This window comes from Pseudomonas sp. B21-051 (genome assembly GCF_024748795.1).
GTDB lineage: Bacteria > Pseudomonadota > Gammaproteobacteria > Pseudomonadales > Pseudomonadaceae > Aquipseudomonas > Aquipseudomonas putida_A.
In genome coordinates, this window is sequence record NZ_CP087166.1 from 5,187,603 (window position 1) to 5,414,452 (window position 226,850).

The following is a 226,850-nucleotide window of genomic DNA, read 5'->3' on the forward strand; positions in this document are numbered from 1 at the left end:
ACATCCGCCCACAGCGCGGCGTAGTTGAAATGGCAACCATAGGCCTGACGCACGGTGTAGTAGAGGTTCTGCACATCGGCGAACACTGCAATTTTTTTCACCGGGATTCCTGTGAGCGCATAGCGCACGAAGCGGGATCAGGCGCCAGGCCCGAAAAAGGCGCTCAGTATGCCAGTAAAAAGCTGTGTGGCGAGGGAGCTTGTCGAATCGTCGCACCGTCCCGCTGGGTTGCGTAGCGACCCTGTCCTTTAAAGAAGGGCCTGCTGCGCAGTCCAGCGGGAGCAAGCTCCCTCGCCACAAAGATTATGTTGCTTGGTGCCTGACCGTTAGTCAGACGAACGAATCGTCGTCATCGAAGAACGACGAGTTGTCATCGCTGTAATCAGTATCAGTGAATCCGCCCTGGTCATTGCCAGAGAAACCGTTATCGGCCACACGCTGGTCATTGCCCCAATCGTTGCCGCTCTGGTCAGCCACTTGCGCCGGCTCTTCCTTGATCACTTCAACGATTTCTTCGGGCTGTTGGTTGTGATGGAACAGGCTGCTGATGCCCTGAGCCAGCATCACGCCACCGGCCACGCCAGCGGCGGTTTTCAAGGCGCCGCCGAGGAAGCTGCTGCCCGCGGCCGGGGCTGCTTGCTGCGCGTAGTTGGGCGGTGGTGCGGCGTAGTTCTGTTGTGGCGCTGGCGCAGCGTAGTTCTGCTGCGGTGCCGGCTCACGCCAGCCGCCGGTAGAAGCCGGGGCGGCGCTCTGGGTCGGCGCTGGACGCGAGCTGCCGCCGCCGAAGATGCTCGACAGGAAACCACCGCCGCCGCTTGGCGCCGGGGCCGCGCTCTGGGACTTGGCCGCTTGCAGTTCAGCCTGCAATTGCTGGACTTGCCGGGTCAGCTGCTTGTTCTGTTCGTCGAGGCTCTTGATGGCCGCCTCTTGCACCAGAATCGCCTGGGTCATGAAATAACCTGCCGCCGGCTGGCGGGTCAGGTGTTCCTTGATCCGCGCCTCGGCCTGGGCGTCGCGCGGGGCTGCCTCCGTTTCGGCCTGTTGCAGCCGGGAAAACAGTCCATCGATCAGGGTTTGCTCTTCGCTGTTCATGGCGACCTCGTAGATTGCCGGGGATAACGTTGCCCGTGTCCACGGTGGACATGGCGCACCTCTGTAATGGAGGCAGTGACAGGATGTTTCAACGACCTTTACCGAATGTTTACGTTTGTGTCGGCCCGCTCATCATCGGTTAAAGTGAGCCACTGTTTTCGACCTGCGATACCGACTGATGAATGCCTTCGATGTACTGCGCGACTCTCTGTATTTTTTCAAACGCCATCTGGCCAGCATCGTGCAGTTGTGCCTGCCGCTGGTGATCTTCGAGGCGGCGTTGCAGCAAGTGGTGGACCACGTCACCGACCCGGACAGTTTCTCCGCCGCCAGCGTGGTCGTCGGTCTGCTGGTGTATCCGCTGTACACCGCCGCGCTGATCCTGTTCCTCGATGCTCGCACCCGTGGCGAAGCTCCGCGCAATCTCGATCTGCTGGCGATGTCCGCGCGCCTGTGGCCGCGCTTCGCCCTGCTCACCGCGCTCAATACCTTGCTGATTCTGCTGGGGCTGTCGCTGTATTTCCTGCCGGGCCTGATGCTGATGGTCATGCTCGCATTCGCTGAATACCTGCTGGTGTTGCGCGGCATGGGGCCGTTGCAGGCGATGAAGGAAAGTCTGCGCCTGACCCGTGGGCATTTCTGGCGGATCCTGCTGTGCATTCTGTGTGTGATGGGGCCGTTGTGGCTGCTCAAGGGCGCGACCCTGGCGGCGTACCCCGACCCGCAGAATCCGCTGATCGCGGTAATGATCGACAGCGCGCACAGTTTCCTGCAGCTGTTCACCAGCGTGGTGCTGTTCCGCCTGTTCATGCTGATCAGCGAATTGCCTGACAAACGTAACGGAGCGGTCTGACTTCGCGGCCCTTGGGCCAAGGCTCTGCGGTCAGGTATGCTCGGAGCCACTTTTGTAACGCGATAAGCCGAGCCATGCCCCGTCTGCTGCGCTACACCCTGTTGCTGATTGTGCTCGCCGTCGCCCTGTTCGGCGGGCTGCTCTATAGCCTGACCTGGCGCCCCGGCGCGCGAGAAACCCTGCCCGTTACCTGCAGCGGTACGCCGCCGACCCTGGTACCCGGGCAAGCGCTGAAAGTCATGACCTGGAACGTGCAGTACCTCGCGGGCAAGCGCTACGTGTTCTGGAACGATCTCGCCCAAGGCTCCGATGAAGCGCCGTCCCCGGAAGACATGGCCTTCAGTCTCGACGAAGTGGCGCGGGTGATCCGCGACGAACAACCCGACGTGGTGCTGCTGCAGGAACTGGATGACGGCGCCAAGGCCAGTGATTACCAGAACCAGCTCAAGCTGCTGCAGGAACGGGTCACCGACCTCTATCCGTGCAGCGCTCACGCCTTCGACTGGAAGGCCGATTTTGTTCCCGATCCGCGCATCTTCGGCAGCGTTGGCCGGCAACTGGCGACCCTCAGCCGTTATCGCATCGAACACGCCGAACGCCTGCAATTGCCGGTGCCGCCGGCGAATTTCATCTCGCGCCAGTTCGAACCCAAGGATGCCCTGCTCGCCACCAAGCTACCGTTGAGCGACGGCGGGCAACTGACGGTGTTCAACACCCATCTGGATCGCGCCAGCCAACCGGACGAGACCTTGCAGGCGCAAGTGACGGCGGTGGCCAAGGTGCTCGACAAGTACGAAAGTCAGGGCCTGCCGTGGTTGATCGGCGGTGACTTCAATCTGTTGCCGCTGGGCCAGTATCAGCGTCTGCCCGCCGAGCAGCGCACGCCCTACTCCATCGACAGCGCCCTGCATCTGTTGTGGGACAAGTACCCGATGATCCCGACCAACAACGAAGCCAGCGGCATCGATCGCGCTCACTGGCTGACCCACTATCCCAACGACCCCGGCCTCAATGGCCCCGGCCTCAATGGCCCGGATCGCACGGTCGACTACCTGTTCTACAGCCCGAAAATCAAACGGGTCGAGGCGCGGGTGCGTCAGGACGATACGTTGCGCATTTCCGATCACTTGCCGGTGATTGCGCGGTTCCTGCTGCCCGCCACCCCCTGATCAGCAATTGTCCCTGTAGGAGCTGCCGCAGGCTGCGATCTTTTGACTTTTTAAGAACAAGATCAAAAGATCGCAGCCTGCGGCAGCTCCTACAGGGGACTCATGTGATCAGTGCACTTCCTCGAGATCATCATGCAGCAAGCCGAAGATCTCGCGTTTCATGTCGATAAACGAACGCTCCATGACCATGTCCAGTGAGCGCGGGCGTTCGATCGGCACGTCGAGGATCTGCTTGATCCGCCCCGGTTTGGCGCCCATCACATAGACCCGGTCGCCAAGCAGAATCGCCTCGTCGATATCGTGGGTGACGAACAACACGGTCTTCTTGCTGTTGCCCCAGACCCGCAGCAGCAACTGTTGCATCTGCAAACGGGTCTGGCTGTCGAGCGCGCCGAACGGTTCGTCCATCAGCAGGATCTGCGGATCATTGGCCAGCGCCCGGGCAATCGCCACGCGCTGCATCATCCCGCCCGACAGTTGCTTGGCGTAGCTGTCGGCGAAGCCACTGAGGCCGACCTCATTGACGTAGTAATCGACAATTTCCTTGCGCCGCGCCGCCGGCATGCCTCGCCGCTTGAGGCCGAACTCGACGTTCTGCCGCACCGTCAGCCACGGAAACAGCGTGTAGCTCTGGAACACCATGCCGCGATCAGCACCGGGGCCTTGCACTTGCTGACCGCCGACGTAGATCTCGCCAGAGGTCGGCTCGGCGAGGCCAGCGGTCAGGTACAACAGACTTGATTTGCCGCAACCCGACGGCCCGACGAGTACCGCGAACTGCTGATCCGGCACCTCGAACGACACCTGTTCCAGCGCAGTGAACGTACCGCCATCGGGCTTCTTGTAGCGCAGGCTGACCTTGTCCACCTGCAGGCGCGGCGCGGCTTGCGGCGCTGCTGCCCGCGGTTCGATGATGCGATGATTGGCGGCAGTTACTGAGCCCATGCGGCAACCCTCAAGCGGAGAAAGCGGAACAGTTGATCGGTGACCAGACCCAGCAGGCCGATGATCGCGATGGCGAGGAAAATCACGTCAACCTGAAAACCGCGCATGGCTTTCAGGCTCAGGTAACCGAGGCCGCTCGACGCCGCGACCAGTTCGGCCACCACCAGATAAGTCCAGGCCCAGCCCATGGTCACGCGCAAGGTGTCGAGCACGCCGGGCACCGAGGCCGGGGCGATCACATGCAGCACCGCATCGCGGCGGTTCGAGCCGAGGGTGTAAGAAGCGTTGATCAGGTCCTTGGAAATGCCCTTGGACACGTCAGCAATCATCACCAGTTGCTGGAAGAACACGCCGAAGATAATCACCGACACCCGCTGCTCCAGACCGATGCCGATCCACAAAATGAACAGCGGCACGAACGAGGTCACCGGCAGGTAGCGGATGAAGTTGACCAGCGGTTCGAGGAATGCCTGGACGATGCGAAAGCTGCCCATCAACAACCCCAGCGGCACCGCCACCAGCGACGAGACGATGAAGCCGACCATCACCACTTCGACACTGGCCCATACATGCGTGCCGAGGGTGCCGTCGCGGCTCAGGCGCACCGCCGCTTCGAGCACCGCGCCGGGCGTCGGCAAAAACATTCCCGGGACGATGCCGCCGTAAGACAACCCGGCCCACAGGCCGACCAGCAGCACCCAGGCCAGACCGCTGGCGCTCCACACCACTGGCACCGGCAAACCGGTCTTGGGCGTCAAGCAGCGGCTCAGCCATGATTTGCGCTTGAACATGCAGACCTCCTAGAGCGGGCTGACGAAACGGTTGTCGACCAGCTCGTCGTGGCTGACGTTGTAGGGTTTGCCTTGCAGCTCGCTGGCGGTTTCGTTGGCGAGTCTGATCAGTGCGGCGCTGTCACCCGGTTTGCCCGGCGAGCCAAGGAGTTTTTCGCTCATGGCCTGATCGTAGAAGCGCACGCCCTTGGCGGCAGCGGCCAGTTCCTTCGGATCGGAGAGATAACCGCCAACGCCTTTGGCCATGATCGCGTAGGCCTCGTCCGGGTGTTCCTGGGTGTACTTGACCGCTTTGTAGAGACCGGCGACCAGCGCCTTGACGTCCTGCGGCTGTTTTTCGATGACGCTGCAGTTGAGCGCCACCACATCGACGATCACGCCGGGCGTGCTGCTACTGTCGATCAGCACCTTGCCCTGCTGTTTGTCGCGGACCATCGACAAATGCGGCTCCCAAGTCACGGCGGCTGGCACCCGACCGGCGATGAACGCGGTGGCGGCATCGTCGGCAGTCATGTTCTGCACGGTGATGTCGCTCATTTTCATGCCGTTCTTTTTCAGCAAGTACGACAGCCAGAACTGCGAGGTCGAACCTTCGTTGACGGCCACCGCCTGGCCCTTGAGCTCCTGCAACGACTTCACGTCCTTGCCCACCAGCACGCCGTCGCCGCCATGGCTGTCATCCAGTGCCGCCACAGCCTTGAAGCAGAACTGTGGACGGTACTTGAGCACTTCGTCGATGGTCGACGCCGAGCCGGAAAGCTGTCCGGACGCCTGTGCGGCCATGTACATCGAAGCTTCTTCGACCACCGGCAATTCGACGGTCAGGCCGTTTTCCTTGAAGTAGCCCAGATCCTGAGCCAGATACAGCGTGCCATAGCCGACCCAGGTGGTATGGCCGATGGACAAGGTGCCGGCCTGCGCGCTGGTCGCGACCGTGGCGGCCAGGGCGGTGATTGCCAGAGGATGGGTGAGACGAATACACAAGGACTTGATCATGGAGCACTCCCGACGCTGTTGATTTAGTTTTGTCATGGGCAGTACGGCCGGCCGCGATGATGTGAATTCAGGCTGCGGTCTCTGCTGGACTCTGGCGCGAAACACCGGGCTGGCAAGATCGATGGTGGCCCATGTGCGGGCCGAGGAAAATCAGGAAATTGTTGGCAGCAAATGATGAAAAAGCTGCTTAGGGCGCACCGTAAAAGCGCGACCTGAGCGGAGATGGTGCACAGTTTTGAAAGCAAAAGATCGCAGCCTTCGGCAGCTCCTACAGGGTTCAGTGTCGCCCTGTGTAGGAGCTGCCGAAGGCTGCGATCTTTGCTTTTGAATCAACCAATCAGCGCAACTGAAACCAAGTGGTTTTCAGCTGGGTGTATTTGTCGAACGAGTGCAGCGACAGGTCGCGACCGAAGCCCGATTGCCTGCCGCCGCCGAACGGCACGGTCACGTCCAGCGCATCGACGGTATTGACCGACACCGTACCGGCGCGCAGCCGTCGCGCCACGCGGTGCGCACGATGCAGGTCATCGGTCCACAGCGACGCCGCCAGCCCGTAGACACTGTCGTTGGCAAGACGCACGGCTTCGTCTTCATCATCGAACGGCACCACCGCCAGTACCGGGCCGAACACCTCTTCGCGAAACAGCGCCATGTCGGCGCTGACGCCGGTAAAGATCGTCGGTTCGATGAAGTTGTCCGAGCCATTGAAGCGCCGTTGCTCACCACCACACACAAGGCTCGCACCCGCCTGCTCGGCACCGCGAATGGCGCGCATGATGCTCGCCGTCTGCCGGTGATCGACGATCGCCCCGGCACGACTCTGCGGGTCGAGCGGATCCCCCGGCAGCCAGCGCTCGGCCTGGGCTTTCAAACGTCCGACAAACTCATCGTGAATCGAACGTTCGACCAGCAACCGCGAGTTGGCCGAGCACACTTCGCCCTGATTGAAGAAGATCCCGAACGCGGCTTTTTCCGCCGCCAGATCCAGATCGCGACAGTCAGCGAACACCAGATTGGCACTCTTGCCGCCGCACTCCAGCCACACCTGTTTGAGGTTGGATTGCGCCGAGTACTGCATGAAATATTTGCCGACCTGCGTCGAGCCGGTGAACACCAGGCAATCGACATCCGCGTGCAGGCCCAAGGCTTTGCCGGTCTGTTCACCCAGCCCCGGCAACACGTTGAGCACACCCGCCGGTAACCCGGCTTCCAGCGCCAGTTCGGCCAGACGCAACGCGGAAAACGGTGATTGTTCGGCCGGTTTGAGGATCACTGAGTTACCCGCCGCCAGCGCTGGCGCGAGCTTCCACGCGGCCATGTCCAACGGAAAATTCCACGGCACCACGGCAGCCACCACGCCCAGTGCTTCACGGGTGATGGTCGCCAGCACATTGGCGGCGCCGGGGGCGATCTGGTCGTAGAGTTTGTCGATGCTTTCGGCGTACCAGCGAAACACCCCGGCAGCACCCGGCACGTCGATGTTGTAAGCGTCCATCACCGGTTTGCCCATGTTCAGCGAATCGAGCAGGGCCAGTTCTTCGCGATGGTCCATCAGCAGATCGGCCAGACGCAGCAGCACCTGTTTGCGCTCGGCGGGCGGGCGTTGTGCCCAGGTGCCGGCCTCGAATACTTGTCGCGCGTTGCGCACCGCCGCGTCCACATCCGCCTCGCCACACGCGGCGACATGGGCCAGCAACCGGCCGGTGGCAGGATTGATCGCGGCGAAGGTCTGCCCCGATTGCGCAGCGCAATGCTGGCCGTTGATCACGGCTTGATCGGGAAATTTCAAGGCAACGGCCTGGCGCTGCCACTCTGCAAGTTCGAACACGTCGAATGCTCCTTGGACGTTATTGTGCAGTCGATGGTGGCGCAGGCCCGGACGGGCGAAAATTAGTAAAAATGTCTTCGCAGACAATGAAAAAACTGCTCAATCGATTTCCCCAAAACCGCTGTGGGTGACTACTGTTCAAGGACAAAAACATCGTCGCGCAGCGGACGCGGCGGCGCACAAATTGCTTGGAAGTCGAGTCCGCTCGTCCTGAGGTTTGCCGTGGCCGCCTACAATTTGCGTCAACTGAAATACTTCATCACCACCGTCGAATGCGGCAGCGTTGCCGAAGCCTCGCGCAAGCTGTACATCGCGCAACCGGCGATCTCTACGGCGATCAAAGGTCTGGAAGACAGCTTCGCCGTGCAACTGCTGATCCGCCATCACGCCCAGGGCGTGTCCCTGACGCCGAGCGGCGCACGGTTTTTCCGCAAGGCGCAGGAGCTGTTGCGCATGGCCCGGGAGTTCGAGCAGAACGCCCTCGCCGACAACGACATCGTCGCCGGGCAGATCGACATCGGCTGCTTCGAAACCGTCGCCCCGCTGTACCTGCCGCAATTGATCGCCGGGTTTTCCGCGTTGTATCCAGGAGTGAAAATCCGCATTCGCGACGGCGAGCAGCAGGAACTGGTGCAAGGCCTGACCTCGGGTACGTTCGATCTGGTGATCCTCTACGAACACGAACTCGATGCCACCATTCAGACCGAACCGCTGATGCCGGCGCAACGGCCGTATGCGCTACTGCCGGCCGATCATCGCTTCGCCGAGTACAAGCAAGTATCGCTGCGCGATCTTTGTCTGGAACCGATGATTCTGCTCGATGTGCAGCCAAGCCGGACCTACTTCGTCAGCCTGTTCGAAGAACTGGGCCTGACCCCGCGCATCGAATTCAGCTCGCCATCGATCGAGATGGTGCGCGGCATGGTCGGTCAGGGTTTCGGTTTCTCGATCCTGGTGACCCGGCCCCATTCGGAATGCACCTATGACGGCAAGAAAGTGGTGTGCGTCGACATTGCCGAAGAGGTCACCGGTTCAGGGCTGGTGGCGGCGTGGCTCAAACGTGGGCAACTGACCAAACCGGCGCAGTTGTTCGCCGATTATTGCCGGGAACAACTGACGGGCAAGGCACGTTTTTAGAAGCAAAAGATCGCAGCCTGCGGCAGCTCCTACAGGGGTCCGTCGTGGCACAAAAACTATAGGAGTTGCCGCAGGCTGCGATCTTTTGATTTTCAGGTACCGCGCGGCTTGGCCCGCGCCGTGGCCTCGGCCACCAACGGATCATCCGGCCAATAATGCTTCGGATATCGCCCCTTCAAATCCTTCTTCACCTCGGCATAGGTGCTGCGCCAGAAGTTGGCCAGGTCCTGTGTCACCTGTACCGGACGCCGAGCAGGCGACAGCAAGTGCAACATCACGACCTGCCGGCCGCCGGCAATTCGCGGCGTCTCGGCGAGGCCGAACAACTCCTGCAGACGCACCGCGAGAATCGGCGGAGACTCGCTGTAATCCAGACGAATCGATGAACCTGACGGCACACTGATGTGATGCGGCGCCAGCTCATCAAGTTTCTGCGGCAGCGGCCACGGCAGCAGATTGCGAACGATGCTCGACAGGTCCAGATTGGCGAAATGGCTGAGCCGCGAGACCTTGCCCAAGTAAGGCATTAACCAATGCTCGAGGGTTTTCAGCAACGTTGCGTCGCTGACATCCGGCCACTGACTGTCATCCTGCGTGGCCAGATCCAATTGCCGCAACAGGGCAACCCGCGCCTGCCACTGGCGCAGTTCCGGCGTCCACGGCAACAACTCCAGCCCCTTGCGCCGCACCAGATTGACCAGCGCCTGACTGCGCGCCGCTTCGTCGAGACCGGTCAACGGTTCGCGGCTGAGGATCAACTCGCCGACCTTGCGCTGACGCTCGGCGCGCAGCACGCCTTCGCGTTCGTCCCAGTCCAGTAGATCGACGTTATGCACCTGCTCGGCGAGTACCGAATCGAACAGCGCCGGATCGAAATCCGCTGCCAGGTAAATCCGTTCTTCACGCTGGCCCTGACGACTGCCGAGATCAGCAATCACAATCCACGCCTCCTTCATCAGGCTGTCGGCTTCGGCGAACAGCGCAGCGCGTCCATTGGCCAGACGGTATTCGGCGCCACCGGCACGCCGCTGTTGGGCGACACGATCCGGGTAAGCCAGCGCCAGCAGCGCACCGAGCCAGCGCGGATGATCGGGTTCGCTGACCGGCGCACTCACCTTGCCACGCAGGTAACCGCGATATTGCCGCGCCAGTTGCCGGGCGCGTTGCACGCCGCCCTGAGCACCGCGCGATGCGCGCTCCTCGCCAGAGAGCAGCACCAGGCGGCTGTGCAGATCGGCACCGGCACCGCGCAAAATATCGCGCTCGCCGAGCAGTGCCGCGACGTCGCACGCCATGTTCGCCAGCCCCAGCGCCTGACCGCGCAGCAACAGATGGGCGATGCGCGGATGCGCAGGCAGTTCGGCCATGGCCTGACCGTGGGACGTCAGCGCCTCGCCTTCGAGTGCGCCCAGGCGCTGCAACAAGTCCTGCGCCTGTGCATAAGCCGCTGCCGGCGGCACATCGAGCCAGACCAGTTCGCCCGGGGTCACGCCCCAGCGTCCGAGTTGCAGCGCCAGGCTCGCCAGATCCGCCGACAGAATTTCGGCGCTGCCGTAAGCGGCGAGTTGCTCGTGCTGATCCTGCGACCACAAGCGATAACACACCCCCGGCTCCAGACGTCCGGCCCGGCCCGCACGCTGGGTGGCGCTGGCCCTGGAAATACGCTGAGTATCGAGACGGGTCATGCCGCTGCCGGGGTCGAAACGCGGCACTCGCGCCAGCCCGGCGTCGATCACCACGCGCACGCCGTTGATGGTCAGGCTGGTCTCGGCGATGTTGGTCGCCAGTACCACTTTGCGTTGGCCGGTCGGCGCCGGGTCGATGGCGGCGCGCTGGGCGTTGAGGTCCAGTTCGCCGTGCAACGGGCAGAGCAATACGTCTTTACGCTCGCCGATGGCATCACTCAGTTGCTGATGCACGCGACGGATTTCCGCCTGCCCCGGAAGGAACACCAGCAAGCTGCCGGTTTCATCGTGCAGCGCTTCAAGGACGGTCTGGGTCACGCGCTGGTCGATGTATTCGCCGGGTTGGAACGGCCGGCCCCAGCGCATCGTCACCGGGTACATGCGCCCTTCGCTGCGCAGGATCGGCGCGTTATCCAGCAACCCGGCCAGCCGCTCGCCTTCCAGCGTTGCCGACATCAGCAAAATCTTCAGCGGCTGTTCAGCTCGGAACAGTTCACGACCGTTCAAACTCAGAGCCAAGGCCAGATCGGCATCAAGACTGCGTTCGTGAAATTCGTCGAAGATCAGCAGACCGACGCCTTCCAGCGACGGATCATCCTGCAGACGCCGGGTGAGAATCCCCTCGGTGACCACTTCGATACGGGTGTTGGGCCCGACCTTGCTGTCGAGGCGGATGCGATAGCCGACGGTTTCACCGACCTTCTCGCCCAGTTCACTGGCCAGACGTTCTGCGGCTGCGCGCGCGGCGAGACGCCGTGGTTCGAGCATCAGAATGGTCTGCCCGGCCAGCCACGCCTCATCAAGCAAGGCCAGAGGCACGCGGGTGGTTTTACCGGCGCCGGGCGGTGCTTCGAGCACGGCTTCGTGGCGCGTTGCCAAGGCTTCACGCAGGGCGGGTAAAACTTCATCGATCGGCAAAGAAATCATGCTGGCTCCCAAACAGAGCCGCGAGTATAACGGCGAACTGCGAGGTGTTCGTCAGGGTCTTAACTTCACAAGACGAAGCTTCGTTAATAGATGACTCAGGAGATTTTCCATGCGCATACCTTCTCGCCTGATCGGCGGTGTACTGGTCGCCACCCTGCTCACTCAACTCACGGCCTGCGGTTCGATTTTCTATCCGGATCGTCGCGGTCAGATCGACGGCAAGATCGACCCGGCGATTGCCGTGCTCGATGCCGTGGGCCTGCTGTTCTATGTGATTCCAGGACTGATCGCGTTCGCGGTCGACTTCACCACTGGCGCGATCTATTTCGAACCCGGCCACACCGCGCAGGTCGATCCGGCCAAACTCAAACAAGCGGTCGGCCCGGATGGTCAGGTCGATAACCTCAAGTTGCAGGCTATTCTCGAAACAGAACTGGGCCGCAACCTGCCGCTGGACGATCCACGCCTGATCCAGCACAAGGGCACCACGCAACAACTGGCGATGTTCGGCCTGCAACCCGCCGCATAAGGAAATCACATGACCACCAGCCCCGAACACGCCCGCCTGCTGCGGCTGGCGACCCGCGCCTCGGTGGCGGTGGCCTGCACGCTGATCATCGCCAAGGCCATCGCCTGGTGGCTGAGCGGTTCGGTGAGCATGCTCGCCGGCCTCACCGACTCGGCGCTGGATGGCGTCACTTCGCTGCTCAATCTGCTGGCGGTGCATTACGCATTGCGCCCGGCCGATGACGATCACCGTTACGGCCACGGCAAAGCCGAATCGCTGGCGGGCATGGCGCAGGCGCTGTTCATCGGTGGCAGTGCGGTGCTGATTGCGTTTCAGGCGTATGAACGCATCAAGCAACCGGAGCCGCTGGGCGCACCGTGGCTGAGCATCGGCGTGATCGTGTTCTCGCTGCTGCTGACCGCGGCTTTGCTGACGCTGCAACATCGGGTGATCAAGCAGACCGGCTCCAACGCCGTGCGCGCCGACTCGCTGCACTACCGTTCGGACATGCTGCTCAACGGCAGCATTCTGATAGCGCTGATCCTCGCCGGGATGGGCTTTCATCAACTCGATGCGTGGTTCGGTCTGGGGATTGCCGGGTACATTTTGTGGAGTGCGATCCAGATCGCCCGGGAAAGTTTTTCGGTGCTGATGGATGAAGAGCTGCCGGCGGACGTCAGTCAGCACATGCTCGAACTGGCCTGCGGCGTACCCGGCGTACTGGGCGCGCATGATTTGCGCACACGGATTTCAGGCAACCACTGGTTCGTGCAGTTGCATCTGGAGTTGCCGGGGGAGCTGACTCTGTCAGTGGCCCACGGCATCAGCGATCAGGCGGCGGATGCGATTCACGCCGCCTACCCGCGAGCCGAAGTGCTGGTGCACGCCGACCCGCAGGAAGTGGTCAAGACCGAACGGGCGCAAACCCGGATTCAGTAAGACACCTGATAACCGCGACTGCTCAGGCAGTTACCCTGAGCCTGACGGTAAGCCTGCACCACTTCAGGCGCTGGTTGATAGGTCGCGGTACGCGGGTCGAAACCGCTCTGCTGCACGGCGTACTGGTAGCACTGATAACCGTCCTGCTGCACCTGTTCCGGCGATTGACCGTTGGCCGGATAGGCCTCGACGTCATAGCCCTGGGATTGTGGCTGCGGTTGCGGCGGTTGCTGCACCGGTGGCTCGACCACGACGTAATCCTGAGTGGCTTCCTGATAGGCATAGTAGGAACCGGCAGCGAGGAACAGCAGCGCACCGCCGATCCACACTTCACGGGCGTAGTCCGGCAGATAGTGGGTACGAATGCCCCGTGGCGGCTGCACGACGATGTAGCGTGGGCCCTGCGGGCGATACCAGTAGCCACCGGAATAGAAGTAATCCTGGCCGCGATACGGCACGCGGTATTCGCGATCCGGGAAACGGTCGATCACATGCCCCGGGCGGTATTGCGGGCCTGGACCCCAACCGTTGCCATGCCCGTCCGGGCGACCCGGCCAGCGATTGTCGTTGGGCCGGTTGCCGGTTTGCCATTGCTGGTTGTGGTAACCATTCTGCGGCCGCTCGTCACGGTAGTAACCCTGACGCGGCTCCTGAGTCTGGCGCACGGTGTCAGGCCGTGGCTGGATCGGCAGGTTGTTCGACGGTGGCGCCTGATGCACCGGTGCAGGCTGATTGGGCGCGCGGTTCTGGTTCTGCCACTGGCCATTGTTGTGCTGCTGGCCGTTGTGCTCGAACTGGCGGCTGTTGTCGCCCCGAATGATTTCGTTGCTCTGCGGCCGCGGCTGATTTTGCGGCGGCGGATTGTTCTGCCCGCGGGGCTGATGATCGCCGCCACGGCCCTGATTGCCCTGATGCTCACCGCCGTGCCCGTTATTCTCGGGGCCACGATTCTGTGGCTCGTCGGCCAGCGCTTGCGCACCGACGCTCACACACAGCAAACCAACACCGGCCAGACGCCAGATGCGCGACTTCATGCTTTTCCTCACTGCGGGTATTAAGAGGGCTTGTAGCTAAGACCGGGAATACGCACACCGGGTTCTGCGACAGGTTATCAGTCACGAAACTTATTTATTGAGGAAGGCTGTGCATCGAGGCACAAAAATCGCAGACAAGAAAAAGGGAGACCCGTCGGCCTCCCTTTAGAGAACTTCGTCCTGGCTCGACGCTTTTGACGTCGGCTCACCTCACGCCGTCTTCTGGACAGTGTGCAGCTCGGGGGCCGGCACAACCCCGGTGGGGGTGGCGGCCGCGGCGGGCCTGATTGGGCGGGCCGCAGTGGACTGTGTTACCGAGCAGTGATTCTGGTGATAAGAATAGGCCGCAAGGCGCGACAGAGGATTGCGAAGATTGCTCAAATAAACACTGCTTGCGCAATTTTTAACCCTGGATAGATAATCCGCCGCAATAGTTACAACCAAGGACTGACTCATGAGCAAACTCGACCGTTACGACCTGAGTATTTTGGCGGAATTGCAGCGCGACGCCCGCATCTCCAACCAGGAACTGGCCGAGCGCATCGGTCTGTCGCCCTCCCCCTGCTCGCGCCGGGTCAAGCAACTGGAGGACGACGGCTACATTTCGCGCCAGGTCGCTCTGCTCGATCGCAAGATGCTCGGCCTGAGCCTGACGGCCTACGTGCTGATCGGCATGGACCGGCACACCCCGGAGCGTTTCGAGAACTTCGAAGCGGCGATCCGCACCCTGCCGCAGGTGCTGGAGTGCAGCCTGGTGACGGGTGTGGATGCCGACTATCAGTTGAAAGTGGTGGTGCCGGACATGGATCATTATCAGAAGCTGTTGCTGGGGCATCTGACCCGGATTGAGGGGGTGACCAGCGTGCGTTCGAGCTTTGTGCTGAACCAGGTGTTGAACAGCACTGAATTGCCGCTGACTCACCTACGTAGCTAATTTGCACTCCCCTGTAGGAGCTGCCGAAGGCTGCGATCTTTTGATCTTGATCTTGCTCTTGAAAAGCAGAATCAAAAGATCGCAGCCTTCGGCAGCTCCTACAGGAGGGGGGCGCGTGGTAGAAGTGCGGCACACCGACGCAGATCAATGCGGCCCCCGCCACCCTCGGCGTATAATCGCCCAGCCCTTTCAGCCCTGCGCGCGCCGGAGATGCCCGATGGATCCAGCAGTATTCGAAGAATGGATGATGACCGGCCTGGTCAGCATCCTGATCATTTTCATGGGTTTCATCGTCTGGGATCTGGCGAAGAAGTCCAAGGCCGGGCGTTTCGGCTCGTTCATTCTGTTCTTCGTGCTGGGGCTGGGCGTGGCCGCGTTCATCATCAAGAGTGTGGTGATCGGCCTGATCGAATCCGGCGCTCTATAACCGCGCCGGCACTTCTTTCCACTGGCCCTGATCGAGCCCTTCTAGCGTCCAGTCGCCAATCTGCACCCGCACCAGCCGCAACGTCGGCAGCCCCACCGCCGCGGTCATCCGCCGTACCTGACGGTTGCGCCCTTCACGAATCACCAACTCCAGCCAACGGGTCGGCACGCTTTTGCGAAAGCGTACCGGCGGATTGCGTGGCCACAGTTGCGGCTCGTCCAGTTGCCGCGCCTCGGCGGGCAGGGTCATGCCGTCATTCAGCTCGACGCCCTCGCGCAGTCGCTGCAATTGTTCAGCACTCGGCTCGCCCTCGACCTGCACCCAGTAAGTCTTCGGCAACTTGTGTTTCGGGTCGGCAATCCGCGCCTGCAACTGGCCGTCGTTGGTCAGCAGCAGCAAACCTTCGCTGTCGCGATCAAGGCGTCCGGCCGGATAGATACCGGGCACGTCAATGTAATCCTTGAGCGTCGCCCGCCCGCCTTCGTCGCTGAACTGCGTCAGCACATCGAACGGTTTGTTGAACAGGATCAACTTCGGCTCGGCCGGCGGCGCTTTGGCGACACGACGTGGAGCCGAGGAGGATGGCTTCGCACCGGGACGGCGGGAAGGAGGACGCGGTGGACGGGACATGGGCAAAACAACATCTGGCGATCTGGGCTGACAATGCTAGTGCCCCGACCGCCAAATGACCACGACTAACCGTTAACGGAACGGCGGCTCGTCGAAGCTGCGCAGTTTGCGCGAGTGCAGCGAGTTGAGTTCGGTGCGCAGCAGGTCCACCGCCGCGATGCCGATCTTCAAGTGCTGACTGACCGCACGCTCATAGAACGCGTTGGCCGAGCCCGGCAGCTTGATTTCACTGTGCAGCGGTTTGTCCGAAACGCACAGCAACGTGCCGTACGGCACCCGCAGGCGATAACCCTGGGCGGCGATGGTGCCGCTTTCCATGTCCACCGCCACGGCGCGGGACAGGTTGATCAGCGGACGTTCCTGCGCCCAGCGCAGTTCCCAGTTACGGTCGTCGTAAGTCAGCACGGTGCCGGTACGCAGGCGCTTTTTCAGCTCCTCGCCCTTCTCGCCGGTGATATTGGCCGCGGCTTGCTGCAGCGCCAGTTGCACTTCGGCCAGCGCCGGGATCGGAATGTTCGGCGGCACCACCCGGTCGAGAATCCCGTCGCGACGCATGTAGGCATGGGCCAGCACATAGTCGCCGATGGTCTGCGACTGACGCAGCCCGCCGCAGTGACCGATCATCAGCCAGCAATGCGGACGCAGCACCGCCAGATGGTCGGTGATGTTCTTGGCATTCGATGGGCCGACGCCGATGTTGACCAGGGTCACGCCATGGCCGTCGTTTGCGATCAGGTGATAGGCCGGCATCTGGTAGCGGTGCCAGACCACGCCAGCGGCAATCGCCGAAGCTTCGCCGTGGTCCATGCCCTTCTCGATGATCACGTTGCCCGGCAGGACCATGCGCACGAAACGCGGGTCATTGCGCAGTTGTTCCAGGCCATGAACGATGAACTGGTCGACGTAGCGGTGATAGTTGGTCAGCAGAATCCACGGTTGCACATGGCGCCAGTCGCTGCCGGTGTAGTGCACCAGACGACGCAGGGAGAAGTCGACGCGCGCGGCGTCGAACAGCGCCAGTGGCAGCGGATCGGTGTTTTCCCAGTCGTAGAGACCGTCGGCGATGCCATCGGTCGCGGCGGACAGGTCGGTACTCGGGAACACCCGCGCCAGCACCGCAGCGGTGACGCCGGAGCCGGCCAGTTCATCGCCCTGCTCGACCACGTACGGGTACGGAATATTCTGCTGGCTGACACCGACTTCCACGGTCACCGTGAAGTCGTGCATCAACGGCACCAGTTGTTCCAGCAGGTATTTGCGAAACGCCTTCGGATGGGTGACGGTGACGCTGTAGGTGCCCGGCAGTTGCACCTTGGCGTAGGCGCGGGTGGTCTGCGGGACTTCGCCCTGACACAGGTAGGTCAGACGCAGTTCGGGATAACGGAACAGGGCACGCTGTTCGGCGTCGGGTTCGACGCGGTCCTTGAGATACCGCTTGAGCGCCGAGTTCAGCGCAGTGGTGGCCCGCTCATGCAGCTCGGCCAGACGGTCCACGGCTTGTTCGGCGGTTTGAACGACAATAAACGCTTCGGTCACGATCAGCTTCCTGTGTTCTGACTTGCAGAGCTTCATCTTGCCTGCATCGTGGTCTCACGGGAACAGTGGCATGTTGGCAACCGCACAATTTGTGGGTCACACACGGTCCCTTGTAGGAGCTGCCGCAGGCTGCGATCTTTTGATCTTGCCTTTAAAAAGATCAGGATCAAAAGATCGTCCGATCGCGGCCCGAGCCTGCGGCAGCTCCTACAGGGGATTTGTGTGAAATCAGAAACCCTGCGGGGTTGCGCGGGCGACGATGGCTTCGACGTCCAGTCCGCGCGGCAAGGCGCCGTAGACCCGGCCGCCACCGCTCAAGCGGCTGGCAATGAACGCATCGCTGACCGCCGAGTTGCCGGCCTCCAGCAATAGCTTGGCCTGCAAACCGAGCGCGATGTCTTCGGTGAGTTGCCGCGCCCGATACTGAATGTCGCTGGTGTCCTTGAACTGCGCCTGCAACTGCTGGATATGCGCGGCCAGGCGCTTGTCGCCGTGCCCGTCACCCAACTCGCTGAACAACACATCGAGCACACCCGGCTCCTTCGACAATGCCCGCAACACGTCGAGGCACTGCACATTCCCCGAGCCTTCCCACGTCGAGTTGACCGGCGCTTCGCGATACAGCCGTGGCAGGATGCTCTCCTCGACATAACCGGCACCGCCCATGCACTCGGCGGCTTCGTTGATCATTCCGGGGGCACGTTTGCAGATCCAGTATTTGCCCACCGCCGTCACCAGACGGGCGAATTGTGCTTCGTGGCGGTCATCCAGATGATCCAGCGCCTTGCCCATGCGCAGGCTCAGGGCCAGTGCGGCCTCGCTTTCCAGTGCGAGATCGGCCAGCACGTTCTGCATCAACGGCTGTTCGCTGAGCAATTTGCCGCCGACCTTGCGATGCGCGCAGTGGTGGCTGGCCTGAGTCAGCGCCTGACGCATCAGCGAGCTGGAGCCGACCATGCAATCGAAACGGGTCATCGCCACCATCTCGATGATGGTCGGAACACCGCGCCCTTCTTCGCCGACCATCCACGCCAGCGCGCCACGGAATTCAACTTCGCTGGAAGCGTTGGACTGATTGCCGAGTTTGTTTTTCAGGCGCTGGATGTAGAACTGATTGCGCGTGTCGTCCGGGCGGTGGCGCGGCAGCAGGAAGCAGGTCAGGCCCTTGTCGGTCTGCGCCAGCGTCAGGAATGCATCGCACATAGGCGCCGAGCAGAACCACTTGTGCCCGACCAGTTCATAGGCCTGGCCCGGGCCACTGGCGCCGACCGGATAGGCCTTGGTGGTATTGGCCCGCACGTCGGTGCCGCCCTGTTTCTCGGTCATCGCCATGCCGATGGTCACGCCGGCCTTGTGCGCCATGCCGACGTTGCGCGGGTCGTATTCGGTGGCGAGGATTTTCGGCAGCCACTGTTCGGCCAGATCCGGCTGCAAGCGCATGGCAGGGACGCTGGCGAAGGTCATGGTCAACGGGCAACCGCTACCGGCCTCGGCCTGGCTGTGCAGATAGCTCATCGAGGCGCGGGCGACATGCGCGCCATCCTGCGGATGAGTCCAGGGTGATGAGGTCAGGCCATGTTCGATCGCGGTGCGCATCAGCTCGTGATAAGCAGGATGAAACTCCACCAAGTCGATGCGATGACCGTAGCGGTCATGACTGACGAACACCGGTTTGTTCTGATTGGCAAGGAACCCGGCCTCCATCAACGGCCCGCCGGCCAGCGCACCGTAGGCATCGATCCGCGACTCGGCCCACCCGGCGCCAAAGCGGCGCGACCACTCCTGCAATGGCAGGTCGATGCGGTACAGGTTGGCACCGTCCAGCGACGGTGGCTGGTTGGTGACTTCGTGGGTTTCGGCGAACTGATGCAGGTTCATGACGGGGCTCCTTTGGTCAGCCAATGAATCCAGTTAAGCACCGGCCCGTGGCTGATCAAAGTGTCATATGCGCCGAACTGTCGGCGCTTTCACCCTATTACGCGCTGAGCACCCGACGCTCCAGCGCCGTCTGCAGGTCTTCGAATTTCACCGGTTTGTTCAGGTAATCGATGCGCGGACCCGGCGCGCAGTGCTCGCGATCCGTGCCCAGCGCCAGCATGAACACCGGCAGATTGGCGCAGCCGGGCAACGCATGAATCTGGCAGCACAACGACGCGCCTTCATGATTGGGCAACTGGCAATCAATCAGCACCGCGTCGAAGGTTTCCCGTTGCAGACAGTCCAGCGCCGCCATGCCGTTGTCCGCAGTGCGTACGCGAAACCCCAGTTTGAGCAGCATGCCGCGCATCACCAGTTGATTGACGCTGTTGTCGTCCACCAACAAGACCGTGCAGTCCTGCGGTGCACGGCTGCGCTCATGCAGCGCTTGCGGGGTTGGCGCCGCTTCGACCTGCGGCAGTTCGAACTCGACATCCAGTTGAAAACGGCTGCCGCTGCCAGGCTGGGAGCGGTGAGTCAGCTTGCCGCCGAGCAGTTCCACCAGTTGCCGACAGATCGCCAGCCCCACCCCCAGCCCGCCGTATTCGCGGGTCATCGAGCCGTCGAGCTGGAAGAAGCGCTGATACATCGTCGCCTCGCCCAGATCGGTGAAACCGATGCCGGTGTCGATCACCGCAAACGACAGCGCCAGGCGATTCTCCGCCGCCGGCTTGCCCGTCACCCGCAGCGCCAGACCACCGACCCGGGTGAACTTGATCGCGTTGTCCAGCAGGCACTCCAGGCATTGCGCCAGTTTTGCGCTGTCGCCGTGCAAGCGATCCGGCAGGGTCGGCAGCACCTCGACCTTGAAGTCCAGCGACTTGCTCGCCGCGTTGCCGTCGAACTGCACGCGCAAGGCCTCGACCACCGCGCGCAGGCTGAAGCTGCCCGGCGTCGCCTTAAGCTTGCCGGCCTGCAGTTCGGTGAGGGTGAGGATGCCGTTGACCATGCGCATCATGTCCCGGGCGGAGCCGGCGGCGGTTTGCTGGTATTGCTCCAGTTCAGGCTCCAGCTCGACGGTCTGCATCAGTTCCAGCGAACCGATCACCCCGTTCATCGGCGTGCGCAACTCGTGGGTCAGGGTCGCGAGGAATTCATCCTTGAGCTTGTTGCTGTGGGCCAGTTGCTGGTTGAGCACTTCGAGCTTCTGCCCGGCATCGAACAGGGTTTGCGCCTGTTGTTCGCGCATGGCGTTGATGCGATCGGCCAGCGCCAGCGACAGCAGCGCGACTTCGATCGCCGAACCGATCTGACTGGCGTACATGGTCAGGAACACGTTCGGCAGCAGGCCCAGCACCATCAGCGTATTGACGATGCCGCCGAGCAGGAACGCCGACCAGGCAATAATGAAATAACGCGCCACCCGCAGGCCACGCCACCAGGCGAGAATCCCCGCAGCGAAGATCACCACGGTGAACACCAGCGCCAACAGAGTTGCCAGGCGCAGCGACAAGGCGTAACTGGTCATCAGCGACAGCCCGACCACCAGCGCGCCGAACGCGATCAGGGCGATCAGCAGATAGTCGAGCCAGCGGCTGTGGGTTCTGGTCTGCAGGAAACTGCGGGCGAACTGGCTGCCGAACAGCCCGGCACAGCCGATGAAAAACGGTGTGGCGGCGTTGGCCCACCACGGATTGTCCGGCCAGAAATATTCGACCGCCGCGCCGTTGACCGACAGTTGATAAAGGCCGAACGAGGCGATGTAAAAGATGTAATAGAGGTAGCTGGTGTCGCGCACGCTCAGGTAGATGAACAAGTTGTAGACCAGCATCCCCAGCAACACGCCATAGATGATCCCCAGCACATACAGGCGCACCGGCTGGTCTTCGAGGTACGCGGTGCTCGACCATAACGTCACCGGTGCCTGGATCGAACCCTCACTGGCGAGGCGCAGGTACACGGTTTTTTGCTGGTCAGGGGCGAAGGTCAGGTCGAACAGGTAATTGTTCTGCCGGATCTCGCGACTGGCAAACGGCAAGGCGTCGCCGGTCTGCCGGATCAGGCGGTAGTCGCCATTGGCATCGGCCATATAAAGGTCGAGATGATCGAGCGGCGGATACGCCAGTTCCAGCAGCCAGGTGCGCTGCGCGGCCGGGTTGTTCGGACGGTAATGCAGGTCGATCTTCAGCCAGAATGCCGAGCGCGAGTAACCGGCATTGAGCGTGGCTTTGTCATGGGGTTTGAAATTGCCCGCCGCCGCTTGAGCGCGGACGTCGGCGATGTTCGCCTGACCGCTCGGGTCTTCGAACACTTGCAAGGAGCGGCCCAGGGGAAGGCTCTGGGTATTTTCGTCGAACTCGACGGCGCTTGCGAGGAGGGGCAAGCAGAACAGCAACATCAGCAAATAGCGCATTGAAGCCCCAGCGTGGCTCGTCCGGTTGTGTCAGGAAGCCCCCCATTCCCTTTGAGTAGACGTAAAACCGGTATTACCTGTTATTGGTTTGGATCCAGACTAGCATAGCCGTTGATGGCCATTGAGCACCATCGAAATTTTTCCTACAAAGGCTCTAGAACGGGCGTTTCAGAGCAAAGCTGCGGGCTAGAGCTGTTGAGAAGGTCAGGAATTCAAAAAGATCGTCCGAACGCGGCCCGAGCCTGCGGCAGCTCCTACAGAGATCGCGTTTCCATGTAGGAGCTGCCGAAGGCTGCGATCTTTTGATCTTGCTTAGCCGGACTGAACCCCAAATTCAGCTTTGGTGGTAAGCTCGCGCACCATGAATATCTACAGCTCCCGCCCCGTTGTCCTCTGTCTCTCCGGCCACGACCCCAGTGGTGGCGCCGGCTTGCAGGCAGATATCGAAGCCTTGCTCGCGCAGGGTTGCCATGCGGCTCCGGCCGTCACCGCCCTGACCGTGCAAGACACTGTCAACGTCACTGACTTCCGCGTCCTCGACCGTGAGTGGGTACTGGCCCAGGCCAATGCCGTGCTCAACGACTCCGAAGTCGCTGCGGTCAAACTGGGCATGCTCGGTTCGCTGGAAATGGTCGACACAGTGGTCGAACTGCTTTCGGCGCACCCGCACCTGCCGGTGGTCTGCGACCCGGTGCTGCGTGCCGGCGGCGGCGGACGCCTGGGCAAGGATGAAGTCGGTTATGCGATGCGCGAGCGTCTGCTGCCGCTGTCGATCATTGCCACCCCCAACCTTCCCGAAGCGCGGATTCTCGCCGAACTGCCTGAAGGCACCGCGGATGAGTGCGCGGAAAAACTCCTGCCGTTCGTCAAAAACCTGCTGATCACCGGCGGCCATGGCGACGAAACTGAAATCCACAATCGGCTGTACAGCCGTGACGGCCTGCGTGAAACCTTCTATTGCCAGCGTTTGCCGGGCAGTTATCACGGTTCCGGCTGCACATTGGCCAGCGCCCTCGCCGGTCGGCTGGCCCAGGGTGAAAACCTCGCCAGCGCCGTGCGTACTGCACTGGATTACACCTGGCGCACCCTGCGCGATGCCGAACAACTGGGCAAAGGCCAGTTCGTGCCGCGTCGCCTGCCGCTGGATTTTTGCTCGTAACGTCGTGAGGTCTGCCTGATGAAACTACGTGGCCTGTACGCCATCACCGACAGCCAATTACTGGCGGGCAAGTTTCTGTCTTATGTAGAGGCGGCGCTGGAAGGCGGCGTCACCCTGCTGCAATACCGCGACAAAAGCAGCGACGAGGCCCGCCGTCTGCGTGAGGCCGAAGCGCTGCGTGACCTGTGCGAGCGCTACAAGACGCAGTTGATCATCAATGATGACGCCGAACTGGCCGCGCGCCTCAACGTCGGCGTGCACCTGGGGCAGACCGATGGCCCGCTGTCGCCGACCCGCGCCCTGCTTGGCTCCAAGGCCATCATCGGGTCGACCTGCCATGCGCAGCTCGAACTGGCTGAACAGGCCGCCAAAGAGGGCGCGAGTTATGTCGCCTTCGGTCGCTTCTTCAATTCCAGCACCAAACCCGGCGCGCCAAGCTGCAGCCTCGATCTGCTCGACGAGGCCAAACGCAAGCTGCATCTGCCGGTCTGCGCGATTGGCGGCATCACCCTCGACAACGCCGCGCCGCTGGTGGCCCACGGGGTCGACCTGCTGGCGGTGGTCCACGGTTTGTTCGGTGCCCAGAGCACCGCCGAAGTGACCCGCCGCGCCCGCGCCTTCAACGAACTTCTGAAAATCTGATTTGAGAGCCCGATCATGTCTCGTTCCGAAACCCTGTTTGCCAATGCCCAGAAACACATTCCCGGTGGCGTGAACTCGCCGGTTCGCGCGTTCAAGAGCGTGGGCGGCACACCGCTGTTCTTCAAGCATGCCGAAGGCGCCTACGTCACTGACGAAGACGACAAGCGTTATGTGGATTACGTCGGTTCGTGGGGGCCGATGATCCTCGGCCACAGCCACCCGGACGTGCTCGACGCAGTGCGCAATCAACTGCAACACGGCCTGTCCTACGGCGCGCCGACCGCGATGGAAACCGAGATGGCCGATCTGGTCTGCTCGCTGGTGCCGTCGATGGACATGGTGCGCATGGTCAGCTCCGGCACCGAAGCGACCATGAGTGCGATTCGTCTGGCCCGTGGCTACACCGGTCGTGACAGCATCATCAAGTTCGAAGGCTGTTACCACGGTCACTCTGACAGCCTGCTGGTCAAGGCCGGCTCCGGTGCGTTGACTCAAGGCGTGCCGAGCTCTGCCGGTGTACCTGCAGCGTTCGCCAAACACACCCTGACCCTGCCGTTCAACGACATCGACGCCGTGGAGAAGATGCTCGCCGAAGTCGGTCAGGACGTCGCCTGCATCATCGTCGAGCCAGTCGCTGGCAACATGAACTGCGTGCCGCCGGCACCGGGTTTCCTCGAAGGCCTGCGTTCGCTGTGCGACAAGCATGGCGTGGTGCTGATTTTCGACGAAGTGATGACCGGTTTCCGTGTTGCCCTCGGCGGTGCCCAGGCGCACTACGGCGTAACCCCGGATCTGACCACTTTCGGCAAGATCATCGGCGGCGGCATGCCGGTCGGCTGCTTCGGCGGCAAGCGCGAAATCATGGAACGCATCGCGCCACTGGGCCCGGTGTATCAGGCGGGCACCCTGTCGGGTAACCCGCTGGCGATGGCCGCCGGTCTGACCACGCTGCGTCTGATCAGCCGTCCGGGTTTCCACGCCGAGCTGACCGACTACACCACGCGCCTGCTCGACGGCCTGCAACAGCGCGCCGATGCCGCGGGCATTCCGTTCGTGACCACGCAAGCGGGTGGCATGTTCGGCCTGTACTTCAGCGGCGCCGACGACATCGTCACCTTTGAAGACGTGATGGCCAGCGACGCAGCACTGTTCGGTCGCTTCTTCCACCTGATGCTGGAAGGCGGCGTGTACCTGGCACCGAGTGCATTCGAAGCCGGTTTCACCTCGATCGCCCACGGCGAAGCCGAGCTGAAAATCACCCTGGACGCTGCCGAACGTGCCTTCGCTGCACTGAAGTAATCGCCGTACCGCTGACGTTGGCCATGGCCAGCGTCAGCTTTCACCTACACCCACGCCGTTTTTCCCACGCCTCTGCTAAAAATCCGCCGGAAAGTGGCCGATATATTCCCCGCGCAGCAGAAAAACGAGTAAAGACTTTGTAAGGTTGGCCCTGCTTATTTCATAATGCGCGCTTATTGGATCCCTCGATGGGTCCGCGTGCCCTTCAGAGGTAAGTCGATTCCCATGAACCGCACCGGCCGCACCCTTGCCTTGGGCTGCCTGTTGCTCCTTCAGCCCCTGCTCGCGCATGCACAAGCAGGCGGCAACTCGTTGTTGATCCCGGCGATGGGTCGTTGCACCCTCAACACTCAGCCGCAAGACGTCACGCAGGCACTGGCCGCCTGCCAGAAAGCGGCGGATGAAGGGGATGCGCAAGCGCAATACGAGTTGGGTGAGTTCTACTACGACGGCAAGAATGCGCCCCGCGACCTCAATCAAGCCCTGAGCTATTTCGAAAAGGCCTCGTTGCAAGGCCATGCTCAGGCGCAGTTCAAGCTCGGCACCATGTTCTTCCACGGCGAAGGCGTGCAGGCCAACAACATTCAGGCGTACATCGTGCTGAAGATGGCCGCGGTCAACGGCGCCGAAGACGCGCTGGACACTGCCGACGAAGTCTCCGAAAAAATGTCCCGCGAAGATCTCGAAACCGCGACCCAGGTGCTCGGGCAAATTTTCCGTAAATACCTGATGGAACTGCAGAGCGCAGATGGGCGTACGCCGTTTTCGCCGCTTCCCTGATTTCTGCTTTGCTTTGACTATCCCCATTCGCGAGCAGGCTCGCTCCCACATTTGATCTCCAGCGCTGCGAAGATCTTTTGTGGGAGCGAGCCTGCTCGCGAAGGGGGCGACGCGGTTCTGAGCCCTACTTCTCAGGCATCGGCATCGGAAACGGCATCACATTGCCGACCGCGCCACGGGCTTCGCTGATTTTCGGGGTGCCCAGACGTTCCACCTCGTCGATGCGCACGATCGAATGCATCGGCACAAAGCTGCGCACCACACCTTCGAACTGCGCCTTGAGCTTCTCTTCGCTCGGATCGACCACCACTTGCGTGCGCTCGCCAAAGACGAACTCTTCCACTTCCAGAAAGCCCCACAGATCACTTTGATAGATCTGCTTGGCGTACATTTCGAACACCTGGCCCTGGTTGAGGAAAATCACCTTATAGATTGGAGCTTCGCGTTTGGTCATGGCGGGGGGATAACATCGGGGATAAAAATGAGGGCGCAAACTATAGCATAGCCGCCGGACGCACAGCGGTAGGAACCTGAGGGCTTGTTCCCTATAATGCGCGGTTCTTTGAATCAGGTGACGACCTTACTCCATGGCCAAGAAGCTTTACATCGAAACCCACGGTTGCCAGATGAACGAGTACGACAGCTCGCGCATGGTCGATCTGCTGGGCGAACATCAGGCCCTGGAAGTCACCGCCCGCGCCGAAGACGCCGACGTGATTCTGCTCAACACCTGCTCGATCCGCGAACGTGCACAGGACCGGGTGTACTCGCAGCTCGGCCGCTGGCGCGAATTGAAACTGGCCAACCCGGACATGGTGATCGCCGTCGGCGGATGCGTGGCCAGCCAGGAAGGTGCGGCGATCCGTGATCGCGCGCCGTATGTCGACGTGGTCTTCGGCCCGCAGACCCTGCACCGTCTGCCGGAAATGATCGATGCCGCACGCAGCAGCAAGTTGCCGCAGGTCGACGTGTCGTTCCCGGAAATCGAAAAATTCGACCACTTGCCCGAGCCACGCATCGACGGCCCGAGCGCTTACGTGTCGGTGATGGAAGGCTGCAGCAAATACTGCACGTTCTGCGTGGTGCCCTACACCCGTGGCGAAGAAGTCAGCCGGCCGTTCGATGACGTGATTGCCGAGATCATCCACCTCGCCGAGAACGGCGTGCGTGAAGTGACCTTGCTCGGGCAGAACGTCAACGGTTATCGCGGTACGACTCATGACGGTCGCCTGGCCGATCTGGCCGAGCTGATCCGCGTGGTCGCCGCTGTCGACGGCATCGACCGCATCCGCTACACCACTTCGCACCCGCTGGAGTTCTCCGACAGCCTGATCCAGGCCCACGCCGAAGTGCCGGAGCTGGTCAAACACCTGCACTTGCCGGTGCAGTCGGGTTCCGACCGGATCCTCGCGGCGATGAAGCGCAACCACACCGCGCTGGAGTACAAATCCAAGCTGCGCAAACTGCGCGCTGCCGTACCGGGGATCTGCATCAGCTCGGACTTCATCGTTGGCTTCCCCGGCGAGACCGAAAAAGATTTCGAGCAGACCATGAAGCTGATTGCCGACGTCGGTTTCGACTTCTCCTATTCCTTCGTCTACAGCCAGCGCCCGGGCACCCCGGCGGCCGATCTGGCCGACGACACTCCGGAAGAGCTGAAAAAAGAACGCCTGAACGCCTTGCAGCATCGTTTGAATCAGCAAGGGTTCGAGATCAGCCGACAAATGGTCGGCTCGATCCAGCGCATTCTGGTCACCGACTATTCGAAGAAGGACCCGGGCGAGCTGCAAGGGCGCACCGAGAATAATCGTATCGTCAACTTCCGCTGCGATAATCCGACTCTGATCGGCCAGTTCGCCGACGTGCACATCGACGCGGCGCAACCGCACTCGCTACGCGGCTCGCTGATCCAATAACACCGCATATCCCTGTGGGAGCGAGCCTGCTCGCGAAAGCGGTCTGTCAGACACCTCAATGTTGAATGTGTCGCCGCCTTCGCGAGCAGGCTCGCTCCCACAGGTACAGCGCCAGGGGCATGAATCGGGCGAGTTCATATAAGAGCTTTCGCACCCACGCCACTGGCGTTATCCTTGATTTCATCTTAATTGCCCCAGGGCGGCTAAATACGACCTTGAACGCACCCATAGAACCACATCGTTTTATCCTCGAGCCCTTTGAGGCTCGCCGCTTCGCCAATCTGTGCGGGCAATTCGACGAGCATCTGCGCTTGATCGAACAGCGCCTGGCCATCGAGATCCGCAATCGCGGAAACCAGTTCGAATTGATCGGCGACCCCAAGCACACCAATTCTGCGGAAAACCTGCTGCGCCGCCTGTACCGCGAAACCAAGGGTACCGAGCTGTCGCCGGACATGGTGCACCTGTTCCTTCAGGAGTCGGCTGTCGTCGAACTGGACAACCACGCCCCCGCCGAAGCCTCCGTCGCTCTGCGCACCAAGAAAGGCATGATTCGCCCACGCGGCCTGAATCAACTGCGCTACGTGAAGGAAATTCTCGGCAACGACATCAACTTCGGCATTGGTCCGGCCGGTACCGGCAAGACCTATCTGGCCGTGGCTTGCGCCGTTGATGCCCTGGAGCGCGAGCAGATCCGCCGCATCCTGCTGGTGCGTCCGGCGGTTGAAGCCGGTGAAAAGCTCGGCTTCCTGCCCGGTGATCTGAGCCAGAAGATCGACCCGTACCTGCGCCCGCTGTACGACGCCCTCTACGAAATGCTCGGCTTCGAATACGTGGCCAAACTGATCGAACGTCAGGTGATCGAAGTCGCGCCGCTGGCCTACATGCGCGGTCGTACGCTGAACAACAGCTTCATCATCCTCGACGAAAGCCAGAACACCACCGTCGAGCAGATGAAGATGTTCCTGACCCGGATCGGCTTCGGCTCCACCGCGGTCATCACCGGCGACATCACCCAGGTCGACCTGCCGCGCGGCACCAAGTCCGGGCTGCACCATGTGATCGAAGTGCTCAAGGACGTTCCGGGCATCAGCTTCACCCATTTCCAGCCCAAAGACGTTGTACGTCACCCGTTGGTGCAGCGGATCGTCGAGGCCTACGAGCGCTTCGAGACCCGTGCCGAAGTCGCCAAGGAAACCTCGCGCGATGCTTGAGCTGGATCTGCAAATCGCTACCGAAGCGAACGCCCCGAGTGAAGCCGAGTTCCGCCAATGGTGCGAACTGGCCCTGCGCCAGCGCAGCGCCGACTCGGAAATGACCATTCGTCTGGTCGACGAGGAAGAAGGTCGCGAACTCAATCACACCTGGCGCCACAAGGATTACGCGACCAACGTCCTGTCGTTCCCGGCGGAAGTCCCGGACGAGTTTCTCAACATCCCGCTGCTCGGCGATCTGGTGATCTGCGTGGCGGTGGTCGAGCGCGAAGCTGCCGAACAAGGCAAGGAACTCCAGGCCCATTGGGCACATCTAGTCATTCACGGCTGCTTGCATCTGCTCGGTTACGACCATATAGATGACGACGAAGCCGAAGAAATGGAAGCACTGGAACGCGAGTTGCTTGCCGAACTGGGCTACCCCGATCCGTACGCGGACGACGAAACCGAAACATCCCCTATCGTTACAACAAAGGATTCAGAGTAATCGCTATGAGCGAAGATCGATCGAGCAACGGGCAGAAGTCATGGCTGGGTAAACTGACCCAGGCTTTTGCCCACGAGCCGAAGAACCGTCAGGAGCTGCTTGAGCTGCTGCGTGATGCACATCAGAACAAACTGCTGGACAGCGAAGCGCTGGCCATCGTCGAAGGCGCCATTCAGGTGGCTGACCTGCAAGTACGCGACATCATGGTGCCGCGCTCGCAGATGATCAGCATCAAGGCGACCCAGACCCCTCGTGAATTCCTGCCCGCCGTGCTCGACTCGGCGCACTCGCGCTATCCGGTCATCGGCGAAAGCCACGACGACGTGATGGGCGTGTTGCTGGCCAAGGATCTGCTGCCGCTGATCCTCAAGGAGAACGGCGACAGCTTCAACATCAAGGACCTGCTGCGCCCGGCCACCTTCGTGCCCGAGTCCAAGCGTCTGAACGTGTTGCTGCGTGAATTCCGCGCCAACCACAACCACATGGCCATCGTCATCGACGAATACGGCGGCGTCGCCGGGCTGGTGACGATTGAAGACGTGCTGGAACAGATCGTCGGCGACATCGAAGACGAGCACGACGTCGAAGAAGACAGCTACATCAAGCCGCTGCCCAGCGGTGACTTCCTGATCAAGGCCCTGACACCGATCGAGAACTTCAACGAGTTCTTCGACAGCGAATTCTCCGACGACGAGTTCGACACCGTCGGCGGCCTGGTGATGAGCGCGTTCGGGCACTTGCCAAAACGCAACGAAATCACTGAAATCGGCGCCTATCGTTTCCGCATCCTGAACGCCGACAGCCGTCGGATTCATTTGCTGCGACTGACACCCATCGCCCGGTAATCATTAAGGATTGGGGTATGTCATCAGCTATTTCCTGCATCGCGTTGCGCCTGAAAGCGGGCCAGGCAAGGCGCAGTCCGCAGGGAATGGCATTCCCTTTCCAAGGACTGCAACGCAGCATGGCCCGCTTTCAGGCGTAACCCGGAGGGCCGGGCCTGCTGTTACGCAGGGCTGCGTTGCTCGTCGTTCATTTGAAAAACCAAACTTCACTCCTCGCGCCTTGCCCTGCGTAACAGCAGACCCGGCGCGATACAGGAAATAGCTGATGACATACCCCCTGCGCTGGACAACCCGCCCCGGCTGGCCCGGTAACCTGCTGGCCGTGGCGGCCGGTGCAATCACCACCTTCGCCCTCGCCCCGTTCAACATCTGGCCGCTGGCTTTGCTCGCGGTCGGCCTGTTCTACGCCGGCCTGCGCGAGCTGAAACCGCGTCAGGCGCTGGGCCGTGGCTGGTGTTTCGGTTTCGGCCTGTTCGGCGCCGGCACCAGCTGGATCTACTACAGCATCCACCATTTCGGTGGCGCCTCGGTGCTGCTGGCCGGGTTCCTGATGCTGCTATTTACCGCTGCGATCGCGTTTTTCTTCGCCCTGCCCGCCTGGGTCTGGGCGCGCTGGTTGCGCCGCAATGAAGCACCGCTGGCCGATGCGCTGGCGTTTGCCGCGCTGTGGGTCGGCCAGGAAGCGTTTCGTGGCTGGTTCCTCACCGGTTTCCCGTGGCTCTACTCCGGCTACAGCCAGCTCGACGGCCCATTGGCCGGGCTCGCGCCGGTAGGCGGCATGTGGCTGGTGTCGTTCGTTCTGGCGCTGACTGCCGCGCTGATCTACAACGCACCGCGCCTGCTGCAATCCGGTCGCAAAGGCTTTATCGCGGCCGGTTTGGTGTTGCTGGTCGGGCCGTGGGTGGCAGGTATTGCGCTCAAGGGCCACGCCTGGACCAGTCCCTCCGGCCCGGCACTGAGCGTCGCCGCGATTCAGGGCAACGTCGAACAAAGCATGAAATGGGACCCGGCGCAGCTCAATGCGCAACTGGCGCTGTATCGCGACCTGAGCTTTCGCTCCAAACCCGTGGACCTGCTGATCTGGCCGGAGACCGCAGTACCGGTGCTCAAGGAGTCCGCCGAGGGCTACCTGAACATGATGGGCAACTTCGCCGCCGAGCGTAAATCGGCGCTGATCACCGGGGTGCCGATCCGCGAGACGGTCCGCCACGAAAAACGCTTCTTCAACGGCATCACCGTGGTAGGCGAAGGCGATGGCACCTACCTCAAGCAGAAACTGGTGCCGTTCGGTGAGTACGTACCGTTGCAGGATCTGCTGCGCGGCTTGATCGCGTTCTTTGACTTGCCAATGTCCGACTTCGCTCGCGGGCCGGCGGATCAGGCGTTGCTGCAGGCCAAGGGTTATCAGATCGCGCCATTCATCTGCTACGAAGTGGTGTACCCGGAGTTCGCTGCCAGTCTGTCGGCACGCAGCGATCTGCTGCTGACGATCAGCAACGACACCTGGTTCGGCACCTCGATCGGCCCGTTGCAGCACCTGCAAATGGCGCAAATGCGCGCACTTGAGGCAGGCCGCTGGATGATCCGTGCTACGAACAACGGCGTGACCGGACTGATCAACCCGTTCGGACAGATTACCGAGCAGATCCCGCAGTTCGAGCAGGGCATTCTGTATGGCGAAGTGGTGCCGATGCACAACCTGACGCCGTACCTGCAATGGCGCTCGTGGCCGCTGATCATCGTCTGTGTGCTGTTGTTTGGCTGGGCACTGATGGCGAGCCGGATGTCGAAAACACTTTAAAGCAAAAGATCGTCCGATCGCGGCCCGAGCCTGCGGCAGCTCCTACAAGGGGATTTGTGTTTTCCCTGTAGGAACTGCCGCAGGCTGCGATCTTTTGATCTTCAGCGGTAAAAAAGCGAATACCCCACCTGCCCCACCGCCTCATTCAGCAACTGCCCGCTCTGCCAGATCGACTTGAACTCCGGCAGCCAGCCACCAAACGGGCGCGCATTATCGGTTCCCAGAAACCCTACGGGCGCCGGCACCACTTCAAATCCTGCCTGCTGAAAACACCACACGGCGCGCGGCATGTGCCAGGCCTGCGTGACTACCACAACGCGCTTGATGCCTTGCGGCAACAAGATGTCGGCGCTGAATTTGGCATTTTCCCAAGTGGTACGGCTCTCGCCTTCCTGCCAACGCGTGGTCACGCCGAAATCATCGCGCAGCGAATCGGCCATCAGCTTCGCTTCCGTCGGCGGTGTGCCGTAATGCAAACCACCACTGGTCAGGATCGGCAACCCGGAGGCCTTGGCCAGCCGCGCGGCATAGCGCTGACGCTCCAGCCCCACGCCAGTCGGCTGATCCTCGCCCCAGGCCAGATCGCCGCGCTCGCGCCCGGAACCCAGCACCACAATGGCATCGGCGCGCTGCGCCAGCGCCGTCCACGCATCACGGGGTATTGGCGGTTCGCGCTCCAGCGCTTTGGCGCCACATTGCACCACCACCGGCAGGCTCATCAGCCAGAACCCAGCCAGGCCAAGGGCAAAACACAGGCCGGCCAGTCGTGGCCGGGAGCGGCGCAGCCACCAGGCGACCAGTAACAGCAGTAAAAGAATGCCAGGCGGCAATAGAAGTTGTTTGATGAAGTAACGCAAAGGCATCGGGGCATCTCCAGAGATGCCCGAAGCCTAAGAGTGTTAATGACACGTTACAACCGATAGGTAGGATCCTGTTGGAAAAGATCCGTTACTTGACCTGCCATGCGTTTATTTGGCCTGTACAGAACGAACCTTGACGGTGTCTCTGCCGGGCGCCTTGTCCTTGAGCCAGATGACCTTGGCCGATTGTGGTGCATCGAGCTGCTTCACTGCCTGTGACAAGCTGCCATGCGACTCACGTTCACTACGATCCAGATAGGCCTTGACCAGTTTGAACTCGGCGGGGCTCAAGCCACGCAATTCCAGTTCCACGGGGCGCTCGTCGCGCAGCCGGCCAGCGGTTTTTGCAGCGTCGAGCGCCATGCCCAGACGATCCATCAACCGTTCGTACAACTCGGGTTTCGTCACGTTTTTCTGCCGTTGCTCCACCATCCCTCACCTCATTGAAGATAAGACTCACTCCCCAATAAGAGCTTAGCTTCGCTGCACAAACCGGCTGAACGCCGCGACCAACGGCCCTCGCCACGGTTTTCCGGGGCCAGACAGCTGTAATCAGGGTTTCCCTAGGCCAAGCGCGGTCATGTATGCTACGGCGCTTCCTGTCATTCCACTTCCAGCCTGTCCGGAGCATCCCCGGAGGGCGCGTTGAAGAGGATTAGGCCACCCCTATCCAGTACAAAAGTAGCCATGCACGAACAATATCAGCCCCGTGAAATCGAAGCCGCCGCCCAGTCGTTCTGGGACGAGCAAAAGTCCTTTGAAGTCAGTGAACAACCAGGCAAGGAAACCTACTACTGCCTGTCGATGTTCCCTTACCCCAGCGGCAAGCTACACATGGGGCACGTGCGCAACTACACCATCGGCGACGTGATCTCCCGCTACCAGCGCATGCAAGGCAAGAACGTTCTGCAACCGATGGGTTGGGACGCCTTCGGCATGCCGGCGGAAAACGCCGCGATGAAGAACAACGTGGCGCCCGCCAAGTGGACCTACGAAAACATCGCCTACATGAAGTCCCAGCTGCGCAGCCTGGGCCTGGCGGTGGACTGGTCCCGTGAAGTGACCACCTGCAAGCCGGATTACTACCGCTGGGAACAATGGCTGTTCACTCGCCTGTTCGAAAAAGGCGTGATCTACCGCAAGAACGGCACCGTGAACTGGGACCCGGTCGACCAGACCGTACTGGCCAACGAACAGGTGATCGACGGTCGCGGCTGGCGCTCCGGCGCGCTGATCGAAAAGCGCGAAATCCCGATGTACTACTTCAAGATCACCGCTTACGCGGATGAGCTGCTGGAGAGCCTCGACGAACTGACTGGCTGGCCGGAACAGGTCAAGACCATGCAGCGCAACTGGATCGGCAAGTCCCGCGGCATGGAAGTGCAGTTCCCGTACAACGTCGATTCGATCGGCGAAGCAGGCACCCTCAAGGTCTTCACCACCCGTCCGGACACCCTGATGGGCGCGACCTACGTTGCGGTGGCGGCGGAGCACCCGCTGGCCACCCAGGCAGCGCAGAACAACCCTGAGCTGCAAGCGTTCATCGCCGAATGCAAGGGCGGCAGCGTCGCTGAAGCGGACGTCGCCACTCAAGAGAAAAAAGGCCTGCCGACCGGCCTGTTCGTCGAGCACCCGCTGACCGGTGAAAAACTCCCGGTCTGGGTCGCCAACTACGTGCTGATGCATTACGGTGACGGCGCCGTGATGGCGGTTCCGGCGCACGACGAGCGTGATTTCGAATTCGCCCACAAGTACAACCTGCCGGTCAAATCGGTGGTGCGCACCAGCTCCGGTGATACCAACCCGGCTCCGTGGCAAGACGCCTACGGCGAGCACGGCACGCTGATCAACTCCGGCGAGTTCGACGGCCTGGACTTCACCGGCGCCTTCGACGCCATGGAAGTCGCCCTGATCAAGAAAAACCTCGGCGCCTCGCGTACCCAGTTCCGCCTGCGCGACTGGGGCATCAGCCGTCAGCGCTACTGGGGTTGCCCGATCCCGATCATCCACTGCGCCACGTGCGGTGACGTGCCGGTGCCGGAAGACCAGTTGCCGGTAGTTCTGCCGGAAGACGTGGTGCCGGACGGCGCCGGTTCGCCGCTGGCGCGCATGCCGGAATTCTACGAGTGCAGCTGCCCGAAATGCGGCCAGCCTGCCAAGCGTGAAACCGACACCATGGACACCTTCGTCGAGTCCTCGTGGTACTACGCCCGTTACGCCTCGCCGCACTTTGAAGGTGGCCTGGTGGAAAAATCCGCGGCCGACCACTGGCTGCCGGTGGATCAGTACATCGGTGGTATCGAACACGCCATTCTTCACCTGCTGTACGCGCGCTTCTTCCACAAGCTGATGCGTGACGAAGGTCTGGTCAGCTCCAACGAGCCGTTCAAGAACCTGCTGACCCAGGGCATGGTGATCGCCGAGACTTACTATCGCCGCGAAGCCAATGGTGCCTACACCTGGTTCAACCCGGCGGACGTGGAACTGGAGCGTGACAGCAAGGCCAAGGTCATCAGCGCCAAACTGAAATCCGACGGCTTGCCGGTGGAGATCGGTGGCACCGAGAAAATGGCCAAGTCCAAGAACAACGGCGTCGACCCACAGTCGATGATCGATCAGTTCGGTGCCGACACCTGCCGCCTGTTCATGATGTTCGCCTCGCCGCCGGACATGAGCGCCGAATGGTCGGACTCCGGCGTTGAAGGCTCGCACCGGTTCCTCAAGCGCGTCTGGCGTCTGGCGCAGGCCCACGTCACCCAGGGCCTGCCGGGCAAGCTGGACATCGCCGGCCTGAATGACGAGCAGAAAGCCGTGCGCCGCGCCATCCACCTGGCCATCAAACAGGCCAGCCACGACGTCGGCCAGAACCACAAATTCAACACCGCCATCGCTCAGGTGATGACGCTGATGAACGTGCTGGAAAAAGCTGCGCAAGGCACCGAACAGGACCGCGCGCTGATTCACGAAGGTCTGGAAGCCGTGACGTTGCTGCTGGCTCCGATCACGCCGCACATCAGCCATGAGCTGTGGAATCAACTGGGCCACGCTGACCCGGTGATTGATGCGGGTTGGCCTGCGGTCGATGAAAGCGCACTGGTACAGGACAGCCTGCAACTGGTCATTCAAGTGAATGGCAAGCTGCGTGGCCAGATCGAAATGCCGGCCAGCGCCACCCGCGAAGAAGTCGAAGCGGCTGCCCGCGCCAACGAAAACGTGCTGCGTTTCGTCGACGGTCTGACCATTCGCAAAGTGATCGTTGTACCGGGAAAACTGGTCAACATCGTCGCCAGCTAAATTGGATTGGGCGTCAGGTTCGCCTGACGCACTGTAAAACCTTTCGGGCCGCAGGGTCGGCCCACATGGTTTCAAGGGGAGCAACACAATGATCAAACGCAATCTGCTGGTGATGGGCCTCGCCGTTCTGCTGAGCGCCTGCGGTTTCCAGCTGCGTGGCACCGGCACCAACGAACTGTCGATCAAGGAGCTCGATCTGAGCGCCCGTAACGCTTATGGCGAGACCGTCACCCAGCTGCGTCAGGTGCTGGAGTCCAGCGGCGTCAAGGTCTACAGCGGTGCACCGTACAAGCTGTATCTGGCTGACGAACAGGAAAACCAGCGCATCCTCAGCTACGCCGGCGCCGGTCGTACGGGTGAGTACCAAGTGACCACCGTGCTGAACTACGACATCGTAGGCGAACACAATCTGAACCTGTTGAGCGACAAGCTTGAAGTACAGAAAGTGTTCATTCACGACGGCAACAACCTCGTCGGCTCCGATCAGGAAGCCAACGACGCCCGTCGCGAAACCCGTCGCGAACTGGTTCAACGCATGATGCTGCGCCTGCAACAGCTGACGCCTGGCCAACTGCAGCAATTGCAGCAAGCGGCCAACGACCGTGCCCGGGCTGAAGCCGACGCGCTGAAGGCGGCACAGAAGGCTGAAGCGGAAACCCCGCGTCAGTCGCCGCTCGAACTGCCGCAGCAGTAAGACGTACGGGGCGTTCAGGCGCCCCGTACGCCCTCTCTTATGAAGCTCGCTCCCGCTCAACTCGGCAAACATCTGCAAGGCGCGCTCGCGCCCGTCTATATCATCAGCGGCGATGACCCGCTGTTGTGTCAGGAAGCCGCCGACGCCATTCGCAGTGCGGCCCGCCAGCAAGGTTTCGACGAACGCCAGGTGTTCGCCGCCGACGCCAATTTCGATTGGGGTACCTTGTTGCAGGCCGGCGCCAGCATGTCGTTGTTCGCCGAAAAGCGCCTGCTGGAACTGCGTTTACCTTCAGGCAAACCCGGTGACAAAGGCGCTGCCGCGCTGATCGAATACTGCTCGCGCCCCGCTGAAGACAAGGTGCTGCTGATCAGCTTGCCCAAGCTCGACGGCAGTGCGCAGAAGACCAAGTGGGGCAAGGCCCTGGTCGAGGGCCAGCAGACCCAGTTCATTCAGATCTGGCCGGTGGATGCCAATCAGTTGCCGAGTTGGATTCGCCAGCGCCTGTCGCAAGCCGGCTTGTCGGCCAGCCAGGACGCGGTCGAACTGATTGCCGCACGCGTCGAGGGCAACCTGCTCGCCGCCGCACAGGAAATCGAAAAGCTCAAGCTGATGGCCGAGGGTGGGCAGATCACTGTCGAAACCGTGCAGGCCGCGGTGGCCGACAGTGCACGCTTCGACGTATTCGGCCTGACTGACGCGGTGCTCAATGGCGAACCGGCGCATGCGCTGCGCATGCTTGAAGGCCTGCGCGGTGAAGGCGTCGAGCCACCGGTGATTCTCTGGGCGCTGGCACGGGAGTTGCGCCTGCTGGCCAATATCTCGCTGCAGTACAGCCAGGGCACGCCGCTGGACAAGTGCTTCAGCCAGGCGAAACCGCCGGTCTGGGACAAACGCAAACCACTGATGAGCAAAGCCCTGCAACGCTACTCGGCGCAACGCTGGGCGCAGTTGCTGCTTGAAGCCCAGCGCATCGATGCGCAAATCAAGGGCCAGGCCGCCGGTTCGCCGTGGATGAGCCTGAGTCGGTTGGCGTTGTTGATGGCGGGTCAGCGCCTGACATTACCCGCTGAATAATGCCAGGCGCTGAGAGGCGCATTTTTAGCCGCAGCAGTTCACTGTTTCACCTGATCGCCAAGGGCAAAGCTGAAGGACGCAGCCTGCCCTGCGCCTATCGTAAGTTTGACGATCGGTACGATTTTCCCCGCAGACTTATCAAAGTATGAACTCTGGTTTTTCTTCGCCTGTACCAAGCCATTGGCATTTGTATAAAAGAACGCTTCGATAGGCATATTCGCAGCCGCTTGCTTGGCCCAAACACCCGCTACCAGTTCGTTCTCATCGTTTACTCCATTCTTTGGTATACGGGGCATAGCCGCTACCGCTTCACGAAACAACACGGCCGTCTTATAGGGCGATGAATCACGGACATCGAAACTGCATTGTTTTTGCTCTCTCACAGGTGTGTTTGCCATGTAATGTGCGACAAACTGATCAGCCGTGGTAATCCCTTGCTGAGAACAATGACGGCTGATGGCCCCGTGCAGGCTGTGTTGTCCACATCCTTTGTCTGCTCGCCATTCCGTGGCGCCGTCGATCGGAAAGAAACACGTGTATTGCAGTTTTATCTGGCCAGGTAGCGCATTAGCGACGGGACGGACGATGTAGCCATTATTCGAGTGACTATAAAGTGCGGGGAACCTTGCATCCGTGCGCATGTACGAAAACGCGACGAACCCTTTGCTGACACTGCTCGGACTGGGATCCCAGACGTTAAACCCATCACCGTAGGTGGTTCCCCGGATTATGATGCCCGAACATAAAAACGAAGGTGCCGTCTCACTGTTGAAGCAGTTACGCGATGTTTGTGCATAACGAGTATTCAGCGCTGCAGCAACGGCTGCACCATTATTGGCAGCCGCCGACAACGTACTGAGCTGCTCATCATTTGCCGGGAGCGGAGTCGCTGGCTCTTCGTGCCGAGAAGTACAGGCAAATAACAAGGAAAGTGCTAAGGCCAGAATCATTTTTTTCATGAGGTTCTCCAGTATTGCTTCCTGATAAAACAATCAACTGCGTCGATTTATCTGCACAATTGCCTGTCGCGATACTGGAAACTGCCCAATGCCAGCCACGCATTCATATACAAATTCGAGTGTTACCACGCGGATTGCAGTGAGAAAGAAGAGGCGTATACTCGCCCGCTTCTCACAGGAGATCCGCCATGGCTAAAAAACGATCCAACAAGGCCAAATCCATCATCGCCCAACCCCTGTTCCGCAGCCGCCAGGAACGACCGTCCAAGGGCAAAGGCAGCTACCGCCGCGAAGCCTTCCAGTCTAAAAGCTGGGAGGCTTCTTGCTTTCTGGCGGCCTGAAAGCCGGGTCATCAATTTGTCTGATCCGCTGCCTGATAGACAAAAGTCATGCTTTCATCCAGCGTTTTGGGAAAGGTGATCTTGATGATCGGAATCGAAATACCCGTCAGCTCCTTGAATCGATGCTGATCGATCTGGACGTCCACCAAGCCGGCCTTACCATCCCTGACATAGTAGAAAAACGCCTGGATCGGTAACGTCTTCGCCAGACCCGGCGCCCAAGTCTTGAGCTTTACATCGTTAGGAGTCTGAAATGTCCTTGGCGAGATTGCTCTGCCCCCGATCATTCCCTGATAAAAGTTCGGCCCCGCCAGGTTATTGGCCGCGTCCCTGACATCAAAACTGCATACACCAAGGTAGTTATGACTCGTAGGGGCATATTTGAGATAGTTCGCCGCCCATTGCTCACCCGTACGAATATTTTGTGCAGCACACGCTACGGTGCCGGGGTTCCCCGCTATTTCACCGCATCCATTTGAAGTACGTAAGTCGGAACTTCCATCGATCGGGAAGAAACACAAAACATCAATTTTTTCCTTTCCCGCCGGCAAACTCAGAATCGGATAGAAGATCAGCCCCTTGTTATAGGTGAAGGCCAGACGCTGCATTTTGTAGTCGGAGCGAACATAGGAAAAAGATGTCCCGCCGACTCTTATTGCGGTGGGGCTTGGATCCCACACGTCAAACCCTGCAGCGCGCGCTGTGCCCCTGAGCAGAATCCCGGAGCACAGAAATGCCGGCATCGAATCCTTGCCACAGTTGACCCGTGTGTCGCGGTAACGCCGGGTCAACTCAGCCGCCAGTTCGGGGCCGGTAGACTGGGTAGCCATCGACTGAACTGCACTTACCGCTGCAATGTTGTTATCTACAGATGAATTCTGCTCAGAGGTTGATTGCGACGAACAGCCAACCAAAACGCTTATCAAAAGGGGCAATAGCAGCTTTTTCATCTCGTGGCCCTCAATGGGGGTCTGGCCGAATAAATCGGCCCCGAGATGCAAGTGAACCTCCGAAAAAGAAACCTCGGCAACTGTCAGATCTGACAGTTGATAAAGGTGCGAAGAAGGGATTACGGTGACCCGTACACGGGTTTGACGCTGATCAAATTCCCGTACCGAATCCCGATTTTCAGGGCGGGCATGTTAAGGTCTGTACCTGAATCGTATCCCCTGGAACCGTGCATGCCCTTTAGTCTTTCCCGTCGTTGGCCCGTACGCCAACTGATCGCTGCCTCCAGCTTCATTCTGCTTGTCGCGTGCGCGGAAAAACCTACCGCCGCCGATGCGCAACCCCTGCAAGCCGCCCCCGTCGCAACAGCCCCGGCAATCATCCCGCCGGTAGTGCCGTCCGCCGACCCGCTTGACCTTCAGCCAACCCAGACTTTCGCCGAATGGCAGGCGGGGTTCCGCAAGGACGCATTGGCAGCCGGGATCCGCGCCGATCTGTTTGACCGCGCGTTTGCCAATGTCAGCTTCGATGCCAGCGTGATCAAAGCCGACCGCAGCCAGCCGGAGTTCTCCCGTCCGGTATGGGAATACCTCGACGGCGCCCTGTCGCCTTTGCGGGTGCGCAAGGGTCAGGCGCTGATCAGTCAGTACGCCGACATTCTGCAGAGCATTGAGCAGCGCTATGGCGTTGATCGTCAGGCGCTGGTGTCGGTGTGGGGCATGGAAAGCAACTTCGGTCAGTTCCAGGGCACCAAGTCGGTGATCAACTCATTGGCGACCCTGGCCTACGAAGGCCGCCGCCCGGGCTTTGCCCATGCGCAACTGATCGCGGCCCTGCAGATACTGCAACAAGGCGATATCACTCCGGAGAAAATGCTCGGCTCGTGGGCCGGTGCGATGGGCCAGACCCAGTTCATTCCGACCACCTACAACACTCACGCCGTGGACTTCGACGGTGACGGACGCCGCGACATCTGGGGCAGCCCGGCGGATGCGCTGGCCTCCACCGCGCACTACCTGCAAAGCTCCGGCTGGCAGCGTGGTCAGCCGTGGGGCTTTGAAGTGCAGCTGCCGAGCGGCTTCAACTACACCCTGGCCGATGGCACCCTGCGCAAGACCGTTGCCGAATGGCGTCAACTCGGCGTAATCCTGCCCAATGGCGGCCAGGCCCCAGCCGGCTCGGATCAACTGTCCGCCGCCCTGCTGCTGCCGGCCGGCTACCGTGGCCCGGCGTTCCTGATCCTCGATAACTTCCGGGCGATCCTCAAGTACAACAACTCGTCGTCCTATGCACTGGCGGTGAGCCTGTTGTCCGAGCGTTTCAATGGCGCAGGCCTGATCAATGGCACGTGGCCAAAAGATGACCTGCCATTGAGCCGCACCGAGCGTATCGAATTGCAGACCCTGCTGAGCGCGCGCAACTACGATGCAGGCACTGCGGACGGGATTATCGGCGCCAATACACGCAAGGCAATCCGCAGTGCGCAGCAGTCGTTTGGCTGGCCGGCGGATGGCTATCCGACGCATAAGTTGCTTGAGAGCCTGCGTAACCAATAAAGCAAAAGCAAAAGATCGCAGCCTTCGGCAGCTCCTACACGGTAGATATCCAATCCATGTAGGAGCTGCCGAAGGCTCCGATCTTTTTTGCTTCACCCACACACTATCGGGTGACCACATCCTGCTCCAGCATCAACTCCTTCCTCCCCGCATCCAGCCGCACCAGCGCCCCCATCGGCAGCGTCAGGTTCGGATCGCAATGGCCGCTGCGCCACCCCGACAGCACCGGAATCCGTAACGGTTCGAAGGTCTGTTTGAGCAAGCGGTTCAGTGCATCAACATCCACTCCCGCCACATCCCCGACCAGCACGCCACGCAATCTCGCCAGTTTGCCAGCCAGACGCATCTGCGTAAGCAAGCGATCGATCCGATACAGCGGCTCGTTGACGTCCTCAATCAGCAGAATCACCCCTTCCACGTCGATTTCATAAGGCGTACCCAGCGTCGAGGCAATCATCGCCAGATTACCGCCGAGCAAGCGCCCATGCGCGATGCCGGGTTCGACCGTGGTCAATGGATAAGCCACCGGATGGCTGAGCACACTGCCCGCCTTCAACTGACCGCGCAGCATGGCGAAGAATGAGCTGACGGTCGGCGGCTCCTTGTCGCCCAGCAAGTCAGCGTTGAGCAGCGGGCCGTGGAAGGTCACGAACCCGGCGTAGCGACTGATCGCCAGATGCAGTGCGGTGATGTCGCTGTAGCCGACAAATGGCTTGGCATGACGGGCCAGCAGGTCGTAATCGATCCGGTCCAGCAGGCGCGGCGTACCGTAGCCGCCACGCAGGCAGATGATCGCGTCGACTTCAGGATCGGCGAACGCGGCGTGCAGGTCGTTGAGGCGTACGTCGTCGCTGCCGGCCAGATAGCCGTCCTTCTCGTAGACACCGGGGAACACCTTCAGCGCATAGCCGCGGGCACGCATCCACTGCACAGCCTTTTCCGTGTCCAGCGCACCGGGGCCGGCGGGGGCAATCACACCGATCAGCCCTTCGGACGGCAGCGCCGGTACGGGTTTATGCGGAAAAAGGCTGTGGGTCGGTCGAACGGTCATCCATGGGTCTCCCTGTGTAAAGTCTTGCAGACACAGTAGTCAGGTCCAGAGACAAACAAAAGAGTGCTCGGCAGGCCCAAACAAAAATACCCGCCGAAGCGGGTATTTTTCGAGGCTATCAGCGCCGGATCAGGAACCGAGCAGTTCAGCCTTGACCAGTTTCGCCTGCTCGTCGGCGTGATACGACGAACGTACCAGCGGGCCGGAAGCGACGTTCTTGAAGCCCATCTTGTAACCTTCCTCGGCGAACCAGGCGAAGGTGTCCGGGTGCACGAAACGCTGCACCGGCAAGTGGCTGCGGGACGGTTGCAGGTACTGGCCGAGGGTCAGCATGTCGATGTCGTGTTCGCGCATGCGCTTCATGACTTCGATGACTTCTTCGTCGGTCTCGCCCAGACCCAGCATCAGGCCGGATTTGGTCGGAATGTGCGGCATCATCTGCTTGAAGCGTTGCAGAAGGGTCAGCGACCACTGGTAGTCCGAACCCGGACGCGCAGCCTTGTACAGGCGCGGCACGGTTTCCAAGTTGTGGTTGAACACATCAGGCGGCTCGGCAGCGGTGATTTCCAGAGCGATGTCCATGCGGCCACGGTAGTCCGGGACCAGGGTTTCCAGCTGCACGTTCGGCGACAGCTTGCGGATCTCGCGGATGCAGTCGGCAAAGTGCTGGGCACCGCCGTCACGCAGGTCGTCGCGGTCAACCGAGGTGATCACCACGTACTTGAGCTTGAGGTCGGCAATGGCAATCGCCAGGCTTTCCGGCTCGTTGACGTCCAGTGGTTTCGGACGACCGTGGCCAACGTCGCAGAACGGGCAACGACGGGTGCAGATGTCGCCCATGATCATGAAGGTCGCGGTGCCGCCGGAGAAGCACTCGCCCAGGTTCGGGCAGGAGGCTTCTTCGCAGACGCTGTGCAGCTTGTGCTTGCGCAGCAGACTCTTGATCCGGTCGACTTCCGGCGAAACCGGGATACGCACGCGAATCCAGTCGGGTTTCTTCGGCAGTTCGGTAGTCGGAATGATCTTTACCGGGATGCGTGCAACCTTCTCGGCGCCGCGCAGCTTGACGCCGGCTTCAACCTTGGGACGCGGGGCCGGGCGCTCGGTCACGTCGAGCGTCGGGATCATGGTTTGCACTGCATCAGTAGTCATATCAGTCGATTCCGCCCGTCAGGGTCGTCTGCTCAGCATAGTCGAGGTGTTTGACGAGCTGCGCGCGCAGCCGGGCACTTACCTCGGCAAATTCAATCGATCCTGCGTGATCGCTCAGCTGGGTCATCGCCAGCCCGGCATAGCCGCAGGGATTAATCCGTCGAAACGGCTCCAGGTTCATATCCACGTTCAGAGCCAGGCCATGAAAGGAGCAACCGTGGCGAATCCGCAAACCCAGAGAAGCGATTTTCGCTCCGTCGACGTAGACGCCGGGAGCATCTGGCTTGGCGGCGGCAGTGACGCCGTAGCTGGCCAGCAGTTCGATCAGGCACTGTTCCATGCGCGTGACCAGATCACGTACGCCGAAACCCAGCTTGCGCACATCCAGCAACAGGTAGGCGACCAACTGGCCCGGGCCATGATAAGTCACCTGCCCGCCGCGATCGACCTGTACCACCGGGATATCGCCCGGCAGCAACAGGTGTTCGGCCTTGCCGGCCTGGCCCTGGGTGAACACCGGAGGGTGCTCGACCAGCCAGATTTCGTCGGCGGCATCGCTGCCGCGTTCGTTGGTGAAGCGTTGCATGGCATGCCAGACCGGCTCGTAAGCCATCTGGCCAAGTTCGCGAAAGCCCAGCGTGCCCGGCATCACAACACCATGTGTACGAAACCGGTCGCCCGCAGTTCGCTATTGATGTTGTACAGCTGATCCTGATCGGTCGCGACGATGTGCAACTGGATGGTGGTGTATTTGCCGTTGCTGCTCGAGCGTTCGTCGACACGTTCATCGTTGATAGTCGCGAATTTCTTCACGATCTCGATGATCTTGTCTTTGTGCCCGACGCCCGTATCGCTGATTACCTTAACCGGATAATCAACCTGGGGGAATTCGATCTTTGGCGCCTTTACTTCGGTATCGGTCATGGCGTAACGGCCTCGTAAGCGTAAGCCGTGGTAACGCACATGGCCCCGAACCGGACAGGAACGGGGCCATGCAGGTCAACACTCAATCAGTTGAACAAGCCGTAGAAGAATAGACGGATGCTATCCCACATGCGGCGGAAGATACCACCCTCCTCGACAGCGTCCAGGGCGATCAGGTCAGCGCTGTGCACGACCTTGTCGTCCAGTTTCACTTCGACTTTACCGATCACGTCGCCCTTGGCGATTGGCGCGGTCAGTTGCGGGTTCATGGTCATGCTGGCAGCAAGCTTTTTCAGCTGGCCTTTTGGCAGGGTCATGGTCAGGTCTTCAGCCAGGCCGGCCTTGACTTGACTGGTGGTGCCTTTCCACACCGGGGCCTGAGCCAGTTCGGTGCCCTTCTGGTAGAAGGTCTGGGTTTCGAAGAAACGGAAACCGTAGGTCAGCAGCTTCTGGGTTTCAGCAGCACGGGCCACTTCGCTGTTGGTACCGAACACCACGGCGATCAGACGCTGGCCGTCACGTACAGCCGAGGACACCATGCAGTAGCCGGCTTCGTCGGTGTGACCGGTTTTCAGACCGTCAACGGTCTTGTCGCGCCACAGCAGCAGGTTGCGGTTAGGCTGCTTGATGCCGTTCCAGAAGAACTCTTTCTGCGAGTAGATCGCGTAGTGAGCCGGGTCTTCGTGGATGATCGCACGCGCCAGGATCGCCATGTCGTGAGCCGACGAGTAGTGCTCAGGGTTCGGCAGACCGGTCGGGTTCATGAAGTGCGAGTTGGTCATGCCCAGTTCGGCGACCGTCTTGTTCATCAGGTCGGCGAACGCGTCTTCGCTGCCGGCGATGTGCTCGGACAGCGCCACGCTGGCGTCGTTGCCGGACTGGATGATGATGCCATGCAGCAGGTCGCTGACGGTCACTTGCGAGCCGACTTTGATGAACATCCGCGAGCCGCCGGTACGCCAGGCGTTTTCGCTGACGGTCACCGGGTCGTTCTCACCGATCTGGCCACGACGGATTTCCAGCGTAGCGATGTACGCGGTCATCAGTTTGGTCAGGCTGGCTGGCGGCAGACGCTGGTCACCGTTGTTCTCCACCAGCACGTTGCCGCTGCTGGCGTCCATGAGCACGTAGGCTTTTGCAGCCAGTTGAGGTGGCGACGGCATCATCTCGGCCGCGAAGGCGGCTGGCGAGAGGAGCAGCGGGACTAGCAGACACAGGCGTTTGGCAAAGGTGGTGATGTTCATCCGTCTCTCGAAATTGCTAATGGAAACTTGCCCGAAGGCAAAACTATTCAGACAGCCTTCTAACGGGCCATCGCGTGTTCAGTTGCTCACTCCAGTCACCCTTGCCGGGCTTTTGTTCTTCGACGAGCCAACAACTTGGTCCACCCCCCAAAACCGCAAGTGAACCGTCAATCAAGTGCTACGTTTCTTACTCGGTGACCACGCTCGGCGAGCCGAGATTGGCCAGGCGCACGCTGTTCTGCACCTGCGCAATCTCACCCGGCGACCCGATCGGCCCCAGGCGTACCCGGTGCAGGGTCTGCTGATTGCGCACGATCGAGCTGATGAACACCGGAGCGCTCACCATCCCGCTGAGCTTCGACCTCAGGAGTTCTGCAGCGTCCGGGTTGGCGAACGCGCCCACCTGCAGATACTGGCCAGACGCTGGTGCAGAAGCGTTTTTTTTTGCGCTGATCTGTACAGGGACAGTGTCAGAGGCATGTTGCTGCGGCGGCGGGGTCCACTGCTCGATGGTACCGGCCGACGCCGTAATCACCGGGGCGCTATTCTGCGCGACTTGCGGCTCGTTGAGCATCAGCGGCGCCGGACGGCCCTTGGCGGCCCACCATTGTTGCGGATCGATGCCCTCGACCTTGACCCGCGCGGTGCCGATTTCGGCATAACCGAGCTTCTTCGCGGCCGCGTAGGACAAGTCGATGATCCGGTCCGAATAGAACGGCCCGCGATCGTTGACCCGCAGGATCACGCTCTTGTTATTGTCCAGGTTGGTCACCCGAACGTAACTTGGCAGTGGCAGAGTCTTGTGAGCGGCACTCATGCCGTACAGGTCATACACTTCGCCGTTGGCGGTGTTCTGCCCGTGGAACTTGGTGCCGTACCAGGACGCCGTGCCCGAGGCGACGTAGGTCTTGGACTCCTGCAACGGGAAATAGGTCTTGCCCAGCACAGTGTACGGGTTGGCCTTGTACGGGCCGGTGTGCAGGGTCGGCGTGGCGTCCGGGATCCGCGAAACATCGACATCCCACCACGGCGCGCCGTCTTTGTGTGCGCGGTTGATGTCCAGCCCCGGCTGCGCCCGTACGGCGGTGGACGAGGTCTTCTGGGTCGGCGCGCGGCTGGTCGAACAGCTGGCGACCAGCACCGCCAACGCAGCGAAAGCCACCAGCTTCAGGGGTTTATTGATAGGCAATGCCCGCATTACTTGACGCCCCGTGCTTTTACCAGCTCTTCAGACAGTTGATGTACGGCCATGGCGTACATCACGCTGCGGTTATAACGCGTGATCGCGTAGAAATTCTTCAGGCCCATCCAGTATTCAGGGCCGTTGTCGCCTTCGAGGCGAAATGCAGTAACCGGCATATCATCGCGCAGCGCATCATGACTTGACCAGCCCAGCGCCCGCAACTCTCCGACCGTTTTCGTCGGTTCGATGCCGGTGGTCAGGCCTTCATCGACCTGCTCGCCGCGCACATCGGCGCGACTGACCACCGGCTCCCCGGCGACCCAGCCATGCCGTTTGAAGTAACTGGCTACGCTGCCGATCGCATCGTCCGGATTGGTCCAGATATTGATGTGACCGTCACCGTCAAAATCCACCGCATAGGCGCGAAAGCTGCTCGGCATGAATTGCGGCAGGCCCATCGCCCCGGCGTATGAGCCTTTGAGGGTCAATGGGTCGACTTGCTCTTCACGGGCCAGCAGCAGGAACTCACGCAATTCCTTGCGGAAAAATTCGGCACGGGGAGGATAGTCGAAACCGAGCGTGGACAACGCATCAATCACCCGGTAATTGCCGGTATTACGTCCGAAAAAGGTCTCGACGCCGATGATCGACACGATGACTTGTGCCGGCACGCCGTATTCCTGCTCGGCACGGGCCAGTACGGCCTCGTGCTGGCGCCAGAAGTCCACACCACGGGCGATGCGCGCATCGGTGATGAACATCGGGCGATATTCTTTCCACTGCTTGACCCGCTCGGCGGGTTTGGAGATCGCGTCGAGAATCGCCTGCTTGCGCTGCGCCTCGCGGAACACCGCCATCAGTTGCTCGCCGGCAAAACCGTAGTCGCTGGTCATTTCACCGACGAATTCAGCCACCTGCGGTGAACCTTCGTAATCGCCGGCCAGCGCTTCCTGCGCGCTGCCAAGGATGCCGACCAGGCCGACCCACGGCGCGTAACGAGTCGCCCAGCTGCGCATGACTTGCATTGAACTCTTCACCTTATTCAAACCTGTGCGATCCACTTGCGATGCGTATGAATCGACATCAAAACCCCAAACGCTGACAGCAGTGTCACCAGCGAAGTTCCTCCGTAGCTAATGAAGGGCAACGGCACCCCCACCACCGGCAACAGGCCACTGACCATACCGATGTTGACGAAAACATAAACAAAAAACGTCATGGTCAGCGCGCCGGCGAGCAATTTGCCGAACAGCGTCTGCGCCTGGGCGGTAATCACCAGGCCGCGACCGATCAGCAACAGATAGATCAGCAGCAGCGCGCAGATGCCCACCAGGCCGAACTCTTCGCCGAGTACGGCGATGATGAAGTCAGTGTGGCTTTCCGGCAAAAAGTCCAGGTGCGACTGGGTGCCCAGCAGCCAGCCCTTGCCGAACACCCCCCCGGAACCGATCGCGGCTTTCGACTGGATGATGTTCCAGCCGGTGCCGAGCGGATCGCTTTCCGGATCGAGGAACGTGAGGATCCGCTGCTTCTGGTAGTCGTGCATGATGAAGAACCACATGGCGATCGCCACCGGTACGGCGGCGGCCAGCACGCTGAGGATCCAGCGCCAGCGCAACCCGCCCATGAACAGCACGAACGCGCCGCCGGCCAGAATCAGCAGCGACGTGCCGAGGTCGGGCTGGCGCACGATCAGAATGAACGGCACACCGATCAGCATCAGGCTGATGCCGACGTGCTTGAGCTGCGGCGGCAGCGTGCGCTTGGACAGATACCAGGCAATCGTCGCCGGCATCAGGATCTTCATGAACTCCGAGGGCTGGAAGCGGATCACCCCGGGGATGTTGATCCAGCGCGTCGCGCCCATGGCGTTGTGGCCCATGATGTCCACCACCATCAGCAGCACCACGCCGACCACATAACCGAGCGGCACCCAACGCGCCATGAACCGTGGTTCGAACTGGGCGATGACAATCATCGACACCAGGCCGATGCCGAACGACGTGGCTTGTTTGCCCAGCAGATCCCAGCTCTTGCCACTGGCCGAATACAGCACGAACAGACTGCCCGCCGCGAGGATCAACAGCAGGATCAACAGCGGGCCATCGATATGCAGGCGTTGCAGCAGCGTCGCCCGGCGACGCATCACATCCTCGCTGGAGAGCATGCGATCAAAATTATTCATCACGGGCCGTAGCCTCCGCACTGATAGGACCGGCGTATTCGGCCTTCAATCGACCATCCTGATCCAGAAGCCAGGCATCCATGACCTGACGCACCACTGGCGCGGCGACCCCAGAGCCGGACTCACCGTTCTCGACCATCACCGAAACCACGATTTTCGGGTTGTCGGCCGGGGCGAAACCAACGAACAAGGCGTGGTCGCGGTGACGCTCCTGAACCTTGGAACGGTCGTATTTTTCACCTTGCTTGATCGCGACGACCTGAGCGGTACCGGACTTGCCGGCGATGCGGTATTGCGCACCGATTGCCGCCTTGCGCGCAGTCCCCCGGGCGCCGTGCATCACCTGCTGCATGCCGTGGTTGACCTTGGTCCAGTCCGACGGATCGCGCAGGACGATGTCCGGCATCGGGTTCTCGTCTACCGGTTTGGCGCCTTCGATGGTCTTGGCCAGATGCGGGCGGTTCCAGATGCCTTTGTTGGCGACCAGCGCCGTGGCCTGCGCCAGTTGCAGCGGTGTGGACTGCATATAACCCTGGCCGATCCCCAGAATCAGGGTTTCGCCCGGGAACCACGCCTGCTTGCGTGTCGCGCGTTTCCACTCGCGGGATGGCATCAGGCCGGGGGATTCTTCGAACATGTCCAGCGAGACCTTCTGGCCGATGCCGAACTTGTTCATGTAGGCCGACAACCGATCGATGCCCAGCTTGTGCGCCAGGTCATAGAAGTAGGTGTCGTTGGAACGCATGATCGCCGTGTCGAGGTCGACGAAGCCGTCACCGGTACGGTTCCAGTTGCGGTACTTGTGATCGTAGTTGGGCAGCATGTAGTAACCGGGGTCGAACACCCGGCTCGACGCCGTCACCACGCCAGAATCGAGACCGGCAATCGCCACCGCCGGCTTGATCGTCGAGCCTGGCGGGTACAGGCCGCGCAGCACCCGGTTGAACAGCGGCCGGTCGATGGAATCGCGCAGCTCGGCATAGGCCTTGAAGCTGATGCCGGTGACAAACAGGTTCGGGTCGAAACTCGGCTGGCTGACCATCGCCAGCACTTCGCCAGTCTTCGGATCGAGCGCCACCACCGCGCCACGTCGCCCGCCCAACGCAGCTTCGGCCGCTTCCTGCAGTTTGATGTCCAGGCTCAGAACGATATCCTTGCCGGGAATCGGATCGGTACGCTTGAGCACGCGCAATACGCGACCCCGAGCGTTGGTTTCGACTTCCTCGTAACCCACCTGCCCGTGCAGTTCCGGCTCGTAGAAACGCTCGATGCCGGTCTTGCCGATGTGATGGGTGCCGCTGTAGTTGACCGGGTCGAGGGTCTTCAGCTCTTTCTCGTTGATGCGCCCCATGTAACCCACCGAGTGCGCAAAATGCGCGCCCTGCGGGTAGTGGCGCACCAGTTGCGCAACCACTTCCACCCCAGGCAGGCGGAACTGGTTCACCGCGATCCGGGCGATCTGCTCTTCGGTCAACTCGAACAGGATCGGCACCGGCTCGAACGGCCGACGCCCCTGACGCATGCGTTTCTCGAAGATCACCCGGTCCTCGGGCGTCAGTTGCAGCACTTCGACGATCACGTCGAGCACTTGCTGCCAGTCGCCGGAACGCTCGCGGGTCATGCTCAGGCTGAAGCTCGGACGGTTGTCCGCGACCACCACGCCGTTGCGGTCGAAGATCAAGCCGCGGGTCGGCGGAATCGGCTGCACATGGACGCGGTTGTTTTCCGAGAGTGTCGAGTGGTACTCGTACTGGATCACCTGCAAGTAGTACAGCCGCGCAATCAACACGCAGATCAACAGCATGACCGCAATGGCCCCGAACACGACGCGACTGCGCACCAGGCGGGCGTCCTTTTCGTGGTCCTTGATGCGGATCGGCTGAGACATGAGGGCAGGACTACTTGTGGTAAGGGTGACCGGACAGCACGGTCCAGGCACGGTACAGCTGTTCGCCGATCAGGATCCGCACCAGCGGGTGCGGCAAGGTCAGCGGCGACAACGACCAGCGCTGATCGGCGCGGGCGCAGACTTCCGGCGCCAGCCCTTCGGGACCGCCGACCATGAAATTGACCGTACGCGAATCCAGCCGCCACCGGTCGAGTTCGACCGCCAGTTGCTCGGTGCTCCAGGGTTTGCCGTGGACTTCCAGCGTGACGATCCGCTCGTTCGGCCCGACCTTGGCCAGCATGGCTTCGCCTTCCTGGCGGATGAAACGGGCCACGTCGGCGTTCTTGCCACGGGTATTGAGCGGAATTTCCACCAGTTCCAGCGCCAGTTCGGACGGAAGACGCTTGGCATATTCATGCCAGCCTTCTTCCACCCACTTGGGCATGCGTGAACCGACGGCGATCAGTCGCAGTCGCACAGCAATCCCTTACAGCTGGTCTTTGTTGAGCTTGGTGAAATGCTCGTGGGTGTTTTCCGGGCTGTGGTGCTTGGCGTCTGCCGCACGGCTTTGCTCGGCACCGGCCCACAGGCGTTCCAGGTCGTAGAACTGACGCGCCGAGGCGGTCATCATGTGCACGATCACCAGGTCGAGGTCGAGCAGGACCCAGTCGCTGTCACCCTTGCCTTCTTCGCCCAGCGGCTTGGCGCCCTGCTTTTTGACTTCTTCACGGACCTTGTCCAGCATCGCGTTGATCTGGCGATTGGAGGTACCGGTGGCGATGATCATGTAGTCGGTGATGCTCTGCTTGTCGCGCACATCGATGATCTGGATGTCTTGTGCCTTGACGTCTTCCAGGGCTGCCACGGCAACCTTGACCAGCTCGTCGCCCTTGAGCGGCTCGTTGGTGTTGGCGACTTCCGGCAGCGGTGCGCTCTTGAACGTGCCTTTGCGCTTAACTTTGCTTACGTCTTTGTCAGTCATATAAAACTCGTTTTGCTCGTATATTCGGCGGCTTGGCGATACGTGGATTCGTATCAGTGAAGCACGCCTTGTTCAGTTCGACGCACGGTACAGACCGTGCGCATCGATGTAGGCCAGGACCGCGTCGGGCACCAGGAAACGTACCGACTTACCGCTGGCCAGCAGTTGACGGATCTGGGTGGCGGAAACCGCGAGCGGTGTCTGCCAGACGAATGCAATCTGTCCGCTCGGCCCTTTCAGGGCCAGCGGGTCGCTCACCGAACGCGCTGCCAGCAGGTTGCGCAAGGCATCCGGCGGTTCGCTGTCGGCGTCCGGGCGCTGTAGCACCAGGATGTGGCAATGCTGGAGCAACTCTTCCCAGCGGTGCCAAGTGGGCAGGCCGCAAAATGCGTCCCAGCCCAAAAGCAGAAAAACCTGGGTCTCGGCGGCCATTTCGGCACGCATCAACTCCAGGGTATCAATGGTGTAAGACGGCTTGTCCCGCTGCAATTCGCGGGCGTCCACCACCAGCGGCGGCACTCCGGCCACCGCGCACTCAACCATTGCCAACCGATCCTGCGCCGACACCTGCGGCGTATCGCGGTGCGGCGGCCGGGCGCTGGGCATCATACGCAGCTCGTCGAGCAGCAGCGCTTCGGCGACCTCCAGCGCACCACGTAAATGGCCGATGTGCACCGGGTCGAACGTGCCGCCCAGTACGCCGATGCGCCGGGGTCGGAGTTCGCCATCAGGCAGCGGCGCTGTCAGGTCGATGTCGGTCAAGTCAGACCGTCGCCTGGCCGCGCAACTGGCCATCACCGACCACGATGTACTTCTCGCAGGTCAGTCCTTCGAGGCCCACCGGGCCGCGGGCGTGCAGCTTATCAGTAGAAATGCCGATCTCGGCACCCAATCCGTATTCGAATCCATCGGCGAAGCAGGTCGGGGTGTTGATCATCACCGACGCCGAGTCGACTTCCGCGACGAAACGCCGGGTGTCGGCGAGGTTTTCGCTGACGATCGAGTCGGTGTGATGCGAGCCGTAATGGTTGATGTGTTCGATGGCCTGATCCAGTCCGTCGACCACACGGATCGACAGGATCGGCGCCAGATACTCGGTGCTCCAGTCGTCTTCGCTGGCCGCCACCGCGTCGATGATCGCCCGGGTGCGTTCGCAGCCACGCAGTTCGACGCCTTTTTCACGGAACTGGGCAGCCATCGACGGCAGGAAATCCTTGGCAACACTTTGATCGACGAGCAAGGTCTCCATCGCGCCGCAGATGCCATAACGATAAGTCTTGGCATTGAAGGCGATGCGCTGGGCTTTCGCCAGATCGGCGTGTTCGCTGACAAATACGTGGCAGATGCCGTCCAGATGCTTGATCACCGGCACCCGGGCATCGCGACTGATACGCTCGATCAGACCACGGCCACCGCGTGGCACGATCACGTCGACGTACTCGGGCATGCTGATCATCGCGCCGACGGCGACACGGTCGGTGGTTTCGACCACTTGCACCACGGCTGCAGGCAATTCGGCCTCGGCCAGACCGCGCTGAATGCACGCGGCAATCGCCCGGTTGGAATGAATCGCCTCGGAGCCACCGCGCAGGATGGTCGCGTTGCCGGACTTCAGGCACAGGCTGGCGGCATCGATGGTCACGTTGGGCCGGGATTCGTAGATGATCCCGATCACGCCCAGCGGTACGCGCATCTTGCCGACCTGAATCCCGGACGGGCGAAAGCTCATGTCACGGATCGCACCGACCGGGTCCGGCAGTGCCGCCACCTGACGCAGGCCGACGATCATGCCGTCGATGCGTGCCGGGGTCAGTTCCAGACGTTCCAGCAAGGCCGGCTCCAGACCGTTGGCGCGACCGGCGGCCAGATCCCGCTCATTGGCTGCGGCCAGCTCGGCGCGCGCGGCGTCCAGCGCATTGGCAGCAGCCTGCAGGGCGCGGTTTTTCTGCGCGGTGCTGGCACGGCCGATGACCCGGGAAGCTTCGCGGGCGGCGCGACCCAATCGGGTCATGTAGTCAAGAACGGACTCAGTCATGGTCTGCTGGGGTCTTGGCAAAGAGGAAAGCGGCAGATTATAGCTGTCGCGTCCCGGGACTAACAGCGGTGACAGGCGGATGGTCGAAATGGACTGCAAATTGCCGACGTTCAGCCGTAATTAAGCCGCGGATTGTTATCATCACGACCTCCTTCGCCTGGATAAACACCGTTTGCCATGTCCAACCTGACCGATCGCGCCATCGCCGAGCGCCTGCCACTGGGCCTCCCGGACGCTTTTTTCGACCGTGACGCGCAAGTGCTGGCCCGCGATCTGCTCGGCAAAGTCATCCGCCACCGGGTCGGCGATCTGTGGCTCAGCGCCCGGATCATCGAAACCGAAGCCTATTACTGCGCGGAAAAAGGCAGTCATGCGTCTCTCGGCTATACGGAAAAACGTAAGGCTTTGTTTCTGGATGGCGGGCACATCTATATGTATTACGCCCGTGGTGGCGATTCGCTGAACTTCAGCGCCCAGGGGCCGGGCAATGCGGTGCTGATCAAGTCCGCTTACCCGTGGGTCGATGAGATCAGCGGGCCGGCGAGCCTGGCGCAAATGCTGCTGAACAATCCCGATGCCCAAGGCCGGCCGCGTCCTTCGCAAAAGCTTTGCGCCGGGCAGACGCTGCTGTGCAAGGCGCTGGGATTGAAGGTGCCGATGTGGGACGCCAAGCGTTTCGATCATGAACTGATGCTGGTGGAAGACACCGGGCCGGCGCCGACCCAGATTATCCAGACCACCCGCCTGGGTATTCCCCAGGGCCGCGACGAACATCTGATGTACCGCTTCGTCGACGCCGCGTATGCCCAGTGGTGCACGCGGAACCCGCTGCGCCGGGGTCAGGTCGAAGGTCGCGATTATTTCCTGCTGTAAATACAAGCCTGTGTAGGAGCTGCCGAAGGCTGCGATCTTTGCTTTTAACAGATCAAAGGATCGCAGCCTGCGGCAGCTCCTGCATAGGGATCATCAATGGTTTGGAGTTTTTTGGTATGGGCCCATGGCTCGATAGCGTGACCGGATGGTTGGCGGCCAATCCGCAGTGGCTGGCCGCTGCGGTGTTTATCGTCGCATTCGTGGAGTGTCTGGCCATTGCCGGAATAATCGTGCCTGGCACCGTGCTGTTGTTTGCCGTGGCCGTACTGGCCGGCAGCGGCGCACTGTCGTTGAGTGAAACCCTGCTGCTGGGCTTTCTCGGCGGGATTCTGGGCGATGCGGTGTCGTATTACCTGGGCCGTCACTTCCACCAGAACATTCGCCGCCTGCCGGGGCTGCGCCACCATCCGGAATGGATGGCCGGGGCCGAAACCTACTTCCAGCGTTACGGCATCGCCAGTCTGCTGGTCGGCCGCTTCATCGGCCCGCTGCGGCCAATGTTGCCGATGGTTGCCGGGATGTGCGACATGCCTTTCCCGCGTTTCGCCGCTGTCAGCCTGCTGGCGGCTGCGGGCTGGAGCGTCGCCTACCTGCTGCCGGGTTGGGCCACCGGCGCGGCGATCCGTCTGCCGCTGCCGGAAGGTTTCTGGCTGCAGGCCGGCATCGTCGCCGCCAGTATTGCGGTGATGGTCGGCATGAGCGTCAACAGCAGCTTGCGCCAGCATCGCCGGGCGACGATCTGGATCAGCAGCATGAGCCTGTTGATTCTGATCGGACTGTTTATTGGCTATCCGTACCTGCACGCCCTCGACCAGGGCGTGATGACCCTGGTGCAGGAACATCGTCAGCCGATGCTCGATGAAATCGCCGTGACGTTCACCCTGATCGGTGAATTCCGCAACATGCTGATGTTCAGCGCCCTGCTCACCGGTCTGTTGCTGCTGTGTCGGCAATGGCGTCAGGCGATTTTTGCCGGCGGTACGCTGCTGTGCACCGCGCTGCTGAATACCGTCACCAAACAGTTTTTCGCTCGGGTACGCCCGGAAGTGCTGACCGATCCGCTGACCAGCTACAGCATGCCCAGCGGCCATGCCTCGGGTTCGTTTGCGCTGTTTTTGGTGCTGGCGGTTCTCGCCGGTCGGGGACAACCGCCGCGAATGCGTCTGACCTGGCTGCTGCTTGGCTGTATTCCGGCGCTGTCGATTGCTTTGTCGCGGGTGTACCTGGGTGCGCACTGGCCGACGGATATTCTGGCCGGCGCAATGCTGGCGGCGTGCGTATGTGCGGCGGGCTTGTGGCTGAGCCAGCGCAAGGCGCCGCTCAATGCCATGCCGTTCAAGGTCTGGTGGCTGATCCTGCCGGCGCTGCTGGCGCTGTTCAGCTTGTTCGTTCTGCGGCATTTGCCGGACACGATGTTGCGTTACGCTTATTGAGAATCCAAAGATCGCAGCCTGCGGCAGCTCCTACAGGGTATTTCGTGCACACCGCGCCATCGTGCGCCTGTCAAACCAAAACCCTGTAGGAGCTGCCGCAGGCTGCGATCTTTTTCGACGGTTCAGGCGAACAACTCACCCTGAAGCTCATCGAGCAGCGCCTGGATCGCATCCAGCCGCTGCTGCGGATCGTCGAGTTGCAGCAGGTCGATCTTGTCTTCTTCGGCGAATGGCAGCAGATACGCCAGTTGATTGGCCAGCGACTGCTGCCCCAGCGCGTCAGTACCCATGTTCAACGCCTCGACCATCGGGTGCTCGGCCAAGGCCTTGAGCAGCGCCACCAGATCGGCGTCTTCGTCCTGCAACGGTTGCTCGGGTTCGTCGTCAAGCCACTCGACGTCGGCGAGGATCAACTGATCGCGCTGCACTTCAGTGCGCAACACCTGAAAGCGCCGCCCGCCCTGCACCCGGATCCCGAGCAGACCGTTGTCCTGCTGCTGGAAATCGGTGATCCGCGCCTCGCAGCCGACCAGCGCAAAGCCTTCTGGTGCGACGCCGACTTCATGGCCATCGAGGATGCACACCACGCCGAAACCGCCGGCCTGTTTCATGCAGCGGCCGATCATGTCCAGGTAGCGCGCCTCGAAGATCTGCAAGTCGAGGTTGCAGCCGGGAAACAGCACTGTATTCAGCGGAAAAAGCGGCAGACTCATAGACATTTCCTTACACCACCATCGACACCGCCAACGGCAGGAACACCGCCGTGGCCACGCCCATCAGACTCATCGCCAGCGCCGCGAAGGCGCCGCACTCATCGCTTTCCTGCAACGCCACCGAGGTGCCAACCGCGTGTGCGGTCATGCCCAGCGCCATGCCGCGCGCCTCAGGGCTGTGCACGCCGAGCCGGGTCAGCAACGCCGGGCCGAAGATCGCGCCGATCACCCCGGTGATCAGCACGAACACCGCCGCCAGCGCCGCGACACCACCGATCTGCTCGGCCACCAGCATGGCAATCGGCGAGGTCACCGACTTCGGCGCCATGGTCATCAGGATCATGTGCTCGGCACCAAACCACCAGCCGAGCAACACGCCCATGCCCGTGGCGACTGCACCGCCTATCACCAGCGTAGTAAAAATCGGCCAGAACAATTGGCGGATGCGCTTTAGGTTGAGATACAACGGCACCGCCAGCGCCACCGTCGCCGGGCCCAGCAGAATGCTGAGGATTTCGGTGCTCTTGCGGTACTCGGCGTAGGTCAGGCCGCAGCCGACCAGCACGCCAATCACCAACAGCATCGAGACCAGCACCGGTTGCAGAAAGATCCAGCGGGTTTTCTCGAACGCCGCCAGCACCAGTTGATAGGCACCGAGGGTGATGCCGATGCCGAACAGCGGATGATGGATCACCGAAGCCCAGGCGCCTTGCCAATCGAAGAGCATCACGACTCCTCCGAGTGCGGCGCATGGCGCTTGACCAGGCGTTGCATCAGCACCCCGGCGAAAGCCATCGACAGGATCAACGACAGCACCAGCGCGCCGACAATCGCCCAGAAATCGGCGGCAATGTCGCTCGCATAAACCATCACGCCCACCGCCGGCGGCACCAGCAGCAACGGCAGATAGCGCAGCAGGCTGCCAGCCGCGAGGTTCAGCGGCTCGCCGACTTCACCGCGAATGATCAGGAACACCAGCAACAGCAGCAGACCGATGATCGGCCCCGGCAGCACCGGCAACAGCAAATGGTTGAGTGCCGTGCCGAGCAATTGGAACAGCACCAGCATGGTCAGGCCACGTAACAACATCAGACATCTCCCCCCGCAAGTCCTCGGCATTATAAGCACGGCAGCGCTATGGATCGGCATTCGCCAAAAGCATGCTCGGTTGACCGGAGCAAATCGTCATGTTGATCTACAGTGGTTCGCAGGGCGGTCAAATCCCCCACCTGAAAAACTATAAAACCGATGAACCCAAGGAGAGTCTCAATGCCCTATGTTCCCGTTGCAGAGCTCAAAGATTATGTCGGCAAGGAACTCGGACGTTCCGAATGGCTCACTATCGATCAGGAGCGCATCAACCTGTTCGCCGAAGCCACCGGGGATTATCAGTTCATCCATGTCGACCCGGTCAAAGCCGCGCAAACGCCATTTGGCAGCACCATTGCCCACGGTTTCCTGTCGCTGTCGCTGATCCCCAAACTGATGGAAGACATCCTCGTGCTGCCGCAAGGCCTGAAGATGGTGGTCAATTACGGTCTGGACAGCGTGCGTTTCATCCAGCCGGTGAAGGTCAATTCAAAAGTGCGCCTGAAAGTCGATCTGGCCGAAGTGACCGAGAAAAAACCCGGTCAATGGCTACTCAAGGCCACCGCGACGCTTGAGATAGAAGGCTCGGACAAACCGGCCTATATCGCCGAACCGCTGTCGCTCTGCTTCGTTTGAGTCACGGGATGCGAAACAGCGCACGCTGTTTCGCATCAGCGCTGTTTTCCCGGCTGTATAAGGTCACATAGCTGCGGCATACTCGGTCGCCTAATTGCCCGGATCCCGCTATGCGCCCACTCGCTTCTCTTGCACCCCTTGCCCTGACCCTGATGCTCACCGCTTGCGGCGACGGCGAATCGCTGTTGCCCCCGGATGCACGGCTGCCGGACGGCGGACGCTATCGCGGTGAACTGGTCAACGGCTTGCTGCAAGGCCAGGGCCGGGTCGACTACCCCAACGGCAGTTGGTACGCCGGGCAGTTCGACAAGGGCCAATGGCATGGCCAGGGCGAGTGGCACGGCAGCAACGGCGAAGTCTATCGCGGCCAGTTTCAGCAGGGGTTGTTCGATGGCCAGGGCAGCCTGACCACCAACGCCAGCAGTTACACCGGCGGTTTCAAGCAGGGCCGACGCGATGGCGAAGGCACCCTAAAAGAAAACGCCATGACCTACCGTGGCGAGTTCAAGGCTGACCAGTATTCCGGGCTGGGTCGTCTGGAAATGGACGACGGCAGCTCCTATCAGGGCCAGTTCGCCCACGGCAAACCCAACGGCGAAGGCCAGCGCGGCGACTCTAGCGGCAATACCTTCAGCGGCCATTTCGTCAACGGCCAGCTCGAAGGCAATGGCACCTTCAACAGTGCCGATGGCGACATCTATGTCGGCGGCTTCAAGAACAGTCAGTTGCACGGCAAGGGTCGCTACGAGAACGCCGATGGCGACGTCTGGCTCGGCCAGTTCAAGGAGGGTGCGCTGACCGGCAAGGGCGAATTGATCGGCGCCGACGGCAGCCACTACATCGGCTACTTCAACGACTGGCGCTTCAGCGGTCAGGGCCGTTTGAACCTGTCTGACGGCAGCTTCTACATCGGCGGGTTCGACGGCGACAGCTACGCCGGGCGCGGCACCCTGGTACTGACCGACGGCACCGTGCTCAGCGGTACCTGGATCAACGGCCAGCGCGTACGTGATGCCGACGGCAAGCTGTTGCCCGACACCCTCGAACTCGGTCTGCTGGCCCAGGGCCGCCTACTCGATAATGCGCTGGCCGCCGTGCCCGCCTCGACGCCAGCAGTCGAGCTGTACACCCTGACCCTCGGTGGCGACGGCAAGCAAAGCGTGTTCCTGCGCGAGTCCGATTACGTCGCCAACATGCTCACCACACGCTTCGGAGCCTACGGCCAGATTCGTCTGGTCAACCACCGCGACCACCTCGTCGACCGACCGATGGCCACCCGCGAAAACCTGCGCCGCGCCGCGCAGACTTTGGCCGAACGCAGCGGCCCGGAAGACCTGGTGTTCATCTACCTGACCAGCCACGGCACCGCCGAACACGAACTGGTGCTCGACCAGCCGCGCATGGAGCTGGCAGACCTGCCCGCCGACGAACTCGCCACGGTGCTGGCACCGCTGAAAAATCGCGACAAGGTGATCGTGATTTCATCGTGCTATTCCGGTGGTTTCATCCCCGCGCTGAAAGATGAGCGCACACTGATCATGACCGCCTCGCGCGCCGACCGTGTGTCGTTCGGTTGCTCGGAAGAAGCCAACTTCACCTACTTCGGCGACGCCCTGTTCGCTCAGGCACTGAACCAGACCGACGATCTGGAGCAGGCTTTCAAACTGGCCAAGGCCACCGTCGCCGAGCGCGAACTGGCGGATAACTTCGAAGCCTCGGAGCCACAGATCTGGGCACCGAAAACCGTGCTGGCGCACTGGCAACTGCTGCGTAAACAGCAGGCAAGAAAAGCGTTGCAGAGTGCTGCATTGAACGACGGAGCAACAAACAGCAACTAAGCTGAACAGTATCAAGGGAGAAACACTATGTACTTGACGCCTCAGCACGTATTGCTAGCCGGAGCCACCGGACTGACCGGTGAACATCTGCTCGACCGTTTGCTCAACGAGCCGACGATCACCCGCGTGCTCGCCCCGTCCCGTCGTCCATTGGCGGAGCATCCGCACCTGGAAAACCCGGTGGGCGACCCACAGGCGTTTCTGCCGCAACTCAGTGGTCGCGTCGATATCGCCTATTGCTGCCTCGGCACCACCATCAAGCAGGCGGGTTCCGAAGCCGCGTTCCGCGCGGTGGATCTGGACATGGTCGTGGCGTTCGCCAAACGCGCACGGGAGATGGGCGCGCGGCACCTGATCGTGATCAGCGCGCTGGGCGCCGATCCGAAATCGTCAATTTTCTACAACCGGGTCAAAGGCGAGATGGAGCAGGCGTTGCGCGCGCAGGACTGGCCGCAACTGACCATCTGCCGGCCATCGCTGTTGCTGGGCGATCGCACCGAGCCGCGCCTGGGCGAACAGCTGGCCGCGCCGTTTTCCAAACTGATTCCCGGCAAATATCGCGGCATCGAAGCCTGCCAACTGGCCCGGGCGATGTGGCGCCTGGCGCTGGAAGAACAGGATGGGGTGCGGGTGGTTGAGTCGGATGAGCTGCGCAAGCTCGGCAAATAACTCATAGCGCCTGGAAGAAAGCTTTCGCGAGCAGGCTCGCTCCCACATTTGCACCGCGTCCCCCTGTGGGAGCGAGCCTGCTCGCGAATGGAGTGCGCAGCACTCCGGATCAAAAGATCGCAGCCTTCGGCAGCTCCTACACGGGATTTCAGTTCACCCTGTAGGAGCTGCCGAAGGCTGCGATCTTTTGATCTTTACAACCCGCCAGTCGCCTGAAACCCCACGCCAATCACCGTAAGCAACGACAACGGCAACAACAGCGTATCGAGCAACGCACTCGCTGGCAGGTCCACTCCCGGATAACTCGGCGCCTCAGCCCCGAAGCGATCCATCGCACAACACCCGCCATTCATCGCGTACAAATCCAGGCGCGTCCCGGAATACACCACCGGCGCGCCCGGTTTGGCGGCATCCAGCGTGCGCGCCGTGGCGCAGCCGGCCAGTTGCAGCGCCAGCGCAATCACCAACAGCTTATTCATCGCTGCTCAGATGATGCTCGCCCCAACGCGGCAGCATGTCCTGAGGAATGCCCAGCAGATTGAGGATCCGCGCGACGACGAAATCGATCAGGTCGTCGATGGTCTGCGGCTGGTGATAGAAACCCGGCGAGGCCGGCAGGATGGTCACGCCCATGTTCGACAACTTGAGCATGTGCTCCAGATGAATGCTCGAATACGGCGCCTCGCGCGGTACCAGAATCAACTGGCGCCGCTCCTTCAAGGTGACGTCCGCCGCGCGCTCGATCAGGTTGTTGCAGGCGCCCGTGGCAATCGCCGACAAGGTACCGGTGGAACACGGCACCACAACCATCGCCGCTGGTGCGCCGGAGCCCGAGGCTACCGGCGACATCCAGTCTTCCTTGCCGTACACGCGGATCTGCCCGGCGGCGGCCCCGGTGTATTCGGTAAGGAACGCCTGCATCATCTGCGGCTTGGGCGGCAACGTGACATCGGTCTCGGTGGCCATCACCAGTTGCGCGGCCTTGGAGATCAGGAAGTGCACTTCGCGATCTTCCCGTACCAGGCAGTCGAGCAGGCGCAAACCGTACTGCGCGCCGGACGCGCCGGTCATCGCCAGCGTGATGCGTTCCGGGCCGCCGCTCTGGGCAAAAGTGTTCATTGCAGTGCCTCGGCGAGTTTGCCGTGCAGACCGCCGAAGCCACCGTTGCTCATGATCACCACATGGGTGCCGGGCTGGGCCTGGCTCTTCACGCGTTCGATGATGCCTTCCAGCGAGTCGCTGACAATCGATGGCACGCTGCACAGCCCGGCGGTGGCTGCCAGATCCCAGCCGAGGTTGGCCGGGGCGTACCAGATCACCTGATCGGCATCGACCACGCTGTCCGGCAGACCGTCACGGTGCGCGCCGAGCTTCATCGAGTTGGAGCGCGGCTCGATGATCGCGATCAGCGGTGCGTCGCCGATGCGCTTGCGCAAGCCATCGAGGGTGGTGGCGATCGCAGTCGGGTGGTGGGCGAAGTCGTCGTAGATGGTGATGCCGCGCACTTCGGCGACTTTCTCCATCCGGCGTTTGACGTTCTTGAATGCGCTCAACCCGGCGATGCCCATCGATGGCACCACACCGACATGCCGCGCCGCTGCCAGCGCAGCCAGGGCGTTGGCGACGTTGTGCTGACCGGTCAGCTCCCATTCGACGGTGCCCTGGGACACGCCTTCGAACATTACTTCGAACGCCGAGCCATCATCCTTGAGCAATTTGACCTGCCACTGACCGCCTACACCGGTGGTCTGCACCGGGGTCCAGCAGCCCATTTCAATCACGCGCTGCAAGGCCGGTTCGGTGGTGGGGTGGATCACCAGACCTTCGCTCGGAATGGTCCGCACCAAGTGGTGGAACTGCCGCTCGATGGCTGGCAGATCGGGGAAGATGTCGGCATGATCGAATTCAAGGTTATTGAGGATCGCGGTACGCGGACGGTAGTGGACAAACTTCGAACGCTTGTCGAAGAACGCGCTGTCGTACTCGTCGGCCTCAATCACGAAAAACGGCGTACCACCCAGACGTGCGGAAACCGAGAAGTTTTGCGGCACGCCGCCGATCAGGAACCCCGGGCTCATGCCGGCGTGCTCCAGCACCCAGGCGAGCATGCTGCTGGTGGTGGTCTTGCCGTGCGTACCGGCAACCGCCAGCACCCAGCGCCCTTGCAGCACGTGATCGGCCAGCCATTGCGGGCCGGAAACGTATGGCAGGCCTTTGTTCAGCACATACTCCACCGCCGGGTTGCCGCGGGACATGGCGTTGCCGATCACCACCAGATCCGGTGCCGGATCGAGCTGGGCCGGGTCATAACCCTGGGTCAGTTGAATGCCCTGGGCCTCCAGCTGCGTGCTCATCGGCGGATAGACGTTGGCGTCGGAGCCGGTCACGTGATGGCCCAGCTCTTTGGCCAGAACCGCCATCGAGCCCATGAAAGTCCCGCAGATACCCAGAATATGAATGTGCATAGTCGACCTCGTAAAACATGGCCGCAGGTTAGCGTAGGGTGGGAAAAATCGCACTCTTTAGCTGATCACCATCACCCACCACCACGATCACTACCCCACCTGTAGGAGCTGACGAGTGCAACGAGGCTGCGATCTTTTGATCTTATAAAGAACAGATCAAAAGATCGCAGCCTTCGGCAGCTCCTACAGGGGGGGTTATGCGGTTCGGGCGATGCCGTGTTTGCGCAGCTTTCTGTAAAGGGTGTTGCGGCTGACCCCGAGCTGCTGCGCGGTCTGGGTCATGTGCCAGCGCGTTTGTTCCAGCACATTGAGCAACGCCAGACGTTCGGCGTCTTCCAGCGGATGCTCGGACTCAACCGACTTCAGCTCCAACGGCGGTCGCAACTGCCGAATCATCACCGGCAAATCCTCCAGCCCGATCCGCCCTTCATCACACAATGCCGCCAGTGTGCGCAGCACATTGCGCAACTGCCGCACGTTGCCCGGCCAGTTGAAGGCCAGCAACGCCTGACGCGCCGGTTCGTCGATCACAATCACTTGGCCATTCGCCTCCTCGGCCAGCAGGAAATCCAGCAACTGCGACTTGTCGCTGCGCTCACGCAACGCCGGCAACGCGACCTCCAGGCCATTGAGCCGGTAATACAGATCTTCGCGGAAACTGCCGTCAGCCACGCGCTCCAGCAGATTACGGTGAGTGGCGCTGATGATCCGCACGTTGACCGCTTCCGGCTCGCCGCCAATCGGCACCACCTGCCGGTCTTCCAGCACTCGCAACAACCGGGTCTGCAGCGCCAGCGGCATGTCACCGATTTCATCGAGAAACAGCGTGCCGCCATCGGCCTGCTGCAGCTTTCCGCGCATGCCATCCTTGCGTGCGCCGGTGAAACTGCCGCCGCGATAACCGAACAGTTCGCTCTCGATCAGGCTTTCCGGGATCGCCGCACAATTGAGGGCGACGAAGGCTTTGCTGGCGCGCTGGCTGGCGTGATGCACAGCTTTGGCGAAGGCTTCCTTGCCGGAGCCGGTCTCACCGTTGATCAGCAGCGGCACGTCGCGTTCGAACACCCGCAGCGCCTTGCGGAAATCCGCTTGCAGCGCCGCGTCGCCGAGGCAAATGCCCGCCAGCGCTTGAGGCTTAGCCACGACCGGGGCCGGCATGATCGGCGCCGGCTTGCGCGATTCGCCGCGCAGCAAGGCAAACAGATGCCGTCCGTCGCGGGTGCGCAGCGGCCAACTGGCGCTGGCATTGGCGCTGGCACGACCGAGCAGCTCATCCAGCGAACAATCGAAAAACGCTTCCACCGGTTTGCCGAGCAAACCACCGCGAATATGCCCGAGCAGGTTCAGCGCGCTCTGGTTGACCGCGCTGATCCGCCCTTCCCCGTCAAACGCCAGCAGCCCTTCGCTGAACAGTCCGACCGATTCGGCCTGAAGATGGAAACGCAGCAACCATTGGTTATCGAAGCAGCGCAGGAAATAGCAGCTTTCGATCATCTTCGCCGACAGATTGACCAGCGCCATGGTGTGGAACTGGCTCTGCCGCGAAACGTCGTGGCGCGCCGAGGACACGTCGAGCACCGCGAGCAATTCGCCGTGCGGGTCGAACACCGGGCTCGCCGAGCAGGTCAGGCCGGTGTGGCGGCCGCGAAAGTGTTCGTCCTGATGAATGGTCAGTGCCTGGCGTTCGACCAGGCAGGTGCCGATGCCGTTGGTGCCTTCGCAGGCTTCGCTCCAGTCGGCACCGAGCCAGAGGCCGGCGCGTTCGAAAATCTTGCGCTCGGCCGGTGCGGTGACGCAGTTGAGGATCACCCCACGCGCGTCAGTCAACAGCACCGCATGACCGGCGCCGGACAGTTGTTGATGCAGGCTGCTCATTTCATTGCCGGCAATCTGCAACACCTGTTGCAGACGTTCGCGGCTTTCAAGCACGCGCCCGTGTTCGAGCACGGTGGGCGCCATGGTCAGGGCCGGATCGAGGTGATAGTCCTCAAGACAGCGCAGCCACGAACGGGCAATCGACGGATCGGCACCGGGTCCGTGCAGGTGCGCCTTGCCCTGACTGACGGTGAGCACCTGCTGGGCATGGCGACTCAAATGGTTGTCGTGCATTTCTTATTGTTCTCCCCGAAAGGTCGACCCTTCCAGACTACCAACACTGACCTGTGGCGAGGGAGCTTGCTCCCGCTCGAGTGCGAAGCGCTCGCCAAAGTATATGAGCGGTAAACATTTCAGGGCTGCCGCGCAGCCCAGCGGGAGCAAGCTCCCTCGCCACAATAATCAACCACTGGGCGATTGGCAGCCAGCATCCTCCAGCCATCGGCGCATTGCAATGCTGGTAAGACCACCCGGTCACAGGCTGTGCCAAAAGCGGTACAAACTGTCACCCCGTCTGTACCGAAACCATCACAGGCTGCGCCCGCCCGTCCGACACAAACCACGCAAGGCCTTGATTTGCCTGACCTGCACGGCAGTGGCCCGACCTTTGCTCTACGCTTATAGCAAGCGCACTTGCGCGTTTCTCTAATAAGTACAAAGCCAAGGAGAACATCATCATGCGTTACGCTCACCCCGGTACTGAAGGCGCCAAAGTCTCGTTCAAGAGCAAGTACGGTAACTACATCGGCGGCGAGTTCGTCGCGCCTGTCAAAGGTCAGTACTTCACCAATACCTCGCCAGTGAATGGCCAACCGATTGCCGAATTCCCCCGCTCCACTGCCGAAGACATCGACAAGGCACTGGACGCCGCCCACGCCGCTGCCGATGCGTGGGGCGCGACCTCGGTGCAGGCGCGCTCGCTGATCCTGCTGAAAATCGCCGACCGCATCGAACAGAACCTCGAACTGCTGGCGATCACCGAAACCTGGGACAACGGCAAAGCCATCCGCGAAACCCTCAACGCCGACATCCCGCTGGCCGCCGACCATTTCCGCTACTTCGCCGGCTGCCTGCGCGCCCAGGAAGGCAGCGCTGCCGAAATCGACGGCAACACCGTGGCCTATCACATCCATGAACCACTGGGCGTGGTCGGCCAGATCATCCCGTGGAACTTCCCGCTGCTGATGGCCGCGTGGAAACTCGCCCCGGCACTGGCCGCCGGCAACTGCGTGGTACTCAAGCCTGCCGAGCAAACCCCGCTGGGCATCTGCGTGCTGATGGAGTTGATCGGTGATCTGCTGCCACCGGGCGTGCTCAACGTGGTGCAAGGTTTCGGCAAAGAAGCCGGCGAAGCCCTGGCCACCAGCAAACGCATCGCCAAGATCGCCTTCACCGGCTCGACCCCGGTCGGCTCGCACATCATGAAATGCGCCGCCGAGAACATCATTCCATCGACCGTGGAACTGGGCGGCAAGTCGCCGAACATCTTCTTCGAAGACATCATGCAGGCCGAGCCGACCTTCATCGAGAAGGCCGCCGAAGGTCTGGTGCTGGCGTTCTTCAACCAGGGCGAAGTCTGCACCTGCCCGTCCCGAGCGCTGGTGCAGGAATCGATCTACGACGAATTCATGCAAGTGGTGATGAAGAAAGTCCTGCAGATCAAACGCGGCGACCCGCTGGACACCGACACCATGGTCGGCGCGCAGGCGTCCGAGCAGCAATTCGACAAGATCCTGTCGTACCTGGAAATCGCCAAGGGCGAAGGTGCCGAGCTGCTGACCGGTGGCAAGGTGGAAAAACTCGAGGGCAATCTGGCGACCGGCTATTACATCCAGCCGACCCTGCTCAAGGGCACCAACAAAATGCGTGTGTTCCAGGAAGAAATCTTCGGCCCGGTGGTGAGCATCACCACCTTCAAGGACGAAGCCGAAGCCCTGGCGATCGCCAACGACACCGAGTTCGGCCTCGGCGCCGGCCTGTGGACTCGCGACATCAACCGCGCCTACCGCATGGGCCGCGCGATCAAGGCCGGTCGTGTGTGGACCAACTGCTACCACCTGTACCCGGCGCACGCCGCGTTCGGCGGGTACAAGAAGTCCGGCGTCGGCCGTGAAACCCACAAGATGATGCTCGATCACTATCAGCAGACCAAAAACCTGCTGGTGAGCTACGACATCAATCCGTTGGGCTTCTTCTAAAACCCGGGGGCGATACAGATATTTCTGTGTCGCCCTTTCGACCGCTTTCGCGAGCAGGCTCGCTCCCACAGGGGAGTCGTGTCGCACCACATACACAGGCTCGGCACAAATCCACTGTGGGAGCGAGCCTGCTCGCGAAGGCGTCCTCAATGACACAACACAAGGCCTGGCCGCTCTGGCACGGCCCTTGCGTACCCGTCATTCAGGTTTTGCACAAAAACTGCCGCTGCGTGAACAGCATCCATCCACCCAACCACTGCCCCCGAAAGTCCAACAGATCGAACAATAAAAAACAGAGAGGACTTATGACTTCCACCACACAGCTCAAACCCACACTCGGCACCCTGCACCTCTGGGGCATTGCCGTCGGCCTGGTGATTTCCGGCGAATACTTCGGCTGGAGTTACGGCTGGGGCACCGCGGGCACCCTCGGATTTCTGGTCACGGCGCTGATGGTCGCGACGATGTACACCTGCTTCATCTTCAGCTTCACCGAACTGACCACCGCGATTCCCCACGCGGGCGGGCCGTTTGCCTACAGCCGCCGGGCGTTCGGCGAAAAAGGCGGTTTGATCGCCGGCATCGCCACGCTGATCGAATTCGTTTTCGCCCCACCGGCAATCGCCATGGCCATCGGCGCCTACCTCAACGTGCAGTACCCGGAGCTGGATCCGAAGGTCGCGGCGGTCGGCGCGTATTTCGTGTTCATGACCCTGAACATTCTCGGCGTCAGCATTGCCGCGACTTTTGAGCTGGTGGTCACCGTGCTGGCGGTCGCCGAACTGCTGGTGTTCATGGGCGTGGTCGCACCAGGCTTCAGCTTCAGCAATTTCGTGCTCAACGGCTGGTCGGGTGCCAACGAGTTCACGATGGGCTCGATCCCCGGAATCTTTGCCGCGATCCCGTTTGCGATCTGGTTCTTCCTCGCCATCGAAGGCGCCGCCATGGCCGCCGAAGAAGCCAAGGATCCGAAACGCACGATTCCCAAGGCTTACGTCAGCGGCATTCTGACCCTGGTGTTCCTCGCCATCGGCGTGATGGTGATGGCCGGCGGCGTCGGCGACTGGCGCCAGCTGTCGAACATCAACGACCCGCTGCCGCAGGCAATGAAAGCGGTGGTCGGCAACAACTCATCGTGGATGCATATGCTGGTGTGGATCGGCCTGTTCGGCCTGGTGGCGAGTTTCCACGGGATCATCCTCGGTTACTCGCGACAGTTCTTCGCCCTCGCCCGCGCCGGTTACCTGCCGAAAAGCCTGGCCAAGCTGTCGCGCTTCCAGACCCCGCACCGGGCGATTCTGGCCGGCGGCGTGATCGGCATCGCGGCGATTTACAGCGATGGCCTGGTCAATCTGCAAGGCATGACCCTGACTGCAGCGATGATCACCATGTCGGTGTTCGGCGCGATCGTGATGTACATCATCAGCATGCTCAGCCTGTTCAAACTGCGTAAGACCGAGCCGAATCTGGAGCGCACCTTCCGCGCGCCGGGCTATCCGGTTGTGCCAGCGATTGCGCTGTTTCTGGCCGTGGTGTGCCTGGTGGCGATGGCCTGGTTCAACACGCTGATCGGTTGTGTGTTCCTGGGCTTTATGGCCGCTGGTTATCTGTACTTCCAACTGACCGCCAAGCAACGCGCCGAAGCCCCGGCAGACGCTATGCTCGAAGGTATCTGACTGCCATATAAAAGTGCACAGCGCCCATCCAGGCACTGTGCTGGAACCCTGTAGGAGCTGCCGCAGGCTGCGATCTTTTGATCTTGTTTTTAGAAAATCAAAGTCAAAAGATCGCAGCCTGCGGCAGCTCCTACAGGGGTGTATCAATTACAGGAGGACAGCATGGCCGCATTTGCCCATTCCGTCGGCGCCCAGACCTACCGCTTCGACAGCCTCAAGGATGTCATGGCCAAGGCCAGCCCGGCGCGCTCCGGGGACTTTCTGGCTGGCGTTGCCGCGCTCAACGACGGCGAACGCGTGGCCGCGCAAATGGCGCTGGCCGACATCCCGCTCACGCACTTCCTGCAGGAAGCGCTGATTCCCTACGAAAGTGATGAAGTCACCCGACTGATCATCGACACCCATGACAAACAAGCCTTTGCCGTGGTCAGCCACCTCACCGTCGGCGGCTTCCGCGACTGGCTGCTCAGCGACGCCGCTGACGAAACCAGCCTGCGCGCCCTTGCCCCCGGCCTGACCCCGGAAATGGTCGCCGCCGTGTCGAAAATCATGCGCGTGCAGGATCTGGTGCTGGTGGCGCAGAAGATCCGCGTGGTGACGAAGTTTCGCGGCACCCTGGGCCTGCGCGGACGCCTGTCGACCCGCCTGCAACCGAACCATCCGACCGACGAACCGTCCGGCATCGCCGCGAGCATTCTCGACGGCCTGCTGTACGGCAACGGCGACGCGATGATCGGGATCAACCCGGCCACCGATAGCATCGCCTCGATCTGCGCAATGCTGGAGATGCTCGACGCGATCATCCAGCGCTACGACATTCCGACCCAGGCCTGCGTGCTGACCCACGTCACCACCTCGATCGAGGCGATCAATCGGGGAGTGCCGCTGGATCTGGTGTTCCAGTCGATTGCCGGCACCGAAGCGGCCAACGCCAGTTTCGGCATCAACCTCAACGTATTGCAGGAAGGCTATGACGCCGGGCTGAGCCTCAAACGCGGCACCCTCGGACAGAACCTGATGTATTTCGAGACCGGTCAGGGTAGCGCGCTCTCGGCCAACGCCCACCACGGTGTCGACCAGCAGACCTGCGAGACCCGGGCCTACGCCGTGGCGCGGCATTTCAAGCCGTTTCTGGTGAATACCGTAGTCGGATTTATCGGCCCGGAGTACCTCTATAACGGCAAACAGATCATCCGCGCCGGCCTCGAAGACCATTTCTGTGGCAAGTTGCTCGGCGTGCCGATGGGCTGCGACATCTGTTACACCAACCATGCCGAAGCCGATCAGGACGACATGGACACCCTGCTGACCCTGCTCGGTGTGGCCGGGATCAACTTCATCATGGGCATCCCCGGCTCCGACGACATCATGCTCAACTACCAGACCACCTCGTTCCACGACGCGCTCTACGCGCGCCAGACCCTGGGCCTGAAACCGGCGCCGGAGTTCGAGCAATGGCTGGCGAACATGGGCATTTTCACCCAGGCGGACGGCAAGGTTCGCTTTGGCAACAACCTGCCGCCGGCCTTCCGCCAGGCGCTGGCGCAACTGGGATGAGTGTGATGGAAAAACCGCCTGTCGACCCGCAAAACCCATGGCTGGAGCTGCGCCGCCTGACCCCGGCGCGCATCGCTCTGGGCCGCACCGGCACCAGCCTGCCAACCAGCGCACAACTGGATTTCCAGTTCGCCCACGCCCAGGCGCGGGACGCGGTGCACCTGCCGTTCGACCACGCCGGGCTCAGCGCGCAACTGAGTGAACGCGGACGCGAAAGTTTGTTGCTGCACAGCGCGGCGACCGATCGCAACAGCTACCTGCAACGCCCGGATCTGGGGCGCAAACTCAGCGACGCCTCGGCGCAGACCCTGCGGGATTACGCTTCAGCGCACCCCGGTGGCGTCGATCTGGCGATTGTGGTGGCGGACGGCCTGTCGGCACTGGCGGTGCATCGGCATACCTTGCCGTTTCTGACCCGCCTGGAGGAGCAGATGAGTGCCGACGGCTGGTCGCTTGCCCCGGTCGTACTGGTGGAACAGGGTCGTGTTGCCATCGGTGACGAGATCGGACAACTGCTCGGCGCAAAAATGCTGGTGATGCTGATCGGAGAGCGTCCGGGCCTCAGCTCGCCCGACAGCCTCGGTTTATATTTCACCTACAATCCAAAAATCGGGCTGACCGATGCCTACCGCAATTGCATCTCCAATGTGCGGCTGGAGGGCTTGAGCTACGGCATGGCGGCACATCGCCTGCTGTATCTGATGCGCGAAGCCTGCCGGCGGCAGCTGTCGGGGGTCAATCTGAAGGACGAAGCACAGGTGCAGACGCTGGAGTCGGACGCAGGTGCAGACATGAAGGCAAACTTCCTGCTTGATCCGCCCACAACCTGAACCGTTTCCGCATTGCGTTTCTGCGCTGCTTTCAGGCAGGATCGACGCACGGCCGCAGGGTTTCCCATCGCCGTCAGAGCAGTTGAAGACAGCCACTTGAAGACGAGACCTATCATGCGGATTATTCAAGCGACCCTCGAACACCTGGATTTGCTGACCCCGTTGTTCGTCAAATATCGCGAGTTCTACGGTTCCCTGCCTTACCCGGATTCCTCCCGCGCGTTTCTCGAAAAACGCCTGCGTCGCAAGGAGTCGGTGATTTATCTGGCCCTGGCCGATGATGACGACAAGAAACTCATGGGCTTCTGTCAGCTGTATCCAAGCTTTTCCTCGCTGTCGCTCAAGCGCGTGTGGATCCTCAACGACATCTATGTCGCCGAAGACGCCCGCCGCCAACTGGTAGCCGACAATCTGATCCGCACCGCGAAGAGAATGGCCAAGGAAACCCAGGCCGTGCGCATGCGCGTTTCCACCAGCAGCAACAACGAAGTGGCGCAGAAAACCTACGAATCCATCGGGTTCAAGGAAGACACCGAGTTCAAGAACTACGTGCTGCCGATCAGCGACGAGCTCTGAAGCCAAAAGATCGCAGCCTGCGGCAGCTCCTACAGGAGGAACGCCTTCCAAGGTAGGAGCTGCCGAAGGCTGCGATCCTTTGATCTTTTATCAAACCCGAAGTCTGTCTGACATTTATTCACACCCCGACATCCCTCGCTACAAAACCAACGCGCTTTTCACCTCTCAGACCGTATAATCCCGAGCTTTCCGGCTTGTAAGAAAAACTACACCTCGCTGTAGGCTTACACGAAGTCATCCGCACAGGCCTGCCGAGTCGGGCCGTTACCACAGGTGCCCCCATGGATTTCAACCCGCTCGACCTTATCCTGCATCTCGATGTGTACCTCGATTTGCTGGTCACCAACTACGGGCCGTGGATCTACGCGATTCTGTTCGCTGTCATTTTCTGTGAAACCGGTCTGGTGGTGATGCCGTTCCTGCCGGGTGATTCGCTGTTGTTCATCGCCGGTGCCGTGGCAGCGGGCGGTGGCATGGACCCGGTGCTGTTGGGCGGTCTGCTGATGCTCGCGGCGATCCTCGGCGACAGCACCAACTATGTGATCGGCCGAACGGCGGGCGAAAAACTGTTCAGCAACCCGAATTCGAAAATCTTCCGTCGCGATTACCTGCAAAAAACCCACGATTTCTACGACAAGCACGGCGGCAAAACCGTGACCCTGGCGCGTTTCCTGCCGATCATCCGCACGTTTGCACCGTTCGTCGCCGGCGTCGGGAAAATGCCCTACCCGCGCTTTTTCGCGTTCAGCGTGTTTGGCACCATCCTCTGGGTCGGCGGCCTGGTGACGCTGGGTTACTTCTTCGGCAACGTGCCGTTCATCAAGAAGAACCTGTCGCTGCTGGTGGTCGGCATCATCCTGCTGTCGCTGGTGCCGATGATCATCGGCGTGGTGCGCAGCCGTTTCGGCGGCGCGAAAGTCGAAACCCACTGATCCGATGTGGTCACTGAGCGCCTGGCGTCGCCGGCGCATTCTGGCCAGGCACCCGATTGCCGACAACCTGTGGCAACGGGTGCGCCATCACCTGAGCTTTCTCGACGGCATCAGCGCCGCCGAAGACCAATGGTTGCGTGAAGCCAGCGTGCTGTTTCTCGAAGAAAAACACCTGACCGCCCTGCCCGGTGTCGAACTGCATCAGGAACAACGCCTGCTGCTCGCCGCCCAGGCCCAGTTGCCGTTGCTCAATCTGGGCGATTTGAACTGGTATCAGGGTTTCCACGAAATCGTCCTCTACCCCGACGACTTCCTCAGCCCGCAACGGCATCGCGATGCCAGCGGGGTCGAGCACGAGTGGGACGGCGAGCACAGCGGCGAAGCCTGGCAACAGGGGCCGATCATCCTCGCCTGGCCGGGGGTGATGGCCAGTGGTGGCTGGGAAGGCTACAACCTGGTGATCCACGAACTGGCGCACAAACTCGACATGCTCAACGGCGACGCCAACGGCCTGCCGCCGCTGCACGCCGACATGCGCGTCAGCGACTGGGCCGAGGTCATGCAACACGCCTACGATGACCTCAACCGCCAGCTCGACCGCAATCCCGACGCCGAAACCGACATCGACCCGTACGCCGCCGAAAACCCGGCGGAGTTCTTCGCGGTCACCAGCGAATACTTCTTCAGCGCTCCGGATCTGCTGCACGCGGCTTATCCACAGGTCTACTTGCAACTGCAGCTTTTCTACCGGCAGGATCCGTTGGGCAGGCTGCGGCAACTTCAGGCCACAGACCCGGTCTATCAGGCGCACGAGTAAGCGCTGCGCGACTTCTGGTACGTGGCGTCGGCGTAGGAATGTGCCTATAATCGCCGCCACTTTTTGGTCAATCCGGCCAAGTGTTTTTGGTCAACTACGGGGGCAACGCCCAATGAGCTACAGCAAGATTCCGGCTGGCAAAGACCTGCCGAACGACATCTACGTCGCGATCGAGATCCCGGCCAACCACGCGCCGATCAAATACGAAATCGACAAAGACAGCGATTGCCTGTTCGTTGACCGTTTCATGGCCACCCCAATGTTCTACCCGGCCAACTACGGTTACATCCCGAACACCCTGGCTGACGACGGTGATCCCCTCGACGTGCTGGTTGTGACCCCTTACCCGGTTGCTCCAGGCTCGGTGATCCGCGCGCGTCCAGTCGGCATTCTGAACATGACCGACGACGGCGGCGGCGATGCCAAAGTCATCGCAGTCCCACACGACAAGTTGTCCCAGCTGTACGTCGATGTGAAGGAATACACCGACCTGCCACCGCTGCTGATTCAGCAGATCGAGCACTTCTTCGCGAACTACAAGGACCTCGAGAAAGGCAAGTGGGTCAAGATCGAAGGCTGGGCTGGCGCTGACGCCGCTCGCGAGGCGATCACCAAGTCGGTTGCTGCCTACAAGGGCTAAGCGCCTGCTGGCTGCATGACGCTTGAAGAAAACCCCGGTTGATCCGGGGTTTTTTGTGCCTGAGAAATGACGTTTTAAACAGTGTGTTTATGGCGGACTACAGAAAAGTTTCGGAGTGAGTGATTTCCCACAAGCACGTCTTACATCCAGTCGCAAAATACAGCCTTTTTTTGAACACCCGGTTTATTCAAACCGCTCTGGCACGGCCGTAGACTCGGTGTTTATGAGAAAGAACACTAGCGGTCCAAGATTCAAGGCACTCCTGGAAGCAGCGAACATCACCACCACGGGATTCGCAAAGTTCTGGGGCACGGAAGCCCAAAATATTCATAACTGGTACACCCGGGGCGTCCCGGCGTATCGCATGGAGGAAGTCTCACGCCTGCTCTCGGTCAACAGCGAGTGGCTGAAAACCGGCGAAGGCAGCAAAGAGTCACCCCGCCTGCAAACGCCTGCCAGCAACGGCGACACCTTCGACGCGCAGTCCGTCAACGGCGTCTATTCCATCATCAACCCCAACGACATCGAACTGCCGTTTTTCAAGGAAACACCGCTCAGCGCCGGCGCCGACAAAACCCACGTCATCCTCGACCCCGAGCAAACCGTCCGCCTGCCCCGCGCCCATCTCGCCCAACTGGAAATCCGTCCCGGCGACGCCATCTGCGCGCACATGATCGGCAACAGCATGGCCGAGCGCATTGAAGACGGCTCCATCGTCGGCATCGACCGCGGCCTGACCCAAGTGGTCGACGGCGAAATCTACGCCATCGAACACGACGGCATGCTGCGCATCAAATACCTGCACCGCATGCCCGGCAACGCCCTGCGCCTGCGCAGCCACAACAGCGCCGAATACCCGGACGAAATCTTCCGCGCAGCGCAGATCGATGAGCAGCGGATCCATATTCTGGGCTGGGTATTCTGGTGGTCGACCCTGGGCAAACGCCGGCCGGTGGTGCCGTTTCTGTGATCTGATACGGATCTTCGATCCTGCACCAACCCCTGTGGGAGCGAGCCTGCTCGCGAAGAGGCCCTGAAAATCAGTACAAATTACGAATTTTGCCCCCCGCGGTGGCTCTATTCCGCAGTTGAGGCTGGGAATCCCCAACAAAACTCAGTATCCTGCGCCCCACATTTGCGCATCGCCCCGCTCCCGCGGCTCAGATGACGCCCGACGCGGCAGACCAACGTCTGACCAAGTCCCACAGCCGGACGCAGATCCGGGTGTACGTTTTGAAGGCTGGCGCGGTTTACCAAAAATAAACCAAGCCAGTCCCCGAGAAGCCGGCCACAAGCCGGCTTTTTAATGCCTGAAAGAAACCCAAGGCCTACCGTCTGAAACCTGAATTCCCACTTGTCGAGGACGAAGCCCCTTGATACCGTAACGACAAACGTCATTACAGGTATCGCATCATGGCCTCCATCAACATCCGCATTGATGATGAGCTGAAAAAACGCTCCTTTGCCGAGCTGGAAAAGCTCGGCGTCACACCTTCGGAGCTTCTGCGCCAGACGCTTCAATACGTCGCTGAGCGGGGCAAACTGCCCTTCAAAACCGCGCTCATCAGCCAAGAGGATGAAGCTCTCATCGCGGTAGTCAGAGAACGTCTCGCGTCACCTCAACGAATCAAGGTAAGTCTGGATGACATATAGCCTTGAATTCGATCGTCGTGCGTTAAAAGAGTGGAATAAACTGGGCGATACAATTCGCCAGCAGTTCAAAAAGAAGCTCTCTGAGGTGTTAGAGAATCCTCGAGTAGAAGCCAATCGACTTCGCGAGCTGCCGGATTGCTACAAAGTGAAGCTGAAAAGCGCTGGATATCGCTTGATCTACCAGGTGCTTGATCAGGAGATCGTGGTGTTTGTAGTCGCTATCGGGAAGCGTGAGCGAGAGGCTGCTTACGAGGCCGCACTGGATCGATTGGAGCCTGAATGCTGATTACCCCACTGTCGGCGCACTGAATTTGTGCAGCAAGCCACTGCACAAATTTGATTCCCCCTCACCCTTGGTGCACCTCGGCAACCCAACGCTTGCCCCCCCCCTACATTGCTAAATCCCGCCCAACACCCACACCCTCTGTTTTTTTTCCGCATGCCCGCCATCGGCCGGATTCCGGTATTGAGCCTCACGGGAATTCGTGGAATGGCCCTGTATATCCCACGCTGGTGGGCCGTGCGCCTTCAATTGCAGGGTCGATGGTCTGGCTGACGCTGTGTCTGATTCCCGCCTTTTATGACTCGATGCCGAACCGAGTGCTGGTCTACTCACTGCTGGCATTCGCTTAAGGCGTGCTGACGACGCTTGAGCTGTGGCGCAGTCACAACACGTTGGACATCGCGTTCATTCCCGCGCTGGTGCTGACAGTTCAGCATTGACCTGGCGACCACTCGTGAGTCCGGCTACGACCTGTCACGCCTGCTCTCGGAGGCCGATCAGGCGCTAAAGACCAGGGAAGAAACCGCGTACAAACCTTGCGTTCTTTATAACTGAGCCTTTCGCAAGATTAACCGGGCAGCGCCCGCCACTCAGGCATCGCAATAAGCCATTAGCACATCCGCCCTAATTGCCCCGCGCCCAACCTCACCACTAAATTTCCATTCTGTTTTTGTGCATTACAAAAGCGCCAAGGAATGGAGCAACACCATGTCGTCGTTTTTCAAACCCACTCAATCCGCTGTTCTGCTGACCGCACTCCTGACCGCTACCTCTTCAGCCATGGCAGAGGAGCAGAAGCTCGTCGGTGACTGGTGGATCATTTACGGCAACGGTGTTCCCCACAAGAACATCATGTATGTCGCCGACAGCACTTCAGTCGTGCCGTCGAAGCAGACCAAGGGGGCCAAGTTGGTCGCCGTGACGCTGGTGTATGAGGAACCCGGCAAACCGATGATCGATGCCTACAACCTCGAAGTTCAGTGTTCGACGAACAAGGTCCGAATGCTCAATGGCCAGTCGGTTGATCGCATCGCCTACATGATGCGCAACCTGAAAGTTAATGACCAATGGCAGCAGCCGAAAGAGTTCTGGGTGCAGCGCACCAGCGAGTTCGTTTGCTCACCTGCCAAAAAGGACATGATCGCGCTGGGCAAGATGGAGTACTTGCAGATGATTCAGGGCCTGCAGCAGATGTTCTTCAAACTGGCGCCGATTCAGGAGAAAGGCCAGATGATGGATAACCTCGACTCGATCCTGGGCAACAAGTAAGCGGCGGGAATTACGATGAACCCATGGACTAAAACGTTATTGGCGCTGCTGATAACGCCCGCTGTTTTGCTGATCAATGGTTGCCACTTGATTGCCCAGTCGCGCTGGGAAGGACGCGATGTGCAGGAAGCGCTCGATCTGTTTGGCAAACCCGACTCGATGAAAAAACAGACCGGGGCCAACGGCGAGAATCTGGCTGTGCTCACCTGGTACAAATCGTCCAGTTGGACCACCACGGAAGCGGCCGGCACTTCAATGAATCACACCGGCAACGGCATGGTTTACACCGAGTACTACGAGACGGTCGGTCACAGTTCCGATTGCAAACTCGAAGCCACCGTCAACAAGGCGAAAAAGATCGTGCTGTTCAGGATCGAGGACGGAAAGATCATTCACGGCAAGTGCATCAACGTGCCGTTCGTGCCTGGTTACATTCCGCCCGGTTTCTAGTGCAACCCTGAGCAGGCTGCTGCTCAGGGATAGCTGAACGACTTCACAAGCGTCAGTTCACCCACCGCCCGCATCGGCACCACAAACGTCTCCATTTTCTCGCTCGGCGTGCCTTCCTCGGTAATCACCGTCACCTGCGCCGTAGTCAGCGGCTGCACCGCCTCCTCCCCGCCTTCATCATCCCCCCGATAACCTCCGCCGAAGTAGTTCACATACACCAGATATTGGCCCTTGATCGGCGCCGGCATGGCGAAGATTTCCGGGCCGTAGCCGGTGGTGACGTCGACGTCGAGTGCGGCGCCATTGGGTGCGACGCGGTCGCCGTACCAGATGTGCGCGCCGTCGGGGGTGATCAGGTGCAGATCGAGGTCGGTGCCGTCGCTGTCCCAGGACAGCAGCACGCGCAGTTTGGCCGGGGTGGCGCCGCCGCTGGCGTTGAGGAACTGTGTGCGGTGGCGTTGCTGGCCGTCGGGGCTGCGCACTTCGACGCTGTTGCTGCCGTTGGGGAAGGAGAACGGGCGGCCGAAGCGGCCACTGTCGTCGATTTTCAGCGGCATGCTGACGCCGTTGACGATCAGTCGGCCCGGTTCCTTGTTCTTGGGGGTGGCTTTGATTTCGCCGCTGATGCGCGCGGTGTTGGCCTGGCCGACCGGGGTGTTGACCGAAGAGGCTGGGTAGTTGACGGTCTGGCGGAAGTTCTCGCCTTCGCCCTCGGGCGCGCCGGTGCGCCAGCCGCCGACCGGGGTGTCGAGTTTGACGCTGTCAGCGGCCATTGCCATCGGCAATGCATTGAACGCGCAGAGCAACAGCAAGACCTGTGGATAACGGAGTGTCATGGTCTATTCCAGCAAGAGGTGACGGGCGAGCCCTTCGATGTAGGTTTCATCCTGACCATTGGGATGTGCTTCAAAGGCCAGGTGCAGATATTCGTGAGTCAGGTCGAGGCGATCCTGCAGCGTCAGCACGCCGCGCACATAAATGCGCTGACGTTCGCGATCAACGAACGGGCGGCCGAACGCCAGTTTGCACACGGCGAATGTGCTGACTTCGTTGTAGCCGGTTTCGCTTTCCAGGGTCGGACGCCAGCCGCGACGCTGCTTTTGCAACCAGTCTTGCGCGGCGGGCAGTGCTTCGCAGGAGGCCACCGGGTTGTCCCAACGGCTGAGGCTGGCGCGCGGATAGGCGTGCAACAGAATCGCGTCGTAGCGTTGACCGGCGTTGGCCTGTTCGACGGCTTGTTGCCAGGCGAGTTTGTCCGGGCCGGGTTGATCGGAGTGATAGGTGACGGTGCTGCCGGCCAACACCAGATCCGCTGTCCACGCCGCGATGTTGCGCGACTCGGCGGAGGCTGGACGCGGGGCGACGCGCTGACGGTTGCTGCTGTCGTCAATGCTCAGGCAATCGCCATTGCGCGTGGCGTTTTGCAGCAGATAGGTGCGGATCGCCACGGCGAGTGCCTTGGCGGCTTCGGCAGGTTCGGGTTTGGCTTCGCGCTCAAGCACACGGGCGACGTATTCTTCACGATCGAGGCGTGCAACCAGTTTGCCGTTGAGCAGAAACAGTTCGCCGGCGCTGTGGATATCCAGCGCGTTACCGTTGGCGAATTCGACGCGGTAGTCGCCCTGCAAGGGCCCGGAACCAGCGACGCGCTCACCCGACAGGACTCGCGAAAGCGGATAACGCGAGAACAGTCCGACCTCGACACAACGCCCTGCTTCCGCCGGCCAGGATGAAGGCAACACCGTCGCCAACGCCTGCCCATAATGGCGCAAAACCATCTGACTGGTGCCACGCCCACCGGCCCAGATCGGCGAGCCGTCCGCCGTCCAACCGGCGAAACCGCCCTGCCGCGATTGCGGATCCTGATCGCCGAGCCAGCTCCAGGTCTTAACCCGCAGGCGACCACCGAGTTCGCCGACGACATTGCCGTCCGACGCATTCAGCACGACGTCGAGCAACACGCGGCGCATCTGCTCCTGCGCTGGCAGCACCGACAACAGCTTCAGCAAGTCAGTCACGGAAACCCGAGTAGCCGGTTGCACGGTCGGCAAATCCAGCAACCACGACGGCGCCTGCCGCGCCTGCCAATAGGTGCGCCAATCGGCAGCAGCAATGCCCAATCGCGCCGGCTCAAAGTACAACCCGCAGGATTTGACCAACGCCTGATCACGCTCGATCTTGCCGCCCGCCGAGCAGCAATAAACCTCCTCCTTCGATTGCCCGCGACATTCATACGCTGGCTCGCGCGCGCCGGTGTCCACCAGCCACGCATAGACGAACAATTTCCACAGACTGCCCAGCGGCGTATCCAGCGTCGACGGCAATGGCTCGCGGGCGATCAGCTGTGTGTGATTCAACGACAGCAACTCGCCCTTGTACGCCAGCCGCAGCGGCTCATCCTGCGCCGTCGCCAGCGCAGGCATCACACACATCAGCAGCCACAGCAGCGGCCGGTTCATGTCAGTTGACCGTGACCTGACCGAGGGCGGCTTTCGCTTCCTGGGCCTGATGCTGCGGCGCATAGACCTGAGTGAAGCGCACCGGCGGCAGGTTGAACTGACCCTTCTGCGAGAAACGCACCAGATGGCGCAGGCGCAATTCGCCGCTCAGCGCATCCACCGGCACCGCGTAGGCCAATTGCCCCGGTTCGAAGCGCGCCTTTTCCAGCGCGGTCGGTTCGGTGCCGTCCTTGCCCTGCAACTTGATGCCCCAGGTGGTGCGCTCAACATCGGCGCCCGGTGGCAGCGGCACTTCGAGCATGCCGTAGCGCAGCGGTTTCGGCGCCTTGCTGGTGAGGATCACTTCGTCCAGGTACAGGCTGTCGCTGGACAGCGGTTTGCTGCCGACCGGCTCCAGTTTGAAGGTGAACGCTTCGTCACCCGGCACCAGTCGTGACAGGCGCCGGGTGATGGTCACGGCCATTGGATCGACCGCGGGCTGCTGGGTCTGGAAGCTCAGTGCCGCACGCAGTGGTCGCTCCTGAGTACCGGACACCGACAACACGCTCGGCACCGGCGTCGCACCCTGCCAGGTCCAGAACATCTCACCGGTCGCGCCGTAGTTTTTCTTCCAGCCTTCACCCGGCATCAGCGCGATGGTCGGCGAGGCCTGGGCGATGCTGCGTTGCAACCAACTCAGCGCCAGCGCACGTTCGAGGGTCGACTGCTGCGGCAGCAGACGTTGCAGCAACGCCGTCGCGCGAGTCTGATCGAACGGTTGCAGCGACAGGTTCAGCGCTTCGGCAAACGGCTGCGAGCTGACTGCCAGACGCTGTTGCGCGGCGCCAACCTGACGATTGAATGCGTCGGGCAACGCAACTTTCGACTGCGTGGCCAGCGCCGCGGTCAACACCCGCGCCGCCGCCAGACCGAGCGCCGAATCCGGGTCGCTCATCACCAGGCTGTCTTCGCTGTCGTCCATCAGGGTTTCGGCATTGCCTTCACCAGCCTTCGCCAGATCGTCCATCAAGCCGCTGAGCAAAGTGTTCACCGGCAAATGCATCTGCCTGGCGAACGACAGGATCAGCGCCCGCTGCAGCAACGGCGTGTTCGGCGCTTGCTTGGCGTAGACCTCAAGCACCCGCTGCCAATGCTCCGGCGGCAAGGTCAGTTCCAGCACCTGACTAGCGTTCCAGTCGGCGTAATAGGCGTAAGCGGTGAGGAACGCGTCCGGCTCACCGTCGAAGCCCCACCAGGTAAAGCTCGCCGACGGCCCGGCCATTTGCACCAGACGCAGACGGCTGTTCTGCATGATCAGGCGCAGGCGATCGCGGATCTGCGGGCTCGACGCCAGCGAAGGATAAGCGATGCTCAGCGGCAGCAAACGGCTGGCCGTCTGCTCGACGCCGCCGTACGGGTAGCTCAGCAGATCGTCGAGCGCGGAACGGAACAGCGCTTGCGGACTGTCATCCAGACGCAGACGAATGTCCGTGGCGTCGGCCGGCAGGCTCAACGGGGTGTCGCCGCTGGCCACGTCGAGGCTCTGGGTTTGTGTGACTTGCCAGCCGTCACCGGTCGCGCTCAGGCGCACGGCCAGGAAATCAGCGGTTTTGCCGTCCTGCACCAGCTCGGCGGTCCATTCACCCGAGGCCAGGGCGAACGCTGGCAGCGGCACGTAGTTGATGCCGTTGTTCAGGGTCACCGGCAGGCGTTGTTCGGCGCCCGCGTAATGGGTGACCAGTTCAGCCTTGACCGGTTTCTCGGCCTGGCTGAAGGCGAACACACCGAGTTGTGGCTGATCGCCCTTGCGGAATTTGCTCGGTCCGCTCCACTTCAGGTACAGCGGTTTTTCCGAACGGACGAACTGCTTCTTCTGCCCGACCTGACCGTCATCGGCGATGGCCCGGGCGGTGATGCGCCAGCGTGTCAGCGAGTCCGGCATCTTGAAGGTGAAACGGGTTTTGCCGTCGGCACCGGTCAACAACTCTGGCTGCCAAGCGGCGGTGTCGACGTCTTCGCGACGCGGACGCTCCAGCACTTTCACCCCACGTTCGCTGCGGTTGGCCTTGCCCGGTGCGCCGGGGCTGCCCGGCAGCGCCACGTCGTAGCTGATGAACGACAGGCTGGCGCTGGTGCGCACGTTGTTACGGCGCGGGTGGTAGAAGAACTGGTCGATGGTCGGCGCGACTTCCGGTTGCAGCGCGTAGACCATTTCATCGACCACGCTGACGGTCAGGTGCGCCGGCACCGCTTTGCCGGCGAACTGCGTGGTCAGGTCGACGGTGACGGTATCGCCCGGCAGATACACCGCTTTGTCAGTGCTGATCGCCACGTCGATTTGCGGCGCAGTCACCTTGATCCCGGCGTTCTGGAAGCTGTACTGCCCGCCCTTGGTGTACAGCACCGAGAAGGTCAGGTTCGGCGCGAAATTATCCTTCACCGGAATGCGCGCGCGGTATTGGGTGTCGCTGAGTTTTTCCAGTTTCAGCCAGTCGCCGCCCTTGGCCAGCAGCGCGGTGGCTTCGACCTTGTCGCGCTCCAGCGACAGCAGTGCATCGCTGACCGGCTCCGGGAAGGTAATCAGCGCCAGCGCTTCATCGCCGGCCTTGTACTCGGGCTTGTCGAGGACGATTTCCACGGTGCCCGGCACCGCTTTGACGCCGTCGCCGGTGACCGAATGACCGGTGGCGCCGAGGACGCGACCGTGCTGATCTTTCAGCGTCAGGTTGTAAGTACCCGGACGTTCGAAGGCAATGCTGAAGCCCTTGTCCGTCGCCGCCAGTTTGCCTCCGCCGGTGCTCTGGTCTTCCAGGCGCACCCAGCTGTAGCTGCTCGGGGTCACGGCTTTGCTCTGCTCGCCGCCGCCCTCGTTGGCGTAGCTGAACGCGACTTTGTCGTTGACCGCGCTGAAACGTTGCGGCGCGCTCAGACGGAAGCTTGCGGCGCCACGGTCGATGAGGATTTCCTTGGTGGTCTTGACCCGATACGCCGCGCCATCGCTGGCAAACACGGTGAGCATATAGCGGCTCGGCTTGTCGGCGGCCGGCAGGTCGAGGCTCGCATTGCCTTTGCTGTCGGTGGTCAGTTCAGTGCTGGTCAGCTCCACCGGGAATTGCCCGAGGTATTGCAGCTCGTTGTCGACCATCGACAGTTGCTGGGCACGCAGGCTCAGGCTCAGTTTGGCGTTGGCCACCGGTTTGCCGTCCGGGTACAGCAGCACCAGACTGCCCTTCACCGGCTCGCCAGTGCGGTAATCCTGCTTGGCCAGGTTCAACGAAATCTCGAAGTGCGGCTTGATGTACTCGGCGACACGGAAGGCGCTACTGTAAGCCTGGTCCTTATAGTTGAAACGGATCTCGTAACCACCGGCCACGGCGTTGTCCGGCAACTGGAAGCGGCCCTGAGTGCCGGCCTTCGAATCGAGTTTCAGGTCGAGGTGTTGCAACTCAGTGCCTGTGGCATCAAGCACGCTGACCGTGACATCTGCAGCACCCGGCAGCACCGAATCCCGCGCATTCTTGAACTCCCGACCGACGATTTTCAGCGACACCCAATCGCCCGGGCGATACAGCGGCCGGTCGGTGAATGCGTAGAGTTTGGTGTCGTAGATTTCGCTGTCGTAATAGAAGTTTTCCGAGACGAACACCCCGCCCTCTTCGTCCTCGCCAATGACGAACGAGCGCTCGGGGCTGACGTGTTTCAGGCGCAGCAAACCATCGGCATCGGTGTCACCGCTGCTCATCACGCCGAGGCCGTCAGTCCACAGCACATTGACCTTCGGCACCGAACTGCCTTCGTGTTTGCGCGCAGCCCAGACCAGCAATTCATCACCGGCAATCTTGCTCACCGCCACGGTGTTGGAAACGAACACCATGGTGGTCGCGCGATACTTGCCGATCAGCGCTTCGACCAGGTACAGGCCCGGCTTCAGGTTGCCCAACGGGATGTACACGTTACCCGGCGCAACGCTGACGAACTCGCTGGAAGACCCGGCCAGATTGACCCCGGCCGGCGGCTGGATCGGTTTGGCCTGCCACAGTGGATAACGGAACTGGCTGACCACCGGCAGACCCGGAATCAGCGCGAATTGCGGCTGCGCGTCGTACGGCGTCGGCGCGGCGATGGCGTTGCCCATCTTCAGTTCCGGCACTTCCTCGGTGACCTGCTTGCGCGACTCGTAGGAGAACGCGCGCTGCATCACCCGCCGCGATTTGCGGTACCAGTTGTCCCACAGATACGCGAGGGTGTTGGACAGGCCTTCGCCCTTGAACTGGCCGTCGCTGACCACGCGGTGCAGGTTTTTCTGGCGCTTGAGGAAATCCAGCGGTTTGTCGATGCGGTACACGCGAATGTCGGCGCCGCCGTACGGCTCCATGCGGAAACGGCGGTAGTCGCGGCCCGGTGCTTCGAGACGCACCATCGCCTGTTCGTCGGCGGCGAAACTGCTGTCGGCCAGCAGGAAGAAGCTTTCACCGGCGACCGGCGTGTAGCCGCTCGGCTCCACCGAATCTTCAGCGTTGACGGTCGCCAATGGCAGCAACAGCGCCAGCAGCAGAGGAATTCGAGCGCAGAGTCGCAGCATGCGGGCACCGGTCATTGGGAGAGAAAGTTCAGTCGATAGACGCCGATGAAGTTGGGGTTGGCTGCGTCGGGTATCCATCGGGTGTCCTTCCATGTCATGAGTTGCTGCAGGCTTGCCGAACGCATGCCGTTGTCAGTGGGGGTGGTCGTGCCGGTGTGATAGGCGATGTAGCGGCCCATCCAGATCATCAGGTGCTGGTCGTCGCCCTGATCGAAAAACATCAGGTCGCCGGGGCGTGCCTGGGACACGTCGCGGCTGACCAGATGGCTGTTGAACTGAATCAGTTTGATCGCGTTGACGTACGGCCCGACCTTGCCGCCGCCCTGCTGCCATTGCTGGGCGAGCTTGCGCTGCTCGTCGCTGAGCGTCAGCTCCGGCGGCAGGTAGCGATTGGACAGACCATTGCTGCGCAGCCATTTGTCGTCGTGGACTTTCAACGCTTCGTTGGCAGCGAAACGCACCAGCCCCGCGCAGTCCTGCTGATACCAGCGCGGGCTAGGCCCCTGGCTCAGTTGCTCCTGAGCGATGCGCACGAACCAGGCGCGGAACACCTGGGACTGTGCCGGATCCAGCGCCGGCGCTTCGACGGCTCGGGCGCCGGCGCCGAGTAACAGCGCGAGCAGGCCGAGGCTGCGGATCAGTGTCGTCACAGCGCTTTCCATTCCAGCGGCAACCATTGCCAGTGGCCGTCAGGCTCGCTGCCTTCCGGCAGGGTCAGGGCGTATTTGCCGTAGCCGCCGAGGGTGCGCAGTTTCGGAATCAGGTACGTTTGCGCGGCGTTGTAGAACACCGGCTCCATGTCCTGCGGCAGGCTGTCGAGGGTTTCCTGCCGCATCAGTTGCGCCATCGAATCCGGACCGAAGTAGATCGGCATCAGCACATCTTTCGGCAGCACGTCGGCCATCGGCGGGAAGCGCTTGTCGAGAGTACCGAGAGCCTTGTCCACCAGTTTGTCGTCGAGGGAAAACAGCAGCTTCGAACCGTGGCGCGCGAGGCTGACTTTCATGAACGCCTTGCCGCTGATGGCGTCCGGGTTCTCGGCAGTCTTCGCTGCGTACGGGCCGAAATTGGAGCTGACCTGACGCTGCCAGACATGACTCTGGCCTTCCTGTTTCTCGACCACCGGGAATGCGTGTTCATCGATATTCGACTCGTAGGCGCCGACCATCGAACCGAACAACGTGCCCAGGTCGCCATCGAGCTTGCTGCTGTCCTCATCCTTCAGGCTGGCGACCAGCAACGGCGTATACAACCGCGAATCGGCGTACCAGCACAGGCCTGCCGCGCCGGCCACGTGCTCGGTGAGTTTCTGCGCCACGGCTTCGTCGGCGCCGAGTTTCACCAGCAGCGGTTTCTGTGGCTCCGCCGCCACCGGCAAGGTTACGCAGGCACTGGCGCCCAGCGGCATGGCTTGCCACACCGGTTTGAAATCGAAGTCCGGCTGGTTATCCAGTTCGTCCATGGCGAGAAAGCTGTGCCAGCCCTTGTCGTCCATGTCGAAGCGCAGCCCGGCGAAGTTCGGGATGAAGCGCTGGTAACCCATCGCAAGGACGCTGGAATTGACCGACAGACGCTGTTTGATTTCCGGTGCCTTGGCCGGCAGACCGAAAGCCTCGGGGAACAGTTTGTCGCCGTTGAGCAGCGCTGCCAGCGCCTGCGGCGAGACGTGTCCGGACTCTTCCGATTCTCCGTTGGCCGGGTCGTAATACTTGTTCGGATTGGACAGCACCACCAATTTGTCGCCACGTGACGCGAACAGCAGCGATTTGCTGGCGTTGTAGCTGAGCTGGTACAGCGGCACTTCGTCACCGCCGACCTTGAGGCTGCCGAACACGCTGAGCTGCGAATCATCCAGCGCCACTTTCGCTAGCGGTTCGAGCAGTTTCGCCAAGCCGCCGCGGTCCATCACCAGCAGGAAATCCTTGAGCCGGCCATCGGCGCCACGCCACAACGCCACGTCGGCGGGTTGATCGAAAAGCTGTTCGATCAGGCTGTCCTGCAGCTTCAGGTCGTGTTCGTAGATGATCCGCCGCAGGCTGCCGATCAGCCCCAGACGATCGGCGTGAGTTTCGTAATAGAAGACGAAATCCTCGGTGAGCGTGGCCTTGAGGAACGGCACCGTCAGCAGGTCCTTGGGCAACTGGCTCAGGGAGCGGGTTTCCAGCAGCGCATCCGGCCTGCTCAGACCGAGCTTGTCGCTGGCCAATGCCGCCGCCGGCGCCTTGGGCTTGTGCAGCAGCCAGCCGAGACCACCGGCCACCCCGGCCACCAGGACCAGGCCGATCAGCAGCGCCGGCCAGCGCCGGGAAGGTTGGCCGGCAGGAGTAGGGACGGCCGGAGAAGCAGCGTTATCACTCATGTTCACAAAACCCGAAGTTCATCCGTGGAGCGGGATGCTTAATAGTTGAAAGTCTTGACCAGCAGCAGATCACCGATCGCCCGCAGGGGCACGATGAATGTTTCGCGTTTTTCGTCGACCGTGTTTTCGTTGAGCACCAGCGTGATTTGCGAGGTGATGACCTCGTTCTGATTGCTGGCCTCCTCGAAGTTATAGCCGCCGTCACCGAAGTTGCCCCAATAGTTGACGTAAACCAGATAAGTGCCATGCAGCGGCGCAGTCATGGTGAACATTTCCGGGCCGGGACCATCGACCCCATCGGGGTCCAGACCGCCGCCATTGGTCAACGCCGTGTGGGCGAAAAACGCATGCTGGCCGTCCGGCGTAATGATGTGCAGATCGAGTTCGGCCTTGGGATCGTCCCAGCCGAGCACCACGCGGATCTTCGCCGGCGTGCGCAGGTTGTTTGCCTCATAGAACTGCACGCGCTTGAGCGACTGGCCCTCGGCGCTGCGCACTTCGACACTGTTGGAGCCGGCGCCGAACGCATAGGGCCGGGCGAACCGCCCGTCATCGTCGGTGTACAGATTCAGTGGATTGCCGTTGACCGCCAGCGTGTGCGGCCCGCGCTGATTGCCGATGGCCTTGAGCTGGCCCTGGATCATCGTGCGATTGCGCTGGATGCCGCGATCGATCGGCGGCGTGGGATAGGCGACTTGCGGGTTTTCACTGCGATCGAGCAGACCGTTATAGCGCCAGCCGCCCGACGGTTCCGACAGCTCGGCACTCGGCGCCGCCCACAGCGCAGGCGCGCAGGCCAAGCCGATCAGCAGCCAAAGAAATGAACGCATGTAATGCCTCCTGCCATGCCTGAACGAAACCTTGCACCCGATCCTCGGTACTTCACAGCGGTGGAAACTGCGTTTCGTCTGAAAGACCCCGTGACTAGCGGGTCGTAGAAGGCGCGAAGATTAGCGATTCGGCAGTTTTTTAACAATCGGATACATCTGGATTTGCGGTGGGAATCACGCCGTAAAGTGGACGGTGAGCCGAATAGCCGTCATATTCGGCTCACTAAATGAGCCGAATAGCATTTCTATTCGGCTCACGGCCCTAATACAGGCAATAACCGATGATCACTCAATGGATCTGGCAGCACCCGGATTGGCCTGATTTCAACTGGCAGGCAGAACGTCTGGCACCCCTGTTGCGCGAATGCGTACAAGCACAAGGCCGTTTGATGGGCATGGCCGGATCCGTCGGCAATTCGCTGACGGCTCAAGCCGAACTCGACGCACTGCTGCAAAACATCGTGACCTCCTCGGCGATTGAAGGCGAGCAGTTGAATGTCGGCTCAGTGCGTTCGTCATTGGCTCGACGCCTGGGACTGGAATTGTCTGACGGCGATAAAGTCAGCCAACGCAGCGAAGGCCTGGCCCAACTGATGCTCGACGCCACCCGGCGCTTCGCTGAACCACTTACGCTGGAGCGATTACTGGAATGGCATCGATGGCTGTTTCCGGATCAGGAAAGCGACTTCACCGCAAGGTCGATGCATGTCGGTGCGCTTCGCGGTGACGAACCGATGCAGGTGGTTTCCGGTCGTCTCGACCGCCCCACTGTGCATTTCGAGGCCCCTGCGCGCCAAGGTCTCGAGCGGCAGGTGGATAAATTTCTCGCCTGGTTCGAGGCAAGCAAGCATCAAACAGCGCTGGATCCGTTGCTACGTGCCGGGATCGCGCATTTCTGGTTTGTCACGCTGCATCCGTTTGATGACGGCAACGGTCGTCTGACTCGGACCATCACCGATCTGGCGCTGGCGCAAGGCGAAGCGCAGGCCATCCGGTTCTACGCGATGTCGGCCAGCATCCTCGATGACCGAAGCGGCTATTACCGAGTGCTTGAGGCCAGTCAAAAAGCCACACTGGATGTCACCCAATGGCTCACGTGGTTTCTGCAGACTCTTTTACGCAGCCTGCAGCAAGCCATTGCACGGATCGAAAGTGTGCTGGGTAAAACTCGCTTCTGGCAGGCGCACCGTGAATCCGAGCTTTCGGTGGAGCAGAGTAAAGTGCTCAATCGTTTGCTCGACGGCGGAGAGCGCGGGTTTGAACACGGTATCAGCGCCGCGCAGTATCAGGCGGTGGCCAAGGTTTCCAAAGCCACCGCTACGCGACATTTGGCGGAGCTGCTGGAAAAAGGTTGCCTGCAGCGTATGCCCGGAGGCGGACGGAGCACGCGATACAAAATCAATTACCCGGACAATTCCTCAAACTGACCACTGACGTCTGAAGTGAGGGTGTAAGGGGCGGCCGCGCCCCGCTCATTTGCCCATAAACCCCCTATCTGCTAGTGTCGCGCCGGTTTAACGTCAACCGGAAATCGCCGCCATGGCCCGCAAAAAAGCTGCACTGGATTTCGAACAGTCCCTCGCCGACCTGCAAACACTGGTCGAGCGTCTGGAGAACGGTGAATTGTCGCTGGAAGACTCGCTGACCGCTTTCGAGCAGGGCATCGGTCTGACCCGTGACTGCCAGGCAGCGCTGGCCCAGGCCGAGCAGAAGGTGCAAGTGCTGCTGGAGCGTGATGGCGAACTCGCCGAGGAACCCTTCGACGCGGAACAGCCAGAATGATTGCAGCGTATTCGGCGACCAGTCAGGCGCGGGTCAATGCGGCATTGGAAATCCTCTTCAAGGCTCCGCTGCCGGAGCTGTCGCGCCTGTATGAGGCGATGCACTACAGCGTGATGATCGGCGGCAAGCGCGTGCGTCCGCTGCTGGCCTACGCCGCGTGCGAAGCGCTGGGCGGCAAGGCTGAACAAGCCAACGGCGCGGCCTGCGCGGTGGAACTGATCCACGCCTATTCGCTGGTGCACGACGATTTACCGGCGATGGACGACGACGATTTGCGTCGCGGCCAGCCCACCACCCACAAGAAATTCGACGAAGCCTGCGCGATTCTCGCCGGTGACGGCTTGCAGAGCCTGGCCTTCAGCGCCCTGCTCGACCCGCGCCTGAGCGATCTGGACGCTGACATCCGTCTGCAACAGGTCACGGCGCTGGCGCATGCGGCCGGCCCCGCAGGCATGGTCGGCGGTCAGGCCATCGACCTCGGTTCGGTCGGTCTGAAGCTGGATCAGCAAGCGCTGGAGCAGATGCACCGGCACAAGACCGGCGCGCTGATCGAAGTCAGCGTCAAGCTCGGCGCCCTGGCCAGCGGCCGTGCCGAGCAGGACGAACTCAAAGCCCTGCAGACTTATGCACAGGCCATTGGTCTGGCCTTCCAGGTGCAGGACGACATTCTCGACGTCGAAAGCGATACCGAAACCCTCGGCAAGCGCCAGGGCGCCGACATCGCCCGCGACAAGCCAACCTACCCGGCCCTGCTGGGGCTGGACGCGGCCAAGGTCTATGCGCTGGAACTGCGCGATCAGGCGCTTTACGCGCTGCGACCGTTTGACGCGGCAGCCGAGCCTTTGCGCGACCTGGCCCGGTATATCGTCGAGCGGCGTAACTGAACGCCAACCTGCCAAAAAAGACCAACGCGTGGGCAGGGGGCGATGCATCAGGTAAACTGCCGCATCTTTTATACCTATAACGATTCGCCTGATGCCCACGACGTTTCATGAGATTCCCCGCAAGCGCCCGACCACGCCCCTGCTCGACCGCGCGAACACGCCGGACGGCCTGCGCCGGTTAGGCGAAGCCGAGCTGGAAACCCTGGCCGATGAGTTGCGCCTGGAATTGCTCTACACGGTCGGCCAGACCGGTGGGCATTTCGGTGCCGGCCTGGGCGTCATCGAGCTGACCATCGCGTTGCATTACGTCTTCGACACCCCGGATGACCGGCTGGTGTGGGACGTCGGTCATCAGGCGTATCCGCACAAGATCCTCACCGGTCGTCGCCAGCGCATGGAAACCCTGCGCCAAAAGGACGGCATCGCCGCCTTCCCGCGTCGCGCCGAGAGCGAGTACGACACCTTTGGCGTCGGCCACTCCAGCACCTCGATCAGCGCAGCACTGGGCATGGCAATTGCCGCCCGCCTGCAAAACAGCGATCGCAAGGCGATTGCGGTGATCGGTGACGGCGCGCTGACCGCCGGCATGGCCTTCGAGGCGCTGAACCACGCGCCGGAAGTCAACGCCAACATGCTAGTGATTCTCAACGACAACGACATGTCGATCTCGCGCAACGTCGGTGGCCTGTCGAATTATCTGGCGAAGATCCTGTCCAGCCGCACCTACGCGAGCATGCGCGAGGGCAGCAAGAAAGTCCTGTCGCGCCTGCCCGGCGCCTGGGAAATCGCCCGTCGCACCGAAGAATACGCCAAAGGCATGCTGGTGCCCGGCACCCTGTTCGAAGAGCTGGGCTGGAACTACATCGGCCCGATCGACGGCCACGACCTGCCGACCCTGATCGCCACCCTGCGCAACATGCGCGATCTGAAGGGCCCGCAGTTCCTGCACATCGTCACCAAGAAAGGCAAAGGCTTCGCCCCGGCAGAAGTCGACCCGATCGGTTACCACGCGATCACCAAGCTCGAACCGGTCGACGCCCCGGCCGCTGCCCCGAAAAAGGCCAGCGGGCCGAAGTATTCGGCAGTGTTCGGCGAATGGCTGTGCGACATGGCCGCGGCTGACCCGCGTCTGGTCGGGATCACCCCGGCGATGAAGGAAGGCTCGGACCTGGTGGCGTTCAGCGAACGTTTCCCGCTGCGCTATTTCGACGTGGCGATTGCCGAACAGCACGCCGTGACGTTCGCCGCCGGCATGGCGTGCGAAGGCGCCAAACCGGTGGTGGCGATCTACTCGACGTTCCTGCAACGCGGTTACGACCAGTTGGTGCATGACGTCGCAGTGCAGAACCTCGACGTGCTGTTCGCCATCGACCGCGCCGGTCTGGTGGGCGAAGACGGCCCGACTCACGCCGGCAGCTTCGATCTGTCTTACCTGCGCTGCATTCCGGGCATGGTCATCATGACCCCGAGCGATGAAAACGAACTGCGCAAGATGCTCACCACCGGCCACCTGTACAACGGCCCGGCGGCGGTGCGCTACCCGCGCGGCACCGGCCCGAACGCGAGCATCGACAAGGATCTCAAGCCGATCGAAATCGGCAAGGGCATCGTCCGCCGCCAGGGCAGCAAAGTCGCTTTGCTGGTGTTCGGCGTGCAACTGACCGAAGCCCTGAAAGTCGCCGAGAAGCTGGACGCGACCGTAGTCGACATGCGTTTCGTCAAGCCGCTGGATGAAGCGTTGGTACGCGAGATTGCCGGCAGCCACGAGTTGCTGGTGACCATTGAGGAGAACGCGATCATGGGCGGCGCCGGTGGCGCGGTCAGCGAATTCCTGGCGCGCGAGAACATTCTCAAGTCGATGCTGCACCTGGGCTTGCCGGACATTTACGTCGAGCACGCCAAACCGGCGCAGATGCTGGCCGAGTGCGGGCTGGATGAAGCGGGAATCGAAGCCTCGATTCGCGAGCGCCTGGCTTTACTCGACAAATAAACGCAATACCCTTGTGGGAGCGAGCCTGCTCGCGAATGCGGATTGTCAGTCAAAGTAATGCTGACTGATACACCGCATTCGCGAGCAGGCTCGCTCCCACATTTGATTTGTGTACACCTGAAACACCAGTGGAACGTCCATGAACCTCTCGCGCCTCGCCCTGCCCTTCTTGCTGCTACCGACCGCCAGCACTCTCGCCGACACCTTCGAGCGTGATCAGGCATTGAAACTGCCCGACACGCTGATCAGCGCCAACCGTCAGGTCGAAGCGCGCAACGACAGCAGCGCCGCCAACACCGTGTTCACCCGCGAAGACATCGACCGCCTGCAACCGGGCAGCGTCACCGATCTGCTGCAGCGGGTGCCGGGTGTGCAAGTGGCGCAGGCCGGTGGGCGCGGTAGCCTGCCGGGGATCTACATTCGCGGCACGCAGTCGGCGCAGAGTCTGGTGCTGGTCGATGGCCAGCGCATCGGCAGTTCGACCTCCGGCGACAGCAACCTGCAGCACCTGAACATCGACCAGATCGAGCGCGTGGAAGTGTTGCGCGGTTCGCGCTCGGTAATTTACGGCAGCGACGCGATTGGCGGGGTGATTCAGATCTTCACCCGGCGCGGCACCGAGCAAGGCCTGCAACCACGCCTGCACGTCGGTTTCGGCAGCAGCCAGAACTGGGAACGCAGCCTCGGCCTGTCCGGTGGCGATGACAAGACCCGCTTCAACCTCGGCGCCAGCCTCGATGACACCGCCGGTATAGACCGTACTCACGCGTCGTACCCGAGCGACAGCGATCACGATGCCTATCGCAATAAATCCGTCAGCCTGAGCCTCAGCCATGCGTTGACCGACGACGTCGAAGTCGGCGCCAACCTGCTGGATAACCGTGGCAAAAGTGAGTTCGATAACCCGTTCGGCCGCTTCGACACGACCACCTTCGAGTCGGTGCAGCAGCAGCCTTACAGCGACTTCAACGTCAGCAGTGTCAGCAGCTACGTCGACGCGCGGGTCAACGAGATCTGGAAAACCCGCGTCGAATTCGGCCACAGCGAGAACCGCGAGAAGACCCTCGACAAGCTCAGCGACGAGCGCACAGTGTTCAACACCTATCGCGACTCGGTGACCTGGCAGAACGACCTGACTCTGGATGCGCGCAACAGCCTGATTCTCGGCGGCGACTGGTACGAAGATCGGGTCAACAGCAGCACCGCGTTCAACGAAGACAGTCGCTGGAACCGCGCCGCGTTCATCCAGCATCGCTATCAGGCCGACAGCTTCTCCACCGAACTGGGTCTGCGCCACGACGACAACCAGCAGTTCGGCAGCCAGAACACCTGGAGCGGCACTTTTACCCTGCCGCTGAACCCGGACAACGATCTGTTGCTGAGCTACAGCGAAGGCTTCCGCGCGCCGACCTTCAACGACCTGTACTACCCGGATTTCAGCAACCCGAATCTGAAACCGGAAACCTCGAAAAGCTACGAACTGCAATGGCGCAGTCAGTTGAGCGATAGCAGTCGCCTGGAAGCGTCGATCTACCGCACGGACCTGCAAGACGCGATCATCTTCGGCAGCAACTCACGCCCGGAGAACGTGGCTTCGGCACGAATCAATGGCTTTGAAGCGGCGCTGAAACAGGAACTGTTCGGCTGGCAGAGCAATCTCGGTGTGGCGATTATCGACCCGCGTGATCGCGATACCGGGCACACCCTGGCGCGTCGCGCGCGGCGCACGATGAGTTGGGATCTGGATCGACAGTTTGACCAGATCGGCGTAGGTGCGAGTTGGCAGGCTGTTAGCAGCAGTTATGACGACCTGAAAAATGAAAACCCACTAGGTGGTTACGCCTTGTTCGGCTTGCGCAGCAGCTGGGCGCTGAACCGCGAGATCAAACTGGATCTGAAGGTCGATAACGTTTTCGACAAAGGCTACAGTCGGGCGAATTACAGCTATGACGGCAGCCAGTATGGCTATCGCGAGGAAGGTCGGGCGTGGGTAGTTGGCGTCACCTGGACCCCGGACATCCACTGATTTCAACTGTAGGAGCTGCCGAAGGCTGCGATCTTTTGATCTTGCTTGAGGGGATCAATATCAAAAGATCGCAGCCTTCGGCAGCTCCTACAGGGGTCAGCGGTGTGGCTGGATGAGTTGGCAGAGTTTGGCGGTGGCATCGATCATCTGGCCGCTCGGGCGCTCAAGGCCTTTATCCGCGACCAACAGCAACTGCCCTCTCCTCACCGCATCAACCTGCGGCCAAGCTTTCCACGCATCGAGCTGGGCCTGATCTGCCGCCAGAATCACCTGCGGATTGCGCTGTAACACCGCCTCGATACTCACCTGTGGCGCCGGCAAACTCAGGTCGGCAAACACATTGCGCGCGCCACAGACTTCGAGCGCATCGCTGATGATCTGTCCGCCACCAACGGTGTACAGCGGCTTGTCCCAGACTTGATAGAACACTGTCAGCGGCGTGGCCCGGCGATAGCGCTGGCGCAGGTCATCGAGTTTCTGGCGCAGGTCTGACGCCAGTTTCACCCCACGTTCAGGCCGGCCGAGTTGCGCGGCAATAGCTTCAATATGTGCAGAAAGTTGTTCGAGATTGTGCGGCTCGGCGACGTAGGTCGGAATGTTCAGGCGTTTGAGCTGATCGCGTTGTGCCGGGCCGACACTGCCGGGCCACAACAGCAGCAAATCGGGCTTCAAACTGAGCAGGCGCTCCATGTCCAGTTGACCATAGCGCCCCACTGACGGGACATCCTTGAGCGCAGCCGGACGATCACCGGCATCCAGCACGCCAACCAGCAGATCGGCCGAATCCAGCTCGACGACGATTTCCGATAAAGAGGGCGCAAGGCTGACCACTCGCAGACTCGCCAGCACCGGGCCGGCGCAGGCCAGCAGCAGAACCGCCAGCCACAGACGGCGCATCAGCCGAGTTGACGCGGGATGCGGTAGAGATAGAACAGCACCGCCGTGGACAGCGCCAGCAGCATCAGTGGTACGGCTTCGAGGCCGACAAACACCGCCAGCGCACCGATCCACGCCGGCAATGCGGCCGCAAGAAATGCACTGCGACGCCGGGCCGCCAAGGCGATCCAGGCCGCGGGTTCGTCAGGGGTATCGAGGGCTTTTTGCGTGGCGATCAGCGCGTGCTTGTAACGGCCGAAAAACTTCAGGCTGACAAACATCGAGGCCACGCCGGCAATGAACAACGGCATGGCCAGCACCGGCAGAATGCCTTCGCCCTGGCCGAACAGGCCATTGAGGACAAACAGGGGTACCAGCGCCAACGCCAGGTATTTCCACCAGTCGACCGCCAGGCGGCGGCGCACCTGACCGCGGGTCACGCGCGGTCGACCTCGCCCTGATGCTCGTTGCCCATCATGTGGTCGAGCTTGCTGGCCTTGGTCGCCAGGTACAGTTTGTTGTGCGGATTGTGGCCGGTGTGCAGCGGCACGCGCTCGGCGACGACGATGCCCATGTCGGTCAGGGCTTTGACCTTGCGCGGGTTATTGGTCATCAGACGCAGCGACTTCACGCCCAGATGCTCGAGCATCGGCAGGCACATGGCGTAGTCACGCTGATCGGCGGCAAAGCCCAGACGCTCGTTGGCTTCAACGGTGTCGGCGCCGCCGTCCTGCAACTCGTAGGCGCGGATCTTGTTCAGCAGACCGATGCCGCGACCTTCCTGACGCAGGTACAGCAGCACGCCACGGCCTTCACGGGCGATGGCCTTGAGCGCGGCTTCGAGTTGCGAACCGCAGTCGCAGCGCTGGCTGAACAGCGCGTCACCGGTCAGGCACTCGGAGTGCAACCGGCCGAGAACCGGGGCACCGTCGGCGAAATCACCCAGGCTCAGCACAACGTGCTCGCGACCGGTGGCCTCATCGAGAAAACCGTGCATGGTGAATTGCGCAAAAGGCGTTGGCAGCTTGGAAGCGGCGACAAAAACGACAGGCACCGGTGTGCTCCTGATCTAAAAATTCTGAAAATTCGCAGGCCGGCATTGTAACAGCAGGTTCCGGCAGACGCTTAGGCTGAATTATCGGGCATAACGATCAAAAAGTTTGATGACTCCTCGGACAACAGGGGTCCCTGTAGGAGCTGTCGAGTGAAACGAGGCTGCGATCTGTTGATCCGTTTTTTTTAACATCAAGATCAAAAGATCGCAGCGTGCCGCAGCTCCTACAGGGATACGCATCAGTTCATCTCGAACGGATACGGCTGCTTCCACTGCTCGAAAATCGGTTTCAGCTCGCCGCTCTTGACCAGTTGCTCCATGCGCCTGTCGAACAGCGCCATCAGCGTGCGCGCTTGCGGCGTATCGGCGAAGCACAGGTACAGCGGCAATTCAGCGATATGCGTCTTGCGAAACTGCGTCGGATCCTTGGCCCGGCCGAGCACGTAATCGATTTCGGTCTGGGCATCGATGTAATAGTCGGCGCGATTACGGGTGAGCATCGACAGGATCCCGGTACGTCGCACGACCTCGTTGAAGTTGCGCACGCCGGGCAGATAATTCTGATAGTCGTAACCGCGCACCCAGGCCAGCCGATATTGGCCGAGTGTTTCCGCGGTCGGTGCCGGATTACTCGCCAGGCCCAGGGCGTAGATGTGGTCGGTGTCGAAATTCCAGCGCGGATAGAGCAGGTCGCTGAATTCTTCATGATAAGAACCGACACACGCATCGACCTCGCCACGCTGGGCCAGCCCAACTGAACGAGTGTACGGTTCGCTGCGAATGTCGAGTTTCACCCCGGCCGGTTCGAACACCTTGCGCAGCACGTCCCAGCCCAGGCCATGGCCGTCAGCGGCGGTGTAGTCTTCCCAGTCTTCGCTGGCGAGATGGATGACCGCGGGCGTCGGCGCAGCTTCCTGCGCACTGGCGACAGTGCCCAGCAAGGTAAACATCACAAGCGCCAACCAGCGTCGAGCCATCCCTAGTTTCCTCACTTAACCCTGACGATCCGGATCAGGCGAAAATCCACACCAGTCCCTGCATTGCCAGCCAGGCGAATACGCCGGCCAGCACGTCGTCGAGCATGATGCCGACGCCGCCGTGGACATGCCGGTCGATCCAGCGGATCGGCCATGGCTTGAGAATGTCGAAAAAGCGGAACACCAGGAACCCCGCGAGCAACCAGTACCAGCCCTCCGGCACCAGCCACAGGGTGATCCACATCCCGACCATTTCGTCCCAGACGATGCCTTCGTGGTCGTGTACCCGCAGATCGTCGGCAACCTTGCCGCACAGCCAGAAGCCGAACAGCATGGTGATCCCGAGCATCAGCCAGTAACCCCAGTCGGGCAACATCTGCCACAACGGGATAAAGGGTAGCGCAACTAACGAACCCCACGTGCCCGGCGCTTTCGGCAAGGTGCCGGAGCCGAAGCCGAACGCGAGGAAATGCCAGGGATTGCGCCAGACCGACGGCGGAACGAATTCGGCCGGAACCTGCTTGGGGTGATCTGTCACGGTGTCTCCTGAAAATGTTGATAACCCCGGATTTGCGGGGTGATGTCGTGTCCATCGCGATCCAGCAGCACCACACCCTGGCCCTGCGCTACACGTCCGATCACATGGATCGGCCAACCATTGGCCAGCAGCGCCGGCAACTCGACGGACGGTAGCGTGAAGGCCAGCACATAGTCATCGCCGCCGCTCAACGCCGCCCGTTCGGCACCGCGCTGGCCGAGAAACGCCACTAAAGCATCGGACAACGGTACGCGCTCACGTTCAATTTCGAGACGAACCTGCGACGCCAAAGCAATATGCCCGCAGTCGGCGAGCAGGCCATCGGAGATGTCGAGAGCGGCAGTGGCCTTGCCACGCAGCGCCTGACCGAGGGCCAGTTGCGGCTGGGGCGACCAGTAATGATCGAGCAACGGCTGGGCGATATCCGTCGCGGCTTCACGCTGGCCAAGCACCAGCGGCAAGGCACCGGCGGCATTGCCCAGCTCGCCACCGACACAGAGCAGATCGCCCGGTTGCGCGCCGCTACGGGTCAAGGCCTGCCCGGCCGGAACGCGACCGAACACCGTGACCGTCAGGCTCAACGGGCCGCGCGTGGTGTCGCCGCCAACCAGCGCGATGCTGCAGTTCTGCGCCATGCGGTTCAAACCGTGGGCATAGGCTTGCAGCCAATCGGCGGTCACCGTCGGCACAGTCAGGGCAAGGGTAAAGGCAACGGGCGTGGCGCCCATGGCGGCCAGGTCGCTGACCGCGACGGCCAGCGAGCGCTGACCGAGCAGAAACGGATCGCAGGGATCGGCGAAATGCACGCCGGCCACCAGCGTATCGGTGGAGATCGCCAGCTGTTCCCCGGGAGGAACCGCGAGCAAGGCGCAGTCGTCGCCGATCCCCAGGGCAACGCCCTCGCCGCCTTGCGCACAAGGCGCGGCGGCGAAGAAATTGCGGATCAGTTCAAACTCGCCCATGAGGTCTCAAGCGCGTATCAGCGCTTGAACGCCTTCACTTCAGCTTCACGCAGGCGCGGAGCCAGCTTGTCGAGTACGCCGTTGACGAACTTGTGGCCGTCGGTCGAACCGAAGACTTTGGCCAGCTCGATACCTTCGTTGATCACCACGCGGTACGGCACGTCGACGCGCTTGAGCAGTTCCCAGGTGGACAGGCGCAGAACAGCCAGTTCAACCGGGTCCAGCTCTTCGATTTCGATGTCCAGGCACGGCTTGAGCGCGGTGTCGATTTCGGTGCGGATCGCCGGAACCCCGTGGAGGATTTCGCGGAAATACGCGCCATCGACATCGGTGAAATCGTTATCAACGCGGAACTGCGCTTCGATCTCGTTCAGCGAAGCCTTGGCCATGTGCCACTGATACAGGGCCTGAGTCGCGAGCTGACGGGCTTCGCGACGCTTGACGCTTTTTGATGGCTTGCCGGCATCCGCAGGTTTCGGATCGCGCGGGTTGAAACGATCGCTATCGTCGCTAATCACTTGGCCTCCAACTGCGCCAGCAGGCTGACCATTTCCAGAGCGGACAGGGCAGCTTCAGCACCTTTGTTGCCGGCCTTGGTGCCGGAACGTTCGATGGCTTGCTCGATGGAATCCACGGTCAGGACGCCGAACGCGACCGGTACGCCGAACTCCATGGACACCTGGGCCAGACCCTTGGTGCACTCGCCTGCCACGTATTCGAAGTGTGGAGTGCCGCCACGAATGACCGCGCCGAGGGCGATGATGGCTGCGAACTCGCCTTTCTGGGCGACTTTCTGCGCAACCAGCGGGATTTCGAAGGCGCCAGGCGCGCGGATGATGGTGATGTCGCTTTCGCTCACGCCGTGGCGAACCAGGGCATCAACTGCACCGCTGACCAGGCTTTCAACCACGAAGCTGTTGAAACGGCCCACTACCAGAGCGTAGCGGCCTTTAGGGGCGATGAAGGTACCTTCGATGGTCTTCAGGGTCATTCGTCAGATCTCTTAAAGAGCCGGGACACGTTTCGTACGCATCCCTCAGTGATATTTGAACCGCGAATACAGCGTCGGAAATCGCACTCGGTGTTCACTTGCACATCTTTGTGGCGAGGGAGCTTGCTCCCGCTTGGGTGCGCAGCGCCCACAAGAGGGGCCGCTGCGCAGCCCAGCGGGAGCAAGCTCCCTCGCCACAATAAATCAAATATGCCTTGAGCGAACAACGAGGCCAAAACCCGGCGTCTTATTCGGAGGGCACGTATTCTACAACTTCCAGATCGAAACCGGATATCGCATTAAATTTCATTGGCGCCGACATCAGGCGCATTTTGCGCACACCGAGGTCACGCAGGATCTGCGAACCGGCACCGACAATGCTGTAAGTGGTCGGTTTTTTCACCGCCGCCTGATCAGCGGTTTCGCGGATATGCGCCAGCAGCACATCGCCGTCCAGCGGGTGACCGAGCAACAGCACCACACCGCTGCCGGCCTCGGCCACCGCAGCCATCGCGGCGCGCAGGCTCCAGCGGCCCGGTTGCTTGACCATCAGCAGGTCGCGCAGCGGGTCCATGTTGTGCACGCGAACCAGGGTCGGCTCTTCGGCACAAACGGTGCCCAGCGTCAGGGCCATGTGCACGTCGCCTTCCACCGAATCACGATAGGTCACCAGGTTGAATTGGCCCAGTTCGCTGTCCAGCGGCTGCTCGGCAATCCGCTGAACGGTACGTTCGTGGATCATCCGGTAGTGAATCAGGTCGGCGATGGTGCCGATCTTGATGTTGTGTTCAGCGGCAAACGCTTCCAGCTCGGCGCGACGGGACATGGTGCCGTCGTCGTTCATCACTTCGCAGATCACGCCGCTTGGTTCGAAACCGGCCATGCGCGCCAGGTCGCAGGCCGCTTCAGTATGACCAGCGCGCGCCAGGGTGCCGCCGGCCTGGGCCATCAGCGGGAAGATGTGGCCCGGGCTGACAATGTCTTCAGCCTTGGCGTCCTTGGCCGCAGCCGCTTGCACGGTGCGCGCACGGTCGGCGGCGGAGATACCGGTGGTGACGCCTTCGGCGGCTTCGATCGATACGGTGAACTTGGTGCCGAAACCGGAACCGTTGCGTGGCGCCATCAGTGGCAGCTTCAACAGCTCGCAACGCTCGCGGCTCATCGGCATGCAGATCAGGCCACGGGCGTGCTTGGCCATGAAGTTGATGTGCTCGGCCTTGCAGCATTCGGCGGCCATGATCAGGTCGCCTTCGTTCTCGCGGTCTTCGTCATCCATGAGGATGACCATCTTGCCTTGGCGGATGTCTTCAACCAGTTCTTCGATGCTATTGAGCGCCACAAGGCACCCCCTTCAGTCAGGATTTGAGGTAGCCGTTGGCGGCCAGAAAGCTTTCAGTGATCGTGCCGCCAGCGCTTGGCTCAGCAGCCTTGTCGCCGAGGAGCAAACGCTCCAGATAACGCGCCAGCAAGTCGACTTCCAGGTTCACCCGGCGGCCCGGCTTGTAGGACGCCATGATGGTTTCGCTCAGGGTGTGCGGAATGATCGTCAGCAGGAATTCGGCGCCATCGACCGCGTTCACGGTCAGGCTGGTGCCGTCGACGGTGATCGAGCCTTTATGGGCGATGTACTTGGCCAGTTCTTTCGGCGCGCGAATGCGAAATTCCACGGCGCGGGCATTGTCGCTGCGCGACACCACTTCGCCGACACCGTCGACGTGACCGCTGACCAGATGCCCGCCGAGACGGGTGGTCGGGGTCAGGGCTTTTTCCAGATTGACCGGGCTGCCGCTTTTCAGGTCATTCATCGCGGTGCAGTCGAGGGTTTCGCGGCTGACGTCAGCGGCAAAACCGTTGCCCGGCAGCTCAACCGCCGTCAGGCACACACCGTTGACCGCGATGCTGTCGCCGAGTTTGACGTCGCTCAGGTCGAGCTTGCCGGTTTCGACGTGCACCCGCACATCACCGCCCTTGGGGGTCAGTGCGCGGATACTGCCGATGGATTCGATGATGCCGGTAAACATGGGGTTCTCCTTGAGAACGAAGCCAGCGCTAAGGCGATGGCCGGGAATTATACGCTCGCCGAAACGACTGGCGTCGCAGTGACTCGCCAGTCATCGCCAACCGCGCGGATTTCAGTGATTTTCAGCTCGGGGGCGTCCTTCATATAGGCCAGCGGCCAGTCCAGCAACGGTCGCGCCGTGGAGCCGAGAAACTTGCCGGCGATGAAGATCACGAACTCGTCGACCAGACCGAGCTGAGCGAACGCGCCCGCCAGACGCGGGCCGGCCTCGACCAGCACTTCGTTGACGCCACGGTTGGCCAGCTCGATGAGCAGTTGATGCAGATCGACCTGACCGTCGTCACCCGGCACGATCAGGCATTCCGGGCCATTGGCATATTGCTCTTCGACCGCCATGCAGGTGGCGACCAGCGCCGGGCCGGCCTTGAAGAACGGCGCATCCAGCGGCACTCGCAAGCGCCCGTCGATCAGCACCCGCAGCGGCGGACGGCTCATGACCCGTGCGGTTTGTTCGGCATCCAGACCCAGTTCGTCGGCGCGCACGGTCAGGCGCGCGCCGTCGGCCAGTACGGTGTCGGCGCCGGTCAGCACCACGGCCGCCTGCGCGCGCAAACGCTGCACGGCGGAACGCGCGGCCGGGCCGGTGATCCACTGGCTCTCGCCACTTTCCATCGCCGTGCGACCGTCGAGACTCATCGCCAACTTGACCCGCACGAACGGCAAGCCGTGCTCCATGCGTTTCAGGAAACCTTGATTGAGCTGGCGCGCCTCGGCTTCCAGCACGCCGCTTTCGGTGGCGATGCCGGCATCAGCCAGACGCTGCAAGCCACGCCCGGCGACCTGCGGATTCGGATCGCGCATCGCGGCGACCACCCGGGCAACCCCGGCATTCACCAGCGCATCGGCGCACGGCGGCGTGCGCCCATGGTGGCTGCACGGCTCAAGGGTCACGTAGGCCGTAGCGCCCCGAGCCAGTTCACCGGCAGCGCGCAGGGCGTGGACTTCGGCGTGGGGTTCGCCGGCACGCTCGTGGAAGCCCTCGCCGACAATCTGCCCGTCACGCACGATCACGCAGCCAACCCGTGGATTGGGATGGGTGGTGTAGTGGCCCTTGCGCGCCAGTTCCAGCGCACGTGCCATGAAGTGGGCGTCGAGGATCGCCTGCTCGGCGGCGCTGGTCATTCTTTCACCGGTTCGCGGGCGAGGCGGTCGATCTCTTCACGGAACTCGTTAAGGTCCTGGAAGCGCCGGTATACCGAAGCGAAACGGATGTAGGCCACTTCATCGAGCTTTTGCAGCTCGGCCATCACCAGTTCGCCGACCACGAGGGATTTGACCTCGCGCTCGCCGGTGGCGCGCAGCTTGTGCTTGATGTGAACCAGAGAGGATTCGAGGCGCTCGACGCTCACCGGACGCTTCTCCAGCGCGCGTTGCATACCGGCGCGGAGCTTTTCTTCGTCGAACGGTTGGCGGCTGCCGTCGGTTTTGATCAGGCGCGGCAACACCAGTTCGGCCGTCTCGAATGTCGTGAAACGTTCGCCGCAGGCCAGGCATTCACGCCGGCGGCGCACCTGTTCGCCCTCGGCGACCAGACGCGAGTCGATGACCTTGGTGTCGTTGGCACCGCAGAAGGGACAGTGCATGGTGGCTGGCAACAAAAAAAGGGAGGGCCATGGTAGCGCATCCCGGTGGCAAGACAAGCCATAGGGTTTGCGGTATACAGACTGCCATGATCGTTTGATCCACGGATTTCATTTTCTGGAGCTGCCAATGTCGCTACGACCGCTCGTTTTGCTCAGTCTTTTCGCCCTGCTGGTGGCCTGCGGCAGCGACAAGCCCAAGCCGCAACCGCCAACACCGGGACCGGCACCACAACAGGCGCAGAAGAAAGCCCGCGAGGCCGCTGACCTCGGCCCGCTGCCGGCCTATCAACGGGAACTGAGCGGCAGCCTGCAAGGCGTGCCGGCCGGGGCCGAGGTCGAACTGGCGCTGCTGGTGATCGACGACAAGTCGCGCCCGCAACAACTGCTCGCCAGTTCCAGCCTGATCGGCAACAACCAGATCCTGCCGTTTCGCCTGCGCTTCAATCCGGAAGCCTTTCCGGCCGGGGCACGGGTCGAGCTGCGCGGTCGTGCCACGCAGTCGGGCCAGTTGATCCTGCACCTGCCGTCGCAAACCATCACCCAGCCGACCACTCAGGCGCTGGGCCAACTGCAATTTGTCAAAGCACCATGACCGTACCGCTCGACCTGCAACAGGCGTTGGGTGAATTGCTCGGTGATGCGCGGCTCAAGGCCTGTGCTTTACCGGGCACCGATTTGCAGCTGTGGCTGATCGACGGCGACAACATGGATCGTGAATTCAGCCCGGACGAAACCCGGCGCATCCTCCACGAACCGCCGTATTGGAGTTTCTGCTGGGCCAGCGGTCTGGCGGTGGCGCGCTATCTGGCGGAATTTCCCGAGTGGGTGCGCGGCAAGCGGGTGCTGGATTTCGGCGCCGGCTCCGGGATCGCCGCGATTGCTGCGGTAAAGGCAGGAGCCCTGGAAGTGGTGGCCTGTGATCTGGATCCGCTGGCGATTACCGCGTGCCGGGCCAACGCTGAACTCAATGATGTGCAGATGAGTTATTCGACGGACTTCTTTGCCGAGGCTGATCGCTTCGATCTGATCCTGGTGGCGGACGTGCTCTACGACCGCGAGAACCTGCCGCTGCTCGACGCGTTTCTCAGCCGTGGCCGCGAGGCGCTGGTAGCAGATTCGCGGGTTCGGGATTTTCGCCATCCGTTGTATGAGCGAATCGAAATGCTTGAGGCGATGACCTTGCCGGATCTGGCGGAGCCGGAAGAGTTCAGACATGTCAGTCTTTACCATGCGCGGCGTGACTAAAAGCTTCGCGAGCAGGCTCGCTCCCACAGGGGTAACGCATTCCAAATGTGGGAGCGAGCCTGCTCGCGAAAGCATCCTGGCAGGCAACACACCTCTCAAAGACTGATCGCTTCCGGCCACACCCCGCCAAGCCGTATAGTTGCCCCATCCACGCTTTTACGAGATCCCCCATGAGTCAGCAAACGCCGTACATCTTCGACGCCACGACTGCCGATTTCGACCAGTCGGTGATCGACGCTTCCTTCAACAAACCGGTGCTGGTGGATTTCTGGGCCGAGTGGTGTGCGCCGTGCAAGGCGTTGATGCCGATGCTGCAAGGCATTGCCGAGAGCTATCAGGGCGAACTGCTGCTGGCCAAGGTCAACTGCGACATCGAGCAGGACATCGTCGCCCGCTTCGGTATCCGCAGCCTGCCGACCGTGGTGCTGTTCAAGGACGGCCAACCGGTGGACGGCTTTGCCGGTGCGCAACCGGAATCCGCGGTGCGCGCGCTGCTTGAGCCGCATGTGCAAATGCCGCCGCCGGCCGCCGCCGATCCGTTTGAACAGGCGCAGGCGCTGTTCGATGAAGGGCGTTTCGCTGAAGCAGAAGCTGCTCTGGTGGTCATGCTCACCGAAGACAACAACAACGCCAAGGCGCTGATCCTCTACGCCCGCTGCCTGACCGAGCGCGGCGAACTGGGCGAGGCCCAAACCGTGCTCGACGCGGTCAAGAGCGATGAGCACAAGGCTGCACTGGCCGGGGCCAAGGCGCAGATCAAGTTCCTCGGTCTGGCCCGCGATCTGCCGGATGCTGCCGACCTCAAGGCGCGTCTGGCCAAAAATCCGCAGGACGACGAAGCGGTGTATCAACTGGCGATCCAGCAACTGGCGCGTCAGCAATACGAAGCGGCGCTGGAGGCCTTGCTCAAGCTGTTCATCCGCAATCGCAGCTACGGTGAAGGTCTGCCGCACAAGACCTTGCTACAGGTGTTTGAGTTGCTGGGCAACGATCATCCTCTGGTGACTGCCTACCGCCGTAAAGTGTTCGCTGCGCTTTATTAAGATCAAAAGATCGTCCGATCGCGGCCCGAACCTTCGGCAGCTCCTACAGGTTCATCCGCAAAACATGGGTGAACCTGTAGGAGCTGCCGCAGGCTGCGATCTTTTGCTTTTCACTCGATCCAGCTGTAAAGCGGTGTATCCCCGCCACTCACCACTTTTACATCCGAACTGTGGCGCAGGCGCACCAGCAGGCGCTTGCCCGCCGCCGCGCTGCCGGTCAGCCCTTCCAGCTGATCAAGCAAATCCGGCCCGCTGAGTTGCCCGGCCTTGCGCAACAGATCTTTCGCCACCTGCCACAACGCATCGTCCTGGTTCAGTGGTTTCGCTGCCGGCGTGCTCAATGCCGCTTCAGGCTGATCGCCCTGCGGCTGCGCGCCAAGGGCTGCGCCGAGCTTTGCCCAATCGCTGTCATCCAGCTCCACCGTCAAATCCACCGGCGTCGCGCCGACGGTTCCGCGTATCCGCAACATCTGCATCGCTCCTGCACATTTCTGACCTGCATGCTCCCACGGGACTTGTGCAACGCCAAGCAGGCGGGCAAACTCTGCGCACTTTCGTTATAAGATTACATAACAAACTCTTCACTTTACTTTCCGGAGACCGCCATGCGTCGTCTGCTGCTCGCTTTGCCGTTTGCCCTGTTGCCGCTGGCCATCGCCCACGCTGCCGATGAGCACGATCATGACCACGAGCACGGCAGCCTCGGTGCCCACGAACACGGTGTAGGCCGACTGAACGCCGCACTCGACGGCCAGACCCTGGAGCTGGAACTGGAAAGCCCGGCGATGAATCTGGTGGGCTTCGAACATGCCGCCATCAGCGACACCGACAAAGCCAAAGTCGTGGCCGCGCGCACCAAACTGGAAAACCCGCTGGCGCTGTTCAGCCTGCCAGCCGCCGCCGGTTGCAAGGTCACCAGCCAGGAACTGCAAAGCCCGCTGTTCGGCGACAAGCCGGCTGCCGACGAGCATGACGATGATGACCACGACGAAGATGCCAAGGGCGGTGAAGCGCACCACCACGATCACAGCGAAATCCACGCGCACTATCAATTCAGCTGCGCCGCACCAGGTGCTCTGAAGACGCTGGATCTGGCGAACGTCTTCAATACCTTCCCAGCCACTCAGAAAATTCAGGTACAACTGATCGGCCCGAGCGGCCAGCAAGGCACCGAAGTGACGGCCAAGGCCGCAGCCCTGAAATTCTGATTGACTGAAAAAATCCCCTGTAGGAGCTGCCGCAGGCTGCGATCTTTTGATCTTGCCTTTAAGAACAGGATCAAAAGATCGCAGCCTGCGGCAGCTCCTACAGGGTTATGTGTTCAACCATGAAATTGGTGCCATGACCCAAGCACTCATCGAACTGTCCGACCTGGGCTTCAACTGGCCCGGTCACCCGCCGCTGCTGGACATCCCGGCGTTTCGCCTGGAGCCGGGCGAAACCCTGTTCCTCAAAGGCCCGAGCGGCAGTGGCAAGACCACCCTGCTCGGCCTGCTCGGTGGCGTGCAAAAACCCGGGCGCGGCAGCATTCGCCTGCTCGGCCAGGAACTGACCGAACTGGGTGCCGGCGCCCGCGACCGCTTTCGCGTCGATCACACCGGCTACATCTTCCAGCAATTCAACCTGCTGCCGTTTCTTTCGGTACGCGAGAACGTCGAATTGCCGTGCCACTTCTCCAACCTGCGTGCCGAGCGGGCGAAACAGCGTCACGGCAGCGTCGATCAGGCCGCCGCCACCCTGCTCGCCCACCTGGGCCTGAAGGATGAAAGCATCCTCGGTCGTCGCGCCGACTCGCTGTCGATCGGTCAGCAGCAACGGGTCGCCGCCGCTCGTGCGTTGATCGGCCAACCGGAACTGGTGATCGCCGACGAACCGACCTCGGCGCTGGATTACGACGCCCGGGAAAACTTCATTCGCTTGCTGTTCGCCGAATGCCGCGAGGCCGGTTCCAGCCTGTTGTTCGTCAGCCACGACCAGAGCCTGGCGCCGCTGTTCGACCGTCACCTGTCCCTGGCCGAACTCAATCGCGCCGCCACGTCTGCCGAGGTCTGAGATGTATCTGTTTCGTCTGGCCATGGCCAGCCTGGCCAACCGCCGCTTTACCGCCCTGCTCACCGCGTTCGCGATCGCCCTGTCGGTGTGCCTGTTGCTCGCCGTCGAGCGCGTGCGCACCGAGGCCAAAGCCAGTTTCGCCAGCACCATCAGCGGCACCGACCTGATCGTCGGCGCCCGCTCCGGCTCGGTGAACCTGCTGTTGTACTCGGTGTTCCGCATCGGCAACGCGACCAACAACATCCGCTGGGACAGCTTCGAACACTTCGCCAGCAACCCGAAAGTGAAGTGGGCGATCCCGATGTCCCTCGGCGATTCACATCGCGGCTACCGGGTGATGGGCACCACCGAAGCCTATTTCGAGCATTACCAATACGGGCGCCAGCAGCACCTGGAACTGGCCGATGGCCGGGCGTTTGCCAGCGATCCGTTCGAAGTGGTGCTCGGTGCCGAAGTCGCCGAAGCGTTGCATTACAAGCTCGGCGACCAACTGGTGCTGGCCCATGGTGTGGCGGCTATCAGCCTGGTCAAGCACGATGACAAACCGTTCACCGTGGTCGGCATTCTCAAGCGCACCGGCACGCCGGTAGATCGCACGTTGCACATCAGCCTCGGCGGCATGGAGGCGATTCACATCGACTGGCACAACGGCGTGCCGGCCCGGGGCAACGGCCGGATCACCGCCGATCAGGCACGCAACATGGACCTGACGCCACAGGCGATCACCGCGTTCATGCTCGGTCTCAACAGCAAGATTTCCACCTTTGCCCTGCAACGCGAAATCAACGAATTCCGTGGTGAGCCGATGCTGGCGATCCTGCCGGGCGTGGCCTTGCAGGAGTTGTGGAGCCTGATGAGTACCGCTGAAAAGGCGCTGTTCGTGGTCTCGCTGTTCGTGGTGCTGACCGGGTTGATCGGCATGCTTACGGCGATTCTCACCAGCCTCAACGAGCGTCGTCGCGAAATGGCGATCCTGCGCTCGGTCGGCGCGCGGCCGTGGCACATCGCGAGCCTGCTGGTGCTGGAAGCCTTTGCCCTGGCGCTGACCGGGGTGATCGCAGGACTGGCCTTGCTGTACATCGGCATCGCCGCCGCGCAGGGGTATGTGCAGGCCAATTACGGTTTGTATCTGCCACTGGCGTGGCCGAGCGAGTATGAATGGACGCTGCTCGGTGGCATTCTGGCGGCCGCGCTGCTGATGGGCAGCGTGCCGGCCTGGCGCGCGTATCGCCAATCATTGGCCGATGGCCTGTCGATCCGTTTATGAGGATGTTCACCATGCCCCGCGCCGTACTCGCGCTGCTGTTGCTGGTTGCCCTGCCCGTGTGGGCAGCGGCGCCGAAAGACCTGACCTGGTCGGAGATGATCCCGCCGGACGCCGCGCCGGAAGTGCCGAACATGACGCCGTTGCACGACATGTCGAAAATGAGTGATGCGCTGTCCGCCGAGTCGGCGCCAGCCGCCAAACAGGACATGCCCAACGCGCCGGTGGTGCAGAGTCTCGACGGGCAGAACATCCGCCTGCCGGGCTACATCGTGCCGCTGGAGGTCAACGAAGAAGGACGCACCACCGACTTCCTGCTGGTGCCGTACTTCGGCGCCTGCATCCACGTGCCACCACCGCCATCGAACCAGATCGTGCATGTGAAAAGCGAGTTGGGTGTGAAGCTCGATGAGCTGTATCAGCCGTACTGGGTCGAGGGACCGTTGCAGGTCAAGGCGTCCAGCAGCGAACTGGCCGATGCCGGGTATCAGATGGCGGCGGACAAGATTTATGTGTATGAGCTGCCGGAGTGAATTCCGGCAGTTTCAAAGTCAAAAGATCGCAGCCTCCGGCAGCTCCTACAGGGGATCGCATTTCAACTGTAGGAGCTGCCGAAGGCTGCGATCTTTTGGGGGCATCACTGTTTCATTGAGCTGAGTCAAAAGACCGTATCAGTTGGCTTAATACCATAGGACATCAGAAACTTTTAACGTCCTTCTGGAGCCCCCATGAACAAGTCCTTGCTCAGCGCCTCGCTGTTTGCCCTCGCGCTCGCAGCCCCGCTCGCCCACGCCCACGAAGCCGGCGACATCATCGTCCGCGCCGGTGCGATCACCGTCAACCCGAAGGCCGACAGCTCAAGCGTCAAGGTCGATCAGGGTCCGTTGAGCGGCACCAACCTGGGCGGCAAGGCGACCATGAGCAGCGACACCCAATTGGGTCTGAACTTCGCCTACATGCTGACCAATAACATCGGGATCGAGTTGCTGGCGGCCTCGCCGTTCGAGCATGACGTAAAAATCAAAGGCACTGCGCTGCCAGCCGCCAACGGCAAACTCGGCACCCTGAAACACCTGCCGCCAACCCTCAGCGTCGTGTACTACCCGCTGGATGCGAAGTCGCCATTCCAGCCGTACATCGGCGGCGGCATCAACTACACCTGGATCTACGACGAGCACGTCGGCAGCGAAGCCCAATCCAACGGCTTCGACAACTTCAAGGCGAAGAACTCCTGGGGCCTGGCCTGGCAGGTCGGCGCTGACTACATGCTGACCGACAACATCATGCTCAACGCCCAGGTGCGCTACATCGACATCGACACCCGCGCGACTGTCGAGAACAACGCGGTGGCGCCGGGCACCCGTGCCAAGGTGAATGTCGATGTCGATCCGTTTGTGTACATGGTGGGTCTGGGCTACAAGTTCTAAGCAACAGTCGAACATTCGCGTGGTGGTGAATGCGGGCTAATGTGGCGAGGGAGCTTGCTCCCGCTGGGCTGCGAAGCAGCCCTGAACAAGGCAAAAGCGGTGCTTCAGAAAAACCGCGTTGACTGAATTTGCGACTGCTGCGCAGTCGAGCGGGAGCAAGCTCCCTCGCCACAGGGATTGCACCGAGCGTCAAAGCGATACCCCGCCCACAAAAAAGGCGCCTGCAAAGGCGCCTTTTTTGTTTTTTCGATTTAGCGTCCCAGCAGCCGCGCCAGCCCCACACGCATCGGCGTCGGCTCGGGCAGCTTGAAGCGTTGCAGCAAACGCGCGTTGTTCGCCCGCGAATGGCGGATGTCGCCGGAGCGCGCCGGGCCGTAGCTGACCGGCGGCAGCTCGCCGACCACTTCCTGCAGCGCTTGCAGCATCTGCTTGAGGTTCATCGCCTGGTTCCAGCCGACGTTCATCGCGCCCACTTCCACTTCAGGCTTGTCGATTGCCTGCACCAGCACATCGACCAGATCCTCGACATAGAGGAAATCGCGCGTCTGCTCGCCATCGCCGAACACGGTGATCGGCAGGCCTTTCTGCGCCCGCTCGCTGAAAATGCTGATGACCCCGGAGTACGGCGAGGACGGATCCTGGCGTGGGCCGAAGATGTTGAAGAAGCGGAAGATCACCGGTTCCAGGCCATGCTGGCGACGGTAGAAATCGAAGTAGTGCTCGCCGGCCAGTTTGTCCGAGGCGTAAGGGGTCAGCGGGGCTTTTGGCGTGTCTTCGTCGATCGACTCGCCTTCGCCGTTGTTGCCGTAAACCGCCGCGCTCGATGCGTAGAGCACGCGCTTGACCCCGGCCTGGCGCATGGCTTCGCAGACATTCAGGGTGCCGATGAAATTGCTCTGGTGCGTCTTCACCGGATCGTCCACCGACGCCTGCACCGAGGCCACCGCCGCCAGATGCGCGACAGCGCTGCAGCCCTGCATCGCCTGCGCAACCAGCGCGGCATCGGCGACGTCACCGACGATCAGTTCGACCTGCGGGTTATCCAGTGGCAGGTTGGCGCGTTTGCCGGTCGACAGATCATCGAGAATCCGCACCGAATGGCCGGTGGCGAGCAACGCGTCAGTCAGGTGCGAGCCGATGAAACCGGCACCGCCGGTGATTAAAACAGGGCCTTCAGCCATGACGATAAAACCTATCCAGTAAAGCCGGGAGTGCGGCGCGCCAGGCGCGGGGCTTGATCCCGAAAGTGTGCAGAATTTTCTTGCAGGCGAGTACCGCGTGTTGCGGCTCCTCGGCGGCGTCCGGCCGCGCGGCATGGGCCTGAGCGGTTGGAGCTTCGATTGCCAACTGATGCAGGCTGCGTGCCTCGGTCAGAATCGCCTGACCGAGCGCCAGCGGCGTGGTCGCTTCGTGGCCGGCGTAATGGTAAGTGCCCCATAGCGGCGCCGCGCAGTCGAGTTGCTTGAGCACCGAAATGATCACCCGTGCCGCGTCATCCACCGGGGTCGGATTGCCCCGGCGATCATCGGCCATGAGCAATTCGTCCGGTTGTTCGGCGCGGGCGAGGAAACGTCCGAGGGTGCCTTCAGGGCTGTCATCGAGCAGCCAGCCGAAGCGCAGCAGCACGTGCTGCGGGCAGGTGGCGCGGACACTTTGCTCGATGCGCCACAGCGCCTGCCCGCGCAGGCCCAGCGGCACCGGCTCGTCTTTTTCGCTGTAGGCGGTCGCCCGCGAACCGTCGAACACCCGATAGCTGGAAGGCTGCACGAGGATGATGTTGTGGTGCTGGCACAGCTCGGCCAGTCGCTCGATGGCGCGTTCCTGGCCGGCCAGACGGCTTTCGCTGACAGTCTCGGCCTGGAACCAGTCGAAATAGTAGGCGAGGTTGATCAACGCATCCGGACGGGTATCGTCGAGCAGTTGCGTCAGGCTCGCGGCATCCCAGCCGTCTTCTGGCGGGCGGGGGGCGAGGAAACCGATGTCTTCTTCCGCACCGAGGCGAATCAGCGCCTGCCCAAGGGCATTTCCGCCGCCCAGTAACATAAGGCGCATTCGCATAGAGTCAGCAGGCCCAGTCTGATTGGAACGATGGCTTTAGCGACGGTGCTGGTGACACCCGTCGTCGATAATTGCCGGAATCGTTGCATTTTGCGGGTTTAGTGCGCAACCGTCACCCGTAAAGTGTAGATCGCCGGGAATTGTGCTGAATCAACTGGCCTGCTCGCGATGAAGCCCTGTCAGCCACTGCAGATCCCGAGCGGTACTTGCATCTTGCCGCCCTCACCCGCATAACTTGAGCATGAATCTGCCCATCCCCAAGGACGCGGCCCTGGCGGGCTTCCATCCCGCCGTCAGCGCCTGGTTCAGCAGCACCTTCGCGACGGTCACCGCCGCCCAGGCCCGCGCATGGCCGTTGATCCGCCAGCGCCGCTCGACACTGATCGCCGCGCCCACCGGCTCCGGTAAAACCCTCACCGCGTTTCTCGCGGTGCTCGACGACCTCGTCCACCGGGGCCTGGAAAACCCCGACGGCCTGCCCGACGAAACCCTGGTGGTCTACGTTTCACCGCTCAAGGCGTTGTCCAACGACATCCGCATCAACCTGCAAAATCCGCTGGCGGGAATCACCGAGCAGTTGCGCCAGTTGGGCCTGCCGGAATTGCAGATCACCACGGCGGTGCGCACCGGCGACACCCCGCAAAAAGACCGCGCCGCCATGCGCAAAAGTGCGCCGCACATTCTGGTGACCACCCCGGAATCGCTGTACGTGCTGCTCGGCTCCGAGTCCGGACGCAAAATGCTCGGCAGCACACGCACGGTGATCATCGACGAGATCCATGCCATCGCGGCCGGCAAACGCGGCAGTCACCTGGCGCTGAGCCTCGAACGCCTGCAGGCGCTGTGTGCCGAACCCTTGACCCGCATCGGTTTGTCCGCCACGCAAAAGCCGATCGCTGCCGTGGCGCGGTTTCTGGTCGGCACCGATCGCCCTTGCGAGATCATCGACATCGGCCACGCCCGGCCACGGGATCTGGGCATCGAGGTGCCGCCGGTGCCGTTGTCGGCAGTGATGGCCAACGATGTCTGGGAATTGGTTTATGACCGGCTCGCCGAACTGGCCCGCGAACACCGCACCACACTGATTTTCGTCAACACCCGGCGCTTGGCCGAACGCCTCAGCCGACATCTCAGCGAACGTCTGGGCAAACACGCGGTGGCTGCGCATCACGGCAGCCTGGCCAAGGAGTTTCGCCTCGACGCCGAACAGCGGCTCAAGCGCGGCGAACTGCAAGTGCTGATCGCCACCGCCTCGCTGGAATTGGGCATCGATATCGGCGAAGTCGATCTGGTCTGCCAAATATCCTCGCCGCGTTCGATTGCCGGGTTTCTGCAAAGAGTCGGGCGCTCCGGGCACCAGGTCGGCGGCACACCCAAGGGCCGCTTGTTCGCCACCACCCGTGACGACCTGATTGAATGCGCCGCCCTGCTCGACTGCGTGCGCCGTGGCGAACTCGACACCCTGCACATTCCCCAAGCGCCACTGGATGTACTCGCGCAGCAGATCATCGCCGAAGTCAGTTGCCGGGAATGGGCGGAAGACGCGCTGCTGGCGCTGTTCCGCAAAGCCTCGCCCTACCGCGATCTCGACGAAAAACACTATCAGGCGCTGCTGACGATGCTCGCCGAAGGCTACAACGGTCGTCAGGGCATCCGCAGCGCCTACCTGCACCGCGACGCCGTCAGCCGCACTCTGCGTGGTCGCCGTGGCGCGCAACTGACCGCCGTGACCAGCGGCGGCACCATCCCCGACAACGCCGACTACAGCGTGCTGCTGGAACCGCAAGGTCTGAACATCGGCAGCGTCAACGAAGACTTTGCCGTGGAAAGCATCGCGGGCGACATTTTCCAGCTCGGCAACACCTCCTACCGGATCCTGCGGGTGGAAACCGGCAAGGTGCGGGTCGAGGACGCCCAGGGTCAGCCGCCGACCATTCCGTTCTGGCTCGGCGAAGCGCCGGGGCGCAGCGATGAATTGTCTGCGGCGGTGGCGCGCCTGCAGGCGACCCTCGACGAGCTGCTCGGCGCCAGCCCCGGCGATCTGCAACCGGCGCTCGACTGGCTGATCGCAACCCTCGGCCTGAACCGCGCCAGTGCCGAACAACTGGTGGACTATCTCGCCCGCGCTCGCCTGACCCTCAGCGCCCTGCCCTCGCAGGACACGCTGTTGATGGAGCGGTTTTTCGATGAATCCGGCGGCACGCAACTGATCATCCATTCACCCTTCGGCAGCCGCATCAACCGCGCCTGGGGCCTCGCGCTGCGCAAGCGTTTCTGTCGCACCTTCAACTTCGAGTTGCAGGCCGCTGCCAGCGAAGACGCGATCGTATTGTCGCTGTCCACCAGCCACAGTTTCGAACTGGATGACGTCTGGCGATATCTGCACAGCAACAGCGCCGAACACATGCTGATTCAGGCGATTCTCGACGCGCCGTTGTTCGGCGTGCGCTGGCGCTGGAATGCCGGGGTGGCGCTGGCATTGCCGCGTTTTACCGGCGGGCGCAAAGTCGCGCCGCAGTTGCAGCGGATGAAAAGCGAAGACCTGATTGCCAGCGTATTTCCCGATCAGATCGCCTGCCTGGAAAACCTCGCCGGTGAACGGGAAATTCCCGAGCATCCGCTGATTGAACAGACTCTCGACGATTGCCTGCACGAGGCCATGGACAGCGACGGCTGGCTCAATCTGCTGCGGCGCATGGAGCGCGGCGAGGTGCGATTGATCAGCCGCGATCTGCCGGCTCCGTCACCGCTGGCGGCAGAAATTCTCAGCGCACGGCCGTACAGCTTTCTCGACGATGCACCGCTGGAGGAACGTCGCACCCAAGCGGTGATCAACCGGCGCTGGAGCGATCCGCAGTCCACCGATGATCTCGGTGCGCTGGACGCCGACGCCATCAACGCGGTGCGCGAGGAAGCGTGGCCGACGCCGGCCAACGTCGATGAAATGCACGAGGCGCTGATGAGCCTGGCGTGCATCAGCGACCTTGAAGTTCAGGCTGGCGAACACTGGCGCGAATGGCTTGACGCGCTGACTGCGAGCGGTCGCGCCTGCCGCTTGGCCGTTCCGCCAGTAACGGCAAAAGAAAAGCTTCGCGAGCAGGCTCGCTCCCACATTCAACCGCGTTCCGCCAGTTGGAACACAGTCAACTGTGGGAGCGAGCCTGCTCGCGAAGACGGCCTCACAGTCACTACACATCCACGGCCTGGCTCGTTGTGGCTGGCGCGAGAGCGCCTGACGTGTCTGCAAGCGCTTTATCCACAGGCCACGTTGCAACCGCCGCAAGCAGCGCTGCCCGGGTTTGATGATATCTGGACGTTCGATGACGCATTGATCGAAGTGATCCGCGCCCGACTTGGCGCCTTCGGTCCGCTGCCGTTAGCCGCCATTGCCGAACCACTCGCGTTGCCGATACCGCAGGTCAATCAGGCCCTCGCGCAACTGGAGCGCGAAGGCTATGTGCTGCGCGGTCATTTCACTCCGGGTGTAGCCGTTGAAGAATGGTGCGAACGGCATCTGCTGGCGCGCATTCATCGCTACACGGTCAAGCGTCTGCGCCGGGAAATCGAGCCGGTGGCGTTGCAGGATTTCATGCGTTTTCTGTTCGACTGGCAGCTTCTGTCCCCCGCTACGCGCGGTCAGGGCAGCGCGGTGTTGCCGGCGATTGTCGGCCAGTTCGAAGGTTACCCGGCAGCGGCCTCCGCGTGGGACAGCGACATTCTCCCGGCGCGCCTGAAAGACTATTCGCCGAGCTGGCTGGATGACCTGTGCCGCAACGGCAAACTGGTGTGGACGCGCCTCAGCGCCCGGCAAAAAGTCAGCGGCACGGCGTTGCGCAGTACGCCGATTGTGCTGTTGCCGCGCAGTCAGGTCGGGCTGTGGAGTGCGCTGGCCGAACAGACGCCGGTCAGCGAACTGTCAGCGAAAACGCAAAAGGTTTATGAGGCGCTGAGTCAGCACGGCGCGTTGTTTTTCGATGAGTTGATCCACGAGGCGCACCTGCTGCGCACTGAGCTGGAAATCGCCTTGCAGGAACTGGTTGGCGCCGGCCTGGTGAATGCTGACAGCTTCGCCGGTTTGCGCGCGCTGATTACCCCGCCGAGCAAGCGCCAGCAACGCAGCAGTCGTCGCGGACGTGGAGCGTTTATCGGCGGCATGGACGATGCCGGACGCTGGGCGTTGTTGCGGCGCGGGCCACAGGTGGAAAGCGGTCAGATGGCGTCACCCGAAACCCTCGAACATGTCGCCATGACGTTGCTGCGCCGCTATGGCGTAGTGTTCTGGCGCCTGCTGGAGCGCGAGGCGGATTGGCTGCCGAGCTGGCGCGAATTGCTGCGCACGTTTCATCGGCTGGAGGCCCGTGGCGAGATTCGCGGCGGGCGCTTTGTCAGTGGTCTGGCGGGGGAACAGTTTGCCCTGCCGGAGGCGATTCCGTTGTTGCGCGAAGTGCGGCGGCGGGCGCATGACGGCAGCTTGATCGCGGTGTGCGGGGTGGATCCGTTGAATCTGGCGGGGACATTGTTACCGGGAGCGAAGGTGCCAGCGTTGGTGAGTAATCGGTTGGTGTATCGCGATGGGGTGCCGGTTGCTGCCGAGATTGCCGGCAAGCAGGTGTTCTGGACCGAGCTGGATCAGATCACCATGGAACAGGTGCGCAGCAAGCTGATCCGGCATTGATGTGAGCTGAACTGACGCCTTCGCGAGCAGGCTCGCTCCCACAGTTTGAGCGCCTTCCACCTGTGGGAGCGAGCCTGCTCGCGAAAGGGCCAGTAGCCCTATCCAGAAACCCGCCTTAGGTCCGCGATTCCTGTGGCGCCTCGCTCGCCAACAGCTCCTTCTCACCCTGCCGCTTGGGCAACAAAATCTGCTGTGGATAAGTCTGCGCGAAATGCACGTCAGGACTGTTATCCACAAGCTTTTTCAAACGCTGATTGAACGCCCTGCTCACCGCATACTGCCCGCCCGACACGGTACGGAACTGCGCCGTCAGGACCACCCCGTTCAGGTCCATCCGGTCCACCCCGAACACATCCAGCGGCCCTTGCAGGTTGTACTTGAGGAACGGGTCTTCGCGGATCGAATCGCCGGTCTCGCGGATCAGCTCGATGGCCTTGTCGACATCGGTGTCGTAAGTGAACTGCACCGAGAAAAACGCGTAGGCAAACTGGCGTGATTGGTTGGTCACTGCCTTGATCTGGCCGAACGGCACCGAGTGCACAAAACCCTTGCCGTCACGCAGACGCAGGGTGCGGATGGTCAGGCCTTCGACGGTGCCGGCGTGCCCGGAATCAAGCACCACCCAGTCGCCGATCGACAGGGTGTCTTCGATGATGATGAACAGCCCGGTGATCACGTCCTGCACCAGTTGCTGCGAACCGAAACCGATCGCCAGACCGACCACCCCGGCACCGGCCAACAGCGGCGCAACGTTGATGCCGAGGTTGGCCATGGTGGTGATCGCGCAGATCACCACCAGGATGATTTTGATCGCATTGCGCAGCAGCGGCAGGATGGTTTTCACCCGGGTGCTGGGCTGGCGCGACGAGCGTTTGCTCACCGGTGGTTTCAACGCTTCCTGAATCGCCGTGTCGAGCACCACCCACAACAGCCAGGTGACGAGGAAGATCAGGCCGATGCTGCTCAACGCGTTGCTGATCGCCCGGCCGATCGTGCTGCTCTGAGCGAAATCAAGCAGTGAAACGCCCCAGATCCGCCCGAGAATATCGATGAAGGCAATCGCAATGACGATCCGCAGCAACGCGTGCAACAGGCTGAGAAAGCGCTCCTTGTAGGCGCTGCTGCGCTGGATCGCTTCGGCTTTTCGTGACTTGAACAGGTGCTGGAGGATGGTGCTGAGGAACACCGTGCCGATCAGCAGCACCGTGGTGAACAGCGCACAGCGCAGGGCCTTCTGATTGTCCTCACCGATGCCGATCAGATTGACCGCCGAAACCAGCACCATCAGCACGATCGGCCAGTACCAGAGCCCGGAGAAAATCCGCAGCGACTCCTGCAACGACGGCTGTTTCAGACGTTGCGCCAGCGGTCGGTTGCGAATCAGATGCGCCACTGGCCGACGCAGGCGAATCACCAGCAGACCGAAGATGATCGAGGCGATCAGCCCGGTGAACACCGCAACGCTGCTGGTAATGTTGCCGCCCAACTGACGGGCGATCTGTGGGCTGGTCAACGCATCACTGAGGGCGGCGAGAAAGCCGATCAGGAACAGCGGTTTCGGGCAGTAGTTGCGGATGATCCGCGCGGCCGGCCGTTTGTGCCCGACATTGAACATCACCACCACACACAACAGCATCGAGGTGGAGAAAATCCCGCTGCTGGTGGCGTAGGCAAAACACAGCGCCAGCGCCCGGCCGACCGAGGCTTGCAGAAAGTGGCTGACGTACAGCGTCAGCGGCAGGCAGATCAGCGCCGGCACGGTGTACGGCAGCAGGTAACCCGCCAGATCCTGACTGCGCTGGCGGGTGCGCAGCCAACGGCCCTGACTCAGCCGCCTGGCCAGCAGGCTGCCGAGCACCGTGAGCAGCGCGAAGGCGCCAAGCCACACGCCGGACAACATCAGGAAATCCCCGGCGACGCTCCAGCCGGATCGGTTCGACGGCTGATTGACCAGTTTGTCGACTTCGTCCGCCGCACGGTCGGCACGCAGACGCCAGGCGTCGACCAGATGTTCATTGAGATCGAGTTTGTCCTGCACGTCGTCGATGCTCGAACTGATCGCGCCGAGCAGACCACCCTGCACAATCGGCTCGGGTTTGGCCGGTTCTTCAGCAGCGGCCGGAACACCCGGCAGCGTGGCGGCTTCGAGTTCGCTGGCGCCGAGAAACAGCAGCGCTCCAAGCAAAATGGCGATCCTGAACTTGATCAAAACTCCGATCCCTCTTGGCTGAACCTGTAAGGAACTGATCGGTGAATGACGGACAAGTTCGGTTTTTGCCTCATTAACCCTTCCCCTGTGGCGAGGGGATTCATCCCCGATCGGCTGCGCAGCAGTCGTAAACGCTCGACTTTCACACCTTCTGGACATCGGGAGACCGGTTTAGGGTTGCTTCGCAACCCATCGGGGATGAATCCCCTCACTACAGGGTTCACGGCAGTAGCTGGATATTTGCGCCAGCAGCAAATATCAAATGCCCAGTACCGTATTTTTCCGCACAACCCAAACCCCGACACTGCGCTCCATTCAAAACCTCTATCGGAGTGCTGTCATGCCCATTGCCTTGCTCGCGCTGACACTCAGCGCATTCGCCATCGGGACGACCGAGTTCGTCATCGTTGGCCTGTTGCCCACCATCGGCGCCGATCTCGGCGTCAGTCTGCCGTCCGCCGGGCTGCTGGTCAGTCTGTATGCACTGGGCGTCGCCATTGGCGCGCCGGTGCTGACCGCCCTCACCGGCAAAGTCCCGCGCAAATTGTTGCTGCTGTCGCTGATGGTGCTGTTCACCCTCGGCAACCTGCTGGCCTGGATGGCGCCGGGTTATGAATCGCTGGTGCTGGCGCGAATCGTCACGGGTCTGGCCCACGGGGTGTTCTTCTCCATCGGCTCGACCATCGCCACCAGCCTGGTGCCCAAGGAAAAAGCCGCCAGCGCGATTGCCATAATGTTCACCGGACTCACCGTGGCGTTGGTCACCGGCGTGCCGCTGGGCACGTTCATCGGTCAGCATTTCGGCTGGCGGGAAACCTTCCTCGCCGTCTCGGCGCTGGGTGTGATCGCCTTCATCGGCAGTCTGCTGTATGTGCCGAACAACATTGCTCACAGCAAACCGGCATCCTTGCTGCAGCAACTGCGAGTGCTGAAACAACCGCGTCTGCTGCTGGTGTACGCGATGACCGCGATCGGATACGGCGGCTCGTTCATCGCCTTCACCTTCCTCGCGCCGATCCTGCAAGACATCTCCGGCTTCAGCGCCGGCACCGTCAGCCTGGTGTTGCTGGTGTACGGCGTGTCGGTGGCCTTCGGCAACATCTGGGGCGGTAAACTGGCGGACAAGCGCGGGCCGATCAATGCCTTGAAAATCATCTTTGCCCTGCTCGCCGCCGTGCTGTTCGTACTGACCTTTACCGCAGCCAATCCATGGCTGGCGCTGGCCACGGTGCTGGTGTGGGGCGCGGTAGCGTTCGGCAACGTGCCGGGGCTGCAGGTGTATGTGGTGCGTCAGGCTGAACATCACACACCGCAGGCAGTGGACGTGGCATCGGGGCTGAACATTGCCGCGTTCAACCTCGGGATTGCCGGCGGTGCGTGGGGCGGCGGACTGATTGTCGAGCATCTGGGCCTGATTCACACGGCGTGGATCGGCGGGCTGGTGGTGTTGCTGGCGTTGGCGCTGACCGCATGGAGCGGGCGACTGGATCGCCTTGGTCCGACCTATGCCGAAAGCACTTCACGAGTCGTCACCGGCCACTGATCAAATATCTGTCTCAATGATATCCCTCTGTAGGAGCTGCCGGAGGCTGCGATCTTTTGATCTTGAAAAGCAACATCAAAAGATCGCAGCCTCCGGCAGCTCCTACAGACTACCGTCCGTAACGCCATCGAAACTTTCACGAACCGCCCACAGTCATCAACAGACACAGGCTGTACGAGGACTGACAACGGGAGGGCGGCATGGCAACGATTCACATCGGTATTTCCGGCTGGCGCTACGCTCCGTGGCGCGGGGATTTCTACCCGAAAGGACTGACGCAGAAGCACGAATTGCAGTTCGCTTCGCGGGCGGTCAACAGTATCGAAATCAATGGATCGTTCTACGCCCTGCAGCGGCCCGAACGTTATGCGCAGTGGTACAACGAAACGCCCGACGACTTCGTGTTCAGCGTCAAGGCGCCACGCTTCATCACCCACGTCCGGCGCTTGCGCGAGATCGAAAAACCGCTGGCGAATTTCTTCGCCTCCGGGGTGCTGGAGCTTAAGGAAAAGCTCGGGCCGATCCTCTGGCAGTTTCCGCCGAACTTCAAATTCGACCCCGAGCGCTTCGAACACTTCCTCTCATTGTTGCCCCACGATACTGCAGCGGCCGCCGCCCTCGCCCGCCAACACGATTCACATCTTCACGGCCACGCCAGCCTCAAAGCCTGGCGCAAAAAACCGCTGCGCCATGCCGTGGAAGTGCGCAATGACACGTTCATCGACCCCGACTTCGTGCGCTTGTTGAAACGCTACAACACCGCCCTGGTGATCGCCGACACCGCCGGCAAATGGCCGTACCGCGAAGACCTCACCAGCGATTTCGTTTACCTGCGCCTGCACGGCGCCGAAGAACTGTACGCCAGCGGCTACACCGAATCGGCGCTGCAGAGTTGGGCCGAACGGATCGACGCCTGGCACCACGGTCAGCAGCCCGGCGATGCGCATCTGATCGCGCCGCGCCTCAAGCCGCGGGCGCGTAAATCCCGCGAAGTGTTCTGCTATTTCGACAACGACATCAAAGTCCGCGCGCCTTACGACGCGCGCAACTTGCTCCACCGATTCGAGCTGGATAAAACGCTCGCCACCACCCCCGGCGAACCGGCTGCCGAAGGGGTGCTGGGATGAGTATTCCAGAGCCGGTCGGGTTCACCGACGAGCAGACCAGCGTTGAAGTGTCGGTGCGTCGTTTCACCGTGCTGACGGTCAACACACACAAGGGTTTCACTGCGCTCAACCGACGTTTCATCCTCCCGGAGTTGCGCGAAGCGGTGCGCAGCGTGGCCGCCGACGTGGTGTTTTTGCAGGAAGTCCACGGCACCCACGAGCATCATCCCAAGCGCTACAGCAACTGGCCGACGATGCCGCAATACGAGTTCCTCGCCGACAGTCTGTGGCCGCAGTTCGCCTACGGGCGCAACGCGGTGTACCCGGAGGGCGATCACGGCAATGCGTTGCTGTCGAAATTCCAGATCATCCGCCACGACAACCTCGACGTCTCGATCAGCGGCCACGAGAACCGCGGGCTGCTGCATTGCGTGCTGCGCCTGCCCGGCGATGGCGTCGAAGTGCATGCGATCTGCGTGCATCTGGGTCTGCGCGAAAGCCATCGTAATGCGCAATTGAAACTGCTCGGCGAGCGTCTGGCGGAGCTGCCGGATAACGCGCCGGTGATCGTCGCCGGTGACTTCAACGACTGGCGCCAGCGCGCCGACGCGCTGCTCGAACCCTGCGGCCTGCGCGAGGTGTTCGCCGAGCATCACGGCAAACCGGCGCGCAGCTTTCCGGCGCGCCTGCCGACGCTGCGGCTCGATCGTATTTACGTACGCAACCTCAAGGCCAGCCAACCGAAAGTCCTGGCCAACCGGCCCTGGTCACACCTTTCCGACCACGTCCCGTTATCGGTGGAGATCGAACTATGAGCAGCGCACCGCTGGAGAAATCCGCCGTGGAACCGATCAGCATCAACCCGCCGGTGCGCGAGCCCGGGCATGTCGATGTCGAGTACGGCTGGCAGGGCAACAACCGCGTCGAGTTGCTGGAAAACGGCGAGGAATATTTCCCCCGGGTGTTCGACGCCATGCGTGCGGCGAAGAGTGAAATTCTGCTGGAGACCTTCATCGTTTTCGAAGACAAGGTCGGTGCAGAGTTGCAACAGATCCTGATCGACGCCGCCCGGCGTGGCGTGCGCACCACTGTCAGCCTCGACGGTTTTGGTTGCGGCGAGTTGACCACCGGTTATCTCGCGGCACTGAGCGAAGCGGGCGTGCATCTGCAAATGTTTGACCCGGCGCCCAAGCACCTGGGCATTCGCACCAACTGGTTCCGCCGCCTGCACCGCAAGATTGTGGTGGTCGACGGACTGATCGCGTTCATTGGCGGGATCAACTTTTCCGGCGATCACCTGGCCGATTTCGGCCCCGAGGCGAAACAGGATTATGCGGTGCAGATTCAGGGACCGGCGGTCGCTGACATCCATCATTTCGCCCTGCTGCAAAGTGGTCGTCCGGGACGCGCACGGTTCTGGTGGCAACGTCGCCGTCAGCGCCGGGCGGACATGGCTTTCAACGATCACGACGGTCAGGTACGCCTGGTGTTTCGTGATAACGATCAGCATCACACCGACATCGAAGACGTGTATTTGCAGGCACTGCGCCGGGCCAAACGCCGAGTGGTGATCGCCAATGCCTACTTCTTCCCCGGTTATCGCCTGCTGCGCGAGATTCGCAACGCGGCGCGCCGTGGCGTCGAGGTGCGGCTGATCCTGCAAGGTCAGCCAGACATGCTGGTGGCCAAACTGGCGGCGCGCATGACCTACGACTATCTGCTCAAGGCCGGGGTGCAGATCCACGAATATTGCCAGCGCCCGCTGCACGGCAAAGTCGCATTGGTGGACGAGGAATGGAGCACCGTCGGCTCGAGCAATCTCGACCCGCTGAGCCTGTCACTGAACCTGGAAGCCAACGTGCTGATCCGCGATCGCGCGTTCAATCAGCATCTGTTCCAGCGCCTCGAAGACCTGAGCCAGAACCACTGCAAGGCAATGGATGCCAGCATGTCCCCGCGCGGGCGGATCTGGCACATGACCGTAGGGTTTCTGGTGTTCCACTTCCTGCGGCATTTCCCGTCGATGGCCGGTTGGTTACCGGCGCACAAACCGCGGCTCAAGCCGTTTCGGGGGCGTACCTCATGAGCCATTCCCACGCGCAATCGGCGCCAGCGGCGCACTCTCGATGGAGTCGCTGGAAACGCCCGCTGACGCTGCTGTTCTTCCTCGCGTTGATTGTGTTGCTGACGATGTTCGCCACCCGTATCGAATGGGCGGAAGTTCTGCAAACCCTCGCCGACTTCAAGGTGCGCACGCTGATCATCGCCGCCAGCCTGACCCTGCTGAGCTTTCTCACCTACGCCAGTTTCGACCTGATCGGCCGCACTTACATTCGTCAGGATCTGACCTGGAAACAGATCCTGCCGGTGGGGATCATCAGCTATGCGTTCAACCTCAATCTCAGTGCCTGGGTCGGCGGGATTGCCATGCGCTATCGGCTGTATTCGCGTTTGGGCGTCAGCAAAAGCAACATTGCCAAGATTCTCGGACTGAGCCTGGCCACCAACTGGTTCGGTTACATGACGATTGCCGGCGTAGTGTTCAGCAGCGGCCTGGTGAGCATGCCGCCGGGCTGGAAAATCAGCAGTGGCGCATTGCAAGGCATCGGCGTGCTGTTGCTGCTGTTGAGTGCCGGTTACCTCGCCGCGTGCCAGTTCTCGAAGCGCCGCGAGTGGTCGATTCGCGGGGTGGAAATCAACCTGCCGTCACTGCGCATGGCTGTGCTGCAGTTGCTGCTCGGTGCATTGAACTGGTCGCTGATGGCGGCAGTGATTTTCACTCTGTTGCCGAGCAAACTGGATTATCCGTTGGTGCTCGGCGTGCTGTTGATCAGCGCGATTGCCGGAGTCATCACGCACATTCCGGCGGGGCTCGGGGTGCTGGAAGCGGTGTTCGTCGCGCTGCTGCAGCACGAGGCTTCGCGGGGCAGTCTGGTGGCGGGGTTGCTGGCGTATAGGGCGATTTACTTTCTGCTGCCGTTGCTGATTACGGTGGTGATGTACTTGTTGGTGGAGGCCAAGGCCAAGGCGCTGAAGATCGAGAAGAAACCTTCATGATTTTTTTGTTATGGCTGAGGGCCCCTTCGCGAGCAAGCCCGCTCCCACAGGTAGAAAGCATCCAAATTTGAGAGCGGGCTTGCTCGCGAAGGGGTTCGAAAGGGCGCCAAAGATCATGTTGCCTGAATAATGCTCAACCGCTCACCGACAACCATTTCGGTAATCCAGTCCACCAGAATCGAGGTATAGGCCTGCTGCGAAACCGGCTCGCTCAAGGCATGGTCGGCGCCGTCGATGATCCGGTGCGTCAGCGAATGCGTCTGCTGACAGGCGGCGCGGTAACTCATGATCGTTGCGTGGGGCACGTAATCGTCAGTTTCCGATTCCACCAGCAACACATCCCCGGTGAACTGCGAACAAGCGTGCAACGCACGATTGCTGTCAGCACGAACCAAGGTCGCCCGATAATCCCGCAGGTCAGCCTTGTCCAGCTCACGCTTGGGCGTGTGCCATTGCTCGTCGCGATACAGCGCCGGCACCCGCAACGCCAGCCAGCGCACCGGACGCAACGAGGTGAGGATCGAAGCCAGGTAACCGCCATAACTGGTGCCAACCACCGCAATCGCCGAGGTGTCGAGCGCCGGGTGCGCGAGCAGGCGGTCGTAAGCTGCGAGCAGGTCACGCAGGTTGTCTTCGCGCGTCACCCGGGTCAGCGGAATGCCGGTACCACCGGTGTGGCCGCGCAAGTCGAAGGTCAGGCAGACACAACCCAGACCGGCGATGCCCTTGGCACGCTCAAGGTCGCGCTCCTGGCTGCCACCCCAACCATGCACAAACAACACGCCCGGGACTTTCGATTTGGGACTGAGAAACGTCCCGCTCATCTGTTCGTCGTCAATGTCGATCTGAATGCTTTCGCTTCTAGCCGTCATAGGATTTGACCGTTACGTATTTGAGAAGGAAGTCGCTGTTCTCAGCTGGCCCGCGATAGATTTCGATGGCGTCGGCCGGCAGGGTTTGATCGTTGTAGGTTTCCACCGTCGACACACGGATCGCCGGCATATCTGGATCGTTGACGAAGCTTTGCAGCGCGGCCAGTTCAGCGCTGCTGGCGCCGCCCATGCGCCAGGATTGTTCGAGCACCCCGCTGCGGGGTTTGCCATTGCTGTCCAGGCCTTGAGCGATGTCGTAGTTGCGCCGCGATGCATAGAAACCTGGGTAGGCCTCATCCGCCGCCCGGTCGAAAATCTGCGCCTGCTGGATGGCCAGTCGTACATCATCCGGCAAGTCCAGCGCCAGCAGATCTTCGTAGCCGCCCTGCACTACCAGCAGATTCGAACCACCATAGACGTCTTCGCCATGGGCATCCTTGGTCAAGTATTGATCACCGCAGTAGCTCAGCACTTTGTCGCCGATGAATGACTGGCCAACACTGTGGGTGAAGACCTTGCTCAAATCCTGTTCGAGCACTACGCCATCGCGAAACAACGCTTTCGCTTCTGCACGGGACAGTACTTCATCGAACGCGTCGAGGCTGTTGATAACTTCCTGGCCACGACCGGCACAGGCGTGAATCGGCTTCAGGCGGATCGGCCCGCTGTACAGCAAATGCTCGGCGGCGGGCCGCGCATCTTCCAAGGCAAACACCGTCAAGCCATCAAGCACCACATCGCGCACGCGCTCGGAAAACAGCGGCGCCCAGCCTTGCGGCGCGTGGGCCAGATGACTGCGCAGGCCGTGGCTGATGGCTTTGGTGCAGATGAAATCGTGTTCGACGAATCCGCCCCACAAGTCCTGTGCGCCTTTGATGCCCAGTACCTGCGCCTGTCTGGCGCCGACAATGGTTTGCGTGGGTAGCCAGTACAAATCGCGACCGTGGTGTTTTTCCGGGTCGTAGCTGCCAGCAAATTTGAGCCCGAGAATTTGCGCCAGCCAACGGGCCAGCGCCTTGTTGGTCTGCACTTCATGCTGCGGCGCCCCGGCACGAACCGAATGGGCGACGACCACTTTCCTGCTCGTCATCGGGGTCATGCGTCCCCCTTCAAGCCACTTGATGAATGTAATGAGAGAAGTGCAGAGATCAAGCCAATCGCCTGGCGCCGGGAATGCCCAATGAATCAACCGCTTGGATCAAACATGGTGGCATCAGGCCTGTTTCAATCTGCACGACTGCCAGCGAATCCGCGGCAATTTGCACGAAACGGGTCCGCCAGCTACTGCTGACTGATTTCCTTCCAGATGGCATCGAACATGACACAACGTTTGAGGATAGCCTGACGTCCGATTTGAATCGCAAGCCGCTTTGCTTCAGGAGTCTGATGAGTCAGTCGCTGCAGAATTCCCAGCATGGTAATCGCGTGATCCTCATCCTCTTCGATATGCAAGCGAAAGAACTCCAGGCCTTCCTCACTGACATTCAGTCCCTCCAGTGCCAGCAGAATCGATTTGTAAATCAGTGGCACAATGGCTTCGGCTCCCAGGCAGAGTGCTGCGAGGCCCTCGACAGGATTCTTACTGCGGCAAAGCTGCAGGATGCATTGGGTGAAATCCACGGTCTGAGGTAAAGGCGATTCAGCCAAGGGATGGGTGCCCAGGATCCGCAGCGACCTTTGAAACAGTTCGGCATGCGTGAGCTTGTTATCACCATCTATACCCATTTCCTCTTGCATGTTTTCCAACAGCAATTTGATGTCGCCAAGGGACTCGAGGCGATTAAGGATTGCGCACAGAAAGCGGGTAAAGTTTCGCGAGTAGTAATGATGCTGAATCAGAAAGTACTGCATCCCCTTCAGGGAAACATGGCCGTTTTGCATTGCTCGCAACAGCTCATGATTAACCAATCCTTCTAACGCATCAGCGTCCAGCCATTCGTCCCACAATGTGCCTCCGTTCATGAATTTAATGACGTTCGCCCTATCGCCGCCATTCAACTCTTTGTTTTCTTCCAATTTTAAATTCCTTTTAATTCTTTCTCTGCCATCCGGCCGATCGCAACTTTCCAGTTATTCCGGAAGCCCGAAAAACTTACAAAACCGTATTCATTGTGCGTCGCTGTAAATGACCGGGCGCTCAAACCTGGCCAGAAAGTAAGCACATAGAGAGGCGAAAATGATGCACAGACCGCCTGACGCAAGAATCACAGCGCTGCTTGAGAAATGCAGTAACAGCCATCCACTCAGCAGGCTCGCCGGCGGAATCGCGAGGTAGGCAATGAGCCGTGTAACTCCTACCGTTCGCCCAAGAATGGTTTGCGGAACCACCTGCTGGCGATAGGTGAAAAAAGCGATGACCACCACGGATTGGCAACCGGTCGAAAACGCCCACAGTGCCGAAAGTGACCACGGATCGTTGGCCATCGCCCCCATCAGTGTGAACCCCCCTGCCAGCAAGCAGCTCCTACGGATAAGAATGCCGGCCGGATATCTCTTCACCAGAAACGCACCCATAGCTGATCCGGCGACGGCACCTGCACCAATGAGTCCGTAGTAATAGCCGACATCGCTCAATGGCACGGCCAGTAGCGTGGTGTAGACATAGACAAGACTGGCACCGATCAAGGCAAAACCGAAATTGCAGAAAAAGAACAGCATGACAAACGAACACAGTTCTCGATGCTGGATGACATACAGCAGTCCGGCTTTGATTTCCGTGAATACCCGCGTGGTGGCAGGCGCAGGCTTACCCTCCTCTTTCAGCAAGAAGCAAAGCGGCAGGGATAGTGCAAATCCGAAAATGCTGCCAATCAGCAACTGCTCCTTGGTACTAAAGGCCAGCAAGGCCGCAACGCCGATTGGCGCAACGATGCGAATGATGTTGTCACTGGCATTGACGATCGCATTGAACCGATGAAGTTTCGGCCCTTCGATCAGCAGAGGCGCAATACTCTGGAAAACCGGGTGGTGGGTGGCACCGACGCTTGCCAGCAGAAAGCTCAGCAGTAACAGCGTGATACTCAAGCTGTTCCCGGACAGCGTACTCACAGCAGCATATATAAGGCAGCCGGTGACGATATTGATCAGATCACCGCCGATCAAAAAACGCCGTTTGCTGTAGCGGTCACTCCATACACCGGCGAAGGGCGTGACCAGTATGTAGGGCGCCATCGCGGCGAAAAAAGCCAGCGATGTCCAGACTGGGGAGCCGGTCTGCTCATAAACATAAAGCGGGATCAGAAACGCGAGGGCCCATGAACAGATGGACGTGATGGCATAGGACGCCAGGAGTTTGAACATCTAGACAGTCTCCGCCTGCCGCGACCGTTGCCCGTTCGCGAGATGTCCACACACCGTGCAGTCCGGATTCTGCTGCCAGACTTCAGCAACGCTGACGTCCAGGTCGTCGAATGTGAATTCCTTGAGCTTGTTGGTCAATTGTGGCGGTTGGCAGCCGGTGATGATCTTGACCGTTTCGCTGACCATCATCCCAGCGGTGACGGCCACCAGAGTCACAAGAGCCGGGCCGGGATGCTCATAAGTGATGTCGTGCTGTTTGGCCATGGTCGAAACACTTTTCACCAGGCTGCTCTTGTTACGCGCCGACGTCAGCCAGCAAGCACCGCAGCCCGAGGAGCCAGGCACCACCGAATAGAACACCGAGCGGCGTACATCAAGCCCGCCTGAAATGAAGGGTACGCCCTGTTCAACGCAGGCCTCATTCAGCCAGTCGGCCATGTAGTTCGCGGGTTTATCGGCGACACAAATCACAATATCGTGACCGCGTACGATGCCGGCGACGTCTTGCGCCGACTGGAGGCGGGTTTCGTGAGCAGTAATGTCGAGGTGACTGTTGAATTCAAGCAACCTGCGCCTGGCCGTTGCAACCTTCGGCATGCCGACGTCGGTTTCCTTGTAAAGGATCTGCCGGTTCAAATTGCTCAACTCGATCGTGTCAAAATCGAGGATCGTCAGATGGTGGATACCCAGCGCCACCAGGTCGAACAGGATATGGGTACCTAGACCACCGCAGCCCAGTACGCAGACCCTGGCCGCGCGCAGTTTTTCCTGGTGGGTGAACTTGTTTTCGCCCACAGCCGCCATCGACCCGAAAAAGTCGATGTTGCGGGAAAATCTGATGCGATCATGTTCCGAAAGAGAAGTCGTCTCAAAGGCATCCGGACTCTCGACCAGCCGGTATTTGATCAGATCCTGCGCAACGCTACGGATTTCGTCCTGATCCACCGCGGGATAACGGCCTGCCACCTGGGTAATCAACTCCTCATAGGGTGTACGGCCATCAAGTGCCTTGGCGAACTCCCAGACAGCACCGTAGGGGTCGGGGATTTTTGCGTATTGACCGTTAAAGCGCAGGACTACCTGACCATCAAGTTTGAACGGAATAATCGTCGGTTTAAGACAAAGCTTCATATTCGAGCCTCAATCGCTATTAAAACAACTTGATAAAGAACCAGGGCCATTAAGGCCCCGACTCTTACTGATCAGATCAGCCGATCTGAGAATCGCCAGCGGAAGATGCTTTTTCGAAAGTCATAATGATTTCCTCAAAAGTTGAAGGGCCGGTGGTGAAGCTGTTTCCACCGGGGTGAAGATGTGCACACCCCCAAAACTAGAATAAGTTTTCAGTGGTTGCGAACTCACCTTGTTTCTTAATATTACTCACGCCAAATATACTTCCTACGCTTTTACGAAGTGCCGCCATTACTTCTTACGGAAACATACAAAAACAATGTAGGAATTATCTTCAATACTTAAACAATAAAAAATCACTGCGGGAGAGTTGAGAACAAACTCGCCTTCCAGACCATAAACATCAGTGATTCATCAGAAACAAACTCCCACCCGGGACAACGCTTGCGACCACCACCTCATCAAAAATTTCGACAGGTCAAAAAAATCTCACGCGTGAGCCATTGATGGCACTTTTAATTGGCTGTAGTGTGGCTCACGCGTGAGATGTTCATAACGGAGTCATTGCCATGAAAAGCCGCTCCCCCACTGTTGCGTCAGAGAGCCCAAAGGGAGAGCGCTCGAAACCGTCCGCGAAAAAACCGTCGAGCTTCTACATGAAGCAGATGCGCGCGGGCCTGGCTGCCGCCGGTTATGTGAAACACGAAACTTGGGTACTTCCGGAAAACCGAAGCTTGCTCAAGCAGATGGAGCAACAGCTACGCCAACCGATTCTGGCTGGCTCAATCATGTCGGAGAATTACATGAGCGCAGGCAACAACTGGAACATCGATAGCCTCTTCAACGCCCTCAAGGCACTGGACGAGGTGGCTTCGCACGAGATCACGCTGTCTCTGATCCAGAGCTCCGAACCCAGCATCAAGCTGGAAATGAACGAATTCGGCGGTCTGCCGATTCACATCGCCGTGGCCGGTCAGCAGATCATCGTCGACACCGTGCTGGTGGATATCGATTCGATCACTGACGTGCGCGCCTTCAACGATGCCGTGCTGCGTAGCCGGGAAATGTTCCCGCTGTCGTCGATCGGCATCGAGTCGATGCCCAACGGTCAGACCGTCTACAACATGTTTGGCGCCCTCAGCGCCGACTCGAGCCTGACCAACGTCGTCACCGAGGTGAAAACCCTGGTCGACAACGTGCAGCGCGCGAGCGAAGCCTTCGAACACTTCTTCAAGTAATCAACAGGGAATATCCAATGACTCAGTCCATCTGGAGCAAGTTGTTCACCGCTCTGCGCGGCGGCGCCAATGAAGTTGGCGAAGCGATCGTCGACCAACAGGCCCTGCGTATCCTCGACCAGGAAATCCGCGACGCCGACACCGCGCTGTCGAATGCCCGCCGTGAGCTGGTCACTATCATGGCCAAGCACAAGCTGGCCGCTGATCGCGTGAGCGAGTACGACGCCAAGATCAAGGATCTGGAAGCCAAGGCGGTTTCCGCGCTGAACGCTGGCCGCGAAGACCTGGCCATGGAAGTGGCCGAAGCGATTTCGACCCTGACCAACGACCTGACCGCCGAGAAAGCCCAGAGCGACGAATTCGGCATCTACGCCGAAAACATGCGCAAGGACATCAGCAAGGCCGAGTCGCGGATCAAGAGCCTGCGCCAGCAGGTGGACATGGCCAAGGCCCGTGAGAGTGTGCAGAAAGCACAGGTCAGCGCATCCATCGCCAGCGGCGGCGCCAATGGCAAACTGGAAACCGCGGTGGGCACCCTGAACCGTCTGCAGGCCAAGCAGCAGCAACGCGCTGCCGAGCTGAGCGCGGCGGACGAGCTGGCTGACGCGTCGGCCGGCAACGATCTGGAACGCAAACTGCGCGACGCCGGCATCACGCCGAACGAAGGCAGCGCCAATGCGATCCTTGAGCGTCTGAAGCAAAAATCAGCTCAGTAAAACCGCCCTCCTGTAGGAGCTGCCGCAGGCTGCGATCTTTTGATCTGGATTCAAGAGCAAAAGATCGCAGCCTGCGGCAGCTCCTACAGTTTTTTTGCACCTGCAACATTTGCATTTTGCCTGCTCGTTCGTCGCCCGGCCCGGTACACTAGCGGCGCTTTTTACGACGAACACCTCCACCCGCCTCAAGGAATGTACCCATGGGATGGTTCAAAGATTTGCTGGGCACCAGCAACTGGCAGACTGCCGCACCCGCTCCAGTGGCCGGCGGCCCACTTGGAATGGCACAGGGCAAAGGCGTGCGGTTCGATTCGACTCTGGCCTTGCTGCTCGATGGCAGCACCTCGGTACAGGTTCCGGCTGCAGAGGCAATCTGGAGCGCCGGCTGGATCGATCTCGGCCAATCCAACAAGCTGCATCGCTACTACCTCAACAACGAAGACTTCTGGCTGCAGATCCACGTCACCGGTGACGATCAGATCGAATCGGTCACCCTGTTCAACTACCTCAGTTACGTGACCGTCAACAGTGACGCCGAACTGCAGCGCCTCGCTGGCCCCGAAAGCCCGATCGGCCTGCCGACCTACACCCACGACGGCGTCCAGTACAGCCGTGAATGGGGTACAGAGCAGGGCCAGACCGAACTGGTGCCGCTGACCGAAAACGTGGTCAACCCGGACGAGTCCTACACCATCGAACACCACTCGATGCTCTACGCCCGCGAGACCGGCCTGACCGATCGCCGCGAACTGCTGCTGTTCTCCGTCGAACAGGACGAGGAAGGTACCGTCAGCCTGAGCACCTCGCTGGGTATTTCGCTGTACACGACTGATTTGAGCACCATTTAAAAAAGGAAGTTTTCCATGCTGGAAGTGCTGGCCGTTTCCCTGAACAAGACCGCGCTGGTCGGTTTCGTCGTCTACCTGATCGGCGCCGTGCTGCTGTTCATGCTGTTCCAGTTCGTCTACACCCGCATCACGCCACACAAAGAGTTCGAGCTGATCCGCTCCGGCAACATCGCCGCCGCCATCGCCTTGGCGGGCGCTATCATCGGCTTCGCGATTCCGGCCAGCAACGTGATCGCGTTTTCGGTCAACGTTCTCGATTTCGTGCTGTGGGCCGTGATTGCAGCCGTGGTGCAACTGCTGGCCTTCCTCGCCACGGGGTTGGTGCTCAAGGGCACGTCACAGCGTATCGCCAATGGTGAAATCGCTTCGGGTATCTACGTGGCCGCAGTGGCCATCAGCGTCGGCATGCTTAACGCCGCGTGCATGACCCCGTCCAACTGATCGGCAGGAAGCCTTCGATGAAACGCAGCAAGTACGTTCAACTGTCTCTCGCGACCTCGGTGGCCATGGCCATTTCCGGCGAAGCGGCAGCGCTGGACCCGCAACACTTTCTAACGGTCGAGCAGTGCGTCGATGCCTCGGTCGCGGCCGACGTCTGCTCGAACGCCTACGTCGCGGCACTCACTGAACACCGACGCATTGCACCGGCCTATGACGACAAGGCCAAGTGCGACGCAGACTTTGCTGCCGACTGGTGTCAGAAAAATTCCGACGGCCGCTTCGTGCCGAAGCTCGGCGGTTTCAAAGTGCCGCAAAACGCTGAGGCGCCTCAGGACCTGAATGCGATTGCCAATGCGCAGATGCCTGCTGGCGACACGGCTGCCGCGCAGAACGTGCAAAGCACTTCGCACTCCTCCGGTGGTGGCAATGGCTGGCTCTCTGGCTGGCTGATCGGCAATGCGATGAGCAACAACGCCAATCGCACGGTCTATCGCGACCGCGATACGCGTCAGACCTACAACACCTCGACGCAGTACCGCAAAATCGAATCGGCGCCGGCTACTCGCACCGACACCCGCTACGACAGCTCCCGAAGCAAACCGGTCAACGTCGCTTCGTCGACGTCCCGCGGCGGCTTCGGCAGCCAGTCTTCCGCACGCAGCGGTTGGGGCGGCTGGGGCAGTTCGAGCAGCTGATCATGAAAAAGATCCACTGCGCCGAACGCCCCGACTGGAAACAAACTGCCGAAAGCCTCGGCTTTCTGTTCCACACCATCGACGACGAGCCGTACTGGGACGAAAGCGCCTACTACCAGTTCACGCTCGCGCAGATTGAAAACGATCTGGAGGATCCGACCACCGAACTGCACGAGATGTGCATGGATCTGGTCGACCGCGTGGTGCACAGCGAAGAGCTGCTGGATCGCCTGAGCATCCCGGCGCCGTACTACGACATGATCCGCGCTTCCTGGCTGGAAGGTCATCCGCATCTGTACGGGCGCATGGACTTTTCCTACAGCGGCAACGGCCCGGCGAAACTGCTGGAACTCAACTACGACACGCCGACCAGCCTTTATGAGGCAGCGGCGTTTCAGTGGGGCTGGCTGGAGCAGTGCATCGAGCGCGGAATGCTGCCGCGCCACGCCGACCAGTTCAACAGCATCGACACCAGGCTGCATCAGGCATTTGCCGAGTTGCAACTCAAGCGCCCGTTCTACTTCGCTTCGATGAAAGACTCGGTCGAAGACAAGGGCACCACCGATTACCTGCGGCTGATCGCGGAAAAGGTCGGCATCGAATCCCGGCACATCGACATCGAAGACATCGGCCTGACCGCCGAAGGTCGCTTCGTCGATCTGCAGGATCGCTGGATCCCACACCTGTTCAAACTGCACGCCTGGGAATTCATCTTCCACGAGCCGTTCGGTGCAGCAATCGCCGAAAGCGATACGCAGTTCTTTGAGCCGGCGTGGAAGTCGATCCTGTCGAACAAAGGTGCACTGCCGCTGCTATGGGAGTTGCACAAGGGCCATCCGAATCTGCTCGCCGCGCATCTTGATCCGAATCCGGCCAGTGCAGTGCCCAAGGGTTGGGTGCGCAAACCGTACTTTTCCCGCGAAGGCGCGAATATCGAGCTGCAAACGGCAGAGGGTTTGATCGTCAAAGAGGACGGGCCCTATACCGATGCGCCGTTCATCCTGCAGGAATTTGCGCCATTACCGAAGTTCGACGACAGCTACACGCTGGTCGGCTCTTGGGTGATTGGTGATCAGGCGGCGGGGATAGGCGTGCGGGAAGATAACAGTCTGATCACCAAGGATTCCAGCCGGTTTCTGCCGCACCTGATCCTCGACTGAGGCACAGAGTCCTCCTTGTAGGAGCTGCGGCGCGCTGCGATCTTTTGACCTTGATTTAAAGGATCAAAAGATCGCAGCCTTCGGCAGCTCCTACAGGGGATTGAGGAGCCATAAATTTTTCGCCACAAAAAAGGCCCGTCGTGTTGAACGACGGGCCTTTTTTATTCAGCGCGGATGCAGCATCGAATCAGAACGGGATGTCGTCATCGAAGCTGTCGAAATCCGGAGCCGGTTGCGGTGCAGCCTGCTGTGGAGCCGGGGCTGGACGCTGTTGCGGAGCCGACTGCTGCGGACGCGGAGCCTGTTGACGTGGCGCCTGCTGCTGGTAGTTGTTGCCACCGCCTTGTTGGTCGCCCTGTTGTGGACGGCCGCCGAGCAGTTGCATGGTGCCTTGCATGTCGACCACGATTTCAGTGGTGTAACGCTTGATACCGTCTTTTTCCCACTCGCGGGTCTGCAGCTTGCCTTCGATGTACACCTGCGAACCTTTACGCAGGTACTCGCCGGCGATTTCCGCAACCTTGCCGAACATCGAAACACGGTGCCATTCGGTCTTCTCGACCTTCTGACCGGTTTGCTTGTCGGTCCACTGTTCGCTGGTTGCCAGACTCAGGTTGGTCACGGCGTTACCGTTAGGCAGGTAGCGAACTTCGGGATCCTGGCCGCAAGTGCCGACCAATATGACTTTGTTAACCCCACGGGCCATAACGTTCTCCTAGGCTTCGCAAGCAGCCCCGGCCGGGTTGTTCACCAGGCGTTCGAGGGTGTCGCGATCCACTAATTCTTTGTCCAGTTTGATGTAAACAGCCGCTTCATCAGCAACTATCACTGCATCTGTTACCCCTACGAGGGCTTTGAGGCGCTCGACCAGACCCGCTTCGCGGATCGCCTCGGGCGACAACGGCAAGCGCAGGCTCGTCACGTAGGGTGGTTCGCGCATGGTAACAGCAAAGGCCAGCCAGATGGCAGCCAGACCCGCACATCCAAGGAACACAACCGACAGACCGCCATGCTGAAACAGCCAGCCGCCGAGTATCCCGCCGAGTGCCGAACCGAGGAACTGACTGGTGGAATACACGCCCATCGCCGTGCCCTTCCCGCCGGCCGGTGAAACCTTGCTGATCAGCGACGGCAACGAAGCTTCCAGCAGATTGAACGCGGTGAAGAACACCACCGTGCCGATCACCAGAGCCCGCAAGCTGTCACCGAACTGCCAGAAGAATAGCTCAGTGAGCATCAGCGTCAGGACGGCGCCGAGCAAAATTCGTTTCATTTTGCGTTTCTTCTCGCCGTAGATGATGAACGGGATCATGGCGAAGAAAGAAATCAGCAGCGCGGTCAGGTAAACCCACCAGTGCTGCTCCTTGGGCAAACCGGCCTTTTCCACCAGCGCCAGCGGCAGCGCGACGAAGCTCGACATCAGCATCGCGTGCAGCACGAAAATGCCCAGGTCCAGGCGCAGCAGATCCGGGTGTTTGAGCGTCGGCATCAAGGCCTGACGCGCCACGCCAGACTCTCGATGGCTCAATGGCCCGGTGGATTTCGGCACCATGAACATTACGATGACGATCCCGAACAGGGCCATGCCGCCCGTGGCGAGGAACAGTCCGGACAGGCCGAACGCGCGGGTCAGCAACGGCCCGACCACCATGGCCACGGCGAATGACAGACCGATGGTCATGCCAATCATGGCCATGGCTTTGGTGCGGTGTTGTTCACGGGTCAGGTCGGAAAGCAGAGCCATGACCGCAGCGGAAATCGCCCCGGCGCCCTGCAGGATGCGTCCGGCAATCACGCCCCAGATCGAATCGGCTTGAGCCGCCAGCACACTGCCGAGGGCGAAGACCACCAGCCCGAGGAAAATCACCGGACGCCGGCCAATACGGTCGGAAATGATCCCGAACGGAATCTGGAAAATCGCCTGGGTCAGGCCGTAAGCGCCAATCGCCAGCCCGATCAGGGCCGGGGTCGCTCCCGCCAGGTCCATGCCGTAGGTCGCCAGTACCGGCAACACCATGAACATGCCAAGCATACGGAAGGCGAACACCAGGGCCAGACCGCTCGCTGCGCGGGTCTCGCTGCCACTCATGCGTTCGCTGTGGGGATCGTGCATGGAAAAACCTCGTGTGAACCGGCGGCGATTCTACCAGTCCCATCGAAAGACGGGGTATATCGCGACGCTATGACGCGTATAGATGAAACTCTCTTCATGCAAGGTAAAAAACCCTTCGTTTGACAGTGTGCATCCATCCAGTATTTGCCCGTATACTCCTACGTTTTCGACGCCCGCCGAGCGAGGCCACTTTGGACAAGATCCTGATACGTGGGGCCCGTACCCACAACCTGAAGAACATCGACCTGACCCTGCCACGGGACAAACTGATCGTCATCACCGGCCTGTCCGGATCCGGCAAGTCGTCCCTGGCCTTCGACACGCTGTACGCCGAAGGTCAGCGCCGCTATGTCGAATCCCTGTCGGCCTACGCCCGACAGTTCCTGTCGATGATGGAAAAGCCTGACGTCGACACCATTGAAGGCCTGTCGCCGGCGATCTCCATCGAACAGAAGTCGACCTCGCACAACCCGCGCTCCACGGTCGGCACCATCACCGAAATCTACGACTATCTGCGTCTGCTGTATGCGCGCGTCGGTACGCCGCGCTGCCCGGATCACGACATTCCGCTGGAAGCGCAGACCGTCAGCCAGATGGTCGATCTGGTGCTGGCACAACCGGAAGGCAGCAAGCTGATGTTGCTGGCGCCGGTTATTCGCGAACGCAAAGGTGAACACCTTTCGGTTTTTGAGGAGCTGCGTGCCCAAGGCTTCGTCCGCGCCCGGGTCAACGGCCGCATTTGCGAACTCGATGAACTGCCGAAACTGGATAAACAGAAGAAGCACTCGATCGATGTGATCGTCGACCGCTTCAAGGTCCGCGCCGACCTGCAGCAGCGTCTGGCCGAATCGTTCGAAACCGCACTGAAGCTGGCGGACGGCATTGCCTTGGTCGCGCCGATGGACGATGAGCCAGGCGAAGAGATGATCTTCTCCGCGCGCTTTGCCTGCCCGATCTGCGGCCATGCCATCAGCGAGCTTGAGCCGAAGCTGTTCTCCTTCAACAACCCGGCCGGTGCCTGCCCGACCTGCGATGGTCTGGGCGTGAAGCAGTTCTTCGACATCAAGCGCCTGGTCAATGGTGAACTGACTCTTGCCGAGGGCGCGATTCGTGGCTGGGACCGGCGCAACGTCTATTACTTCCAGATGCTCGGCTCACTGGCCTCGCACTACAAGTTCAGTCTTGAGAAGCCGTTCAACGAGCTGACCGCCGAACAGCAGAAGCAAATCCTGCACGGCAGCGGCTCACAGAATGTCGACTTCAAGTACCTCAACGATCGCGGCGACATCGTCAAACGTTCGCACCCGTTCGAAGGTATTGTGCCGAACCTTGAGCGCCGCTACCGCGAAACCGAATCGGCCAGCGTGCGCGAAGAACTGGCCAAATTCCTCAGCACCCAGGCTTGCCCGGATTGCCGCGGCACCCGTCTGCGTCGTGAAGCGCGGCACGTCTGGGTGGGCGAGAAAACCCTGCCAGCGGTGACCAACCTGCCGATCGGCGATGCCTGCGAATACTTCGGCGAGTTGAAGATGACCGGGCGGCGTGGCGAGATCGCCGACAAGATCCTCAAAGAGATCCGCGAGCGCCTGCAGTTTCTGGTCAACGTCGGTCTCGATTACCTGTCGCTGGATCGCAGTGCGGATACCCTGTCCGGCGGCGAGGCGCAGCGCATTCGTCTGGCCAGCCAGATCGGCGCCGGTCTGGTCGGGGTGCTGTACATCCTCGACGAGCCGTCCATTGGCCTGCATCAGCGCGATAACGACCGTTTGCTCGGCACCCTCAAGCACCTGCGCGATATCGGCAATACGGTGATCGTGGTCGAGCACGACGAAGACGCGATTCGTCTGGCCGACTACGTGGTGGACATCGGCCCAGGCGCCGGCGTGCACGGCGGGCAGATCGTGGCTGAAGGTACGCCGGCCGAAGTCATGGCGCACCCGGACTCCCTGACCGGCAAATACCTGTCGGGCCGGGTGAAGATCGAAGTGCCGGCCAAACGCACACCGCGTAACAAGAAGCTGACGCTGTCGCTCAAGGGCGCGCGCGGCAACAACCTGCGCAACGTCGATCTGGAAATCCCGATCGGCCTGCTGACCTGCGTGACCGGTGTTTCCGGCTCCGGCAAGTCGACGCTGATCAACAACACGCTGTTCCCGTTGAGCGCTACTGCACTCAATGGTGCGACCACGCTGGAAGCGGCCGCGCACGACAGCATCAAGGGCCTGGAACATCTCGACAAGGTCGTCGATATCGATCAGAGCCCGATCGGCCGTACGCCGCGCTCCAACCCGGCGACCTACACCGGGCTGTTCACACCGATCCGCGAACTGTTCGCCGGTGTACCCGAGTCGCGCTCCCGTGGTTACGGCCCGGGGCGCTTCTCGTTCAACGTCAAGGGCGGGCGCTGTGAGGCGTGTCAGGGCGACGGCCTGATCAAAGTGGAAATGCACTTCCTGCCGGACATTTACGTGCCGTGCGATGTGTGCAAGAGCAAGCGCTACAACCGCGAAACCCTTGAGATCAAATACAAGGGCAAGAGCATCCACGAAACCCTCGAGATGACCATCGAGGAGGCGCGGGAGTTCTTCGACGCGGTACCGGCGCTTGCACGCAAGCTACAGACGTTGATGGATGTGGGCCTGTCGTACATCAAACTCGGGCAGTCAGCGACCACCCTCTCCGGTGGTGAAGCGCAGCGGGTCAAGCTGTCACGCGAGCTGTCCAAGCGCGACACCGGCAAAACTCTGTATATCCTCGATGAGCCGACCACCGGCCTGCACTTCGCGGATATCCAGCAATTGCTCGACGTGCTGCATCGCTTGCGCGACCACGGCAATACCGTGGTGGTGATCGAGCACAACCTGGACGTGATCAAGACCGCCGACTGGCTGGTGGATCTGGGGCCGGAGGGTGGCTCCAAGGGTGGTCAGATCATCGCCACCGGTACGCCGGAGGAAGTGGCCGAGATGAAGCAGTCTCACACCGGTCATTACCTCAAGCCATTGCTGATTCGCGATCGGGCCTGATCTCCGGGCATGAAAAAGCCCCTGTCACTTCAACCGTGACAGAGGCTTTTTTGTATCTGGCAATCAGGTGTGGGATTGCAGGTAATTCTCGAGACCGATGAGTTTGATCAGTCCCAACTGCTTTTCCAGCCAGTAGGTGTGATCTTCTTCGGTGTCGTTGAGCTGAACACGCAGGATTTCGCGACTGACGTAATCCTTGTGCTGCTCGCACAATTCAATGCCTTTGCACAGTGCGGCGCGGACTTTGTATTCGAGACGCAGATCGGCTTCGAGCATCTCCGGGACGGTGGTACCGACGTCGAGATCGTCCGGGCGCATGCGCGGCGTGCCTTCGAGCATCAGGATCCGGCGCATCAGTGCGTCGGCGTGACCGGCCTCTTCTTCCATCTCGTGGTTGATTCGTTCGTAGAGCTTGGTGAAACCCCAGTCCTCATACATCCGCGAGTGCACAAAATATTGGTCACGCGCGGCCAGTTCGCCGGTCAGCAACGTGTTGAGGTAATCGATTACGTCTGGGTGGCCTTGCATCGCCCTACATCTCCCTGCTTGAAAGTCTGTAGTTTGAACCAAGCTGACCGGAAGGTCACCCCGTTTCGCGCAATAAAAGCGAAGATATTCTGAGAAAAACGGCCTAAATAACGCAAAAACCGCCCTAATGAGGGCGGTTCTGCTTCTCGTTTAGACTTCGTTAAGCTGTACGTTGAGCAGCTTTGCGATTGCTTCTCCATACGCCGGGTCGGCTTTGTAGAAATGCTGCAACTGACGATCAACCACATCAGGTGAGACACCGCTCATGGCACCGGCGATGTTGCTGACCAGCAAGGATTTCTGCTCGTCGCTCATCAGACGGAACAGCGCACCGGCGTGGCTGTAGTAATCGGTGTCTTCGCGATGATCGTAACGGTCAGCAGCACCGCTCAGTGCCAGTGCAGGCTCGGCGTAGTGCGGCGCTTGCTTCGGCGATTCGATGTAGCTGTTCGGTTCGTAGTTGGGTGCTGCACCACCGTTGCTGCCGAAGGCCATCGAACCGTCGCGCTGATAAGTGTTCACCGGGCTGCGCGGCGCGTTTACCGGCAATTGTTGGTGATTGGTACCCACGCGGTAACGGTGCGCATCGGCGTAAGCGAACACGCGGCCTTGCAGCATGCGATCCGGCGACAGACCGACACCTGGCACCATGTTGCTCGGACCGAATGCGGCTTGCTCGACCTCGGCAAAGTAGTTCAGCGGGTTGCGGTTCAGCTCCAGTTCGCCGACCTCGATCAGCGGAAACTCCTTTTGCGACCAGGTCTTGGTCACGTCGAACGGGTTCTCGTAGTGCGCTGCAGCCTGAGCCTCGGTCATGATCTGAATGCATACGCGCCATTTCGGGAAATCGCCCCGCTCAATCGCCTCGAACAGGTCACGCTGGGCGTAATCAGGATCGGTGCCCGCCAGACGTGCAGCGTCGACCGGTGCCAGGTTCTTGATGCCCTGCTTGGTTTTGTAGTGCCACTTCACCCAGTGACGCTCACCTTTGGCATTGATCAGACTGTAGGTGTGGCTGCCGAAGCCGTGCATGTGACGGTAGCCATCGGGAATGCCGCGATCCGAAAACAGAATGGTCACCTGGTGCAGCGCTTCAGGTGAATGCGACCAGAAGTCCCACATCATTTGCGCGCTTTTCAGGTTGCTCTGCGGCAGACGTTTCTGGGTGTGGATAAAGTCGGGAAACTTCAGCGGATCACGGATGAAGAACACAGGGGTGTTGTTGCCAACGATGTCCCAGTTGCCTTCTTCAGTGTAGAACTTGAGGGCGAAACCACGTGGATCACGTTCGGTGTCAGCCGAGCCACGTTCGCCGCCTACAGTGGAGAAGCGCAGGAACGTCGGGGTTTGTTTGCCGACGGCCTCGAACAGTTTGGCGCTGGTGTATTCGGTGATATCGCGGGTCACGGTGAACGTACCGTAAGCACCCGAGCCTTTCGCGTGCACGCGGCGCTCAGGAATGTTTTCACGGTTGAAATGGGCAAGCTTCTCGATCAGATGAAAATCGTCGAGCAGCAGCGGGCCACGAGGGCCGGCGGAGCGAGAATTCTGGTTATCAGCGACAGGTGCGCCACTGGCGGTGGTAAGCGTTTTGATCTGGCTCATACGGTCTTCTTCCTCTGTCAGTCTTGAAACTGCCGGCTAATCGGCTTGCTGGGAAGTATTGATCATCGATGTGACACCTACAAATTCATTAACTTGCAGTAATCGATAGATAATTACTAATTATGTTTCCCGGCACATAGTGACAACAGAACAATGTCAGAAGCTTGTACGAACAGCGCATTTCTTGTGGGCACAAAAAACCGGGCACTAGGCCCGGTTTTTCGTTTCAGACTGACGTCTTACTCGGCGGATACAGCTTCGCCAGCAGTAGCACGATCAACCAACTCGACGTACGCCATAGGCGCGTTGTCGCCAGCGCGGAAACCGCACTTGAGGATGCGCAGGTAGCCACCCTCACGGGTAGCGTAACGCTTGCCCAGGTCGTTGAAGAGCTTACCAACGATAGCTTTCGAACGAGTACGGTCGAAAGCCAGACGGCGGTTAGCCAGGCTGTCTGTCTTGGCCAGAGTGATCAGCGGCTCGGCAACGCGGCGCAGTTCTTTGGCTTTTGGCAGAGTAGTCTTGATCAGCTCGTGCTCGAACAACGACACCGCCATGTTCTGGAACATGGCCTTGCGGTGCGAGCTGGTGCGGCTCAGGTGACGCCCACTTTTACGATGACGCATGGTTCATTCCTTACCAAACACTACGTTCGGTGATTACGACGATCAGGCAGTCGCCTTGTCGTCCTTCTTAAGACTTGCAGGCGGCCAGTTGTCGAGGCGCATGCCGAGGGACAGACCGCGGGAGGCCAGAACGTCCTTGATTTCAGTCAAGGATTTCTTGCCCAGGTTCGGAGTCTTCAACAGCTCTACTTCGGTACGCTGAATCAGGTCGCCGATGTAGTAGATGTTTTCCGCCTTAAGGCAGTTAGCCGAACGTACAGTCAGTTCCAGATCGTCAACCGGGCGAAGCAGGATCGGATCGATCTCGTCTTCCTGCTCGACAACCACTGGCTCACTGTCACCTTTGAGGTCGACGAACGCAGCCAACTGCTGTTGCAGGATGGTTGCAGCGCGGCGGATAGCCTCTTCAGGATCCAGAGTACCGTTGGTTTCCAGATCAATAACCAGCTTGTCCAGGTTGGTACGCTGCTCGACACGGGCGTTTTCCACCACGTATGCGATACGGCGAACCGGGCTGAACGAAGAGTCGAGCTGCAAGCGACCAATGCTGCGGCTTTCGTCTTCATCGCTCTGACGCGAGTCGGCTGGCTCATAACCACGACCACGAGCTACGGTGAGCTTCATGTTCAGGGCGCCGTTAGACGCCAGGTTAGCGATTACGTGATCGGGGTTAACGATCTCGACATCATGATCCAGCTGAATATCGGCAGCGGTAACCACCCCCGAACCCTTCTTCGACAAGGTCAGCGTAACTTCGTCACGACCGTGCAGCTTGATGGCCAGACCTTTAAGGTTCAACAGGATTTCAATTACGTCTTCCTGTACACCTTCGATGGCGCTGTACTCGTGGAGCACACCGTCAATCTCGGCCTCGACTACTGCGCAGCCGGGCATTGAGGACAACAGGATGCGGCGCAGCGCGTTGCCCAGGGTGTGGCCAAAACCGCGCTCGAGAGGCTCGAGAGTGATCTTGGCGCGGGTTGGACTGACAACCTGCACATCAATGTGGCGGGGTGTCAGGAACTCATTTACCGAAATCTGCATGGATGCACCTATTTTCTAGCCCTTACTTGGAGTAGAGCTCGACAATCAGGCTTTCGTTGATGTCGGCGGACAGATCACTGCGAGCAGGAACGTTCTTGAAAACGCCCGACTTCTTCTCAGTGTCTACTTCTACCCATTCTACGCGGCCACGTTGGGCACACAGATCGAGAGCTTGGACAATGCGAAGTTGGTTTTTTGCTTTCTCGCGAACTGCGACCACGTCACCAGCACGAACCTGATACGACGGAACGTTTACGGTCTGACCGTTAACGCTGATCGACTTGTGCGATACCAGCTGACGGGATTCGGCACGAGTCGAACCAAAGCCCATACGGTATACAACGTTGTCCAGACGGCATTCGAGCAGTTGCAGCAGGTTTTCACCGGTTGCACCTTTCTTGCCAGCAGCTTCTTTGTAGTAGCCGCTGAACTGACGCTCGAGAACGCCGTAGATACGACGTACCTTCTGCTTTTCACGCAGTTGGGTGCCGTAGTCGGACTGGCGACCGCGGCGTTGGCCGTGGATACCAGGTGCTGCTTCAATGTTGCACTTCGATTCGATCGCGCGCACGCCGCTCTTCAGGAAGAGATCGGTGCCTTCGCGACGAGCGAGTTTGCATTTTGGACCAATGTAACGAGCCATTCTTTACAATCTCCTGGATTACACGCGGCGCTTCTTCGGCGGACGGCACCCGTTGTGCGGGATTGGCGTCACGTCGGTGATGCTGGCGATCTTGTAGCCACAGCCGTTCAAAGCGCGGACTGCGGATTCACGACCTGGACCTGGACCCTTGACGTTAACGTCGAGGTTTTTCAGGCCGTATTCCAGCGCAGCTTGACCAGCACGCTCAGCAGCTACTTGAGCAGCGAACGGGGTGGACTTGCGGGAACCGCGGAAACCCGAACCACCGGAGGTAGCCCAGGAAAGAGCGTTACCTTGACGGTCGGTAATGGTCACGATGGTGTTGTTAAAAGAAGCATGGATGTGGGCGATGCCATCAACCACTGTCTTTTTAACTTTTTTACGAGGACGAGCAGCAGGTTTTGCCATGATTAAATTCCTGTCGATTCGCTGGGGCGATTACTTGCGGATCGGCTTACGCGGACCTTTACGGGTACGCGCGTTGGTCTTGGTACGCTGACCGCGTACTGGAAGACCGCGACGATGACGCAGACCGCGATAGCAACCGAGGTCCATCAAGCGCTTGATTTTCATGTTGATTTCGCGACGCAGGTCACCTTCAGTGGTGAACTTCGCCACTTCGCCACGCAGCTGTTCAATTTGCTCGTCGCTCAGATCTTTGATCTTTGCTGCTGGGTTTACCCCAGTGTCTGCACAGATTTTCTGCGCAGTAGTGCGACCGACACCATAGATGTAGGTCAGCGAGATAACAGTATGCTTGTTATCTGGAATGTTAACGCCTGCAATACGGGCCATTCAGTGGGACTCCAATTGACAGCTACCTACGCCCCGGAAGCCAAGAAATAGGGCGCGAGATAATATCGCTGTAATAACAAATAATCAACCCGGCAGCGCACTAGCTGCCGGGCTTGAAGCACAATCACACTCAGCCTTGGCGCTGTTTGTGACGCGGTTCCGCGCTGCAAATTACTCGAACAACACCTTCGCGGCGAATAATCTTGCAGTTACGGCACAGCTTTTTCACCGATGCACGAACTTTCATCACCAACTCCTCGAACCTTATGGGTACTCAGCGCAACATGCCGCTGCCGTAACCCTTCAGGTTGGCTTTCTTCATCAGGGATTCGTACTGGTGCGAAACGAGGTGCGATTGTACTTGGGACATGAAGTCCATCACAACCACGACCACGATCAGCAACGAGGTCCCGCCAAGGTAGAACGGAACGTTTGCTGCAACCACCAGGAACTGGGGCAACAGGCACACGGCCGTCATGTAAAGAGCACCGAACATGGTCAAGCGAGTCAGAACGCCATCAATATAGCGCGCAGACTGCTCACCTGGACGGATGCCCGGAATAAAGGCACCGGACTTCTTCAGGTTTTCCGCTACGTCTTTCGGATTGAACATCAACGCCGTATAGAAGAAGCAGAAGAAAATAATCCCTGCACTAAACAGCAGAATATTCAACGGCTGACCAGGAGCGATCGACTGCGAGATGTCCTGCAACCAGCCCATACCTTCAGACTGACCAAACCAGGCACCCAACGAAGCCGGGAACAGCAAAATGCTGCTCGCGAAAATAGCCGGAATAACACCGGCCATGTTCACCTTCAGCGGCAAGTGGCTTGTCTGCGCAGCAAAAACCTTACGGCCCTGCTGACGCTTGGCGTAGTGAACAGCGATACGACGCTGGCCACGCTCAATGAACACCACGAAACCGATAATCGCTACTGCCAGCAAACCGATGGCAACCAAGGCGAAGATATTGATATCACCCTGACGCGCAGACTCGAAAGACTGCCCGATTGCTCTCGGAAGACCGGCGACGATACCCGAAAAAATCAACATCGAGATACCGTTGCCTACACCACGCTCAGTAATCTGCTCACCCAGCCACATCATGAACATCGCACCAGCCACAAAAGTGGATACCGCGACGAAATGGAAGCCAAAGTCACCAGTGAACGCAACGCCCTGCCCCGCCAGACCAATGGACATGCCAATAGCCTGAACGAGAGCGAGGACGACGGTGCCGTAGCGGGTGTACTGGCTGATCTTGCGACGGCCAGCTTCACCTTCCTTCTTCAACTGCTCCAGCTGCGGGCTGACGGCGGTCATCAGTTGCATGATGATCGATGCCGAAATGTACGGCATGATCCCCAGTGCAAAGATGCTCATCCGTTCCAGCGCGCCGCCGGAGAACATGTTGAACAAGCTAAGAATGGTCCCCTCATTCTGTCGAAACAGGTCTGCGAGTCGGTCCGGGTTGATACCTGGAACCGGGATGTGTGCGCCTATTCGGTAGACGATAATCGCCAGGAACAGAAAACGCAGACGAGCCCAGAGTTCAGACATACCGCCTTTGCCGAGCGCAGAGAGAGCACCTTGCTTAGCCATTTATTCCTCGAACTTGCCGCCAGCTGCTTCGATAGCCGCACGCGCACCTTTGGTGGCGCCGATTCCCTTGCCGATAGTGACAGCGCGAGTCACTTCACCGGACAGCATGATTTTCACACGCTGTACGTTGACGTTGATTACGTTGGCATCTTTCAGGGACTGCACGGTGACGATGTCGCCTTCCACTTTAGCCAGCTCGGACAGACGCACTTCTGCGCGATCCATGGCTTTCAGGGAAACGAAACCGAACTTCGGCAGGCGACGATGCAGCGGCTGTTGACCGCCTTCAAAGCCTGGAGCAATAGTGCCACCGGAGCGGGAGGTTTGACCTTTGTGACCACGGCCACCAGTCTTACCCAAACCGCTACCGATACCACGGCCCGGACGATGCTTTTCGCGACGGGAACCCGGCGCTGGACTCAGATCATTGAGTTTCATCGATTAACCCTCGACACGCAGCATGTAGTAAGCCTTGTTGATCATCCCGCGATTCTCGGGAGTATCCTGGACTTCTACAGTGTGACCGATGCGACGCAGACCCAGACCCTTAACGCACAGCTTGTGGTTAGGGATGCGGCCGGTCATGCTTTTGATCAGCGTAACTTTAACGGTAGCCATGATCAGAAGATCTCCTTGACAGTCAGGCCACGCTTTGCAGCGATGGACTCAGGAGATTGCATGGCTTTCAGACCCTTGAAAGTGGCGTGAACCACGTTCACCGGGTTAGTCGAGCCGTAGCACTTGGCCAGAACGTTCTGAACGCCAGCAACTTCGAGGACAGCACGCATAGCGCCGCCAGCGATGATACCGGTACCTTCAGAAGCAGGCTGCATGTACACCTTCGAAGCGCCGTGAGCGGACTTCATTGCGTACTGCAGAGTGGTGCCGTTCAGGTCAACTTGAATCATGTTGCGGCGAGCAGCTTCCATTGCCTTCTGGATCGCAGCAGGCACTTCACGCGACTTGCCACGGCCGAAGCCAACACGCCCCTTACCATCACCTACCACGGTCAACGCGGTGAAAGTGAAGATACGGCCGCCTTTAACGGTTTTGGCTACGCGGTTAACTTGAACCAGCTTCTCAATGTAGCCTTCGTCGCGCTTTTGGTCGTTATTTGACATAACTTAGAACTCCAGCCCAGCTTCACGAGCAGCATCAGCCAGCGCTTTAACGCGGCCATGGTACTTGAAGCCAGAGCGGTCGAAAGCCACTTGCGAGACGCCAGCGGCCTTAGCACGCGTAGCGACCAGCTGGCCAACCTTTGTGGCCGCGTCGATGTTGCCAGTGGCGCCATCACGCAGTTCTTTATCCAAAGTCGAGGCGCTTGCCAGGACTTTGTTGCCGTCGGCCGAGATGACCTGGGCGTAGATGTGCTGCGACGAGCGGAACACGCAGAGACGCACGACTTCGAGTTCGTGCATTTTCAGGCGTGCTTTGCGAGCGCGACGCAGTCGAGTAACTTTTTTGTCGGTCATTTGCTATGCCCTACTTCTTCTTGGCTTCTTTACGACGGACGACTTCGTCCGCGTAGCGCACACCTTTGCCTTTGTACGGCTCTGGTGGACGGAAGTCGCGGATCTCAGCGGCCACTTGACCTACCAGCTGTTTATCGATGCCCTTGATCAGGATATCGGTCTGGCTAGGAGTCTCAGCGGTGATGCCTTGCGGCAGTTCGTAATCCACTGGGTGCGAGAAGCCAAGAGCCAGGTTCAGCACCTGACCTTTTGCTTGCGCTTTGTAACCAACACCGACCAGCTGGAGCTTACGCTCGAAGCCTTGGCTTACGCCTTGGACCATGTTGTTTACCAACGCACGCGTGGTACCGGCCATTGCGCGAGTCTGTTGATCGCCATTGCGAGCAGCGAAACGCAGCTCACCAGCTTCTTCAACGATCTCAACGGACGAATGGATGTTCAGTTCAAGAGTACCCTTGGCACCCTTCACCGAAAGCTGTTGGCCTGCGAATTTTACTTCGACACCGGCTGGCAGCTTAACGGGGTTCTTAGCGACGCGAGACATGCTTATCCCCCCTTAGAACACAGTGCAAAGAACTTCGCCGCCGACACCGGCAGCGCGCGCAGCACGATCCGTCATCACACCTTTGTTGGTGGAGACGATAGACACGCCAAGACCGCCACGAACTTTCGGCAGATCTTCAACGGACTTGTACTGACGCAGGCCTGGACGACTAACGCGCTTCACTTCCTCGATGACCGGACGGCCTTCGAAGTATTTCAGCGAGATGGACAACGACGGCTTAGCGTCGGTGGTGATCTGAAAATCCGCGATGTAACCTTCGTCCTTCAGGACTTTTGCTACAGCCACCTTCAACGTGGAAGACGGCATGCTTACGACAGACTTTTCAGCCATCTGGGCATTACGGATTCGAGTTAGCATGTCCGCTAACGGGTCCTGCATACTCATGGGCTAGACGCTCCTAATACAGAAAAATTAGCCTTGCGGCTACTACATGTCGCCGAGAAACTCCGGGCATGAAAAACACGGGCTCAGGCGAGCCGGTCATTCTAGACACACCCCAGAAATGAATCAAGCCCCAAAAGGGGCTTGATTCAGATTCAAGGCCACCGATGGTCAGGTTCTTGCGACCCCGACCATCAAGGCTTTGACAGCGATTACCAGCTGGCTTTAACCAGACCTGGAACGTCACCACGCATTGCCGCTTCACGCAGTTTGTTACGGCCAAGGCCGAACTTGCGGTAAACGCCATGCGGACGACCAGTCAGGCGGCAACGGTTACGCATGCGCGAAGCGCTTGCGTCACGTGGTTGCTTCTGCAGAGCTACGGTAGCTTCCCAACGCGCTTCTGGACTTGCGTTCAGATCAACGATGATAGCTTTCAGCGCTGCACGCTTGGTGGCGTACTTGGCAACAGTGAGCTGACGCTTCAGCTCACGGTTTTTCATGCTCTTCTTGGCCATTTTCCTACTCCAATCAGTTGCGGAACGGGAATTTGAAAGCACGCAGCAGAGCGCGGCCTTCATCATCGTTCTTGGCAGTGGTGGTCAGGGTAATGTCCAGACCGCGGAGAGCATCGATCTTGTCGTAGTCGATTTCCGGGAAAATGATCTGCTCTTTCACGCCCATGCTGTAGTTGCCACGACCATCGAAGGACTTGGCATTCAGGCCGCGGAAGTCGCGAACCCGAGGCAGGGAGATCGACAGCAGACGATCCAGGAACTCGTACATACGCTCACGACGCAGAGTCACTTTGACGCCGATCGGCCATCCTTCACGGACTTTAAAGCCAGCGATGGATTTACGAGCGTAGGTCACAACGACTTTTTGGCCGGTGATTTTTTCCAGGTCAGCAACAGCGTGCTCGATGACTTTTTTGTCGCCGATCGCTTCGCCCAGACCCATGTTCAGGGTGATTTTGGTAACGCGCGGAACTTCCATCACGTTCGAAAGCTTAAGTTCTTCCTTAAGTTTCGGAGCGATTTCCTTCCGGTAAATCTCTTTTAGTCGTGCCATGGTCTTCTACCTAGCAGTGTTCAAGCATCAACCGCTTTTTGGGTCGACTTGAAGACACGAATTTTCTTACCGTCTTCTACTTTGAAACCAACGCGGTCAGCCTTGTTGGTTTCGCCGTTGAAGATGGCGACGTTGGAAGCGTGCAGTGGCGCTTCTTTCTCGACGATACCGCCCTGTACGCCCGACATCGGGTTAGGCTTGGTATGACGCTTGACCAGGTTCAGACCACCAACAACCAGACGGTTGTCAGCAAGAACCTTCAGCACCTTACCGCGCTTACCTTTGTCTTTGCCGGCGATCACGATGATCTCGTCGTCACGACGAATCTTTTGCATGTCGGATCTCCTTACAGCACTTCTGGGGCGAGCGAGACGATCTTCATGAACTTCTCAGTACGAAGTTCACGGGTCACTGGCCCAAAGATACGGGTGCCGATCGGCTCTTGCTTGTTGTTCAGAAGAACAGCAGCGTTGCCATCAAAGCGGATAATGGAGCCATCAGCACGACGTACGCCGTGACGAGTGCGGACTACAACAGCAGTCATCACTTGGCCTTTTTTCACTTTACCGCGAGGAATTGCTTCCTTCACGGTAACCTTGATGATGTCACCGATACCAGCGTAACGACGATGGGAGCCACCCAGCACCTTGATGCACATAACACGGCGAGCGCCGCTGTTATCGGCCACATCGAGCATGGATTGAGTCTGAATCATATAATTTCTCCGACCCCTAGCCCTTAGACTTCCACAGCGCGTTCGAGAACATCAACCAGCGCCCAAGACTTGGTCTTGGCCATCGGACGAGTTTCACGAATAGTGACTTTGTCGCCGATGTGGCACTGATTGGTTTCGTCGTGCGCGTGCAGCTTAGTCGAACGCTTAACGTATTTACCGTAGATCGGGTGCTTAACGCGACGCTCGATCAGAACGGTGATGGTTTTGTCCATCTTGTCGCTGACAACACGGCCAGTCAGCGTACGGACAGTTTTTTCGGCTTCAGCCATGATCACTTACCTGCCTGCTGGTTGAGCACAGTCTTCACGCGAGCGATGTCACGCTTAACTTGCGAGAGCAGATGAGACTGCCCCAACTGGCCAGTTGCTTTCTGCATACGCAGATTGAACTGGTCGCGCAGCAAGCCGAGCAGTTGCTCGTTCAGCTGCTGTGCGGATTTTTCACGAAGTTCATTCGCTTTCATCACATCACCGTCCGTTTAACAAAGGAGGTGGCGAGCGGCAGCTTTGCAGCAGCCAGGGCGAAAGCCTCACGCGCCAGCTCTTCAGAAACACCCTCGATTTCATACAGGACTTTGCCTGGCTGAATCTGGGCAACCCAGTACTCCACGTTACCCTTACCTTTACCCATACGAACCTCGAGAGGTTTTTTGGAGATCGGCTTGTCCGGGAATACACGGATCCAGATCTTGCCACCACGTTTTACGTGACGGGTCAGAGCACGACGCGCTGACTCGATCTGACGAGCGGTGAGACGACCACGAGCAACAGACTTCAGCGCGAACTCGCCGAAGCTGACTTTGCTACCGCGCAGCGCCAGACCACGGTTGTGGCCGGTCATCTGCTTGCGGAACTTCGTACGCTTTGGTTGCAACATTTGGCGTACCCCTTACTTAGCAGCTTTTTTACGAGGCGCTGGTGCTTGTGGTTTCAGCTCTTCTTGGCGACCACCAATTACTTCGCCTTTGAAGATCCAAACCTTTACACCGATCACACCGTAGGTGGTGTGAGCTTCGTAGTTGGCATAGTCGATGTCGGCACGCAGGGTGTGCAGTGGCACACGACCTTCGCGATACCATTCAGTACGTGCGATTTCAGCACCGCCGAGACGACCGCTCACTTGGATTTTGATGCCTTTGGCACCAATGCGCATGGCGTTCTGTACTGCGCGCTTCATCGCGCGACGGAACATTACACGACGCTCCAGCTGCTGAGCTACGCTCTGCGCAACCAGCATACCGTCGAGCTCCGGCTTGCGGATCTCTTCGATATTGATGTGCACAGGCACACCCATTTGCTTGGTCAGGTCCTGACGCAGTTTCTCAACATCTTCACCTTTCTTCCCGATAACGATACCTGGACGAGCGGTGTGGATGGTGATGCGTGCAGTTTGGGCCGGACGATGGATATCGATACGGCTTACGGACGCGCTTTTTAGTTTGTCTTGGAGATACTCACGCACTTTCAGATCTGCGAACAAGTAGTCCGCATAAGTCCGACCGTCTGCGTACCAGACGGAGGTGTGCTCCTTGACGATTCCCAGGCGAATGCCAATGGGATGTACTTTCTGACCCATCTCTTCGACTCCGTTACTTGTCAGCAACCTTGACAGTGATATGGCAAGACCGCTTGACGATGCGATCAGCACGGCCTTTGGCACGTGGCATGATGCGCTTCAGCGAACGCCCTTCGTTGACGAAAACAGTGCTGACCTTCAGGTCATCAACGTCTGCGCCTTCGTTATGCTCGGCGTTGGCTACGGCCGACTCCAGCACTTTCTTCATGATCTCGGCGGCTTTCTTACTGCTGAAAGCCAACAGGTTGAGCGCTTCGCCCACCTTCTTCCCGCGGATCTGGTCGGCGACCAAGCGGGCTTTCTGGGCGGAGATTCGAGCGCCCGACAACTTAGCGGCTACTTCCATTTCCTTACCCCTTAACGCTTGGCTTTCTTGTCAGCCACGTGCCCACGATAAGTGCGGGTACCGGCGAACTCGCCCAGTTTATGGCCAACCATGTCTTCGTTCACGAGAACTGGGACGTGCTGACGGCCGTTGTGTACTGCGATGGTCAGACCGACCATTTGTGGCAGGATCATCGAACGACGCGACCAAGTCTTAATTGGTTTGCGATCGTTCTTTTCCGCCGCCACTTCGATCTTCTTCAGTAGGTGAAGATCAATAAAAGGACCTTTTTTCAGAGAACGTGGCACTGTCGTATCCCTCTATTTACTTGCGACGACGGACGATCATTTTGTCGGTACGCTTATTACCACGAGTCTTCGCGCCCTTAGTCGGGAAGCCCCATGGCGATACCGGATGACGACCACCAGAGGTACGACCTTCACCACCACCATGTGGGTGGTCAACCGGGTTCATGGCAACACCACGAACGGTTGGGCGAACGCCACGCCAGCGTTTGGCACCAGCTTTACCCAGCGAACGCAGGCTGTGCTCGGAGTTCGAGACTTCGCCCAGGGTCGCACGGCATTCAGCCAGGACTTTACGCATTTCACCGGAACGCAGACGCAGGGTAACGTACACGCCTTCACGAGCGATCAGCTGAGCCGAAGCACCAGCGGAACGAGCGATCTGCGCGCCTTTACCTGGCTTCAGTTCGATGCCGTGTACGGTAGAACCGACTGGAATGTTGCGCAGTTGCAGAGCGTTGCCTGGCTTGATTGGAGCCAGAGCGCCTGCGATCAGCTGGTCGCCAGCACTCACGCCTTTAGGGGCGATGATGTAGCGACGCTCGCCGTCTGCGTAGCAGAGCAGTGCGATGTGAGCAGTACGGTTTGGATCGTATTCGATACGCTCGACAGTGGCGACGATGCCATCTTTGTCGTTGCGACGGAAATCGACCATACGGTAATGCTGCTTATGACCACCACCGATGTGACGAGTGGTAATACGGCCATTGTTGTTACGACCACCAGTCTTCGATTTTTTCTCGAGCAGCGGTGCGTGAGGAGCGCCTTTATGCAGCTCCTGGTTGACCACCTTGACCACAAAACGGCGGCCAGGGGAAGTCGGTTTGCATTTAACGATTGCCATGATGCACCCCTTCCTTACTCAGCACTGCTGCTGAAATCGAGATCTTGGCCTGGCTGAAGGGAGATAACTGCCTTCTTCCAGTCATTACGCTTGCCCAGACCGCGAGCAGTGCGCTTGCTCTTACCCAGAACGTTCAGGGTAGTGACGCGCTCTACTTTCACGCTGAACAGGCTTTCGACGGCCTTCTTGATTTCCAGCTTGGTTGCATCAGTAGCAACCTTGAAAACGAACTGGCCTTTCTTGTCTGCCAGAACCGTAGCCTTCTCGGAAACGTGCGGGCCAAGCAGAACTTTAAATACGCGTTCCTGGTTCATCCCAGCAGCTCCTCGAATTTCTTCACGGCCGACACGGTGATCAACACCTTGTCGTATGCGATCAGACTAACTGGATCGGAACCTTGCACGTCACGTACATCTACGTGTGGCAGGTTACGAGCAGCCAGGTACAGGTTCTGATCAACAGCGTCCGACACGATAAGAACATCGGTCAGGCTCATGTTGTTCAGCTTGCCCAGCAGATCTTTGGTTTTCGGAGTTTCAACAGCGAAATCCTGAACCACGACCAAACGATCAGTACGCACCAGCTCAGCAAGGATGGAACGCATTGCTGCGCGATACATCTTCTTGTTCAGCTTTTGGGAGTGATCCTGTGGACGAGCTGCGAAAGTGGTACCGCCGCCACGCCAGATTGGGCTACGGATAGTACCGGCACGAGCACGGCCAGTACCTTTCTGACGCCATGGGCGCTTGCCGCCACCACGAACGTCGGAACGGGTCTTTTGCTGCTTGCTACCTTGACGGCCGCCGGCCATGTAGGCCACGACTGCTTGGTGAACCAGCGTCTCGTTGAACTCGCCGCCAAATGTCAGTTCGGAAACTTCGATCGCTTGAGCGTCATTTACATTTAATTGCATGTCAGCTTCCCCTTAACCGCGAGCCTTGGCTGCTGGACGTACAACCAGGTTGCCGCCAGTAGCGCCAGGAACAGCGCCCTTGACCAACAACAGATTGCGTTCAGCGTCCACGCGCACTACTTCCAGGGACTGCACGGTCACGCGCTCAGCGCCCATATGACCGGACATTTTTTTGCCCTTGAATACACGACCAGGAGTCTGGCACTGGCCGATAGAGCCTGGGACGCGGTGGGATACGGAGTTACCGTGGGTGTTATCTTGCCCGCGGAAATTCCAACGCTTGATCGTACCCTGGAAGCCTTTACCCTTGGACTGACCGGTTACATCAACCAGTTGACCAGCGGCGAAGATTTCAGCGTTGATCAGATCGCCAGCCTGGTACTCGCCTTCTTCAAGACGGAATTCCATGGTGGTGCGACCAGCGGCAACGTTCGCTTTAGCGAAGTGGCCAGCTTGAGCTGCTGTTACACGCGAAGCACGACGCTCGCCGACAGTGACTTGCACTGCACGATAGCCATCGGTCTCTTCAGTTTTGAACTGGGTGACGCGATTCGGCTCGATCTCAATGACCGTGACCGGAATGGAGACACCTTCTTCGGTGAAAATACGGGTCATACCGCATTTACGACCGACTACACCAATAGTCATGTTGTAAACCTCATGAGTGTACGGGGCTTTCACCCGCTATGGCCGCCCATTTCAGAGCGTTACACGACCAAGACCGAGTCTTAGCCGAGGCTGATCTGCACTTCCACACCGGCCGCAAGATCAAGCTTCATAAGAGCATCAACGGTTTTATCCGTTGGCTGGACGATGTCCAGAACGCGCTTATGAGTGCGGATTTCGTACTGGTCACGCGCGTCTTTGTTGACGTGCGGGGAAACCAGAACGGTGAACCGCTCTTTACGGGTAGGCAGTGGAATTGGACCACGCACTTGAGCACCAGTACGTTTCGCGGTTTCCACGATTTCCTGGGTTGATTGGTCGATCAGGCGATGGTCGAAAGCCTTCAACCTGATACGGATTTGCTGATTTTGCATTGGATTTCAGACTCCGGCTGCTATTCCCACCGGGCGCAATACGCCCGTTAAAAGGAGGCGCAATTCTATAGACGCCCCAGATAGGTGTCAACCCAATAAAAAAGCCCCCGCTGAGCGGGGGCTTTTTCAATTCATCAAGCAGACTCTATAAAAGAGAATTACTCGATGATTTTGGCTACGACGCCAGCGCCGACGGTACGACCGCCTTCACGGATAGCGAAACGCAGACCATCTTCCATCGCGATGGTTTTGATCAGGGTAACAGTCATCTGAATGTTGTCACCTGGCATTACCATTTCAACGCCTTCTGGCAGCTCGCAGTTACCAGTCACGTCAGTAGTACGGAAGTAGAACTGTGGACGGTAGCCTTTGAAGAACGGAGTGTGACGACCGCCTTCTTCCTTGCTCAGAACGTAAACTTCTGCAGTGAACTTGGTGTGCGGCTTAACCGAACCTGGCTTGACCAGAACCTGACCACGCTCAACGTCGTCACGCTTGGTACCACGCAGCAGAACGCCGCAGTTCTCGCCAGCACGACCTTCGTCGAGCAGCTTGCGGAACATCTCAACACCGGTGCAGGTGGTGGTGGTGGTGTCGCGCAGACCAACGATTTCCAGTGCATCTTGAACGCGAACGATACCGCGCTCGATACGACCAGTCACAACAGTACCACGACCCGAGATCGAGAATACGTCTTCGATTGGCATCAGGAATGGCTTGTCGATCATACGAACTGGTTCTGGGATGTAGCTGTCCAGAGTTTCAACCAGCTTCTTGACGGCAGTGGTGCCCATCTCGTTGTCGTCTTTGCCTTCCAGCGCCATACGAGCCGAACCGATGATGATTGGAGTGTCATCGCCCGGGAAGTCGTAGGTGGACAGCAGGTCGCGAACTTCCATCTCAACCAGTTCCAGCAGCTCAGCGTCGTCTACCAGGTCAGCCTTGTTCAGGAAAACCACGATGTACGGAACGCCTACCTGACGGGACAGCAGGATGTGCTCACGGGTTTGTGGCATCGGACCATCAGCGGCCGAGCAAACCAGGATCGCGCCGTCCATTTGAGCAGCACCGGTGATCATGTTCTTCACATAGTCAGCGTGACCTGGGCAGTCAACGTGAGCGTAGTGACGGATCAGCGAGTTGTACTCAACGTGTGCGGTGTTGATGGTGATACCGCGAGCTTTTTCTTCTGGAGCGCTGTCGATCTTGTCGAATTCAACTACGGCCGAACCGAAAACTTCGGAGCAGACGCGAGTCAGAGCAGCGGTCAGAGTGGTTTTACCGTGGTCAACGTGACCGATGGTGCCAACGTTGACGTGCGGTAGGGAACGATCAAATTTTTCTTTAGCCACGACAATTAACTCCTAGCCTAAAGGGGCTGAATCAGCCTTGTTTTTTGGTTACGGATTCGACGATGTGCGACGGAGCCGTATCGTATTTTTTGAATTCCATAGAGTAGCTTGCGCGACCCTGGGACATGGAACGAACGTCGGTCGCATAACCGAACATCTCACCCAGTGGAACCTCGGCACGGATAACCTTGCCGGACACTGTGTCTTCCATACCCTGGATCATGCCGCGACGACGGTTAAGGTCGCCCATTACATCACCCATATAGTCTTCAGGCGTAACAACCTCTACCGCCATGATCGGCTCGAGCAACTCACCACCGCCCTTCTGGGCCAGTTGCTTGGTCGCCATGGAAGCAGCCACTTTAAACGCCATCTCGTTGGAGTCGACGTCGTGGTAAGAACCATCGAACACGGTAGCCTTCAGGCCGATCAGCGGATAGCCGGCAACAACGCCGTTCTTCATCTGCTCTTCGATACCCTTCTGGATAGCCGGGATGTATTCCTTAGGAACCACACCACCTACAACTTCGTTCACGAATTGCAGACCTTCCTGACCTTCATCAGCAGGAGCAAAACGAATCCAGCAGTGGCCGAACTGACCACGACCGCCGGACTGGCGAACGAACTTGCCTTCGATTTCGCAGTTCTTCGTGATGCGCTCACGATAGGAAACCTGAGGCTTACCGATGTTGGCTTCGACGTTGAACTCACGGCGCATCCGGTCAACCAGGATGTCCAGGTGCAGCTCGCCCATGCCGGAGATGATCGTTTGACCAGTCTCTTCATCAGTTTTAACGCGGAAAGACGGGTCTTCCTGAGCCAGTTTGCCCAGTGCGATACCCATTTTTTCCTGGTCATCCTTGGTCTTAGGCTCTACGGCAACCGAAATAACCGGCTCCGGGAAGTCCATGCGAACCAGGATGATTGGCTTGTCAGCGTTGCAGAGGGTTTCACCAGTGGTGACGTCCTTCATGCCGATCAGGGCCGCGATGTCACCAGCGCGTACTTCCTTGATCTCTTCACGGGCGTTTGCGTGCATTTGCACCATACGACCCACGCGCTCTTTCTTGCCTTTAACCGAGTTGATCACGCCGTCGCCGGAGTTCAACACGCCCGAGTAAACGCGGACGAAGGTCAGGGTACCCACGAATGGGTCGGTAGCGATTTTGAACGCCAGCGCCGCGAACGGCTCGTCGTCACTTGCGTGACGCTCCATTTCCTCTTCCTCGTTATCAGGGTTGGAGCCCTTGATCGCAGGAATGTCGGTTGGAGCAGGCAGGAAGTCGATAACGGCGTCGAGAACCAGGGGAACACCCTTGTTCTTGAACGACGAACCGCATACAGCCAGAACGATTTCGCCAGCGATAGTACGCTGACGCAGAGCAGCCTTGATCTCTTCGATCGACAGCTCTTCGCCTTCCAGGTACTTGTTCATCAGCTCTTCGCTGGCTTCGGCCGCAGCCTCAACCATGTTGCTGCGCCACTCGGTGGCGAGCTCGAGCATGTCCGCAGGGATTTCCTTGCGAACAGGAACCATACCCTTGTCAGAGTCGTTCCAGTAAACAGCCTGCATGTTGATCAGATCGATCTGGCCCTGGAAGTTGTCTTCCGAACCGATAGCCAGCTGAATCGGCACCGGAGTGTGACCCAAACGCTGTTTGATCTGACCGATCACGCGCAGGAAGTTGGCACCAGCACGGTCCATCTTGTTTACGTAAACAAGACGTGGAACGCCGTATTTGTTGGCCTGACGCCATACGGTTTCCGACTGAGGCTCAACACCCGAAGTACCGCAGAATACAACCACAGCGCCGTCGAGTACGCGCAGGGAACGCTCAACTTCAATGGTGAAGTCTACGTGGCCCGGGGTATCGATGACGTTGAAGCGGTGCTCATGAGGATACTGCTTCTCGGAACCTTTCCAGAAGGCGGTGATGGCAGCAGAAGTAATGGTAATACCACGCTCCTGCTCCTGCACCATCCAGTCTGTGGTCGCGGCGCCGTCATGCACCTCGCCCATTTTGTGACTTTTGCCAGTGTAAAAAAGGACGCGCTCGGTGGTGGTGGTTTTACCAGCATCCACGTGAGCGACGATACCGATGTTACGGTAGCGACTAATCGGAGTAGTACGAGCCATAAAGCCCTCGCAAAATTAGTGAAGCTAAAATTAGAAGCGGTAGTGCGAGAAAGCTTTGTTGGCTTCGGCCATACGGTGCACGTCTTCACGCTTCTTAACAGCAGCACCTTTACCTTCAGCAGCATCCAGCAGTTCGCCAGCCAAGCGCAGAGCCATAGACTTCTCGCCACGCTTACGGGCGAAGTCTACCAACCAGCGCATTGCCAGAGCGTTACGGCGGGAAGGACGAACCTCGACCGGAACCTGGTAAGTAGCACCACCAACGCGGCGCGACTTCACTTCGACCAGCGGAGCGATGGCGTCGAGTGCTTTTTCGAAGAGTTCCAGGGGATCGGTGCCGGCCTTACGAGCCTTCACGGTTTCCAGGGCACCATAAACGATACGCTCGGCAACGGCTTTCTTGCCGCTTTCCATAACGTGGTTCATGAATTTGGCGAGGATCTGGCTTCCGTATTTCGGATCGTCCAGAATCTCACGCTTTGCTGCTACGCGACGTCTTGGCATGATAAGCCCTCAAGCGGTCTTCAGGTTAGTTCGGGACAGATCCAGTGGATGCAAGCCCGACCTTACTCTTATCGACTCAATAAAATGAAAATCTGCAAAACGGCCGATTACTTCGGACGCTTGGTACCGTACTTCGAACGACCCTGGTTACGGCCTTTAACGCCGGAAGTATCCAAGGAGCCGCGAACGGTGTGGTAACGAACACCTGGCAAGTCTTTTACACGACCGCCGCGGATCAGTACCACGCTGTGCTCTTGCAGGTTGTGGCCTTCACCACCGATGTACGAGGAAACCTCGAAACCGTTGGTCAGACGCACACGGCATACTTTACGCAGTGCCGAGTTAGGTTTTTTCGGCGTGGTGGTGTACACACGGGTGCACACGCCACGACGTTGCGGGCAGTTCTGCAGCGCAGGTACGTCGGATTTCTCGACGATACGCTTACGCGGCTGACGTACCAGCTGGTTGATAGTTGCCATCTACTAGCTCCACTGTTGTCTTGCGACGCTATTGTCTTGCAAGAAAAGCAAAATGACAGGAACGGATTCCCGCCAAATTTAGGGGATCAAGAGTCTAAAGAGGATCTTGTCCCCAGTCAAGGCAAGGCCCCGACCTCCCCGCCCGTCGAACCTTGACAATTTGTCTCGATTCGACGAACGGAGCGATCAGGGCCTCAGCTCATTTATCGCAGAACTCAGTTACCGCTCGAGTTCAACGCTTCGGTCAGTGCAGCTTCCACTTCACTGGCGCTTACGCGCAACGGCTTGTCTGCATCACGACGACGCTTGCGCTCGCTGTGATAAGCCAGACCGGTACCGGCCGGGATCAGACGACCCACGACCACGTTTTCTTTCAGGCCGCGCAAGTAGTCGCGCTTGCCGGTGACTGCCGCTTCGGTCAATACGCGGGTGGTTTCCTGGAAGGAAGCCGCCGAGATGAACGATTCGGTGGACAACGACGCCTTGGTGATACCCAGCAGAACGCGGGTGAACTTGGAGACAAACTTGTCTTCCGCGTTCAGACGCTCGTTCTCTACCAGTACGTGAGTCAGTTCCATCTGGTCGCCCTTGATGAAGCTGGAATCGCCGGACTCGGAGATCTCAACCTTACGCAGCATCTGACGCAGGATGGTCTCGATGTGCTTGTCGTTGATCTTCACGCCTTGCAGACGGTAAACGTCCTGGATCTCGTTCACGATGTATTTGGCCAGCGCGCTCACACCCAGCAGACGCAGGATGTCGTGCGGATCGCTTGGACCGTCGGAGATAACTTCGCCGCGGTTTACCTGTTCGCCTTCGAACACGTTCAGGTGACGCCACTTCGGAATCAGCTCTTCGTACGGATCACTACCGTCGTTCGGGGTAATGACCAGACGGCGTTTGCCTTTGGTCTCTTTACCGAACGCGATGGTGCCGCTGACTTCAGCCAAAATCGATGCTTCTTTCGGACGACGAGCTTCGAACAGGTCGGCAACACGCGGCAGACCACCGGTGATGTCGCGAGTTTTCGAAGTTTCTTGCGGGATACGAGCGATAACATCACCGATCGCGATCTTCGCACCGTCCGCAACACCGACCAGGGCGTTGGCTGGCAGGAAGTACTGAGCGATAACGTCAGTGCCTGGCAGCAACAGATCCTTGCCGTTGTCGTCGACCATCTTCACTGCTGGACGGATTTCTTTGCCCGCAGCTGGACGATCTTTCGCGTCGAGTACTTCAATGTTGGTCATACCGGTCAATTCGTCAGTCTGACGCTTGATCGTGATGCCTTCTTCCATGCCCACGTAGGTCACGGTACCTTTCATTTCGGTAACGATCGGGTGAGTGTGCGGATCCCACTTGGCCACGATTGCGCCAGCGTCGACCTTGTCACCTTCTTTAACCGAGATCACAGCACCGTACGGCAGCTTGTAACGCTCACGCTCACGACCGAAGTCATCAGCGATTGCCAGCTCACCGGAACGGGATACAGCAACCAGGTGGCCATCCACACGCTCAACGTGCTTCAGGTTGTGCAGACGGACAGTACCGCCATTCTTCACCTGAACGCTGTCGGCTGCGGAAGTACGGCTTGCCGCACCACCGATGTGGAACGTACGCATGGTCAGCTGGGTACCCGGCTCACCGATGGACTGGGCAGCAATAACGCCGACCGCTTCACCGATGTTCACCTGGTGACCACGAGCCAGATCACGGCCGTAGCACTTGGCGCAAATGCCATAGCGGGTTTCGCAGCTGATCGGCGAACGCACGATCACTTCGTCGATGCTGTTCAGCTCGATGAACTCGACCCACTTCTCGTCTACCAGGGTACCGGCAGGAACGATGACGTCCTCGGTGCCAGGCTTGAATACGTCACGGGCAATAACACGACCCAATACGCGCTCACCCAACGGCTCTACAACGTCACCGCCTTCAATGTGCGGAGTCATCAGCAGACCGTGTTCGGTGCCGCAATCGATCTCGGTTACAACCAGATCCTGCGCCACGTCTACCAGACGACGAGTCAGGTAACCGGAGTTCGCAGTTTTCAACGCGGTATCCGCCAGACCTTTACGAGCACCGTGAGTCGAGATGAAGTACTGGAGTACGCTCAGACCTTCACGGAAGTTCGCAGTAATCGGCGTTTCAATGATGGAACCGTCCGGCTTGGCCATCAGACCACGCATACCGGCCAGCTGACGAATCTGTGCTGCGGAACCCCGCGCACCCGAGTCGGCCATCATGTACATCGAGTTGAAGGACTCTTGGTCGACTTCGTCGCCGTGACGGTCGATGACCTTCTCTTTCGAGAGGTTGGCCATCATCGCCTTGGAAACTTCGTCGTTCGCCTTCGACCAAAGGTCGATCACTTTGTTGTACTTCTCGCCCTGGGTTACCAGGCCGGAGGCGTACTGGCTTTCGATCTCTTTCACTTCGTCAGTGGCTGCACCGATGATGCGGGCTTTTTCATCCGGGATAACGAAGTCGTTAACACCGATGGAAACGCCGGAGATGGTCGAGTAAGCGAAACCGGTGTACATCAACTGGTCAGCGAAGATCACGGTCTCTTTCAGACCAACCACGCGGTAGCACTGGTTGATCAGCTTGGAGATCGCCTTTTTCTTCATCGGCAGGTTGACGACGTCGTACGACAGACCTTTTGGCACAACCTGGAACAGCAGCGCACGGCCGACGGTAGTATCGACGATACGGGTACCGCTCACGCTGTTGCCGTCACGGTCGTTGACGGTTTCGTTGATACGAACCTTGACCTTGGCATGCAGTGCGGCTTCGCCGGCACGGAACACACGGTCAACTTCCTGCAGATCCGCGAACACACGACCTTCGCCCTTGGCGTTGATCGCTTCACGAGTCATGTAGTACAGACCCAATACAACGTCCTGCGACGGCACGATGATTGGCTCACCGTTGGCTGGCGACAGAATGTTGTTGGTCGACATCATCAACGCACGCGCTTCGAGCTGGGCTTCCAGCGTCAGCGGTACGTGCACGGCCATTTGGTCGCCGTCGAAGTCGGCGTTGTATGCGGCGCAGACCAGAGGATGCAGCTGGATAGCCTTACCTTCGATCAGTACCGGTTCAAACGCCTGGATACCCAGACGGTGAAGGGTCGGTGCACGGTTGAGAAGAACCGGGTGTTCGCGAATCACTTCAGCGAGAACGTCCCAAACCTCTGGCAGTTCGCGCTCGACCATTTTCTTGGCCGCTTTGATGGTGGTCGCGAGACCACGCATTTCCAGCTTGCCGAAAATGAACGGTTTGAACAGCTCGAGAGCCATCTTCTTCGGCAGACCGCACTGGTGCAGACGCAGGGTCGGACCTACGGTAATTACCGAACGACCGGAGTAGTCAACACGCTTACCGAGCAAGTTCTGACGGAAACGACCTTGCTTACCCTTGATCATGTCAGCCAGGGATTTCAGAGGACGCTTGTTCGAACCGGTGATAGCGCGGCCACGACGACCGTTGTCGAGCAGTGCATCGACAGCTTCCTGCAACATGCGCTTTTCGTTGCGCACGATGATGTCCGGAGCGGACAGATCCAGCAGGCGCTTCAAACGGTTGTTACGGTTGATCACTCGACGATACAGATCGTTGAGGTCGGAAGTCGCGAAACGACCGCCATCCAGCGGGACCAGTGGACGCAGATCTGGCGGCAGAACCGGCAGAACGGTCAGCACCATCCACTCTGGCAGGTTGCCGGAACCCTGGAAGGCTTCCATCAACTTCAGACGCTTGGACAGTTTCTTGATCTTGGTTTCCGAGTTGGTTTGCGGAATCTCTTCGCGCAGACGGCCAATCTCGTGCTCCAGGTCGATAGCGTGGAGCAGTTCACGGACAGCTTCTGCACCCATGCGGGCGTCGAAGTCGTCACCGAACTCTTCCAGCGCTTCGAAGTACTGCTCGTCGTTCAGCAGCTGACCTTTTTCAAGGGTGGTCATGCCCGGATCGATAACGACATAGCTCTCGAAGTAGAGAACGCGTTCGATATCACGCAGGGTCATGTCCATCAGCAGGCCGATACGGGACGGCAGCGATTTCAGGAACCAGATGTGGGCAACCGGCGAAGCCAGCTCGATGTGCGCCATGCGCTCACGACGAACCTTTGCCAGTGCAACTTCAACGCCGCACTTCTCGCAGATCACACCACGATGCTTCAAGCGCTTGTACTTACCGCACAGGCACTCGTAATCCTTTACCGGGCCAAAGATCTTGGCGCAGAACAGACCGTCACGCTCAGGTTTGAACGTACGGTAGTTGATGGTTTCCGGCTTTTTAACTTCACCGAACGACCACGAGCGGATCATCTCAGGCGAGGCCAATCCGATACGGATGGCGTCGAACTCTTCGACTTGACCCTGGTTTTTCAGCAAATTCAGTAGGTCTTTCAAGGCCTTTCCTCCTGGCGGAGCAGAGAGCGGGCAGTCCTGCCCCGCTCTCGATCGCGTCACGTGTTATTCGGTTTCCAGATCGATATCGATGCCGAGGGAACGAATTTCCTTGATCAACACGTTGAAGGACTCGGGCATGCCCGGCTCCATACGGTGATCGCCATCCACGATGTTTTTGTACATCTTGGTACGGCCGTTCACATCGTCCGACTTCACTGTGAGCATTTCTTGCAGAGTGTAAGCAGCACCGTATGCTTCCAGTGCCCAGACCTCCATCTCCCCGAAACGCTGACCACCGAACTGCGCCTTACCACCCAGCGGCTGCTGGGTAACCAGGCTGTACGAACCGGTAGAACGCGCGTGCATCTTGTCGTCTACCAAGTGGTTCAGCTTCAGCATGTACATGTAGCCAACGGTAACTGGACGCTCGAACTTGTTGCCGGTACGGCCGTCAGTCAGCTGCATCTGGCCGCTTTCCGGCAGGTCTGCCAGTTTCAGCATGGCCTTGATTTCGCTTTCCTTGGCACCGTCGAACACTGGAGTGGCCATTGGAACGCCGCCACGCAGGTTCTTCGCCAGATCCAGGATTTCCTGATCGGAGAAGCTGTCCAGATCTTCGTTACGACCGCCGATCTGGTTGTAGATCTCGTCCAGGAAGGTGCGCAGCTCTGCGACTTTACGCTGCTCTTCGACCATCCGGTTGATCTTCTCGCCCAGACCTTTGGCCGCGAGGCCCAGGTGGGTTTCAAGGATCTGACCAACGTTCATACGCGAAGGTACGCCCAACGGGTTGAGGACGACGTCGACCGGGGTGCCATTGGCATCGTGCGGCATGTCTTCAACCGGCATGATCACGGAGACCACACCTTTGTTACCGTGACGACCGGCCATCTTGTCGCCCGGCTGGATGCGACGACGGATTGCCAGGTAAACCTTGACGATTTTCAGCACGCCTGGAGCCAGGTCATCGCCCTGCTGCAGTTTGCGCTTCTTGTCTTCGAACTTGTCGTCCAGCAGACGGCGGCGATCAACGATGTAGGCCTGAGCCTTCTCGAGCTGCTCGTTCAGAGCATCTTCAGCCATGCGCAGTTTGAACCACTGGCCATGCTCAAGACCGTCGAGAACTTCGTCGGTGATGTCCTGACCTTTCTTCAGACCGGCGCCGCCTTCGGCCTTGTGGCCTACCAGAGCGGAGCGCAGACGTTCGAAGGTCGCGCCTTCAACGATACGGAACTCTTCGTTCAGGTCCTTGCGGATCTCGTCCAGCTGGGACTTCTCGATCGACAGTGCACGAGCATCACGCTCAACGCCGTCGCGGGTGAAGACCTGTACGTCGATGACAGTACCTTTGGTACCGGTAGGCACACGCAGGGAGGTGTCTTTAACGTCACTGGCTTTTTCACCGAAGATCGCACGCAGCAGTTTTTCTTCCGGAGTCAGTTGGGTCTCGCCTTTCGGAGTGACCTTACCGACCAGGATGTCGCCTGCGCCTACTTCAGCACCTACGTAGACGATACCGGCTTCGTCCAGCTTGTTCAGTGCAGCTTCACCCACGTTCGGGATGTCCGCAGTGATTTCCTCTGGACCAAGCTTGGTGTCACGGGCCACACAGGTCAGTTCCTGAATGTGGATCGTGGTGAAACGGTCTTCCTGAACCACACGCTCGGAAAGGCAGATGGAGTCTTCGAAGTTGAAGCCGTTCCATGCCATGAACGCGATGCGCATGTTCTGACCCAGTGCCAGTTCACCCATGTCGGTGGACGGGCCGTCGGCCATGATGTCGCTACGCTGAACGCGATCGCCCTTGCTCACCAGCGGACGCTGGTTGATGCAGGTGTTCTGGTTCGAGCGGGTGTATTTGGTCAGGTTGTAGATGTCTACACCAGCTTCGCCGGTTTCAACTTCGTCATCAGCAACACGAACCACGATACGGCTGGCATCAACGGAGTCGATCACGCCGCCACGACGAGCCACGACGCAAACGCCGGAGTCGCGAGCCACGTTACGCTCCATGCCGGTACCTACCAGCGGCTTGTCAGCGCGCAGGGTTGGTACAGCTTGACGCTGCATGTTCGAACCCATCAACGCACGGTTGGCGTCGTCGTGCTCGAGGAACGGAATCAGCGACGCTGCGACCGAAACTACCTGCTTCGGCGAAACGTCCATCAGGGTGACGTCTTCCGGCGCCTTGACGGTGAATTCGTTCAGGTGACGTACGGCTACCAGTTCGTCGATCAGGACTTTCTGGTCGTTCATGGTCGCCGAAGCCTGCGCGATCACGTGATCGGCTTCTTCAATGGCGGACAGGAACACGATCTCGTCGGTGACTACACCCTCTTTCACCACACGGTACGGGCTTTCCAGGAAGCCGTACTGGTTGGTGCGGGCATAAGCAGCCAGGGAGTTGATCAGACCGATGTTCGGACCTTCCGGCGTTTCAATCGGGCAGACACGACCATAGTGAGTCGGGTGTACGTCACGGACTTCAAAGCCTGCGCGCTCACGAGTCAGACCGCCAGGGCCGAGTGCAGATACACGACGCTTGTGGGTGATCTCGGACAGCGGGTTGTTCTGGTCCATGAACTGCGAGAGCTGGCTGGAACCGAAGAACTCCTTCACCGCCGCAGCCACTGGCTTGGCGTTGATCAGGTCTTGCGGCATCAGGCCTTCGCTTTCAGCCATCGACAGACGCTCTTTGACCGCACGCTCAACACGTACCAGGCCAACGCGGAACTGGTTCTCGGCCATTTCGCCTACGCAGCGAACACGACGGTTACCCAAGTGGTCGATGTCATCGACGATGCCTTTACCGTTACGGATGTCGACCAGGGTCTTCAGTACCGCGACGATGTCTTCCTTGCACAGCACGCCCGAACCTTCGATCTCGGTACGACCGATACGACGGTTGAACTTCATCCGGCCGACCGCAGACAGGTCATAGCGCTCAGGGCTGAAGAACAGGTTGTTGAACAGGGTTTCGGCAGCGTCTTTGGTTGGTGGCTCACCTGGACGCATCATGCGATAGATTTCGACCAGCGCTTCCAATTGGTTGCTGGTGGAGTCGATCTTCAGCGTGTCGGAGATGAACGGACCGCAGTCGATGTCGTTGGTGTACAGAGTTTCGATGCGAACAACGCCAGCCTTGGCGATTTTCGCCAGGACTTCGGTCGACAGCTCGGTGTTGCACTCTGCCAGGATTTCGCCGGTAGCCGGATGCACGATGACCTTGGCGGTGGTGCGACCCAGGACATAGTCCAGAGGCACGTCCAGCTCTTTGATCCCGGCCTTTTCCAGCTGGTTGATGTGGCGGGCAGTAATACGACGGCCCTGCTCGACAATAACCTTGCCTTTATCGTCCTGGATATCGAGGACAGCCACTTCACCGCGCAGACGCTGAGGCACCAGTTCCAGGCTCAGGCCTTCGCCTTTAACGTGGAATACGTTGGTGGTGTAGAAAGCGTCCAGCACTTCTTCGGTGGTGTAGCCGAGCGCGCGCAGGAGCACCGAGGCCGGCAGCTTGCGACGACGGTCGATACGCACGAACACGCAGTCTTTCGGGTCGAACTCGAAGTCCAGCCACGAACCGCGGTAAGGAATGATGCGCGCGGAGTACAACAGTTTACCGGAGCTGTGCGTCTTGCCGCGGTCGTGGTCGAAGAACACGCCCGGGGAACGGTGCAGCTGGGAAACGATAACACGCTCGGTACCGTTGATTACGAAGGTACCGTTCTCAGTCATCAATGGGATTTCGCCCATGTAGACTTCTTGCTCTTTGATGTCCTTGATCGCTTTGTTCGACGATTCTTTGTCGAAAATGATCAGGCGCACTTTTACCCGCAAAGGTACGGCGAAAGTTACACCGCGCAATACGCATTCTTTGACATCAAATGCCGGTTCGCCCAGGCGATAACCGACGTACTCCAGCGCAGCATTGCCGGAGTAGCTGATGATCGGGAAAACGGATTTGAAGGCCGCATGCAGGCCCACGTCGCGGAACTGATCTTTAGTCGCTCCCGCTTGCAAGAATTCACGATACGAATCCAGCTGGATGGCCAGGAGGTACGGCACATCCATGACGTCCGGCAACTTGCTAAAGTCCTTGCGGATACGTTTTTTCTCAGTATATGAGTAAGCCATCAGCGTTCCCCAGCTTGGTCACCTGCTTGTTTGGCCCCTCCCGACGGGAGCAGCCAGAAAATCGTGCAAACCCCATGGTTTGCGCCACCGCATCGGGTGGTTACAGCGCCTTTATCAGCACCGACCCAGTCGGCTGCCAATAACGGAAAAAGGCCGGTGGCAAGAGCCACCAGCCATCAGCCTGTCGCTTGACGCTCGGGCTGGAGGAGCAAAGTCGATACTTATTTCAGCTCGACTTTAGCGCCTGCTTCTTCCAGCTTCTTCTTGGCGTCTTCAGCAGCTTCTTTCGAAACGCCTTCAGCTACAACCTGAGGAGCGCCGTCTACTTTCTCTTTGGCTTCTTTCAGGCCCAGACCGGTCAGTTCACGAACTGCCTTGATCACGTTAACCTTCTTCTCGCCAGCTTCCAGCAGAACAACGTTGAACTCGGTTTGCTCTTCAACAGCAGCAGCAGCTACAGCTGGGCCAGCCGAAGCGGCAGCAGCGGTAACACCGAAGGTTTCTTCCATCGCTTTGATCAGCTCAACGATTTCCACTACGGATTTCTGGCCGATTGCTTCGATGATTTGTTCGTTAGTCAGAGACATGACTCAATTCCTGAATTGGGGGACGGCCTACGCGACCATCGAAATAAACAAAAAACGCGAGAAGTTGACGAGCCTTAGGCTGCGGCAGCTTCTTTCTGGTCGCGAATTGCCGCCAGAGTACGAGCCAACTTGCTGGTAGCGCCTTGAATCACGCTCATCAGCTGAGAAATTGCTTCGTCACGGGTCGGCAGAGTTGCCAGTACGTCGATCTGATTAGCTGCGAGGAACTTGCCCTCGAACGCAGCTGCCTTGATCTCGAACTTGTCCTGACCCTTGGCAAACTCTTTGAAGATACGGGCAGCAGCGCCCGGATGTTCGTTCGAGAATGCAATCAGGGTCGGGCCGGTGAACACGTCGTTGAGAACACTGTATTCAGTGTCAGCAACTGCGCGCTTGAGCAGGGTGTTACGTACAACACGTACGTAAACGCCAGCTTCACGAGCCTCTTTACGGAGTCCGGTCATTGCGCCTACTGTTACGCCACGGGCATCAACCACGACAGCGGACAGAGCGACTTTGGCAGCCTCGTTGACTTCAGCGACGATGGCCTTCTTGTCTTCGAGATTAATTGCCACGGGTTTAACTCCTGCTTGTTACCGTTTCACTCGGTCGAAACCGAATGTCGTTTTGGTGTCTGATTCGGTAAGGAACCGGGAGCACCATCTGCGTAGGCTTGTGGTTTAAGGCTTGCGCCGCCTACGGTCTTGGATAGCCCCCGCCAGGCAGGGACCCCAATCTTTCAATTGGCGCGAATAATCGCACCAACCTTTGTCTTACGCGTCCAGCGAGCTCTGGTCGATAACCAGACCTGGGCCCATAGTGGTGCTCAGGGTAACGCGCTTGACGTAGATACCTTTCGAGGAAGCTGGTTTGATACGCTTCAGGTCAGCGATCAGGGCTTCAACGTTTTCCTTCAGCTTGACGGCATCGAAGCCGATCTTGCCAACGGAGGTGTGGATGATGCCGTTTTTGTCGGTGCGATAACGAACCTGACCAGCCTTGGCGTTTTTAACCGCGGTAGCTACGTCTGGAGTTACGGTGCCGACTTTCGGGTTAGGCATCAGGCCACGTGGACCGAGGATCTGACCCAGTTGACCTACAACGCGCATGGCATCCGGGGATGCGATCACTACGTCATAGTTCAGGTCGCCGCCTTTCATTTCGGCAGCCAGATCGTCCATACCTACACGGTCAGCGCCGGCAGCCAGAGCGGCCTCAGCAGCTGGACCCTGGGTGAACACAGCAACGCGAACGGTCTTGCCAGTGCCGTGTGGCAGCACAGTAGCGCTACGAACAACCTGGTCGGATTTACGCGGGTCTACACCCAGGTTTACAGCAACGTCGAACGACTCGCTGAACTTGACAGTCGACAGCTCAGCCAGCAGAGCAGCAGCGTCTACAATGTTGTAGGCCTTGCCTGCTTCGATTTTGCCGGCGATAGCCTTTTGACGCTTGGTCAGCTTAGCCATTACACACCCTCCACGTTAAGGCCCATGCTACGAGCAGAACCGGCGATAGTACGCACGGCTGCATCCATATCAGCTGCAGTCAGATCCGCGTTTTTGGTTTTCGCGATTTCTTCCAGCTGAGCACGGGTAACAGTGCCAACCTTAACGGTGTTCGGACGAGCGGAACCGCTGGTCAGACCGGCCGCCTTCTTCAGCAGAACCGAAGCAGGGGTGGATTTGGTTTCGAAAGTGAAGCTACGGTCGCTGTAGACAGTGATGATCACTGGAGTCGGCAGACCTGCTTCAAGACCCTGAGTACGGGCGTTGAAAGCCTTGCAGAATTCCATGATGTTCACGCCGTGCTGACCCAGAGCAGGACCAACAGGTGGGCTTGGGTTAGCCTGAGCGGCCTTCACTTGCAGCTTGATGTAAGCGGTAATCTTCTTGGCCATGAGGCACTCCAATTACGGGTTCGAACGCCTCGAAAGGCTCCCCGGTTACTTGCGCGTTTATCCCAGTGACGACAAAACCCCACAGCCTAGGGCTGCGGGGTTGGGATGCTTGTTCAGTTAGACCTTTTCGACCTGACTGAACTCCAACTCTACCGGGGTAGAGCGACCGAAAATAAGCACTGCCACCTGGACACGGCTTTTTTCGTAGTTAACTTCTTCGACGGTGCCGTTAAAGTCAGCGAATGGACCGTCAGTAACACGAACCACCTCACCCGGCTCAAACAGAGTCTTCGGCTTCGGCTTATCGCTACCATCAGCAACGCGACGTAGAATGGCTTCCGCCTCTTTGTCGGTGATTGGAGCCGGCTTGTCGGCGGTACCGCCAATAAAGCCCATCACCCGAGGAGTATCCTTGACCAAGTGCCAAGTACCCTCATTCATATCCATCTGTACCAGCACATAGCCTGGGAAGAACTTGCGTTCGCTTTTGCGCTTCTGGCCATTACGCATTTCAACCACTTCTTCAGTGGGAACCAGAATTTCGCCGAAGCCATCTTCCATGCCAGCCAGCTTAACGCGCTCAATCAGCGAGCGCATGACATGCTTCTCGTAACCCGAGTAAGCATGCACAACGTACCAACGCTTAGCCACGGGACACCCTTAGCCGACAATCAAGGAAACAAGCCAGCCGAGCAGGGAATCAACACCCCACAACAGCAACGCCATTACGATAACCACAGCAACAACGATCAACGTTGTCTGAGTGGTTTCCTGGCGAGTTGGCCATACGACTTTACGAATCTCGGTGCGCGCTTCCTTAACCAGTACAAAGAACGACTTGCCCTTTGCAGTCTGCAGGCCTACAAAGGCAGCTACAGCAGCAATTACGAGCAAAGCGAGTACACGGTACAGGATCGGCGAAGCAGCGTAATACTGATTGCCAACAACGCCAACAACCACCAAAGCAACTACTACAAGCCACTTGAGCAGATCGAAGCGAGAGCCTTGAGCTTCAGCCTTAGGAGTCATCTATGAAGATCCTGTGAAAAGAAAGCCAGACACACCGAGTGAATCTGGCAGGTCAGGAGGGAATCGAACCCCCAACCTACGGTTTTGGAGACCGTCGCTCTGCCAATTGAGCTACTGACCTAAAACAAAATCAGGCCGACCATTATGCCGGCCCGAAAAATACATTACAACCGCTTATTCGATGATTTTGGCTACGACACCAGCGCCGACGGTACGACCGCCTTCACGGATAGCGAAACGCAGACCATCTTCCATCGCGATGGTTTTGATCAGGGTAACAGTCATCTGAATGTTGTCACCTGGCATTACCATTTCAACGCCTTCTGGCAGCTCGCAGTTACCAGTCACGTCAGTAGTACGGAAGTAGAACTGTGGACGGTAGCCTTTGAAGAACGGAGTGTGACGACCGCCTTCTTCCTTGCTCAGAACGTAAACTTCTGCGGTGAACTTGGTGTGCGGCTTAACCGAACCTGGCTTGACCAGAACCTGACCACGCTCAACGTCGTCACGCTTGGTACCACGCAGCAGAACGCCGCAGTTCTCGCCAGCACGACCTTCGTCGAGCAGCTTGCGGAACATCTCAACACCGGTGCAGGTGGTGGTGGTGGTGTCGCGCAGACCAACGATTTCCAGTGCATCTTGAACGCGAACGATACCGCGCTCGATACGACCAGTCACAACAGTACCACGACCCGAGATCGAGAATACGTCTTCGATTGGCATCAGGAATGGCTTGTCGATCATACGAACTGGTTCTGGGATGTAGCTGTCCAGAGTTTCAACCAGCTTCTTGACGGCAGTGGTGCCCATCTCGTTGTCGTCTTTGCCTTCCAGCGCCATACGAGCCGAACCGATGATGATTGGAGTATCATCGCCCGGGAAGTCGTAGGTGGACAGCAGGTCGCGAACTTCCATCTCAACCAGTTCCAGCAGCTCAGCGTCGTCTACCAGATCAGCCTTGTTCAGGAAAACCACGATGTACGGAACGCCTACCTGGCGGGACAGCAGGATGTGCTCACGGGTTTGTGGCATCGGACCATCAGCTGCCGAGCAAACCAGAATAGCGCCGTCCATTTGAGCAGCACCGGTGATCATGTTCTTCACATAGTCAGCGTGACCTGGGCAGTCAACGTGAGCGTAGTGACGGATCAGCGAGTTGTACTCAACGTGTGCGGTGTTGATGGTGATACCGCGAGCTTTTTCTTCTGGAGCGCTGTCGATCTTGTCGAATTCAACTACGGCCGAACCGAAAACTTCGGAGCAGACGCGAGTCAGAGCAGCGGTCAGAGTGGTTTTACCGTGGTCAACGTGACCAATGGTCCCTACGTTGACGTGGGGCAGGGAACGATCAAATTTTTCCTTAGCCATCGATAACACCCTCAACAGAAGAATTAGACGAACGATATCTACCATTAAAACAAAGGCAGATATTTTCATATCTGCCTTGTTATATGGAGCTCTTGAGCGGATTTGAACCGCTGACCTCACCCTTACCAAGGGTGTGCTCTACCAACTGAGCTACAAGAGCGTAAAACTTTGCACAACCTGCAAACTTGGAGCGGGTAGCGGGAATCGAACCCGCATCATCAGCTTGGAAGGCTGAGGTTCTACCACTAAACTATACCCGCGGAGCTTGCAGCTCACGCTAAAAATGGTGGAGGGGGAAGGATTCGAACCTTCGAAGTCGTAGACGTCAGATTTACAGTCTGATCCCTTTGGCCGCTCGGGAACCCCTCCTAAGCGAGCCGGCATTCTATACTACGCCGACCTTCTGTCAAGCATTTTCTCATTAAAAACCTGAGGTTAGCTGCGTTGACACCGCTCCGCTTTGACAACCTGTTTAGGTGTTCGCTGTGGAGCGGGCGCCATTCTATGCAAACTATTCCAGCGGTGCAACCCCCTCACACAGCATTATTTTATGTTTTAACTCATTGAATTCCTTGGAAAGGTTCTGCAACTGCACATCCCCCAATAAACGCTGGCTTTCGGGCGCAATGCGCAGCCAGAAACCAGGCTCGGGAAGATCCTTTTGCGACGCCTGAACCTTCACACTCATGGTAGCTAGACGCAGCTGCAGCGCGGAAATACTGTTTTCTTGAGTCAAACCACCCAAAAACAGACACTCCTGTCCGGCACGGCGCGCGTCCTGCCCTGCCCCAGAGCCACCAGCCGCCTCACTCAATAAACGAATATCTTGCTGGGACCCACGGTACATACTGAGGGGCGTGACATCTTTCGCACGCAAGGGCGCTTCCTGCTGATGCCAGACGTAATAGAACACATTGAGAACAACGAGCAGCAGGAACAACCAACGCATACGAACCTCAAGTTAAAGGGCACGCCATCGCCAAACCTACAAATACCAGGTCGGGGACGATCCGAGCATCAGGCACGACGTCCGCCACCAACCCAGCATCGCCACCGGTAATAAAGACAGTAAAGCGCTCCCCCCAATAGGATCGAGCCATTTCCATCTGGGTCAGGACAAAACCTCTCAACATTAAAGAGCACCCGCGCTCCACCGCCTCTACGGTACTGCGCCCTGGAGCATGGCTCGTCAGCGCTTTTTCGGCAGCCAAGTCCCCATAACGGATTTTCCGGGTATGTGTACGCAATTGGTTACGCATCAAGGGCATCCCTGGGCAAATGAATCCCCCCAGGTGCTCACCTTCGGCATTAATAAAGTCGGCCGTCACTGCGGTGCCGAAATCCAGAATCAGACAGGCGCCTGCAGCCAAATGAAAGCCACCAAGCATCGCCAACCAACGATCCAACCCCAAGCGTTCATAGTCGTCATAGCCATTCTTGACACCAGACATTTCACTGGCTGACTCGGCGCACACGACCGAAACCCCGAACGTCTGCTCGAGAATTCGGGTGAGCGCGGCAGTTTCTTCACCGGTCCTTACGCTGACCAACCGACATTTACGCAGCGACATGCTGTCAAATGCGCACAGGCTCTCCACCAGAGCTTGATCCGAGTCGACAACGCCTTCCGCGAACAGACCGCCAGCAGCTGCATTCAATACACGCCACTTGATAAAGCTATTCCCACAGTCGAGCTCAAGAATCATCACGCAACCTCAGGCTGAGCTCACCACCACTAAACACTCTTTCCACGCCGTCCACCTTCAAGCGCAGCGCACCCTGGCTATCAATGCCAAGCACTACGCCTTCTATATGACTAACGCCCGCAATCAAGGAAACCGGACGCCCTTGCCACATGTGATCCTTTTCCCACTCTTCCTGGAACGCAGAGAAACCATCAACCTGATGACGCTGGATATAGCCGCGCAGTTGCTCGCTCAACTCAGCCACCAATACGTTGCGATCGCAGCTTTTGCCCGTCTCGAGCCGAATCGACGTCCATTGCTGGTCAACCTCCTCAGCAACCTGCATGTTCACATTAATGCCTATACCCAGCACCACATGGCAAACATCTGCCGGATCCCCTACTAGCTCAAGAAGAATACCCGCGATTTTCTTGTTTCCGACCAACACATCGTTGGGCCACTTCAATCCTGCACCCGCCACTCCCAGCTTTCGCAAGGCACGCATAACAGCCAAGCCGACCACCAGACTCAAGCCCTCAAGCTGGCGCATGCCGCCTTCGATGCGAAGAACCAAGCTGTAGTAGAGATTTTCAGCAAAAGGGCTTACCCACTTGCGACCCCGGCGACCGCGACCGGAAATCTGTCGCTCTGCCAATACCAGAAACGGCGCCGCTCGACCCTGATTGATCGCGCGAAGCGCCTCTGCGTTAGTGGAATCAATGGAATCAAAGATTGTAATCGGCCAAACCGCTGCCAAGGCACCAATCTTCAGAGGATCGAGCAGCGTCAAGGGCGTAGCCAGTTGATAGCCTCTGCCCCGGACTTTGTTAATGGACAACCCGAGTTCAGCCTCAAGATGCTGAAGCTGCTTCCACACCGCACTTCGACTGATTCCCAGGGCAACCCCCAGAGCCTCGCCGGAATGGAATCGACCATCCTTTAATAAATTCAACAACGTCAGCATGCAGGTCTCGCCTCACAATGAGGCCCGAATAATAGCCATGCGCCGGGCGATTGCATAGAAATCAAGCGCAGCACTTTCCTGCGGGCAAAACAAAACCCCAACTGCTTTCGCAATTGGGGTTTCGGAATTTAATCTTGACGATGACCTACTCTCACATGGGGAAACCCCACACTACCATCGGCGATGCATCGTTTCACTTCTGAGTTCGGGATGGGATCAGGTGGTTCCAACGCTCTATGGTCGTCAAGAAATTCGGGTACTGACTCGCGACCTGTTGGCCTCGCTTCAGCAAATCGGGTATGTGATACAGGTGTTTGTGAGCAGCGCGAACTTTCGGTTCATTGCGTCTTCACACACCGCAATCTGGTCTCTTTCGAGCATTCAGATTGCTTGGGTGTTATATGGTCAAGCCTCACGGGCAATTAGTATTGGTTAGCTCAACGCCTCACAGCGCTTACACACCCAACCTATCAACGTCGTAGTCTTCGACGGCCCTTCAGGGAACTCAAGGTTCCAGTGAGATCTCATCTTGAGGCAAGTTTCCCGCTTAGATGCTTTCAGCGGTTATCTTTCCCGAACATAGCTACCCGGCAATGCCACTGGCGTGACAACCGGAACACCAGAGGTTCGTCCACTCCGGTCCTCTCGTACTAGGAGCAGCCCCTCTCAAATCTCAAACGTCCACGGCAGATAGGGACCGAACTGTCTCACGACGTTCTAAACCCAGCTCGCGTACCACTTTAAATGGCGAACAGCCATACCCTTGGGACCGGCTTCAGCCCCAGGATGTGATGAGCCGACATCGAGGTGCCAAACACCGCCGTCGATATGAACTCTTGGGCGGTATCAGCCTGTTATCCCCGGAGTACCTTTTATCCGTTGAGCGATGGCCCTTCCATACAGAACCACCGGATCACTAAGACCTACTTTCGTACCTGCTCGACGTGTCTGTCTCGCAGTCAAGCGCGCTTTTGCCTTTATACTCTACGACCGATTTCCGACCGGTCTGAGCGCACCTTCGTACTCCTCCGTTACTCTTTAGGAGGAGACCGCCCCAGTCAAACTACCCACCATACACTGTCCTCGATCCGGATAACGGACCTGAGTTAGAACCTCAAAGTTGCCAGGGTGGTATTTCAAGGATGGCTCCACGCGAACTGGCGTCCACGCTTCAAAGCCTCCCACCTATCCTACACAAGCAAATTCAAAGTCCAGTGCAAAGCTATAGTAAAGGTTCACGGGGTCTTTCCGTCTAGCCGCGGATACACTGCATCTTCACAGCGATTTCAATTTCACTGAGTCTCGGGTGGAGACAGCGCCGCCATCGTTACGCCATTCGTGCAGGTCGGAACTTACCCGACAAGGAATTTCGCTACCTTAGGACCGTTATAGTTACGGCCGCCGTTTACCGGGGCTTCGATCAAGAGCTTCGCGTTAGCTAACCCCATCAATTAACCTTCCGGCACCGGGCAGGCGTCACACCCTATACGTCCACTTTCGTGTTTGCAGAGTGCTGTGTTTTTAATAAACAGTCGCAGCGGCCTGGTATCTTCGACCGGCATGAGCTTACGGAGCAAGTCCTTCACCCTCACCGGCGCACCTTCTCCCGAAGTTACGGTGCCATTTTGCCTAGTTCCTTCACCCGAGTTCTCTCAAGCGCCTTGGTATTCTCTACCCAACCACCTGTGTCGGTTTGGGGTACGGTTCCTGGTTACCTGAAGCTTAGAAGCTTTTCTTGGAAGCATGGCATCAACCACTTCGTCACCCAAAGGGTAACTCGTCATCAGCTCTCGGCCTTAAGATCCCGGATTTACCTAAGATCTCAGCCTACCACCTTAAACTTGGACAACCAACGCCAAGCTGGCCTAGCCTTCTCCGTCCCTCCATCGCAATAACCAGAAGTACAGGAATATTAACCTGTTTTCCATCGACTACGCTTTTCAGCCTCGCCTTAGGGACCGACTAACCCTGCGTCGATTAACGTTGCGCAGGAAACCTTGGTCTTTCGGCGTGGGTGTTTTTCACACCCATTGTCGTTACTCATGTCAGCATTCGCACTTCTGATACCTCCAGCAAGCTTCTCAACTCACCTTCACAGGCTTACAGAACGCTCCTCTACCGCATCACTTGCGTGATACCCGTAGCTTCGGTGTATGGTTTGAGCCCCGTTACATCTTCCGCGCAGGCCGACTCGACTAGTGAGCTATTACGCTTTCTTTAAAGGGTGGCTGCTTCTAAGCCAACCTCCTAGCTGTCTAAGCCTTCCCACATCGTTTCCCACTTAACCATAACTTTGGGACCTTAGCTGACGGTCTGGGTTGTTTCCCTTTTCACGACGGACGTTAGCACCCGCCGTGTGTCTCCCATGCTCGGCACTTGTAGGTATTCGGAGTTTGCATCGGTTTGGTAAGTCGGGATGACCCCCTAGCCGAAACAGTGCTCTACCCCCTACAGTGATACATGAGGCGCTACCTAAATAGCTTTCGAGGAGAACCAGCTATCTCCGAGCTTGATTAGCCTTTCACTCCGATCCACAGGTCATCCGCTAACTTTTCAACGGTAGTCGGTTCGGTCCTCCAGTCAGTGTTACCTAACCTTCAACCTGCCCATGGATAGATCGCCCGGTTTCGGGTCTATTCCCAGCGACTAGACGCCCTATTAAGACTCGCTTTCGCTACGCCTCCCCTATTCGGTTAAGCTCGCCACTGAAAATAAGTCGCTGACCCATTATACAAAAGGTACGCAGTCACCCAACAAAGTGGGCTCCCACTGCTTGTACGCATACGGTTTCAGGATCTATTTCACTCCCCTCTCCGGGGTTCTTTTCGCCTTTCCCTCACGGTACTAGTTCACTATCGGTCAGTCAGTAGTATTTAGCCTTGGAGGATGGTCCCCCCATATTCAGACAAAGTTTCTCGTGCTCCGTCCTACTCGATTTCATGACTAAGAGACTTTCGCGTACAGGGCTATCACCCACTATGGCCGCACTTTCCAGAGCGTTCCGCTAATCTCAAAGCCACTTAAGGGCTAGTCCCCGTTCGCTCGCCACTACTAAGGGAATCTCGGTTGATTTCTTTTCCTCAGGGTACTTAGATGTTTCAGTTCCCCTGGTTCGCCTCTTGCACCTATGTATTCAGTACAAGATAACCATCTTGTGATGGCTGGGTTCCCCCATTCAGACATCTCCGGATCAAAGTCTGTTTGCCGACTCCCCGAAGCTTTTCGCAGGCTACCACGTCTTTCATCGCCTCTGACTGCCAAGGCATCCACCGTATGCGCTTCTTCACTTGACCATATAACCCCAAGCAATCTGGTTATACTGTGAAGACGACATTCGCCGAAAATTCGCAAAACTCTTAAGAGTCACTCACAAATTTTACCTTAGCCTGATCCGTTACCAGTGAAAGTAACGTTCAGTCTATCTTTCTATCACATACCCAAATTTTTAAAGAACGATCTAATCAAAAGACTAGAAATCAGCATTCACCATCACAGCGATGGAATGCTCATTTCTAAGCTTTCAAACTTCAGAAGCAGTGGTGGTGGAGCCAAGCGGGATCGAACCGCTGACCTCCTGCGTGCAAGGCAGGCGCTCTCCCAGCTGAGCTATGGCCCCGTATCTCTACAGGTTTCCCACACAAAAATTGGTGGGTCTGGGCAGATTCGAACTGCCGACCTCACCCTTATCAGGGGTGCGCTCTAACCAACTGAGCTACAGACCCAATTTCGGGCTGCTTCTATCGTCTTCTTCAATGAATCAAGCAATTCGTGTGGGAACTTATGGAGCAGCTGATGTCGTCGATTAAGGAGGTGATCCAGCCGCAGGTTCCCCTACGGCTACCTTGTTACGACTTCACCCCAGTCATGAATCACACCGTGGTAACCGTCCTCCCGAAGGTTAGACTAGCTACTTCTGGTGCAACCCACTCCCATGGTGTGACGGGCGGTGTGTACAAGGCCCGGGAACGTATTCACCGCGACATTCTGATTCGCGATTACTAGCGATTCCGACTTCACGCAGTCGAGTTGCAGACTGCGATCCGGACTACGATCGGTTTTGTGGGATTAGCTCCACCTCGCGGCTTGGCAACCCTCTGTACCGACCATTGTAGCACGTGTGTAGCCCAGGCCGTAAGGGCCATGATGACTTGACGTCATCCCCACCTTCCTCCGGTTTGTCACCGGCAGTCTCCTTAGAGTGCCCACCATTACGTGCTGGTAACTAAGGACAAGGGTTGCGCTCGTTACGGGACTTAACCCAACATCTCACGACACGAGCTGACGACAGCCATGCAGCACCTGTCTCAATGTTCCCGAAGGCACCAATCCATCTCTGGAAAGTTCATTGGATGTCAAGGCCTGGTAAGGTTCTTCGCGTTGCTTCGAATTAAACCACATGCTCCACCGCTTGTGCGGGCCCCCGTCAATTCATTTGAGTTTTAACCTTGCGGCCGTACTCCCCAGGCGGTCAACTTAATGCGTTAGCTGCGCCACTAAGAGCTCAAGGCTCCCAACGGCTAGTTGACATCGTTTACGGCGTGGACTACCAGGGTATCTAATCCTGTTTGCTCCCCACGCTTTCGCACCTCAGTGTCAGTATCAGTCCAGGTGGTCGCCTTCGCCACTGGTGTTCCTTCCTATATCTACGCATTTCACCGCTACACAGGAAATTCCACCACCCTCTACCATACTCTAGCTTGCCAGTTTTGGATGCAGTTCCCAGGTTGAGCCCGGGGATTTCACATCCAACTTAACAAACCACCTACGCGCGCTTTACGCCCAGTAATTCCGATTAACGCTTGCACCCTCTGTATTACCGCGGCTGCTGGCACAGAGTTAGCCGGTGCTTATTCTGTCGGTAACGTCAAAATTGCAGAGTATTAATCTACAACCCTTCCTCCCAACTTAAAGTGCTTTACAATCCGAAGACCTTCTTCACACACGCGGCATGGCTGGATCAGGCTTTCGCCCATTGTCCAATATTCCCCACTGCTGCCTCCCGTAGGAGTCTGGACCGTGTCTCAGTTCCAGTGTGACTGATCATCCTCTCAGACCAGTTACGGATCGTCGCCTTGGTGAGCCATTACCTCACCAACTAGCTAATCCGACCTAGGCTCATCTGATAGCGCAAGGCCCGAAGGTCCCCTGCTTTCTCCCGTAGGACGTATGCGGTATTAGCGTTCCTTTCGAAACGTTGTCCCCCACTACCAGGCAGATTCCTAGGCATTACTCACCCGTCCGCCGCTGAATCCAGGAGCAAGCTCCCTTCATCCGCTCGACTTGCATGTGTTAGGCCTGCCGCCAGCGTTCAATCTGAGCCATGATCAAACTCTTCAGTTCAAACATCTTTGGGTTTTTAAGAAACCCTAAACTTGGCTCAGCAATCGTTGGTTACATCTTTGATTTCTCGCGGAGTAACTTGTGATGCTGATAATCTTGCTGACTATCAGCCTGACTCCACAAGCACCCACACGAATTGCTTGATTCAGTTGTTAAAGAGCGGTTGGTTAAGATCTTTCGTCTCAACCGAGGCGCGCATTCTACAGCAGCCTCATTTGTTGTCAAGTGATTATTTTCAGAAGTTTTCGAAGATTTCTTCAACAACTTCAACCACTTGCGCTTCCGATCTCTCGTTAGCGGGAGGCGAATTCTACAGCGTTACACGCTGCTGTCAACACCTCTTTTTCTCCGCTTTCGACCGAGAAGATCGAACCGTCAAAAGAGCCAAACATCACCGCTCTTTCAACTCCTTCCAGGCCTCGATGAACTGAAGCAAGTCGCTGTCGAAAACCGCATAACTCATTGAATCTCAAGGAGTTTTCCGTTTCGACTGCGCCGGAAGTGGGGCGAATTATAGACTTCTAAAATTCGCCGTCAACCCTTATTTCAAACTTTATTCAGCTTTCAGTGTGATTCGTGCAAATGCCTTCTTGCCCGCCTGGCAAACGTGGGTCGCGCCCAACACATATATAAAGGAGCGATCAACCACCTCACCATCCACACGCACACCGCCAGAAGCCAACAGATCACGCGCCGCTGCCGAGTTCTTCACCAGGCCTGCCTTATTAAGCACGGCCGCAATTGGCATATCTTCAGCAGAGGCGAGTTCGATCTCCGGCAGATCATCCGGCAGTTCGCCATCCTTCATACGGTTACCGGCCGCGCGATGAGCATTGGCAGCAGCCTCTTCACCATGGAAACGCGCAACAATCTCTTCCGCCAACTTGATCTTGATGTCGCGCGGGTTAGCCCCCGCTTCCACATCTGCACGGAAGGCATTGATCTCATCCATCGAACGGAAGCTGAGCAGTTCAAAGTAACGCCACATCAGCGCATCCGGAATCGAAACCAGCTTGCCGTACATCACACCTGGTGCTTCCTGAATACCGACGTAATTGCCCAACGACTTGGACATCTTCTTCACGCCATCCAGGCCCTCGAGCAACGGCATGGTCAGAATGCACTGAGCTTCCTGACCATAACCACGCTGCAGCTCACGCCCCATCAGCAAGTTGAACTTCTGATCGGTTCCACCCAACTCGACATCCGCGCGCAGAGCAACCGAGTCATAGCCCTGGACCAGCGGATAGAGGAACTCATGAATAGCGATCGGCTGATTAGTGGAGTAACGCTTGTCGAAGTCATCACGCTCAAGCATGCGTGCGACGGTGTATTGCGAAGTCAGACGAATGAAGTCCGCCGGCCCCATCTGATCCATCCAGGTGGAGTTGAACGCAACTTCGGTTTTCGCCGGATCAAGAATCTTGAACACTTGAGTCTTGTACGTTTCAGCGTTTTCGAGAACCTGCTCGCGAGTCAAAGGAGGACGAGTGGCACTCTTGCCACTTGGATCACCGATCATCCCGGTGAAGTCACCAATAAGGAAGATCACCTGATGCCCCAGCTCCTGGAACTGGCGCAGCTTATTAATAAGCACGGTGTGACCCAAGTGCAGATCCGGGGCGGTTGGATCGAAACCAGCCTTGATACGCAGCGGCTGGCCGCGCTTGAGCTTCTCGATCAGCTCGGACTCGACCAATAGTTCTTCCGCACCACGTTTAATCAGCGCTAGCTGCTCTTCAACCGACTTCATAACAGACCCGCAAGGCTCAGATTCAAAGGGAACCAACCATACAAGATCGTGCACCAATTACAAGTTTTGCCCGGCGCACGGACACCAATCTGCAGACAGGGTGTCTGTAGACTTGCTTCGGGGATGATTTGGTTATATTTTATACAGTTATTTCATCTTCATCATGTCATTCATCTTTTCCAATTCATCTTTTTTCAAAGTCAAAATTACTTATGACCACTGAACCGTCTAAAGCGCCACCGCTTTACCCGAAGACCCACCTGCTCGCCGCAAGTGGAATCGCCGCCCTTCTCAGTCTGGCGCTCCTGGTATTTCCTTCCAGTGATGTTGAAGCCAAAAAGACGACCCTGAGCCTGGAACTGGAAAGTCCTGCTGAACAACTGACACAAGATCAAGACGCTGCTGACGCGATTCAAGCCACAAATGAGCCAGCAGCCTCACCTTTCGCCCAGATCGAAAACAGCACCGAAGAAACCCCGAAAACCGCTGAAGCCGCACCTGCCCCAGCTCCGGCTGCAGAGAAACCAAAAGCCCCGGGGCACCGCGAAGTCGTCGTCTCCAAAGGCGATACGCTCTCTACATTGTTCGAGAAAGTCGGTCTGCCAGCCGCTGCTGTGCACGAAGTGCTGGCCAGCGACAAACAAGCCAAACAGTTCAGCCAGCTCAAGCACGGTCAGAAGCTCGAGTTCGAATTGAACCCGGAAGGCCAACTGACCAGCCTGCACAGCAAGGTCAGCGACGTCGAAACCATTACCCTGACCAAGAATGACAAGGGCTACGCATTCAACCGCATTACAGCCAAGCCGACCGTTCGCACGGCTTACGTGCACGGCGTGATCAATAGCTCCCTGTCACAATCCGCTGCCCGCGCAGGCCTGTCCCACAGCCTGACCATGGATATGGCTAGCGTCTTCGGCTACGACGTCGACTTCGCTCAAGACATCCGCCAAGGTGACGAATTCGACGTGATCTACGAGCAGAAAGTGGTCAACGGCAAGGCCGTTGGCACCGGCCCGATTCTGTCTGCGCGCTTCACCAACCGCGGCAAAACCTACACCGCCGTGCGTTACACCAACAAACAAGGCAACAGCAGCTACTACACTGCTGATGGCAACAGCATGCGCAAAGCGTTCATCCGTACCCCGGTGGACTTCGCCCGCATCAGTTCGAAATTCTCCATGGGCCGCAAACACCCGATCCTCAACAAGATCCGCGCCCACAAAGGCGTCGATTACGCAGCGCCACGCGGTACGCCAATCAAGGCTGCCGGTGACGGTAAAGTGCTGCTGGCTGGTCGCCGCGGTGGCTACGGCAACACGGTGATCATCCAGCACGGCAACACCTACCGCACGCTGTATGGCCACATGCAAGGCTTCGCCAAAGGCGTGAAAACCGGCGGCAGCGTCAAGCAGGGCCAAGTGATCGGCTACATTGGTACCACCGGCCTGTCCACTGGACCGCACTTGCACTATGAGTTCCAGGTCAACGGTGTTCACGTCGACCCACTGGGCCAGAAGCTGCCGATGGCGGATCCGATCGCCAAGTCCGAGCGCGCACGCTTCCTCGCGCAGAGCCAACCGCTGATGGCGCGCATGGATCAAGAGAAGGCCACCATGCTGGCTTCGAGCAAGCGCTAAGCCATGGCTCTTTATATCGGCGTGATGTCCGGCACCAGTCTCGATGGGCTGGACATCGCCCTGATCGAGCAGACCTCGGCGATCAAACTGATCGCCACGCATTACATCCCCATGCCTGAAACCCTGCGCGTCGAGCTGCTTGGCTTGTGCGCCAGCGGCCCCGACGAGATTGCCCGCTCGGCGATCGCCCAGCAGCACTGGGTCAAACTCGCTGCACAGGGCATCCATACCCTCCTCGATCAGCAGCAACTAAAGCCTGAGGCCATTCGTGCAATCGGCAGCCATGGCCAGACCATTCGCCATGAGCCCGCTCGTGGCTTCACAGTGCAAATCGGCAATCCCGCACTACTGACCGAGCTGACCGGCATCACCGTGGTCAGCGACTTCCGCAGCCGCGATGTGGCTGCTGGCGGCCAAGGCGCCCCGCTGGTGCCAGCCTTCCATGAGGCTTTGTTCGAGGAGCGTAACGGTAACCGTGCAGTCCTGAATGTCGGCGGTTTCAGCAATCTCAGTCTGATAGAGCCGACCAGGCCTGTAGCCGGTTTCGACTGCGGCCCTGGGAATGTGCTGATGGATGCCTGGATTCATCAGCAACGTGGCGAGAATTACGATCGCAACGGCCAGTGGGCAGCCACCGGCACGGTCGAGCCAGTCTTGCTGAAAGCTCTGCTCGGCGACCCGTTCTTCGTAACCAAAGGCCCGAAGAGCACTGGCCGGGAAGTGTTCAATCTGCCTTGGCTGGAACAACATCTCGCAAAGCTGCCGCCCCTTGCTCCTGAAAACGTGCAGGCAACGCTACTCGAACTGACCGCCCTGACCGTCGTCGAGTCGCTGCAAAGCGCTCAATCCGATACGCGGGAAATGTTGGTCTGCGGCGGCGGCGCTCACAACGCTACGCTGATGAAACGTCTTGCCGATCTGCTGCCTAACGCTACCGTCGCCAGCACCGCCACGCACGGCGTCGATCCCGACTGGGTCGAGGCCATGGCCTTCGCCTGGCTGGCCCATTGCTGCCTCGAAGGCATTGCCGCCAATCGCCCGAGCGTCACCGGCGCTAAAGGCCTGCGGGTACTCGGCGCCATCTATCCCAACTGAATAAAACGCCAGCAACAAAAAACGCCGCAGAACCGGAAGGCTCTGCGGCGTTTTGTTGTGTGCAGCGAGGTGCGATCAGATCGAGAACGAAGAGCCGCAACCACAGGTCGTGGTAGCGTTCGGGTTCTTGATCACGAAGCGCGAACCTTCCAGACCTTCCTGATAGTCCACTTCGGCACCCGCCAGATACTGGAAGCTCATCGGATCAACCACCAGGCTCACGCCTTCGCGCTCGACGATGGTGTCGTCCTCGGCCACATCCTCATCGAAGGTGAAGCCGTACTGAAACCCCGAACAACCGCCGCCCGTAACGAATACGCGCAGCTTCAAGCGATCATTCCCCTCTTCATCGACCAGGCTCTTCACCTTGTGCGCAGCACCTTGAGTGAATTGCAAAGCCGTGGGGGTGAAGGATTCGACGCTCATGCTGACTATCTCCCGGCGTTACGCCGCCATAATGCGTGATGACGCGCATTATCCGCTTGTCCTAGAAAATCGGTCAACTATTGTTACGGTATATCAATAAACCCGACCAACTGCCCAGAATGCAAAAAGGCCCGTTTGACGGGCCTTTTTGCTGCGCTGCCGAAACTGTTACGGCAGCATACCGGCGTGGGACAGGCCGAAGCGCTCATCCAGCCCGAACAGGATGTTCATGTTCTGCACTGCCTGACCCGACGCGCCTTTGACCAGGTTGTCGATCACCGACAGGACCACCACCAGATCACCATCCTGCGGGCGGTGAACAGCGATGCGGCAGACGTTGGCGCCACGCACGCTGCGTGTTTCCGGATGGCTGCCGGCCGGCATCACGTCGACGAACGGCTCATTGGCATAACGTTTTTCGAACAGTGCCTGCAGATCCACCGAACGATCGACCACGGTCGCGTAGAGCGTGGAATGAATGCCACGAATCATCGGCGTCAGGTGCGGCACGAACGTCAGGCCAACGTCCTTACCCGCAGCACGGCGCAGACCTTGGCGAATTTCCGGCAGATGACGGTGACCTTTCACCGCATAAGCCTTCATGCTTTCCGACGTCTCGGAATACAGCGAGCCTACAGAAGCACCGCGACCAGCACCGCTGACGCCGGATTTGCAGTCGGCGATCAGACGCGAAGTGTCAGCCAGACCCGCTTCAAGCAGCGGCAGGAAACCCAACTGCGTAGCGGTTGGATAGCAGCCCGGCACGGCGATGAGACGTGCCTTCCTGATCTGCTCACGATTGACTTCCGGCAGACCGTAGACCGCTTCGTCCAGCAACGCCGGCGCACCGTGTGGCTGTCCGTACCATTTGGCCCATTCTTCAGCGTCCTGCAACCGGAAGTCCGCGGACAGGTCGATGACTTTGGTGCCCGCAGCCAGCAGTTCACCGGCCAACGCATGGGCAACGCCGTGCGGGGTAGCGAAGAACACAACGTCGCAAGCACCCAGGGTTTTAATGTCCGGCACGCTGAACGCCAGACCGTCGTAGTGACCGCGCAGGTTCGGGTACATGTCAGCCACGGCCAGACCGGCCTCGGATCGGGAAGTGATCACCACCACTTCTGCCTGCGGATGCTGTGCCAACAGACGCAGCAGTTCGACACCGGTGTAACCCGTGCCGCCGACGATACCGACCTTGACCATAAACCTGCCCTCAACGAACCCACTGGAAAGCCGTCGATAATAGGGGCCGCGCGCCCCTGCGACAACCATCAAGGTGACGTGCGGACGCTCAAGCCTCTACTATCCGGCTTACCGTGAATTAGGGAATAACCAAAAATGCTCTATCTATGGATCAAAGCGTTTCACATCGTCAGCGTCGTCTGCTGGTTTGCCGGGCTGTTCTATTTGCCGCGGCTGTTCGTTTATCACGCGCAAAGTGAAGATACGATCAGCAAGGAACGCTTCAGCATCATGGAGCGCAAACTGTATCGCGGCATCATGGGCCCGGCGATGATCGCCACGCTGATCTTCGGCGGCTGGCTGATCTACCTCAATCCGGGCATCTTCAGCATGGGCGGCTGGATTCACGCCAAGCTGACCCTGGTGGTCTTGCTGATCGGCTATCACCACATGTGCGGCGCGCAGGTAAAACGCTTCGCCCGTGGCGAGAATACCCGCAGCCATGTCTTTTATCGCTGGTTCAATGAAGTGCCGGTTCTGATATTGCTGGCTATCGTAATTCTGGTCGTGGTCAAGCCGTTCTAACTTCATAACACGCATCACACCTCGGGGGATTTCCAATGTCGCTGCCCGCTCTGCTCGAACAACGTCTGCGCTTGCCGGTAGTGGCGGCGCCGATGTTCCTGATTTCCAACCCGGAGCTGGTGCTCGCCTGCTGCCGTAACGGCGTGGTTGGCAGTTTCCCGGCGCTGAACCAGCGTGAAAGCAGCGGCTTCAAGGCCTGGCTGGAGGAGATTGAAGCGGGCCTGGCGACATTGGACAACCCGGCACCGTATGCAGTGAACCTGATCGTGCACAACAGCAACCCGCGCCTGCAGGCGGATCTGAATATCTGCGTCGAGCACAAGGTGCCGATTGTCATCACCAGCCTCGGAGCGGTGAAGGAACTGGTCGATGCCGTGCACAGCTATGGCGGCCTGGTGTTCCACGACGTGACCACGCGCCGGCATGCCGAGAAAGCCGCCGAAGCCGGAGTCGACGGTCTGATCGCCGTTGCCGCGGGCGCCGGGGGCCATGCCGGCACCTGGAGCCCGTTTGCGCTGATCGCCGAGATCCGCGAGTTCTTCGATAAAACCCTGCTGCTTGCAGGATGTCTGAACCACGGCCATGAGATCCTGGCCGCACAACTGCTCGGCGCGGATCTGGCCTACTTCGGTACGCGATTTATCGGTACCACCGAAAGTCATGCGCCTGACGCCTATAAGGACATGCTGCTGACGGCCAAGGCGGCGGACATCATTCATACTCCTGCAGTCTCCGGAGTACCGGCCAGCTTCATGCGCCAGAGCCTGGAGGCGGCGGGTTTCGACATGGCCGCGCTGCAGGGCAAGGGCGATGTCAATTTCGGTGACAAGCTCAAACCGATCAACGACGAAGCCAAGGCCTGGAAGACCGTGTGGTCAGCCGGCCAGGGCGTAGGCCAGATTAGCGACCTGCCGAGTGTGGATCAGTTGATCGCCCGGCTCGACGCGGAATATCGTCAGGCGCTGGAACGCGCGGCGCAGTTGCCAAAACGCTGGCCACGCTGAGAAAAATCAGGCCAGTTATCGACCAACTGGCCTTACACTTGCTGACCTTCAATTGATTCGCGACAAGGATGCCTCGGCCATGAGCGAACCTCGCTACAAGATCGTTTTCGACGGTGCTCTACAGCCCGGTGTCGATCTCACCACCGCCAAGCTCAATCTGGCGGCCCTGTTCAAAAGCGATGTTGCCGCCATCGAGCGCCTGTTCAACGGCAGCACCGTCGCCCTCAAACGCGACCTGAGCCACAGCGATGCGCAGACTTATCTGCAAGCACTGAGCAAGACCGGGATCGACGCGCGGATCGAGGCGGAAACGGCAATCGAGCTGAATCTGGCGGAGGTGCACGAACATCAACCCGCGATTGCCGAACCAGTATCGCCCTACGCACCACCGCGCGCCAACGTCGGCGAGAACCTGCCGGCATTCGCGGTGCTCAAGCCCTTCAGCGTCGAGGGCCGGATCGGTCGCCTGCGGTTTCTGGCCTGGACGATGATGCTGAGCCTGGTGACCCTGCCGATCGTGGGCATATTCGCCCTGCTCGCTCTCGGACTGGTCAGTGGCGACTCCACCACCGGCCTGATCATCGGCGGGATATTCGCGTTCTTCCTGTTCCTCGGCTTCATCATTGTCAGCATTCTGTTCAGCGTACAGCGCCTGCACGATATCGGCTGGTCCGGCTGGCTCTGGCTGCTGAACCTGGTGCCGTTCGTGGGCAGCTTCTTCCCGCTGGTGATCATGGTCGTGCCGGGCAACACCGGCGCCAACCGTTACGGCCCGCCACCGCCACCCAACAGTACTGCGGTCAAAGTGCTGTGCTCGCTCTGGATCGTGTTCTTCGCCCTGGTGTTTGCCGGCGGCATGCTCGGCGGTATTTCGGCCATTCAGCAAGAATATGAAACCAACCTCGAGAGCAGTTATGAAAGCGGCTCGGTCACCACCGATGAAGTCGAGGTCGAGACTGAACCGGCGAATTCCGTGGACGATGCAGCCGAAGCGCCCCCGGCCCCTGTAGACTCTGCGAAAGAATGAACAACGCTCCCCGCCGTGACACCTGCGTCGCTGGCGCGGAGCTGTTGCGATGGAGAATTGCATGACCCGTTACGCTCTGATCACTGGCGCCTCCAGTGGCATCGGCCTGGCCATGGCTGAAGCGCTGGCCCGGCGCGGCCGCAGCCTGATTCTGGTGGCCCGCCAGCGTGATCAGCTGGAAAGTATCGCGATCGAACTGACCCAGCGCTTTGGCGTGGAGGTGTTGTTCCGCGCCTGCGACCTGGGCGAGCCATTGCGCTTGTCCGGCTTCCTGCTGGAACTGGAGGAAGGCGACCGGCAGATCGATCTGCTGGTCAATTGCGCCGGCATCGGCACCTGCGGCCCGTTCCTCGCCCAAGACTGGATGACCGAGCAGGATCTGATCGAAGTCAACATCCTCGCCCTCACCCGCCTGTGCCACGCCATTGGCAACAGCATGGGGCTACAGGGCGGCGGACAGATTCTCAACGTCGCCTCGGTGGCGGCGTTCAATCCCGGCCCGTGGATGAGCACCTACTACGCCAGCAAGGCTTACGTATTGCACTTCTCCGAAGCGCTGCGGGTTGAACTGAAACAGAGCGCGGTCAAAGTCTCGGTACTTTGCCCCGGCCCGACCCGCACTGCATTCTTCCGCACCGCGCAGCTCAACAGCGACAAACTCAAGGACAGCAAACGGCTGATGAGCCCCGAGGAAGTCGCGCTGTACACCGTACGTGCGCTGGAGAAAAATCGCGCCATCATCATTCCGGGACGGCGCAACCGCTGGCTGGCCTTCCTGCCACGCCTCGGCTCGCGCTGGCTCAATCGCACCATCGTCGGCATGGTCAACAAGGCTTACTGCCCGCGCTGAACTGTCCTACGGCAAAACACTGGGCGGGGTCATTTCCCATGCGTACACTCAGGCCAGCCCCCACAACGGAGAAAACAGCAGTGGATACTCTGTTCACCAAGATCATCAACCGGGAGATCCCGGCCAAGATCATTTACGAGGACGACCAGGTTCTGGCGTTCCACGACATCGCCCCTCAGGCACCGGTGCATTTTCTGGTGATCCCGAAGAAACCGGTGCGTACCCTCAACGACCTGACCGAAGACGACAAGGCATTGGCCGGGCACATCCTGTTCACGGCCCAGCGTCTGGCGCTGGAGCTGGGCTGCGAGGAAGGCTTCCGGGTGGTGATGAACTGCAATGAAAAAGGTGGGCAGACCGTCTATCACATTCATATGCACGTACTGGGTCAGCGCCAGATGAACTGGCCGCCGGGCTGATACCCAGCAAACCCGTGCAGGAGCTGCCGAAGGCTGCGATCTTTTGATCTTGATCCTGAAAAAACAAGATCAAAAGATCGCAGCCTTCGGCAGCTCCTACGTACAGCAAATCAAGCGCAACACAGCGGCAAATGACCCAGCGCAAACCTTCCCCGGCCGATTCGGTTAAACTGACGGCCGAGATTTTTCCCGGAGGTCAGCATGACTACCCAACGTCACTACTCGCCGATTGACCGTCTTCTGCTGCAAGCCGACGCCGCGATGCGGACCTTGCTGCCCTTCAGCGGCCAGCCGTACCGTCCGTCGCCAGCCATAGTGCAGCCGGATGTGCAGATGAGCGATGAAGACACCCGCCACGTCGCCGGCCTGATGCGCATCAACCACACCGGTGAGGTCTGCGCCCAGGCGCTGTATCAGGGGCAGGCGCTGACCGCCAAGTTGCCGCAGGTGCGTGCAGCCATGGAACACGCCGCTGAAGAGGAAATCGATCATCTGGTGTGGTGCGAACAGCGCATCCATCAACTGGGCAGCCATACCAGCGTGCTCAATCCGCTGTTCTATGGAATGTCGTTCGGCATCGGCGCAGTGGCCGGCCTGATCAGTGATAAGGTCAGCCTTGGCTTCGTCGCGGCCACCGAGCATCAGGTGTGCAAACACTTGAACGAGCACCTGGAACAATTGCCGGCCGAGGACGAAAAGTCCCGGGCGATTCTGGAACAGATGCGCATTGATGAAGAGCATCATGCGGAGAGTGCACTGGATGCGGGTGGTTTCCGTTTTCCGGCGCCGGTGAAGTTCGGGATGAGTCTGTTGGCGAAGGTGATGACCAAGAGTACCTACAGGATCTGACTTCAGTGTTGTCTGGCAGGGCCCCTTCGCGAGCAAGCTCGCCCCCACAGGGTTCTGTTTCGGTAATAAAAAAGGCGACTACCGCAAAGTAGTCGCCTTTTTTTGTGCCCGGAAATCTTACGCTGGCATGTTGCGCGCGTAGAAGATTTCCAGCATTTCGTGTTTCACACGCTCAGTTACCTGAGCCCGCTGCTCAGCGGACAGGTTGCTGGTGGCGTCGCCGAACAGGTAGTTATCCAGTTCGAAGTTCTTCAGCAGCATTTTGGTGTGGAACAGGTTTTCCTGGTACACGTTCACGTCGGTCATCTGATACGCGTCGCGAGTGTCTTCGGAAAGGTAGTTCTGGATCGAGTTGATCTCGTGGTCGATGAAGTGCTTGTTGCCTTCAACGTCACGGGTGAAGCCGCGCACACGGTAATCCACAGTCACGATGTCCGAATCGAACTGGTGAATGAGGAAGTTGAGCGCTTTAAGCGGTGAAATGACACCACAGGTCGACACGTCGATGTCCACACGGAACGTCGCGATACCGGCGTCCGGATGGATTTCCGGATAGGTATGCACCGTGATATGGCTCTTGTCGAGGTGGGCAAGGATGATTTCGGGCAATGGACCCGGGGACTCTTCGATCTGGCTGTCAGTCGGGGTCACCGGCTCTTCCGAGATCAGAATCGTGACGCTGGCACCCTGAGGCTCATAGTTCTGACTCGCGATGTTCAGAATGTTGGCACCAATGATTTCGACAACTTCCGTGAGGATCTGCGTCAGGCGTTCGGCGTTGTACTCTTGATTGATGTACTCGACGTAAGCCTGCTGGTCTTGCGGGGTTTCCGCGTAGCAGATGTCATAGATGTTGAAGCTCAAGGTCTTTGTCAGGTTATTGAACCCGTGGAGCTTGAGTTTGCTTTTCACCGTTAAAAACTCTCTATGTATGCGGCGCAGCCGCGTGATCAAGCATGCCCGTCAAGTGCGAACAACGCACCTGCGTAGGACGGTTAACACCTCTTCGCGATGGCGATTTTGGTTATCTGTTCAGGCGGACGATCCGTCGGTTGACCGATCACTGCCCTGAAAAAAGTGGCGCATTATGCAGACGTCAGCGAGGGATCGCCAGAGTCTGCACTGCTTTTATGATAGTTGAATGTCGATTCAACCGAGCTCGACGATTTCATAATCGTGAGTGATCGCCACGCCGGCCGCGCCGAGCATGATCGAGGCCGAGCAATACTTCTCGGCAGACAGTTCGATGGCACGCTTGACCTGGGCTTCTTTCAGGCCCCGGCCCTTGACCACGAAGTGCATGTGGATCTTGGTGAACACCTTCGGGTCTTCGGTCGCGCGTTCGGCTTCGAGGAACGCTTCGCAGCTTTCAACCGCCTGACGCGACTTCTTCAGGATGCTGACCACGTCGAAGTTGCTGCAACCGCCAACGCCCAGCAGGAGCATTTCCATCGGGCGGACACCCAGATTACGACCACCAGCGTCCGGCGGACCGTCCATGACCACAACATGACCGCTACCGGATTCGCCGAGGAACATGGCTTCGCCAGCCCATTGGATGCGTGCCTTCATCGCCAAGACTCCACTGTAGAAAAAAGGGTCGCCAGCTTAGCACAGGCCTTTGTTCTGACAGCGCCCGGCGTTCCTAGGACGGATGCCTTTGCTGCGTAGGTAATTTCTCGAATTTTCGACGAAGTGTCTGGTAAGCTGGCGCCAATTCGCTGGCGCCAATTGTCAGCCTGTGTAGCGACCGCCTTCAGCGCCTGATAAAAAAATCAAACATCACCGTGCAGTCTTTTCGGGATACAACCATGGTTGCTATTACCCCCACACCCAAAATCAAGAACCTCGACAAGCTGTTGATGCATTGCCAGCGCCGTCGCCATGCGGCCAAGAGCAACATCATCTGCGCCGGCGATCGCTCGGACACGCTGTACTTCATCATCAAGGGTTCGGTCACCATCTTGATCGAAGATGACGACGGTCGGGAAATGATCATCGCCTATCTCAACGCAGGGGACTTCTTCGGCGAGCTGGGTCTGTTCGAACAGGCAGGCCAGGAGCAGCAACGCAGCGCATGGGTGCGGGCCAAGGTCGAATGCGAAATCGCCGAAATCAGCTACATGAAGTTCCGCGAATTGTCGCAGCAGGATCCAGACATTCTTTACGTCCTCAGCGGACAAATCGCACAACGTCTGCGCAATACCACGCGCAAGGTCGGCGATCTGGCGTTCTTCGATGTCACCGGTCGTGTTGCCCGTTGCCTGCTGGAGTTGTGCAAACAGCCTGACGCAATGACTCACCCGGACGGCATGCAGATCAAGGTAACCCGTCAGGAAATCGGGCGGATTGTCGGTTGTTCGCGGGAGATGGTCGGTCGCGTGCTCAAGGATCTTGAAGAACGCAACCTGGTCGATGTGAAAGGCAAGACCATGGTGGTCTTCGGCACGCGCTAAGCTCGTAAAATCAGGCGCTGTAGACCTGCGCCAGCATCAGACGAAACAGCTCATCCAGACGCGCCAATGCCGTTGGCGCGACGAACTTCTCATACAGAGCGATGTGGCTTTCGGCCCGTACCCGCTGCTCCAGACCGCAAGCCTCGTTGAAGCGATTGACCGCCGCGACCATCGACTCGCGCTCGTTATCCATCAGCATCGCCCCGTGCACCAGCCCCACCGGACGCTGACCGCCCTGACTCTGGCGCCAGCGCTGAGCGGTGCCGACCATCTTGCGGCCGTCGAGATTGACGTTGAAACGACCGTCGCAGAACGCGCCGTCGATTTCGCCCAACGACGACACACCGCCCAACTCATCCAGCAACTCACAGATCGGATCACACAGGCGCCGGTAACCGGTTTCGATGCGATTCAGATCCCCCTCGCTGCGGGGCGGGGCGTAGACCAGTGCGATGTTGATGGTTGAAGCGGATTGCGGGACCGGTTCACCGCCGGTTTCCCGCAGCAAGACTGGCCAGCCGGCAGCGGCGGAGACTTCGCAGGCATGCTCGAAACCCGGCAGACGATTGAGGCGGCGCGGCATGACCAGGGCGCGATCGCTGGGTTGCCAGAACAGCAGGCCGAATTCGGCGTCGCCGGCGCAGACGGAAGCGAGCAAGTTTTGTTCCGCTTGCAGGCCGGTTTCGATGGGGAGGCAAACTGGAGTCATAAAGAAATCCGTTAGACGAGCAGTCTGTAGTGAATCTTATGACCCCTTCGCGAGCAGGCTCGCTCCCACATCAAGAATACATTTCCTGTGGGAGCGAGCCTGCTCGCGAAAGGGGCGACTCGGTCTGAAGCAGATCAGTCGAGGGTCGAACCACTGACCGGAACGCCACGCTCCGGGAAGAACAGGCGCTGCAGTTCGGTGCCCGGGCTTTCCGCGCGCATGAACGCTTCGCCCACCAGGAACGCATAAACGTCGCTGATTTCCATCAGCTCGACATCGGCACGGTTGAGAATGCCACTCTCGGTGATCACCAGACGATCGCGCGGGATGCGCGGCAGCAGGTCGAGGGTGGTTTCCAGACTGACATCGAAAGTGTGCAGGTTGCGGTTGTTGACCCCGACCAGCGGCGTGTCAAGGGTTTTCAGTGCGCGTTCCAGCTCATCGCCGTCATGTACTTCCACCAGCACATCCAGACCGACGCCCTTGGCGACCGAGGCCAGCTCAGCCATTTTCACGTCGTCCAGCGCGGAGACGATCAACAGCACGCAGTCGGCGCCCAGCGCGCGGGCTTCGACGATCTGGTACGGATCGATCATGAAGTCCTTGCGGATCACCGGCAATTTGCAAGCGGCGCGGGCCTGTTGCAGGTAGGCATCGGCGCCCTGGAAGTAGTCGATATCGGTCAGTACGGACAGACAGGTCGCCCCGCCCTTCTCGTAGCTCTTGGCGATGTCGGCAGGCACGAAGTTCTCGCGGATCACGCCCTTGCTCGGCGAAGCCTTTTTTATTTCGGCGATCACCGCCGGTTGCTTCTTCTTGGCCTGCGCCAGCAATGCCTGGGCAAAACCACGGGGTGCATCGGCCGCCTTGGCCAGACTTTCCAGCTCGCTCAGGCTGACGCGAGCGCTACGCTCGGCGACTTCCTGGACTTTGCGCGCCAGAATGTTTTCCAGAACCGTCGGTACACTCATCCCTCATTCTCCACTTTGAATACCGCGGTAAAGGCACCCAACTCCTCGAGTTTTTCCCGAGCAAGACCGGTGTGCAGTGCGTCGTGCGCAAGCGCCACGCCTTCTTTGAGACTGGTCGCAAGGTCAGCGGCATACAGCGCTGCACCAGCATTGAGCACTATCATTTCGGCGGCTTTCTGGCCGTTCTCGGTCTTGCGCTTGCCCAGCGCATCGCGAATCAGCGCCAACGACGCTTCCGGGCCTTCGACCGAGAGGCCGTGCAGGCTCTGGCTCTTCATGCCCAGATCTTCCGGCTCGACCCAATACTCAGTGATCTCGTTGTTCTTCAGTTCAGCGACGAAGGTCGGCGCGGCAAGACTGAACTCGTCCAGGCCATCCTTCGAATGCACCACCAGCACGTGCTTGCTGCCCAGGCGCTGCAAGACTTCGGCCAATGGCCGGCACAGCGCAGGGGTAAACACGCCTACCACCTGATGTTTGACACCGGCCGGATTCGTAAGCGGGCCGAGCATGTTGAACAGCGTACGCAGGCCGAGATCGCGGCGCGGGCCGGCGGCGTACTTCATGGCTTTGTGGTGAGTCTGGGCAAACATGAAACCGATGCCGACGTTGTCGATGCAACGGGCAACCTGCACCGGCGTCAGGTTCAGGTAGATACCGGCCGCCTCCAGCAAGTCGGCGCTGCCGCTCTTGCCAGATACTGCGCGGTTGCCGTGCTTGGCCACGGTGCAACCGGCTGCCGCAACGACGAACGCGGACGCGGTCGACACGTTGAAAATATTCGCACCGTCACCGCCGGTACCGACCACGTCGACCACGCCGTCGAGGGTCTTGAGTTCGACCTGATCGGCCAGCTCACGCATCACCGAAACGGCGCCGACGATTTCGTCGATGCTCTCGCTCTTCATGCGCATGGCCATCATGAATGCGCCGATCTGCGCCTCGGTGCATTGACCGGTCATGATTTCGCGCATCACGTCGCGCATTTCTTCGGTGCTGAGGTCGAGGTGTTCGACGATACGGCTCAGGGCTGTCTTGATGTTCATGGGAGTCCTTAGCGCGTGCCGCCGGTTTGTTTGAGGAAGTTGGCAAACAGTTCATGGCCCTGCTCGGTCAGGATCGACTCAGGGTGGAACTGTACGCCCTCAATGTTCAGGGTCTTGTGCCGCAGACCCATGATTTCGTCGACCGAGCCGTCGTCGTGCTGCGTCCACGCGGTCAGCTCCAGGCACTCGGGCAAAGTATCGTGCTTGACGATCAGCGAGTGGTAGCGGGTAACCGTCAGCGGATGATTCAGACCGGCAAAAACGCCCTTGTCCTCATGGAATACCGGGCTAGTCTTACCGTGCATCACTTGACGGGCACGCACCACATCGCCGCCGAAGGCCTGACCGATGGACTGATGGCCCAGGCAGACGCCGAGGATCGGCAGTTTGCCGGCGAAATGCTTGATGGCTTCGATGGAGATGCCGGCTTCAGTCGGCGTACACGGGCCTGGGGAAACCACGATGCGCTCGGGGTTGAGCGCTTCGATTTCGGCGACGGTCAGTTCGTCGTTGCGCACGACTTTGACCTCGGCACCCAGCTCGCTGAGGTACTGCACAACGTTGTAAGTAAAGGAGTCGTAGTTGTCGATCATCAGCAACATGGCGTTTCGAACCTCTTGAATTCTGACTTGAAGACAGCCTTCGAATGACTTGCCCGCAGGGCGCTGCACGATGTCGGACGCGCAGGTGGCGTCGGCACAGCGGCATTTCAAACGGGTAAGGAAGGCAAAGCGATACAGATCCGGCCGGGCCGGCAGAAAAGATTCAGGCGCGCCAACGCCAACGGGCGTGTGCCTTGATGACTTGATCCAGAAGTTTGCTGACGATCAACACGGGGAAGGTCTCGTTCATACGTTCCGGCACAGTAACTTAGCTGGGCGGAGCGTGCAATATGGCGGGGCTGACGGGGGACAAAACTAAGGGAGGCTTCGCGACCGATGGCAAAACGCCGGGAGTTTTTGGTACTGTCGTTTCGTTCACCTACAACAATAAATAAACGGACTTGCACATGATCAAACAGACGTTGTTTGTACCGCTTGCCGGTTGCCTGCTCGCCATGGCTTGCGCCCAGGCCTACGCAGCACCCGCCCCCTATTCGAACTTCATCGTGTTCGGCGACAGCCTGAACGATGCCGGGACCTTCAAGGACAGCGGCGGCCCGGCCGGCGCCACGCAACGCTACACCAACCGCACCGGCCCGCTGTACAGGGACGGCACGGGGGAAAACCGCGACCTCAACGCCACCCAGATCATCGGCGGCAAACTCGGTTTCAGCCCCGACCAGACCGCATCGTCGTCATCGGCCGTGCGTGCCGGTGAAGGTCTTGCAGATGGCAACAACTGGGCGGTGGGCGGCTACCGGACCGACCAGATCCTCGACTCGATCACCACGCAGTCCGCCACCGGTGAACGCACCCGCAGCGGTTATCTGCCGTCGAATGGCTTCCGTGCCGACCCGAACGCGCTGTATTACCTGTCCGGGGGCGGCAATGATTTCCTTCAGGGCCGCGTACTCAGTCTTGATCAGGCCAGCGCCGCGGCCGATCGCCTGGCCGACAGCGCCCGCACGCTGCAAGGCGCCGGCGCCAAATACATCATGGTCTGGCTGTTGCCGGACATCGGCCTGACCCCGGCCATCAACGGCTCGCCGCTGCAGGGCTTCACCTCGCAGCTCAGCGCCCAGTTCAACAGCGAGCTGGTCAGCCAGTTGCAGGGCATCAACGCCGAAATCATTCCACTGAACATTCCGGTGCTGCTCAAAGAAGCCTTCGCCAACCCGGCGCAGTTCGGCCTCGCGACCGATCAGAACCTGACGGCCACCTGCTTCAGCGGCAACAGCTGCACCGAGAACGCCCGATACGGCATCAACAGCGCCACGCCGGATCCGACCAAGCTGATCTACAACGACGCAGTGCACCCGACCGAAGCCGGCCAGCGCCTGATTGCCGACTACGCCTATTCGCTGCTGGCCGCCCCTTGGGAGCTGACCTTGCTGCCGGAAATGGCCCAAGGTTCGTTGCGCGCGCATCAGGATGAACTGCGCAATCAATGGCTGGCCGACTGGGAAAACTGGCAAGCCGTGGGCCAATGGCGCGCCATCGTTGCCGGCGGCGGTCAACATCAGGACTTCGACGGCCAGCACAGCGCCGCCAGTGCCGATGGCAACGGCTACAACCTGAACATCGGCGGCAGTTATCGCGTCAACGAAACCTGGCGTGTGGGTCTGGCCGCCGGCCTCTATCACCAGAAACTCGAAGCCGGCGACGCCGACTCGGAATACAAACTCAATTCCTACATGGGCACCGCGTTCGCCCAGTATCAGCAAGACCGCTGGTGGGGCGATCTGGCGATGACCGCCGGCAAACTCGACTACGACAGCCTCAAGCGTAAATTCCAGCTGGGGGTCAACGAGCGCGGGGAGAAAGGCGATACCGACGGTTATGTATTGGCGATCAGCGGCCGCATCGGCTACGACATTGCGCAGCAGGCCAGCAGCCCATGGCACCTGTCGCCGTTCGTCAGCGCCGATTTCGGCAAGACCGAAGTCGATGGCTACTCGGAAAAAGGTGCGGATTCCACGGCGCTGACCTTCGATGACCAATCGCGCAACTCGCGGCGTCTGGGCCTGGGTATCCAGGGCAAGTACCAGATCACTGCGCAGACCGAAGTCTTCGGCGAGTTCGCTCACGAACGTGAGTACAACGATGACCGTCAGGATCTGACCATCAACCTCAACAGCCTGCCGAACAATCGCTTCACGCTCGAAGGCTACGAGCCGCAGACCAACCTCAACCGCCTGAACCTGGGCGTGAGCCACAAGCTCACGCAGGATCTGGCGTTGCGCGCCAGCTACAACGTGCGCAAGGATGATGACTTTACCCAGCAGGGGGTTAATGTCGGGGTCAGTCTGGATTTCTGAGGCTGAAAGCAAAAGATCGCAGGCTGCGCCAGCTCCTACAGGGGGGTGGCAGGTACAAAAAAACGCGGCGTCCTCACGGGCGCCGCGTTTTTTTTGCCAGACCATAAAACCAATGTGGATCAGGCGTCCGGGGTTTGCTCGGCCAATGCCACGGCACGGAACATTGCGCGGCGCTTGTTCAGGGTTTCTTCCCATTCCAGCGCCGGCACCGAGTCGGCAACGATGCCGCCACCGGCCTGCACGTGCAGTTCACCGTTCTTGATCACGGCGGTGCGAATCGCAATCGCGGTGTCCATGTTGCCGTTCCAGGCGAAGTAACCGACCGCGCCGCCGTACACGCCACGCTTGACCGGTTCGAGCTCGTCGATGATTTCCATCGCACGGATCTTCGGTGCACCGGACAACGTGCCCGCCGGCAGAATCGCCCGCAGCGCGTCCATCGCGGTCAGCCCGGCCTTCAATTGGCCGGTGACGTTGGAGACGATGTGCATCACGTTGGAATAACGCTCGATGACCATTTTCTCGGTGAGCTTCACCGAACCGATTTCCGAGACCCGGCCAGTGTCGTTACGACCCAGATCGATCAGCATCAAGTGTTCGGCAATCTCTTTGTCGTCCGACAGCAGATCTTCTTCCAGCGCCAGATCCGCTTCTTCGGTAGCGCCACGCGGCCGCGTACCGGCAATCGGGCGCACGGTGATCAGGTTGTCTTCGACCCGCACCAGCACTTCCGGCGAACTGCCGACGACATGGAAGTCGCCGAAGTTGAAGAAGTACATGTACGGCGTCGGGTTGAAGCAACGCAGGGCGCGATACAGATCGATCGGCGCGGCCTTGAAGTCGATCGACATGCGCTGCGACGGCACCACTTGCATGCAGTCGCCCGCGAGGATGTATTCCTTGATGGTGTCGACGGCTTTTTCGTAATCGCTCTGGGTGAAACTGGAGCGGAACAGCGGATCAGCCGCTTGTTGCTTGCTGAAGTCCAGGCCCCGGCGCGGGGTGATCGGCTGGCGCAGTTTTTCCAGCAGTTCCTGCAATTGCGCCTGCCCCTGCTCGTAGGCGTCGGCTTGCGCCGGGTCGGCCAGCACGATCGCGTGCATCTTGCCGGCGAGGTTGTCGAACACCACTACCGCATCGGACACCATCAGCAGAATGTCCGGCACGCCCAGTGGATCCGGGTTCGGGCATTTGCCCAGACGCTTCTCGACATAACGCACACAGTCGTAACCGAAGTAACCGACCAGGCCACCGTTGAAACGTGGCAGACCGGCGATGGTTGGCACGTTGTAGCGGGCCTTGAAGGTTTCGACGAAAGCCAGCGGGTCTTCGACGTCATGGCTTTCGGTCTCGACGCCATCGACGGTGATGCTCACGTGATGGTCGTGCACCCGCAGTACGGTGCGGCACGGCAGGCCGATGATCGAGTAACGGCCCCATTTCTCACCGCCCTGCACCGATTCGAGCAGGTAGGAGTTAGGCTGGTCGGCCAGTTTCAGGTAGATCGACAGCGGGGTGTCGAAGTCGGCCAGGGTTTCGCAGGCCAACGGAATGCGGTTGTAGCCGTCAGCGGCCAGGCGCAGGAATTCTTCGCGGATCATGGGGTGCCTCGTGGTGTGAGGGGCAAATCAGTCAGGTGTGCAAACGCGCCGGCAAGCCGGCCAGGCATCAGTCAGGCGCGCCAACGCCAGCGGGCCAGGGCCTTGATGACTTTCATCCAGAGTTTGCGAGTGACCACCACGATGGCGTTTCCAGAATGGGATTGAGCAGCGTCGGGCAACGTTATCTCAGCGGCTGTACCGAGGCAACCGGGAATTAGCTTGCGCAGATCCTCGATCACCAGTGCCGGGGATTCCTCGGCAATCGGTCGACCGTGGTTGTAGCCGTAGCTCAGCGCCACGCACTTGACCCCCGCCGCTTTCGCCGCCAGCACGTCGCTGCGCGAATCGCCGACGAACAGCGATTGCGAGGCAGGAATGTTGGCCATCTTCATCACGAAGAACAGTGCCGCCGGGTCGGGTTTCTTTTGCGGCAGGGTGTCGCCGCCGATGATCCACTTGAAGTAGCGGCCGATCTTCATTTGATCCAGCAGCGGCGCGACAAAACGCTCCGGCTTGTTGGTGATCAATGCCATGGCCACGCCCTGTTTGTGCAGCCATTTGAGAGTGTCGCGTACGCCGGGATAGACCACGGTCAACTCGTGGCTCGCGCCATAGGCTTCCATGAATACTTCCAGCGCGTGCTCGGCCTCGACGTCATCCACCGCCGAATGATCGATGCCACCGGCCAGCGCCCGGCGCACCAGCACCGGTGCGCCATTGCCAACCCACTCGCGCACCGCCTCAATGCCGACAGGCTTGCGGCCAAGAGAGAGCAGCATGGTGTCCACCGCCGCCGCCAGGTCGGGAACCGAGTCGATCAGCGTGCCATCCAGATCGAACATCACCAACCGTGGCAGTTGCCCCGGGAACAGCTGCTCAAAACCGCTCATGGGCGCGCCAGCGCCAGTTCGGAACGCATCTTGTCGATGACTTCCTGATAGTTCGGTGCATTGAAGATCGCCGAACCGGCCACAAAGGTGTCAGCGCCAGCGGCCGCGATTTCACGGATGTTGTTGACGTTGACGCCGCCGTCGATTTCCAGACGGATGTCACGCCCCGAAGCATCGATGATCGCCCGCGCTTCGCGCAGTTTGTCGAGGGTGCCGGGGATGAACTTCTGCCCGCCGAAGCCCGGGTTGACGCTCATCAGCAAGACCATGTCGACCTTGTCGATCACGTACTTGAGTACGTCCAGCGGGGTCGCCGGGTTGAACACCAGACCGGATTTGCAGCCGCCTTCACGGATCAGTTGCAGCGAACGATCGACGTGCAGCGTGGCTTCAGGGTGGAAAGTGATGTAGGTCGCGCCGGCCTCGATGAAGTCGCCAACGATGCGATCCACCGGGCTGACCATCAGGTGCGCGTCGATCGGCGCGGTGATGCCGTACTTGCGCAGGGCCGCGCAAACCATCGGGCCAATGGTCAGGTTCGGCACATAGTGGTTGTCCATGACATCGAAGTGGACGAAGTCGGCACCGGCGGCCAGAACATTGTCCACTTCTTCGCCGAGGCGGGCGAAGTCGGCGGAGAGAATCGATGGAGCAATTACGAAGGGCTGCATGACGCACCTTTTCTGAGCTAAATCACGATGGCGCGCATTGTATACCTCAAGTTTCCGTGCGCGCACCGTGACCGCGATGATCAGTACGCCGCTCGGTAGATCTTCTCGATATCCGCAGCGCTGAGCTTGCGCGGGTTATTGCGCATCAGACGCTCGATTCCCGCGGCCTCCACGGCCATGGCCGGGATCGCCTCTTCCGGCACACCGAAACTGCGCAGCCCGGCCGGAATTTCCACCGCCGCACACAGCTCGGTCATCGCCTGCACGGCTTTGTCCGCCGCCTCGGTGACGCTCAGATGAACGGTCTTCACCCCCATGGCTTCGGCGATATCCTGCATGCGCTCGACGCAGGCCATCTTGTTCCAGGTCATGACATACGGCAGCAGCAAGGCATTACTCACGCCATGAGCGATGTTGAAACGCCCGCCCAACGGATAGGCCAACGCATGCACCGCGCCGACCCCGGCATTGCCGAACGCCATCCCGGCCATCAGGCTGGCGGTGGCCATGTCCTCACGGGCCTGCAGATTGGCGCCATTGGCATAGGCCTTGGGCAGCGACCTGGCAATCAACCTGATTGCGCCGAGCGCCAGCGAATCGGTGATCGGCGAAGCGTTGACCGACAGATAGGATTCAATGGCATGCACCAGCGCATCGACGCCGCTGGCGGCGGTGACGCTGCGCGGGCAGGTCAGGGTCATTTGCGGACTGACCAGCGCTACATCCGGCAACAGATAATCGCTGACGATGCCTTTCTTCAGTTGCGCGACCTTGTCCGAGAGGATGGCAACGTTGGTCACTTCCGAGCCGGTGCCGGCGGTGGTCGGGATGGCGATCAGCGGCGGACCTTTGCGCGGCACCTGATCGACGCCGAACAGGTCTTCCAGCGCGCCGTGATATCCGGCATACGCGGCGACACTCTTGGCAATGTCGATGGCACTGCCGCCGCCCAGACCGATCAAGCCGTCATGCCCGCCCTCGCGGTACACGCGCATGCAATCTTCGACGATGGCGATTTCCGGGTCCGGCAGCACCCGATCAAAAATCTCGTACTCGCGCCCGCCCAATTGGCACAGCGCCAGCTCCACGGTACCGGACTTGACCAGTGCGGCGTCGGTGACAATCAGCGGGTTGTCGATATCCAGCCGCGTGAGTTCCGCCGCCAGTTGCTCGATGGCCCCGGCGCCAGTGATCAGTTTGTGAGCGATTTTGAACTGGGACAGACTCATCGTGCGCAGCCTCTTATAGATGTGGGAGCTGAGCACAAGCGTAGCTGAGGGTTTGGGGTTGTCTGTTATTCAGGTGGTGAATGACCAACGACTACCCCCTGTAGGAGCTGCCGCAGGCTGCGATCTTTTGATCTTTAATTTTAAGATCAGGATCAAAAGATCGCAGCCTTCGGCAGCTCCTACAGGGTTCGGCATCAGACTTGTGCGGTACGCAGTTTTTCGCTGCGCCCACGCAGCCACTCCAGGGTCAGCAGCAGGATGACGGAGAAAGCGATCAGCAAGGTTGCTGCCGCAGCAATCGTTGGGCTGAGGTTCTCGCGAATGCCGCTGAACATCTGCCGTGGCAAGGTCGCTTGCTCGGGGCCGGCGAGGAACAGCGTCACCACTACTTCATCGAACGAAGTGGCAAAGGCAAACAGAGCCCCGGAAATCACCCCCGGCGCAATCAACGGCAGAGTCACCCGACGGAACGTGGTCAGCGGCGAAGCCCCCAGACTGGCCGCCGCCCGTACCAGATTGTGGTTGAACCCCTGCAACGTCGCCGACACGGTGATGATCACGAACGGCACACCCAGCACTGCGTGCACCACGATCAGCGAGAAGAAGCTGTTACCCAGCCCTAGCGGCGCGAAGAACAGATAACTCGCCACACCAATGATCACCACCGGCACCACCATCGGCGAAATCACCAGCGCCATCACCAGCGCCTTGCCGGGGAAATCGCCACGGGTCAGGCCGATCGCGGCCAGGGTTCCGAAGACCATCGCCAGTACCGTGGCCGCGGGGGCGACGATGATGCTGTTCTTCAGCGAGCGCATCCATTCGGCCGAGGCGAAGAAGTCCTGATACCAGTGCAGCGAGAAACCTTGCAGCGGGTACACCAGAAAACTGCCCGAGTTGAACGACAGCGGCACGATCACCAGCACCGGCAGAATCAGGAACAGCAGGATCAGGCCGCAGAGGATCCGCAAGCTGTAGAACCACACCCGTTCGATGGGCGACATGTAAGGACTCAGCATTTCAAATTCCCCTTAGCTCAGGCGCAGGCGACTGGCACCCACCAGCCAGCTGTAGATCAGATAAAGCACCACGGTCGCCAGCAGCAACAAGCCGCCCAGTGCAGTGGCCATGCCCCAGTTGATGCTGGTGTTGGTGTAGAACGCGACGAAGTAACTGACCATCTGATCGTTCGGGCTGCCGAGCAGCGCCGGGGTGATGTAGTAGCCGATGGCGAGAATGAACACCAACAGGCAACCGGCACCGACGCCGGCGTAGGTCTGCGGGAAATACACCCGCCAGAAACTGGCGAACGGATGGCAGCCCAACGAGATCGCGGCGCGCATGTAGGTTGGCGAGATGCCTTTCATCACGCTGTAGATCGGCAGGATCATGAACGGCAGCAGGATGTGCACCATCGAGATGTAGACCCCGGTGCGGTTGAACACCAGCTCCAGCGGCTTATCGATGATGCCCATCGCCATCAGTGCGCTGTTGATCAGTCCGCCTGACTGCAGCAACACGATCCACGCCGCGACCCGCACCAGAATCGAGGTCCAGAATGGCAGTAGCACCAGAATCATCAGCAGGTTGCTCTGCCGCGATGGCAGGTTCGCCAGCAGGTAAGCCAGTGGATAGGCGAGGAACAGACAGATCACGGTGATGATCAGGCCCATCCAGAACGTGCGGGCGAAGATATCGAGGTAGATCGCCTGATCCGGGGTGGCCGGGGCCAGTTCGCCGAGATCATCGATACGGTGATCCACCGCCGCCAGCAGATAGAACGGGGTGACGCTGCTGGTGTTGCGTTTGACCGCTTGCCAGTACGCCGGATCGCCCCAGCGCTCATCGAGGCCTTCGAGTGCTTCTTTATAGGAGGCGGGTTCGCTGGCGAAGGGCAGCGCCCGGGCGGTTTTGGTCAGCAGGCTGCGATAGCCGGCCAACTCCATGTTCAAGCGCTTGGACAGATCGCCCAGCGTCTGGTTTTTGCGGGCTTCGGCGAGGTCTTCGCCGGCCGCTTTGTACACCGGTTCAGCGGGCAGGCCACGGCCGTCCCAACTGGCGATGGCCGCCACGGTGCGCGGCATGCCGCCGACCACTTCCGGGTTGCCGACGCTTTTATAGAGCAGCGCCACGATCGGCACCAGGAACACCAGCAACAGAAACAGCACCAGCGGCGCAATCAACGCCTGGGCCTTCCAGCGGTTCACCCGCTCGGCGCGCTTGAGCTTCTGCTTCAAGGTGGGGCTGGCGCCCTCGTTCAGGGGAACGGCGATGGCCATGACGTACTCCGCAAATCTTTGATCGTTACAGAGGTGGCGAACCACCTTTGTTGTGTTGAAACACCACGCCTGAGATGGAGATTCCCCTGTGGCGAGCGAGCTTGCTCGCGCTGGGCTGCGAAGCGGCCCCAAAATTTTGCTGGCAGCGCCAATTTTGTGAGTGCTGCGCACTCAAGCGGGAGCAAGCTCCCTCGCCACAAGAGCCCTCATACAGGTAAAGCAGTGGTTACTTCGCAGCCCAGGAATTGAAGCGCTGTTCCAGTTGCTCGCCGTTGTCAGCCCAGAAGCTGACGTCGATCTGCACCTGGTTGGCGATGTTTTCCGGGGTGGTCGGCATGTCTTTCAGCACGTCCTTGCTCAGCAGCGGGACTGCCTGAGTGTTAGCCGGGCCGTAGGCGATGTTTTCCGAGTAGGTCTTCTGTTGCTGCGGCTGCACCGAGTAGGCGATGAATTTCTTCGCCGCTTCGGCGCGCTTGGCGTCCAGACCTTTCGGGATGGCCCACGCATCAAAGTCGTAGATGCCGCCGTTCCACACCACTTTCAGGTTGGATTCTTTTTGCACGGCGGCGATGCGACCGTTGTAGGCCGAGCTCATGACCACGTCACCGGAAGCAAGGTATTGCGGCGGTTGTGCACCGGCCTCCCACCACTGAATGCTTGGCTTGAGTTCATCGAGTTTCTTGAACGCGCGATCCTGCCCACCCTTGCTCGCCAGCTCTTTATAGACGTCCTTCGGTGCAACACCGTCGGCCATCAGCGCGAATTCCAGGGTGTACTTGGCGCCTTTGCGCAGGCCACGCTTGCCCGGGAATTTCTTGGTGTCCCAGAAATCGGCCCAGCTGGTAGGTGCGGTTTTCAGTTTGTCGGCGTTGTACGCGAGCACGGTCGACCAGACGAAGAAGCCCACGCCGCACGGCTGAATCGCGCCTTTGACGTAATCTTCGGTTTTGCCGAACAGCGCCGGGTCGAGTTGTTCGAACATGTCCTCATCGCAACCACGGGACAGCTCTGGGGATTCGACTTCCACCAGATCCCACGACACGCTCTTGGTGTCGACCATGGCTTTGACCTTGGCCATTTCGCCGTTGTACTCGCCGGCAACGATCTTGCCGTTGCCCGCCGCTTCCCACGGTGCGTAGAAGGCTTTGACTTGCGCCGCCTTGTTCGCCCCGCCAAACGACACCACAGTCAGATCGGGACCGGCGGCCATTGCGCTGGCCGCACCCATCAGGCCCAGGGTCAGGGCGGTGAACTTCAGGGATCTCAACATTTATTGTTCTCTCCACGTGCAGGGTTGGTGTTGGTATTGCCGGGGCGCTTAGTGCGCCTCTAGAAGAGGATCGAGTGCGCGAACGTGCTCGACCTGCCAGCCAAGCGGAACCACGTCCCCGACCGCGAGCGCTGGATCGAGCTCGGCAATCGGCTGTTTCACGAAGAAGTCGGTCTTGCCGCAGACTTCCAGGCGCACCCGGACGTGGTCGCCCAGATAGATGAATTCCGCCACCCTCCCTGAGAAGCGGTTGACGCATTGGTCGCTCGAACCGTTGAGGCTGACGCGTTCCGGGCGAATCGACAGGGTCACCGGTTCGCCGGTCTGGCCGACGTTGACCGCCAGCGCCTCGACCTTCTCGCCTCGGCCCAGTTCGACCACGCAACGCTCGCCGCTCTGGCTGAGCAGACGGCCGTTGAGGCGGTTGTTCTCGCCGATGAAGTTGGCGACGAACGTATTTTTCGGTTCTTCGTAGAGGGTGCGCGGCGGGGCGATCTGCTGGATCTCGCCCTGATGGAACACGGCGACGCGGTCGGACATGGTCAGGGCTTCACCCTGGTCGTGGGTCACGTAGACCACGGTCACGCCGAGGCGCTGGTGCAGGTGCTTGATCTCCATCTGCATGTGTTCGCGCAATTGCTTGTCGAGTGCGCCCAGCGGTTCGTCCATCAGCACCAGTTGCGGTTCGAACACCAGCGCCCGCGCCAGCGCCACACGCTGCTGCTGACCGCCGGAGAGTTGCGCCGGATAGCGCGAAGCGAAGGCGTCGAGCTGAACCATGCTCAGGACTTTCTTGACCTTGTCGCTGACGTCGCTCTTGTTCAGGCCACGTACGGTCAGCGGGAAGGCCAGATTCTCGGCCACGGTCATGTGCGGGAACAGCGCGTAGTTCTGGAACACCATGCCGATGTCGCGCTTGTGCGGCGGCACGTTGTTGATTGCACGGCCGGCCAGGAGGATTTCGCCAGCGGTCGGGGTTTCGAACCCGGCGAGCATCATCAGACTGGTGGTCTTGCCCGAGCCGGACGGCCCGAGCAGGGTCAGGAACTCGCCTTTGCGAATGTCCAGGTTGAGGTCTTTGACGATCAGGTTCTCGCCGTCGTAGCTCTTCTGCACTCCACGAAAGCTGACCAGCACGTCACTGGCCCCTGCGTTTGAATCGACCTGGCTCATACCCACACCTTTGTTATTGGTAACTGCTGTGGATTAAGCCTAGTGGCTGGCGCCAGCCACGCAAATCGGGGCGCAGGAGAGAATCGCCTCAGCCGGATGGAAGGTTGGGGGTAGGGATTGCCCTACAAGGATGGCGCGTTTTGGCAAACGAGCTACGAGCACCAAGCGACAAGCCACGAGAACAAGCAAAAGCGGTTGTCGCTAATGGATATGCCACTGTAGGAGCTGCCGAAGGCTGCGATCTTTTGATCTTGTTTTCATAAGATCAAAAGATCGCAGCCTTCGGCAGCTCCTACACGGGGTGGATGTGCTTAGAGGAGTTTGTGTTCCATCGCGTATTTGACCAGTTCGGCCAGCGAGGTGATGTTGAGCTTCTGCATCAGCCGCGCCTTGTGCGTGCTGATGGTCTTGCTGCTCAACGCAAGTTGTTGGGCGATGTCGTTGACGTTGGCACCTTGGGCCAGGCGCTCGAACACCGAGAACTCACGCTCGGACAGCAGCGAATGCAGCGGACGCGTATCGGTCAGGCCGACTTCGAAGACCATGCGGTCGGCCAGTTCCGGGTCGATGTAGCGCCCGCCGGCCGCCACTTTGCGAATCGCCGTCAGCAGCAATGCCGGATCGCTGTCCTTGGTCGCATAGCCCGCGGCGCCGACCTTCAGCGCACGGGCGGCCATTTGCGCCTCGTCGTGCATCGACAGCACCAGAATCGCCGGTGGATTGTTCAGCGCGCGAATCCGCGGAATCGCCTCCAACCCATTGACGCCAGGCATCGAGATGTCCAGCAACACCACTTCACACGGCACGCTGCGTAGGGTTTCGAGCAACTGTTCGCCATTGCTCGCCTCCCCCACCACTTGCAGATCCTTGGCCAGGCCGATCAATTGCTTGATGCCTTCACGGACGATGGTGTGGTCTTCGGCTACCAATACACGGATCACGTTCTTCTCCATTATTCTTATTCAGCGCCAAGGTCATTCGCGAGCAGGCTCGCTCCCACAGGGAAGTGCATTCCAATGTGAGAGCGAGCCTGCTCGCGAAAGCGTCAGCTCAAACACCACAACCTTCAAACCTCATTCACCGGCACCCACACATTCAGACTGGTGCCCTCCCCCGGCTCACTCTCAAGCAACAAGCGTCCGCCCATGATCAGCACCCGCTCGCGCATACCGACCAAACCAAAGGACGTTGGCCGATCCGCCGCAGCGACAAAGCCTACGCCATCATCGCTGACCGTCAGACACAACTCGTCGCCTTCCAGCGCCAGCGTCAGCTCCACAGTATGCGCCTGAGCATGGCGCATCACATTGGTCAGCGCCTCCTGCAGGATGCGGAACAGGCCAATCGCCTTGGCATCGCTGAGCGCCGGCAGATTGTCCGGCACCTGCACCAGACACGGAATCTGCGTGCGCGCCTCGAAGCGCCGCGCCTGCCACTCGATCGCTGAAGCAATCCCGGCATCGAGAATCGGCGGGCGCAACGCCGTCGCCACATCGCGCACCAGCTGGAACAACTGGGCGATCAGGCGTTTCATGCTGTTCAAGCGCTCGTTCAGCCCCGGGTCGAGTTGCGCATAGGCCAGCTCGCACATCGAGGTTTCCAGTTTCAGCACCGTGAGCATCTGCCCCAGCTCATCGTGCACTTCGCGGGCGATGCGTGCCTTTTCTTCTTCGCGCACGCTTTCCAGGTGCGCCGACAATTCGCGCAGTTGCTCACGGGAGGCGGCGAGCTCCAGCTCGATGCGCTTGCTTTCGCTGATGTCCCAGACGATGCCGTCCCAGACATAGGCACCATCCTCCAGCTGTCGGGTGATTGCCTTGATCTCGGCCCAGCGCTGCTCGCCCTGACGGGTGAGGATGCGACCCTGCCACGACCAGTCACTGTCAGTGTCCAGTGCCTGATCCTGGGTCTGGTGGTAACTGGCCCTGTCGTCCGGATGCACCAGACTGCGCAAACCCATGTCGCGGTGCGCGATGGCGGCCGGCGCGTAGCCGACCAGACTCTCGCTGCCCTCGCTGATGTAGGCGAAATCAATCTGACCGGTCACCGGCGCCCGCTCCAGGCGAAACACCAGCCCCGGCACGTTGGCGGCGATGCCTTGCAGGCGCGCTTCACTTTCCTGCAACGCGGCCAGCGCGCGGCGACGCTCGGTGACGTCGGTGAGATAAACCACCAGATACTCGCTGTCGCGAAAGCGCAGAAAACTCAGCGAAACGTCCGCCGGCAGGATACTGCCATCGGCGCGCACGCAACTGGTTTCAAAGCTCAGTGGCCCCTCTTCACTGGCCCGCGCACGTTTCCACAGGTTGAGCCAGCGGTCCATGTGCAGACCGGGTTCGAAGTCGATCAGCGGCCGCTCGATCAGCGCGCCCTGGGGATAACCGAGCATGTGTTCCGCCGCGCGGTTGGCATAGCGCACATGGCTGTCCCAGTTGACCCAGAGAATGCCGACGGTACTTTGGTCGATGGAAAACTGGGTCAGGCGCAAGGCTTCTTCGCTGGCCGCGCGCAGGGCAATGTCTTCCCGGGCGGCCAGCAGACGCTGTTCGAGGCTGTGTTGCTGGCGTCGTTGCCAGATGATGATGGCCGCACAACTGAGCAGCAACACCGCAAACAACAGGCTGAGGTTCTGCCAGAACCCCGGCGATTCCGTCAGCCGTGGGTACTTGGGTTGCAGCCATTGGTTGTGCAGGCGCTCCAGATCCTTGGCCGGGATTGCCCGCAAGGCGCTTTCGATGATCCCGGCCAATTGCGGCCAGTCGCGCCGCGTGGCGACTCGCAACAGTTGAGGTAGCCCGATATCGCCGACCACGACCAGCCCGGCGAACTCAGGTTCGGCGGACAACCGCCCGAGTTGCGCTTCATCTATCACGGCGTAGGACGCTTGTTGGGTCAGCAACAGTTGCAGCGCCTGCCGCTCCAGCGGCACGCCTTGCAGATTCAGATGGGGATAGGTGCTGCGCAAATAGTCGGCCGTGACGCCAGGCATGCGCACGGCAACGCGAGACAGGCTGTCGAGTTTTTCCAGCTCGACCACGCCGCCGCTCTTCTGGTCGCTGACCACCAGTTGCGGCACGCGCATGTAGGGATCGGAAAACAGCCACAGGCGCAGCGCACCCGGGGTCTGAGTCAGGCCCGGGGCGATGTCGATTTCGCCTTCGCGGGCGGCGTCTTCCAGTTGCGCCAGGTCCTGAAAATTGCGCCAGTTCAGCTCGACGTTCAGCGTCTTGGCCAGCGCCTTCATCAATTCGACATTGGCCCCGGACAGTCGCTGCAAGCGCCGGTCGTATTGCGCGTACGGCGCCTGCAATACCAGGCCAACGCGCAGCTCACGGTGCTGCGCCAGCCATTGCTGCTCGCCGGGCGTCAACGGCGCTGCATGTGCCGCCGGCGCAGACGCCGCCCAGCCCATCAAGGGAAAACACAACCAGCCGATAACCCACAGGCAGCAAAAACGCATCATTGAAGTCTCTTGCACTGACAAATTCTGACCAACCCATTAGGCTGCCGGGATACTTTTCTGGCCTGGAATAACCGATGCCCTCTGTCTACCGCCTGGCAATGCCAGCATTGTGCCTGTCGCTGATCCTGCCTTGTGCGTTTTCCGTCGAGGCCGCCGATCCGGTGCCCGCGTCCACCGCCGAGCAACCGGCCGCCGAAAAACCGGCCGAACGCCAGCCACTGCTTGAGCGTAGTCAGGAAGAAGCCGCAGCACTCGAACGTAAAGTCCCGGCGCAAGAGCAACAGCAATTGCAGGCCGGCGCCGACACTTTCCTCGCGCTGTGGAAACCGGCCAACACCGCCGAGCCCAAGGGTGCGGTGATTATCGTCCCTGGCGCCGGTGAAACCGCTGACTGGCCGCAAGTGATCGGCCCGCTGCGCAGCAAATTGCCCGACGTCGAGTGGAGCAGTCTGAGTATCACCCTGCCGGATCTGCAAAGCGATGCCATCGCACCGCGGGTGATTGCGCCCGCCGCCGCGCCGAAAGCACCGGAAAGTGGCAGCAAGGATTCCACCACCGCGCAACCGATCGAACAGGCGGCGGGCGGTGAAGCGGAAGTGGCGGATCAGGTGGTCGCCGAAACGACTGAAGAACAATCCAAGGCTGATGCCGAGCGGATCTTTGCGCGGATCGACGCGGCGATCGCCTACGCCGAGCAACAAAGCGCACGCCGGGTCGTGATCCTCGGTCATGGCACGGGCGCGTACTGGGCAGCGCGTTTTCTCAGCGAGCGACAGAGTTCTCAGGTGGAGAAACTGGTGATGGTCGATGCGCAAACGCCAAGCAAGGCCAAGCCACAACTGGCCGAGCTGACACCGACCCTGAAGTTGCCGACTGCGGACATTTTCTACATGGACAAAGCGCTGGATCGCAACGCGGCGCTGGAACGCATGCAGGCCAGCAAGCGCTTGAAGACTTCGACCTTCAGCCAGGTGGCGCTCAAGGCGTTACCGGATAAAAAGGCTGAGCAGGAACAGCTGTTCCGGCGGGTGCGTGGCTGGTTGAATCCGCAGAAGACTGACTGATAGAAACAAAAGCAAAAGATCGTCCGATCGCGGCCCGAGCCTGCGGCAGCTCCTACCTTGGAATACGTTTCCTGTAGGAGCTGCCGCAGGCTGCGATCTTTTGATCTTTTAATCGCTAGCGAAAATCCCGCCGCGCCCGAATCAGGGTAAACGCGTTGTGCAGCTCGCGGGTTTTCTCGGTCGCGTCACGCACCTGCTCCGGTGTTGCGCCGCTACCGGCGATCTTGTCCGGGTGATGACGACTGAGCAGCCGTCGATAGGCGCGCTTGATCTGCGCCGGTTCGCTGGTTGCCGACACCCCGAGCAGGCGCATCGCTTCCTGATAGCTCACCGCCGCACTGACAATCGGGCGCTTGTTGGGCTCGTAATCACTGGCCAGCGCCTGTATCTGCTGGGTTGTCCAGCCCAGCCACTTGCCCCACTGCGCCAGCAATTGACGCTCGCTGACGCCCGCACGGCCGTCGGCCCAGACCATCCGCCAGCAGGCGCGCAACACGCCTTCGGCGGCATGCGGCTGAGCACTCAGACGGCGCAGATAACCGCGCAGGCGGTCGCCGCCGGACTTGCCGCGATTGAACGCAGCAATCGCCCGCCGCCGTGCCGGCTCGCTCATTTCCAGGGCGTTCATTTCATGGCGCGCCTGCTGGATATGGCCGTCCGTCACCCGCCCGTCACTTTTGGCCAGACGCCCGAGCAACACGAACAGCAATTCGTCGTTGCGCAACATCGGCCGGCCACCGAGTTTTTCCCGCAAGTGCCCCCAGCTCTGCAGGTGCAGACGCCGATCCAGCGCCTGTCCCAACAATGCCCCAAGCATGGCCCCCGGAATGCTGGCGATCGCAAAACCCGCTCCGGCTCCAATCAGAGTCCCTGGCCACAACATATCAACGACTCGCTTCTATCAATGCTTCAGCTTCGGCCAGACGCTCATGCGTACCGACATCCACCCAGTAACCTTTCAGACGCTCACCGCTGACCTGTCCGTCTGCCATGCCTTTGCGCAGTAACGGTGCGAGCTTGAACGCACCGTCCGCGCAGCCATCGAACAACTGCGGATGGAGCACGGCGATGCCGCTGTAGGTCAGGGTTGGCGCGTCCGGCTGAGCATCGCTGACCCGACCGTCAACCAGGGTGAAATCGCCCGTCGGATGATGGGCCGGGTTGTCCGCCAGGACGAGATGCGCCAGACCGTTGATCGGCTGATGCAGCACGCTGAAGTCGTAATCGGTCCAGATATCGCCGTTGACCACCAGGAACGCATCGTCACCGAGTAACGGCAAGGCGCGGAAAATCCCGCCGCCGGTTTCCAGCGGCTCGCCTTCCGGTGAGTACTGGATGCTCACGCCGAACTGCGAACCGTCGCCCAGGTATTCCTCGATCTGCTGACCGAGCCAGGCATGGTTGATCACGATCTCGCTGAAACCGGCCGCTGCCAGCGCGCGCAGGTGATATTCGATCAACGGCACGCCGCCGGCACGCACCAGCGGCTTGGGGGTGGTCAGGGTCAGCGGGCGCATGCGCTCGCCCTTGCCTGCCGCCAGAATCATCGCCTTCATGCAGTCACTCCGCCACGCAGACTGGCGAGCAACGCCTGCAGATCCGCCAATTCAGGACGACGCGCAATAACCGCTTCTATATAGGCGAAGAAACGCGGCACGTCGGCCAGGTAGCGCGGCTTGCCATCGCGATGGCAGATCCGCGCAAAAATGCCGATGACTTTCAGGTGGCGTTGTACGCCCATCAGGTCGCTGGCACGCAGGAAGTCTTCGAAGTCAGCCTGCACCGGGATGTCCAGCGTCGAGGCTTGCTGCCAGTAGCTTTCCAGCCAGCCACGCACGCGCTCTTCAGGCCAACTGAGGAAGGCGTCCTTGAACAGACAGGTCACGTCGTAGGTGACCGGGCCATAGACCGCATCCTGAAAGTCGAGCACGCCGGGATTCGGCTCGCTGAGCATCAGGTTGCGCGGCATGTAGTCGCGGTGCACCAGCACTTTCGGCTGGGCCAGGGCGCTGTCGATCAATAACTCGCTGACGGCTTGCCATTGTTGCTGCTGTGCCGCGTCGAACTCGATACCGAGTTCGCGCTTCACGTACCACTCGGGGAACAGTTCCAGCTCGCGGCGCAGCAGCGCCACGTCGTAACTCGGCAGCGGTGCAACCATCGGCAATTGCTGAAAAGCCAACAGCGCCTGCAGGGCATCGCTGAACAAAGCGTCGGCATTTTCGCTGTCGATTACGTCCAGATAGGTCTTGTTGCCCAGATCATTGAGCAAAAGAAATCCGCGTTCGAGGTCTTCTGCATAAATTTTCGGCACGTTAATTCCGGATTTCGCCAGCAAAAAGGCGATATCCACGAACGGTTTGCAGTTTTCTTGCGGCGGTGGCGCGTCCATCACGACGAAACTGCGACCCTCGCCTTCCCAGCGGAAGTACCGGCGGAAACTCGCGTCGCTGCTGGCCGCGGTCAACGTGGCCGGGGGCACGGGGCCCCAGCCCTGATCTGCAAACAGGATTGCCAACTGCTCATCGAGCCAAACTTTCAGGTGTTGCAAGCGTACATCTTGGTCAGGCATTGCAAGGGTCTCCGACGGCGCTAGCCGTCAAGCGGGTCATGCTTTATTATCCAGCATCTTTTTCAGACCATCGAGAGGCGTGCGGCCCACACCGCGGGCAGATGGCACGCAGGAAGCCCGGACTAATAAGATGGCATTGAAATCCCCCGCGTTTCGTAAAAAATTTCCGTTGTTGGTAACCGGCAGTCTGCTGGCTATGCAACCTCTGGCCAGTCAATTCGTTGTTGCCGCCGAGCAGTATGACTGCGCCGTCTCGGCAACGGGTGGCTGGGCGTGTGCGCCCAAGACGCCGGCAGCTGCATTGCCGCCGCGTCCGGTGCATGACGGCAGCGCTGTCAGCGCCGCCGGCGAAGCCCCGACCCAGAACGGTTCCACATCCGACACCGGCGCCAAGCCTGTGCTGGTCACCGAAGCCAAGGGCCGCGGTCTGAAATCCCGTAGCGAAGACTACAGTCACCTTGACTGGGTTCCGCGCGAGAAGCTCACCGCCGCCCAATTGGCCGAGACCGGTCCTTACTGCTCTGGTTCCTATATCGAACCGATTCGTCCTGGCATGAATGACAAGACGAATAAAAGTGACGCACCGACCTTTATCGGCGCCAAAGCCTCGCGCTACAACACCGAAGATCAGGTGGGTACGCTGGCCGGCGACGTGGTCCTGCGTCAGGGCAGCATGCAGGTCGAGTCCGACGAGGCCAGCCTGTATCAGGCCGAGAGCCGCGCCGAACTCAATGGCGACGTGCGCATTCGCGACAACGGTGCACTGATCGTCGGCGACCACGCCGATGTGCAGCTCGACACCGGTGAAGCCAAGGTCGACAACGCCGAATACGTGATGCACAAATCGCGCATCCGCGGTAACGCGCTGTACGCCAAGCGTGCCGAGAACGCGATCATCCGCTTGAAGGACGGCACGTACACCACGTGCGAACCGAACAGCAACGCCTGGCAGCTCAAGGGCAACAACATCACCCTGAACCCTGCCACCGGCTTCGGTACCGCGACCAACGTGACACTGCGGGTCAAGGACATTCCGATCCTGTACACACCGTACATCTACTTCCCGATCGACGATCGTCGCCAATCGGGTTTCCTGCCGCCGACCATCGGCACCGGCAGCGACACCGGCTTCATGCTGGTTACCCCGTACTACTTCAACCTGGCGCCGAACTACGATGCCACGTTGTACCCGCGCTACATGAGCAAGCGCGGCATGCTGGTCGAAGGCGAATTCCGTTACCTGACCAAGTCCAGCGAAGGCCAGTTCGGTGCGGCGTATCTGAACGACGAAGATACCGATCGCAGCAAGCAGTCCGATTACGAAAAAAATCGCTACATGTACAACTGGCAGCACAAGGGCGGTCTCGACTCCCGTGTGATGACTCAGGTCGACTACACCAAGATCAGCGACCCGTACTACTTCCAGGACCTGACCACTGATCAGATCGGTGTGAAGAGTGCTGACTTCGTGAACCAGCAGGGTTCGGTGACTTACCGAGGCGACAGCTATACTGCGCGCCTGAACGCTCAGCAGTACCAACTGGCTACTGTTTCGAACATCACGCCATACGGCCGTCTGCCACAGATCACCTTCGACGGTCGGCTGCCGTATCACCCGGAAGGTTTGAACTTCGATTACGAGACCGAGATTGTTCGGTTCGATCGTGACCTGCAAAACGGCAACTTTACCAATGAAGACGGCACTATCTCGCCTCGCCTGGATACTAACGTCCAAGGCCTGGCGCGCGCCAACGGCGACCGTCTGAACCTGAAGCCGGGCGTCAGCCTGCCGATGAACTGGACCTATGGTTTCCTGAAGCCATCGCTCAAGTACCAGTACACCCAGTATCAACTGGATCTGGACGGTACCGGCAAGTCCCAGATTGCTGCGCAAACCGCCGAGCAGAACAAACTCAACGGCACCTTCGACAGCAACCAGAACCGTGGCGTACCGATCGCCAGCGTCGACAGCGGCCTGTACTTCGACCGCAACACGTCGTACTTCGGCAAGAACTATCGCCAGACTCTGGAACCGCGTCTGTTCTACCTCTATGTACCCAAGGTTGATCAGGAAGACATTCCGGTTTTCGACACCAGCGAATACACCTTCAACTACGCGTCGCTGTTCCGTGACAACCGCTTCTCCGGTGCCGACCGCGTCGGCGACGAGAACAAGCTGTCGCTGGGCGTGACCAGCCGCTGGATCGAAGACGACGGTTTCGAGCGCCAGCGTATCAGCGTCGGTCAGGCCTACTACTTCAAGGATCGTGAAGTCCAACTGCCAGGCATCGCGTTCAAGGATCGCAAGGACGCCCAGTCCGACGTATCGCCATACGCGCTGGAATACGAATACCGCTGGAACCGCGACTGGCGCACCACTGCCGATTACAACTGGGACCCGGACAGCCGCAGCCCGCGTTCCGGCAGCGCGATGTTCCATTACCAGCCTGAAGACAACCCGAACAAGGTGGTCAACGTCGGTTATCGCTATCGCAACGACCAGGTTCGTTACGACCAGAACACCGGTAAATGGTCGGTGGGTGGTGGCGACTACGGCACGCCGGGCCAACCTGGCTACGTGAAGGACTACTACAAGATCCAGCAGCATGACTTCTCGGTCATCTGGCCGATCGTTCCGCAATGGAGCGCGATCAGCCGCTGGCAGTACGACTACAACCGCAACCGTACGCTGGAAGCCTTCGGTGGTTTCGAATACGACAACTGCTGCTGGAAACTGCGCCTGATCAACCGTTACTGGGTTTCCTACGACGAATTCAGTCAGGAAGCTCCGCAAAACGAAAAAGGCGACCACGGCGTCTTCCTCCAAATTGTTCTGAAGGGACTCGGCGGCCTGACTGGCGCCAAGGTAGAGAGCTTCCTCGACAAAGGCATCCAAGGTTATCGTCAACGTGAAGACCAAGCTTTCTGATTCTCTGCGCCCGCTGCTGCTGGGCGCGCTGTTCCTGGGTACTGCGGCCAACGCCGCAGTACAGTCCATCGATAAAGTGGTCGCGATCGTTGATAACGACGTGGTCATGCAGAGCCAGCTGGACCAGCGCGTCCACGAAGTTCAGCAGACCATTGCCAAGCGTGGCGGCGGCATGCCGCCTCCAGGCGTGCTGGATCAGCAGGTGCTCGAGCGCCTGATCGTCGAAAACCTGCAACTGCAGATCGGCGAGCGTTCCGGCATCCGCATTACCGATGAAGAGCTGAACCAGGCGGTCGGTACGATTGCCCAGCGCAACAACATGACTGTGGATCAATTCCGCGCCGCCCTGGCTCACGACGGATTGTCCTATGACGACGCCCGTGACCAGATCAAGCGCGAGATGATCATCAGCCGTGTGCGTCAGCGTCGCGTGGCAGAGCGCATCCAGGTCTCCGAGCAGGAAGTGAAGAACTTCCTCGCCTCCGACCTGGGCAAGATGCAGCTGTCCGAAGAACTGCACCTGGCCAACATCCTGATCCCGACGCCGGAAAGCGCCAACTCTGATGCGATTCAGAGCGCTTACCGTCAGGCGATGGACGTTTACCAGAAGCTCAAGCAAGGCGCCGACTTCGGTCAGATGGCCGTTGCCAAATCCGGCAGCGACAACGCGCTGGAAGGCGGCGACATGGGCTGGCGTAAAGCTGCGCAACTGCCACCGCCGTTCGACCGCGAGTTGAGCAGCATGGCCGTTGGCGACATCACTCAGCCTGCACGCACCCCGGGTGGTTTCATCATCCTCAAGCTGCTGGCCAAGCGCGGTGGCGAAGCGCAGATGCGCGACGAAGTGCATGTACGCCACATCCTGGTCAAGCCAAGCCCGATCCGTGACGAAGCCAAGACCAAGGCCTTGGTGCAGTCGCTGTACGAGCGCATCCTGGCTGGCGAAGACTTCGCTGAACTGGCGAAGAACTACTCCGAAGACCCGGGTTCGGCGCTCAACGGTGGCGACCTTAACTGGATCGATCCGAACGCACTGGTACCGGAATTCCGCGAAGTGATGGCCAAGACCCCACAAGGTCAGCTGTCCAAGCCGTTCCAGACTCAGTACGGCTGGCACGTGCTGGAAGTCCTTGGCCGCCGCGCCACCGACAGCACCGAGCAGGCTCGCGAGCAACAGGCGATGACCGTTCTGCGTAACAAAAAATACGATGAAGAGCTGCAAAACTGGCTGCGTCAGATTCGTGAAGAAGCCTACGTAGAAATCAAACTCCCTGGTGCAGACCAGGCAGCGCAGTGAAACCCCAGCGTTTCGCGCTGACACCCGGCGAACCAGCCGGCATCGGTCCCGACCTGTGCCTGCTGCTCGCCTCGCAAGCCCAGCCACATCCCCTGATTGCCATCACCAGCCGCGACCTGCTTACCGAGCGGGCCGCGCAGTTGGGGTTGGCCGTCTCTTTGCTGGAGGTGGCACCCGGCCAATGGCCGGATATGCCGGCACCCGCCGGCAGCCTGTACGTCTGGGACACACCGCTCAGCGCACCCGTGGTTGCCGGGCAACTGGACAAGGCTAACGCTGCCTTCGTTCTGGAAACGCTGACCCGTGCCGGCAACGGCTGCCTGAACGGCGACTTCGCCGGGATGATCACCGCACCGGTACACAAGGGCGTGATCAACGAATCGGGCATCGCTTTTTCCGGACACACGGAATTTCTCGCCGACCTGACCCACACCGCCCAAGTGGTGATGATGCTCGCTACTCGCGGTTTGCGCGTAGCCCTGGTCACCACTCACCTGCCCCTGCGCGAGATTGCCGATGCAATTACGCCGGAGCGGCTGGAACGGGTCACGCGGATCCTGCACGCCGACCTGCAAGACAAATTCGGCATCGCCCAGCCACGCATCCTGGTATGCGGACTCAACCCGCACGCCGGCGAAGGCGGACACCTGGGCCATGAAGAAATCGACATCATCGAACCTACCTTAGAGCGCCTGCGCGGCGAGGGCATGGACCTTCGTGGCCCGCTGCCTGCCGACACTCTGTTTACCCCCAAATATCTGGAGCATTGCGACGCAGTGCTGGCGATGTACCACGACCAGGGCCTGCCCGTGCTGAAGTACAAAGGCTTCGGCGCCGCAGTCAACATTACCCTTGGCCTGCCGATCATCCGCACTTCGGTCGACCACGGCACTGCCCTGGATCTGGCCGGCAGCGGCAAGATCGACACCGGCAGCCTGCAGGTCGCCCTGGAAACCGCCTACCAGATGGCCGAGACCCGTTTATGACCGAGCAATACCAACACAAGGCGCGCAAACGCTTTGGCCAGAACTTCCTGCACGACGCCGGAGTCATCGACCGCATCCTGCGCTCCATCAGCGCCAAATCCGGCGACCGCATGCTGGAAATCGGCCCGGGCCAGGGCGCGCTGACCGCCGGCCTGCTCAGCTCCGGTGCGCAGCTCGACGTGGTGGAACTGGACAAGGACCTGATCCCGATCCTCAACCAGCAGTTTGCCGGCAAGAGCAACTTCAACCTGCATCAGGGCGATGCGCTGAAGTTCGACTTCAATACCCTCAACGCCGCCCCGAACAGCCTGCGTGTGGTCGGCAACCTGCCGTACAACATCTCCACGCCGCTGATTTTCCACCTGCTGAACAACGCCGGAATCATTCGCGACATGCACTTCATGTTGCAGAAGGAAGTGGTCGAGCGTCTGGCGGCTGGCCCGGGTGGTGGCGACTGGGGTCGTCTGTCGATCATGGTTCAGTACCATTGCCGCGTGGAACACCTGTTCAACGTCGGCCCGGGCGCGTTCAACCCGCCGCCGAAGGTCGACTCGGCCATCGTCCGCCTGGTGCCGCATGCGGTACTGCCGCACCCGGCCAAGGATCATCGCCTGCTCGAGCGTGTGGTGCGCGAAGCCTTCAACCAGCGTCGCAAGACTCTGCGCAACACCCTCAAGCAATTGATGACCGCTGCCGAGATCGAAGCCGCCGGCGTCGATGGCAGCCTGCGCCCCGAGCAACTGGACCTGGCCGCATTCGTGCGCCTGGCCGACAAGCTCAGCGAGCAAGTCCCGCAAGCTCCTGTCGCCGACTGACCGGCGATGAACGCTATCGGGCAGGACGCCACTCTGGTTTACTGCCCGATACTTGCCTAGACTGATTCCCCATCAGCTACGCCTCGCGTTCCGCTTTGCTTAAGGCCCTTTTGCATGTCCGATCCTCGTTATAAGGTCGACGTCAGTGTCGTCACCCGCTATCTGGCAGACCAATCGCAACCCGAGCACCACCGCTTCGCCTTTGCCTACACCATCACCGTGCAGAACAATGGCGAGCGCCCTGCCCAGCTGATATCACGACACTGGGTGATTACCGACGGTGACGGGCATGTCGAAGAGGTTCGCGGGGCCGGCGTCGTCGGCCAGCAACCGCTGATCGAGGTTGGCAAAAGCCACACCTACAGCAGCGGCACGGTGATGACCACCAAGGTCGGCACCATGCAGGGCACTTACGAAATGGTCGCCGACGACGGCAAGCATTTCGACGCGATCATCAAACCTTTCCGCCTCGCCGTCCCCGGAGCCCTGCACTGATGACGACGTACGCCGTCGGCGACCTGCAAGGCTGCCTCGAACCACTCAAATGCCTGCTCAAGCAAGTGGCGTTCGATCCGAAGCTTGATCGGCTATGGCTGGTCGGTGATCTGGTCAACCGTGGCCCTCAGTCGCTGGAGACCCTGCGCTTTCTCTATGGCATGCGCGAGTCGCTGGTCTGCGTACTCGGCAACCACGACCTGCATCTGCTGGCCGCCGCCAACAATATCGAACGGCTGAAGAAGTCCGACACCCTTCGCGAGATTCTCGAAGCCCCTGATGCTGCCGAGTTGCTCGAATGGCTGCGCCAGCAAAAGCTCATGCATTACGACGAACAACGCGAAGTGGCCATGGTGCACGCGGGCATCCCACCGCAGTGGTCCCTGCGCAAGGCCTTGAAGTACGCCGCCGAAGCCGAAACTGCATTGCGCGACGACAACCTGTTTCCGCTGTATCTCGACGGCATGTACGGCAACGAGCCGGCGAAGTGGGACAGAGATCTCACCGGCGTGACCCGCCTGCGCGTCATCACCAACTACTTCACCCGCATGCGCTTCTGCACCGCCGACGGCAAGCTCGACCTCAAGAGCAAGGAAGGTCTCGACACGGCCCCGCCCGGCTACAAGCCATGGTTCCAGCACAAAGAGCGCAAGACCCGCGGTCTGCGCATCATTTTCGGCCACTGGGCCGCGCTGGAAGGCGATGTCCGTGAACCGGGCATCTCGGCACTGGACACTGGTTGTGTCTGGGGCGGCAGCCTGACCCTGATGAACGTCGACAGCGGCGAGCGTGTGTCGTGCAAATGCAATGAACACGGTGGGCTTGCACCGACCGTCGCACCACTTACCCCCGAAACTTCGCCAGTCAGCGCGCCGCGTTAGACTGCGCATTCTGCCGAGCAACAGGAACCCGCCATGAGCGAATTCAAACGAATCCCCCCGGAACAGGCCCAGGCCCTGCGCGAGCAAGGTGCCGTGGTGGTCGATATCCGCGACCCGCAAACCTATGCCGCGTTGCACATCGCCGGATCGACCCATCTGGATAACCACTCCATTGCCGACTTCATCCGCAATGCCGATCTCGACGCGCCCTTGGTAGTGGTCTGTTACCACGGCAACTCCAGCCAGAACGCAGCGGCGTACCTGATCAGCCAGGGCTTCTCCGACGTCTACAGCATGGACGGCGGCTTCGAGCTGTGGCGTGCGACTTATCCGTCGGAAACCGCGCAAGGCACCGCCGAATAATTTTTTTGTCACGTGCAGGCCCCGGCTGCCGTGGGCCTGCGCGCGGCAGACG

The 226,850-nt window shown here is 59.8% G+C and carries 217 protein-coding genes, 6 tRNA genes and 3 rRNA genes (1 of these 226 only partly in view); 83 read left to right on the plus strand and 143 right to left on the minus strand.

Annotation, left to right across the window (positions count from 1 at the left end):
* A protein-coding gene (locus tag LOY52_RS23340; RefSeq protein WP_041065128.1) for an NYN domain-containing protein crosses the window boundary here: on the minus strand, positions 1–101 show its start. Its footprint begins 379 nt before the window's first position; the window shows 101 of its 480 coding nt (coding positions 1–101); its start codon is at positions 99–101; its stop codon lies off the left edge, out of view.
* 229 nt (positions 102–330) lie between these two features.
* On the minus strand, positions 331–1,092 hold the full coding sequence (locus LOY52_RS23345; RefSeq protein ID WP_258676168.1) for a DUF2076 domain-containing protein: 762 nt from the start codon (positions 1,090–1,092) through the stop codon (positions 331–333).
* Positions 1,093–1,270: 178 nt separating this feature from the next.
* On the opposite strand from LOY52_RS23345, the gene LOY52_RS23350 reads away from it, so the two are divergent.
* On the plus strand, positions 1,271–1,945 hold the full coding sequence (locus tag LOY52_RS23350; protein WP_225136404.1) for a YciC family protein: 675 nt from the start codon (positions 1,271–1,273) through the stop codon (positions 1,943–1,945).
* A 74-nt stretch (positions 1,946–2,019) separates the two neighbouring features.
* Positions 2,020–3,114 carry an endonuclease/exonuclease/phosphatase family protein gene (locus tag LOY52_RS23355; RefSeq protein ID WP_258676170.1) on the plus strand — a complete coding sequence of 365 codons (1,095 nt, stop codon included), beginning with the start codon at positions 2,020–2,022 and terminating at the stop codon, positions 3,112–3,114.
* 108 nt (positions 3,115–3,222) lie between these two features.
* Here LOY52_RS23355 and LOY52_RS23360 read toward each other — a convergent pair whose 3' ends face one another.
* The 4 genes from LOY52_RS23360 to LOY52_RS23375 all read right to left on the minus strand — a co-directional run bounded on the left by LOY52_RS23360 (position 3,223) and on the right by LOY52_RS23375 (position 7,674).
* Entirely contained in the window at positions 3,223–4,059 is an 837-nt protein-coding gene (locus tag LOY52_RS23360) for an ABC transporter ATP-binding protein (protein WP_258676172.1), read from the minus strand.
* Positions 4,047–4,850 carry an ABC transporter permease gene (locus LOY52_RS23365; protein ID WP_047602568.1) on the minus strand — a complete coding sequence of 268 codons (804 nt, stop codon included), beginning with the start codon at positions 4,848–4,850 and terminating at the stop codon, positions 4,047–4,049. Before LOY52_RS23365 ends, LOY52_RS23360 begins: the two co-directional genes overlap by 13 nt.
* A 9-nt stretch (positions 4,851–4,859) precedes the next feature.
* Positions 4,860–5,846 carry an ABC transporter substrate-binding protein gene (locus LOY52_RS23370; RefSeq protein WP_258676184.1) on the minus strand — a complete coding sequence of 329 codons (987 nt, stop codon included), beginning with the start codon at positions 5,844–5,846 and terminating at the stop codon, positions 4,860–4,862.
* Positions 5,847–6,183: 337 nt separating this feature from the next.
* Positions 6,184–7,674 (minus strand): aldehyde dehydrogenase, encoded by a 1,491-nt coding sequence (locus LOY52_RS23375; protein WP_258676197.1) that lies wholly within the window; start codon positions 7,672–7,674, stop codon positions 6,184–6,186.
* Between the two features lie 222 nt (positions 7,675–7,896).
* Here LOY52_RS23375 and LOY52_RS23380 point away from each other — a divergent pair, with 222 nt between their 5' ends.
* Positions 7,897–8,811 (plus strand): LysR family transcriptional regulator, encoded by a 915-nt coding sequence (locus LOY52_RS23380; protein WP_258676200.1) that lies wholly within the window; start codon positions 7,897–7,899, stop codon positions 8,809–8,811.
* Between the two features lie 92 nt (positions 8,812–8,903).
* Here LOY52_RS23380 and hrpB read toward each other — a convergent pair whose 3' ends face one another.
* Positions 8,904–11,423: an ATP-dependent helicase HrpB gene (gene hrpB / locus LOY52_RS23385; RefSeq protein ID WP_258676202.1), complete on the minus strand. Its 2,520-nt coding sequence runs from the start codon at positions 11,421–11,423 to the stop codon at positions 8,904–8,906.
* Positions 11,424–11,532: 109 nt separating this feature from the next.
* Here hrpB and LOY52_RS23390 point away from each other — a divergent pair, with 109 nt between their 5' ends.
* Both LOY52_RS23390 and LOY52_RS23395 read left to right on the plus strand, forming a co-directional pair.
* The gene (locus LOY52_RS23390) at positions 11,533–11,952 is read left to right on the plus strand and encodes a polyribonucleotide nucleotidyltransferase (RefSeq protein ID WP_258676211.1); all 420 of its coding nucleotides are present in this window, start codon (positions 11,533–11,535) and stop codon (positions 11,950–11,952) included.
* 9 nt (positions 11,953–11,961) lie between these two features.
* On the plus strand, positions 11,962–12,870 hold the full coding sequence (locus LOY52_RS23395) for a cation diffusion facilitator family transporter (RefSeq protein ID WP_134787396.1): 909 nt from the start codon (positions 11,962–11,964) through the stop codon (positions 12,868–12,870).
* Here LOY52_RS23395 and LOY52_RS23400 read toward each other — a convergent pair.
* On the minus strand, positions 12,864–13,904 hold the full coding sequence (locus LOY52_RS23400) for a DUF6515 family protein (protein ID WP_258676214.1): 1,041 nt from the start codon (positions 13,902–13,904) through the stop codon (positions 12,864–12,866). The genes LOY52_RS23395 and LOY52_RS23400 overlap by 7 nt on opposite strands.
* Before the next feature lie 454 nt (positions 13,905–14,358).
* On the opposite strand from LOY52_RS23400, the gene LOY52_RS23405 reads away from it, so the two are divergent.
* Together LOY52_RS23405 and LOY52_RS23410 are read left to right on the plus strand one after the other, a co-directional pair.
* Positions 14,359–14,838 (plus strand): Lrp/AsnC family transcriptional regulator, encoded by a 480-nt coding sequence (locus tag LOY52_RS23405; RefSeq protein WP_007909658.1) that lies wholly within the window; start codon positions 14,359–14,361, stop codon positions 14,836–14,838.
* Between the two features lie 217 nt (positions 14,839–15,055).
* The gene (locus LOY52_RS23410) at positions 15,056–15,265 is read left to right on the plus strand and encodes a DUF2788 domain-containing protein (protein ID WP_003228500.1); all 210 of its coding nucleotides are present in this window, start codon (positions 15,056–15,058) and stop codon (positions 15,263–15,265) included.
* On the opposite strand, the gene LOY52_RS23415 is transcribed toward LOY52_RS23410, so the two are convergent.
* The 4 genes from LOY52_RS23415 to LOY52_RS23430 all read right to left on the minus strand — a co-directional run bounded on the left by LOY52_RS23415 (position 15,260) and on the right by LOY52_RS23430 (position 21,761).
* On the minus strand, positions 15,260–15,895 hold the full coding sequence (locus LOY52_RS23415) for a pseudouridine synthase (protein ID WP_258676216.1): 636 nt from the start codon (positions 15,893–15,895) through the stop codon (positions 15,260–15,262). The two genes, LOY52_RS23410 and LOY52_RS23415, sit on opposite strands and share 6 nt — an antisense overlap.
* Positions 15,896–15,967: 72 nt before the next feature.
* Positions 15,968–17,467, minus strand: a complete 1,500-nt coding sequence (gene amn / locus LOY52_RS23420; protein WP_167734182.1) for an AMP nucleosidase — start codon at positions 17,465–17,467, stop codon at positions 15,968–15,970.
* 192 nt (positions 17,468–17,659) lie between these two features.
* Positions 17,660–19,309 carry an acyl-CoA dehydrogenase family protein gene (locus tag LOY52_RS23425; RefSeq protein ID WP_258676222.1) on the minus strand — a complete coding sequence of 550 codons (1,650 nt, stop codon included), beginning with the start codon at positions 19,307–19,309 and terminating at the stop codon, positions 17,660–17,662.
* Positions 19,310–19,406: 97 nt separating this feature from the next.
* On the minus strand, positions 19,407–21,761 hold the full coding sequence (locus LOY52_RS23430) for a hybrid sensor histidine kinase/response regulator (RefSeq protein ID WP_258676229.1): 2,355 nt from the start codon (positions 21,759–21,761) through the stop codon (positions 19,407–19,409).
* Positions 21,762–22,122: 361 nt separating this feature from the next.
* Here LOY52_RS23430 and LOY52_RS23435 point away from each other — a divergent pair, with 361 nt between their 5' ends.
* From LOY52_RS23435 to LOY52_RS23450, 4 genes are all read left to right on the plus strand, one after another.
* A complete protein-coding gene (locus tag LOY52_RS23435) occupies positions 22,123–22,920 on the plus strand; it encodes a hydroxymethylpyrimidine/phosphomethylpyrimidine kinase (protein WP_007960553.1) in 798 nt (265 codons plus the stop codon).
* An 18-nt stretch (positions 22,921–22,938) separates the two neighbouring features.
* Complete coding sequence (gene thiE, locus LOY52_RS23440) at positions 22,939–23,562, plus strand: thiamine phosphate synthase (RefSeq protein WP_041065048.1); 624 nt, start codon at positions 22,939–22,941, stop codon at positions 23,560–23,562.
* A gap of 15 nt (positions 23,563–23,577) precedes the next feature.
* Entirely contained in the window at positions 23,578–24,861 is a 1,284-nt protein-coding gene (hemL, locus tag LOY52_RS23445; RefSeq protein WP_134787403.1) for a glutamate-1-semialdehyde 2,1-aminomutase, read from the plus strand.
* Positions 24,862–25,086: 225 nt separating this feature from the next.
* Positions 25,087–25,641, plus strand: a complete 555-nt coding sequence (locus tag LOY52_RS23450) for a tetratricopeptide repeat protein (RefSeq protein WP_003228518.1) — start codon at positions 25,087–25,089, stop codon at positions 25,639–25,641.
* Positions 25,642–25,765: 124 nt separating this feature from the next.
* Here LOY52_RS23450 and LOY52_RS23455 read toward each other — a convergent pair whose 3' ends face one another.
* Positions 25,766–26,095 carry a DUF1820 family protein gene (locus LOY52_RS23455; protein ID WP_003185742.1) on the minus strand — a complete coding sequence of 110 codons (330 nt, stop codon included), beginning with the start codon at positions 26,093–26,095 and terminating at the stop codon, positions 25,766–25,768.
* Between the two features lie 133 nt (positions 26,096–26,228).
* Between LOY52_RS23455 and miaB the strand changes: the two genes are divergently transcribed.
* The 5 genes from miaB to lnt all read left to right on the plus strand — a co-directional run bounded on the left by miaB (position 26,229) and on the right by lnt (position 31,904).
* Positions 26,229–27,557, plus strand: a complete 1,329-nt coding sequence (miaB, locus tag LOY52_RS23460) for a tRNA (N6-isopentenyl adenosine(37)-C2)-methylthiotransferase MiaB (protein ID WP_064589373.1) — start codon at positions 26,229–26,231, stop codon at positions 27,555–27,557.
* A 215-nt stretch (positions 27,558–27,772) separates the two neighbouring features.
* Entirely contained in the window at positions 27,773–28,771 is a 999-nt protein-coding gene (locus LOY52_RS23465) for a PhoH family protein (RefSeq protein ID WP_258676246.1), read from the plus strand.
* The gene (gene ybeY, locus LOY52_RS23470; protein WP_258676252.1) at positions 28,764–29,258 is read left to right on the plus strand and encodes an rRNA maturation RNase YbeY; all 495 of its coding nucleotides are present in this window, start codon (positions 28,764–28,766) and stop codon (positions 29,256–29,258) included. Before LOY52_RS23465 ends, ybeY begins: the two co-directional genes overlap by 8 nt.
* Positions 29,259–29,263: 5 nt before the next feature.
* Complete coding sequence (locus LOY52_RS23475; RefSeq protein ID WP_003228526.1) at positions 29,264–30,103, plus strand: HlyC/CorC family transporter; 840 nt, start codon at positions 29,264–29,266, stop codon at positions 30,101–30,103.
* 277 nt (positions 30,104–30,380) lie between these two features.
* Positions 30,381–31,904: an apolipoprotein N-acyltransferase gene (gene lnt / locus LOY52_RS23480; protein ID WP_258680036.1), complete on the plus strand. Its 1,524-nt coding sequence runs from the start codon at positions 30,381–30,383 to the stop codon at positions 31,902–31,904.
* A 101-nt stretch (positions 31,905–32,005) separates the two neighbouring features.
* Here lnt and LOY52_RS23485 read toward each other — a convergent pair whose 3' ends face one another.
* Both LOY52_RS23485 and LOY52_RS23490 read right to left on the minus strand, forming a co-directional pair.
* Positions 32,006–32,767, minus strand: a complete 762-nt coding sequence (locus LOY52_RS23485) for a YdcF family protein (RefSeq protein WP_258676255.1) — start codon at positions 32,765–32,767, stop codon at positions 32,006–32,008.
* Positions 32,768–32,872: 105 nt separating this feature from the next.
* Positions 32,873–33,196: a hypothetical protein gene (locus LOY52_RS23490; protein WP_095139203.1), complete on the minus strand. Its 324-nt coding sequence runs from the start codon at positions 33,194–33,196 to the stop codon at positions 32,873–32,875.
* 255 nt (positions 33,197–33,451) lie between these two features.
* Between LOY52_RS23490 and leuS the strand changes: the two genes are divergently transcribed.
* The 3 genes from leuS to holA all read left to right on the plus strand — a co-directional run bounded on the left by leuS (position 33,452) and on the right by holA (position 37,829).
* A complete protein-coding gene (leuS, locus tag LOY52_RS23495) occupies positions 33,452–36,058 on the plus strand; it encodes a leucine--tRNA ligase (RefSeq protein WP_108183903.1) in 2,607 nt (868 codons plus the stop codon).
* An 88-nt stretch (positions 36,059–36,146) separates the two neighbouring features.
* The gene (gene lptE / locus LOY52_RS23500) at positions 36,147–36,752 is read left to right on the plus strand and encodes an LPS assembly lipoprotein LptE (protein WP_007960576.1); all 606 of its coding nucleotides are present in this window, start codon (positions 36,147–36,149) and stop codon (positions 36,750–36,752) included.
* Between the two features lie 39 nt (positions 36,753–36,791).
* Positions 36,792–37,829, plus strand: a complete 1,038-nt coding sequence (gene holA, locus LOY52_RS23505) for a DNA polymerase III subunit delta (RefSeq protein WP_258676260.1) — start codon at positions 36,792–36,794, stop codon at positions 37,827–37,829.
* 38 nt (positions 37,830–37,867) lie between these two features.
* Here the strand turns inward: holA and LOY52_RS23510 are convergent, their stop codons facing one another.
* Positions 37,868–38,788, minus strand: a complete 921-nt coding sequence (locus LOY52_RS23510) for a hypothetical protein (RefSeq protein ID WP_258676261.1) — start codon at positions 38,786–38,788, stop codon at positions 37,868–37,870.
* Between the two features lie 188 nt (positions 38,789–38,976).
* On the opposite strand from LOY52_RS23510, the gene arfA reads away from it, so the two are divergent.
* The gene (gene arfA / locus LOY52_RS23515; protein ID WP_258676263.1) at positions 38,977–39,129 is read left to right on the plus strand and encodes an alternative ribosome rescue factor ArfA; all 153 of its coding nucleotides are present in this window, start codon (positions 38,977–38,979) and stop codon (positions 39,127–39,129) included.
* An 11-nt stretch (positions 39,130–39,140) separates the two neighbouring features.
* Here the strand turns inward: arfA and LOY52_RS23520 are convergent, their stop codons facing one another.
* The gene (locus LOY52_RS23520; RefSeq protein ID WP_258676265.1) at positions 39,141–40,130 is read right to left on the minus strand and encodes a halovibrin HvnA; all 990 of its coding nucleotides are present in this window, start codon (positions 40,128–40,130) and stop codon (positions 39,141–39,143) included.
* Positions 40,131–40,310: 180 nt separating this feature from the next.
* On the opposite strand from LOY52_RS23520, the gene LOY52_RS23525 reads away from it, so the two are divergent.
* A complete protein-coding gene (locus LOY52_RS23525; RefSeq protein WP_258676267.1) occupies positions 40,311–41,633 on the plus strand; it encodes a lytic murein transglycosylase in 1,323 nt (440 codons plus the stop codon).
* A gap of 103 nt (positions 41,634–41,736) precedes the next feature.
* Here LOY52_RS23525 and LOY52_RS23530 read toward each other — a convergent pair whose 3' ends face one another.
* The 13 genes from LOY52_RS23530 to LOY52_RS23590 form a co-directional block, all read right to left on the minus strand.
* Positions 41,737–42,684 (minus strand): LD-carboxypeptidase, encoded by a 948-nt coding sequence (locus tag LOY52_RS23530; protein WP_258676270.1) that lies wholly within the window; start codon positions 42,682–42,684, stop codon positions 41,737–41,739.
* Between the two features lie 129 nt (positions 42,685–42,813).
* Complete coding sequence (gene lipA, locus LOY52_RS23535; RefSeq protein ID WP_160768663.1) at positions 42,814–43,812, minus strand: lipoyl synthase; 999 nt, start codon at positions 43,810–43,812, stop codon at positions 42,814–42,816.
* Positions 43,813–43,837: 25 nt separating this feature from the next.
* Positions 43,838–44,485 (minus strand): lipoyl(octanoyl) transferase LipB, encoded by a 648-nt coding sequence (gene lipB, locus LOY52_RS23540; protein ID WP_027612894.1) that lies wholly within the window; start codon positions 44,483–44,485, stop codon positions 43,838–43,840.
* Positions 44,485–44,760 (minus strand): DUF493 domain-containing protein, encoded by a 276-nt coding sequence (locus LOY52_RS23545; RefSeq protein WP_003228544.1) that lies wholly within the window; start codon positions 44,758–44,760, stop codon positions 44,485–44,487. The genes lipB and LOY52_RS23545 overlap by 1 nt, the downstream gene beginning before the upstream one ends.
* An 86-nt stretch (positions 44,761–44,846) precedes the next feature.
* Positions 44,847–46,004, minus strand: a complete 1,158-nt coding sequence (locus tag LOY52_RS23550; protein WP_258676279.1) for a D-alanyl-D-alanine carboxypeptidase family protein — start codon at positions 46,002–46,004, stop codon at positions 44,847–44,849.
* 187 nt (positions 46,005–46,191) lie between these two features.
* Positions 46,192–47,202 (minus strand): septal ring lytic transglycosylase RlpA family protein, encoded by a 1,011-nt coding sequence (locus LOY52_RS23555; protein ID WP_007960588.1) that lies wholly within the window; start codon positions 47,200–47,202, stop codon positions 46,192–46,194.
* Complete coding sequence (mltB, locus tag LOY52_RS23560; protein WP_258676289.1) at positions 47,202–48,212, minus strand: lytic murein transglycosylase B; 1,011 nt, start codon at positions 48,210–48,212, stop codon at positions 47,202–47,204. Before mltB ends, LOY52_RS23555 begins: the two co-directional genes overlap by 1 nt.
* Before the next feature lie 17 nt (positions 48,213–48,229).
* The gene (gene rodA / locus LOY52_RS23565) at positions 48,230–49,333 is read right to left on the minus strand and encodes a rod shape-determining protein RodA (RefSeq protein WP_047296919.1); all 1,104 of its coding nucleotides are present in this window, start codon (positions 49,331–49,333) and stop codon (positions 48,230–48,232) included.
* A 31-nt stretch (positions 49,334–49,364) separates the two neighbouring features.
* Positions 49,365–51,260, minus strand: coding sequence for a penicillin-binding protein 2 (gene mrdA, locus LOY52_RS23570; protein ID WP_027612897.1), 1,896 nt, complete (start codon positions 51,258–51,260; stop codon positions 49,365–49,367).
* Positions 51,261–51,270: 10 nt separating this feature from the next.
* Positions 51,271–51,738, minus strand: a complete 468-nt coding sequence (gene rlmH / locus LOY52_RS23575) for a 23S rRNA (pseudouridine(1915)-N(3))-methyltransferase RlmH (RefSeq protein ID WP_003185785.1) — start codon at positions 51,736–51,738, stop codon at positions 51,271–51,273.
* Positions 51,739–51,747: 9 nt separating this feature from the next.
* Complete coding sequence (gene rsfS / locus LOY52_RS23580; RefSeq protein ID WP_007960601.1) at positions 51,748–52,242, minus strand: ribosome silencing factor; 495 nt, start codon at positions 52,240–52,242, stop codon at positions 51,748–51,750.
* Positions 52,243–52,314: 72 nt separating this feature from the next.
* Positions 52,315–53,037, minus strand: a complete 723-nt coding sequence (nadD, locus tag LOY52_RS23585) for a nicotinate-nucleotide adenylyltransferase (protein ID WP_258676299.1) — start codon at positions 53,035–53,037, stop codon at positions 52,315–52,317.
* Positions 53,006–54,277: a glutamate-5-semialdehyde dehydrogenase gene (locus LOY52_RS23590; protein WP_258676304.1), complete on the minus strand. Its 1,272-nt coding sequence runs from the start codon at positions 54,275–54,277 to the stop codon at positions 53,006–53,008. The genes nadD and LOY52_RS23590 overlap by 32 nt, the downstream gene beginning before the upstream one ends.
* 177 nt (positions 54,278–54,454) lie before the next feature.
* Here LOY52_RS23590 and LOY52_RS23595 point away from each other — a divergent pair, with 177 nt between their 5' ends.
* Positions 54,455–55,150, plus strand: coding sequence for a DNA-3-methyladenine glycosylase (locus LOY52_RS23595; protein WP_202370596.1), 696 nt, complete (start codon positions 54,455–54,457; stop codon positions 55,148–55,150).
* Positions 55,151–55,266: 116 nt separating this feature from the next.
* Positions 55,267–56,583, plus strand: coding sequence for a bifunctional DedA family/phosphatase PAP2 family protein (locus LOY52_RS23600; protein ID WP_202370597.1), 1,317 nt, complete (start codon positions 55,267–55,269; stop codon positions 56,581–56,583).
* Between the two features lie 122 nt (positions 56,584–56,705).
* Here LOY52_RS23600 and LOY52_RS23605 read toward each other — a convergent pair whose 3' ends face one another.
* From LOY52_RS23605 to LOY52_RS23615, 3 genes are read right to left on the minus strand one after another with little or no spacing between them, the layout of a single operon-like run.
* Complete coding sequence (locus LOY52_RS23605) at positions 56,706–57,296, minus strand: LON peptidase substrate-binding domain-containing protein (RefSeq protein ID WP_258676308.1); 591 nt, start codon at positions 57,294–57,296, stop codon at positions 56,706–56,708.
* 10 nt (positions 57,297–57,306) lie between these two features.
* Positions 57,307–58,023 (minus strand): LrgB family protein, encoded by a 717-nt coding sequence (locus LOY52_RS23610; protein ID WP_258676311.1) that lies wholly within the window; start codon positions 58,021–58,023, stop codon positions 57,307–57,309.
* Positions 58,023–58,385 carry a CidA/LrgA family protein gene (locus LOY52_RS23615; protein WP_095139173.1) on the minus strand — a complete coding sequence of 121 codons (363 nt, stop codon included), beginning with the start codon at positions 58,383–58,385 and terminating at the stop codon, positions 58,023–58,025. The genes LOY52_RS23610 and LOY52_RS23615 overlap by 1 nt, the downstream gene beginning before the upstream one ends.
* Positions 58,386–58,565: 180 nt before the next feature.
* On the opposite strand from LOY52_RS23615, the gene LOY52_RS23620 reads away from it, so the two are divergent.
* From LOY52_RS23620 to LOY52_RS23630, 3 genes are all read left to right on the plus strand, one after another.
* Entirely contained in the window at positions 58,566–59,021 is a 456-nt protein-coding gene (locus LOY52_RS23620) for a MaoC family dehydratase (protein ID WP_003228575.1), read from the plus strand.
* Between the two features lie 110 nt (positions 59,022–59,131).
* Positions 59,132–60,859 carry a C13 family peptidase gene (locus tag LOY52_RS23625; RefSeq protein ID WP_258676319.1) on the plus strand — a complete coding sequence of 576 codons (1,728 nt, stop codon included), beginning with the start codon at positions 59,132–59,134 and terminating at the stop codon, positions 60,857–60,859.
* A gap of 27 nt (positions 60,860–60,886) precedes the next feature.
* Positions 60,887–61,528: an oxidoreductase gene (locus tag LOY52_RS23630; protein WP_095139170.1), complete on the plus strand. Its 642-nt coding sequence runs from the start codon at positions 60,887–60,889 to the stop codon at positions 61,526–61,528.
* Between the two features lie 194 nt (positions 61,529–61,722).
* On the opposite strand, the gene LOY52_RS23635 is transcribed toward LOY52_RS23630, so the two are convergent.
* The 4 genes from LOY52_RS23635 to LOY52_RS23650 all read right to left on the minus strand — a co-directional run bounded on the left by LOY52_RS23635 (position 61,723) and on the right by LOY52_RS23650 (position 66,102).
* Positions 61,723–62,007: a YceK/YidQ family lipoprotein gene (locus LOY52_RS23635; RefSeq protein ID WP_007968135.1), complete on the minus strand. Its 285-nt coding sequence runs from the start codon at positions 62,005–62,007 to the stop codon at positions 61,723–61,725.
* Positions 62,000–62,647, minus strand: coding sequence for a flavin prenyltransferase UbiX (ubiX, locus tag LOY52_RS23640; protein ID WP_007968137.1), 648 nt, complete (start codon positions 62,645–62,647; stop codon positions 62,000–62,002). The genes LOY52_RS23635 and ubiX overlap by 8 nt, the downstream gene beginning before the upstream one ends.
* Positions 62,644–63,993 carry a UDP-N-acetylmuramate:L-alanyl-gamma-D-glutamyl-meso-diaminopimelate ligase gene (mpl, locus tag LOY52_RS23645; protein WP_258676325.1) on the minus strand — a complete coding sequence of 450 codons (1,350 nt, stop codon included), beginning with the start codon at positions 63,991–63,993 and terminating at the stop codon, positions 62,644–62,646. The genes ubiX and mpl overlap by 4 nt, the downstream gene beginning before the upstream one ends.
* Positions 63,994–64,188: 195 nt before the next feature.
* Positions 64,189–66,102, minus strand: a complete 1,914-nt coding sequence (locus LOY52_RS23650) for a sigma-54-dependent Fis family transcriptional regulator (protein WP_258676328.1) — start codon at positions 66,100–66,102, stop codon at positions 64,189–64,191.
* Positions 66,103–66,545: 443 nt separating this feature from the next.
* On the opposite strand from LOY52_RS23650, the gene LOY52_RS23655 reads away from it, so the two are divergent.
* The 13 genes from LOY52_RS23655 (at position 66,546) to LOY52_RS23715 (ending at position 78,749) form a co-directional block, all read left to right on the plus strand.
* On the plus strand, positions 66,546–68,066 hold the full coding sequence (locus tag LOY52_RS23655; RefSeq protein ID WP_025108675.1) for an aldehyde dehydrogenase family protein: 1,521 nt from the start codon (positions 66,546–66,548) through the stop codon (positions 68,064–68,066).
* 305 nt (positions 68,067–68,371) lie between these two features.
* Positions 68,372–69,742 carry an ethanolamine permease gene (gene eat / locus LOY52_RS23660; protein ID WP_258676336.1) on the plus strand — a complete coding sequence of 457 codons (1,371 nt, stop codon included), beginning with the start codon at positions 68,372–68,374 and terminating at the stop codon, positions 69,740–69,742.
* Between the two features lie 162 nt (positions 69,743–69,904).
* Positions 69,905–71,299, plus strand: coding sequence for an ethanolamine ammonia-lyase subunit EutB (locus LOY52_RS23665; protein WP_258676341.1), 1,395 nt, complete (start codon positions 69,905–69,907; stop codon positions 71,297–71,299).
* Complete coding sequence (gene eutC, locus LOY52_RS23670; protein ID WP_408980411.1) at positions 71,296–72,129, plus strand: ethanolamine ammonia-lyase subunit EutC; 834 nt, start codon at positions 71,296–71,298, stop codon at positions 72,127–72,129. Before LOY52_RS23665 ends, eutC begins: the two co-directional genes overlap by 4 nt.
* 114 nt (positions 72,130–72,243) lie before the next feature.
* The gene (locus LOY52_RS23675) at positions 72,244–72,705 is read left to right on the plus strand and encodes an N-acetyltransferase (protein WP_258676346.1); all 462 of its coding nucleotides are present in this window, start codon (positions 72,244–72,246) and stop codon (positions 72,703–72,705) included.
* A gap of 281 nt (positions 72,706–72,986) precedes the next feature.
* A complete protein-coding gene (locus LOY52_RS23680; protein WP_258676347.1) occupies positions 72,987–73,637 on the plus strand; it encodes a DedA family protein in 651 nt (216 codons plus the stop codon).
* Between the two features lie 4 nt (positions 73,638–73,641).
* A complete protein-coding gene (locus LOY52_RS23685; RefSeq protein WP_258676348.1) occupies positions 73,642–74,454 on the plus strand; it encodes a zinc-dependent peptidase in 813 nt (270 codons plus the stop codon).
* Positions 74,455–74,566: 112 nt separating this feature from the next.
* Positions 74,567–75,094 carry an inorganic diphosphatase gene (gene ppa, locus LOY52_RS23690; RefSeq protein WP_003205933.1) on the plus strand — a complete coding sequence of 176 codons (528 nt, stop codon included), beginning with the start codon at positions 74,567–74,569 and terminating at the stop codon, positions 75,092–75,094.
* A 223-nt stretch (positions 75,095–75,317) separates the two neighbouring features.
* Complete coding sequence (locus LOY52_RS23695) at positions 75,318–76,064, plus strand: helix-turn-helix transcriptional regulator (RefSeq protein WP_095139154.1); 747 nt, start codon at positions 75,318–75,320, stop codon at positions 76,062–76,064.
* A 443-nt stretch (positions 76,065–76,507) separates the two neighbouring features.
* Positions 76,508–76,747: a type II toxin-antitoxin system RelB/DinJ family antitoxin gene (locus LOY52_RS23700; RefSeq protein ID WP_258676350.1), complete on the plus strand. Its 240-nt coding sequence runs from the start codon at positions 76,508–76,510 to the stop codon at positions 76,745–76,747.
* The gene (locus tag LOY52_RS23705) at positions 76,737–77,033 is read left to right on the plus strand and encodes a type II toxin-antitoxin system RelE/ParE family toxin (RefSeq protein ID WP_258676352.1); all 297 of its coding nucleotides are present in this window, start codon (positions 76,737–76,739) and stop codon (positions 77,031–77,033) included. The genes LOY52_RS23700 and LOY52_RS23705 overlap by 11 nt, the downstream gene beginning before the upstream one ends.
* 705 nt (positions 77,034–77,738) lie before the next feature.
* Entirely contained in the window at positions 77,739–78,299 is a 561-nt protein-coding gene (locus LOY52_RS23710) for a hypothetical protein (RefSeq protein ID WP_258676354.1), read from the plus strand.
* 15 nt (positions 78,300–78,314) lie between these two features.
* Positions 78,315–78,749 carry a hypothetical protein gene (locus LOY52_RS23715; protein ID WP_027612917.1) on the plus strand — a complete coding sequence of 145 codons (435 nt, stop codon included), beginning with the start codon at positions 78,315–78,317 and terminating at the stop codon, positions 78,747–78,749.
* 23 nt (positions 78,750–78,772) lie between these two features.
* Here LOY52_RS23715 and LOY52_RS23720 read toward each other — a convergent pair whose 3' ends face one another.
* The 6 genes from LOY52_RS23720 to LOY52_RS23745 are packed head-to-tail and all read right to left on the minus strand — an operon-like array spanning position 78,773 to position 88,958.
* Positions 78,773–79,585, minus strand: coding sequence for a YfaP family protein (locus tag LOY52_RS23720; protein WP_258676356.1), 813 nt, complete (start codon positions 79,583–79,585; stop codon positions 78,773–78,775).
* Between the two features lie 3 nt (positions 79,586–79,588).
* Complete coding sequence (locus LOY52_RS23725; RefSeq protein ID WP_258676360.1) at positions 79,589–81,208, minus strand: DUF2300 domain-containing protein; 1,620 nt, start codon at positions 81,206–81,208, stop codon at positions 79,589–79,591.
* 1 nt (position 81,209) lies between these two features.
* Entirely contained in the window at positions 81,210–85,784 is a 4,575-nt protein-coding gene (locus LOY52_RS23730) for an alpha-2-macroglobulin (RefSeq protein ID WP_258676363.1), read from the minus strand.
* Positions 85,781–86,431, minus strand: coding sequence for a DUF1175 domain-containing protein (locus tag LOY52_RS23735; RefSeq protein ID WP_258676365.1), 651 nt, complete (start codon positions 86,429–86,431; stop codon positions 85,781–85,783). Before LOY52_RS23735 ends, LOY52_RS23730 begins: the two co-directional genes overlap by 4 nt.
* The gene (locus LOY52_RS23740) at positions 86,416–88,128 is read right to left on the minus strand and encodes a DUF2138 domain-containing protein (protein ID WP_258676368.1); all 1,713 of its coding nucleotides are present in this window, start codon (positions 88,126–88,128) and stop codon (positions 86,416–86,418) included. Before LOY52_RS23740 ends, LOY52_RS23735 begins: the two co-directional genes overlap by 16 nt.
* Positions 88,129–88,166: 38 nt before the next feature.
* Complete coding sequence (locus tag LOY52_RS23745; protein ID WP_258676371.1) at positions 88,167–88,958, minus strand: YfaP family protein; 792 nt, start codon at positions 88,956–88,958, stop codon at positions 88,167–88,169.
* 281 nt (positions 88,959–89,239) lie between these two features.
* On the opposite strand from LOY52_RS23745, the gene LOY52_RS23750 reads away from it, so the two are divergent.
* The 5 genes from LOY52_RS23750 to LOY52_RS23770 all read left to right on the plus strand — a co-directional run bounded on the left by LOY52_RS23750 (position 89,240) and on the right by LOY52_RS23770 (position 95,640).
* Positions 89,240–90,385 carry a Fic family protein gene (locus LOY52_RS23750; RefSeq protein ID WP_258676374.1) on the plus strand — a complete coding sequence of 382 codons (1,146 nt, stop codon included), beginning with the start codon at positions 89,240–89,242 and terminating at the stop codon, positions 90,383–90,385.
* Between the two features lie 112 nt (positions 90,386–90,497).
* Entirely contained in the window at positions 90,498–90,740 is a 243-nt protein-coding gene (locus tag LOY52_RS23755; RefSeq protein ID WP_003228627.1) for an exodeoxyribonuclease VII small subunit, read from the plus strand.
* Positions 90,737–91,624, plus strand: coding sequence for a (2E,6E)-farnesyl diphosphate synthase (ispA, locus tag LOY52_RS23760; RefSeq protein WP_258676376.1), 888 nt, complete (start codon positions 90,737–90,739; stop codon positions 91,622–91,624). The genes LOY52_RS23755 and ispA overlap by 4 nt, the downstream gene beginning before the upstream one ends.
* Before the next feature lie 91 nt (positions 91,625–91,715).
* A complete protein-coding gene (dxs, locus tag LOY52_RS23765; protein WP_258676378.1) occupies positions 91,716–93,614 on the plus strand; it encodes a 1-deoxy-D-xylulose-5-phosphate synthase in 1,899 nt (632 codons plus the stop codon).
* 139 nt (positions 93,615–93,753) lie between these two features.
* Entirely contained in the window at positions 93,754–95,640 is a 1,887-nt protein-coding gene (locus LOY52_RS23770; protein ID WP_258676380.1) for a TonB-dependent receptor domain-containing protein, read from the plus strand.
* A gap of 96 nt (positions 95,641–95,736) precedes the next feature.
* Here the strand turns inward: LOY52_RS23770 and LOY52_RS23775 are convergent, their stop codons facing one another.
* The 12 genes from LOY52_RS23775 to nrdR form a co-directional block, all read right to left on the minus strand.
* The gene (locus LOY52_RS23775; RefSeq protein ID WP_258676381.1) at positions 95,737–96,537 is read right to left on the minus strand and encodes a cobalamin-binding protein; all 801 of its coding nucleotides are present in this window, start codon (positions 96,535–96,537) and stop codon (positions 95,737–95,739) included.
* Complete coding sequence (locus LOY52_RS23780; RefSeq protein ID WP_047602513.1) at positions 96,537–96,956, minus strand: hypothetical protein; 420 nt, start codon at positions 96,954–96,956, stop codon at positions 96,537–96,539. The genes LOY52_RS23775 and LOY52_RS23780 overlap by 1 nt, the downstream gene beginning before the upstream one ends.
* Positions 96,953–97,570: a GTP cyclohydrolase II gene (gene ribA / locus LOY52_RS23785; protein ID WP_027612931.1), complete on the minus strand. Its 618-nt coding sequence runs from the start codon at positions 97,568–97,570 to the stop codon at positions 96,953–96,955. Before ribA ends, LOY52_RS23780 begins: the two co-directional genes overlap by 4 nt.
* 239 nt (positions 97,571–97,809) lie before the next feature.
* A complete protein-coding gene (locus LOY52_RS23790) occupies positions 97,810–98,547 on the minus strand; it encodes an ABC transporter substrate-binding protein (RefSeq protein WP_258676392.1) in 738 nt (245 codons plus the stop codon).
* 34 nt (positions 98,548–98,581) lie between these two features.
* Positions 98,582–99,085 (minus strand): phosphatidylglycerophosphatase A, encoded by a 504-nt coding sequence (locus tag LOY52_RS23795; protein ID WP_007910933.1) that lies wholly within the window; start codon positions 99,083–99,085, stop codon positions 98,582–98,584.
* On the minus strand, positions 99,082–100,047 hold the full coding sequence (thiL, locus tag LOY52_RS23800) for a thiamine-phosphate kinase (RefSeq protein ID WP_258676394.1): 966 nt from the start codon (positions 100,045–100,047) through the stop codon (positions 99,082–99,084). The genes LOY52_RS23795 and thiL overlap by 4 nt, the downstream gene beginning before the upstream one ends.
* Positions 100,048–100,064: 17 nt before the next feature.
* Positions 100,065–100,565: a transcription antitermination factor NusB gene (gene nusB / locus LOY52_RS23805; protein ID WP_258676396.1), complete on the minus strand. Its 501-nt coding sequence runs from the start codon at positions 100,563–100,565 to the stop codon at positions 100,065–100,067.
* On the minus strand, positions 100,562–101,038 hold the full coding sequence (gene ribE, locus LOY52_RS23810) for a 6,7-dimethyl-8-ribityllumazine synthase (RefSeq protein WP_003228649.1): 477 nt from the start codon (positions 101,036–101,038) through the stop codon (positions 100,562–100,564). Before ribE ends, nusB begins: the two co-directional genes overlap by 4 nt.
* Before the next feature lie 247 nt (positions 101,039–101,285).
* On the minus strand, positions 101,286–102,377 hold the full coding sequence (ribBA, locus tag LOY52_RS23815; RefSeq protein WP_007966103.1) for a bifunctional 3,4-dihydroxy-2-butanone-4-phosphate synthase/GTP cyclohydrolase II: 1,092 nt from the start codon (positions 102,375–102,377) through the stop codon (positions 101,286–101,288).
* A gap of 16 nt (positions 102,378–102,393) precedes the next feature.
* Positions 102,394–103,059: a riboflavin synthase gene (locus tag LOY52_RS23820; RefSeq protein ID WP_085633561.1), complete on the minus strand. Its 666-nt coding sequence runs from the start codon at positions 103,057–103,059 to the stop codon at positions 102,394–102,396.
* Positions 103,060–103,106: 47 nt separating this feature from the next.
* The gene (gene ribD / locus LOY52_RS23825; protein ID WP_258676398.1) at positions 103,107–104,240 is read right to left on the minus strand and encodes a bifunctional diaminohydroxyphosphoribosylaminopyrimidine deaminase/5-amino-6-(5-phosphoribosylamino)uracil reductase RibD; all 1,134 of its coding nucleotides are present in this window, start codon (positions 104,238–104,240) and stop codon (positions 103,107–103,109) included.
* A complete protein-coding gene (gene nrdR, locus LOY52_RS23830) occupies positions 104,237–104,701 on the minus strand; it encodes a transcriptional regulator NrdR (RefSeq protein ID WP_003228656.1) in 465 nt (154 codons plus the stop codon). Before nrdR ends, ribD begins: the two co-directional genes overlap by 4 nt.
* 127 nt (positions 104,702–104,828) lie before the next feature.
* Here nrdR and LOY52_RS23835 point away from each other — a divergent pair, with 127 nt between their 5' ends.
* From LOY52_RS23835 to trxA, 3 genes are all read left to right on the plus strand, one after another.
* Positions 104,829–105,293, plus strand: a complete 465-nt coding sequence (locus LOY52_RS23835) for a hypothetical protein (RefSeq protein ID WP_258676401.1) — start codon at positions 104,829–104,831, stop codon at positions 105,291–105,293.
* On the plus strand, positions 105,290–105,946 hold the full coding sequence (locus LOY52_RS23840) for a methyltransferase (RefSeq protein ID WP_258676403.1): 657 nt from the start codon (positions 105,290–105,292) through the stop codon (positions 105,944–105,946). Before LOY52_RS23835 ends, LOY52_RS23840 begins: the two co-directional genes overlap by 4 nt.
* Before the next feature lie 170 nt (positions 105,947–106,116).
* Positions 106,117–106,989 (plus strand): thioredoxin, encoded by an 873-nt coding sequence (gene trxA, locus LOY52_RS23845; RefSeq protein WP_258676414.1) that lies wholly within the window; start codon positions 106,117–106,119, stop codon positions 106,987–106,989.
* 110 nt (positions 106,990–107,099) lie between these two features.
* On the opposite strand, the gene LOY52_RS23850 is transcribed toward trxA, so the two are convergent.
* Positions 107,100–107,459, minus strand: coding sequence for a hypothetical protein (locus LOY52_RS23850; protein WP_258676416.1), 360 nt, complete (start codon positions 107,457–107,459; stop codon positions 107,100–107,102).
* 135 nt (positions 107,460–107,594) lie between these two features.
* On the opposite strand from LOY52_RS23850, the gene LOY52_RS23855 reads away from it, so the two are divergent.
* The 5 genes from LOY52_RS23855 to LOY52_RS23875 all read left to right on the plus strand — a co-directional run bounded on the left by LOY52_RS23855 (position 107,595) and on the right by LOY52_RS23875 (position 111,732).
* Complete coding sequence (locus LOY52_RS23855; protein ID WP_258676420.1) at positions 107,595–108,197, plus strand: DUF2796 domain-containing protein; 603 nt, start codon at positions 107,595–107,597, stop codon at positions 108,195–108,197.
* Between the two features lie 133 nt (positions 108,198–108,330).
* Positions 108,331–109,041: an ABC transporter ATP-binding protein gene (locus LOY52_RS23860; RefSeq protein WP_258676422.1), complete on the plus strand. Its 711-nt coding sequence runs from the start codon at positions 108,331–108,333 to the stop codon at positions 109,039–109,041.
* Position 109,042: 1 nt separating this feature from the next.
* The gene (locus LOY52_RS23865; protein ID WP_225136464.1) at positions 109,043–110,308 is read left to right on the plus strand and encodes an ABC transporter permease; all 1,266 of its coding nucleotides are present in this window, start codon (positions 109,043–109,045) and stop codon (positions 110,306–110,308) included.
* An 11-nt stretch (positions 110,309–110,319) separates the two neighbouring features.
* Positions 110,320–110,838 (plus strand): DUF3299 domain-containing protein, encoded by a 519-nt coding sequence (locus tag LOY52_RS23870; RefSeq protein ID WP_115986895.1) that lies wholly within the window; start codon positions 110,320–110,322, stop codon positions 110,836–110,838.
* A 195-nt stretch (positions 110,839–111,033) separates the two neighbouring features.
* Positions 111,034–111,732 (plus strand): OmpW family protein, encoded by a 699-nt coding sequence (locus LOY52_RS23875; RefSeq protein ID WP_258676426.1) that lies wholly within the window; start codon positions 111,034–111,036, stop codon positions 111,730–111,732.
* A gap of 251 nt (positions 111,733–111,983) precedes the next feature.
* Here the strand turns inward: LOY52_RS23875 and LOY52_RS23880 are convergent, their stop codons facing one another.
* The gene (locus tag LOY52_RS23880) at positions 111,984–112,913 is read right to left on the minus strand and encodes an NAD-dependent epimerase/dehydratase family protein (RefSeq protein WP_258676429.1); all 930 of its coding nucleotides are present in this window, start codon (positions 112,911–112,913) and stop codon (positions 111,984–111,986) included.
* A complete protein-coding gene (locus LOY52_RS23885; RefSeq protein ID WP_027612945.1) occupies positions 112,906–113,790 on the minus strand; it encodes a sugar nucleotide-binding protein in 885 nt (294 codons plus the stop codon). The genes LOY52_RS23880 and LOY52_RS23885 overlap by 8 nt, the downstream gene beginning before the upstream one ends.
* Positions 113,791–114,031: 241 nt before the next feature.
* On the opposite strand from LOY52_RS23885, the gene LOY52_RS23890 reads away from it, so the two are divergent.
* Positions 114,032–118,465 carry a DEAD/DEAH box helicase gene (locus LOY52_RS23890; protein WP_258676441.1) on the plus strand — a complete coding sequence of 1,478 codons (4,434 nt, stop codon included), beginning with the start codon at positions 114,032–114,034 and terminating at the stop codon, positions 118,463–118,465.
* A 115-nt stretch (positions 118,466–118,580) separates the two neighbouring features.
* Here LOY52_RS23890 and LOY52_RS23895 read toward each other — a convergent pair whose 3' ends face one another.
* Complete coding sequence (locus tag LOY52_RS23895) at positions 118,581–120,674, minus strand: mechanosensitive ion channel family protein (RefSeq protein ID WP_258676458.1); 2,094 nt, start codon at positions 120,672–120,674, stop codon at positions 118,581–118,583.
* Between the two features lie 340 nt (positions 120,675–121,014).
* On the opposite strand from LOY52_RS23895, the gene LOY52_RS23900 reads away from it, so the two are divergent.
* The 5 genes from LOY52_RS23900 (at position 121,015) to LOY52_RS23920 (ending at position 126,380) form a co-directional block, all read left to right on the plus strand.
* Positions 121,015–122,217 (plus strand): MFS transporter, encoded by a 1,203-nt coding sequence (locus LOY52_RS23900; RefSeq protein WP_258676462.1) that lies wholly within the window; start codon positions 121,015–121,017, stop codon positions 122,215–122,217.
* Between the two features lie 200 nt (positions 122,218–122,417).
* The gene (locus LOY52_RS23905) at positions 122,418–123,344 is read left to right on the plus strand and encodes a DUF72 domain-containing protein (protein WP_258676465.1); all 927 of its coding nucleotides are present in this window, start codon (positions 122,418–122,420) and stop codon (positions 123,342–123,344) included.
* Positions 123,341–124,138 (plus strand): endonuclease/exonuclease/phosphatase family protein, encoded by a 798-nt coding sequence (locus tag LOY52_RS23910; RefSeq protein ID WP_027612950.1) that lies wholly within the window; start codon positions 123,341–123,343, stop codon positions 124,136–124,138. The genes LOY52_RS23905 and LOY52_RS23910 overlap by 4 nt, the downstream gene beginning before the upstream one ends.
* Positions 124,135–125,409, plus strand: a complete 1,275-nt coding sequence (clsB, locus tag LOY52_RS23915) for a cardiolipin synthase ClsB (protein WP_258676469.1) — start codon at positions 124,135–124,137, stop codon at positions 125,407–125,409. Before LOY52_RS23910 ends, clsB begins: the two co-directional genes overlap by 4 nt.
* Positions 125,406–126,380 carry a lysylphosphatidylglycerol synthase domain-containing protein gene (locus LOY52_RS23920; protein WP_258676472.1) on the plus strand — a complete coding sequence of 325 codons (975 nt, stop codon included), beginning with the start codon at positions 125,406–125,408 and terminating at the stop codon, positions 126,378–126,380. Before clsB ends, LOY52_RS23920 begins: the two co-directional genes overlap by 4 nt.
* Positions 126,381–126,493: 113 nt before the next feature.
* Here the strand turns inward: LOY52_RS23920 and LOY52_RS23925 are convergent, their stop codons facing one another.
* The 5 genes from LOY52_RS23925 to LOY52_RS23945 all read right to left on the minus strand — a co-directional run bounded on the left by LOY52_RS23925 (position 126,494) and on the right by LOY52_RS23945 (position 131,683).
* A complete protein-coding gene (locus LOY52_RS23925; protein ID WP_047602490.1) occupies positions 126,494–127,252 on the minus strand; it encodes a S9 family peptidase in 759 nt (252 codons plus the stop codon).
* Entirely contained in the window at positions 127,242–128,351 is a 1,110-nt protein-coding gene (locus LOY52_RS23930) for a DUF3182 family protein (RefSeq protein WP_258676476.1), read from the minus strand. The genes LOY52_RS23925 and LOY52_RS23930 overlap by 11 nt, the downstream gene beginning before the upstream one ends.
* Positions 128,352–128,533: 182 nt before the next feature.
* On the minus strand, positions 128,534–129,268 hold the full coding sequence (locus tag LOY52_RS23935) for a TenA family transcriptional regulator (RefSeq protein ID WP_258676478.1): 735 nt from the start codon (positions 129,266–129,268) through the stop codon (positions 128,534–128,536).
* A gap of 90 nt (positions 129,269–129,358) precedes the next feature.
* The gene (locus LOY52_RS23940) at positions 129,359–130,552 is read right to left on the minus strand and encodes an MFS transporter (protein WP_258676481.1); all 1,194 of its coding nucleotides are present in this window, start codon (positions 130,550–130,552) and stop codon (positions 129,359–129,361) included.
* Positions 130,553–131,683, minus strand: coding sequence for a ThiF family adenylyltransferase (locus LOY52_RS23945; protein WP_258676483.1), 1,131 nt, complete (start codon positions 131,681–131,683; stop codon positions 130,553–130,555).
* A gap of 569 nt (positions 131,684–132,252) precedes the next feature.
* Between LOY52_RS23945 and LOY52_RS23950 the strand changes: the two genes are divergently transcribed.
* From LOY52_RS23950 to LOY52_RS23975, 6 genes are all read left to right on the plus strand, one after another.
* The gene (locus tag LOY52_RS23950; RefSeq protein ID WP_408980412.1) at positions 132,253–132,921 is read left to right on the plus strand and encodes a YjfI family protein; all 669 of its coding nucleotides are present in this window, start codon (positions 132,253–132,255) and stop codon (positions 132,919–132,921) included.
* Positions 132,922–132,938: 17 nt separating this feature from the next.
* Positions 132,939–133,637: a PspA/IM30 family protein gene (locus tag LOY52_RS23955; protein WP_258676489.1), complete on the plus strand. Its 699-nt coding sequence runs from the start codon at positions 132,939–132,941 to the stop codon at positions 133,635–133,637.
* A gap of 200 nt (positions 133,638–133,837) precedes the next feature.
* Positions 133,838–134,485, plus strand: a complete 648-nt coding sequence (locus tag LOY52_RS23960) for a YjfK family protein (RefSeq protein WP_258676491.1) — start codon at positions 133,838–133,840, stop codon at positions 134,483–134,485.
* A 15-nt stretch (positions 134,486–134,500) separates the two neighbouring features.
* Positions 134,501–134,926 carry a DUF350 domain-containing protein gene (locus LOY52_RS23965; protein ID WP_027614247.1) on the plus strand — a complete coding sequence of 142 codons (426 nt, stop codon included), beginning with the start codon at positions 134,501–134,503 and terminating at the stop codon, positions 134,924–134,926.
* A gap of 17 nt (positions 134,927–134,943) precedes the next feature.
* Positions 134,944–135,621, plus strand: a complete 678-nt coding sequence (locus LOY52_RS23970) for a DUF1190 domain-containing protein (protein WP_258676507.1) — start codon at positions 134,944–134,946, stop codon at positions 135,619–135,621.
* Between the two features lie 2 nt (positions 135,622–135,623).
* Entirely contained in the window at positions 135,624–136,781 is a 1,158-nt protein-coding gene (locus LOY52_RS23975; RefSeq protein WP_258676510.1) for a glutathionylspermidine synthase family protein, read from the plus strand.
* Between the two features lie 187 nt (positions 136,782–136,968).
* Here LOY52_RS23975 and LOY52_RS23980 read toward each other — a convergent pair whose 3' ends face one another.
* Positions 136,969–137,487 carry a single-stranded DNA-binding protein gene (locus LOY52_RS23980; protein ID WP_007966163.1) on the minus strand — a complete coding sequence of 173 codons (519 nt, stop codon included), beginning with the start codon at positions 137,485–137,487 and terminating at the stop codon, positions 136,969–136,971.
* A gap of 9 nt (positions 137,488–137,496) precedes the next feature.
* Positions 137,497–138,894: an MFS transporter gene (locus LOY52_RS23985; protein WP_027614250.1), complete on the minus strand. Its 1,398-nt coding sequence runs from the start codon at positions 138,892–138,894 to the stop codon at positions 137,497–137,499.
* A gap of 191 nt (positions 138,895–139,085) precedes the next feature.
* Here LOY52_RS23985 and uvrA point away from each other — a divergent pair, with 191 nt between their 5' ends.
* Positions 139,086–141,920 carry an excinuclease ABC subunit UvrA gene (gene uvrA / locus LOY52_RS23990; RefSeq protein ID WP_027614251.1) on the plus strand — a complete coding sequence of 945 codons (2,835 nt, stop codon included), beginning with the start codon at positions 139,086–139,088 and terminating at the stop codon, positions 141,918–141,920.
* 63 nt (positions 141,921–141,983) lie between these two features.
* Here uvrA and bfr read toward each other — a convergent pair whose 3' ends face one another.
* From bfr to tyrS, 56 genes are all read right to left on the minus strand, one after another.
* Positions 141,984–142,448 carry a bacterioferritin gene (bfr, locus tag LOY52_RS23995; protein ID WP_003228714.1) on the minus strand — a complete coding sequence of 155 codons (465 nt, stop codon included), beginning with the start codon at positions 142,446–142,448 and terminating at the stop codon, positions 141,984–141,986.
* A gap of 150 nt (positions 142,449–142,598) precedes the next feature.
* Positions 142,599–144,053 (minus strand): catalase, encoded by a 1,455-nt coding sequence (locus LOY52_RS24000; RefSeq protein ID WP_258676523.1) that lies wholly within the window; start codon positions 144,051–144,053, stop codon positions 142,599–142,601.
* A gap of 239 nt (positions 144,054–144,292) precedes the next feature.
* A complete protein-coding gene (rplQ, locus tag LOY52_RS24005) occupies positions 144,293–144,679 on the minus strand; it encodes a 50S ribosomal protein L17 (RefSeq protein WP_003176402.1) in 387 nt (128 codons plus the stop codon).
* A 42-nt stretch (positions 144,680–144,721) separates the two neighbouring features.
* Positions 144,722–145,723: a DNA-directed RNA polymerase subunit alpha gene (locus LOY52_RS24010; RefSeq protein ID WP_003186012.1), complete on the minus strand. Its 1,002-nt coding sequence runs from the start codon at positions 145,721–145,723 to the stop codon at positions 144,722–144,724.
* A 22-nt stretch (positions 145,724–145,745) separates the two neighbouring features.
* Positions 145,746–146,366 carry a 30S ribosomal protein S4 gene (rpsD, locus tag LOY52_RS24015; RefSeq protein WP_003176404.1) on the minus strand — a complete coding sequence of 207 codons (621 nt, stop codon included), beginning with the start codon at positions 146,364–146,366 and terminating at the stop codon, positions 145,746–145,748.
* Positions 146,367–146,384: 18 nt separating this feature from the next.
* The gene (rpsK, locus tag LOY52_RS24020; RefSeq protein WP_002555466.1) at positions 146,385–146,774 is read right to left on the minus strand and encodes a 30S ribosomal protein S11; all 390 of its coding nucleotides are present in this window, start codon (positions 146,772–146,774) and stop codon (positions 146,385–146,387) included.
* Positions 146,775–146,804: 30 nt separating this feature from the next.
* Positions 146,805–147,161 (minus strand): 30S ribosomal protein S13, encoded by a 357-nt coding sequence (gene rpsM / locus LOY52_RS24025; RefSeq protein ID WP_008374135.1) that lies wholly within the window; start codon positions 147,159–147,161, stop codon positions 146,805–146,807.
* A 130-nt stretch (positions 147,162–147,291) separates the two neighbouring features.
* Positions 147,292–147,408 (minus strand): 50S ribosomal protein L36, encoded by a 117-nt coding sequence (gene rpmJ / locus LOY52_RS24030; protein WP_002555468.1) that lies wholly within the window; start codon positions 147,406–147,408, stop codon positions 147,292–147,294.
* 27 nt (positions 147,409–147,435) lie between these two features.
* On the minus strand, positions 147,436–148,764 hold the full coding sequence (gene secY / locus LOY52_RS24035) for a preprotein translocase subunit SecY (protein WP_003228718.1): 1,329 nt from the start codon (positions 148,762–148,764) through the stop codon (positions 147,436–147,438).
* Complete coding sequence (gene rplO / locus LOY52_RS24040) at positions 148,765–149,202, minus strand: 50S ribosomal protein L15 (RefSeq protein WP_003228720.1); 438 nt, start codon at positions 149,200–149,202, stop codon at positions 148,765–148,767.
* A 3-nt stretch (positions 149,203–149,205) separates the two neighbouring features.
* Positions 149,206–149,382 carry a 50S ribosomal protein L30 gene (gene rpmD, locus LOY52_RS24045; RefSeq protein WP_003176408.1) on the minus strand — a complete coding sequence of 59 codons (177 nt, stop codon included), beginning with the start codon at positions 149,380–149,382 and terminating at the stop codon, positions 149,206–149,208.
* Between the two features lie 2 nt (positions 149,383–149,384).
* Positions 149,385–149,885 (minus strand): 30S ribosomal protein S5, encoded by a 501-nt coding sequence (rpsE, locus tag LOY52_RS24050; RefSeq protein ID WP_003176409.1) that lies wholly within the window; start codon positions 149,883–149,885, stop codon positions 149,385–149,387.
* 3 nt (positions 149,886–149,888) lie between these two features.
* Positions 149,889–150,239 carry a 50S ribosomal protein L18 gene (gene rplR, locus LOY52_RS24055; RefSeq protein WP_003186037.1) on the minus strand — a complete coding sequence of 117 codons (351 nt, stop codon included), beginning with the start codon at positions 150,237–150,239 and terminating at the stop codon, positions 149,889–149,891.
* Positions 150,240–150,249: 10 nt separating this feature from the next.
* Positions 150,250–150,783 carry a 50S ribosomal protein L6 gene (gene rplF / locus LOY52_RS24060; protein ID WP_007966176.1) on the minus strand — a complete coding sequence of 178 codons (534 nt, stop codon included), beginning with the start codon at positions 150,781–150,783 and terminating at the stop codon, positions 150,250–150,252.
* 12 nt (positions 150,784–150,795) lie between these two features.
* Positions 150,796–151,188 carry a 30S ribosomal protein S8 gene (rpsH, locus tag LOY52_RS24065; RefSeq protein ID WP_007966178.1) on the minus strand — a complete coding sequence of 131 codons (393 nt, stop codon included), beginning with the start codon at positions 151,186–151,188 and terminating at the stop codon, positions 150,796–150,798.
* Positions 151,189–151,397: 209 nt separating this feature from the next.
* Positions 151,398–151,703, minus strand: coding sequence for a 30S ribosomal protein S14 (gene rpsN / locus LOY52_RS24070; RefSeq protein ID WP_003228726.1), 306 nt, complete (start codon positions 151,701–151,703; stop codon positions 151,398–151,400).
* Between the two features lie 13 nt (positions 151,704–151,716).
* On the minus strand, positions 151,717–152,256 hold the full coding sequence (gene rplE / locus LOY52_RS24075) for a 50S ribosomal protein L5 (protein WP_003210069.1): 540 nt from the start codon (positions 152,254–152,256) through the stop codon (positions 151,717–151,719).
* 20 nt (positions 152,257–152,276) lie between these two features.
* Complete coding sequence (gene rplX, locus LOY52_RS24080; RefSeq protein ID WP_003186046.1) at positions 152,277–152,591, minus strand: 50S ribosomal protein L24; 315 nt, start codon at positions 152,589–152,591, stop codon at positions 152,277–152,279.
* 11 nt (positions 152,592–152,602) lie between these two features.
* Positions 152,603–152,971: a 50S ribosomal protein L14 gene (gene rplN / locus LOY52_RS24085; protein ID WP_002555479.1), complete on the minus strand. Its 369-nt coding sequence runs from the start codon at positions 152,969–152,971 to the stop codon at positions 152,603–152,605.
* Between the two features lie 23 nt (positions 152,972–152,994).
* Positions 152,995–153,261 (minus strand): 30S ribosomal protein S17, encoded by a 267-nt coding sequence (gene rpsQ, locus LOY52_RS24090; protein WP_003194644.1) that lies wholly within the window; start codon positions 153,259–153,261, stop codon positions 152,995–152,997.
* Between the two features lie 2 nt (positions 153,262–153,263).
* Positions 153,264–153,455 (minus strand): 50S ribosomal protein L29, encoded by a 192-nt coding sequence (gene rpmC / locus LOY52_RS24095; protein ID WP_002555481.1) that lies wholly within the window; start codon positions 153,453–153,455, stop codon positions 153,264–153,266.
* Positions 153,455–153,868, minus strand: a complete 414-nt coding sequence (gene rplP / locus LOY52_RS24100; RefSeq protein WP_003228729.1) for a 50S ribosomal protein L16 — start codon at positions 153,866–153,868, stop codon at positions 153,455–153,457. Before rplP ends, rpmC begins: the two co-directional genes overlap by 1 nt.
* A 12-nt stretch (positions 153,869–153,880) precedes the next feature.
* Positions 153,881–154,567, minus strand: coding sequence for a 30S ribosomal protein S3 (gene rpsC / locus LOY52_RS24105; RefSeq protein ID WP_003176422.1), 687 nt, complete (start codon positions 154,565–154,567; stop codon positions 153,881–153,883).
* Between the two features lie 13 nt (positions 154,568–154,580).
* A complete protein-coding gene (rplV, locus tag LOY52_RS24110; RefSeq protein ID WP_003103908.1) occupies positions 154,581–154,913 on the minus strand; it encodes a 50S ribosomal protein L22 in 333 nt (110 codons plus the stop codon).
* An 11-nt stretch (positions 154,914–154,924) separates the two neighbouring features.
* The gene (gene rpsS, locus LOY52_RS24115; protein WP_003228731.1) at positions 154,925–155,200 is read right to left on the minus strand and encodes a 30S ribosomal protein S19; all 276 of its coding nucleotides are present in this window, start codon (positions 155,198–155,200) and stop codon (positions 154,925–154,927) included.
* A gap of 16 nt (positions 155,201–155,216) precedes the next feature.
* A complete protein-coding gene (rplB, locus tag LOY52_RS24120; RefSeq protein WP_003228734.1) occupies positions 155,217–156,041 on the minus strand; it encodes a 50S ribosomal protein L2 in 825 nt (274 codons plus the stop codon).
* Between the two features lie 14 nt (positions 156,042–156,055).
* A complete protein-coding gene (rplW, locus tag LOY52_RS24125) occupies positions 156,056–156,355 on the minus strand; it encodes a 50S ribosomal protein L23 (RefSeq protein WP_002555488.1) in 300 nt (99 codons plus the stop codon).
* The gene (gene rplD, locus LOY52_RS24130; protein ID WP_003228735.1) at positions 156,352–156,954 is read right to left on the minus strand and encodes a 50S ribosomal protein L4; all 603 of its coding nucleotides are present in this window, start codon (positions 156,952–156,954) and stop codon (positions 156,352–156,354) included. The genes rplW and rplD overlap by 4 nt, the downstream gene beginning before the upstream one ends.
* Before the next feature lie 12 nt (positions 156,955–156,966).
* Positions 156,967–157,602, minus strand: coding sequence for a 50S ribosomal protein L3 (gene rplC / locus LOY52_RS24135; protein ID WP_003228738.1), 636 nt, complete (start codon positions 157,600–157,602; stop codon positions 156,967–156,969).
* 80 nt (positions 157,603–157,682) lie between these two features.
* The gene (gene rpsJ, locus LOY52_RS24140) at positions 157,683–157,994 is read right to left on the minus strand and encodes a 30S ribosomal protein S10 (RefSeq protein ID WP_003186070.1); all 312 of its coding nucleotides are present in this window, start codon (positions 157,992–157,994) and stop codon (positions 157,683–157,685) included.
* 158 nt (positions 157,995–158,152) lie between these two features.
* Positions 158,153–159,346, minus strand: a complete 1,194-nt coding sequence (tuf, locus tag LOY52_RS24145; protein WP_024164425.1) for an elongation factor Tu — start codon at positions 159,344–159,346, stop codon at positions 158,153–158,155.
* Positions 159,347–159,377: 31 nt separating this feature from the next.
* A complete protein-coding gene (fusA, locus tag LOY52_RS24150) occupies positions 159,378–161,483 on the minus strand; it encodes an elongation factor G (RefSeq protein ID WP_007962223.1) in 2,106 nt (701 codons plus the stop codon).
* Between the two features lie 30 nt (positions 161,484–161,513).
* On the minus strand, positions 161,514–161,987 hold the full coding sequence (gene rpsG, locus LOY52_RS24155; RefSeq protein WP_003228745.1) for a 30S ribosomal protein S7: 474 nt from the start codon (positions 161,985–161,987) through the stop codon (positions 161,514–161,516).
* Between the two features lie 107 nt (positions 161,988–162,094).
* Entirely contained in the window at positions 162,095–162,466 is a 372-nt protein-coding gene (rpsL, locus tag LOY52_RS24160; protein ID WP_003186084.1) for a 30S ribosomal protein S12, read from the minus strand.
* A 215-nt stretch (positions 162,467–162,681) separates the two neighbouring features.
* Positions 162,682–166,881, minus strand: coding sequence for a DNA-directed RNA polymerase subunit beta' (rpoC, locus tag LOY52_RS24165; RefSeq protein ID WP_007962225.1), 4,200 nt, complete (start codon positions 166,879–166,881; stop codon positions 162,682–162,684).
* A gap of 63 nt (positions 166,882–166,944) precedes the next feature.
* On the minus strand, positions 166,945–171,018 hold the full coding sequence (gene rpoB / locus LOY52_RS24170; RefSeq protein ID WP_007962226.1) for a DNA-directed RNA polymerase subunit beta: 4,074 nt from the start codon (positions 171,016–171,018) through the stop codon (positions 166,945–166,947).
* A 221-nt stretch (positions 171,019–171,239) separates the two neighbouring features.
* A complete protein-coding gene (gene rplL, locus LOY52_RS24175; RefSeq protein ID WP_007962228.1) occupies positions 171,240–171,605 on the minus strand; it encodes a 50S ribosomal protein L7/L12 in 366 nt (121 codons plus the stop codon).
* A gap of 74 nt (positions 171,606–171,679) precedes the next feature.
* Complete coding sequence (rplJ, locus tag LOY52_RS24180) at positions 171,680–172,180, minus strand: 50S ribosomal protein L10 (protein ID WP_003228752.1); 501 nt, start codon at positions 172,178–172,180, stop codon at positions 171,680–171,682.
* Positions 172,181–172,378: 198 nt separating this feature from the next.
* Entirely contained in the window at positions 172,379–173,074 is a 696-nt protein-coding gene (rplA, locus tag LOY52_RS24185) for a 50S ribosomal protein L1 (protein ID WP_003228754.1), read from the minus strand.
* Positions 173,074–173,505 (minus strand): 50S ribosomal protein L11, encoded by a 432-nt coding sequence (gene rplK / locus LOY52_RS24190; protein WP_003228756.1) that lies wholly within the window; start codon positions 173,503–173,505, stop codon positions 173,074–173,076. Before rplK ends, rplA begins: the two co-directional genes overlap by 1 nt.
* 117 nt (positions 173,506–173,622) lie before the next feature.
* The gene (nusG, locus tag LOY52_RS24195) at positions 173,623–174,156 is read right to left on the minus strand and encodes a transcription termination/antitermination protein NusG (protein WP_025113545.1); all 534 of its coding nucleotides are present in this window, start codon (positions 174,154–174,156) and stop codon (positions 173,623–173,625) included.
* Between the two features lie 9 nt (positions 174,157–174,165).
* Complete coding sequence (gene secE / locus LOY52_RS24200) at positions 174,166–174,534, minus strand: preprotein translocase subunit SecE (RefSeq protein WP_007962231.1); 369 nt, start codon at positions 174,532–174,534, stop codon at positions 174,166–174,168.
* Positions 174,535–174,579: 45 nt separating this feature from the next.
* Positions 174,580–174,655: transfer RNA gene (locus tag LOY52_RS24205), tRNA-Trp, on the minus strand.
* A gap of 53 nt (positions 174,656–174,708) precedes the next feature.
* Complete coding sequence (gene tuf, locus LOY52_RS24210) at positions 174,709–175,902, minus strand: elongation factor Tu (protein ID WP_024164425.1); 1,194 nt, start codon at positions 175,900–175,902, stop codon at positions 174,709–174,711.
* Between the two features lie 84 nt (positions 175,903–175,986).
* Positions 175,987–176,062: transfer RNA gene (locus LOY52_RS24215), tRNA-Thr, on the minus strand.
* 26 nt (positions 176,063–176,088) lie between these two features.
* Positions 176,089–176,162 (minus strand) — tRNA-Gly (locus LOY52_RS24220).
* A 24-nt stretch (positions 176,163–176,186) separates the two neighbouring features.
* Positions 176,187–176,271 (minus strand) — tRNA-Tyr (locus tag LOY52_RS24225).
* A 142-nt stretch (positions 176,272–176,413) separates the two neighbouring features.
* The gene (locus LOY52_RS24230; RefSeq protein ID WP_258676589.1) at positions 176,414–176,851 is read right to left on the minus strand and encodes a hypothetical protein; all 438 of its coding nucleotides are present in this window, start codon (positions 176,849–176,851) and stop codon (positions 176,414–176,416) included.
* Positions 176,852–176,858: 7 nt separating this feature from the next.
* Positions 176,859–177,608, minus strand: coding sequence for a pantothenate kinase (locus LOY52_RS24235; protein WP_258676592.1), 750 nt, complete (start codon positions 177,606–177,608; stop codon positions 176,859–176,861).
* The gene (gene birA, locus LOY52_RS24240; protein ID WP_258676594.1) at positions 177,598–178,551 is read right to left on the minus strand and encodes a bifunctional biotin--[acetyl-CoA-carboxylase] ligase/biotin operon repressor BirA; all 954 of its coding nucleotides are present in this window, start codon (positions 178,549–178,551) and stop codon (positions 177,598–177,600) included. Before birA ends, LOY52_RS24235 begins: the two co-directional genes overlap by 11 nt.
* Positions 178,552–178,683: 132 nt before the next feature.
* Positions 178,684–178,799, minus strand: a 5S ribosomal RNA gene (gene rrf / locus LOY52_RS24245).
* 153 nt (positions 178,800–178,952) lie between these two features.
* Positions 178,953–181,844: ribosomal RNA gene (locus LOY52_RS24250) — 23S ribosomal RNA — on the minus strand.
* A gap of 247 nt (positions 181,845–182,091) precedes the next feature.
* Positions 182,092–182,167 (minus strand) — tRNA-Ala (locus LOY52_RS24255).
* Positions 182,168–182,196: 29 nt separating this feature from the next.
* Positions 182,197–182,273: transfer RNA gene (locus tag LOY52_RS24260), tRNA-Ile, on the minus strand.
* Between the two features lie 81 nt (positions 182,274–182,354).
* A 16S ribosomal RNA gene (locus tag LOY52_RS24265) occupies positions 182,355–183,891 on the minus strand.
* Together the 16S, 23S and 5S rRNA genes with 2 tRNA genes alongside form the textbook arrangement of a ribosomal RNA operon.
* A gap of 553 nt (positions 183,892–184,444) precedes the next feature.
* A complete protein-coding gene (gene tyrS / locus LOY52_RS24270) occupies positions 184,445–185,644 on the minus strand; it encodes a tyrosine--tRNA ligase (RefSeq protein WP_258676596.1) in 1,200 nt (399 codons plus the stop codon).
* A gap of 212 nt (positions 185,645–185,856) precedes the next feature.
* Between tyrS and LOY52_RS24275 the strand changes: the two genes are divergently transcribed.
* Complete coding sequence (locus LOY52_RS24275) at positions 185,857–187,281, plus strand: peptidoglycan DD-metalloendopeptidase family protein (protein WP_258676597.1); 1,425 nt, start codon at positions 185,857–185,859, stop codon at positions 187,279–187,281.
* A gap of 3 nt (positions 187,282–187,284) precedes the next feature.
* Positions 187,285–188,376: an anhydro-N-acetylmuramic acid kinase gene (locus tag LOY52_RS24280; protein ID WP_258676598.1), complete on the plus strand. Its 1,092-nt coding sequence runs from the start codon at positions 187,285–187,287 to the stop codon at positions 188,374–188,376.
* Between the two features lie 75 nt (positions 188,377–188,451).
* Here LOY52_RS24280 and erpA read toward each other — a convergent pair whose 3' ends face one another.
* Positions 188,452–188,802, minus strand: coding sequence for an iron-sulfur cluster insertion protein ErpA (gene erpA, locus LOY52_RS24285; RefSeq protein WP_003228776.1), 351 nt, complete (start codon positions 188,800–188,802; stop codon positions 188,452–188,454).
* Between the two features lie 168 nt (positions 188,803–188,970).
* Positions 188,971–190,005 (minus strand): N-acetyl-gamma-glutamyl-phosphate reductase, encoded by a 1,035-nt coding sequence (gene argC, locus LOY52_RS24290; protein ID WP_258676599.1) that lies wholly within the window; start codon positions 190,003–190,005, stop codon positions 188,971–188,973.
* Between the two features lie 135 nt (positions 190,006–190,140).
* Between argC and hemJ the strand changes: the two genes are divergently transcribed.
* From hemJ to coq7, 6 genes are all read left to right on the plus strand, one after another.
* The gene (gene hemJ / locus LOY52_RS24295) at positions 190,141–190,569 is read left to right on the plus strand and encodes a protoporphyrinogen oxidase HemJ (RefSeq protein ID WP_129395741.1); all 429 of its coding nucleotides are present in this window, start codon (positions 190,141–190,143) and stop codon (positions 190,567–190,569) included.
* 35 nt (positions 190,570–190,604) lie between these two features.
* The gene (locus LOY52_RS24300; protein ID WP_258676600.1) at positions 190,605–191,573 is read left to right on the plus strand and encodes a nitronate monooxygenase family protein; all 969 of its coding nucleotides are present in this window, start codon (positions 190,605–190,607) and stop codon (positions 191,571–191,573) included.
* Positions 191,574–191,652: 79 nt separating this feature from the next.
* Positions 191,653–192,600, plus strand: a complete 948-nt coding sequence (locus LOY52_RS24305) for a DUF805 domain-containing protein (protein ID WP_258676601.1) — start codon at positions 191,653–191,655, stop codon at positions 192,598–192,600.
* Positions 192,601–192,661: 61 nt separating this feature from the next.
* On the plus strand, positions 192,662–193,450 hold the full coding sequence (locus LOY52_RS24310) for an SDR family oxidoreductase (protein WP_258676606.1): 789 nt from the start codon (positions 192,662–192,664) through the stop codon (positions 193,448–193,450).
* Between the two features lie 80 nt (positions 193,451–193,530).
* Positions 193,531–193,869 (plus strand): histidine triad nucleotide-binding protein, encoded by a 339-nt coding sequence (locus LOY52_RS24315; RefSeq protein ID WP_003228789.1) that lies wholly within the window; start codon positions 193,531–193,533, stop codon positions 193,867–193,869.
* A gap of 201 nt (positions 193,870–194,070) precedes the next feature.
* Complete coding sequence (gene coq7 / locus LOY52_RS24320) at positions 194,071–194,718, plus strand: 2-polyprenyl-3-methyl-6-methoxy-1,4-benzoquinone monooxygenase (protein WP_027610738.1); 648 nt, start codon at positions 194,071–194,073, stop codon at positions 194,716–194,718.
* 117 nt (positions 194,719–194,835) lie between these two features.
* Here the strand turns inward: coq7 and speD are convergent, their stop codons facing one another.
* Together speD and LOY52_RS24330 are read right to left on the minus strand one after the other, a co-directional pair.
* Positions 194,836–195,630, minus strand: coding sequence for an adenosylmethionine decarboxylase (gene speD / locus LOY52_RS24325; RefSeq protein ID WP_047296949.1), 795 nt, complete (start codon positions 195,628–195,630; stop codon positions 194,836–194,838).
* Positions 195,631–195,867: 237 nt separating this feature from the next.
* Positions 195,868–196,290 carry an OsmC family protein gene (locus LOY52_RS24330; RefSeq protein WP_003228794.1) on the minus strand — a complete coding sequence of 141 codons (423 nt, stop codon included), beginning with the start codon at positions 196,288–196,290 and terminating at the stop codon, positions 195,868–195,870.
* A 239-nt stretch (positions 196,291–196,529) separates the two neighbouring features.
* Here LOY52_RS24330 and crp point away from each other — a divergent pair, with 239 nt between their 5' ends.
* A complete protein-coding gene (gene crp / locus LOY52_RS24335; protein ID WP_258676610.1) occupies positions 196,530–197,174 on the plus strand; it encodes a cAMP-activated global transcriptional regulator CRP in 645 nt (214 codons plus the stop codon).
* A gap of 10 nt (positions 197,175–197,184) precedes the next feature.
* Here the strand turns inward: crp and LOY52_RS24340 are convergent, their stop codons facing one another.
* From LOY52_RS24340 to LOY52_RS24355, 4 genes are all read right to left on the minus strand, one after another.
* Positions 197,185–197,883, minus strand: coding sequence for a lipoyl protein ligase domain-containing protein (locus tag LOY52_RS24340; RefSeq protein WP_258676613.1), 699 nt, complete (start codon positions 197,881–197,883; stop codon positions 197,185–197,187).
* Positions 197,884–198,017: 134 nt separating this feature from the next.
* A complete protein-coding gene (trpC, locus tag LOY52_RS24345) occupies positions 198,018–198,854 on the minus strand; it encodes an indole-3-glycerol phosphate synthase TrpC (RefSeq protein WP_047596411.1) in 837 nt (278 codons plus the stop codon).
* Positions 198,851–199,900 carry an anthranilate phosphoribosyltransferase gene (trpD, locus tag LOY52_RS24350; protein ID WP_003228800.1) on the minus strand — a complete coding sequence of 350 codons (1,050 nt, stop codon included), beginning with the start codon at positions 199,898–199,900 and terminating at the stop codon, positions 198,851–198,853. Before trpD ends, trpC begins: the two co-directional genes overlap by 4 nt.
* A gap of 8 nt (positions 199,901–199,908) precedes the next feature.
* Complete coding sequence (locus tag LOY52_RS24355) at positions 199,909–200,502, minus strand: aminodeoxychorismate/anthranilate synthase component II (protein WP_258676618.1); 594 nt, start codon at positions 200,500–200,502, stop codon at positions 199,909–199,911.
* A 407-nt stretch (positions 200,503–200,909) separates the two neighbouring features.
* Between LOY52_RS24355 and estP the strand changes: the two genes are divergently transcribed.
* Positions 200,910–202,820 carry an esterase EstP gene (gene estP, locus LOY52_RS24360; RefSeq protein ID WP_258676619.1) on the plus strand — a complete coding sequence of 637 codons (1,911 nt, stop codon included), beginning with the start codon at positions 200,910–200,912 and terminating at the stop codon, positions 202,818–202,820.
* A gap of 119 nt (positions 202,821–202,939) precedes the next feature.
* Here estP and trpE read toward each other — a convergent pair whose 3' ends face one another.
* From trpE to LOY52_RS24410, 10 genes are all read right to left on the minus strand, one after another.
* Positions 202,940–204,421 (minus strand): anthranilate synthase component I, encoded by a 1,482-nt coding sequence (gene trpE, locus LOY52_RS24365; RefSeq protein ID WP_096796644.1) that lies wholly within the window; start codon positions 204,419–204,421, stop codon positions 202,940–202,942.
* 71 nt (positions 204,422–204,492) lie between these two features.
* Positions 204,493–205,311, minus strand: coding sequence for a phosphoglycolate phosphatase (locus LOY52_RS24370; protein ID WP_258676629.1), 819 nt, complete (start codon positions 205,309–205,311; stop codon positions 204,493–204,495).
* Entirely contained in the window at positions 205,308–205,982 is a 675-nt protein-coding gene (rpe, locus tag LOY52_RS24375; RefSeq protein WP_003228808.1) for a ribulose-phosphate 3-epimerase, read from the minus strand. Before rpe ends, LOY52_RS24370 begins: the two co-directional genes overlap by 4 nt.
* Positions 205,983–206,062: 80 nt before the next feature.
* Complete coding sequence (locus LOY52_RS24380) at positions 206,063–207,211, minus strand: iron-containing alcohol dehydrogenase (protein ID WP_258676633.1); 1,149 nt, start codon at positions 207,209–207,211, stop codon at positions 206,063–206,065.
* Between the two features lie 194 nt (positions 207,212–207,405).
* Complete coding sequence (locus tag LOY52_RS24385) at positions 207,406–208,230, minus strand: ABC transporter permease (protein ID WP_041070101.1); 825 nt, start codon at positions 208,228–208,230, stop codon at positions 207,406–207,408.
* Between the two features lie 12 nt (positions 208,231–208,242).
* On the minus strand, positions 208,243–209,490 hold the full coding sequence (locus tag LOY52_RS24390) for an ABC transporter permease (protein WP_258676638.1): 1,248 nt from the start codon (positions 209,488–209,490) through the stop codon (positions 208,243–208,245).
* 226 nt (positions 209,491–209,716) lie between these two features.
* Positions 209,717–210,760 (minus strand): ABC transporter substrate-binding protein, encoded by a 1,044-nt coding sequence (locus LOY52_RS24395; RefSeq protein ID WP_027610727.1) that lies wholly within the window; start codon positions 210,758–210,760, stop codon positions 209,717–209,719.
* Positions 210,761–210,808: 48 nt separating this feature from the next.
* Positions 210,809–211,933, minus strand: a complete 1,125-nt coding sequence (locus LOY52_RS24400; RefSeq protein ID WP_007966453.1) for an ABC transporter ATP-binding protein — start codon at positions 211,931–211,933, stop codon at positions 210,809–210,811.
* 311 nt (positions 211,934–212,244) lie between these two features.
* Positions 212,245–212,886, minus strand: a complete 642-nt coding sequence (locus LOY52_RS24405) for a response regulator transcription factor (RefSeq protein ID WP_177327384.1) — start codon at positions 212,884–212,886, stop codon at positions 212,245–212,247.
* A 113-nt stretch (positions 212,887–212,999) separates the two neighbouring features.
* On the minus strand, positions 213,000–215,396 hold the full coding sequence (locus LOY52_RS24410) for a PAS domain S-box protein (protein ID WP_258676641.1): 2,397 nt from the start codon (positions 215,394–215,396) through the stop codon (positions 213,000–213,002).
* Between the two features lie 74 nt (positions 215,397–215,470).
* Here LOY52_RS24410 and LOY52_RS24415 point away from each other — a divergent pair, with 74 nt between their 5' ends.
* Complete coding sequence (locus tag LOY52_RS24415; RefSeq protein ID WP_258676650.1) at positions 215,471–216,460, plus strand: alpha/beta hydrolase family protein; 990 nt, start codon at positions 215,471–215,473, stop codon at positions 216,458–216,460.
* A gap of 115 nt (positions 216,461–216,575) precedes the next feature.
* Here the strand turns inward: LOY52_RS24415 and LOY52_RS24420 are convergent, their stop codons facing one another.
* The 3 genes from LOY52_RS24420 to LOY52_RS24430 are packed head-to-tail and all read right to left on the minus strand — an operon-like array spanning position 216,576 to position 219,032.
* Positions 216,576–217,343, minus strand: a complete 768-nt coding sequence (locus LOY52_RS24420; protein WP_258676651.1) for a TerB family tellurite resistance protein — start codon at positions 217,341–217,343, stop codon at positions 216,576–216,578.
* Between the two features lies 1 nt (position 217,344).
* A complete protein-coding gene (gene murU, locus LOY52_RS24425; protein ID WP_258676652.1) occupies positions 217,345–218,016 on the minus strand; it encodes an N-acetylmuramate alpha-1-phosphate uridylyltransferase MurU in 672 nt (223 codons plus the stop codon).
* Positions 218,013–219,032 (minus strand): aminoglycoside phosphotransferase family protein, encoded by a 1,020-nt coding sequence (locus LOY52_RS24430; RefSeq protein WP_258676653.1) that lies wholly within the window; start codon positions 219,030–219,032, stop codon positions 218,013–218,015. Before LOY52_RS24430 ends, murU begins: the two co-directional genes overlap by 4 nt.
* Before the next feature lie 130 nt (positions 219,033–219,162).
* Here LOY52_RS24430 and LOY52_RS24435 point away from each other — a divergent pair, with 130 nt between their 5' ends.
* The 7 genes from LOY52_RS24435 (at position 219,163) to glpE (ending at position 226,798) form a co-directional block, all read left to right on the plus strand.
* Positions 219,163–221,961, plus strand: a complete 2,799-nt coding sequence (locus LOY52_RS24435) for an LPS-assembly protein LptD (RefSeq protein ID WP_258676655.1) — start codon at positions 219,163–219,165, stop codon at positions 221,959–221,961.
* The gene (locus tag LOY52_RS24440) at positions 221,942–223,258 is read left to right on the plus strand and encodes a peptidylprolyl isomerase (RefSeq protein ID WP_103368681.1); all 1,317 of its coding nucleotides are present in this window, start codon (positions 221,942–221,944) and stop codon (positions 223,256–223,258) included. Before LOY52_RS24435 ends, LOY52_RS24440 begins: the two co-directional genes overlap by 20 nt.
* Positions 223,255–224,244: a 4-hydroxythreonine-4-phosphate dehydrogenase PdxA gene (gene pdxA, locus LOY52_RS24445; protein ID WP_258676660.1), complete on the plus strand. Its 990-nt coding sequence runs from the start codon at positions 223,255–223,257 to the stop codon at positions 224,242–224,244. The genes LOY52_RS24440 and pdxA overlap by 4 nt, the downstream gene beginning before the upstream one ends.
* Positions 224,241–225,059 (plus strand): 16S rRNA (adenine(1518)-N(6)/adenine(1519)-N(6))-dimethyltransferase RsmA, encoded by an 819-nt coding sequence (rsmA, locus tag LOY52_RS24450; RefSeq protein WP_258676669.1) that lies wholly within the window; start codon positions 224,241–224,243, stop codon positions 225,057–225,059. The genes pdxA and rsmA overlap by 4 nt, the downstream gene beginning before the upstream one ends.
* 114 nt (positions 225,060–225,173) lie before the next feature.
* On the plus strand, positions 225,174–225,554 hold the full coding sequence (gene apaG, locus LOY52_RS24455) for a Co2+/Mg2+ efflux protein ApaG (protein ID WP_258676671.1): 381 nt from the start codon (positions 225,174–225,176) through the stop codon (positions 225,552–225,554).
* Positions 225,554–226,435 (plus strand): symmetrical bis(5'-nucleosyl)-tetraphosphatase, encoded by an 882-nt coding sequence (locus tag LOY52_RS24460; protein WP_258676672.1) that lies wholly within the window; start codon positions 225,554–225,556, stop codon positions 226,433–226,435. The genes apaG and LOY52_RS24460 overlap by 1 nt, the downstream gene beginning before the upstream one ends.
* Before the next feature lie 33 nt (positions 226,436–226,468).
* The gene (gene glpE, locus LOY52_RS24465) at positions 226,469–226,798 is read left to right on the plus strand and encodes a thiosulfate sulfurtransferase GlpE (protein WP_247269639.1); all 330 of its coding nucleotides are present in this window, start codon (positions 226,469–226,471) and stop codon (positions 226,796–226,798) included.
* Positions 226,799–226,850 lie beyond the last annotated feature (52 nt).

What these genes read in the sequence shown, in the direction of transcription:
- LOY52_RS23725 (WP_258676360.1), bottom strand. Translation starts at nt 81,208, where the DNA reads ATGAACCGGCCGCTGCTGTGGCTGCTGATGTGTGTGATGCCTGCGCTG.
- LOY52_RS24400 (WP_007966453.1), bottom strand. Translation starts at nt 211,933, where the DNA reads ATGAGCCAGGTCGATTCAAACGCAGGGGCCAGTGACGTGCTGGTCAGC.
- rpmJ (WP_002555468.1), bottom strand. Translation starts at nt 147,408, where the DNA reads ATGAAAGTTCGTGCATCGGTGAAAAAGCTGTGCCGTAACTGCAAGATT.
- LOY52_RS23925 (WP_047602490.1), bottom strand. Translation starts at nt 127,252, where the DNA reads ATGACGGCTAGAAGCGAAAGCATTCAGATCGACATTGACGACGAACAG.
- rpmC (WP_002555481.1), bottom strand. Translation starts at nt 153,455, where the DNA reads ATGAAAGCGAATGAACTTCGTGAAAAATCCGCACAGCAGCTGAACGAG.
- LOY52_RS23415 (WP_258676216.1), bottom strand. Translation starts at nt 15,895, where the DNA reads ATGTCCCGTCCACCGCGTCCTCCTTCCCGCCGTCCCGGTGCGAAGCCA.
- LOY52_RS23945 (WP_258676483.1), bottom strand. Translation starts at nt 131,683, where the DNA reads ATGAAGCTTTGTCTTAAACCGACGATTATTCCGTTCAAACTTGATGGT.
- rplF (WP_007966176.1), bottom strand. Translation starts at nt 150,783, where the DNA reads ATGTCTCGCGTCGCTAAGAACCCCGTTAAGCTGCCAGCCGGTGTCGAA.
- LOY52_RS23510 (WP_258676261.1), bottom strand. Translation starts at nt 38,788, where the DNA reads ATGAAAAAAATGATTCTGGCCTTAGCACTTTCCTTGTTATTTGCCTGT.
- rplD (WP_003228735.1), bottom strand. Translation starts at nt 156,954, where the DNA reads ATGCAATTAAATGTAAATGACGCTCAAGCGATCGAAGTTTCCGAACTG.
- LOY52_RS23700 (WP_258676350.1), top strand. Translation starts at nt 76,508, where the DNA reads ATGGCCTCCATCAACATCCGCATTGATGATGAGCTGAAAAAACGCTCC.
- rpe (WP_003228808.1), bottom strand. Translation starts at nt 205,982, where the DNA reads ATGCAGCCCTTCGTAATTGCTCCATCGATTCTCTCCGCCGACTTCGCC.
- LOY52_RS23855 (WP_258676420.1), top strand. Translation starts at nt 107,595, where the DNA reads ATGCGTCGTCTGCTGCTCGCTTTGCCGTTTGCCCTGTTGCCGCTGGCC.
- tuf (WP_024164425.1), bottom strand. Translation starts at nt 175,902, where the DNA reads ATGGCTAAGGAAAAATTTGATCGTTCCCTGCCCCACGTCAACGTAGGG.
- rplE (WP_003210069.1), bottom strand. Translation starts at nt 152,256, where the DNA reads ATGGCACGACTAAAAGAGATTTACCGGAAGGAAATCGCTCCGAAACTT.
- LOY52_RS23885 (WP_027612945.1), bottom strand. Translation starts at nt 113,790, where the DNA reads ATGCGAATGCGCCTTATGTTACTGGGCGGCGGAAATGCCCTTGGGCAG.
- LOY52_RS24430 (WP_258676653.1), bottom strand. Translation starts at nt 219,032, where the DNA reads ATGCCTGACCAAGATGTACGCTTGCAACACCTGAAAGTTTGGCTCGAT.
- mrdA (WP_027612897.1), bottom strand. Translation starts at nt 51,260, where the DNA reads ATGTCTCAGCCGATCCGCATCAAGGACCACGAAAAGGACGCCCGCCTG.
- trpE (WP_096796644.1), bottom strand. Translation starts at nt 204,421, where the DNA reads ATGATCCGCGAAGAATTCCTGCGCCTGGCCGCTGACGGCTACAACCGC.
- rplO (WP_003228720.1), bottom strand. Translation starts at nt 149,202, where the DNA reads ATGAAACTCAATGATCTGAGTCCAGCGCCGGGTTCCCGTCGCGAAAAG.
- LOY52_RS23525 (WP_258676267.1), top strand. Translation starts at nt 40,311, where the DNA reads ATGCCCTTTAGTCTTTCCCGTCGTTGGCCCGTACGCCAACTGATCGCT.
- LOY52_RS23745 (WP_258676371.1), bottom strand. Translation starts at nt 88,958, where the DNA reads ATGCGTTCATTTCTTTGGCTGCTGATCGGCTTGGCCTGCGCGCCTGCG.
- LOY52_RS23715 (WP_027612917.1), top strand. Translation starts at nt 78,315, where the DNA reads ATGAACCCATGGACTAAAACGTTATTGGCGCTGCTGATAACGCCCGCT.
- LOY52_RS23985 (WP_027614250.1), bottom strand. Translation starts at nt 138,894, where the DNA reads ATGCACGATCCCCACAGCGAACGCATGAGTGGCAGCGAGACCCGCGCA.
- LOY52_RS23395 (WP_134787396.1), top strand. Translation starts at nt 11,962, where the DNA reads ATGACCACCAGCCCCGAACACGCCCGCCTGCTGCGGCTGGCGACCCGC.
- LOY52_RS23860 (WP_258676422.1), top strand. Translation starts at nt 108,331, where the DNA reads ATGACCCAAGCACTCATCGAACTGTCCGACCTGGGCTTCAACTGGCCC.
- rpmD (WP_003176408.1), bottom strand. Translation starts at nt 149,382, where the DNA reads ATGGCTACCGTTAAAGTTACGCTGATCAAAAGCATGACCGGCCGCATC.
- amn (WP_167734182.1), bottom strand. Translation starts at nt 17,467, where the DNA reads ATGAAGCTCTGCAAGTCAGAACACAGGAAGCTGATCGTGACCGAAGCG.
- LOY52_RS23450 (WP_003228518.1), top strand. Translation starts at nt 25,087, where the DNA reads ATGAACCGCACCGGCCGCACCCTTGCCTTGGGCTGCCTGTTGCTCCTT.
- eutC (WP_408980411.1), top strand. Translation starts at nt 71,296, where the DNA reads ATGAGTGTGATGGAAAAACCGCCTGTCGACCCGCAAAACCCATGGCTG.
- rsmA (WP_258676669.1), top strand. Translation starts at nt 224,241, where the DNA reads ATGACCGAGCAATACCAACACAAGGCGCGCAAACGCTTTGGCCAGAAC.
- LOY52_RS24390 (WP_258676638.1), bottom strand. Translation starts at nt 209,490, where the DNA reads ATGGCCATCGCCGTTCCCCTGAACGAGGGCGCCAGCCCCACCTTGAAG.
- LOY52_RS23650 (WP_258676328.1), bottom strand. Translation starts at nt 66,102, where the DNA reads ATGCACGACAACCATTTGAGTCGCCATGCCCAGCAGGTGCTCACCGTC.
- rplK (WP_003228756.1), bottom strand. Translation starts at nt 173,505, where the DNA reads ATGGCCAAGAAGATTACCGCTTACATCAAGCTGCAAGTGAAGGCCGCT.
- LOY52_RS23890 (WP_258676441.1), top strand. Translation starts at nt 114,032, where the DNA reads ATGAATCTGCCCATCCCCAAGGACGCGGCCCTGGCGGGCTTCCATCCC.
- ribE (WP_003228649.1), bottom strand. Translation starts at nt 101,038, where the DNA reads ATGACCCTGAAGACCATCGAAGGTACCTTCATCGCCCCTAAAGGCCGC.
- LOY52_RS23655 (WP_025108675.1), top strand. Translation starts at nt 66,546, where the DNA reads ATGCGTTACGCTCACCCCGGTACTGAAGGCGCCAAAGTCTCGTTCAAG.
- LOY52_RS23675 (WP_258676346.1), top strand. Translation starts at nt 72,244, where the DNA reads ATGCGGATTATTCAAGCGACCCTCGAACACCTGGATTTGCTGACCCCG.
- LOY52_RS23680 (WP_258676347.1), top strand. Translation starts at nt 72,987, where the DNA reads ATGGATTTCAACCCGCTCGACCTTATCCTGCATCTCGATGTGTACCTC.
- LOY52_RS24300 (WP_258676600.1), top strand. Translation starts at nt 190,605, where the DNA reads ATGTCGCTGCCCGCTCTGCTCGAACAACGTCTGCGCTTGCCGGTAGTG.
- LOY52_RS23950 (WP_408980412.1), top strand. Translation starts at nt 132,253, where the DNA reads ATGAAAAGCCGCTCCCCCACTGTTGCGTCAGAGAGCCCAAAGGGAGAG.
- LOY52_RS23615 (WP_095139173.1), bottom strand. Translation starts at nt 58,385, where the DNA reads ATGTTGTTACGTGGCCTGACCATGCTGGTGCTGTTCCAATTGCTCGGC.
- rplC (WP_003228738.1), bottom strand. Translation starts at nt 157,602, where the DNA reads ATGACTATTGGTGTAGTCGGTCGTAAATGCGGTATGACCCGTATTTTC.
- rpsJ (WP_003186070.1), bottom strand. Translation starts at nt 157,994, where the DNA reads ATGCAAAATCAGCAAATCCGTATCAGGTTGAAGGCTTTCGACCATCGC.
- ubiX (WP_007968137.1), bottom strand. Translation starts at nt 62,647, where the DNA reads ATGAACACTTTTGCCCAGAGCGGCGGCCCGGAACGCATCACGCTGGCG.
- LOY52_RS24370 (WP_258676629.1), bottom strand. Translation starts at nt 205,311, where the DNA reads ATGAGCGGTTTTGAGCAGCTGTTCCCGGGGCAACTGCCACGGTTGGTG.
- LOY52_RS23685 (WP_258676348.1), top strand. Translation starts at nt 73,642, where the DNA reads ATGTGGTCACTGAGCGCCTGGCGTCGCCGGCGCATTCTGGCCAGGCAC.
- clsB (WP_258676469.1), top strand. Translation starts at nt 124,135, where the DNA reads ATGAGCAGCGCACCGCTGGAGAAATCCGCCGTGGAACCGATCAGCATC.
- LOY52_RS23920 (WP_258676472.1), top strand. Translation starts at nt 125,406, where the DNA reads ATGAGCCATTCCCACGCGCAATCGGCGCCAGCGGCGCACTCTCGATGG.
- rpsM (WP_008374135.1), bottom strand. Translation starts at nt 147,161, where the DNA reads ATGGCCCGTATTGCAGGCGTTAACATTCCAGATAACAAGCATACTGTT.
- rplB (WP_003228734.1), bottom strand. Translation starts at nt 156,041, where the DNA reads ATGGCAATCGTTAAATGCAAACCGACTTCCCCTGGCCGCCGTTTTGTG.
- LOY52_RS24435 (WP_258676655.1), top strand. Translation starts at nt 219,163, where the DNA reads ATGGCATTGAAATCCCCCGCGTTTCGTAAAAAATTTCCGTTGTTGGTA.
- crp (WP_258676610.1), top strand. Translation starts at nt 196,530, where the DNA reads ATGGTTGCTATTACCCCCACACCCAAAATCAAGAACCTCGACAAGCTG.
- LOY52_RS23555 (WP_007960588.1), bottom strand. Translation starts at nt 47,202, where the DNA reads ATGCGGGCATTGCCTATCAATAAACCCCTGAAGCTGGTGGCTTTCGCT.
- erpA (WP_003228776.1), bottom strand. Translation starts at nt 188,802, where the DNA reads ATGAGCGTCGAATCCTTCACCCCCACGGCTTTGCAATTCACTCAAGGT.
- LOY52_RS23435 (WP_007960553.1), top strand. Translation starts at nt 22,123, where the DNA reads ATGAATATCTACAGCTCCCGCCCCGTTGTCCTCTGTCTCTCCGGCCAC.
- rpsK (WP_002555466.1), bottom strand. Translation starts at nt 146,774, where the DNA reads ATGGCAAAACCTGCTGCTCGTCCTCGTAAAAAAGTTAAAAAGACAGTG.
- rplA (WP_003228754.1), bottom strand. Translation starts at nt 173,074, where the DNA reads ATGGCTAAGCTGACCAAGCGTCAAAAGGCTATCGCCGGCAAAATCGAA.
- ispA (WP_258676376.1), top strand. Translation starts at nt 90,737, where the DNA reads ATGATTGCAGCGTATTCGGCGACCAGTCAGGCGCGGGTCAATGCGGCA.
- thiE (WP_041065048.1), top strand. Translation starts at nt 22,939, where the DNA reads ATGAAACTACGTGGCCTGTACGCCATCACCGACAGCCAATTACTGGCG.
- LOY52_RS23840 (WP_258676403.1), top strand. Translation starts at nt 105,290, where the DNA reads ATGACCGTACCGCTCGACCTGCAACAGGCGTTGGGTGAATTGCTCGGT.
- LOY52_RS24305 (WP_258676601.1), top strand. Translation starts at nt 191,653, where the DNA reads ATGAGCGAACCTCGCTACAAGATCGTTTTCGACGGTGCTCTACAGCCC.
- mltB (WP_258676289.1), bottom strand. Translation starts at nt 48,212, where the DNA reads ATGCAAGTCATGCGCAGCTGGGCGACTCGTTACGCGCCGTGGGTCGGC.
- ybeY (WP_258676252.1), top strand. Translation starts at nt 28,764, where the DNA reads ATGCTTGAGCTGGATCTGCAAATCGCTACCGAAGCGAACGCCCCGAGT.
- rplV (WP_003103908.1), bottom strand. Translation starts at nt 154,913, where the DNA reads ATGGAAGTAGCCGCTAAGTTGTCGGGCGCTCGAATCTCCGCCCAGAAA.
- lptE (WP_007960576.1), top strand. Translation starts at nt 36,147, where the DNA reads ATGATCAAACGCAATCTGCTGGTGATGGGCCTCGCCGTTCTGCTGAGC.
- LOY52_RS24385 (WP_041070101.1), bottom strand. Translation starts at nt 208,230, where the DNA reads ATGCTGAGTCCTTACATGTCGCCCATCGAACGGGTGTGGTTCTACAGC.
- miaB (WP_064589373.1), top strand. Translation starts at nt 26,229, where the DNA reads ATGGCCAAGAAGCTTTACATCGAAACCCACGGTTGCCAGATGAACGAG.
- LOY52_RS23360 (WP_258676172.1), bottom strand. Translation starts at nt 4,059, where the DNA reads ATGGGCTCAGTAACTGCCGCCAATCATCGCATCATCGAACCGCGGGCA.
- lipA (WP_160768663.1), bottom strand. Translation starts at nt 43,812, where the DNA reads ATGATCCCGACGCTCGACGTGACCGAGCGCCCGGCCCCGCGTCCCAAG.
- rpsQ (WP_003194644.1), bottom strand. Translation starts at nt 153,261, where the DNA reads ATGGCTGAAGCCGAAAAAACTGTCCGTACGCTGACTGGCCGTGTTGTC.
- LOY52_RS23710 (WP_258676354.1), top strand. Translation starts at nt 77,739, where the DNA reads ATGTCGTCGTTTTTCAAACCCACTCAATCCGCTGTTCTGCTGACCGCA.
- rpsL (WP_003186084.1), bottom strand. Translation starts at nt 162,466, where the DNA reads ATGGCAACTATCAACCAGCTGGTACGTCAGCCGCGTAAGCGTATCGTC.
- LOY52_RS24310 (WP_258676606.1), top strand. Translation starts at nt 192,662, where the DNA reads ATGACCCGTTACGCTCTGATCACTGGCGCCTCCAGTGGCATCGGCCTG.
- LOY52_RS23390 (WP_258676211.1), top strand. Translation starts at nt 11,533, where the DNA reads ATGCGCATACCTTCTCGCCTGATCGGCGGTGTACTGGTCGCCACCCTG.
- trpD (WP_003228800.1), bottom strand. Translation starts at nt 199,900, where the DNA reads ATGAACATCAAGACAGCCCTGAGCCGTATCGTCGAACACCTCGACCTC.
- estP (WP_258676619.1), top strand. Translation starts at nt 200,910, where the DNA reads ATGATCAAACAGACGTTGTTTGTACCGCTTGCCGGTTGCCTGCTCGCC.
- leuS (WP_108183903.1), top strand. Translation starts at nt 33,452, where the DNA reads ATGCACGAACAATATCAGCCCCGTGAAATCGAAGCCGCCGCCCAGTCG.
- LOY52_RS24330 (WP_003228794.1), bottom strand. Translation starts at nt 196,290, where the DNA reads ATGAAGGCACGCATCCAATGGGCTGGCGAAGCCATGTTCCTCGGCGAA.
- dxs (WP_258676378.1), top strand. Translation starts at nt 91,716, where the DNA reads ATGCCCACGACGTTTCATGAGATTCCCCGCAAGCGCCCGACCACGCCC.
- LOY52_RS23475 (WP_003228526.1), top strand. Translation starts at nt 29,264, where the DNA reads ATGAGCGAAGATCGATCGAGCAACGGGCAGAAGTCATGGCTGGGTAAA.
- LOY52_RS23610 (WP_258676311.1), bottom strand. Translation starts at nt 58,023, where the DNA reads ATGCTCTTCGATTGGCAAGGCGCCTGGGCTTCGGTGATCCATCATCCG.
- argC (WP_258676599.1), bottom strand. Translation starts at nt 190,005, where the DNA reads ATGGTCAAGGTCGGTATCGTCGGCGGCACGGGTTACACCGGTGTCGAA.
- LOY52_RS23965 (WP_027614247.1), top strand. Translation starts at nt 134,501, where the DNA reads ATGCTGGAAGTGCTGGCCGTTTCCCTGAACAAGACCGCGCTGGTCGGT.
- secE (WP_007962231.1), bottom strand. Translation starts at nt 174,534, where the DNA reads ATGACTCCTAAGGCTGAAGCTCAAGGCTCTCGCTTCGATCTGCTCAAG.
- LOY52_RS23630 (WP_095139170.1), top strand. Translation starts at nt 60,887, where the DNA reads ATGTACTTGACGCCTCAGCACGTATTGCTAGCCGGAGCCACCGGACTG.
- rsfS (WP_007960601.1), bottom strand. Translation starts at nt 52,242, where the DNA reads ATGACTGACAAAGACGTAAGCAAAGTTAAGCGCAAAGGCACGTTCAAG.
- LOY52_RS23490 (WP_095139203.1), bottom strand. Translation starts at nt 33,196, where the DNA reads ATGGTGGAGCAACGGCAGAAAAACGTGACGAAACCCGAGTTGTACGAA.
- rplL (WP_007962228.1), bottom strand. Translation starts at nt 171,605, where the DNA reads ATGTCTCTGACTAACGAACAAATCATCGAAGCAATCGGCCAGAAATCC.
- rplW (WP_002555488.1), bottom strand. Translation starts at nt 156,355, where the DNA reads ATGAACCAGGAACGCGTATTTAAAGTTCTGCTTGGCCCGCACGTTTCC.
- LOY52_RS24380 (WP_258676633.1), bottom strand. Translation starts at nt 207,211, where the DNA reads ATGAGTCTGTCCCAGTTCAAAATCGCTCACAAACTGATCACTGGCGCC.
- LOY52_RS23620 (WP_003228575.1), top strand. Translation starts at nt 58,566, where the DNA reads ATGCCCTATGTTCCCGTTGCAGAGCTCAAAGATTATGTCGGCAAGGAA.
- LOY52_RS24405 (WP_177327384.1), bottom strand. Translation starts at nt 212,886, where the DNA reads ATGGAGAAGAACGTGATCCGTGTATTGGTAGCCGAAGACCACACCATC.
- trpC (WP_047596411.1), bottom strand. Translation starts at nt 198,854, where the DNA reads ATGAGTGTACCGACGGTTCTGGAAAACATTCTGGCGCGCAAAGTCCAG.
- mpl (WP_258676325.1), bottom strand. Translation starts at nt 63,993, where the DNA reads ATGCACATTCATATTCTGGGTATCTGCGGGACTTTCATGGGCTCGATG.
- rpsG (WP_003228745.1), bottom strand. Translation starts at nt 161,987, where the DNA reads ATGCCAAGACGTCGCGTAGCAGCAAAGCGTGAGATTCTGGACGATCCG.
- LOY52_RS23755 (WP_003228627.1), top strand. Translation starts at nt 90,498, where the DNA reads ATGGCCCGCAAAAAAGCTGCACTGGATTTCGAACAGTCCCTCGCCGAC.
- LOY52_RS23705 (WP_258676352.1), top strand. Translation starts at nt 76,737, where the DNA reads ATGACATATAGCCTTGAATTCGATCGTCGTGCGTTAAAAGAGTGGAAT.
- coq7 (WP_027610738.1), top strand. Translation starts at nt 194,071, where the DNA reads ATGACTACCCAACGTCACTACTCGCCGATTGACCGTCTTCTGCTGCAA.
- arfA (WP_258676263.1), top strand. Translation starts at nt 38,977, where the DNA reads ATGGCTAAAAAACGATCCAACAAGGCCAAATCCATCATCGCCCAACCC.
- LOY52_RS23455 (WP_003185742.1), bottom strand. Translation starts at nt 26,095, where the DNA reads ATGACCAAACGCGAAGCTCCAATCTATAAGGTGATTTTCCTCAACCAG.
- LOY52_RS23820 (WP_085633561.1), bottom strand. Translation starts at nt 103,059, where the DNA reads ATGTTTACCGGCATCATCGAATCCATCGGCAGTATCCGCGCACTGACC.
- LOY52_RS23545 (WP_003228544.1), bottom strand. Translation starts at nt 44,760, where the DNA reads ATGACCGATACCGAAGTAAAGGCGCCAAAGATCGAATTCCCCCAGGTT.
- lipB (WP_027612894.1), bottom strand. Translation starts at nt 44,485, where the DNA reads ATGCCGGGCACGCTGGGCTTTCGCGAACTTGGCCAGATGGCTTACGAG.
- LOY52_RS23955 (WP_258676489.1), top strand. Translation starts at nt 132,939, where the DNA reads ATGACTCAGTCCATCTGGAGCAAGTTGTTCACCGCTCTGCGCGGCGGC.
- LOY52_RS23740 (WP_258676368.1), bottom strand. Translation starts at nt 88,128, where the DNA reads ATGAGTGATAACGCTGCTTCTCCGGCCGTCCCTACTCCTGCCGGCCAA.
- LOY52_RS23365 (WP_047602568.1), bottom strand. Translation starts at nt 4,850, where the DNA reads ATGTTCAAGCGCAAATCATGGCTGAGCCGCTGCTTGACGCCCAAGACC.
- LOY52_RS23790 (WP_258676392.1), bottom strand. Translation starts at nt 98,547, where the DNA reads ATGGCTCGACGCTGGTTGGCGCTTGTGATGTTTACCTTGCTGGGCACT.
- LOY52_RS23770 (WP_258676380.1), top strand. Translation starts at nt 93,754, where the DNA reads ATGAACCTCTCGCGCCTCGCCCTGCCCTTCTTGCTGCTACCGACCGCC.
- fusA (WP_007962223.1), bottom strand. Translation starts at nt 161,483, where the DNA reads ATGGCTCGTACTACTCCGATTAGTCGCTACCGTAACATCGGTATCGTC.
- tyrS (WP_258676596.1), bottom strand. Translation starts at nt 185,644, where the DNA reads ATGAAGTCGGTTGAAGAGCAGCTAGCGCTGATTAAACGTGGTGCGGAA.
- rodA (WP_047296919.1), bottom strand. Translation starts at nt 49,333, where the DNA reads ATGCGTCGCCGGGCGACGCTGCTGCAACGCCTGCATATCGATGGCCCG.
- LOY52_RS23930 (WP_258676476.1), bottom strand. Translation starts at nt 128,351, where the DNA reads ATGACCCCGATGACGAGCAGGAAAGTGGTCGTCGCCCATTCGGTTCGT.
- LOY52_RS23850 (WP_258676416.1), bottom strand. Translation starts at nt 107,459, where the DNA reads ATGTTGCGGATACGCGGAACCGTCGGCGCGACGCCGGTGGATTTGACG.
- bfr (WP_003228714.1), bottom strand. Translation starts at nt 142,448, where the DNA reads ATGCAAGGCCACCCAGACGTAATCGATTACCTCAACACGTTGCTGACC.
- LOY52_RS23750 (WP_258676374.1), top strand. Translation starts at nt 89,240, where the DNA reads ATGATCACTCAATGGATCTGGCAGCACCCGGATTGGCCTGATTTCAAC.
- LOY52_RS23960 (WP_258676491.1), top strand. Translation starts at nt 133,838, where the DNA reads ATGGGATGGTTCAAAGATTTGCTGGGCACCAGCAACTGGCAGACTGCC.
- rplN (WP_002555479.1), bottom strand. Translation starts at nt 152,971, where the DNA reads ATGATTCAGACTCAATCCATGCTCGATGTGGCCGATAACAGCGGCGCT.
- LOY52_RS24010 (WP_003186012.1), bottom strand. Translation starts at nt 145,723, where the DNA reads ATGCAGATTTCGGTAAATGAGTTCCTGACACCCCGCCACATTGATGTG.
- LOY52_RS23370 (WP_258676184.1), bottom strand. Translation starts at nt 5,846, where the DNA reads ATGATCAAGTCCTTGTGTATTCGTCTCACCCATCCTCTGGCAATCACC.
- LOY52_RS23910 (WP_027612950.1), top strand. Translation starts at nt 123,341, where the DNA reads ATGAGTATTCCAGAGCCGGTCGGGTTCACCGACGAGCAGACCAGCGTT.
- LOY52_RS23400 (WP_258676214.1), bottom strand. Translation starts at nt 13,904, where the DNA reads ATGAAGTCGCGCATCTGGCGTCTGGCCGGTGTTGGTTTGCTGTGTGTG.
- LOY52_RS24280 (WP_258676598.1), top strand. Translation starts at nt 187,285, where the DNA reads ATGGCTCTTTATATCGGCGTGATGTCCGGCACCAGTCTCGATGGGCTG.
- rpsH (WP_007966178.1), bottom strand. Translation starts at nt 151,188, where the DNA reads ATGAGTATGCAGGACCCGTTAGCGGACATGCTAACTCGAATCCGTAAT.
- rpoB (WP_007962226.1), bottom strand. Translation starts at nt 171,018, where the DNA reads ATGGCTTACTCATATACTGAGAAAAAACGTATCCGCAAGGACTTTAGC.
- LOY52_RS23600 (WP_202370597.1), top strand. Translation starts at nt 55,267, where the DNA reads ATGGGCCCATGGCTCGATAGCGTGACCGGATGGTTGGCGGCCAATCCG.
- secY (WP_003228718.1), bottom strand. Translation starts at nt 148,764, where the DNA reads ATGGCTAAGCAAGGTGCTCTCTCTGCGCTCGGCAAAGGCGGTATGTCT.
- nadD (WP_258676299.1), bottom strand. Translation starts at nt 53,037, where the DNA reads ATGGCCAGTTGCGCGGCCAGGCGACGGTCTGACTTGACCGACATCGAC.
- LOY52_RS23350 (WP_225136404.1), top strand. Translation starts at nt 1,271, where the DNA reads ATGAATGCCTTCGATGTACTGCGCGACTCTCTGTATTTTTTCAAACGC.
- LOY52_RS23635 (WP_007968135.1), bottom strand. Translation starts at nt 62,007, where the DNA reads ATGAATAAGCTGTTGGTGATTGCGCTGGCGCTGCAACTGGCCGGCTGC.
- rpsN (WP_003228726.1), bottom strand. Translation starts at nt 151,703, where the DNA reads ATGGCCAAGAAGAGCATGAAAAACCGTGAGCTGAAGCGTCAGCTCACT.
- LOY52_RS23665 (WP_258676341.1), top strand. Translation starts at nt 69,905, where the DNA reads ATGGCCGCATTTGCCCATTCCGTCGGCGCCCAGACCTACCGCTTCGAC.
- LOY52_RS23940 (WP_258676481.1), bottom strand. Translation starts at nt 130,552, where the DNA reads ATGTTCAAACTCCTGGCGTCCTATGCCATCACGTCCATCTGTTCATGG.
- LOY52_RS24000 (WP_258676523.1), bottom strand. Translation starts at nt 144,053, where the DNA reads ATGAGCCAGATCAAAACGCTTACCACCGCCAGTGGCGCACCTGTCGCT.
- LOY52_RS24410 (WP_258676641.1), bottom strand. Translation starts at nt 215,396, where the DNA reads ATGATGCGTTTTTGCTGCCTGTGGGTTATCGGCTGGTTGTGTTTTCCC.
- LOY52_RS23595 (WP_202370596.1), top strand. Translation starts at nt 54,455, where the DNA reads ATGTCCAACCTGACCGATCGCGCCATCGCCGAGCGCCTGCCACTGGGC.
- thiL (WP_258676394.1), bottom strand. Translation starts at nt 100,047, where the DNA reads ATGGGCGAGTTTGAACTGATCCGCAATTTCTTCGCCGCCGCGCCTTGT.
- eat (WP_258676336.1), top strand. Translation starts at nt 68,372, where the DNA reads ATGACTTCCACCACACAGCTCAAACCCACACTCGGCACCCTGCACCTC.
- rpsC (WP_003176422.1), bottom strand. Translation starts at nt 154,567, where the DNA reads ATGGGTCAGAAAGTACATCCCATTGGCATTCGCCTGGGAATCGTCAAG.
- rplR (WP_003186037.1), bottom strand. Translation starts at nt 150,239, where the DNA reads ATGACCGACAAAAAAGTTACTCGACTGCGTCGCGCTCGCAAAGCACGC.
- birA (WP_258676594.1), bottom strand. Translation starts at nt 178,551, where the DNA reads ATGCTGACGTTGTTGAATTTATTAAAGGATGGTCGATTCCATTCCGGC.
- LOY52_RS23835 (WP_258676401.1), top strand. Translation starts at nt 104,829, where the DNA reads ATGTCGCTACGACCGCTCGTTTTGCTCAGTCTTTTCGCCCTGCTGGTG.
- LOY52_RS23605 (WP_258676308.1), bottom strand. Translation starts at nt 57,296, where the DNA reads ATGAGTCTGCCGCTTTTTCCGCTGAATACAGTGCTGTTTCCCGGCTGC.
- holA (WP_258676260.1), top strand. Translation starts at nt 36,792, where the DNA reads ATGAAGCTCGCTCCCGCTCAACTCGGCAAACATCTGCAAGGCGCGCTC.
- LOY52_RS23530 (WP_258676270.1), bottom strand. Translation starts at nt 42,684, where the DNA reads ATGACCGTTCGACCGACCCACAGCCTTTTTCCGCATAAACCCGTACCG.
- LOY52_RS24355 (WP_258676618.1), bottom strand. Translation starts at nt 200,502, where the DNA reads ATGTTGCTGATGATCGACAACTACGACTCCTTTACTTACAACGTTGTG.
- LOY52_RS23625 (WP_258676319.1), top strand. Translation starts at nt 59,132, where the DNA reads ATGCGCCCACTCGCTTCTCTTGCACCCCTTGCCCTGACCCTGATGCTC.
- rplX (WP_003186046.1), bottom strand. Translation starts at nt 152,591, where the DNA reads ATGCAAAAGATTCGTCGTGACGACGAGATCATCGTGATCGCCGGCAAA.
- LOY52_RS24395 (WP_027610727.1), bottom strand. Translation starts at nt 210,760, where the DNA reads ATGTTGAGATCCCTGAAGTTCACCGCCCTGACCCTGGGCCTGATGGGT.
- LOY52_RS23590 (WP_258676304.1), bottom strand. Translation starts at nt 54,277, where the DNA reads ATGACTGAGTCCGTTCTTGACTACATGACCCGATTGGGTCGCGCCGCC.
- LOY52_RS23730 (WP_258676363.1), bottom strand. Translation starts at nt 85,784, where the DNA reads ATGACCGGTGCCCGCATGCTGCGACTCTGCGCTCGAATTCCTCTGCTG.
- glpE (WP_247269639.1), top strand. Translation starts at nt 226,469, where the DNA reads ATGAGCGAATTCAAACGAATCCCCCCGGAACAGGCCCAGGCCCTGCGC.
- LOY52_RS23550 (WP_258676279.1), bottom strand. Translation starts at nt 46,004, where the DNA reads ATGAACATCACCACCTTTGCCAAACGCCTGTGTCTGCTAGTCCCGCTG.
- LOY52_RS23880 (WP_258676429.1), bottom strand. Translation starts at nt 112,913, where the DNA reads ATGGCTGAAGGCCCTGTTTTAATCACCGGCGGTGCCGGTTTCATCGGC.
- ppa (WP_003205933.1), top strand. Translation starts at nt 74,567, where the DNA reads ATGAGCTACAGCAAGATTCCGGCTGGCAAAGACCTGCCGAACGACATC.
- LOY52_RS24230 (WP_258676589.1), bottom strand. Translation starts at nt 176,851, where the DNA reads ATGCGTTGGTTGTTCCTGCTGCTCGTTGTTCTCAATGTGTTCTATTAC.
- LOY52_RS23485 (WP_258676255.1), bottom strand. Translation starts at nt 32,767, where the DNA reads ATGCCTTTGCGTTACTTCATCAAACAACTTCTATTGCCGCCTGGCATT.
- LOY52_RS23900 (WP_258676462.1), top strand. Translation starts at nt 121,015, where the DNA reads ATGCCCATTGCCTTGCTCGCGCTGACACTCAGCGCATTCGCCATCGGG.
- LOY52_RS23875 (WP_258676426.1), top strand. Translation starts at nt 111,034, where the DNA reads ATGAACAAGTCCTTGCTCAGCGCCTCGCTGTTTGCCCTCGCGCTCGCA.
- LOY52_RS23975 (WP_258676510.1), top strand. Translation starts at nt 135,624, where the DNA reads ATGAAAAAGATCCACTGCGCCGAACGCCCCGACTGGAAACAAACTGCC.
- rpsD (WP_003176404.1), bottom strand. Translation starts at nt 146,366, where the DNA reads ATGGCTCGTTACATTGGTCCAAAATGCAAACTCGCTCGTCGCGAAGGC.
- LOY52_RS23865 (WP_225136464.1), top strand. Translation starts at nt 109,043, where the DNA reads ATGTATCTGTTTCGTCTGGCCATGGCCAGCCTGGCCAACCGCCGCTTT.
- rplQ (WP_003176402.1), bottom strand. Translation starts at nt 144,679, where the DNA reads ATGCGTCATCGTAAAAGTGGGCGTCACCTGAGCCGCACCAGCTCGCAC.
- LOY52_RS23405 (WP_007909658.1), top strand. Translation starts at nt 14,359, where the DNA reads ATGAGCAAACTCGACCGTTACGACCTGAGTATTTTGGCGGAATTGCAG.
- LOY52_RS23410 (WP_003228500.1), top strand. Translation starts at nt 15,056, where the DNA reads ATGGATCCAGCAGTATTCGAAGAATGGATGATGACCGGCCTGGTCAGC.
- trxA (WP_258676414.1), top strand. Translation starts at nt 106,117, where the DNA reads ATGAGTCAGCAAACGCCGTACATCTTCGACGCCACGACTGCCGATTTC.
- hemL (WP_134787403.1), top strand. Translation starts at nt 23,578, where the DNA reads ATGTCTCGTTCCGAAACCCTGTTTGCCAATGCCCAGAAACACATTCCC.
- LOY52_RS23980 (WP_007966163.1), bottom strand. Translation starts at nt 137,487, where the DNA reads ATGGCCCGTGGGGTTAACAAAGTCATATTGGTCGGCACTTGCGGCCAG.
- nrdR (WP_003228656.1), bottom strand. Translation starts at nt 104,701, where the DNA reads ATGCACTGTCCCTTCTGCGGTGCCAACGACACCAAGGTCATCGACTCG.
- LOY52_RS23355 (WP_258676170.1), top strand. Translation starts at nt 2,020, where the DNA reads ATGCCCCGTCTGCTGCGCTACACCCTGTTGCTGATTGTGCTCGCCGTC.
- rpsE (WP_003176409.1), bottom strand. Translation starts at nt 149,885, where the DNA reads ATGTCAAATAACGACCAAAAGCGCGACGAAGGCTACATTGAGAAGCTG.
- LOY52_RS23735 (WP_258676365.1), bottom strand. Translation starts at nt 86,431, where the DNA reads ATGGAAAGCGCTGTGACGACACTGATCCGCAGCCTCGGCCTGCTCGCG.
- apaG (WP_258676671.1), top strand. Translation starts at nt 225,174, where the DNA reads ATGTCCGATCCTCGTTATAAGGTCGACGTCAGTGTCGTCACCCGCTAT.
- LOY52_RS23720 (WP_258676356.1), bottom strand. Translation starts at nt 79,585, where the DNA reads ATGACACTCCGTTATCCACAGGTCTTGCTGTTGCTCTGCGCGTTCAAT.
- LOY52_RS23775 (WP_258676381.1), bottom strand. Translation starts at nt 96,537, where the DNA reads ATGCGCCGTCTGTGGCTGGCGGTTCTGCTGCTGGCCTGCGCCGGCCCG.
- LOY52_RS24275 (WP_258676597.1), top strand. Translation starts at nt 185,857, where the DNA reads ATGACCACTGAACCGTCTAAAGCGCCACCGCTTTACCCGAAGACCCAC.
- rplP (WP_003228729.1), bottom strand. Translation starts at nt 153,868, where the DNA reads ATGTTGCAACCAAAGCGTACGAAGTTCCGCAAGCAGATGACCGGCCAC.
- murU (WP_258676652.1), bottom strand. Translation starts at nt 218,016, where the DNA reads ATGAAGGCGATGATTCTGGCGGCAGGCAAGGGCGAGCGCATGCGCCCG.
- LOY52_RS23905 (WP_258676465.1), top strand. Translation starts at nt 122,418, where the DNA reads ATGGCAACGATTCACATCGGTATTTCCGGCTGGCGCTACGCTCCGTGG.
- LOY52_RS23695 (WP_095139154.1), top strand. Translation starts at nt 75,318, where the DNA reads ATGAGAAAGAACACTAGCGGTCCAAGATTCAAGGCACTCCTGGAAGCA.
- LOY52_RS23430 (WP_258676229.1), bottom strand. Translation starts at nt 21,761, where the DNA reads ATGCGCTATTTGCTGATGTTGCTGTTCTGCTTGCCCCTCCTCGCAAGC.
- LOY52_RS24460 (WP_258676672.1), top strand. Translation starts at nt 225,554, where the DNA reads ATGACGACGTACGCCGTCGGCGACCTGCAAGGCTGCCTCGAACCACTC.
- LOY52_RS23870 (WP_115986895.1), top strand. Translation starts at nt 110,320, where the DNA reads ATGCCCCGCGCCGTACTCGCGCTGCTGTTGCTGGTTGCCCTGCCCGTG.
- hrpB (WP_258676202.1), bottom strand. Translation starts at nt 11,423, where the DNA reads ATGATTTCTTTGCCGATCGATGAAGTTTTACCCGCCCTGCGTGAAGCC.
- LOY52_RS24340 (WP_258676613.1), bottom strand. Translation starts at nt 197,883, where the DNA reads ATGACTCCAGTTTGCCTCCCCATCGAAACCGGCCTGCAAGCGGAACAA.
- LOY52_RS23345 (WP_258676168.1), bottom strand. Translation starts at nt 1,092, where the DNA reads ATGAACAGCGAAGAGCAAACCCTGATCGATGGACTGTTTTCCCGGCTG.
- LOY52_RS24420 (WP_258676651.1), bottom strand. Translation starts at nt 217,343, where the DNA reads ATGTTGTGGCCAGGGACTCTGATTGGAGCCGGAGCGGGTTTTGCGATC.
- LOY52_RS23425 (WP_258676222.1), bottom strand. Translation starts at nt 19,309, where the DNA reads ATGAACCTGCATCAGTTCGCCGAAACCCACGAAGTCACCAACCAGCCA.
- ribD (WP_258676398.1), bottom strand. Translation starts at nt 104,240, where the DNA reads ATGACCAGCGCCGCCGAGCAGGCGATCCTCGACGCCCACTTCATGGCA.
- LOY52_RS23970 (WP_258676507.1), top strand. Translation starts at nt 134,944, where the DNA reads ATGAAACGCAGCAAGTACGTTCAACTGTCTCTCGCGACCTCGGTGGCC.
- LOY52_RS24415 (WP_258676650.1), top strand. Translation starts at nt 215,471, where the DNA reads ATGCCCTCTGTCTACCGCCTGGCAATGCCAGCATTGTGCCTGTCGCTG.
- LOY52_RS24235 (WP_258676592.1), bottom strand. Translation starts at nt 177,608, where the DNA reads ATGATTCTTGAGCTCGACTGTGGGAATAGCTTTATCAAGTGGCGTGTA.
- hemJ (WP_129395741.1), top strand. Translation starts at nt 190,141, where the DNA reads ATGCTCTATCTATGGATCAAAGCGTTTCACATCGTCAGCGTCGTCTGC.